At 36.8% G+C, this 230686-nt stretch carries 192 protein-coding genes, 1 tRNA gene, 1 other RNA gene, 1 riboswitch and 2 other annotated features (2 of these 197 only partly in view); of the genes, 32 read left to right on the top strand and 162 right to left on the bottom strand.

Features of this window, described 5'->3' with window-relative positions:
- From IGM04_RS08460 to IGM04_RS08495, 8 genes are all read right to left on the bottom strand, one after another.
- On the bottom strand, nucleotides 1-389 hold the 5' end (the start) of the coding sequence (locus IGM04_RS08460; RefSeq protein WP_002396609.1) for an APC family permease. Its footprint begins 940 nt before the window's first position; 389 of the gene's 1329 nt are visible here — the first part of the coding sequence; its start codon is at nucleotides 387-389; its stop codon lies off the left edge, out of view.
- A gap of 290 nt (nucleotides 390-679) precedes the next feature.
- On the bottom strand, nucleotides 680-1753 hold the full coding sequence (rlmN, locus tag IGM04_RS08465; RefSeq protein WP_002356987.1) for a 23S rRNA (adenine(2503)-C(2))-methyltransferase RlmN: 1074 nt from the start codon (nucleotides 1751-1753) through the stop codon (nucleotides 680-682).
- 124 nt (nucleotides 1754-1877) lie between these two features.
- On the bottom strand, nucleotides 1878-3707 hold the full coding sequence (locus IGM04_RS08470) for an ABC transporter permease (RefSeq protein WP_086318226.1): 1830 nt from the start codon (nucleotides 3705-3707) through the stop codon (nucleotides 1878-1880).
- On the bottom strand, nucleotides 3697-4446 hold the full coding sequence (locus tag IGM04_RS08475) for an ABC transporter ATP-binding protein (RefSeq protein ID WP_002381711.1): 750 nt from the start codon (nucleotides 4444-4446) through the stop codon (nucleotides 3697-3699). The genes IGM04_RS08470 and IGM04_RS08475 overlap by 11 nt, the downstream gene beginning before the upstream one ends.
- A gap of 117 nt (nucleotides 4447-4563) precedes the next feature.
- Nucleotides 4564-5265 (bottom strand): GntR family transcriptional regulator, encoded by a 702-nt coding sequence (locus IGM04_RS08480; protein ID WP_002356983.1) that lies wholly within the window; start codon nucleotides 5263-5265, stop codon nucleotides 4564-4566.
- A 130-nt stretch (nucleotides 5266-5395) separates the two neighbouring features.
- On the bottom strand, nucleotides 5396-7819 hold the full coding sequence (locus IGM04_RS08485) for a DNA translocase FtsK (RefSeq protein WP_033598448.1): 2424 nt from the start codon (nucleotides 7817-7819) through the stop codon (nucleotides 5396-5398).
- Between the two features lie 313 nt (nucleotides 7820-8132).
- Complete coding sequence (locus IGM04_RS08490; RefSeq protein WP_086318100.1) at nucleotides 8133-9344, bottom strand: NAD(P)/FAD-dependent oxidoreductase; 1212 nt, start codon at nucleotides 9342-9344, stop codon at nucleotides 8133-8135.
- Between the two features lie 28 nt (nucleotides 9345-9372).
- Nucleotides 9373-10278: a prenyltransferase gene (locus IGM04_RS08495; protein ID WP_002360016.1), complete on the bottom strand. Its 906-nt coding sequence runs from the start codon at nucleotides 10276-10278 to the stop codon at nucleotides 9373-9375.
- Between the two features lie 121 nt (nucleotides 10279-10399).
- Between IGM04_RS08495 and IGM04_RS08500 the strand changes: the two genes are divergently transcribed.
- Nucleotides 10400-11380 carry a polyprenyl synthetase family protein gene (locus tag IGM04_RS08500; protein WP_002360015.1) on the top strand — a complete coding sequence of 327 codons (981 nt, stop codon included), beginning with the start codon at nucleotides 10400-10402 and terminating at the stop codon, nucleotides 11378-11380.
- Between the two features lie 79 nt (nucleotides 11381-11459).
- Here IGM04_RS08500 and cydC read toward each other — a convergent pair whose 3' ends face one another.
- The 8 genes from cydC to IGM04_RS08540 form a co-directional block, all read right to left on the bottom strand.
- Nucleotides 11460-13226 (bottom strand): thiol reductant ABC exporter subunit CydC, encoded by a 1767-nt coding sequence (gene cydC, locus IGM04_RS08505; RefSeq protein WP_016626565.1) that lies wholly within the window; start codon nucleotides 13224-13226, stop codon nucleotides 11460-11462.
- The gene (gene cydD, locus IGM04_RS08510) at nucleotides 13223-14956 is read right to left on the bottom strand and encodes a thiol reductant ABC exporter subunit CydD (protein WP_002364369.1); all 1734 of its coding nucleotides are present in this window, start codon (nucleotides 14954-14956) and stop codon (nucleotides 13223-13225) included. The genes cydC and cydD overlap by 4 nt, the downstream gene beginning before the upstream one ends.
- Before the next feature lie 4 nt (nucleotides 14957-14960).
- The gene (gene cydB, locus IGM04_RS08515; protein WP_002356976.1) at nucleotides 14961-15974 is read right to left on the bottom strand and encodes a cytochrome d ubiquinol oxidase subunit II; all 1014 of its coding nucleotides are present in this window, start codon (nucleotides 15972-15974) and stop codon (nucleotides 14961-14963) included.
- Nucleotides 15971-17389, bottom strand: a complete 1419-nt coding sequence (locus IGM04_RS08520; RefSeq protein ID WP_002356974.1) for a cytochrome ubiquinol oxidase subunit I — start codon at nucleotides 17387-17389, stop codon at nucleotides 15971-15973. The genes cydB and IGM04_RS08520 overlap by 4 nt, the downstream gene beginning before the upstream one ends.
- A gap of 665 nt (nucleotides 17390-18054) precedes the next feature.
- Nucleotides 18055-18918, bottom strand: coding sequence for an AraC family transcriptional regulator (locus IGM04_RS08525; RefSeq protein WP_002369920.1), 864 nt, complete (start codon nucleotides 18916-18918; stop codon nucleotides 18055-18057).
- A gap of 84 nt (nucleotides 18919-19002) precedes the next feature.
- Nucleotides 19003-21084, bottom strand: a complete 2082-nt coding sequence (locus IGM04_RS08530) for a DNA topoisomerase III (protein ID WP_086318098.1) — start codon at nucleotides 21082-21084, stop codon at nucleotides 19003-19005.
- A 130-nt stretch (nucleotides 21085-21214) separates the two neighbouring features.
- Nucleotides 21215-21580, bottom strand: coding sequence for a DUF1033 family protein (locus IGM04_RS08535; RefSeq protein WP_002356966.1), 366 nt, complete (start codon nucleotides 21578-21580; stop codon nucleotides 21215-21217).
- Between the two features lie 97 nt (nucleotides 21581-21677).
- The gene (locus IGM04_RS08540; RefSeq protein ID WP_033594298.1) at nucleotides 21678-22247 is read right to left on the bottom strand and encodes a TetR/AcrR family transcriptional regulator; all 570 of its coding nucleotides are present in this window, start codon (nucleotides 22245-22247) and stop codon (nucleotides 21678-21680) included.
- Between the two features lie 132 nt (nucleotides 22248-22379).
- Here IGM04_RS08540 and IGM04_RS08545 point away from each other — a divergent pair, with 132 nt between their 5' ends.
- Complete coding sequence (locus tag IGM04_RS08545) at nucleotides 22380-22895, top strand: YbhB/YbcL family Raf kinase inhibitor-like protein (RefSeq protein WP_002356963.1); 516 nt, start codon at nucleotides 22380-22382, stop codon at nucleotides 22893-22895.
- A 16-nt stretch (nucleotides 22896-22911) separates the two neighbouring features.
- Nucleotides 22912-24150, top strand: a complete 1239-nt coding sequence (locus tag IGM04_RS08550; RefSeq protein WP_086318097.1) for a multidrug efflux MFS transporter — start codon at nucleotides 22912-22914, stop codon at nucleotides 24148-24150.
- A gap of 179 nt (nucleotides 24151-24329) precedes the next feature.
- Here the strand turns inward: IGM04_RS08550 and mnmA are convergent, their stop codons facing one another.
- The 4 genes from mnmA to IGM04_RS08570 all read right to left on the bottom strand — a co-directional run bounded on the left by mnmA (nucleotide 24330) and on the right by IGM04_RS08570 (nucleotide 28368).
- On the bottom strand, nucleotides 24330-25454 hold the full coding sequence (gene mnmA, locus IGM04_RS08555) for a tRNA 2-thiouridine(34) synthase MnmA (protein ID WP_002362075.1): 1125 nt from the start codon (nucleotides 25452-25454) through the stop codon (nucleotides 24330-24332).
- Between the two features lie 225 nt (nucleotides 25455-25679).
- Nucleotides 25680-26024 (bottom strand): DUF1831 domain-containing protein, encoded by a 345-nt coding sequence (locus IGM04_RS08560; RefSeq protein WP_002356959.1) that lies wholly within the window; start codon nucleotides 26022-26024, stop codon nucleotides 25680-25682.
- 67 nt (nucleotides 26025-26091) lie between these two features.
- The gene (locus IGM04_RS08565) at nucleotides 26092-27237 is read right to left on the bottom strand and encodes a cysteine desulfurase family protein (RefSeq protein ID WP_002360007.1); all 1146 of its coding nucleotides are present in this window, start codon (nucleotides 27235-27237) and stop codon (nucleotides 26092-26094) included.
- 156 nt (nucleotides 27238-27393) lie between these two features.
- Nucleotides 27394-28368, bottom strand: coding sequence for a ribose-phosphate diphosphokinase (locus IGM04_RS08570; RefSeq protein ID WP_002362076.1), 975 nt, complete (start codon nucleotides 28366-28368; stop codon nucleotides 27394-27396).
- A 212-nt stretch (nucleotides 28369-28580) separates the two neighbouring features.
- Between IGM04_RS08570 and IGM04_RS08575 the strand changes: the two genes are divergently transcribed.
- From IGM04_RS08575 to IGM04_RS08585, 3 genes are read left to right on the top strand one after another with little or no spacing between them, the layout of a single operon-like run.
- On the top strand, nucleotides 28581-29330 hold the full coding sequence (locus IGM04_RS08575) for a metal ABC transporter ATP-binding protein (RefSeq protein WP_086318095.1): 750 nt from the start codon (nucleotides 28581-28583) through the stop codon (nucleotides 29328-29330).
- Nucleotides 29327-30196 (top strand): metal ABC transporter permease, encoded by an 870-nt coding sequence (locus IGM04_RS08580; protein WP_002369145.1) that lies wholly within the window; start codon nucleotides 29327-29329, stop codon nucleotides 30194-30196. Before IGM04_RS08575 ends, IGM04_RS08580 begins: the two co-directional genes overlap by 4 nt.
- Nucleotides 30183-31109: a metal ABC transporter substrate-binding protein gene (locus IGM04_RS08585; protein ID WP_002360002.1), complete on the top strand. Its 927-nt coding sequence runs from the start codon at nucleotides 30183-30185 to the stop codon at nucleotides 31107-31109. Before IGM04_RS08580 ends, IGM04_RS08585 begins: the two co-directional genes overlap by 14 nt.
- Before the next feature lie 54 nt (nucleotides 31110-31163).
- Here the strand turns inward: IGM04_RS08585 and IGM04_RS08590 are convergent, their stop codons facing one another.
- The 5 genes from IGM04_RS08590 to IGM04_RS08610 form a co-directional block, all read right to left on the bottom strand.
- The gene (locus tag IGM04_RS08590) at nucleotides 31164-32702 is read right to left on the bottom strand and encodes an ABC-F family ATP-binding cassette domain-containing protein (RefSeq protein WP_086318094.1); all 1539 of its coding nucleotides are present in this window, start codon (nucleotides 32700-32702) and stop codon (nucleotides 31164-31166) included.
- 369 nt (nucleotides 32703-33071) lie between these two features.
- Nucleotides 33072-34265, bottom strand: coding sequence for an amidohydrolase (locus tag IGM04_RS08595; RefSeq protein WP_086318093.1), 1194 nt, complete (start codon nucleotides 34263-34265; stop codon nucleotides 33072-33074).
- Between the two features lie 14 nt (nucleotides 34266-34279).
- The gene (locus IGM04_RS08600) at nucleotides 34280-35113 is read right to left on the bottom strand and encodes a MetQ/NlpA family ABC transporter substrate-binding protein (RefSeq protein WP_002366917.1); all 834 of its coding nucleotides are present in this window, start codon (nucleotides 35111-35113) and stop codon (nucleotides 34280-34282) included.
- 19 nt (nucleotides 35114-35132) lie between these two features.
- Nucleotides 35133-35813: a methionine ABC transporter permease gene (locus tag IGM04_RS08605; RefSeq protein ID WP_086318092.1), complete on the bottom strand. Its 681-nt coding sequence runs from the start codon at nucleotides 35811-35813 to the stop codon at nucleotides 35133-35135.
- Between the two features lie 18 nt (nucleotides 35814-35831).
- Nucleotides 35832-36902, bottom strand: a complete 1071-nt coding sequence (locus tag IGM04_RS08610) for a methionine ABC transporter ATP-binding protein (RefSeq protein ID WP_010713268.1) — start codon at nucleotides 36900-36902, stop codon at nucleotides 35832-35834.
- Nucleotides 36903-36987: 85 nt separating this feature from the next.
- Nucleotides 36988-37238 (bottom strand) — a binding site (T-box leader).
- Between the two features lie 640 nt (nucleotides 37239-37878).
- Nucleotides 37879-38124 (bottom strand) — a binding site (T-box leader).
- 263 nt (nucleotides 38125-38387) lie between these two features.
- On the opposite strand from IGM04_RS08610, the gene IGM04_RS08615 reads away from it, so the two are divergent.
- The 3 genes from IGM04_RS08615 to IGM04_RS08625 all read left to right on the top strand — a co-directional run bounded on the left by IGM04_RS08615 (nucleotide 38388) and on the right by IGM04_RS08625 (nucleotide 40501).
- Nucleotides 38388-38460, top strand: a tRNA-Thr gene (locus IGM04_RS08615).
- 157 nt (nucleotides 38461-38617) lie between these two features.
- On the top strand, nucleotides 38618-40108 hold the full coding sequence (locus IGM04_RS08620) for a glucosyltransferase domain-containing protein (protein ID WP_002385810.1): 1491 nt from the start codon (nucleotides 38618-38620) through the stop codon (nucleotides 40106-40108).
- 213 nt (nucleotides 40109-40321) lie between these two features.
- Nucleotides 40322-40501: a hypothetical protein gene (locus IGM04_RS08625; protein WP_002383739.1), complete on the top strand. Its 180-nt coding sequence runs from the start codon at nucleotides 40322-40324 to the stop codon at nucleotides 40499-40501.
- Nucleotides 40502-40588: 87 nt separating this feature from the next.
- On the opposite strand, the gene IGM04_RS08630 is transcribed toward IGM04_RS08625, so the two are convergent.
- The 34 genes from IGM04_RS08630 to IGM04_RS08795 all read right to left on the bottom strand — a co-directional run bounded on the left by IGM04_RS08630 (nucleotide 40589) and on the right by IGM04_RS08795 (nucleotide 88983).
- Nucleotides 40589-41554 carry a hypothetical protein gene (locus tag IGM04_RS08630; protein WP_086318091.1) on the bottom strand — a complete coding sequence of 322 codons (966 nt, stop codon included), beginning with the start codon at nucleotides 41552-41554 and terminating at the stop codon, nucleotides 40589-40591.
- A 175-nt stretch (nucleotides 41555-41729) separates the two neighbouring features.
- Nucleotides 41730-42020: a hypothetical protein gene (locus IGM04_RS08635; RefSeq protein WP_002359936.1), complete on the bottom strand. Its 291-nt coding sequence runs from the start codon at nucleotides 42018-42020 to the stop codon at nucleotides 41730-41732.
- A 48-nt stretch (nucleotides 42021-42068) separates the two neighbouring features.
- Nucleotides 42069-43349, bottom strand: coding sequence for an aminoacyltransferase (locus IGM04_RS08640; protein ID WP_086318090.1), 1281 nt, complete (start codon nucleotides 43347-43349; stop codon nucleotides 42069-42071).
- Between the two features lie 274 nt (nucleotides 43350-43623).
- Nucleotides 43624-45432: a glutamine--fructose-6-phosphate transaminase (isomerizing) gene (gene glmS, locus IGM04_RS08645; protein ID WP_002356940.1), complete on the bottom strand. Its 1809-nt coding sequence runs from the start codon at nucleotides 45430-45432 to the stop codon at nucleotides 43624-43626.
- Nucleotides 45433-45874: 442 nt separating this feature from the next.
- On the bottom strand, nucleotides 45875-46708 hold the full coding sequence (locus tag IGM04_RS08650) for an energy-coupling factor transporter transmembrane component T family protein (RefSeq protein ID WP_086318089.1): 834 nt from the start codon (nucleotides 46706-46708) through the stop codon (nucleotides 45875-45877).
- Nucleotides 46705-48411 carry an ABC transporter ATP-binding protein gene (locus IGM04_RS08655; protein ID WP_086318088.1) on the bottom strand — a complete coding sequence of 569 codons (1707 nt, stop codon included), beginning with the start codon at nucleotides 48409-48411 and terminating at the stop codon, nucleotides 46705-46707. Before IGM04_RS08655 ends, IGM04_RS08650 begins: the two co-directional genes overlap by 4 nt.
- A gap of 100 nt (nucleotides 48412-48511) precedes the next feature.
- Complete coding sequence (locus tag IGM04_RS08660) at nucleotides 48512-49063, bottom strand: ECF-type riboflavin transporter substrate-binding protein (RefSeq protein WP_086318087.1); 552 nt, start codon at nucleotides 49061-49063, stop codon at nucleotides 48512-48514.
- Nucleotides 49064-49292: 229 nt separating this feature from the next.
- Nucleotides 49293-50648, bottom strand: coding sequence for a phosphoglucosamine mutase (gene glmM, locus IGM04_RS08665; RefSeq protein ID WP_002356936.1), 1356 nt, complete (start codon nucleotides 50646-50648; stop codon nucleotides 49293-49295).
- Complete coding sequence (locus IGM04_RS08670; protein ID WP_086318086.1) at nucleotides 50641-51804, bottom strand: CdaR family protein; 1164 nt, start codon at nucleotides 51802-51804, stop codon at nucleotides 50641-50643. The genes glmM and IGM04_RS08670 overlap by 8 nt, the downstream gene beginning before the upstream one ends.
- Entirely contained in the window at nucleotides 51801-52685 is an 885-nt protein-coding gene (gene cdaA / locus IGM04_RS08675; protein WP_002389035.1) for a diadenylate cyclase CdaA, read from the bottom strand. Before cdaA ends, IGM04_RS08670 begins: the two co-directional genes overlap by 4 nt.
- Nucleotides 52686-52881: 196 nt before the next feature.
- Entirely contained in the window at nucleotides 52882-56613 is a 3732-nt protein-coding gene (gene nifJ / locus IGM04_RS08680; protein ID WP_179189151.1) for a pyruvate:ferredoxin (flavodoxin) oxidoreductase, read from the bottom strand.
- Nucleotides 56614-56870: 257 nt separating this feature from the next.
- On the bottom strand, nucleotides 56871-58211 hold the full coding sequence (gene glnA, locus IGM04_RS08685; RefSeq protein ID WP_002356929.1) for a type I glutamate--ammonia ligase: 1341 nt from the start codon (nucleotides 58209-58211) through the stop codon (nucleotides 56871-56873).
- A gap of 42 nt (nucleotides 58212-58253) precedes the next feature.
- The gene (locus tag IGM04_RS08690) at nucleotides 58254-58637 is read right to left on the bottom strand and encodes a MerR family transcriptional regulator (protein ID WP_002388239.1); all 384 of its coding nucleotides are present in this window, start codon (nucleotides 58635-58637) and stop codon (nucleotides 58254-58256) included.
- Nucleotides 58638-58839: 202 nt separating this feature from the next.
- Nucleotides 58840-60081 (bottom strand): GTPase HflX, encoded by a 1242-nt coding sequence (gene hflX / locus IGM04_RS08695; RefSeq protein ID WP_086318084.1) that lies wholly within the window; start codon nucleotides 60079-60081, stop codon nucleotides 58840-58842.
- 3 nt (nucleotides 60082-60084) lie between these two features.
- Nucleotides 60085-61014, bottom strand: a complete 930-nt coding sequence (gene miaA, locus IGM04_RS08700) for a tRNA (adenosine(37)-N6)-dimethylallyltransferase MiaA (protein ID WP_086318083.1) — start codon at nucleotides 61012-61014, stop codon at nucleotides 60085-60087.
- A complete protein-coding gene (locus IGM04_RS08705; RefSeq protein WP_086318082.1) occupies nucleotides 61015-61761 on the bottom strand; it encodes a glycerophosphodiester phosphodiesterase in 747 nt (248 codons plus the stop codon).
- A 108-nt stretch (nucleotides 61762-61869) separates the two neighbouring features.
- Nucleotides 61870-63681 (bottom strand): DUF3329 domain-containing protein, encoded by a 1812-nt coding sequence (locus IGM04_RS08710; protein ID WP_086318081.1) that lies wholly within the window; start codon nucleotides 63679-63681, stop codon nucleotides 61870-61872.
- Entirely contained in the window at nucleotides 63678-64667 is a 990-nt protein-coding gene (locus tag IGM04_RS08715; protein WP_438792731.1) for a GDP-mannose 4,6-dehydratase, read from the bottom strand. Before IGM04_RS08715 ends, IGM04_RS08710 begins: the two co-directional genes overlap by 4 nt.
- 165 nt (nucleotides 64668-64832) lie before the next feature.
- Nucleotides 64833-66257: an O-antigen ligase family protein gene (locus tag IGM04_RS08720; protein ID WP_002362097.1), complete on the bottom strand. Its 1425-nt coding sequence runs from the start codon at nucleotides 66255-66257 to the stop codon at nucleotides 64833-64835.
- Nucleotides 66257-67387 carry a glycosyltransferase gene (locus tag IGM04_RS08725; protein WP_086318080.1) on the bottom strand — a complete coding sequence of 377 codons (1131 nt, stop codon included), beginning with the start codon at nucleotides 67385-67387 and terminating at the stop codon, nucleotides 66257-66259. Before IGM04_RS08725 ends, IGM04_RS08720 begins: the two co-directional genes overlap by 1 nt.
- Nucleotides 67387-68919 carry a lipopolysaccharide biosynthesis protein gene (locus IGM04_RS08730; RefSeq protein ID WP_002362100.1) on the bottom strand — a complete coding sequence of 511 codons (1533 nt, stop codon included), beginning with the start codon at nucleotides 68917-68919 and terminating at the stop codon, nucleotides 67387-67389. The genes IGM04_RS08725 and IGM04_RS08730 overlap by 1 nt, the downstream gene beginning before the upstream one ends.
- A 33-nt stretch (nucleotides 68920-68952) precedes the next feature.
- Complete coding sequence (locus IGM04_RS08735; RefSeq protein WP_086318079.1) at nucleotides 68953-69921, bottom strand: glycosyltransferase family 2 protein; 969 nt, start codon at nucleotides 69919-69921, stop codon at nucleotides 68953-68955.
- A gap of 1 nt (nucleotide 69922) precedes the next feature.
- A complete protein-coding gene (locus tag IGM04_RS08740) occupies nucleotides 69923-70978 on the bottom strand; it encodes an NAD-dependent epimerase/dehydratase family protein (protein ID WP_002362103.1) in 1056 nt (351 codons plus the stop codon).
- Nucleotides 70979-70989: 11 nt separating this feature from the next.
- Entirely contained in the window at nucleotides 70990-71691 is a 702-nt protein-coding gene (locus tag IGM04_RS08745; protein ID WP_002384310.1) for an IspD/TarI family cytidylyltransferase, read from the bottom strand.
- Between the two features lie 463 nt (nucleotides 71692-72154).
- On the bottom strand, nucleotides 72155-74836 hold the full coding sequence (locus IGM04_RS08750; RefSeq protein ID WP_086318078.1) for a DUF5776 domain-containing protein: 2682 nt from the start codon (nucleotides 74834-74836) through the stop codon (nucleotides 72155-72157).
- A gap of 242 nt (nucleotides 74837-75078) precedes the next feature.
- Nucleotides 75079-75927: a LicD family protein gene (locus IGM04_RS08755; protein ID WP_086318077.1), complete on the bottom strand. Its 849-nt coding sequence runs from the start codon at nucleotides 75925-75927 to the stop codon at nucleotides 75079-75081.
- A 15-nt stretch (nucleotides 75928-75942) separates the two neighbouring features.
- On the bottom strand, nucleotides 75943-76701 hold the full coding sequence (locus tag IGM04_RS08760) for a glycosyltransferase family 2 protein (RefSeq protein ID WP_002356910.1): 759 nt from the start codon (nucleotides 76699-76701) through the stop codon (nucleotides 75943-75945).
- 134 nt (nucleotides 76702-76835) lie between these two features.
- Nucleotides 76836-78233: a sugar transferase gene (locus IGM04_RS08765; RefSeq protein ID WP_010710593.1), complete on the bottom strand. Its 1398-nt coding sequence runs from the start codon at nucleotides 78231-78233 to the stop codon at nucleotides 76836-76838.
- A 105-nt stretch (nucleotides 78234-78338) separates the two neighbouring features.
- Nucleotides 78339-79640, bottom strand: coding sequence for an EpaQ family protein (locus IGM04_RS08770; RefSeq protein WP_086318076.1), 1302 nt, complete (start codon nucleotides 79638-79640; stop codon nucleotides 78339-78341).
- Nucleotides 79641-79668: 28 nt separating this feature from the next.
- Nucleotides 79669-81672, bottom strand: a complete 2004-nt coding sequence (locus IGM04_RS08775) for a DUF7657 domain-containing protein (protein ID WP_002396681.1) — start codon at nucleotides 81670-81672, stop codon at nucleotides 79669-79671.
- Nucleotides 81673-83814 carry a glycosyltransferase family 2 protein gene (locus tag IGM04_RS08780; RefSeq protein WP_086318075.1) on the bottom strand — a complete coding sequence of 714 codons (2142 nt, stop codon included), beginning with the start codon at nucleotides 83812-83814 and terminating at the stop codon, nucleotides 81673-81675.
- A gap of 11 nt (nucleotides 83815-83825) precedes the next feature.
- Nucleotides 83826-86969: a glycosyltransferase gene (locus IGM04_RS08785; protein WP_086318074.1), complete on the bottom strand. Its 3144-nt coding sequence runs from the start codon at nucleotides 86967-86969 to the stop codon at nucleotides 83826-83828.
- Nucleotides 86959-88176 carry an ABC transporter ATP-binding protein gene (locus IGM04_RS08790; RefSeq protein ID WP_002356901.1) on the bottom strand — a complete coding sequence of 406 codons (1218 nt, stop codon included), beginning with the start codon at nucleotides 88174-88176 and terminating at the stop codon, nucleotides 86959-86961. Before IGM04_RS08790 ends, IGM04_RS08785 begins: the two co-directional genes overlap by 11 nt.
- Nucleotides 88177-88188: 12 nt before the next feature.
- Entirely contained in the window at nucleotides 88189-88983 is a 795-nt protein-coding gene (locus IGM04_RS08795) for an ABC transporter permease (protein ID WP_002356900.1), read from the bottom strand.
- 169 nt (nucleotides 88984-89152) lie between these two features.
- Here IGM04_RS08795 and IGM04_RS08800 point away from each other — a divergent pair, with 169 nt between their 5' ends.
- Complete coding sequence (locus IGM04_RS08800) at nucleotides 89153-89572, top strand: EamA family transporter (RefSeq protein WP_434102445.1); 420 nt, start codon at nucleotides 89153-89155, stop codon at nucleotides 89570-89572.
- 73 nt (nucleotides 89573-89645) lie between these two features.
- Here the strand turns inward: IGM04_RS08800 and IGM04_RS08805 are convergent, their stop codons facing one another.
- The 12 genes from IGM04_RS08805 to map form a co-directional block, all read right to left on the bottom strand.
- Nucleotides 89646-89996, bottom strand: a complete 351-nt coding sequence (locus tag IGM04_RS08805; RefSeq protein WP_002356898.1) for a DUF2304 domain-containing protein — start codon at nucleotides 89994-89996, stop codon at nucleotides 89646-89648.
- Nucleotides 89996-90721: a glycosyltransferase family 2 protein gene (locus IGM04_RS08810; RefSeq protein WP_002359897.1), complete on the bottom strand. Its 726-nt coding sequence runs from the start codon at nucleotides 90719-90721 to the stop codon at nucleotides 89996-89998. The genes IGM04_RS08805 and IGM04_RS08810 overlap by 1 nt, the downstream gene beginning before the upstream one ends.
- 58 nt (nucleotides 90722-90779) lie before the next feature.
- A complete protein-coding gene (gene rfbD, locus IGM04_RS08815; protein WP_002356895.1) occupies nucleotides 90780-91622 on the bottom strand; it encodes a dTDP-4-dehydrorhamnose reductase in 843 nt (280 codons plus the stop codon).
- A 93-nt stretch (nucleotides 91623-91715) separates the two neighbouring features.
- Nucleotides 91716-92744 carry a dTDP-glucose 4,6-dehydratase gene (gene rfbB / locus IGM04_RS08820; protein ID WP_002359895.1) on the bottom strand — a complete coding sequence of 343 codons (1029 nt, stop codon included), beginning with the start codon at nucleotides 92742-92744 and terminating at the stop codon, nucleotides 91716-91718.
- A 24-nt stretch (nucleotides 92745-92768) separates the two neighbouring features.
- Nucleotides 92769-93341, bottom strand: a complete 573-nt coding sequence (rfbC, locus tag IGM04_RS08825; RefSeq protein WP_002356893.1) for a dTDP-4-dehydrorhamnose 3,5-epimerase — start codon at nucleotides 93339-93341, stop codon at nucleotides 92769-92771.
- Nucleotides 93342-93353: 12 nt separating this feature from the next.
- Entirely contained in the window at nucleotides 93354-94220 is an 867-nt protein-coding gene (rfbA, locus tag IGM04_RS08830) for a glucose-1-phosphate thymidylyltransferase RfbA (RefSeq protein WP_002364387.1), read from the bottom strand.
- Between the two features lie 121 nt (nucleotides 94221-94341).
- Nucleotides 94342-95055 (bottom strand): glycosyltransferase family 2 protein, encoded by a 714-nt coding sequence (locus tag IGM04_RS08835; protein WP_086318073.1) that lies wholly within the window; start codon nucleotides 95053-95055, stop codon nucleotides 94342-94344.
- Between the two features lie 3 nt (nucleotides 95056-95058).
- Nucleotides 95059-95886, bottom strand: coding sequence for a glycosyltransferase (locus tag IGM04_RS08840; protein ID WP_002376950.1), 828 nt, complete (start codon nucleotides 95884-95886; stop codon nucleotides 95059-95061).
- The gene (locus tag IGM04_RS08845) at nucleotides 95886-96674 is read right to left on the bottom strand and encodes a glycosyltransferase family 2 protein (RefSeq protein WP_002359892.1); all 789 of its coding nucleotides are present in this window, start codon (nucleotides 96672-96674) and stop codon (nucleotides 95886-95888) included. Before IGM04_RS08845 ends, IGM04_RS08840 begins: the two co-directional genes overlap by 1 nt.
- A 121-nt stretch (nucleotides 96675-96795) precedes the next feature.
- Nucleotides 96796-97932, bottom strand: coding sequence for an MraY family glycosyltransferase (locus IGM04_RS08850; RefSeq protein ID WP_002366956.1), 1137 nt, complete (start codon nucleotides 97930-97932; stop codon nucleotides 96796-96798).
- A gap of 106 nt (nucleotides 97933-98038) precedes the next feature.
- Complete coding sequence (locus tag IGM04_RS08855) at nucleotides 98039-98950, bottom strand: YihY/virulence factor BrkB family protein (RefSeq protein WP_002384297.1); 912 nt, start codon at nucleotides 98948-98950, stop codon at nucleotides 98039-98041.
- A gap of 15 nt (nucleotides 98951-98965) precedes the next feature.
- On the bottom strand, nucleotides 98966-99730 hold the full coding sequence (gene map / locus IGM04_RS08860) for a type I methionyl aminopeptidase (protein ID WP_002356886.1): 765 nt from the start codon (nucleotides 99728-99730) through the stop codon (nucleotides 98966-98968).
- 174 nt (nucleotides 99731-99904) lie between these two features.
- Here map and IGM04_RS08865 point away from each other — a divergent pair, with 174 nt between their 5' ends.
- Nucleotides 99905-100348, top strand: a complete 444-nt coding sequence (locus tag IGM04_RS08865) for a flavodoxin (RefSeq protein ID WP_002356885.1) — start codon at nucleotides 99905-99907, stop codon at nucleotides 100346-100348.
- Between the two features lie 74 nt (nucleotides 100349-100422).
- On the opposite strand, the gene IGM04_RS08870 is transcribed toward IGM04_RS08865, so the two are convergent.
- Nucleotides 100423-100896, bottom strand: a complete 474-nt coding sequence (locus IGM04_RS08870; RefSeq protein WP_002384294.1) for a TspO/MBR family protein — start codon at nucleotides 100894-100896, stop codon at nucleotides 100423-100425.
- Between the two features lie 158 nt (nucleotides 100897-101054).
- Nucleotides 101055-101627 carry a TetR/AcrR family transcriptional regulator gene (locus IGM04_RS08875; RefSeq protein ID WP_002356883.1) on the bottom strand — a complete coding sequence of 191 codons (573 nt, stop codon included), beginning with the start codon at nucleotides 101625-101627 and terminating at the stop codon, nucleotides 101055-101057.
- A 250-nt stretch (nucleotides 101628-101877) separates the two neighbouring features.
- Here IGM04_RS08875 and IGM04_RS08880 point away from each other — a divergent pair, with 250 nt between their 5' ends.
- Nucleotides 101878-103116 (top strand): aminopeptidase, encoded by a 1239-nt coding sequence (locus tag IGM04_RS08880; RefSeq protein ID WP_010777818.1) that lies wholly within the window; start codon nucleotides 101878-101880, stop codon nucleotides 103114-103116.
- Between the two features lie 86 nt (nucleotides 103117-103202).
- On the opposite strand, the gene ffs is transcribed toward IGM04_RS08880, so the two are convergent.
- An RNA gene (ffs, locus tag IGM04_RS08885) (signal recognition particle sRNA small type) lies at nucleotides 103203-103289 on the bottom strand.
- 39 nt (nucleotides 103290-103328) lie between these two features.
- Nucleotides 103329-103850 carry a tRNA adenosine(34) deaminase TadA gene (gene tadA / locus IGM04_RS08890; RefSeq protein ID WP_002362126.1) on the bottom strand — a complete coding sequence of 174 codons (522 nt, stop codon included), beginning with the start codon at nucleotides 103848-103850 and terminating at the stop codon, nucleotides 103329-103331.
- A 77-nt stretch (nucleotides 103851-103927) separates the two neighbouring features.
- Between tadA and IGM04_RS08895 the strand changes: the two genes are divergently transcribed.
- Entirely contained in the window at nucleotides 103928-104779 is an 852-nt protein-coding gene (locus IGM04_RS08895) for a PucR family transcriptional regulator (protein ID WP_002383772.1), read from the top strand.
- Nucleotides 104780-104835: 56 nt separating this feature from the next.
- Entirely contained in the window at nucleotides 104836-105681 is an 846-nt protein-coding gene (locus IGM04_RS08900) for a PhzF family phenazine biosynthesis protein (protein ID WP_086318072.1), read from the top strand.
- 26 nt (nucleotides 105682-105707) lie between these two features.
- Here IGM04_RS08900 and IGM04_RS08905 read toward each other — a convergent pair whose 3' ends face one another.
- Together IGM04_RS08905 and IGM04_RS08910 are read right to left on the bottom strand one after the other, a co-directional pair.
- On the bottom strand, nucleotides 105708-106046 hold the full coding sequence (locus tag IGM04_RS08905; RefSeq protein ID WP_002356871.1) for a hypothetical protein: 339 nt from the start codon (nucleotides 106044-106046) through the stop codon (nucleotides 105708-105710).
- A gap of 83 nt (nucleotides 106047-106129) precedes the next feature.
- The gene (locus IGM04_RS08910) at nucleotides 106130-106834 is read right to left on the bottom strand and encodes a zinc metallopeptidase (protein ID WP_002384290.1); all 705 of its coding nucleotides are present in this window, start codon (nucleotides 106832-106834) and stop codon (nucleotides 106130-106132) included.
- A 198-nt stretch (nucleotides 106835-107032) separates the two neighbouring features.
- Here IGM04_RS08910 and IGM04_RS08915 point away from each other — a divergent pair, with 198 nt between their 5' ends.
- On the top strand, nucleotides 107033-107386 hold the full coding sequence (locus tag IGM04_RS08915; RefSeq protein ID WP_010777820.1) for a YxeA family protein: 354 nt from the start codon (nucleotides 107033-107035) through the stop codon (nucleotides 107384-107386).
- Nucleotides 107387-107423: 37 nt separating this feature from the next.
- Here IGM04_RS08915 and IGM04_RS08920 read toward each other — a convergent pair whose 3' ends face one another.
- Both IGM04_RS08920 and treP read right to left on the bottom strand, forming a co-directional pair.
- Nucleotides 107424-108428 carry a nucleoid-associated protein gene (locus IGM04_RS08920; protein WP_002356866.1) on the bottom strand — a complete coding sequence of 335 codons (1005 nt, stop codon included), beginning with the start codon at nucleotides 108426-108428 and terminating at the stop codon, nucleotides 107424-107426.
- A gap of 127 nt (nucleotides 108429-108555) precedes the next feature.
- Nucleotides 108556-110022 carry a PTS system trehalose-specific EIIBC component gene (treP, locus tag IGM04_RS08925; protein ID WP_002388267.1) on the bottom strand — a complete coding sequence of 489 codons (1467 nt, stop codon included), beginning with the start codon at nucleotides 110020-110022 and terminating at the stop codon, nucleotides 108556-108558.
- Nucleotides 110023-110233: 211 nt separating this feature from the next.
- Here treP and gloA2 point away from each other — a divergent pair, with 211 nt between their 5' ends.
- On the top strand, nucleotides 110234-110614 hold the full coding sequence (gene gloA2 / locus IGM04_RS08930; RefSeq protein ID WP_002356864.1) for an SMU1112c/YaeR family gloxylase I-like metalloprotein: 381 nt from the start codon (nucleotides 110234-110236) through the stop codon (nucleotides 110612-110614).
- 21 nt (nucleotides 110615-110635) lie between these two features.
- Nucleotides 110636-111118: an SRPBCC family protein gene (locus IGM04_RS08935; RefSeq protein WP_010822999.1), complete on the top strand. Its 483-nt coding sequence runs from the start codon at nucleotides 110636-110638 to the stop codon at nucleotides 111116-111118.
- A gap of 43 nt (nucleotides 111119-111161) precedes the next feature.
- Here IGM04_RS08935 and IGM04_RS08940 read toward each other — a convergent pair whose 3' ends face one another.
- Entirely contained in the window at nucleotides 111162-112274 is a 1113-nt protein-coding gene (locus IGM04_RS08940) for an FUSC family protein (protein ID WP_010823000.1), read from the bottom strand.
- A gap of 172 nt (nucleotides 112275-112446) precedes the next feature.
- Between IGM04_RS08940 and IGM04_RS08945 the strand changes: the two genes are divergently transcribed.
- The gene (locus tag IGM04_RS08945) at nucleotides 112447-114588 is read left to right on the top strand and encodes a GH92 family glycosyl hydrolase (protein ID WP_002381613.1); all 2142 of its coding nucleotides are present in this window, start codon (nucleotides 112447-112449) and stop codon (nucleotides 114586-114588) included.
- 40 nt (nucleotides 114589-114628) lie between these two features.
- On the opposite strand, the gene IGM04_RS08950 is transcribed toward IGM04_RS08945, so the two are convergent.
- From IGM04_RS08950 to IGM04_RS08985, 8 genes are all read right to left on the bottom strand, one after another.
- Nucleotides 114629-116110, bottom strand: coding sequence for a response regulator transcription factor (locus tag IGM04_RS08950; RefSeq protein WP_002359882.1), 1482 nt, complete (start codon nucleotides 116108-116110; stop codon nucleotides 114629-114631).
- A gap of 11 nt (nucleotides 116111-116121) precedes the next feature.
- Complete coding sequence (locus IGM04_RS08955) at nucleotides 116122-117852, bottom strand: sensor histidine kinase (RefSeq protein ID WP_002356857.1); 1731 nt, start codon at nucleotides 117850-117852, stop codon at nucleotides 116122-116124.
- A complete protein-coding gene (locus tag IGM04_RS08960; protein ID WP_002362905.1) occupies nucleotides 117806-118441 on the bottom strand; it encodes a YesL family protein in 636 nt (211 codons plus the stop codon). Before IGM04_RS08960 ends, IGM04_RS08955 begins: the two co-directional genes overlap by 47 nt.
- A gap of 70 nt (nucleotides 118442-118511) precedes the next feature.
- A complete protein-coding gene (locus tag IGM04_RS08965) occupies nucleotides 118512-119978 on the bottom strand; it encodes an ABC transporter substrate-binding protein (RefSeq protein WP_002362134.1) in 1467 nt (488 codons plus the stop codon).
- Between the two features lie 23 nt (nucleotides 119979-120001).
- Nucleotides 120002-120925 carry a carbohydrate ABC transporter permease gene (locus IGM04_RS08970; protein ID WP_002359877.1) on the bottom strand — a complete coding sequence of 308 codons (924 nt, stop codon included), beginning with the start codon at nucleotides 120923-120925 and terminating at the stop codon, nucleotides 120002-120004.
- A gap of 11 nt (nucleotides 120926-120936) precedes the next feature.
- Entirely contained in the window at nucleotides 120937-121893 is a 957-nt protein-coding gene (locus tag IGM04_RS08975; protein ID WP_002356852.1) for an ABC transporter permease, read from the bottom strand.
- Between the two features lie 538 nt (nucleotides 121894-122431).
- A complete protein-coding gene (locus tag IGM04_RS08980) occupies nucleotides 122432-126163 on the bottom strand; it encodes an isopeptide-forming domain-containing fimbrial protein (protein ID WP_438756865.1) in 3732 nt (1243 codons plus the stop codon).
- Nucleotides 126164-126636: 473 nt separating this feature from the next.
- A complete protein-coding gene (locus IGM04_RS08985; RefSeq protein ID WP_025187256.1) occupies nucleotides 126637-127452 on the bottom strand; it encodes a MerR family transcriptional regulator in 816 nt (271 codons plus the stop codon).
- Between the two features lie 66 nt (nucleotides 127453-127518).
- Between IGM04_RS08985 and IGM04_RS08990 the strand changes: the two genes are divergently transcribed.
- Together IGM04_RS08990 and IGM04_RS08995 are read left to right on the top strand one after the other, a co-directional pair.
- Nucleotides 127519-129246 carry an ABC transporter ATP-binding protein gene (locus IGM04_RS08990; RefSeq protein WP_002362898.1) on the top strand — a complete coding sequence of 576 codons (1728 nt, stop codon included), beginning with the start codon at nucleotides 127519-127521 and terminating at the stop codon, nucleotides 129244-129246.
- 52 nt (nucleotides 129247-129298) lie between these two features.
- Nucleotides 129299-131077, top strand: coding sequence for an ABC transporter ATP-binding protein (locus IGM04_RS08995; RefSeq protein ID WP_002374418.1), 1779 nt, complete (start codon nucleotides 129299-129301; stop codon nucleotides 131075-131077).
- 53 nt (nucleotides 131078-131130) lie between these two features.
- Here the strand turns inward: IGM04_RS08995 and trpS are convergent, their stop codons facing one another.
- From trpS to IGM04_RS09045, 10 genes are all read right to left on the bottom strand, one after another.
- Nucleotides 131131-132135 carry a tryptophan--tRNA ligase gene (gene trpS / locus IGM04_RS09000; RefSeq protein ID WP_002356846.1) on the bottom strand — a complete coding sequence of 335 codons (1005 nt, stop codon included), beginning with the start codon at nucleotides 132133-132135 and terminating at the stop codon, nucleotides 131131-131133.
- 161 nt (nucleotides 132136-132296) lie between these two features.
- On the bottom strand, nucleotides 132297-136076 hold the full coding sequence (locus IGM04_RS09005) for an Ig-like domain-containing protein (protein ID WP_086318071.1): 3780 nt from the start codon (nucleotides 136074-136076) through the stop codon (nucleotides 132297-132299).
- Between the two features lie 10 nt (nucleotides 136077-136086).
- Complete coding sequence (locus IGM04_RS09010; protein ID WP_002369004.1) at nucleotides 136087-137055, bottom strand: hypothetical protein; 969 nt, start codon at nucleotides 137053-137055, stop codon at nucleotides 136087-136089.
- Nucleotides 137056-137155: 100 nt separating this feature from the next.
- Nucleotides 137156-137827, bottom strand: a complete 672-nt coding sequence (locus IGM04_RS09015; protein ID WP_010729998.1) for a hypothetical protein — start codon at nucleotides 137825-137827, stop codon at nucleotides 137156-137158.
- 12 nt (nucleotides 137828-137839) lie between these two features.
- Entirely contained in the window at nucleotides 137840-138757 is a 918-nt protein-coding gene (locus IGM04_RS09020) for a carbohydrate ABC transporter permease (RefSeq protein WP_179189150.1), read from the bottom strand.
- Complete coding sequence (locus tag IGM04_RS09025) at nucleotides 138730-139632, bottom strand: carbohydrate ABC transporter permease (protein WP_002356840.1); 903 nt, start codon at nucleotides 139630-139632, stop codon at nucleotides 138730-138732. The genes IGM04_RS09020 and IGM04_RS09025 overlap by 28 nt, the downstream gene beginning before the upstream one ends.
- A gap of 150 nt (nucleotides 139633-139782) precedes the next feature.
- A complete protein-coding gene (locus IGM04_RS09030) occupies nucleotides 139783-141060 on the bottom strand; it encodes an ABC transporter substrate-binding protein (RefSeq protein ID WP_002356838.1) in 1278 nt (425 codons plus the stop codon).
- Nucleotides 141061-141109: 49 nt separating this feature from the next.
- Nucleotides 141110-142252: a glycoside hydrolase family 88 protein gene (locus IGM04_RS09035; protein WP_010820968.1), complete on the bottom strand. Its 1143-nt coding sequence runs from the start codon at nucleotides 142250-142252 to the stop codon at nucleotides 141110-141112.
- A gap of 15 nt (nucleotides 142253-142267) precedes the next feature.
- Nucleotides 142268-144067, bottom strand: coding sequence for a DUF2264 domain-containing protein (locus IGM04_RS09040; RefSeq protein ID WP_086318069.1), 1800 nt, complete (start codon nucleotides 144065-144067; stop codon nucleotides 142268-142270).
- A complete protein-coding gene (locus tag IGM04_RS09045) occupies nucleotides 144048-144434 on the bottom strand; it encodes a hypothetical protein (RefSeq protein WP_002415769.1) in 387 nt (128 codons plus the stop codon). The genes IGM04_RS09040 and IGM04_RS09045 overlap by 20 nt, the downstream gene beginning before the upstream one ends.
- A 175-nt stretch (nucleotides 144435-144609) precedes the next feature.
- On the opposite strand from IGM04_RS09045, the gene IGM04_RS09050 reads away from it, so the two are divergent.
- Nucleotides 144610-145671 carry a LacI family DNA-binding transcriptional regulator gene (locus IGM04_RS09050; protein ID WP_002356832.1) on the top strand — a complete coding sequence of 354 codons (1062 nt, stop codon included), beginning with the start codon at nucleotides 144610-144612 and terminating at the stop codon, nucleotides 145669-145671.
- Between the two features lie 40 nt (nucleotides 145672-145711).
- Here the strand turns inward: IGM04_RS09050 and IGM04_RS09055 are convergent, their stop codons facing one another.
- The 4 genes from IGM04_RS09055 to lepA all read right to left on the bottom strand — a co-directional run bounded on the left by IGM04_RS09055 (nucleotide 145712) and on the right by lepA (nucleotide 152244).
- Complete coding sequence (locus IGM04_RS09055) at nucleotides 145712-146545, bottom strand: hypothetical protein (protein WP_086318068.1); 834 nt, start codon at nucleotides 146543-146545, stop codon at nucleotides 145712-145714.
- 370 nt (nucleotides 146546-146915) lie between these two features.
- Nucleotides 146916-148241, bottom strand: coding sequence for a 5-methylcytosine restriction system specificity protein McrC (locus IGM04_RS09060; protein WP_002407154.1), 1326 nt, complete (start codon nucleotides 148239-148241; stop codon nucleotides 146916-146918).
- Nucleotides 148222-150054 (bottom strand): AAA family ATPase, encoded by a 1833-nt coding sequence (locus IGM04_RS09065; RefSeq protein ID WP_086318067.1) that lies wholly within the window; start codon nucleotides 150052-150054, stop codon nucleotides 148222-148224. Before IGM04_RS09065 ends, IGM04_RS09060 begins: the two co-directional genes overlap by 20 nt.
- A 354-nt stretch (nucleotides 150055-150408) precedes the next feature.
- Entirely contained in the window at nucleotides 150409-152244 is a 1836-nt protein-coding gene (lepA, locus tag IGM04_RS09070; RefSeq protein ID WP_002362155.1) for a translation elongation factor 4, read from the bottom strand.
- A gap of 246 nt (nucleotides 152245-152490) precedes the next feature.
- On the opposite strand from lepA, the gene IGM04_RS09075 reads away from it, so the two are divergent.
- The gene (locus tag IGM04_RS09075; RefSeq protein ID WP_002356813.1) at nucleotides 152491-153711 is read left to right on the top strand and encodes a GNAT family N-acetyltransferase; all 1221 of its coding nucleotides are present in this window, start codon (nucleotides 152491-152493) and stop codon (nucleotides 153709-153711) included.
- Between the two features lie 23 nt (nucleotides 153712-153734).
- Complete coding sequence (locus IGM04_RS09080; protein WP_002362157.1) at nucleotides 153735-154214, top strand: nucleoside 2-deoxyribosyltransferase; 480 nt, start codon at nucleotides 153735-153737, stop codon at nucleotides 154212-154214.
- A gap of 34 nt (nucleotides 154215-154248) precedes the next feature.
- Here IGM04_RS09080 and clpB read toward each other — a convergent pair whose 3' ends face one another.
- The 10 genes from clpB to IGM04_RS09130 form a co-directional block, all read right to left on the bottom strand.
- Nucleotides 154249-156855: an ATP-dependent chaperone ClpB gene (gene clpB / locus IGM04_RS09085; protein WP_002362158.1), complete on the bottom strand. Its 2607-nt coding sequence runs from the start codon at nucleotides 156853-156855 to the stop codon at nucleotides 154249-154251.
- 271 nt (nucleotides 156856-157126) lie between these two features.
- Nucleotides 157127-157498 (bottom strand): DoxX family protein, encoded by a 372-nt coding sequence (locus tag IGM04_RS09090; protein ID WP_086318066.1) that lies wholly within the window; start codon nucleotides 157496-157498, stop codon nucleotides 157127-157129.
- A 183-nt stretch (nucleotides 157499-157681) separates the two neighbouring features.
- Nucleotides 157682-158977, bottom strand: coding sequence for an adenylosuccinate lyase (gene purB / locus IGM04_RS09095; RefSeq protein WP_033594502.1), 1296 nt, complete (start codon nucleotides 158975-158977; stop codon nucleotides 157682-157684).
- A gap of 42 nt (nucleotides 158978-159019) precedes the next feature.
- Complete coding sequence (gene purK / locus IGM04_RS09100) at nucleotides 159020-160135, bottom strand: 5-(carboxyamino)imidazole ribonucleotide synthase (protein ID WP_002394696.1); 1116 nt, start codon at nucleotides 160133-160135, stop codon at nucleotides 159020-159022.
- A 327-nt stretch (nucleotides 160136-160462) separates the two neighbouring features.
- Nucleotides 160463-161782 (bottom strand): nucleobase:cation symporter-2 family protein, encoded by a 1320-nt coding sequence (locus IGM04_RS09105; RefSeq protein WP_002382793.1) that lies wholly within the window; start codon nucleotides 161780-161782, stop codon nucleotides 160463-160465.
- A 2-nt stretch (nucleotides 161783-161784) separates the two neighbouring features.
- Nucleotides 161785-162366, bottom strand: coding sequence for a xanthine phosphoribosyltransferase (locus IGM04_RS09110; RefSeq protein WP_002356804.1), 582 nt, complete (start codon nucleotides 162364-162366; stop codon nucleotides 161785-161787).
- 154 nt (nucleotides 162367-162520) lie between these two features.
- Nucleotides 162521-162618, bottom strand: a riboswitch (purine riboswitch).
- A gap of 146 nt (nucleotides 162619-162764) precedes the next feature.
- Nucleotides 162765-163451 (bottom strand): hydrolase, encoded by a 687-nt coding sequence (locus tag IGM04_RS09115; protein ID WP_002356802.1) that lies wholly within the window; start codon nucleotides 163449-163451, stop codon nucleotides 162765-162767.
- 19 nt (nucleotides 163452-163470) lie between these two features.
- Nucleotides 163471-164112, bottom strand: coding sequence for a glycoside hydrolase family 73 protein (locus IGM04_RS09120; RefSeq protein ID WP_002366997.1), 642 nt, complete (start codon nucleotides 164110-164112; stop codon nucleotides 163471-163473).
- Nucleotides 164113-164211: 99 nt separating this feature from the next.
- Nucleotides 164212-164391 carry a hypothetical protein gene (locus tag IGM04_RS09125; protein WP_002384259.1) on the bottom strand — a complete coding sequence of 60 codons (180 nt, stop codon included), beginning with the start codon at nucleotides 164389-164391 and terminating at the stop codon, nucleotides 164212-164214.
- A gap of 59 nt (nucleotides 164392-164450) precedes the next feature.
- A complete protein-coding gene (locus IGM04_RS09130; RefSeq protein WP_002382789.1) occupies nucleotides 164451-164975 on the bottom strand; it encodes a hypothetical protein in 525 nt (174 codons plus the stop codon).
- Between the two features lie 166 nt (nucleotides 164976-165141).
- Here IGM04_RS09130 and IGM04_RS09135 point away from each other — a divergent pair, with 166 nt between their 5' ends.
- Nucleotides 165142-166101 carry a Gfo/Idh/MocA family protein gene (locus tag IGM04_RS09135; RefSeq protein WP_086318065.1) on the top strand — a complete coding sequence of 320 codons (960 nt, stop codon included), beginning with the start codon at nucleotides 165142-165144 and terminating at the stop codon, nucleotides 166099-166101.
- Between the two features lie 46 nt (nucleotides 166102-166147).
- Here IGM04_RS09135 and asnS read toward each other — a convergent pair whose 3' ends face one another.
- The 9 genes from asnS to rseP all read right to left on the bottom strand — a co-directional run bounded on the left by asnS (nucleotide 166148) and on the right by rseP (nucleotide 183245).
- Nucleotides 166148-167500: an asparagine--tRNA ligase gene (gene asnS / locus IGM04_RS09140; protein ID WP_002389963.1), complete on the bottom strand. Its 1353-nt coding sequence runs from the start codon at nucleotides 167498-167500 to the stop codon at nucleotides 166148-166150.
- Nucleotides 167501-167516: 16 nt separating this feature from the next.
- A complete protein-coding gene (locus IGM04_RS09145; RefSeq protein ID WP_002359774.1) occupies nucleotides 167517-168716 on the bottom strand; it encodes a pyridoxal phosphate-dependent aminotransferase in 1200 nt (399 codons plus the stop codon).
- A 38-nt stretch (nucleotides 168717-168754) separates the two neighbouring features.
- A complete protein-coding gene (locus tag IGM04_RS09150) occupies nucleotides 168755-169273 on the bottom strand; it encodes a cell wall elongation regulator TseB-like domain-containing protein (protein ID WP_002382785.1) in 519 nt (172 codons plus the stop codon).
- A 75-nt stretch (nucleotides 169274-169348) separates the two neighbouring features.
- A complete protein-coding gene (locus IGM04_RS09155; protein WP_021732988.1) occupies nucleotides 169349-172138 on the bottom strand; it encodes an ATP-dependent DNA helicase DinG in 2790 nt (929 codons plus the stop codon).
- 180 nt (nucleotides 172139-172318) lie between these two features.
- Entirely contained in the window at nucleotides 172319-173695 is a 1377-nt protein-coding gene (locus tag IGM04_RS09160) for a hypothetical protein (protein ID WP_010777836.1), read from the bottom strand.
- Nucleotides 173696-173913: 218 nt separating this feature from the next.
- The gene (locus IGM04_RS09165) at nucleotides 173914-175371 is read right to left on the bottom strand and encodes an amino acid permease (RefSeq protein WP_002356790.1); all 1458 of its coding nucleotides are present in this window, start codon (nucleotides 175369-175371) and stop codon (nucleotides 173914-173916) included.
- 209 nt (nucleotides 175372-175580) lie between these two features.
- Nucleotides 175581-179936, bottom strand: a complete 4356-nt coding sequence (locus tag IGM04_RS09170; protein ID WP_002381593.1) for a PolC-type DNA polymerase III — start codon at nucleotides 179934-179936, stop codon at nucleotides 175581-175583.
- Nucleotides 179937-180186: 250 nt separating this feature from the next.
- Nucleotides 180187-181905, bottom strand: coding sequence for a proline--tRNA ligase (locus tag IGM04_RS09175; protein ID WP_002359769.1), 1719 nt, complete (start codon nucleotides 181903-181905; stop codon nucleotides 180187-180189).
- A 71-nt stretch (nucleotides 181906-181976) separates the two neighbouring features.
- Entirely contained in the window at nucleotides 181977-183245 is a 1269-nt protein-coding gene (rseP, locus tag IGM04_RS09180) for an RIP metalloprotease RseP (RefSeq protein WP_002362168.1), read from the bottom strand.
- Between the two features lie 415 nt (nucleotides 183246-183660).
- Here rseP and IGM04_RS09185 point away from each other — a divergent pair, with 415 nt between their 5' ends.
- The gene (locus tag IGM04_RS09185; RefSeq protein WP_086318064.1) at nucleotides 183661-184440 is read left to right on the top strand and encodes an SDR family oxidoreductase; all 780 of its coding nucleotides are present in this window, start codon (nucleotides 183661-183663) and stop codon (nucleotides 184438-184440) included.
- Nucleotides 184441-184524: 84 nt separating this feature from the next.
- Complete coding sequence (locus IGM04_RS09190; protein WP_086318063.1) at nucleotides 184525-185127, top strand: YczE/YyaS/YitT family protein; 603 nt, start codon at nucleotides 184525-184527, stop codon at nucleotides 185125-185127.
- 160 nt (nucleotides 185128-185287) lie between these two features.
- On the opposite strand, the gene sufB is transcribed toward IGM04_RS09190, so the two are convergent.
- From sufB to IGM04_RS09245, 11 genes are all read right to left on the bottom strand, one after another.
- Complete coding sequence (gene sufB, locus IGM04_RS09195; RefSeq protein ID WP_002356769.1) at nucleotides 185288-186682, bottom strand: Fe-S cluster assembly protein SufB; 1395 nt, start codon at nucleotides 186680-186682, stop codon at nucleotides 185288-185290.
- Nucleotides 186683-186700: 18 nt separating this feature from the next.
- Nucleotides 186701-187168: a Fe-S cluster assembly sulfur transfer protein SufU gene (gene sufU, locus IGM04_RS09200; protein ID WP_002356768.1), complete on the bottom strand. Its 468-nt coding sequence runs from the start codon at nucleotides 187166-187168 to the stop codon at nucleotides 186701-186703.
- Nucleotides 187155-188390 (bottom strand): cysteine desulfurase, encoded by a 1236-nt coding sequence (locus tag IGM04_RS09205; RefSeq protein ID WP_002372178.1) that lies wholly within the window; start codon nucleotides 188388-188390, stop codon nucleotides 187155-187157. The genes sufU and IGM04_RS09205 overlap by 14 nt, the downstream gene beginning before the upstream one ends.
- Nucleotides 188387-189673, bottom strand: a complete 1287-nt coding sequence (gene sufD / locus IGM04_RS09210; RefSeq protein ID WP_002364433.1) for a Fe-S cluster assembly protein SufD — start codon at nucleotides 189671-189673, stop codon at nucleotides 188387-188389. The genes IGM04_RS09205 and sufD overlap by 4 nt, the downstream gene beginning before the upstream one ends.
- Nucleotides 189674-189687: 14 nt before the next feature.
- Nucleotides 189688-190458 (bottom strand): Fe-S cluster assembly ATPase SufC, encoded by a 771-nt coding sequence (sufC, locus tag IGM04_RS09215; protein WP_002356763.1) that lies wholly within the window; start codon nucleotides 190456-190458, stop codon nucleotides 189688-189690.
- Nucleotides 190459-190827: 369 nt separating this feature from the next.
- Nucleotides 190828-191385 (bottom strand): ribosome recycling factor, encoded by a 558-nt coding sequence (gene frr, locus IGM04_RS09220; protein ID WP_002356762.1) that lies wholly within the window; start codon nucleotides 191383-191385, stop codon nucleotides 190828-190830.
- 3 nt (nucleotides 191386-191388) lie between these two features.
- Complete coding sequence (gene pyrH, locus IGM04_RS09225; RefSeq protein WP_002356761.1) at nucleotides 191389-192111, bottom strand: UMP kinase; 723 nt, start codon at nucleotides 192109-192111, stop codon at nucleotides 191389-191391.
- Nucleotides 192112-192371: 260 nt separating this feature from the next.
- Complete coding sequence (gene tsf / locus IGM04_RS09230; protein WP_002356760.1) at nucleotides 192372-193253, bottom strand: translation elongation factor Ts; 882 nt, start codon at nucleotides 193251-193253, stop codon at nucleotides 192372-192374.
- Nucleotides 193254-193358: 105 nt separating this feature from the next.
- The gene (rpsB, locus tag IGM04_RS09235; protein ID WP_002356759.1) at nucleotides 193359-194144 is read right to left on the bottom strand and encodes a 30S ribosomal protein S2; all 786 of its coding nucleotides are present in this window, start codon (nucleotides 194142-194144) and stop codon (nucleotides 193359-193361) included.
- A gap of 183 nt (nucleotides 194145-194327) precedes the next feature.
- Entirely contained in the window at nucleotides 194328-194765 is a 438-nt protein-coding gene (locus tag IGM04_RS09240; protein ID WP_086318061.1) for a GNAT family N-acetyltransferase, read from the bottom strand.
- A gap of 19 nt (nucleotides 194766-194784) precedes the next feature.
- Nucleotides 194785-195561 (bottom strand): TrmH family RNA methyltransferase, encoded by a 777-nt coding sequence (locus tag IGM04_RS09245; protein ID WP_085443890.1) that lies wholly within the window; start codon nucleotides 195559-195561, stop codon nucleotides 194785-194787.
- Nucleotides 195562-195667: 106 nt separating this feature from the next.
- Here IGM04_RS09245 and IGM04_RS09250 point away from each other — a divergent pair, with 106 nt between their 5' ends.
- Both IGM04_RS09250 and yidC read left to right on the top strand, forming a co-directional pair.
- Nucleotides 195668-195943: an acylphosphatase gene (locus tag IGM04_RS09250; RefSeq protein ID WP_002356756.1), complete on the top strand. Its 276-nt coding sequence runs from the start codon at nucleotides 195668-195670 to the stop codon at nucleotides 195941-195943.
- Between the two features lie 166 nt (nucleotides 195944-196109).
- Nucleotides 196110-197042, top strand: coding sequence for a membrane protein insertase YidC (gene yidC / locus IGM04_RS09255; protein ID WP_002384232.1), 933 nt, complete (start codon nucleotides 196110-196112; stop codon nucleotides 197040-197042).
- 33 nt (nucleotides 197043-197075) lie between these two features.
- Here yidC and IGM04_RS09260 read toward each other — a convergent pair whose 3' ends face one another.
- The 12 genes from IGM04_RS09260 to IGM04_RS09315 all read right to left on the bottom strand — a co-directional run bounded on the left by IGM04_RS09260 (nucleotide 197076) and on the right by IGM04_RS09315 (nucleotide 208202).
- Nucleotides 197076-197267 carry a DNA-directed RNA polymerase subunit alpha C-terminal domain-containing protein gene (locus tag IGM04_RS09260; RefSeq protein WP_002384231.1) on the bottom strand — a complete coding sequence of 64 codons (192 nt, stop codon included), beginning with the start codon at nucleotides 197265-197267 and terminating at the stop codon, nucleotides 197076-197078.
- Between the two features lie 39 nt (nucleotides 197268-197306).
- A complete protein-coding gene (glyS, locus tag IGM04_RS09265; RefSeq protein ID WP_002400840.1) occupies nucleotides 197307-199391 on the bottom strand; it encodes a glycine--tRNA ligase subunit beta in 2085 nt (694 codons plus the stop codon).
- 1 nt (nucleotide 199392) lies between these two features.
- Nucleotides 199393-200301 carry a glycine--tRNA ligase subunit alpha gene (gene glyQ / locus IGM04_RS09270; protein ID WP_002379669.1) on the bottom strand — a complete coding sequence of 303 codons (909 nt, stop codon included), beginning with the start codon at nucleotides 200299-200301 and terminating at the stop codon, nucleotides 199393-199395.
- Between the two features lie 602 nt (nucleotides 200302-200903).
- A complete protein-coding gene (gene recO, locus IGM04_RS09275; protein ID WP_002374343.1) occupies nucleotides 200904-201698 on the bottom strand; it encodes a DNA repair protein RecO in 795 nt (264 codons plus the stop codon).
- Between the two features lie 82 nt (nucleotides 201699-201780).
- Nucleotides 201781-202683 (bottom strand): GTPase Era, encoded by a 903-nt coding sequence (gene era / locus IGM04_RS09280; protein ID WP_086318060.1) that lies wholly within the window; start codon nucleotides 202681-202683, stop codon nucleotides 201781-201783.
- 13 nt (nucleotides 202684-202696) lie between these two features.
- Entirely contained in the window at nucleotides 202697-203098 is a 402-nt protein-coding gene (locus IGM04_RS09285) for a diacylglycerol kinase family protein (protein WP_002382764.1), read from the bottom strand.
- Nucleotides 203082-203561: an rRNA maturation RNase YbeY gene (gene ybeY, locus IGM04_RS09290; protein ID WP_002387079.1), complete on the bottom strand. Its 480-nt coding sequence runs from the start codon at nucleotides 203559-203561 to the stop codon at nucleotides 203082-203084. The genes IGM04_RS09285 and ybeY overlap by 17 nt, the downstream gene beginning before the upstream one ends.
- Entirely contained in the window at nucleotides 203561-205759 is a 2199-nt protein-coding gene (locus tag IGM04_RS09295) for an HD family phosphohydrolase (RefSeq protein ID WP_002356744.1), read from the bottom strand. Before IGM04_RS09295 ends, ybeY begins: the two co-directional genes overlap by 1 nt.
- A 28-nt stretch (nucleotides 205760-205787) precedes the next feature.
- On the bottom strand, nucleotides 205788-206702 hold the full coding sequence (locus tag IGM04_RS09300) for a PhoH family protein (protein WP_369810298.1): 915 nt from the start codon (nucleotides 206700-206702) through the stop codon (nucleotides 205788-205790).
- Nucleotides 206703-206944: 242 nt separating this feature from the next.
- A complete protein-coding gene (locus tag IGM04_RS09305; RefSeq protein WP_002356741.1) occupies nucleotides 206945-207394 on the bottom strand; it encodes a GatB/YqeY domain-containing protein in 450 nt (149 codons plus the stop codon).
- A 25-nt stretch (nucleotides 207395-207419) separates the two neighbouring features.
- Complete coding sequence (gene rpsU / locus IGM04_RS09310; RefSeq protein WP_002356740.1) at nucleotides 207420-207596, bottom strand: 30S ribosomal protein S21; 177 nt, start codon at nucleotides 207594-207596, stop codon at nucleotides 207420-207422.
- A gap of 165 nt (nucleotides 207597-207761) precedes the next feature.
- Nucleotides 207762-208202, bottom strand: coding sequence for a Fur family transcriptional regulator (locus IGM04_RS09315; RefSeq protein WP_002387080.1), 441 nt, complete (start codon nucleotides 208200-208202; stop codon nucleotides 207762-207764).
- 98 nt (nucleotides 208203-208300) lie between these two features.
- On the opposite strand from IGM04_RS09315, the gene IGM04_RS09320 reads away from it, so the two are divergent.
- Nucleotides 208301-209158 (top strand): pyruvate, water dikinase regulatory protein, encoded by an 858-nt coding sequence (locus IGM04_RS09320; RefSeq protein ID WP_002389973.1) that lies wholly within the window; start codon nucleotides 208301-208303, stop codon nucleotides 209156-209158.
- 43 nt (nucleotides 209159-209201) lie between these two features.
- On the opposite strand, the gene thrB is transcribed toward IGM04_RS09320, so the two are convergent.
- The 12 genes from thrB to guaD all read right to left on the bottom strand — a co-directional run bounded on the left by thrB (nucleotide 209202) and on the right by guaD (nucleotide 222567).
- Nucleotides 209202-210065, bottom strand: coding sequence for a homoserine kinase (gene thrB, locus IGM04_RS09325; protein WP_086318059.1), 864 nt, complete (start codon nucleotides 210063-210065; stop codon nucleotides 209202-209204).
- The gene (thrC, locus tag IGM04_RS09330; RefSeq protein ID WP_033626427.1) at nucleotides 210062-211117 is read right to left on the bottom strand and encodes a threonine synthase; all 1056 of its coding nucleotides are present in this window, start codon (nucleotides 211115-211117) and stop codon (nucleotides 210062-210064) included. Before thrC ends, thrB begins: the two co-directional genes overlap by 4 nt.
- A 2-nt stretch (nucleotides 211118-211119) precedes the next feature.
- Nucleotides 211120-212412, bottom strand: coding sequence for a homoserine dehydrogenase (locus IGM04_RS09335; RefSeq protein ID WP_033597851.1), 1293 nt, complete (start codon nucleotides 212410-212412; stop codon nucleotides 211120-211122).
- A gap of 51 nt (nucleotides 212413-212463) precedes the next feature.
- Nucleotides 212464-212772, bottom strand: a complete 309-nt coding sequence (locus IGM04_RS09340; protein WP_002356730.1) for an ArsR/SmtB family transcription factor — start codon at nucleotides 212770-212772, stop codon at nucleotides 212464-212466.
- Between the two features lie 116 nt (nucleotides 212773-212888).
- Nucleotides 212889-213671 (bottom strand): pyrroline-5-carboxylate reductase, encoded by a 783-nt coding sequence (proC, locus tag IGM04_RS09345; RefSeq protein WP_086318058.1) that lies wholly within the window; start codon nucleotides 213669-213671, stop codon nucleotides 212889-212891.
- Nucleotides 213672-213777: 106 nt separating this feature from the next.
- On the bottom strand, nucleotides 213778-215502 hold the full coding sequence (locus IGM04_RS09350) for a phospho-sugar mutase (RefSeq protein WP_002356727.1): 1725 nt from the start codon (nucleotides 215500-215502) through the stop codon (nucleotides 213778-213780).
- Nucleotides 215503-215622: 120 nt separating this feature from the next.
- Complete coding sequence (locus IGM04_RS09355) at nucleotides 215623-217074, bottom strand: PLP-dependent aminotransferase family protein (RefSeq protein ID WP_086318057.1); 1452 nt, start codon at nucleotides 217072-217074, stop codon at nucleotides 215623-215625.
- A gap of 134 nt (nucleotides 217075-217208) precedes the next feature.
- Nucleotides 217209-218237, bottom strand: a complete 1029-nt coding sequence (locus IGM04_RS09360) for a permease prefix domain 1-containing protein (protein WP_002356724.1) — start codon at nucleotides 218235-218237, stop codon at nucleotides 217209-217211.
- Entirely contained in the window at nucleotides 218234-218566 is a 333-nt protein-coding gene (locus tag IGM04_RS09365) for a PadR family transcriptional regulator (RefSeq protein WP_002356722.1), read from the bottom strand. The genes IGM04_RS09360 and IGM04_RS09365 overlap by 4 nt, the downstream gene beginning before the upstream one ends.
- 161 nt (nucleotides 218567-218727) lie before the next feature.
- Entirely contained in the window at nucleotides 218728-219705 is a 978-nt protein-coding gene (gene guaC / locus IGM04_RS09370) for a GMP reductase (protein WP_010730035.1), read from the bottom strand.
- 141 nt (nucleotides 219706-219846) lie between these two features.
- Nucleotides 219847-221178 carry a nucleobase:cation symporter-2 family protein gene (locus IGM04_RS09375; RefSeq protein ID WP_002356719.1) on the bottom strand — a complete coding sequence of 444 codons (1332 nt, stop codon included), beginning with the start codon at nucleotides 221176-221178 and terminating at the stop codon, nucleotides 219847-219849.
- Nucleotides 221179-221181: 3 nt separating this feature from the next.
- Nucleotides 221182-222567, bottom strand: a complete 1386-nt coding sequence (gene guaD / locus IGM04_RS09380) for a guanine deaminase (RefSeq protein WP_002388316.1) — start codon at nucleotides 222565-222567, stop codon at nucleotides 221182-221184.
- Between the two features lie 219 nt (nucleotides 222568-222786).
- On the opposite strand from guaD, the gene IGM04_RS09385 reads away from it, so the two are divergent.
- Nucleotides 222787-223413, top strand: coding sequence for an MBL fold metallo-hydrolase (locus IGM04_RS09385; protein ID WP_002356716.1), 627 nt, complete (start codon nucleotides 222787-222789; stop codon nucleotides 223411-223413).
- 40 nt (nucleotides 223414-223453) lie between these two features.
- Nucleotides 223454-224164 (top strand): histidine phosphatase family protein, encoded by a 711-nt coding sequence (locus IGM04_RS09390; protein ID WP_002359733.1) that lies wholly within the window; start codon nucleotides 223454-223456, stop codon nucleotides 224162-224164.
- 49 nt (nucleotides 224165-224213) lie between these two features.
- On the opposite strand, the gene IGM04_RS09395 is transcribed toward IGM04_RS09390, so the two are convergent.
- From IGM04_RS09395 to IGM04_RS09415, 5 genes are all read right to left on the bottom strand, one after another.
- Nucleotides 224214-225062 (bottom strand): MurR/RpiR family transcriptional regulator, encoded by an 849-nt coding sequence (locus tag IGM04_RS09395; RefSeq protein WP_002382748.1) that lies wholly within the window; start codon nucleotides 225060-225062, stop codon nucleotides 224214-224216.
- An 87-nt stretch (nucleotides 225063-225149) separates the two neighbouring features.
- Entirely contained in the window at nucleotides 225150-226604 is a 1455-nt protein-coding gene (locus IGM04_RS09400; protein ID WP_086318056.1) for a PTS transporter subunit EIIC, read from the bottom strand.
- 22 nt (nucleotides 226605-226626) lie between these two features.
- Nucleotides 226627-227517: an N-acetylmuramic acid 6-phosphate etherase gene (gene murQ / locus IGM04_RS09405; protein ID WP_002367065.1), complete on the bottom strand. Its 891-nt coding sequence runs from the start codon at nucleotides 227515-227517 to the stop codon at nucleotides 226627-226629.
- Nucleotides 227492-228601 carry a DUF871 domain-containing protein gene (locus IGM04_RS09410; protein ID WP_086318055.1) on the bottom strand — a complete coding sequence of 370 codons (1110 nt, stop codon included), beginning with the start codon at nucleotides 228599-228601 and terminating at the stop codon, nucleotides 227492-227494. The genes murQ and IGM04_RS09410 overlap by 26 nt, the downstream gene beginning before the upstream one ends.
- Nucleotides 228602-228897: 296 nt before the next feature.
- On the bottom strand, nucleotides 228898-229458 hold the full coding sequence (locus tag IGM04_RS09415) for a PTS sugar transporter subunit IIA (RefSeq protein ID WP_002380597.1): 561 nt from the start codon (nucleotides 229456-229458) through the stop codon (nucleotides 228898-228900).
- 115 nt (nucleotides 229459-229573) lie between these two features.
- On the opposite strand from IGM04_RS09415, the gene IGM04_RS09420 reads away from it, so the two are divergent.
- Complete coding sequence (locus IGM04_RS09420) at nucleotides 229574-230404, top strand: undecaprenyl-diphosphate phosphatase (protein WP_002356708.1); 831 nt, start codon at nucleotides 229574-229576, stop codon at nucleotides 230402-230404.
- Between the two features lie 38 nt (nucleotides 230405-230442).
- Here IGM04_RS09420 and IGM04_RS09425 read toward each other — a convergent pair whose 3' ends face one another.
- Nucleotides 230443-230686, bottom strand: the 3' end of a protein-coding gene (locus tag IGM04_RS09425; protein ID WP_002378549.1) for a ChbG/HpnK family deacetylase. The gene runs 542 nt beyond the window's last position; the window shows 244 of its 786 coding nt (coding positions 543-786); its start codon lies beyond the right edge, outside the window; the stop codon is at nucleotides 230443-230445.

Below are 230686 nucleotides of genomic sequence, written 5' to 3' on the forward strand. Positions count from 1 at the left end.
ATCGGGATCAATAAATTTGCCGATAAATGAAACAAATTGATTAGTTGTGTACTAAAAATAATGGATAACGCCGAAATGTTGGCAGGATAATAAATGATACTTTGTGCCCACCCTAAAAGAAAACCAGCTAATTTACCATATGTATATTCAATATACTTCACTGCGCCACCTGTTTCAGGGATTGCTGTAGCAAGTTCGGCGCTGGTTAATCCTGCACAAATGGTTAAGGCACCACCTAACACCCAAGCAAAAATAGCTAAACTAGCTGACTGTGCGTGTCCAACGACACTCGCAGCTTTAAAGAAAACACCAGCGCCAATCACCGTACCCATTACCGTGGATAACGCACCAAACGTTGTTATCTCTCTTTTTAATTGCTTTTTCTCCATAGACTCCCTCATTTCATTTAAACTAAACAAGCGTAACAAAATTTCCACTTTTTTGAAAAGATAACGAAAATAATAGCTGTTTTCATGAAAAATTCTGTAACGATCTCTTTTCAGTATAGCTATTTCTTTTAGAATTTCAAGTTTGAAAACCACAAAAAGAAAATTTGTCATAAAAGTTTTAGAGCATTCATCTTTTGTTTATAAACAAGAATGGAAAAACCGACGATTTTTTATTAAATAAACGAAAAATCGGATCAAAAAGAAACCTTTCTGATCCGATTTTAACTACGTTATTGGTTTTTGACTTTTTCTTTTTTCATTTGTTTGCTACGTAATTGTCCGCAAGCCGCATCAATATCTGTTCCATGCTCTTTACGAATAACACAATTGATGCCATTCTTTTTGAGTACATCATAAAATTTTAAAACCGCTTCTTTAGAGCTTCGGCTATATTGATCGTGTTCACTCACCGGGTTATACGGAATCAGATTAACATAAGAAAGTTTTTTCTTATTCCGTAGTAAATCTGCTAATTGTTGAGCATGTTCTGGTCGGTCGTTCACTTGACTCAACATAATATATTCAAATGTAACACGTCGGTTGGTTTTTTCAATGTATTCATCAATTGCTGCCATTAATTTTTCAATTGGAAAACTACGATTAATCCGCATAATTGATGTACGAACTTCGTTGTTAGGAGCATGTAATGAGATTGCTAAGTTTACTTGTAGTCCACTGTCTGCAAATTCACGAATTTTTGGCACTAAACCACTTGTTGAAACTGTAATATGGCGGGCACCAATGGCCAAACCTTTATCATCATTAATCGTTCGTAAAAAGTTCATGACATTGGCATAATTATCAAATGGTTCACCAATTCCCATCACAACGACATGGCTAACACGTTCATCCAACCCACGTTCATCGAAATAATGTTGCACCCACATAATTTGGGCAACAATCTCGCCAGCAGTTAAATCTCTTTGTTTTTTTAATAGCCCACTAGCACAAAATGTACACCCAATATTGCAACCAACTTGAGTGGTCACACAAACAGATAATCCATATTCTTGACGCATCAAGACTGTTTCAATCATATTTTTATCTGGTAATTCAAATAAATATTTCACGGTACCATCTTGCGCTTCTTGCACAATGACTTGTTTTAATGGATTTAATGAAAAATTTTCTTCTAATAAAGTCATCAACGATTTAGAAATGTTCGACATTTCACTAAATGAAGCAACACGTTTTGTATACAACCATTCCCACACTTGTGTTGCGCGAAATTTCTTCTCGCCATGGGCTAAAAACCAGTCCACAAGCTGTTCTCTCGTCAGTCCATAAATGGATTCTTTCTGCATTTCTTTTCCTCATTTCTGCTATTACATTCGCTTCATAACTATAACGTATTCTCACTTTGAATGCAATATCACGAAGAGTCTCAAAAAAAATCGTTAAGCGTGCATGCTTAACGATTTTTTATAATTAATCTTTCACTAAGTGATAAACTTTTTTGAAGTAGAACGTTCTGGCAATTAAATAGTAAACGACCTGAATCAATAAGAAAACGCCTAAAACTTCCCAGCCAGCTAATTGCATTGGCTGATCTAAGACAGCATACATTGCTTTCAAAGCAACAGCTCCATGAATAAATGAAACAACAATTGGGGTAAAGAATAAAATACCTACTTGTTGGTAAATCATTTTCTTCAATTCTTTTTTCGTCAAACCAAGTTTGTAAATCATCTTGAATTTTTCAACGTCCGTATTCATATCACTGTATAAACGGAAGTATAAGAAACTACCCGCCGAAACAAAGAACACGATACCGATAAATAGTCCGACAAATAGAACTGGCGTATAATATTGCGTAATGGCTGCCGACATTGCAGCTGTTCCTACTAACATGGGATACTTGTCACCAATAATATTTTCTGCTTTTATCAATTCTTCACGATTGGTTCCTGCTTTGGGCTGCCAAATTGTTTCTGTTTCCGCTTTGATTCCATCTGTTGAGGTACTATCTGGGATAACAACCACACCGCCAAAAGTCGGTAATACATTGGTTTCTTCTGTTTTATCAATGTTTAAAACTTGATCATTTCCCAATTGAACAGATTTGACATCTACTGATGCAGCAGAAGGAGCATCTTTTTGTGATAAATTAACTACTTTCTCACCTGTTAAAGTTGGTTCATCTATAAATTTTGCGAGTTTATTATATTCAGATGTTTTGATTAATTGGATACCGGCACTTGTTTTGTACATTGTGTAATCAATCTGATCAAACTGAATATTTTTTTCTTGGAATGTTTTTGTCGCAAATTGTTTCATTTCTTGATTTTCTGGGTTGGTCGAATCAGACAATGTCAGTTCGTACGGTACAGAACTTATTCCTTTAAAAATCATCTCGTTCACGCCGTATAACGTTCCAATGGCAGCAAAAGCAACCGTTGATATCACCGAAACCAAGAAGAACGAACGTGCATTATCTTTCATGCGGAATGCTAAATCTGATAAAACGACCATATTGGTTTTTTTCCAAAAGATTTTTGGTTTCCGTTTTAAACGTTCAATGACAGAAACACTCAATTGGTCAAATAAGAATTTTGTCCCTAAAATAACTAAGAAAATTACTGGGAACATCACCATTAAAACTAACTGTCCCTTAGCAACTAAAGCAATTCCGTAACCGACAATTAAAAGTAACACGGCTAAGAAAGATTTAACTTTAGAGCTTTTGATTTCACCTTTACCCATTTCTCCTGCTTTTAATAGCTCTTGAAGTGTCGCTTTTGGCAAGCGGAATTGAATAAAGAAAGAAATTACTAAGAACAAGACCGCAAATGAAATGACAGTAATGATAAACGGCATCACTGGCAAATAAAAACCTAAACCTAGATGCATCAATAAATTGCTAATCCATAAAATAAACTGTGAAAATCCAACACCTAAAATGCTACCAAAAATTGTAGCAAAGAAACCAATCACTAAGTTTTCAATAAAAATCATTTTCTTTAACTGTTTTGGACTCATCCCTTGAATCATCAAGGTTCCAAACTCTTTTTTCCGAGATTGGATAAAGACATCCATCGAGTATAAAACGAATAAGAAAGAGAAACCATAGATTATAATTGCCGCAGCCGTCATTCCCATTTGTGCTTTAGAATTTAAACCATTAGCTAAGGCTGGGTGAAAGACAAAACCAGTGAACGTAAAAAAGATCATCACAGAAAACATTGTACTTAGGAAATAAGCCAAGTATAAATGCTTATTTCGAATCGTGTTTCTTATAACAAACTGATTAAAATTCATTATCGACACCTTCAATCTCAGCCAGTTTCACCATGATTAAATCGTAGAACTCTTTTTGATTGCCATTTTGGACAATTTCATCAATTAATTCACCATCTTTAATAAAGACGATGCGCTTGCAATAACTTGCGGCTAGCGGATCATGGGTTACCATTAAAATAGTCGCCGCTTCTTCTTCGTTTAATTGTTGTAACAAGCCCATCACATCCTTAGATGATTTCGTATCTAAGTTTCCTGTTGGTTCATCAGCCAATAATAATTGTGGATGATGAATCATTGCGCGAGCAACGGCGACCCGTTGTGCTTGTCCACCAGAAATTTCTGCAATTCGTTTTTTCAACAGATGATTGATACCTAAACGCTCACTTAATTCTGCTAATTGTCGTTTCATTACAGAGACTTTTTCTCCATCAAGCGTCAATGGCAAAATAATATTTTCTTCAACAGTTAATGTTGGCATTAAATTAAAGCTTTGAAAAACAAATCCTAATTCTGTACGACGGAATTTAGCAATTTGTTCTTGATTCAAATTGTTTGGATTTTTTCCATTTAAAAGTATTTCACCGTCTGTTGGACTATCGATTGTTGCCAATAAATTTAAAAGTGTACTTTTCCCACTTCCAGAAGGTCCCATAATACCAATAAATTCACCATCTTGGACAGTTAAATTAATCCCTTTTAAAGCTTCATATTTAATTTCGTTTCCGTAAACTTTTTTCAAATTTTGTACTTCTAACATATTTTCCACTCCTATTCTTCTCACTCATTTAGTGTATCGAAAACGAAAAAAAACGACAATAGAAAAGAATAACAATGAACTTACATTACTGTAAGTGCACTGTTATTCTTTTAAAAGTTATGCTTCATATTCAATCACATAAGGATGAATCTTCGTATTATAAATAGCTTCTGAATATTCTACGCAACGACCTGTTGGGCTTAACGAACGCCGAATTCTTTTTAAGCCCGTTGTTTCAGTTGTTTGCAACATCTTTTGCTCTGCTTCTGTCAAAGTTGCAACTTCAAAACGGTCTTCAAATTTATAAATTTCAATGGCATGGCGATCCATCAAACGATACAAGGATTCTTCTTTGTATTCAGTCAATGATACGTCTTTCATGGCAGCTGGCAAATAGTAATTAAAATAAATATAGGGTTGTTCATCGATTAGATATAACCGTGAAAGGTGAACCACTTCTTCTCCTAAAAATTGATAAGCCGGCATCTCTTTTGACAACGTCAAGTTTTCAACTTGTAAAACTTTTTTGGTTACTTTCTGACCTGATTCATTCAAAAATTCAGTGAATGTCCCTGCTTTTGATAGTTTATTATAGGGACGATTGCTTAATACAGTTGTGCCTCGGCCACTTTTTTTCTCAACAAATTCTTCCGTTGCTAACATTTCGATTGCCCGCCGAATCGTAATTTTACTAACGTTAAACATCTCTTCCAATTCTGTTTCTGTTGGTAAAAACGTTCCTACTGGATACTTGCCACTCAAAATATCTTCTTTAATCTGATCTGCTACTTCTAAATAAAGCACGCTCTTTCTTCTCATGATACGCTCCCTCCCAACCGCACTATTCCTTTCTATTTTACCAGAAAATGATGATTATAACATGATGCTTTGCTGAAATTATAAAAAAAGAACAAAAATAGATAAATTTATCTATTTTTGTTCTTTTTGTTTATTGTTCTGGCGTCTCAGTTGCTGCCTCTTCTGATTCCGCTTGTAGAAAGACTTTTCTTGGTTTACTACCTTCTGATGGTCCAATAACTCCGTGTGCTTCCAATTCATCCACTAAGCGAGCCGCACGATTATAGCCAATTCTAAAACGTCTTTGTAGCAATGAAATACTAGCTGTTTGCATTTCAACCACCAAGTTTTTCGCTTCTTCAAACAACTCATCTTGAGGAGCTTCGCCACCGCCTGAAGTGGTCGGTTCATCCGTTGGCATCATGCTTTCTTGATATTCAGCTTCTTGTTGGTCCGTTACAAACGCAACCACTCGTTCGACTTCTTGATCAGAGATAAAGGCCCCTTGGATACGAATTGGTTTATTTTCTCCCATTGGTAAGAAGAGCATATCACCTCGACCTAATAGTTTCTCCGCCCCGTTGGTATCAATAATGGTACGCGAGTCTGTCCCACTTGAGACCGCAAAAGCCATTCGAGAAGGGACATTTGCTTTGATGATTCCTGTAATGACATCCACACTTGGCCGTTGTGTCGCTAAAATCATATGAATGCCCGCTGCCCGTGCCATTTGGGCTAAGCGGATAATCGCATCTTCTACTTCGTTACTTGCCACCATCATTAAATCAGCTAACTCATCCACAATGACAACAATAAATGGCAGAATCGGACGATTTTCGCCATCTTCCGCATTTTTCTGTTGAATTAGTTGATTGTAACCAGTAATATTTCGGACGCCTGTTGCTGCAAATTTTTCATAACGAAATTCCATTTCTTGAACTACTTTTTGCAGGGCTTGTGCCGCTTTTCTCGGATTAGTAACCACTGGCGTTAATAAATGAGGAATCCCGTTATACACATTCAATTCTACCATTTTCGGGTCAATCATCATTAATTTTACTTCATGAGGTTTCGCTTGCATCAAAATACCTGTGATGATGCCATTGATAGCAACCGATTTCCCACTCCCTGTCGATCCCGCAATTAATAAATGCGGCATTTTTGATAGATCTGCAGTTTGAACCATCCCTGAAATATCTCGACCTAAAGGTACTTCTAATAGTTTATCTGGATGACTTGGTTGTGCCTCAACAATATCTCTAAAGGATACTGTACTAATTGCACTATTAGGAACTTCAATCCCGATTAGTGATTTCCCAGGAATCGGAGCCTCCATACGAACGTCTTTGGCCGCAAGCGCTAAAGCAATGTCATCCGTCAAGTTAACAATTTTGCTAACTTTTACCCCAACAGCGGGTTGAACTTCAAATTTTGTGACAGATGGTCCTAAACTAGCTTTGACTACTTTAGCATCAACACCAAAACTCTTGAAGGTTTGTTCTAAGACGCCAATATTTTTTTCGATTTTTTCATATTCACCACTTTGATCCGTTGCTTGAATTGTATCTAACAAATCAGTTGGTGGTAGTTGATAATCACGATCTTCCGCTTCTTCAGAAATTTCAAATTCGAGAACACCAGCTTCATCTGCCGCCTCTTCTTCCTGCTCTCGTTGCGGTTTTGTTGCTGCAATTGGTGGTACAGGCATCGCCTGATTTTGCTGTTGAAACGAATCAATTTGAACAGGCGTTGGTGCGGCCGGTTCTTCCACCATTGGTTGGTGGGTTTCAACTGGTGTTTTTGTTAAGCGCTCGGCTGCCGCTTGTTCCATACGTTCCCGCTCTTGTAATTTTTGTTGGGCAGCGGCTTCAATTTTTGCTTGGCGTTCTGCAGCTTTGGCTTCTTTCTTCGCTGCTCGCTTCGCCTCTTTTTCTTCTTGTCGCGCCTGTGATTTTGCCGAAACATGACTTAGGCGATCTTGAATACTTTGGAAATGATCAACAATTTGTTGAAAATCCCACATACTCATCAAGAAAATACCCGCTAACAGTAGCAATGTGGCAATTAAATAGCTGCCAAATTGTGCCACCAAAAAGTATGTTCCTTGATAAAGCAGCGCGCCAATCATACCGCCCCCTACGTTTTGCGTCACTTGGTTGGCTTTTAAATCGCTTTGCAAAAATTCCCAAGTGTTACCTAAAATATCTGGTTGACTGCCACTAACATTTCGAAACATAAAGGCATGGAAAAATAACAAAACACTAATATAAATCAGAACAGCCCCAAAAATAGGGCGCCCTCTTTTTAACGGAAAATCTTTCCCATAAATCATGACTAATAAGCCATACAGGATTAGTAAAATCGCTGCAAATGGAAAGGTATTACCTACAACTAAGCGTAAACAATTCGCTAATAACGCGCCTAAAAACCCTAAGCGAAAGAGTCCAAAGACACCGAATAAAATAAAAATCAGGCCAAGAAACATATAATTTAAACGTTCTTGTTGTTGCTGTTGTTTTTTGGTCTTTTTCTTTGTCGTACTTTTTTTCTTATTTGTTGCTCTTTTTTGTGCCATTTAACTTCCCTCTTTCCATCACTTCTCATTATACATAAAAATGGAATCGAACAAAAGCGCCCACCTCATTTTACTTGAAAAATCATGGAAATTTTTTAAAAACTTTCATTTAAGAAAAATGAGCGTGGGACAAAAATCACTTTGGATTTTTGCTCCACGCTCAAAAACTGATAAACGGCGGGAACAGAACCAACTCCTTCGGAAATAAGCCGAAATTCTCCAAAAATTAAAGAGCAATTTTCGGAAATTTCTTCTTATTTCTCGGAGCTAAACGGTTCTGTCCCGACCTCATTATTTCTTATTTTGCTGATTCTTAATGGTATAAGTCGAAACGACCTTTAGCCATCATTTCTTTGGTACCACCTGTTTCAAAGAGCGCTTTGTTCATGATAATTTTTTTCATGAATGAAGCTGGGTATCCTTTAATGTCTGTTTTACCAACAATTCCTAAAGCACGTGTATTTCCGACAGAACAAACAGAACCTTGTGATTTAAAGCTGAAAGGTTTAGTTGCTTCCCCTTTCAATTGTGCTTGAATATTTTTAGCAGCATGAGCGCCCATCTTCAAGGCGATTTGTGCTGTTGTTGGGTAAGGTCGATTGGTTTCTGTATCCATCACTGCTGAGCAGTCACCAATAATATAGACGTTGCTATGGTTCGCATCTGTTAAATCTGGTTGAACCATGACACGACCACGACGAGCTTCAAAGCCAGAATCGCCTACAACGTGGCTTCCACTAACACCCGTTGTCCAAATAATTGTTTTAGCAGAAAGTTCTGCCAAGTCGCCTGCTTCGTTATCTTGATAAACAACTGCGCCTGGTTTGATTTCTTTAATCGGTTTACCTAATAATAAATGAATAGCTGAATCTTTTAATAATTGCACACCATAGTTCGCAAGTTTTTCGTTAAACATCGGCAATAGGCGAGTAACTGCTTCGACACAATAAATTTGGATTTGATCTGCTGAGACACCTGCGATTTCAGCAAATTTTGGTTTGTTTTCAACAAGAGAACCTAATAATTCAATCCCTGTAAAGCCTGCTCCACAGACAACAATTTTTAAGAATTCTTCGTTTTGAGTTGCTTTGTATTGACGCATTTGTTCTTGGATATGTTCATACACGTTTAAAGCCGTTTTCACATCTACCATTTGTAGAGCATGTTCTTGCACACCAGGGATACCAAATGATTCTGATTCAAACCCAAGAGAAACAACTAAGTAATCATAATTGATTGTTTGGCCATCTTCTAAAGCAACTGTTTGTGTTGCACCATCAATTGTTTTAACTGTTCCTTGGATAAAGGTTGTCATTTTTTCATCGACAACATCCATAATATTGTATGTGATTTTTTCAGCTGGTTGTGTTCCAGCAGCAACTTCATGCAAATCCGTTGCTTCGTAGTGATAGTTGTTACGATCCACTAAAGTAATTTCGACGTCTTTGGCGCCTTTTTGTAATTCGCGTAATGTTTTTAAGCCTGCGTAACCAGCACCTAAAATAACAACATGTTTCTTATTCATTTTGATTCCCTTCCACTCTATAAAAAATTTACAGCCACCACAAACCTATGGCAAAAAATAGCACTTGTGCAGTTGCTCCCACAGCTAAGATCTTCACAGCACAAACAAATGTTTTACTCTTCACTTGTTCCTTCAATAAGGCTTGGGTTTGTTTCCGTACAAAAGGTAAAGTTAAAAGCATGAGTAACATTGTTGGCGGGGTTAATCCTAAACCGACAGCTAACAAAATGGCTAACATTGCTATTGTATTTAATCCGACGAATAATTTCAAAGAACTTGCTTTGCCAAGATAATGAACTAATGTATATCTCTTGTTATTTTCATCTTCCTCTAAGTCACAGATATTATTTGCTAACATTAAGTTAGCAATGTAACAAGTGTTAGGTAAAGCGACTAAGAAAATCCCCCATAAATTAGCTGCTGACCAATTGAAAACTTCAAACGTATTAATGTAGACACAAATAAGGGTAATCATGAACCCCATTGTAAATCCTGAGAAAACTTCCCCTAATGGTAGACTGGATAAAGGTTTCGGTCCTGATGAATAAAAAATACCAATTAAGTAACAATAAAGACCCATAATTAATAACGGCCAGCCGACAATGAATGACAACCCAATCCCCATCAAAGCAGAAACGAGAATCATCCAAAAAATCATTTTGCGTATTAATGGCAAAGATAAATTTTCTCGACCGATAATATTCGTTTTTTCCTTATAATCATGAACTTCTGTGGCATGATGGTAATCATTATAATTATCTAAAATATCGACCGCCATATTGAAAATAAACATCGCAATGAAAAAAATTAAAACATAGCCGACATGGAGCCGCCCATATTGGTACCAACTAAAACAAATTCCTAACAAAAATGGCAAAACACTCGCCGTTTTTGCTTTTAATTCTACTAATTCAAAAAATATTTCTCGATTCAAACTATCCCTCCGCTACTTTTTTACAAACTTTGTTACTTTTAAAACTTAATTACTGTATTTCTGTCGCCAATTCGTATACAATCAAATAGTATTGAACCACTGAAAGGATCGTAGTATATTTATGAACACATTTTGGAAGTCGTTTCCTGACGTTGAACGTTCTTTAACGGAAACATGTGAATTAATTGAACAAACGTTGCATACACGCAACGAAGACATTGAAGAAGCCTTAGTAACTTTGGCTCGTTCTGGCGGCAAATTATTACGCCCCGCTTTTTTCTTTCTTTTTGCTCAACTGGGTGATGAAGAAAAACAAGAGAAACAACAATTATTAAAAATAGCTGCATCTTTGGAAATCCTACATATGGCTACGTTGATTCACGATGACATTATTGACGATTCTCCATTGCGCCGAGGCGCTGTGACTATTCAATCACAATATGGTAAAGACGTGGCTGTTTACACAGGTGATTTACTATTCACTGAATTCTTTACTTTGATTGCAGATGCCATGAATGGCTCTGAATTTATGAAAATCAATGCACAAGGAATGAAACGGTTATTACTTGGTGAACTCGATCAAATGAGTCATCGATTTGACCGCCGCATGTCGATTCCTGCTTATTTAAGAAGTGTCAACGGCAAAACAGCCGAACTTTTTTCACTAAGCTGTCTTGAAGGGGCCTATTTCGGTCATAGTTCAAAAGAAGTCCAACGTTTAGCTAAACGAATTGGCCGTCATATTGGCATTGCTTTTCAAGTCTATGACGATATTTTAGATTATACTGCCGACACGGAAACCTTGAAAAAGCCCGCTTTAGAAGACTTGTCACAAGGTGTTTATACGTTACCTCTTCTCTTCGCTTATCAAGCAGCACCTGACGTATTCAGCCCTTATTTGGATAAAGGACGCGCCATTACCTTAGAAGAGGCAGCTGAAGTTGCGGCGCTAGTCAATGACTATCATGGCGTTACAGAAGCACAAGCTTTTGCTAAAAAAGTAACCAACAAAGCAATCACTGATATTCAACAATTGCCTGATGGCACAGCAAAAGAAACCTTACTTTCCTTAACTGAGCTCTTATTACATCGTTCATTTTAAACGTTTTATAGAAGAATTGCCATTAATTGAAATAGAAAAACGACTGATTGTTTGCTTTAATCAACAACCAGTCGTTTTTTTATTCCTCGAAAGAACTAATGCCACGATCAATTCGGTAAAGTTTCTGATAATGCGCATTGGTTGCAAGTAATTCCTCTGGCGTACCACTCATCTCTAATTGGCCATCTTCAATAAAGATCACTTGATCCATCAAAGTTACGCCTTGCAAATGGTGGGTAATCCAGATGACGGTTTTATCTTTTAATGCCTCAAAAAAGGTTTCCAGCAATTGCTGTTCTGTAATTGGATCTAAACCAGTAGTCGGTTCGTCTAATAACACAATCGGTGTATCTTGCAAAAGAATCCGTGCTAGTGCCAAGCGATGTCGTTCGCCACCAGAAAAACGCAAACCTGCTTCATCCACCATTGTGTGTAAACCTTCTGGTAATTGGGCAACCATTTCTTTTAAGCCCACTTTTTCTAAAACCGCCCAAACTTCTGCTTCGCTTGCTTCTTCTCTACCAATCCGAATATTATTTAAAATGGTTGTTCGAAATAGGTACGGTGCTTGGTGCATAACCCCAATATATTCAGTCATCGTCTCACCAAATGCCTCAGTTGGGATGTTTCCTAAAAGGATTTCTCCCGAAGTAGGCCGTAAATCACCACGAATGAGCGAAGCCAACGTACTCTTTCCGGAACCACTGCGCCCTAAAATCGCTAATTTTTGTTTTTCAGGAATTGTTAACGATAAGTCATTTAATACCTTTTTCGCTTGATTTTCATATGCAAAAGACAAATGTTCTATCGATAAACTGGTGCCATTTGGCTGAACAGGCGCTTCTGTTGAGTCATCTTCCCCTTCAGGAAGCTCATTAAAACGACGAATGGAATCCTTATAAATCGTTGTTTCCTGTGCTGCAGCAGGTAGCGGAGCAAAGGCATCAATTAACGGAAAAACGGTTAAAACAAAGGCACCAATCCAATTGGCTGCACCCCCATGATTACCTGGAAACCGCACACTAGTCCAAGCTAAGACAGCAATCGCAATCACACCAAACAGAAGTTGTAAAACAAAGTCTCGGCCACGGTTAAATTGCTTCATTTTTTCATCTAATGCACGAACGTTTGCTTCATCTGTTTCATAACGAGCAACGAATTCAGAGCCTCGTTGACTAAATACCCAATCAGACACACCTAGAATATTGTCGGTTAGTGTTTGATATAACTCATTTTTGGCATATTTATGTTTTTCTTGACGCGCACCATTCACCAGAACTGAAACAAGTGGCAATAGAAAAACAACCACTCCTAACATCAGTAACATGCATAAAGCAAACCACCAAGAAAAGAAACCTAATGCAATCACTAAAAAGATATACAAAATCCAAGCAATAACGGTTGGGAAAATCGTTCGTAAATACAAGTTTTGGATATGATTAATATCCTCCGAAAGCAAACCTAAGATATCCCCAGTGCGATATTTTGTCTTAAAGAAAATCGCATCTTTTTCTAGTACATTATAAAGTTTCAAGCGCAGATCAGAGGTCATTTTTAACACCCAGTTATGACTCGTTAGACGTTCCACATAACGAAAAACAGGACGGCCAATCCCAAATGCTCTTGTTAAAACAATGGGAATATAAATTAATAAAATATTCTCTGGTAAGGAAGCCGCACGACTGATTAAGTAACCAGACGTAAACATTAATGCCCCTGCACTAAAGAACGTCAAGAAGCCTAAAAGTAAGGCAAAATACAAGGTTTTTTTATAGCGTTTTAAGAAAGGACGAACCCATTGATCGTTTTTCCAAACGTCTTTCGTTGTCGGCTGTTTTTCCATCATTGGCGTCCTCCTCTCATTTGCTTCATTAATTGAACATAGTAGCCATCTTTTTCAATCAACTCTGCTAGCGTTCCTTGTTCCACTAATTGACCTTTTTCCATCACTAAAATGTAATCCATTTCTTCCATCCAATGCAGACGATGTGTCGCAAAGAAGACAAGATGATTGTTCATTAATGGCAACATGCGCTCTTTCATTTCAACTTCTGTTTCAATATCCAAATGCGCTGTCGGCTCATCAAACAGCAAGACGTGGCGTTTTTGATCGACAAAGGCGCGGGCCAACGCTACTCGTTGCGCTTGTCCCCCACTTAACATTCGACCACTTTCCCCAATCAAGGTATGAATTCCTTCGGGAAGGTCTTTAACCAGCTCGTCTAAGCCAACTAACTGAATCGCTTGCTGAATCGCCTCATCTGTTGCTTCAGGTGTATAAAAGCGAATATTGTTTGCCAAAGTATCTTGGAAAATATATGGCGCTTGCGGAATATAAAGGATTTGTTTTTGCCAGTCTTTTTGTAAAAAATGTGGAATCGTTTGGCCATTTATCGCCAATTGACTCGTTTCTTCTGTTGGTAATAAAAAGCCGCTTAATAAATTAATTAACGTTGACTTACCAGAACCACTCGCCCCGATAATTCCAATCTTTTTGCGACCATCAACAGAGAATTGCAACGATTGAATCGCTTCTTGCGTTGCATCTTCATAGGAAAAATTTAACGCTGTGACTGACAACTGACTTTCTTGATGCCAATCATCTAACGTGAGCACATCGGTCTGTTCTGCTTCTGGCAATGCTAATACCGCTTGGATCGCTTGAAAAGAGTTTTTTCCATCTAAGGTTGCGTGATAATCACTTGAAAAATCACGAATCGGTAAAAAGAACTCAGGTGCTAAAATTAAAGTAACCAAGGCAGGAAATAATAAAATCGTGCCGTTTAATAAACTTAATCCAAGGAAAACTGCCACAACAGCTACCGATAATGTCGTAAAAAAGTCTAACGCAAAGGTTGATAAAATAGCAATTTTCAATGTACTCATGGTCGCTTTTCTGAATCGTTCACTTGTATGGTAAATACTCCCAGCATATTTTTTGCTCAACCCAAACAGTTTCAGCGTGTCAATTCCTCGCAAGGAATCAATAAAATGATTGGAAAGCATTTGAAACGCCGCATATTGCTTGTCCGCTTTACTTTGTGCTGCATAACCTAACACAATCATAAAAATAATAATAATCGGAAAAACAATCAGCAATGTTACGCCTGAACGAATATCTTGTGTAAAAACAAAGGCCAAAATAATCCAAGGAATAATCATCATATTCATCATTTTTGTCAAAATCAATTGTAAATAATTTTCGGTTTGACTGATGCCTTCTAAAGCCATGGTAACCATATTTCCAGTCCCATTTTTTTGAACAACATTTGGCCCCAAACGGAAAATTTTAGTTAATAATTGTTCGCGTAATTCTTTCGAGCGTTCATAACTAAATGTATCGAGCATTCTCTCACGAAAATACGTAATAACATGTCGACCAAGATAAAAAATAAAAAAGAGTAAAATACTCTGTAGTTGTTGGTTAAGATGCCCGCCACTCCAAAGGCCGACAATGGCTTTTGAAAGAAAAAAAGCTTGCCCAATTATAAAGACTGCTTGCAGGAAAGAAAAACCTGCAAGCAAGACAAGAATTTTTTTGATTTTAGGCATCTGTAAGATGTCTTTATCAATCATAGATTTAATACCCCTCTGGTACGGCTGTCTGTGAAATACGTTTTCTGAAAATATAATAGGACCAAGCAGTATAAGCTAACACGAATGGTAAAATGCTTAAAGAAATCCACGTCATAATTTTTAGTGTATATGGTGTGCTTGTTGCATCTTTAATCAACAAATCAAAACCTTCACTACCAATCATAACACGTGGGAACAAGCCACTGAACAAGAGAGCAACTAGTACAACTAATGTTAAACCACTCGCTAGAAAAGCTAACATCTCTTTGCGTTTAAACACCCCAACATTAGCAATGACCGTTAAGACCACAATTGCTAACGTTAAAATTAAAGTGACCGCAAAGTTCTTTTCATAAAAGTCCGTTTTGAAGTACATCAACACTGCAAAAACAACTAAACCGACATATAAAACGCCGTATAAGATTTCTGCATAATTTCGAGCACGTTCGCGAATTGGGCCTTCTGTTTTTAAAGCAATATAGTTCATGCCGTGTAAGTAGCAAAGTAATGTTAAGGCTACTCCACCAACAATTGAAAACAGATTAAAATAATCCGTAAATTGCGCATGCATATTGCCGTTTGCATCTAAAGGCATTCCTTGGACTAAGCTGATAAACAAAATACCAAAGAAGAACGGTACAAGGAAACTACCAATTGATAGCGTCCAGTTCCACATCCGACGACGTTTACCTTCCGGCATGTTATGGCGGAATTCAAAGGAAACTCCGCGAATAATTAAGCCAAATAAAATCGTAAATAGAATTAAATAGTAGCCACTAAATAATGAAGCATACCAATATGGGAAAGAGGCAAACATTGCGCCGCCCGCTGTTAATAGCCAAACTTCGTTTCCGTCCCAGACAGGTCCAATTGTTGCAACGACTTGATCTTTTTCGTCGTCATTGTGTGCCAACGTTTGAACGGCCATTCCAACACCAAAGTCAAATCCTTCTAAGAAGAAGAAACCTGAGAACAAGACGCCGATAAGGACAAACCATAATAATTGTAGTGTACTCATTCGCCAAATACCCCCTTATCAAAAGGATCCAACGCTGGTTCATTTTCTTTCGCTAATTTTTTCGCTTCATAGTCTGGTCCTTTACGTAATTCTAAAATGACCAAGTAAACCATGACACTACCTAAACCAGCAAATAATAAGAAATAAATGACATTTGACGTAATTAATGAAGCAACCGATACATTTGGTGAAACACTTTGTTCAATCGTAAATAATCCATAGACAGTCCACGGATAACGACCTAATTCAGTGACTAACCAACCTGTTGTATTGGCAAGGAATGGTGCGAATGTACATAAAGCAACAATCCACAGCATCCATTTCTTCTCGTACAGCGATGGTTTTTTCTTCCTTGTAAAGAATAGTCCTAAGGCAGCAACCAATAACATTAAGGCACCAAAACCAGCCATGATACGGAAGCTCCAGAATAAAGTGTTAACTGGTGGATAATAATTTTTATCATCCCCATATTTTTCTACCAAGCGCTTGTTGACTGTATCCATCCCATCAACCGAACCTGATAATTTATTATACGATAAAATACTTAGCATATACGGAATATCGATACCAAAAACTTGTTTATGTTCCCGTTCATCTGCCCAAGCAATCAATGTCCAAGCAGCAGGATCATCAGAGTCTTCATAGGCCCCTTCCATCGCCGCAAATTTCATTGGTTGTCCTTCAATTAGAGCTTTCATTTGCAAGTCGCCAGCTAATAAAACGCCGATTGAACCGAACAAAGTAACCCATAAGCCAATGCGCATAGATGCTTTGTGGAATGAAATATCCCGTTTTTTCAACAATTGGAAAGCAGCCATACCAGCTACTGCCATGCCGCCCAATGTAAAGGCGCCCATGATAACGTGTGAAAATTCATACCAAACTTTTGGATTGCTGATGACAGCTACAAAGTCCACCATTTCAGCACGGCCATTATTGATGACATAACCTACTGGATGTTGCATAAAACTATTGGCAACTAGAATCCAGAAAGCAGACATCATTGAACCGAATACGACTAACCAGATAAAGGTTACGTGAACTTTCGGATTCATTTTATCCCAAGTAAAGATCCATAAACCTAAGAATGTTGACTCTAAGAAGAAAGCTAAGAGCGCTTCTACCGCCAACGGTGCCCCAAAAATATCTCCGACGAATCGAGAATAATCAGACCAGTTCATCCCAAACTGAAATTCTTGAATAATCCCGGTTACAACCCCAACAGCGAAGCTTAATAGGAATATATTTCCCCAAAACTTGGCCATTTTACGATAACGTTCCTCTTTTTTCACAACGTACATTGTTTCCATAATTGCTACAACAAGTGCTAATCCTATTGAAAACGGTACGAAGAAAAAGTGGAAAACTGTTGTCATCGCAAATTGGATTCTCGCCAATGTTACAATATCAAACATATTATTTCCTCCCTGATTTGCCTCCACACAAAGAAACAAGCTTACCTGAATTGTTCATTTCCATTAGCGATGACTCCTTTTATCTACGAAACTAAAAGAAAATTCAAGTGAACTTTTCCAAAAAGTGTGAAAATGCATGTAATATAGAATAATTCCAATCTAAGTATACAACTTTCTGAGGCAGAAACCAAACAATACAGAAGCATTTCTCACAATTTTTTTAGGTGCTACCAAGATTTCTTCCCTTTCTTCTATCAATAAAAAAAGCCCTTCCTAAAAAAAGGAAGAACTAATCTCAATCTATCAACATTTTGACTTATCACTTGATTAGTTTTCGAAAATCGAAGCAGCTCGTCTTTGATGATAAAAATTCTAATCTTGTGATGAAAATTACGGATTGCTTGTGGTGATAGTTTGTTTTTTAACAACATGGCTCTAAAACAAATTTTTATCACTTAATGCAATTTCTTGAGTTTTGGTACCATTCTAAACAACATGACTCTAAAACCTCGGAGAATTATTTTTTCTCCATGATTCCGTATTCGCATCACTTATCCATAGCTAGATTTCAGTTTAGAAGGTCTGAATTTTTTCTTCACGTTTATTATACCAAACTTTCTCCTTCTTGGCGGAAAAACCCACCATTATTCAATGGTGGGTTTTCTTTATTTAGTAGCTGTAACAGCGAGCCAGATTTCACTATACTTAGCTTCTGCTGGTCCTTGATATTGCGTAAACGAAATTTCTGGTGCTGCAACGACTTGGTAACCAGATGAAGGCAACCATTCAGAGAATATCCTTGCCCAGGTTTCTTGTAAAGTTTGAGGGAAAGGACCTTCATTTGGAAAAACCGCCCATGTATGAGCAGGTACGCTTAGTTGCTCCAAATCTTCATAGGTATTTTCTTGCGAAGTGGCAAAGCCAATCATGTGTGTCATTTCTCCACCTTCTGTTGTTCGTCCCTCTTGAAAGTCAAAAGAAGCATTTACTACTTGATGAGGATATATGTCATCAAATGTATGCATTTCCGCTCGTTGTTGTGGTGTAATGCGCTGTGCTAATTCCATGATTGCTTGATTTTCCCCTTGATACTGCAAGGGAACCTTCTGACTAACTCCGACTATTTGAAACGCTGGTTTTTCAATTAATTTAACATCCATTGATTGTCCTCCTTTAATATCAATATAGAAAGAGAATTTAGGGAACGTTTTTTGGATTTGTGTTTTCATTACTTCAGAAGGGGCTTGTCCTGACCAATCGCGAAAGGCTCTTGAGAATCCTTCAATACTTTGATAACCATATTTAAAAGCTACATCTGTCACTTTTTCACCAGCAAGTAATGCTAAATTTGCTTCCGCCAAACGTCTCTTTTTAATATACTCAGCCAGACTCATCCCCGCAATAAACGAAAAAGTTCGTTTAAAATGGTAAACAGAAATCCCTGTCTTTTTTGCCAATTCATCGAAGGATACTTCTTCCGTTAAATGTTCTTCAATATAATCCATTGCTTGATTTAAATTTGCGAGCATCCGTGTCCCTCTCTTTCTATTTGAAAGTTTACTAAAGACCAACAAGGATGACTTGATTATTTAGAGCCAACATTCGTCAAGTCGCTACTCTTGATTCATAGCGGCTTTTAAGGCCTGCGCTAAAGCACTTTCTTCTGGTTCGTCTGGTTGTGAATATTTTTTCATCAAACGACGTTCTTCATGTTTAGTCATTTTTTGTTTTCGTTCTTTTTTATCGGGAATTTTTTCAGTAATCGAACAGAATTTACATTTGAAAGAACGACCATTTTTTCCTTCTATGATGACCATTTTTTTATGGCATTGTGGGCAACGGTGATTGGATACTTTAGGATCTTTTCGCCGACGATAAGAACATTCTTGGTTTGTACAAACGTAAATCTTCCCATCTTTCGTATTTTTTTCCCGTAAGTTTGAGCCACAATCTGGACATTTTTTTTGCGTAATGGAAAAATCTTGATATTTTTTCTCGCTTTGTTTAATTTCACGGACTAATTTTTTCGTATCCTCTTCAATATCCTTTAAGAAAAGTTGACTCTTTTGTTGACCCGAAGCGATTGCTTCGAGCGACTTTTCCCATTTTTCCGTTAGTTCAGGTGTCACAAGTGATGGATTCACCAAGTCTAATAGTTGCTTTCCTTTGGCAGACACACTTAAACCGCTATTGGTTCGTTCCATCAATTCTGATTTAATCAGTTTTTCAATGATTTCAGCTCGCGTTGCCGGTGTGCCTAAACTGTGTTTCTCCATTTTTCCTAACAACGTTCCTTCGGTTAATGGTTTTGGTGGCGACGTTAATTCTTTGTTAATGGTAAAGTTTGGCGCAACGGTCATGCCTTTTTGCCATTGGACAGTGGACAGCGGCTGTTCAGCTGTTGTTTTCCAGCCAGCAACAACTACTTTATTTTGATGAAAGACAAATGTTTCTTTTCCAAAAGCGACTGTAACTTTTGTTTGTTTGGTTTGGTTTGGCTCAGCAAACAAACCTAAGAATCGTTGAACAATCATTTGATAGATTTTTTGTTCATCATTGCTTAGTTTTTCATAACGAGGACGTTGTTCAGTTGGAATCAACCCATGGTGATCCGTGACTTTTGCATTTTGGAAAACTTTTTGTTGTTTAACAACAGCCCCATTTTTAAGGTAGCCTTTCACTTCAGGTGAAAAATCAGCAATGGCTTGGAGGCGCTCTTTCATCGTTCCTTTCATATCCGTCGTTAGATATTTGCTGTCAGTTCGAGGATAGGAAACAATTTTATGGGTTTCGTATAAACTTTGTACAAGAGACAACGTTTTCTTTGCAGAAAATTGGAATCGCTGGTTGGCTTCACGCTGGATTTCGGTTAAATCATATGGTAACGGCGCATTTTCTGTTTTAACTTTTTCTTGAATATCGGTAACTAAGCCCTTTTGTTTTGAGAGTTCTTTGACTAATTGTTCTGCTTCCTGCCGTTCTTTTAAAGCGTATGGATTTTTTTGGGTCATCTTTGCTTTTTCTAATTCAACAGTTAACGAGATAGTAAAATAAGTTTGAGGCTTAAATTGTTCAATCGTTTTTTCTTGTTGGCGCACCATTGCTAAAGTTGGTGTTTGAACACGACCTGCGGATAAGTTATCTTGATATTTCACTGTCAAGGCCCTTGTGACGTTTAGCCCCACTAACCAGTCAGCTTTTGCGCGCGCCAAGGCAGAGTAATACAAATTATCGTAGTCTTTCGCTGGGCGAATTTTCTTAAACCCGTCTTTAATGGCTTTGTCTGTTTGAGATGAAATCCATAAGCGTTTGACTGGTTTGTTAAAACGGACATATTCTAAAATCCAGCGGGCTACTAATTCACCTTCACGACCAGCATCGGTGGCAATCACGGCTTCAGAAACATCTTTACGATTGGCTAATTGTTTAATCGCTTTTAATTGATGTCCCGTTTTCGGTAACGGTTTAATCCCTAAATTCTTAGGAATCATCGGTAAAGTTTCCATTTGCCACGTTTGCCATTCTTTGTTTAAATCTTCTGGCATTTTTAGTCCTAAGAGATGGCCTAAAGCCCAGGTAACAATCACGTTGGGTCCTTCATAATAATTCTTATTTTTTTGATTTGCTCCTAAAACGCGGCTTAAATCTTTTGCTACGCTAGGTTTTTCAGCAATAATTAATTGTTTTGCAACCACTAGTTTCGCTCCTTTTTGAGTGCTATCTTTTCGTATTATACCAAATATTAGCTCGATTTTCTCTAAATTCCGAGAATAGAAAAAGAGTTTAAAGAAAATTCCCTGAGGTTTTTCTTTAAACTCATGCGTTTCAAATAACTTTCCGTTTGCAGAATTTTGTTTTGCCAAAATGATTGGATATTGTGGTAAACTCAGCTTTATTTTCAAAAGTAACCGCATGATGATTTTCTAGTAATGCTAAACCGAAGTATTGTTGTAAATCTTCATCGCATTCTTCACACCAGCGTTCTTCCCCATCATTCCAGAAAGCCGTTAAATAGTTAGGCTTTGTGTTGACGTATGTATAATTCTGAGAAAGTTTTTGCCAAACTTCCACATAATATGTCTCTGCATCGGTCAAGTTATCGAAGGTTTTTTCTTGAACAATGTCCTCTTGCCAATCATCAAAAAACCACCAAGGTTCATTGTCGCCATACATTGTAATTACTTGATACATTGAACCGCTCCTTTTTTTGCTACTGTAGGTATCATAGTCACTTTCTGAAAAAGTTGCAAGGATTTGGTTTCGGACTGAGAAATTTTTGAAATTTATTTTATCCTGCCACTTCTAAAGAAACAATAAAATCTTCAATCATGCGACGATAACTTTCTTCCGGCGTGGCTTCTTCGCGTTGAAAATAACCTAAAAAACGTAAGGTAATATAACCATGGATTAAGCTACGTAATTCTCGACTTTTATGCAGTCGTTCTTCATTATTAAATGGATAAAAAGCTAAAAGTTGTAAAATAATTTGATTGGTTTCATGGATGCCTTCAATTAATTGTTGGTTTTGCGTTTTCGGCACACTGATAAGTAATTCATAGACTGCAGAATTTTCAAAAGCAAATTGTTGGTACGTTTCAGCATATATCCGAATTGCTTCTGCGCCACTCTTACCCACTAAGGCTCTTCGCAATGTATCATTTAATTCTTGAATTAACAAGTCCACTAGAGCATTTTTTACTTCAGCAATATTTTTAAAGTGATTATAGAGTGAAGGATACTTGATGCCTAAATCAACGGCTAAATTTTGAAAGGTTAATTGTTGAACGCCCAATTCTTCCGCTAGGTTGCGGGCACTTTCAAGGATTTTGGCTTTCGTTAAATTCCGTTTTTTTGCCATCTTTCTGACGCCTCCAATTCTTAAATTTTGGACAATTATTAGTTTATCATATCTATTGACTCTTTTTAAACTATAAATTATAGTTTATAATAATAATTTGTAAACATCATTTTTGAAAGAAGGCTGTTTGGCATGCATATTACCAACCGTTCTCATTTGGCCGATCGTTATGGCAAACGAACCAGTGCAGAATTTTTATTACACGAACGTCCTATTTTATCTTTTCCTATTTCTTTAGCGGCCATTCCTAAAGAAGCCCGTTATTTATCCTGGGAATTAATTGATTATGACACGATTCCTCTAATCGGTTTCCCTTTTATTCATTGGTTAGCTGCCAATGTTCCTGTAACCAATGAGATTCCTGAAGACTTTAGTCGAACAGCACTCAAGCCTACCATTCAAGGAAAAAATAGTCTTGCTTCTCCTTTGGGGAAACAGATGATTCCTGCGCTTGCCACTGAAACGTTACCTGAGTTAACCGAACGTTATCTGGGGTTAAGCCCTCGCTCTGGTGTGCACACCTATACGTTATATGTGTACGCTACAAAAAATCCACTAAATTTAAAAGAAGGCTTTTTTGCGAATGAATTGCATCAAGCATTGAATGATCAACTACTCGCCAAAGCCAAATTTGAATTTCTTTACTAGAAAGTGAGGAAATAGAATGTATGAATTAATTAAAAGTAAAATTTTCCGTCCAAGACAACCTTGGGAAAAAAATCTGCTTGTTTTATGGTTTGGCACATTTATGGCTGGTATTGGCTTTAGCTTAGTGATGCCATTTATGCCTCTTTATATCAACACATTAGGTACTTTTACCCACCAACAATTGAATTTTTGGAGCGGAATCACGTTCTCTTCCACTTTTTTAGTCACAACCATTGTTTCACCTTGGTGGGGCCGTTTAGCCGACCGAAAAGGACGCAAGTTAATGTTATTACGCGCTTCATTAGGGATGGCTATCGTCATTAGTTTAATGGGCGCAGTCACAAGTGTTTATCAATTGATTGGCTTACGCTTATTACAAGGTGTTTTTTCTGGTTATATCAGTAATGCGACTGCGTTAGTTGCTACAGGCACACCTAAGGAAAAAAGCGGTCAAGTGCTTGGTACTTTAGCCACTGGTTCTGTTACCGGCACGTTGCTTGGTCCTCTTTTGGGCGGTGTCACTGCGTCTATTTTCGGTTATCGGCCAACCTTTTTCATTACTGGTACGATTTTATTACTCGTTTTTGTTTTGAGTCTCGTCTTTGTCCATGAAGAGTTTGTGCCAATTGAAAAAAATCAAGCCTCATCTGGGAAACAAATTTTAAAAAAACTAGAACATCCCCACGTGATTCTTGGAATGTTTATTACGACATTAATCATTCAAGCTTCCAATAATTCAATTAGTCCCATCATCAGTTTATATATTCAACAATTGTTGGGTGGTCACGGAAATGTCACCTTAATCAGCGGAGTCATTGCTTCTATTCCAGGGATTGCAACGTTAATAGCCGCCCCTCGTTTCGGCCGGTTAGGCGATCGTATTGGCAGTGAACGCATCTTGACAATTGGCTTAATTTTAGCCATTTTCGTTTACCTACCAATGGCCTTTGTTCAAAATGTCTGGCAGCTTGCCATGCTTCGTTTCTTAGTTGGGATTTCCGATGCCTGTTTACTACCAGCTGTTCAAACGTTGATCACTCGTTATTCCCCAAGTGACGCTGCAGGTCGTATTTTCAGTTACAATCAATCTTTCCAAGCGACAGGAAATGTGATTGGTCCTATGATTGGTTCAAGCGTATCTGCCGCTTTCGGTTATCGTGGGGTCTTTATTTCCACTTCTTGTCTGGTTCTCATTAACCTTCTATGGGTTCGTCGAAGCACCGCCGAATTAAAAAAAGAGAAAAATGATGACTAAGTTATACACAGAAAAGTTATCCACAATTTGAATTTTTAATTTTTCTCTTTCTCTTATTTTAAAAAAAATAGGCATATAAAATAAAAAAGAAAAGCGGATATTTACTGGTTTTATGACCAGCATATCCGCTTTTCTTTTGGTTAACTATACGCTTTTTGTTTCACAACTCGTGAAACTTTTTAGACGTATTGTAGTTCTTTTTCATCTTGGTAGGCGCGATCAATTAAGCCGCCCCCTAAGCATTCCATCCCATCATAAAAAACAACAGCTTGACCTGGAGTGACTGCGCGCGCTGGTTCCTTAAACGTAACGGTTGCTTTTGTGCCATCTTCAGATAAGGAAACATGCACTGGGATATCTGCTTGACGATAACGGAATTTAGCCGTACAGTCAAACTCTTTTGGCATTGGTGTATCAACAGTAAAATGAACCTCACTAGCTTCTAAATGTGTTGCATATAGTTTTTCATGGTGAAATCCTTGTCCCACATATAATGTATTGGTAGTTAAATCTTTCCCAATCACAAACCATGGTTCTTGTGTTTTACCGCCGCCACCAATTCCTAAGCCTTGGCGTTGACCGATAGTATAATACATCAGACCATCATGTTGTCCTTTGATTTCGCCATCTTCTGTCACCATGTTGCCTTTTTTAGCTGGTAAATAATTACTCAAAAATTCTTTGAAATTCTTTTCACCAATAAAACAAACGCCCGTTGAGTCTTTTTTCTTGGCTGTGGCTAATCCAGCACGTTCAGCAATTGCACGAACTTCTGATTTTTCCATGCCACCCAATGGAAACATTGTTTTTGCCAATTGGGCTTGTGATAATTGGCTTAAAAAATAGGTTTGGTCTTTATTATTGTCAATTCCACGTAACATATGCACTACGCCATTTTCATCCGTTTCTACTTGCGCATAGTGGCCAGTTGCAACATAGTCAGCGCCTAGTTGCATAGCATAATCTAGGAATGCTTTAAATTTAATTTCTTTATTACACATGACATCTGGATTTGGTGTCCGTCCTAACCGATATTCTGCTAAAAAATATTCAAACACACGGTCCCAATATTCTTTTTCAAAATTGACCGAATAATACGGAATCCCAATTTGATCCGCTACTTTTGCGACATCTTTATAATCCTCAGTTGCGGTACAGACACCATTTTCGTCTGTATCGTCCCAATTTTTCATAAAGATCCCAATTACATCATAGCCTTGCTCTTTTAAAAGCAACGCTGTGACAGATGAATCGACACCGCCACTCATGCCTACCACGACACGCGTTTTGCTGTTATCTGCCATTTTATCACCATCATTTCAATTAGATTCTGAAATCATCCACGATTTGAAGGTCGTAACTTTTCAGTGCTTTTCATTATACTATTTTTTTGAAATAAGTAAAGCAAGCCGGGCGTATAATGAGAAAACACTTGGAACAAAGACACAGCCAACAAGCTATTGCTTTCAAATAAACAGAAAACCTGAAGGAACAAGCTACTTTCACTTGTTTCTTCAGGTTTCTCTAAATTATTCTACTTTCTCTAATACACCACGGCTAATTAAGCCATCCATTAAGAAAAAGTATTTTTCTTTACTCATTTCATGTTGTTCATTCTTGAAAATATTCATTGGTTTTAAACCATTTGCCGTTGTAATGGACATTTTCAACTCTTTTAGATCAGCAGTGATCGTAATTTTTAATTTGAAGCCTTCATTTCTCTGAGGCGTTGGATCTAAGGAACGAATCAATTGAAAGTTCCCTGATTTTGTTTCAGTAAAGCCGTTATCTTTTAATGTATAGCGTTTTGCACTAGGATGTACTTTGTAAAAAACTGTTGAGCCTTCAACAGCAGCCGTTGTTGTAAATGCCATGGGTTCCACCTCGTTATTTTCATTGTTATCTTCATTATAGCGAAAACCTGTAGCTGCCGCAATCAGATTATTTTTTCAATTGTTGAATCACTGCAACTAGTACTTCAGAAAAAGTCGCAATTTCTTCTGGTGTGTTCCCGTAGCCAAAACTAATCCGGATTGATTCTTTAATAGCTGAGGAATTTTCTCCATACATCGCTGTCAACACGTGCGAAGGATCCACAGTTCCCGCTGTACAAGCCGAGCCTGTTGAAATCGCAATACCTCTTAAGTCCAAATGCATTAAGAGCAAATCACTGGGAATTCCTTTTAAATGAAGATTTAAGACATGCGCTAAACGATTCGTTGGTTCACCATTAATTGAAAAATCAATATTGGCTTCTTCTAACGCTTTTAAAATAATCGTTTGAAAACTTTGATAGGCTGTTTTTCTTGCTTGCTTTTCTGCAGAAGTTAGTAATGAAACGGCAGTACCCATGCCAATAATTCCAGCTAAGTTTTCCGTGCCCGCACGTCGTTTTTCTTCTTGTTCCCCACCATGTAAAAGAGGTGGTAATTGGATTGCATCGCTTTTAAATAAAAAACCTACGCCTTTTGGACCATTGATTTTATGAGCGGAAATACTTAATAAGTCGATCCCTAATTCATGAGGTAAAATGACTTCACTTCCATAAGCTTGGACGGCATCTGTATGAAAAATCGCCGAATGATTTTTAAGAATTGCACCAACTTCAGCAATCGGTAATCGATTTCCAATTTCATTATTGCCATACATCATTGAAACCAAGATCGTTTCTTCGCGTAAAGACTTTTTGAATTGATCCATTGAAATCTGACCATTTTCATTCACAGGTAAGTAAGTCACTTCAAAGCCTAACGTTTCTAAGTATTCCATCGTTCGTAACACAGCGGGATGTTCAATTGCCGTAGTAATAATATGTTTTCCTTCCTTTTGACGAGAAAAAGCAACTGCTAAGATGGCTGTGTTATCCCCTTCTGTGCCACCACTATTAAAAATAATTTCGTGGGGTTTGGCTTGTAAGCTCTCGGCAATCGTTTGACGCACTTCTTCCAGAAGACCGTGTGCCTTTCGTCCAAACTGATGAATACTTGATGGATTGCCAAAAGTCGTTTGCATATTTTCAGTCATCGCTTGAATGACCGTTGGATGAAGCGGTGTTGTTGCCGCATGATCTAAATAAATGGGTTCCAAATGACTCGTCCCTTTCCTTATGTTCTGGCGTTATTCTAGCATAAAAAGCTTAAAACACAAAATCAGAATACTTTCTCTTCTATTTATAAAAGAGATAAGAAAAATAGGCCCAACACTATTAAAGTTGTTAGACCTATTTCTAGTTTAAGGAATCACTTATTCTCCTTTTGGTTCTAAACGGAATAATGGACTCATTGGTTTATTTTCATGAATACGAAGTAACGCTTCCCCCATTAACTCAGCGCAAGAAATAATATTCAAGGTTGCTGGTTGGCGGTCTGCTGTCGTATAAACAGAGTCAGTAATACTAATTTCCTTAATTGGCGCATTTTCTAAGGTTGCTTTTGCGCCTTCTGATAACAAACCATGCGAGGCGCAAGCATACACTTCTTGCGCACCATTTTTCATTAAAACTTCCGCCGCTGTGGCTAACGTTTGACCAGTATTCAAAATGTCATCAACAAGAATACATTTTTTCCCAGCGACATTCCCAATAACGTAACCTTCTTGACGCACCCCATCAATCTCTTCATGGTCGACAATTGCTAAGGTCGCATCTAAGTACTCCGATAAACTACGTGCGCGTTGAACGCCACTGTTTTTAGGCGAAACAATCACAATTTCTTCCCCTACTAATGCTTGTTGACGATAATAATGAGCAAACAAAGGCATTGTAAATAAATTATCTACTGGGATATCAAAAAATCCTTGGACTTGAACAGTATGCAAGTCTAATGTTAACAAACGTGTTGCGCCTGCCTCTACTAACATATTAGCAACTAATTTCGCAGTAATGGGCTCTCTTGGTTTCGCTGTGCGGTCTTGGCGAGCATAACCATAGTAAGGCAAAATAACATTAATTGTTTTTGCGCTAGCACGTTTTAATGCATCAATTAAAATAAGCAATTCCATCAAATGATCATTTACAGGAGCATTCGTTGCTTGGATGATGTAGACATGATCGCCACGAATACTTTCTTCAATATTAATTTGAATTTCGCCATCACTAAATTGGCGCACGGTGCTTTTTCCTAATTCTGTTCCTACTGATGCTGCGATTTTTTCAGCAAGTGGTCGATTTGCATTTAAACTGAAGATGCGTAAGGTGTCATCTTGATAGTTTTCGGTCATGATATCCTCCGTCAATATAAAATAATAGTCGTTTTCATTCATATTCTACCATTTTTTGTCATAAAAATCATGGGATCCTCCTTAATTTATTGAAAGAAACGGTTTTCTTTGTGAAAAAAGCGCTTGTATTTAGGTGCACCTAAAAATTATTTGCATTTTCTTAAACTATCCCTTATACTGATTTTAAGGCAAACCTAAAAAGGAGGAATTTCATGAGAAAAAGCTTTAACTTAGCTGTTCAAGCGTTAACCGTTCAATATCAAGGACGGACCGCTTTAAATAATATCCACGTTACTATTCCCTCCGGTAAAATTACTGGAATTATCGGACCAAATGGTGCTGGAAAGTCAACATTTATTAAAGGGTTATTAGGCTTGATTAAAACAAAGGAACGTGATGTTTTGTTAAATAATCAAGCGATTGACCAACAAAAAACAACCATTGCCTATGTAGAACAACGTAGCGCCTTGGATCTTAGTTTCCCAATTAGCGTTTTTGAAACGGTCTTGCTAGGAACCTATCCAAACTTGGGACTATTAAAACGCCCAGGAAAGAAAGAAAAGCAAGCAGTCATGGCTGCATTAAAAATGGTGCAATTAGAAGACTATGCGCAACGCCAGATTGGCGAACTTTCTGGTGGCCAATTACAACGTGTGTTTATTGCCCGTGTTTTGGCCCAAGGTGCTGAGGTGATTTTTTTAGATGAACCTTTCGTCGGCATTGATATGTCTAGTGAAAAAGTGATTATGGATATTCTCAAATCATTAAAAAATCAAGGTAAAATGATTATCATTGTTCACCATGATTTGCACAAAGTGTCCCACTATTTTGATGAATTAATCGTTTTGAAAAACCGGCTAATTGCTGCGGGTCCTGTTGAACAAACGTTTACTGCAGAAACGCTCCAAGAAGCATACGGTGATTTGTTAGGTGATTTATTAATACAGGGGGTTGCAAAATGATTGCTGCATTTATTGATGGTTTATTCCGTTATCAATTTTTACAAAATGCCCTTTTGACGTCTGTAATTGTCGGACTCATTTCAGGGGTAATTGGTTCATTCATTATTTTACGTGGGATGTCTTTGATGGGTGATGCGATTTCACATGCTGTTTTACCAGGGGTCGCTGTTTCTTATATGTTTGGTTTCAATTATATTTTTGGCGCTTCTATTTTTGGCTTACTAGCTGCATTATCGATCGGCTTTATTACCCAAAAAAGTCCACTAAAAAATGATACTGCCATTGGTGTTGTCTTTAGTTCTTTTTTTGCTTTAGGGATTATTTTTATCTCTTTTGCAAAAAGTTCCACCGATTTATATCATATTCTGTTTGGAAATGTATTAGCGGTCGCAGATACCGATATTTTAATTACTTGTGTCGTCGGCGTGATTGTTTTGATTTTTGTGGCATTGTTTTATAAAGAGTTGCAACTCACTTCTTTTGATCCCACAATGGCTCAGGCCTATGGTTTAAATATTCAATTTTTCCACTATGCATTGATGTTTTTACTAACATTAGTCGCTGTTTCTTCTTTGCAAACCGTCGGAACTATTTTAGTCATTGCCATGCTGATTACGCCAGCGGCAACAGCTTATCTATTAACAAATCACTTACCGACAATGATTGGCTTAGCCTCTACTTTTGGGATTTTAAGTTCAGTGATTGGCCTATTCTTTAGTTATTCTTATAACTTAGCTTCTGGTGCGACGATTGTTTTAACCGCCGCCTTATTCTTTTTATTGGCTTTCTTTTTCTCACCAAAGAAAGGCCTAGTATTTGTAAACCGTGAGAAAGAAATGGAGGAATCAACGAATGAAAAAATTTAGTTTATTTTTTTTAACACTTTTAGCAGGGTTAACGTTAGCTGCTTGCGGGAATCAAGCCGCTGAAAAGAAAGAAAAATTAGCAATTGTGACAACGAACTCGATCTTATCCGATTTAGTGAAAAATGTTGGGGAAGACAAAATTGAGCTGCATAGTATTGTGCCAATTGGGACAGACCCTCACGAATATGAACCGTTACCAGAAGACATTGCGAAAGCTTCTGAAGCGGACATTTTATTCTTTAACGGCTTGAACTTAGAAACAGGCGGAAATGGCTGGTTTAACAAATTAATGAAAACGGCCAAAAAAGTTGAGAATAAAGATTACTTTTCTACAAGCAAAAATGTTACGCCACAATATTTAACAAGTGCCGGTCAAGAACAAACAGAAGATCCGCATGCTTGGTTAGACATTGAAAATGGCATTAAATATGTAGAAAACATTCGTGACGTGTTAGTAGAAAAAGATCCAAAAAATAAAGATTTCTATACAGAAAACGCGAAAAATTATACCGAAAAACTTAGCAAACTACATGAGGAAGCCAAAGCTAAATTTGCTGATATTCCTGATGATAAAAAATTATTAGTTACAAGTGAAGGTGCCTTTAAATATTTCTCCAAAGCTTATGATTTAAATGCCGCTTATATTTGGGAAATTAACACAGAAAGTCAAGGAACACCTGAACAAATGACCACGATTATTGATACCATTAAGAAATCAAAAGCACCTGTGTTATTTGTTGAAACCAGTGTCGATAAACGTAGTATGGAACGGGTCTCAAAAGAAGTGAAACGACCAATTTACGATACACTTTTCACAGACTCCCTTGCCAAAGAAGGAACAGAAGGCGATACGTACTACAGCATGATGAACTGGAATTTAACAAAAATCCATGATGGCTTAATGAGTAAATAAATAATAAAGAAGAAAGAACCAAGTTGACTCCCCCTCAACTTGGTTCTTTCTTCTTTATTTAACTAATTCCTCAATATCAATTACTCGATCCACAATTTCTTCATAAAAATCTGCTTCATGGGAAACCAGAAAAACCGTTCCTGGGTAAACGTGAATTGCTTCTTGTAAACTTTTTTTGGCCGCTTCATCAATATGATTGGTTGGCTCATCTAAAAATAACAAATTACTAGTTCGCATCATTAGTTCCGCTAGTTTTACTTTTGTTTGCTCACCACCACTTAACAGGGCTAACGACTGCATTGCTAACTTATCTGGTAAACCTGCCCTAGCCAAATGACTTCTTCGCTCTTTAATCGTTGTATCTGGAAAACGATCTGATAAATAATCTAGCGGCGTTAACTGCTCATTAGGCCACGCTAAGTCTTGGGTAAAATAAGCAATTTTGGTATTCAGCGGATAATGAAATTCTCCATCTAATGAAGGAATCACTTTCATCAACGTTTTAATTAATGTTGATTTGCCAATCCCATTGAAACCTTTCAATGCGACTTTTTCACCGACATGAACCATTAAATCTAACGGTTCTAACAAAGGTTCCCGATAGCCGACAACTAACTTCTGGGTCGTTAGTGCTTGCGTTGCAACTAACCCTTGATAAGGAAATTCAATCGCTGGCTTAGTCAAGGAACCTGGCGGAGTCAATCGTTCCAACCGGTCCAATTGTTTTTGTCGACTTTTAGCCATCGTTGCTCGATTTCCAGCTTTGTATTTACGAATATAGGCTTCCATTTTTTCAATTTTTTCTTGTTGGGCCTGATACTGTTTCAAATAGGTTTGTTTATTCTGCTCTTTTTGTGCAAAAGATTTTTCTACATTTCCAGTATATTTGGTTAATTTGCCAAACTCAATATCTGCGATGCAATTCGTCACTTCATTTAAAAATTGATAATCATGGGAGACTAATAGAAAGCTTCCTTCAAAATTATTCAGATAGCGAACAAGCCATTGAATATGTGTATCATCTAAATAGTTGGTGGGTTCATCTAAAAGTAACACATCAGGGGCCTCTAACAATAATTTTGCTAAAATCACTTTTGAACGTTGACCACCGCTTAGCTCCCCTAACTTTTTATCCAAACCAATTGCTTGTAGTCCTAACCCATTGGCTAAATCCTGAATAATCGTGTCGATTTGGTAAAAATTACTTTCATCTAAATCTGTTTGTAATTTGCCTGCTTGTTCTAAAAGTTTTTCCGAAGCCGTTTGACTGTATTCTTCATAAAGTTTTGTCAGTTTCGCTTCTTTATCAAAAAGTTCTTGAAAGGCTTGTTTCAAAAAATCAACCATCGTTAGTGATTGTTCTACAGAAACATGCTGATCCAAGTACCCAATCTTGCAATTTTTTTGCCACTGAATCGTTCCTTCGTCTGGCAATACTTCCCCCGTTAAAATTTTAATTAAGGTGGATTTGCCGACACCATTTTGGCCAGTTAAGCCTAAATGATCCCCTTTATTCACTTGCAATGAGGCCTCTTCATACAAGACCTTTTCGCCAAATCGATGCGTTAAATGTTCAATAGTTAAAATACTCATTTTCGTCACTTCTTTCTTGTTAACTGATTATTTTGGGACAACAAAAAAAGAACCACGTCTGCACGTCGTTCATCCTGACAGAAATCCCAACAACCGCTTGTACGTACACTCAAATAAGACTAGCTTTTCTAGTCAAAAAATGTGCTATCAAGCGATGAAGAAATTAATTGCTCGGCTCCACAACAGTGCTTCATCTGTTCTTAAACTATCGGGAGCTACTTTTCTTGTTAATTTATCAGTTAAAACAAAAAACATGTGAATCACCTTTCTTATGCTTGTATTCTACCATAGTATGACAAGAAAGCAAGCCACGTTGGTTTATAACGAAAGGAGCCCACAAACAATCATTTTGTCGGCTCCCTATCCCTATTATTCTGATAAATAGTTTAATGCATAGCGTACGTGGTACTCTGCTGCTAAAAGTAAGGCACGTTCATCAATATCAAATTGTTCATGATGGTGTCCAAAATGAGTAGCAGGATTTTCAGGGTTTCGTGAACCGACCCGTCCATAGATACCAGGAATTACCGCTAAGTAATCAGCAAAATCATCCGCCCCTAAACTTTTAGGATGATCGGTCACAACATTTTCAAAACCAACAATTTCACTGGCTACCTGCTGTGCACGGTTGGTTGCTTGTTCTTCATTAATTAATGGATTCGCTGCCGCATAAACAGAAAAATCAGCAATTTCTGTGCGATGAGACTGGGCAATTTCATGGGCAATTTCTTCGACTCGTTGTAAAACAAATTGGCGCGTTTCCTGACTAAATGTTCGAACAGTACCTTCAATGGTTGCCTGGTTTGCTACAATATTATAGCGTGTTCCTGCTTGTAAAACGCCAATTCCTACTACGACAGAATCTAAAGGATCAATCTCGCGAGCTACAATTTTTTGTAATTCCACAACGATACTGGCCGCTGCTAAAACAGCATCTCGGCCATTCTGTGGTTGGGCGACGTGACTACTTTGACCACTGACTTCAATTTTAAAAATATCACAAGAGGCGTTGGTGGCGCCTTTGGTAGCGACTAATTTCCCGACCGGCACACTAGAATCTAAATGAATCCCAAACACTTGGTCGATTGCTTCTAAATAATTTCCTTCCACAAAATGTCGAGCGCCTGCACCAATTTCTTCAGCTGGCTGGAAGGCCAGTTTAATCGTTCCTGAAAAGGTATCCTGATGTTTTTTGAGCACTTTAGCTGCACCTAGCAATGCTGCCGCATGACCATCGTGTCCACAAGCATGATTGAGTCCTGGATTTTTAGAAGCATAGGCAGCACCTGTTGCATCTGGCAATTCCAACGCATCAATATCTGCACGTAACAAAATCGTTTTGCCAGCGCCAAGACTTCCTTCAATGGTTGCTAAAACACCCGTTTCCCCTACTTCTACAAAAGGAATAGCTAAGGCTAGTAGTTCTTCTTTAATTCGCTTAATCGTTTCATATTCTTTTAAACTTGCTTCAGGGTATTGATGAAAATGGCGTCTTAAATGGATTATCCATTCCTTTTCTGTAGCAATAGCTTCTTGGATTGTTTGAATCGTTGTTGTACTCATTATAAATGCCTCCTTTATTTTTTACCAAATGTTTCCCAGGCTGGAACATTGGCGCCTTTTGATGTTTCTGCAATGACCTTTTTCGTTTCTTCTTGTTGATATTCTTCTACAACTTTTTGATAAAGTTTATTCTCTTGATCTTCTTCTCGGGCCACGACAATGTTCACATAAGGTTTCGCTTTTTCGTTTACAGGTTCTAAGAAAATAGCATCTTTATCTGGTGTATACCCAGCATCGACAGCCATGCCGCTATTAATCACTGAAGCATCGACATCTTGTAAAGCGCGCGCTGTTTGCGTAGCATCTAATTCAGTTATTTTCAATTGGCGTTTATTTTCAGTAATATCACTGACAGTCGGTAGTTGCTGTTTCGCAGGATCAACTTTTATCAGTCCTGCAGTTTGTAATAAAATTAACGCCCGCCCACCATTCGTTGGGTCATTAGGAATAGCAATTTCTCCGCCGTCTTTAATTTTCGTGATATCTTTCAATTTATTGGCGTAAATTCCCAATGGTGCATTGACTGTATTGCCAATTGATACTAATTTCGTCCCATGTTCTTTATTGTAATTGTCTAAAAAGATTTGATGCTGAAAGGCATTTAAATCAATTTCTTTTTCTGCTAATGCTGCATTGGGTTGCGTATAGTCTGTAAATTCTACCAATTGTAGATCAATATTTTTCTTTTTCAAACGGTCTTTGACCGATTCCCATTCATCATTTTTTGTTCCTACAACCCCTAGTTTAACGGTTTCTGTCTTAGTATCCTTCGCAGACCCCGATGCACAACCTGCAATCGTAAAAGCTAATACCCCAATAAGTCCAATTAATTTACTAAATTTTTTCATTTGTCATTTCTCCTTTTTTCTAATGTGATGTTTTTTTGATTAATTGATTACTAATGGCTTGACTGATAAATACCATAATTAAAATAATTAACGTGGCCATAAATGTCACATCGGTTTGAAACCGATTGTATCCTCGAGTAATCGCTAAGTTGCCCAGACCACCGGCTCCAATCGCTCCTGCCATGGCTGTTAATCCAATCAAATTAATAATTGTCACCGCTGAAACACGAATAATACTTGGTAACCCTTCAATTAGATAAACCCGAAAAATAATCCCTAAGGGACTCGTCCCCATAGCTTCTGCCGCTTCGATAACGCCAGAATCCACTTCTAATAACGCATTTTCAATTTGGCGCGCGAAGAACGGAATTACGCCAATAACTAATGGGACTAACGCTGCGGTTGTACCAATTGTCGTTCCTGCCAAAATTCGTGTTAATGGTTGAATCAGTGCGAGCATAATAATGAAAGGAATAGAACGGCAAACATTAATAATTTTTTCTAAGACACTGTACAGGGGTGGATTTTTCAAAACACCACTGGGGCCAGTACTAACAAGCACGACACCCAACAAGACTCCTAACACACCAGCTATCAATGCTGTCCAAAAAACCATGTATAATGTTTCCCATGTACTTTGAAGAAACTCTTGTTTTAATTGGACAACATTCGGAAAATATTTCTCAAATAATTGATACATTCTCAGTTCACTCCTTTTTTAAATCACCTGTAAGTTCTGCTTTTTCTTCGTTTGCTGATAGGTTTTCAAAACATTGGTCCGCACGCCTTGTTTCGCTAAATAAGTAAGGGCTTGTTGACGCTGGGCCTCATCACCAGAAAGCACCACAATTAAATGGCCAATAGGAACGTTTTGAACAATTTCGACATTGCCATAAAGGATATTTGTATATACCTGATATTGGCTATACAATTGTGCAATTAATGGCTCGTTCGTTTGATCTCCCACATAAGAAAATTCAATTAATTCTTGATTTTTATCTAAATCAGCTAATTTAGGATGTTCAAGAATCGTGGTTAATGCTTGGTCAATATGAGTTGCTGTCCGGATAAAATCTTTTGTTAAAGGTTGTTGGGGTTGACTAAAAATCGAAACAATATCGTTTGATTCGACAACGCAGCCATTTTCCATCACCGCGACTTTATTACAAATTTCTTTAACCACTTGCATTTCATGGGTGATTAAGACAATCGTCAAGTTCAGTTCTTGATTTAACTTTTTTAACAAGGCTAAAATCTGTCCCGTTGTTTTTGGATCTAACGCACTCGTCGCTTCATCACAAAGTAAAATTTCAGGATCATTTGCTAAAGCGCGGGCAATCGCAACTCGCTGTTTTTGCCCTCCTGATAGTTGACTGGGGTAAGCGTCCCGTTTTTCACTTAGTCCAACTAGCTCTAATAAATGGCTGATTTTTTGACGCCGTTCACTTTTACTTAGCCCAGAATATTTTAATGAAAAATCGATATTACTAAATATGGTCCGCTCTTTCATCAAATTAAAATGTTGAAAAATCATTCCAATCTTTTTTCGTTGTTGTCGTAATTCCTTTTTAGAAAAAGTTAAAATATTTTCTTTGTTAATAATAACGGTGCCCGCTGTTGGTCGTTGCAATAAATTAATTACCCGTACTAGCGTACTTTTTCCAGCACCGGAATAACCAACAATTCCGTAGATATCCCCTTTATCAATTGTCAAAGACACATCTTGGACAGCCTGAATTTCTTGTTTTTTTTGTTGAAATGTCACACTGATATTTTTTAGTTCAATCATTCTTTATCCCCCTTCATTCTTACCAACCTGCATTTTTTCATAAAAAAGAAAAAAGCATCCTCAACGACACAACTCAAGTTGTATCGTTGAGGACGCTTTTTTGCGTGTTACCACCTCATGTTCAGAATTTGCTCACACAAATTCCCTTTTCAAGTACGGAACAATATGTTCGATACCCTAGCTCGATAACGGGAGCCCCCGTCGCCGCCTTGTGTTTAACACTCGGAGCGCTTGCTCAATAGCCATTTTCCAAAACGTCTTTGTCACCTATTCTCAGCTACCTAGGCTCTCTGTTAGACAAATCAAGTCTTGTACTTACTATATCACTGCTTTTTTATTTCTATTCATTTTAAACCGATTTTCGTTTATTTTCAAAATCAAACAGACTAGAGTTACTACCCCCTCAAGCATCGAGTAATCGCAGATAATAGCTGCTCTCTCTCTTTGCATCAGTCGTAGTGCTCAACAGGATTTGACTGTGGCGAGAATCGTAAGAACACTTTCGTACAAATGACACAACTTGCCCTTCGGTCACCCTGTACTGTTCATCACTTACAAAGGCCATACTGCGTCGAGTAATCGCAGACAGCATCTACTCTGTCGCTTCGCGCCAGTCGTAGTGCTCAACAGGATTTAACTGTGACGAGAATCACAGCCTTGGCGAGAATCGTAGGAACACTTTCGTGCAAATGACACAACTTGCCCTTCGGTCACCTTGTACTGTTCATCACTTACAAAGGCCATACTGCGTCGAGTAATCGCAGACAGCATCTACTCTGTCGCTTCGCGCCAGTCGTAGTGCTCAACAGGATTTAACTGTGACGAGAATCACAGCCTTGGCGAGAATCGTAGGAACACTTTCGTGCAAATGACACAACTTGCCCTTCGGTCATCTTGTACTGTTCATCATCTACTCTGTCGCTTCGCGCCAGTCGTAGTGATTCACAGCAAAAAGCCCTTCACTAGCGTTTTGCTAGTAAAGGGCGAATGATTCGCGGTACCACCTTTTTTTGAAATATAACTGATTCTTTATATCTCATCTCTTATCCAAGTCTTTATTAACTTGGTGCACATGGTAACGGGTGCTTAGCCGAAATTGCTTACTTATCAGCAATTTATTCTCAGAGGCCATCTTCAACTTTTCTGAACCTTGTCCCTTTTCACCAATCAGGACTCTCTTTTGAAGGTCATCAAAATTTACTCTTCTCTTCAACGAATGAATAGTTATCTGTGATGTTGATTTACACTTTACTAGAGAAAAAAGAGATTGTCAACAGTTTTTCTTAGAAAAAAATCATTTTTCTTTTTTTACGAAAGAGCAATTGACAAACTTTCGTCAATACGTTATTCTATTTCTTGTGCACGAGATTTGTACGATTTTTCAAAAGGAACTTTGACGATTACTCGTCGCAGTGTAGCCTTTGAAAGTGAACTCTATGGGTTTCACTTCGTTGCAATCCTCGAGTTAGTTTAGCCTTTGAAAGTGCCGCCTTAGCTCAGTTGGTAGAGCACCACCATGGTAAGGTGGGGGTCGCCGGTTCAAGCCCGGCAGGTGGCTTTTTGGTAAAATCCCAACTCCTTAATAAAGAGTTGGGATTTTTTTGTTTTGCCTACCCTTAGTGTTCTGTCAAGATGAGAAAATAACAAAAGCAATTTCTTCATTCCACTCGTTATGGTATATTTTAATTGTTAAATAATTATTGGAGTGGAGTACAATGATGAAACAATTACCTACAGAATCAAAAAAATTTGATTTAAAGAATTGGTGTATTGAAAATAAAGCCTATCTTCTATTGATCATTTTAATTTATCAAGTGGCAGTTTTATCCATCGGCATTATCAATTTCCCTTACTTAGATGATAATGCTCGCCAAGTCGCTGGAATGACAGATTTTGGTACGACTTACGCACGTTGGGGCAGTGAATTTCTCTCATGGTTTGTTCAAGGAAGTCGTCATTTGACAGATCTGGGCTTGACCACACCGATTCTAACAGGTCTTATCTTATCTCTCACAAGCATACTGGCAATTTATATCATCAATGACCAAAAAATTAGCTGGGGTTCCTCTTTAGTAGCTACTTTAATTGGCCTCAATCCTTGGTTCCTCCAATGTCTTAGTTTCAGGTTTGATAGTCCCTATATGGCATTGAGTATTTTTTGTTCGTTTCTTCCTTTTTATTGGTGGCAGCGTAATTCTTTTACGTTTTTCTTGGTTTCTGTCTTTTCACTGTTTGTTATGTTTAATACTTACCAAGCATCGTCAGGAATTTATATAGTTATCGTCTTATTCCTTACTTTCAAGCAGTTACTTGCTGGAGAAAATTTCATTGCTCTTTGTAAAAAAGTCGCACTTGCTGCTATCGCTTATCTACTTTCTATAGTCAGCTACCTTATCGAGTTAAAATTTGTACCTTCCGCAACAAACAACATTGGGGGCAGTCAGGCCTTACCAAGTTTGCACGATATTCCCAGTGTGGCTTATCAAAATAGTTACCATTATTTTTCAGAGCTATTGAACCAGAGTAATCGTTTATGGCTCTTATTACTGCTCCTACTGCTTGTTTTATTTTTTATTAGTCATCTATCAAATAGTAAAATCAACTTGGGGTTAAGTTTCCTTTATTGTATCTTGTATTTAGGACTTGCTTCTCTCTTAAGTTTTGGTATTTTTATTGTCTATTCAAGAAATATCGCTGGTGATGCGCCTCGCTATATTTACGGATTTGCTGTTTTTGTTACAATCAGCATGTTAAGTTTATTTAACAATCGACAAGTGAAAGCAATTTATCTAACTTCGTTACTTGTGGCCAGCTTGTTATCTTATTATATTTTATCGTTTGTTTTGGTGTATTCTTCCACATTAAACTATCAAAAAGAAGCATTCAATCGCCAAGCAGCTGTTTTAACAGATGATTTAAAAAATGTTGTAACAAACGAACGAAAAAAAGTTTATTTAAATACGTTTTTCAAAAATTCAACTGTTTATGCTAATACAAGTCGAAACTACCCAATTCTTTCAAAAATCGTGCCACCAAATGACGGTCTATATTTCCCTAATTACGTTTGGTTCAATACTTCATCGAATTTAGGAGTAGAGATGGCACCACTGACCGATACTGATATGTCTAAAAATCAAAAAGTAGTAAGTAATCACTTTTATGACATTTATACAAACAACAAAGAAATATTTGTGTTTATGAAATAATTTGTTCCATCCAAAAACACTTCTTTTGCAATAAACGTGACTGTATGGTTTGATTAAGATGGATTAAGTATTCTTTTCGGATAAAGCTAGTACTTCCTGAAACTTGTTTATTTCCCATTTTTCTTATAAAGTAACAAAATTTTTGAGAAAAAACAGCTCGTTTTCTATGTTATGATAGAGAAGTGAAAATCACCAGAAAGGTTGTTGCGGACTATGAGAACTCGTCAGAAAAAATTATTTTTATTTTCAATGATTTTGTGGTTAGTTGAATTTTTAATTACACGGATTTCTGATTCTTTTCCAGGAGCAACGCCATTGTTCGTTGTGATTTGCTTGATTCAAGGAATCCTTTTTACTTATTTCTGTCTTGCTTTTTTCTATTATCCGCAATAATCAGTCAAGAAAAGCAATTAGAGCAGATTCAGCAAATTTCTGAAACCGAAAAAATGGCACGTCCTCGCTTTTAGGACGTGCCATTTTTTAAAGCATTATTTGTGTAAAAGCCGTTCGTATCGCCTGTTGAACTTTTTGAACAGCAGCGATTTGATGGCCTTTTGCTTCAGTCAATTCTTTTTCAATATATTCAGGATAGTAGGTTGCCAAATAACCCAAGACCCAGATAGTTGGATCTGAAATAACCGTCTCTGCTAATGGATACAAATAGGCAAGATGCAACCGAATTTCTTCTTCCAAATGCTGCAGCATAATTGGATCATCATTTTCTAAACGATTCCTAAGTTCAGTACAAATTTCGGAATAGATCGGCGTATTTAACGGTCCAGTTTTTCCTTCTAGTAAGACTGTCTGAGGCTGATTGTCATACCAAAGAAAAGTCAGTGGTTCTGAAAATTGCAACAGTGCTAATTCTTCAATAAACCATTCCCGAGCAAAATAACTGAGTGCTTGGTTCATAACTAAATCTTTTGCGACTTCCACAAATACTGGCTTAGGCAAATATAAACTGACTTTAATATTCGCTAATTGTTGATAAACGGGCAATTGATCGCTTACTAACAAGTTCCTTTTAATTGCTTGAATTTGCTGCGTTTCTAATTGTTGATACGCCTCTTCTACTTGCATTAATTGCTGTTCTAACGTTTTTTGTTGTGCTAGCGTTATTTTTTTAGTTTGAAGTAGTTGCTTCAATAAAATATATCCTTCAATAAAGCTACGGCTTTGACTATAAATTTGCATATAAATTGTCGCTGTTTCAAGGTTCTCAAAATAAGACTCTTGGAACGCTTCTGCCAATGCTAGTGCTTCGTCAGCTTCACCCATTTCCAACAATAATTGGACAATTTTTTGATTTACTGGCGGCGTTTGTTGTAGCTGATAGGCTTGTTGAAAATTTTCTAAAGCGGCGATCTGATTATGTTCTACAAGTGCTTCTTCTCCTTGTGCAATAAAACGTTCATAGTTTTTTGGAAATTCATGAATGGTACTCATATCTAACCTCCTTTATTTCTTATTTAAAGCAGATGAGCCTGGGACAAAAATCACTTTGGATTTTTGCTCCAGGCTCAAAACCTGATAACCGGCGGGAACAGAACCAACACTACGCGTTGCTCGGAGCTAAACGGTTCTGTCCCGACCTCGATTTTAACTATTCAAACGGACTTTTTTAGTAAAGATTACGAATAATAATTGCCGTTTCTAGGTCGCCCTCAGCGTTCATCTTCTCCGCCTTTTCTTCTAAACTATACCCAGCAAAACTTTCGTTTGTTAAAACATCTGCTACTGTAAATTTAGCAACTTTTTCAATACTGACCGCATCTGGGGCTACTTCTTGCACGCTATCCCAGCCTGTATCAATAAAGACTTTTGTATCTTCTGTAATCGCTTCGTTTGCTTCTAACGCCTGCATAATTTCTTTTAACTGTGCATACGTCATAACCTCGACTTGATTTTCCATTTAAACGCCTCACTTTGTCCATTCCTTTTTAAGGATTAGGTTTTAATTTTAGACTTTTTCTTTAATCGTTTTTAATGCGTGGTATAAGGCATATTTCATCGGTTTGGCTTTCCAGTGGAAATTGCCCATTAATTCTTCGACATGACCGCCAAAGGATTGTTTGAATTTAAGAACCCCATCACTTCCATCAAAGACACCGTCAACGCCATAAAAATTATATTTGGGAATGTTATTTTCTACTGTGTAAGTTAACATTTTATGTTGAATTAAATACGGTGCATAGTATTGTTTATATTTTTCATACGTACCACTAAACAAGTAAACCACTTCTTGTGGATGAACAATGAATAAGGCGCCTGCTAAAATTTCAGGTTCATCTGATGTTTTCATTTCTTTAGCCTCGTCAATCCGTTTGCGCACGGTACGAACTTCATCTTCAAATTCACGTTTCTGGTTATTTTTTTTACGGCTTTTAGGATTGGCAATTAACGCTTCATTGACTTCGTTGAGCGTCTCTTGTAATTTGCGTAATTTCTCATGAAGATTTTCTAAATAAGTAGCAAAGTTTAGTTCCGCCACCATAAATTTTGCTCGTTCGCCAAACTCTTCATAAACAGCTTGGTAATAAGCTAAATCCTTATCTTCAAAATTACGTCGTGCACTTGTTTCTTCCGTTAATTTCTTAAAGAGAGGTAGCTCTTCGTAACGAAGTTCTCGGGTTGTTACTCCATATTCCCATGTTTTCTTGATGTCATATTTAGCATCTTTTCCATAAGATTTCCAGAGCTCTTCTTCTGTTAATCCAGCCATATCTTTGACAAACAGCCAACGTGGCGCGCCATCAAAATTGTGCACATCAAACCCTTGGTGTTCAAAACCAATTGATGTGAAATAGTCAAATGTTTCTTGATTGACCTTTTCAACTTCATCGCCATTAAAATCACGTAAACAAATTTGTTTATTTGGAGTAAAGGTTAAATAAAGGCCATCATTTTTTTTCACATATTTTTTTAAGCCTGTGAAAAAGGCTTCTACACATTTTTTATCTGTATAATCCATCAAAATTCCGCCGTCAATGTCGAAAGCATAACCAATTTTGACTTTTTTCTTGCTTAGGATACACGCAGCAATTAGTTGGCCTTCTCGTTTGACGCCAACGTATTCACAATGCCAGCCACGTCGTTCCAATAAATGTTTCATTTCGGGTGTTTCTAAAAAGTTACCTGCAGGATGTGTCATTGCAAAGGTAGTAAATTCTTGTTCAGTTAATGTACTAAACTGATCCATATCAAACAACTCACAATCTTTTTTTGTTAAATAAATTAGCACTTTTCAGCTTAACCTACTTTTTGCTTTCTTTCAAACAAAGTTACCTCACTGGCTAATTCTTATTTTTCGGTTCTTATTAATTATATCTAATTTTGCTAAAATGCAAACAGTTTTCAACGGAAAAAAAGAATTTCTTTGGAATCTTTCATTTTTGACTGAATATCTTTCTTTTATAAAAAATATTTGAGCGTGGGACAAAAATCACTTTGGATTTTTGCTCCACGCTCAAAAACTTATAAGAACCCGTTAAACATCTTTCTCTCAGGTTCTTGATTTACTCAACAGTTACACTTTTAGCTAAGTTCCTTGGTTTATCAACATCGTAGCCTCTTTGTAAGGTTGCATAGTACGCTAATAATTGGCCTGGAACAATGCTAACTAAGGCAGAAAGTAACGGATGAACATCTGGAATAATTAGTTGGTCCTGTGGTTTTGCCAAGGATTCCAAGGCAATCACAATATTTCTTGCTCCACGACTTTCGACTTCCTTTAAATTGCCTCTTGTATGGGCTGCGACTTTGGCATCTGTCACAATCCCAATCACAGGTGTTCCTTCTTCAATTAAGGCAATCGTTCCATGCTTCAATTCACCTGCCGCAAAGCCTTCTGCTTGAATGTAGGAAATTTCTTTCAACTTCAAGGCCGCTTCCATCGACACATAATAGTCGACTCCTCGCCCAATATAGAAGGCATTTCGAGTATACGTCAGATAATCTTCCACCAAGGCTTTCATTTGTTGTTTTTCATCAATCAAGGTTTCCATGACAGCTGCTACCACGCTCAATTCGTGAGCCACATCAAATGAGACGGCTGCTAATGTTTGGCGTTCTTCGCCAATTGCTTTTGCTAAAATAGCTAAGACAGCGATTTGAGCAGTATAAGCTTTGGTGGAAGCGACAGCAATTTCTGGTCCTGCGTGTAATAACAAGGTATCGTCCGCTTCACGTGATAATGTTGAGCCAGCAACATTTGTTAATGTAAGTGATGGATGCCCTAATTCATTAACCTGTACCAGTACTTGGCGACTATCTGCCGTTTCACCACTTTGACTTAAGAAAATGAAGAACGGTTTTTCAGATAAAATAGGCATGTTGTAGCCAAATTCGCTTGATAAATGAACTTCCACAGGAATACTGGCAATCGTTTCAATTAAAGATTTTCCGACCCAACCTGCATTATAACTTGTCCCACAAGCAATAATGTAAATTCGGTCACATTGATTAATTTTTTCAAGTAACGCCTCATCTAAAGTCACTTTTTCACCTTGAGTATACGCTTGAACAATTTTGCGCATCACTGCAGGTTGTTCATCAATTTCTTTGAGCATATAAAACGGATATGTTCCTTTTTCAATGTCATTTAAATCTAATTGCGCTTCAAAAGGTTCTCGGTTGATTACTTGTCCTTCTGGCGTTTCGATTACTACTTTATCCGCTGTAACAGTTACAATTTCACCATCAACAATCTCAACAAATTGATTGGTTTCTTTAATCATCGCCATCGCGTCACTACAAATAACATTAAAGCCTTCACCTAGACCGATAAGTAACGGGCTTTTATTTTTCGCTACGTAGATAGTATTGGGGTCCATTTTATCCATTAATGCAAAAGCGTATGAACCTTTAATTTCGGCTAAAGCCGCTTTAAAAGCATCTTTTGTTGAAAAACCATTTTCAGCAAAATGAGCAATTAATTGAACGACGATTTCAGTATCTGTATCACCAATTAAGTGAGCACCACTTAAAAATTGTTCTTTTAATTCTTCAAAGTTTTCAATGACACCATTATGCACTAATGCAAAGCGTTGATCGCTTGAAACATGGGGATGTGCATTGGCGACAGTTGGTTCGCCATGAGTGGCCCAACGAGTATGACCAATACCAACCGTTCCATCGATTTCTGGCGTTAATTTTGCTGCTAAATCGGCAATGCCCCCAACTGCCTTAACTACATGGGGCTGTTGGCTTTGATCATTCACACAAATCCCAGCAGAATCATAACCTCTATATTCCAATTTTGTTAATCCTTGGATCAAACTTTCCGTAACATTTTCTTTCCCAATCATTCCGACAATTCCACACATAATGCTAATTCCTACTTTCCAATTGAAATTCTGTATTTACTAGGTCCTGTTTAACTAGCAAATCCCATTATATGTTTCTACCTGCGTGATAACCGCTTTGTTCTAACTTCACAATTAGTTTTTCTTTGTTATCTGTAGAGTGCAGTCCCTAGAGCCACCCGCCGAATCTTCGATAAGCTCTCTCCTCGTCACCTGAACGTTCAGGTCTGGCGCTATCCGATATTGGTCTATATACCTCCTTTGTAAATATATTCCGTAGAAACATAAACAATCATACAATTAAAAGTAGGTGCTTGTCAACAAAAATCTAAAAACATAAAATTGGTCTAGTTCTTTAAAGTTGTAAAAAAAGAATCTAGTACACTCATAGTAAGAGAAAGTACTAGATTCTTAATAATAAAAAAATATCCGTTCTATTTATAGAACCTTATCAATTTGTTATTTATTGGAATGGATTATAAAACCGGCCACCATTCACATGGAACAACCAGAAACTGATTCCTAATAAGCATAAGGCAAGTAACATTACCGAAAAATCACGCAGATGAAAAGGTTGTTGCGCATACCACGTTCGATTTTTCTTTTGACCAAAACGCCTTAATTCCATAGCGGTACTCACAGTTTCAATTCGATCTAAACTAGATAGGATTAAGGGTAAAACGATTTGTGCTACGCCTTTGATTCGTTGGCCTAACCGTCCCTTTTTAGACATCTCATAGCCTCGCGCTTGTTGTGCTAAAGAAATATTAAAAAAATCTTCTTGGATATCGGGAATATAACGAATAGCCAGCGCTACTGCATAACTAATCCGATAACTCACACCAATTCGATTCAGGCTGGAGGCAAATTCACTAGGATTTGTTGTTAATAAAAAGATTAATGCCAACGGAATCGTACAGAAATATTTTAAAACTAAATTAAATTCATAAAATAATTCTTCTTGTGTCAAAGTAAACCGTCCGATTCCTTCCCAAATCACGGTACGTGATTGATATAAATCAACCCCATATTCAGGTGCAAAAAGGTAAACCGTTAAGATATTTAACAAAGAAAAAATAGCAACAAATTTAATAACAAAAGATATTTGATGCCATTTAATATTTGATAATTTTAACAAAACAAACGAAACCACAGACATTCCTAACAGATAACGAGTATCATACGTGGTCATACAAGCCACAGAGACAACGATTAAAAAGACTAATTTGCTTGTGCCATTTAAGCGATGAATCCAGGTTGAATCAGGATGATAGCCTAACATTTGTCGTTCACTCATCCAAAACGCACCTCACGATCGTAAGCAACAAATTTTTCCGTAAATAGCAAGGGATTTTCCAAGCCTAACGCTTTAGCAAAGGTAAACAAGCTCGTTTCTTTTAAAGAAGCTGCTTGAATTAATTTTTCATCTGTTAAAACAGCAACTGGAGTCGCATCTGCTAGTAAATGTCCATCACAAACTACTAACGCACGTGTTGTATATTCCAACATTAAGTGCATATCGTGAGTGATCATTAAAATAGTCACACCTAAGCGGTTCAATTCTTCTAAAAATGTCATCATTTCTGTATAATGTTTAAAATCTTGCCCAGCTGTTGGTTCATCTAAAATTAATAATTCAGGTTCTAAAACTAAGATTGATGCAATAGTTACCCGTTTTTTCTGCCCAAAACTCAACGCAGAAATCGGCCAGTTCCGGAAGGGATACAGCCCACAAATATGTAAAATATTCGTCACACGTTCCTCAATTTCTGCTTGTGGCACATCTCGTAAAACTAATCCTAAAGCTACTTCTTCAAAAATCATTTTTTTAGAAATCATTTGATTCGGGTTTTGCATCACATAACCAATTTTATCTGCACGTTCTTTGATTGAATAATTGGAAAAATCTTGTCCTTCCCATAAAATCTTACCCGATTGAGGCGTGATGAACCCGCAAATTATTTTAGAAAGTGTAGACTTCCCGGCACCATTTTTTCCTACAATGCTGATCATTTCTCCATGATGAATAGTTACTGAGAAGTCATCTAACACTTTTTCACCGTGACGATCATATTGATAGGACACTTGTTCCAAACGTAATAGTTCAGCTCCTTTGACTGCACTAACTGAACTAGGTTGGACAGACCACTGTGTCATTTTAGGCAAAACCGTTTCGCCTGATACTTCGGCTAATTTGTCTAAATGACTAACTTGTGTTAAATCAATCCCAGCATATTTCATGGCTGTAACGTACAAAGGTTCACGAATCCCTTGTTGGGTCAACGTATCTTGACGTAACAATTCATCTGGTGTTGTGTCAGAAATAATTGCGCCCTCATTCATGACAATAATTCGATCAACTGATTCGCAAAGAACGTCCTCTAAGCGATGTTCTATTATTAAAACAGTCGCTTTTGTTTCTTGTTGAATGGTGTCAATCAAAGTCATTGTTTCTTGTCCCGCTCGAGGGTCAAGATTAGCCAAAGGTTCATCAAAAAGTAAAATTTTTGATTGGTTAATTAGAACGCCCGCCATAGATACACGTTGTTTTTGACCACCTGACAAATCTTGTGGACGGTGTTGCAATAACTGATTCAGCTCAACAATCTCGGACCATTTGTGGACCGCTTTTTTCATTTCTGCTTGTTCAACTGCATCGTTTTCTAAAGCAAAAGCAATATCCTCAGCAACCGTTAAGCCGATAAACTGCCCATCGGTATCTTGCAAAACAGTTCCTACATCAAAAGACAAATCAAATAGACTTGTTTCTTGGATATTTTTACCAGCAACCGTAGCTGTTCCTTGAATTTCACCTTCATAAATATTGGGAATTAACCCATTGATACATTGCGCCAATGTTGATTTACCACTACCACTAGGCCCAACGATTAAAACCTTTTCTCCTTCATAGATGGTTAATTGAATCCCCTTTAATGTTGGTTCAGATTGGCTATGATATTGAAAGGAAAAATTATTAAAAGTAATGATTGGTTTTTTCATTCGGCCTCACCTCAGTTTCTCCATAAAAGAAAGGGTCTGAGCATTAGCAAAGTAATTACTAGGGCAGACCCTTAACCATTTAAATTATTTCGACAGTTTCTTAATCTTTTGATAAACTGCCTTTCTTTGTTCTTGTTGATGCATAAGCTTTCATCAACAATGTTCCAATAATCCCCACAGCGACAATATTTGAAACAGTCGCGAATACGCCTTGTGTAAATACTTTACTTGCGGGTTCACTATAAATCAAAATATCCAAACTAGGCGCGATTAAGCCCCAAACGACGATATTGCCAAAGGCTTGGAAAATATTGAAACGCACCATGTCATTTGTTGTAAATTCACCATGTTGAAGATCCATTTTACGACCAGCGAAGCCAAAAATAATACCAATAATTCCTGAACAAATAATCCAGCTCCACCAAGCGCTACCATACGTGGTAAAATCTTTTAATGTGTGACCAATCAAACCAATTAGCCCTCCAGCTACTGGTCCAAAAACAACTGACATTAAAGCAAGAAATGAATACGACGTTTCTAAGTTCGTATTAGGAATCCCAGTTGGAATTACAACGAATCGACCTAAAATAACAAAAACTGCAGAGCCAATTCCAATTGCTACAATTGTCTTGACAGACATTTTTTCTTTCATTTCGCTCCTCCATTCTATAACTCCATTGATTTACAGCCGCTCCCTTCTTGATTTTATCGAATAAAAAAAGAAGATACGCGGTGCATCTTACTTCTAAAATAGTACCCTTTTAACCGCTCTATGTCAATGATAGACGGAGCTTATTAGCTATTTTCTTTTTTTGATTTCCAACAAAGAAACCAGACACTTAACGCAAGCTAGCATTAAGTGTCTGGTTTCTAATTGGTTCTTATTCAACGCCGATTTCTGCACGTACTACTTCGGCAATTTTATCAACGTAATAATCAACTTTTTCTTGTGTTGGCGCTTCGGCCATCACACGTAACAATGGTTCTGTTCCAGAAGGACGAACTAAAATACGACCTTCGCCATTCATTTCTGCTTCTGCTTGTTCGACAACTGCTTTGATTGCCGGAACTTCCATTGCACCATTTTTATCTGTGACACGAATATTGACTAATTTTTGTGGATAAATCGTCACTTCATCCGCTAATTCAGATAATTTTTTGCCCGTTTGCTTCATAACATTCAACAATTGAATCCCTGAAAGCATACCATCACCTGTTGTGTTGTAATCTAAAAAGATCATGTGACCAGATTGTTCGCCACCAAAATTGTAATCATTTTTACGCATTTCTTCTACAACATAGCGATCACCCACTTGCGTTACCACATCTTTTAAGCCAATTTCTTCTACAGCTTTATGGAAACCTAGATTACTCATCACTGTTGTAACGATTGTATCTTTTTTCAAACGTTTTTTCTCAGCTAAATATTTGGCACAAATATACATGATTTTATCACCATCGATAATTCGTCCTAATTCATCGACTGCAATAATTCTATCGCCGTCTCCATCGAAAGCCAAACCAGCATCGGCGCCTTTTTCAACAACCATTTCTGCTAAAGCTTCAGGATGAGTGGAACCCACACCATCATTGATATTCAAGCCATTAGGACTTGTTCCCATTGTATAGAAATCTGTCTCTAAATCTGCGAAGACACGATTGACTGCTGTTGCGGTTGCTCCGTTGGCAGCATCTAAACAAACAGTCATATCCGCTAAATCGCCAGGAATACTTTGAACTAAAAATTGCGAATATTTTAGTAAGCCTTCTGGAAATTCATCTAACGAGCCTAAGCCTTCTGCAGAAGGTCTTGGTAAGGTGTCTTCTTCTGCGTCTAACAATGCTTCAATTTCTGCTTCTTGATCGTCTACTAATTTGAAGCCGTCTGCCCCAAAAAACTTAATCCCATTGTCTTCCGCAGGATTATGTGAAGCTGAAATCATTACGCCAGCAGATGCTTTTTGTAAACGAGTAAGATATGCTACACCAGGTGTTGAAATCACCCCTAATTGGAAAACTTCAATTCCGACTGATAATAATCCAGCAATCAATGCTTGTTCCAACATCTCACCTGAAATACGTGTATCGCGCCCTACGAGAACACGAGGTTTTCTTGAACTATCTTCATGTTGACTCAACACATAACCACCGTAACGCCCTAATTTAAAAGCTAATTCAGGTGTTAACTCCTTATTTGCAATTCCTCTTACACCATCTGTTCCAAAATATTTACCCATTTTGATTCTCCTTAGTCACTTGATTCTCTGTATTTTCAGTTGAACCAGCAGTTGTACTTTCTACTGTTGATCCCTCACTTGTTGTTTCAGAAGTATTTGATTCTACTTGACTGGATGTACTTGGTTGTACTGCTTGGCTACCTGAGCCAGCCGTTGTTGAACTTGCAGGTTCCCCTGAAGTTTCATTTGTATTTGATGACTGTTGTTGATTGTACACGGGGCTTAAAGAAACGTCAACCTCATCTGGTGTAACTACGTATTCTCCATCAACGGGAATAGTCACTGATTGTTTTGTTTCTTTGCGAATATCAGAAATGTCTACCGGTACCTCAATTGATTCTAGCGTATCTAAAATTGATTGCGGACCACTGACCCTAACTTGGTACGTTGATAAACTATAATTGTAATGAGCGATCCCAGCTGGTGGCGTACCTGTCATACTAACATTCAGTGGTACATCTTTTGTTGGCGCAGTTAAGCCTACTGTTACTTTGACTTGTGGTGCTGGATTTTCGATACTTAGGACTTGACCTTTGGCATCTAGCGCTTGGACATTTACCGTTTGTTTAATCGTATCAATTGTTTGTTTGGCACTTGAGACTGGCGCAATCACTTTGTCAATTGCTTTCGCTGTTTCTTCTCCAGTTGTTACTTCTACGGTTTTTGGATCCACAGAAATATTTTTTACTTTGTAGCCTTCTTTTTCAATGTTATCAGAAAGTTGTGCTTCTACATCGAATTTTTTTGTTACTCTCTTTTCAATCGTTACAGTCACTGTTTTCGGTTCAATTTCAGCTGTAACAGCTGAACTTAGTCCCCGAACTGTCAAGGGCACTTCCGAAGTCCCTAATGGCAATTTGGTTAAGTCTGCGACCACTTGGAAATTTCGTGTGTCAGCATTTGATTCCATGTTTAATTGAATGCGGTTCGCACTACGTAAATGAACATTTACACTCTCTTCAAATCCAGAGACATAATATTTGTCTTTATCGTATTGGACTTGGACAGGAATATTATTCAATGTCTCACTATACGTTTGGCTTGAACCTGAATTGGAGGGATTATTGCCTGTTGCATTGGCATTAAAAAATAACAACAATGCAAACAGCAATGAAAGCAAACCATTAAACCAGCTTTTTTGGGAGGCTTTTCTCATTTGCGTTTAACCCCCTTTGTTACATCATCGATAAAATGCTGCAAAGCACTTTTTTTATCTTCCGATGATTCCGAAATTAACTCCTTACGCAAAATTGTTAAATACTCTTCTTGCGTTAGACCAGGAATTAATTCATTGTTCAATGTCAAACTAACGTCACCAGTTTCTTCAGAAACAACAATCGTAATGGCGTCACTGACTTCACTGATACCGACTGCGGCTCTATGGCGCGTTCCAAATTCTTTTGGAATTAAATTGCTTTCTGATAGCGGTAAATACGCACTAGCAACAGCAATTTTTTCATTTTTGATAATCACTGCACCATCATGTAGTGGTGTATTTGGAATGAAAATATTAATCAGTAATTCACCAGTAATATCGGCATCCAAATCAATACCTGTCTCAATGTATTCATCTAAACCGGTATTGCGTTCAATGGTTATCAAAGCACCAATTTTCCGTTTTGACATGTACTGAATGGCTTTGTCAAAGGCCTGAATAATACGCTCATCTTCTTGTTGCGCACCTTTATTCGGGCGGAAAAACGAACTTCTCCCTAGATGTTCCAGCCCTCTTCGCACTTCTGGTTGAAAAATAACAACCGCGGCGATTACACCATACATGATGACTTGATTCATTAACCAAGATAATGTATGTAGACCAATTATCTCACTTAGAATGCGGATAATGATAAAAACAGCGACACCTTTTAATAGTTGGACTGCTTTTGTTCCACGAACAAGCATGATTAATTTGTAAACGAGGTACCATACGACTAGGATATCTATGATATTGATAACAAAATCCTTAGATAAGAAATCCGTTGAGATGACTTGCTGCCAATAATTCAAATCTAATAATTGATTCAATTGAAACGACATCATACCCCTCACTTCTCTCTCAAGATTTCCTAACAAGTATACCACATTATTTTCTTTCATCACAGAACGCAAGCGGAAACATCAAAAAAATTTAGGAACTTTTTCAAATAACTTGAAATTTTTCATCAAAAAATCGCATTTCTAACTAAAAAACGTGTCCAAGCAAAAAGCTCAGACACGTTTTTTTGATTTCTATTTAATCTTGCTCACGCTGTTTTCTCTTGGCTGCTCGTTCAGCGCGACGGGCAGCCCTTCTTGCTTCCGCTTCCGGATCAACTACGCGTTCTTTTTTCACTCGTGGCTTCTCGTTCTCTGACGCAGTTATTTCTGGTTCACTTTGTTTTTCAAGTTTTGCTCGAATTTTTTCTTCTTGACCAGCTAAACGAGCATAATTATAGAACCGTCTCTTAGCATCATTAATTGTTTTATTAAATAACAATTCCGCTGTATCTGGTTGACTAGATTCTAAGGACGCAAAGCGAACTTGTTGGCGCATAAACTCTTTCATTAATGAAAAATCTGGTTTTTTGAAATCCAATGTCATTGGTTCTTTGCCTTTTTCTCGCAATAATGGATTATAGCGATATAAAGACCAGTAACCTGAATGAACCGCGTCTTTCGCTTCTTTCAACGTTTGACTCATCCCACCTGCTAAACCATGTGTAATACATGGTGTATAAGCAATAATAATCGATGGTCCAGGGAATTTTTCTGCTTCTTCAAAAGCTTTAATCGTCTGCATTTGGTTTGCACCTGAGGCAATTTGAGCGACATAGACATTTTCATAAGTCATTGCCATCATCCCTAAATCTTTTTTAGAGGCATATTTCCCACTGGCAGCAAATTTCGCAATCGCTGATGCAGGAGTTGCTTTGGAAGTTTGGCCACCTGTGTTGGAATAGACTTCATTATCTAGAACTAACATATTTACATCCGCGCCACTGGCTAACACGTGGTCAATCCCGCCGTAGCCAATATCGTAGGCCCAGCCGTCCCCACCAATCATCCACTGACTTGGTTTGACAAAAAGATCTTGATCGTCATAAATTGCTTCCAATAAAGGTTGATTCGTTTTTTCTTCAAGCAAAGCTGCACGTAATTTAGCTGCACGTTGTTGCGTACCTTCACTTTCGGACAGATGTGCTATCCAATCTTCCATCAATAGACGCAACGAGTCACTGGCTACAGAAAAAGCTTTGGTCATTTTACTAGCTAAACGTTCGCGACGCGCTTGCGTTGCTAACAACATGCCATAACCAAACTCGGCATTATCCTCTAAAAGAGAATTTGACCAAGCTGGACCTTGCCCTTGTTCATTCGTAGTGTAAGGTGTCACACCCGCTGCAGCACCCCAAATCGATGAGCAACCTGTTGCATTAGCAATCAGCATTCGGTCACCAAACATTTGCGTCAATAATTTAACATAAGGCGTTTCGCCGCAACCAGAACAAGCACCAGAAAACTCTAATAAAGGTTTATTAAATTGCGAACCTAAAACAGTATTCGGTTTTGCTGGGTTTTCCTTTTGACGTAATGTCATAGCAAACGCCCAGTTCATAGCCTGCTCTTTTTCTTCTTCATAAGGTCTCATTACTAAAGCTTTCCCTTTAGCTGGACAGGCTTCAACACAAAGACCACAGCCAGTACAATCTTTGACTGAGACTTGGATACGATACTTCAAGCCGTCGGCACCACGTAGATCACGCACAATGAATCCTTCTGGCGCTTCAGTTATTTCTTCTTCATCTGCTAAGAATGGTCGTATCGCCGCATGAGGACATACAAAGGCACACTCATTACACATAGTACATCGATCGCTAATCCACTCAGGTACTTCTAATGCAACTCCACGTTTTTCAACTGCCGCAGTTCCCAAAGGCATCCGCCCATCTGTCATCCCATTTTTCGCTAGTGTCGCAACAGATAACACATTCCCTTCTTGACGATTAATCGGTTCAACAATTTCATGAACAAAATCACTAACATTTTCTGAACGTTTTCGCGGTTGAACTTCAAGCGTTCTCCACTCTGCTGGAACAGGTACCTGATGCAACAATTCAACGGTCTTATCGATTGCTTGAATATTTTTTTCGACAACTTTCATGGACTTATGACCATAACTTTTCAGTGCTTCTTCTTTTAAAATTGGCAACACTTGCTCAAAAGGCATAATTTCCGCTAATTTGAAGAAAGCTGTTTCCATCGCGGTATTAATTCGCCCGCCTAGTCCGACTTCACTAGCTAATTTCACTGCATTGATTGTATAAAACTGAATCTCATTTTCAGCTAGATACCGTTTTAATTGATTTGGTAAAAAACGCGCTAGTTGTTCATCATTCCAAATGGTATTTAAGAGGAAAGTCCCGCCTTTTTTTAACCCTTGTACTAAATCATAGGTATGCAAATAAGCGGCCGTATGACAGGCCACAAAATCAGAATGTTCAATGAGGTACGTTGAACGAATAGGCGTCTCGCCAAAACGTAAATGAGAAACGGTCAACCCACCTGATTTTTTTGAATCATAATAGAAAAAGCCTTGCGCATACTTGTCTGTATGATCACCGATAATCTTAATTGCTGACTTGTTCGCCCCTACTGTGCCATCAGAACCAAAGCCCCAAAATTTAGCTTGATAGGTTTTCGGATTCGTCAAATCAAGTGGTTTGCCAACTTCTAATGAAGTATAAGTTAAATCATCATCAATCCCAATTGTAAAACGCTTCTTCATGGCAGAACGTTCTTTCATTAATTCATCAAAAACCGCAACAATCTGATTTGGCAGCACATCTTTAGAACCTAAACCATAGCGCCCACCAATAATTGTTGGGCGAATGTCCGCTTCATACATCGCACTTTGGACATCCAATAATAACGGTTCGCCACCAGCACCGGGCTCTTTCGTCCGATCCAAGACAGCAATTGCTTTAACTGATTGTGGTATTTTTTCGAGAAATGTTTCAACTGGAAATGGCCGATAAAGATGGACATTAAGAAAGCCAACTTTTCTTCCTTGTTCTTGTAAATAATCAACCGTCTGTTCAATTGTTTGCGCAACTGAACCCATTGTAACGATCACTTCTTCTGCATCTTCTGCGCCATAATACGTCACCAAATCATAATTGGTTCCCCGTAACCAGTTAATTTCTGTCATATATTTTTGAACAATACCAGGTAATTTTTCATAATAAGGATTTATTGTTTCTCGTTGTTGAAAGTGAATATCTGGATTTTGGTTCATTCCACTAACGGAAGGGTGATTCGGATTCATGCTCCGACGACGGAATTCGGCTAATTTCTCTTGATTTACTAAGGGTGCTAATTCTTCATAGTCAAGAACTGCCACTTTTTGAATTTCATGACTTGTTCTAAAGCCATCAAAAAAGTTCATAAATGGAACACTCGCTTCAATCGAAGCCAAGTGAGCCACTGGTGCCAAATCCATCACTTCTTGCACACTGCTTTCTGACAACATAGCAAAGCCTGTTTGGCGTGCGGCCATTACGTCTCCTTGATCACCAAAAATATTTAAAGCATTCGTGGTTAAAGCTCGGCTCGCCACATGAAAAACAGATGGTAATAGTTCTCCAGCTATTTTGTACATATTAGGAATCATTAAAAGTAACCCTTGTGAAGCCGTATAGGTCGTGGTAAGCGCGCCTGTTTTTAAAGAGCCATGGACCACGCCAGCAGCACCAGCTTCCGATTGCATTTCAACTACTTTCACAGGTTGACCAAAGATATTTTTCTTACCTTCGGCCGACCACTGATCAACAAGCTCAGCCATCGTTGAACTTGGTGTTATTGGATAAATGGCTGCTAATTCCGTAAAGGCGTAGGAAATATAAGCTGCTGCTGCATTCCCATCCATTGTTTTCATTTTCCGCATGTTTTTCTCATCCTTTATATCTAAAAAATAGAATAGTTGCACGCATATTCTTGTTTATTATAGCGGAATTTCACAAATTATGAAAGATTTTGTCAATTTTTTTGCTTAAAAATAAAAGAGAAATTGAGAAAAACCCTCTTTTTCCCCTATAAACAAACTATTTCACTGAATTAAAATTACTTTATTTTGTGAAATAGAAATTATCTATTCATTCACAAACTAAAGAACGAAAGAGGAAAATAAGCGTTTCGACTTATCTTCCTCTTTCTAAACATTAAGATTATTAAAAGTAACGGCTTTTAGTACAACTCCAAATATTGTTCTCTTTCCCATTCAGAAACGGTTTGACGGAAGGCTGCCCATTCCATTCGTTTTGCTTCTACAAAATTGGCAAAAATGTGGCGACCTAATGCATCAATCATTACTTGATCTTTACGTAATTCTTTGATGGCATTGTGTAAGGTTGATGGCAAATCTTCAATTTGTGCATGTTGACGTTCTTCCTCATTCATCACATAAATGTTACGATCAACCGCTGGCGGTGGCGTAAGTTCATTACGGATACCATCCAAACCTGCTTGTAATAAGACTGCCATTGTTAAATACGGATTCGCTGAAGGATCGACAGAACGTAATTCTAAACGAGTCGATAAACCACGAGATTCAGGAACTCGAATGAGTGGTGAACGATTTCTGCCGCTCCAAGCTACATAAACAGGTGCTTCATAACCTGGTACCAAGCGTTTATAAGAGTTCACTGTTGGGTTACATACCGCAGTATAGGCACGGGCATGTTTTAATAAACCACCTAAGAAATGATACGCAGTTTGGCTTAAGCCCATCTCTCCTGACTCGTCATAAAAAACATTACCTTCTTCATTAAATAATGACATATTGCAGTGCATGCCAGAACCATTAATTCCAAACAAAGGTTTTGGCATAAATGTTGCATGCAAGCCATGTTTGCGCGCAATAGTTTTCACAACTAATTTGAACGTTTGAATATTGTCACAAGCATCAACTACATCCGCATATTTAAAGTCAATTTCATGTTGACCAGGTGCTACTTCATGATGCGAAGCTTCCACTTCAAAGCCTAAACTTTCTAACTCTAAAACAATATCACGGCGACAATTTTCACCTAAATCGGTTGGCGCAAAATCAAAATAGCCACCTTTATCATTCAAATCAGTGGTAATTTCACCATTCTCATCTAATTTAAATAGGAAAAATTCTGGTTCTGGTCCTAAGTTAAAAGAAGTAAAGCCTAATTCTTTCATATCTGCTAAGGCGCGTTTTAAATTACCGCGGGGATCTCCGGCAAAAGGGGTACCATCAGGATTATAAATATCACAAATTAAGCGCGCAACTTTTCCATGGTCGCTTTCCCACGGAAAAATCATCCATGTAGATAGATCAGGGTATAAATACATGTCACTTTCTTCGATACGAACGAATCCTTCGATGGATGACCCATCAAACATCATTTTATTATCTAATACTTTATCTAGCTGACTCACAGGAACTTCAACATTTTTAATTGTTCCCATAATGTCGGTAAACATTAGTCGTAAAAAACGTACGTTTTCTTCTTCTGCAATATGTTTAATCTCTTCTGCCGTTTTGGCTTTTCTTGTCATCGGTCTGATCCCCATCCTTCATTTTTATTGGCTGCTGAAACGTTAAAGCCTTGGTACATTCGATTGGAACGGATTTTGCTGAGTAAGTCCTCCTTGCGAAAGGATTTCGTCGTATAAAATCTGACGAACATCTGCATCGGTTAACGGACGAGTCGCCTCGGCGGTGTTTTTTTGTTCCTCTAATTTCATTTCATACACACGCTTAATCCCTGCCATGTTCAATCCATCAGATAAATAATCTTTAATTTCTAACAAAACATCAATATCATTTAAAGAATACATGCGTCGGTTGCCCTCACTACGTTCTGGATGAATCAATCCCTGTTCTTCATAGTAGCGAATTTGTCGAGCGGTCAAATCCGTTAGTTTCATAACTGTACCAATTGGAAAAACTGACATGGAACGGCGTAACTCTTTTTCTCTCATCTCCATCCTCCTCTCTTAGTTATTTCTTAGAATAACAATAGAATGACAAATTGTCAAGAACTTATGTTAGATTTTCTGACATAAAACAAAAAACCTGATAAATATGGACTTTCCCATCTTTTCATGGCTGATTTTCTCCTGCTAACCAAAAAAATAGAAATGATTTGTTTTTACAAATCATTTCTAATCAACTTACCATTTTTTATTCTTTTTCGGATTCAGCCAACCATTTAGACTCTTTTTTCGCAAAACCTTTCACGATATACCGATTTTCATTTTCAGCATATTCTTCTGAAATCATTAGTGTCATCCGGCGAAGTTCACTTAATAGTTGTCCGTCAGTTGGGCTAATTTCTAATTGATAAGGCTCGAGTAATTCCATCATTTGGGCACGGATAGCTTGAACCAGTCGTTCTTTATCTTCAGAAATTTTAGTTGAGATCAATACATTGGGAAATAAGGTTGGGACAAATTCTTTACTGTCCACTTGATCTCTTTTATTATAAACCGTCAAGCACGGAATATTTTCCAACGCTAATTCTTTCATCAATGTTTGAACCGTGCGTTCATGTTGTAAACGATCTGGCGCACTTGCATCCACCACATGGAGCAGTAAATCCATCGCCCGACTTTCTTCCAATGTCGACTGAAAGGCTTCAATCAGTTGTGTTGGTAAATCTTGAATGAAGCCGACCGTATCTGTCAGAGTAACTTCCATGCCTTGAGGCAATTGCCATTTTTTGGTTAAAGGATCTAACGTTGCAAACAATTGATCCTCTGAATAAGTTCCTGCTGTTGTCAACATGTTGAGAATGGTTGATTTGCCAGCATTGGTATAACCAATCAAGCCAATTTGAAATAGTTCTGAATTTTGTCTTTTTTGGCGGCTTCGTTCACGATGAGCAGTGACTTCTTTTAACTCACGACGGATGCCTAAGATTTTATTCCGAATGTGTCGGCGGTCCGACTCTAATTTCGTTTCACCAGGCCCACGTGTCCCAATACCTCCTCCAAGTCGGGACAACTGTTTTCCTTGACCAGCCAAGCGAGGCAATAAATAATCCAATTGTGCTAATTCAACTTGTAACTTTCCTTCTTTGGAGCGCGCACGCAAAGCAAATATATCCAAAATTAATTGTACACGATCAATTACTCGCACAGCTAACGCTTCAGATAACAGTTGATTTTGACGCGGTGTGAGCTCATGATTAAAAATCACAAGATCCGCTTCATAGGCATCTGTTAATTGAATTAATTCTTCCAATTTCCCCTTACCGATTACGGTTTGTCGATCGACTTGTGGTCGTTTTTGCGTTAAAACAAACACCACTTCTCCATTAGCGGTTTCCGTTAAATTCGCCAGTTCTTCCATTGATGCAGAAAATGTCTGATAATTTTTTTCCGTTTCAACTCCTACTAGAATCACTTTTTCATGAGTGGTCATCGCCTACTCACTCTCCTTCTGTTGTAGCCATTCCGCTACTTCTTTTTCCAACTTGGGCAAATCTGTTGGCTGCTGAACCAAATTCCACCAATGCGCAGCCATTCGATTTCTAAACCAAGTCAATTGACGTTTGGCATATCGCCGCGATTGCTGTTTGACTGTTTCAACCGCCATCTCTAATGATTGTTCCCCGGAAAAATACGGAAAAAATTCTTTATAGCCAATACCTTGAGCTGCTTGTGCATGTGGTTGCTGAAACATCTGTTTTGCTTCTTCCAACAGTCCTTCTGTCATCATTTGATCCACCCGCTGATTAATACGCTCATATAATAAAGTACGATCTGTTTCCAAACCTAACAAATAATAATCATAGAGACGAGCTGGTTTTTCCTTCGGGGTCAAAATACTATAACCTGTTTTATCAAAGACCTCTAACGCACGAATCACTTTTTTGCGATTATTAAAATGAATGCTGTTAGCCGCTAGAGGATCCTTTTGTTGTAATAACTGCCATAAAGCTTGATTCCCTTTTTCTTCCGCAAATAAATTGTACGTTTCTCTAATTTCAGGCGAGTCATCTATCTCACGACTTCCTAGTTGAAAATCATAAAGAAGTGATTGAATATACAAACCTGTTCCTCCAACGATAATTGGTAGTTTCCCTTTTTCAGTAATTTCTTTGATTTTTTGGCGACCCTCTCTCTGAAAATCAGCAGCAGAATATGTTTCGCTGACTTCACGGCAATCAATTAAATAGTGAGGAATCCCTTCTTTTTCTGTTTCTGTGACTTTAGCGGTGCCAATGTCTAACGAGCGATAAACTTGCATGGAGTCACCGCTAATAATTTCACCATTAAATTTTTTTGCTAAAGCAATACTTAATGCTGTTTTCCCCACCGCAGTGGGTCCTACAATAACTAATACTTTCTCCAATTATGTTTCTCCTTCTTCTTGCCAATTTTGACGAGCAAATTTTGCTTCTTCAGGAAAATCCGTATGAACACCCGCCAATTTTAGCTGAAAACAATTTTCCATTTCTTCCATCCGATTAACAGTCCACGGCCGCAGCGGTTTCCCAATTGTGATAAGTTCTTTTTCATGAGCCAACACCCAAGACATTTTTGGATGTAAACTATCGACAAGCGCGAATGCCGGTCCCGCTTGACTTAAATCCTCTGCAGATTCATAAATAAAGGCAATTTCTGTCTTAGGATCAGCTTTTTTTAATTTAACTAAACTTGGAAAATAAAAACTGGAATATAAATAACGAAACGGCCATTTTTTTTGCTTCATTTGTTGGACGACTTTTTTCTCAATTCCTTCATAATGGATAATATCCGTTTTAAGTTCAATATTCAAAAAACCATTGAATTGTTCTTCTACAAGACAATTTAAAACATCTTCCAATGTTGGAACACATTGAACAGAAGGATTTTTCTGAAACCAGCTTCCAGCATCTAGTTGTTTTAATTCGTTTAATGTTAACTGTTGGATTTCACCATGACCATCTGTTGTACGATCCACCGTTTCATCGTGCATAACGATTAAATAACCATCTTTAGAAAGATGAACATCTAATTCAATTCCTTCAGCACCAACACGAACAGCCTCTCTGAAAGCAATACACGTATTTTCAGGATGGGTGCCTTTACTTCCTCGATGTGCAATAATATCTGTCATGCTCTCACTCCAATCTTGTTTATTGTACCATTGGAGTGAGGTGGGTTCAAATAATGTAGAAAAAAGAAGCCTTTCACAAATGAGTGGCTTCTTTTTAAGATATAACAACTAACGCATTCCTGGAGCATTTTTTTCTGTAATATCAAAATTTACCGAATCAATAACTTTGTTAGTATTATTATCAATAATCACAAAGTTCAAACCTTTTTTATTTCTAGACATTTCTGTATCATTTATTTTTACAGAAGCAAATGTTTGATTTTCATAATTAGTATAACTTGAGAATACATCATAATTTAAAGCTTCAATTTTACCAGTTAGTCTCGATAATTCTGCATTTGTTTCAACTGTTTTATTATCTTTTGAAATCACTGCACTTAAAGTCCACGCATTGTTACCTTCGAATTTTACGTCTACCCCTAAGTCTTTTAAAAGCGACTCTTCCGCTTGTGAAAGATAGACTTGATTACCATAACCACTTAATAAAATAGTATATTGCGTATCAATTAATTTTTGTAAATAATCATTAAGATTAAAAATATTCATCAACTCTGGGTTACCATTTCTATATATATTGTCCCAATCTTTTTCTGAAACACTTCGCACAGACTCCAAGCCGTAATATTTTGCAACAGAACGATTAACTTGTGCATCTGAATTAGTTTTTACATGCGATAAATGATTAGAATAAGCTGAATATTTTGTTGTATTACTATATGATATATCTGGAAACACAGGATTGATATTTCCTTTTTTCTCTTGCTCAACTAAATAACTATATTGTTTTGTCAAATCTAATTTTGACAAGAATACATCACTTACACCAACCATTACGTTCATGAAGAATGTACATACCAAAATCACATACAAAACACTGTAAATTGGAGAAAACCTGATATTTACTTTATAATTTGGCAGTGACATAGAAAAAGCGATAATCAAGAATAATACGGCTCCATAATATGAACGTCCGTAATCTAATGCTGCTGGAGAGATGGCTAAAACTAGCATAGTAGCCATTCCAGAAATAAAATATACAACACTTAGGTATACTCTTTTTTTATCTTGACTAATATAAGCATATAAAACAAGCAACAAAATCAGTATAACTAAAAATAATGATAAATTTTCTTTCATTTGTTCAAATATTGTAATGATTCCTGTCATGGCCTTTCTTGGTAAAGACCAAGTACTTCTAGCAAAATAAGTAGCGCGAATCTTATTTCCTGGTGCTAAAGCCATTAACGCCAAACCTATAGCGTTACCAGCAACACCCGTGAACATCCATAAAGAAAGCTTTCGTTTTGTATAAAACTGCCAGCCAAGATACCCTAAAACGATAAGCAAAGCTCCTCCAGAGGTATTTTCATTACACCAACCAGCCAAAATTCCTAAAGCAAACATCAAAAAAATCATTAATTTTGTTTTCGTAAAGACGTGTTCTTCAATGATTTCTCTATGATACACATAAAGGAACGAAAGAATAATTAAACTTCCCCAAAGATAATTAGCTGAGCCTGTCTCCCACAAAAACACTTCTCCAAAGGCTGGGGTAAACAACCAAAATAGCACTTGAATAATAATAAATCTAAATGAATTATACTTTTCATCTTGCTTTTGTAAAGTAAGTCTATAAACTAAATATGTTACTATTGTGTATGCCAAAGCATTAAAAACATTAAAAATCCCTTTTGGTAACAATAAAAATATTCTTGCAATTACATGGACCACTGAACGTCCTGTCCATGTCATGTATTGATTGTATTCATCTATAAGTATCGTCATCCAACTTTTCGTTTTATAAAGGTATTCATAGTCATCTGCAAGTAATGGTGTTAAATTATTTAAAGTAAGCATCACCAAAAATGTAATAATAATTGAGCATATAAATATCTTCTTTTTATTTAATTTAACTTTCATCTCTGCTTACCTTCCGCTTTTAATTCATAATTAACATATTTATCCAAACCAGATTGAATACTATATTTCGGTTCATAACCAATGGCACGTAATTTAGATATATCCGCTAAGGAATCTTTGATGTCCCCAGCTCGTGCTTCTTTGTATTCAACTGGCAAAGTGACTTTCATAATATCATTTAAAGAAGAAATTAACTCATTTAAATCGGTTGCTTTCCCTGTTCCGACATTATACACTTCCCCAAGTGATTGGTCAGAATGAGCGACAAGATTCAATGCTTGAACCACGTCCTCAACAAAGACAAAATCACGAGATTGTTTTCCATCGCCAAAGATATTGAATGTCACTTCTTGATTGGCTAATAAGCGTTTGTAAGAGTCCATCACAATCGAAATAACGCCAGAATAAGGCGAATTAGGATTTTGGTTTGGCCCATAAACGTTAAAGAAGCGAACAGCGCTTGTTGGAACATCATATAAATGACAATAGTTTAACACATATTTTTCAGAAGCAAATTTATCCACTGCATAAGGCGTTAATGGACGAATTACTGATTCTTCCTGTTTTGGTAAAGTTGGCTCATCACCATAAACCGCTGCAGAAGAAGCAAACACCAAACGTTTTAAATCTTTCTGGTACTTCCGAATTAATTCCAGTAATTGTAACACACTCTCAAAATTCACTTGGTGTGTTTCTACTGGACGTGCTACTGAATCTGCTACACTAGCAATCGCTGCTAAGTGAAAAATGTAATCGAACTGATACTCTTGTAGTACTTTTTCCATTAATTGTTGATCAATCACGCTACCTTCAATGAACGTGATATTTTCAGATGTGTTTAAATTTTCAGTTTGGCCCATTGATAAATCATCAATGACCACAACTTGATTGTCTTTACTATAATAATTTGCTAAGGTTGAGCCGATAAAGCCGGCACCGCCTGTGATTAAAAAGTTCCTCAAGTTTCCCACTCCAATTAAATTCATTTTGGTCTGCTTTCATAATGAACGGATATATTAAAGCTTTTTTATACCACTTACCCTTTTAAACTCTATTTAGCAGTATAAGTTTACTATAAGTATAAGAATTAATATAGATTGTATATTTAAAATCTAAACATAACACACATTATTGTACAACTTTTGGCAAATTTATTTTTGACTTCTTTTTATTGAAATTTCCTTTAGATATCCATTTAATGCACCTAAATAACTCCAAAACAAGAAAGAGCCTACTGTATTTACTAAAATAATTTCATTATTAAACAGACCTGAAAAAACTAAAATGATTTGAATAGTAAGTAAAGTTAAAAATTGTAAATTTAACTCCCTTTGATAAAAGTAATAACAAAATATAATTTTTATCCCATTAAATATCAAAAATATCATAAAAGGAATAAACCCAAGTAGACCAACGCTTGTTAAGATATTCAAAAAAGTATTATGCACTACTATTGACTTTTGGGAAATAAAAGTATTTGGCAATTTATCATGAGCATACGATAATAGATTTCTTGGAGAAGTTCCATAGATAGGAGAAGTTTTGAATATTTCAACCGAACTTTTCCAAATAGAGAAACGCATGTTTGATATATCCGAATTATCCACAACATCTTTACGATCTAAACTTATAGGTTCTTTTCTCTTTCCCGTAATTTCTCCGTTGACCTCTTCTTTTTTATACACTGCTGAGTAAATCTTATTAGGTACAGTAACTAACACATCTTTTGTTCCATTCTGAACTATTAAATAACCGAACAAGACTAATAAAGTAAACATACAAGAATATAAAATTTTTTTTAATACAGGTGTCTTTTTAACCCCTTGTTTGTAAAAAATTATTGAAAAAGCAAGAAACCCTACTGCTAAATAGCTTAAAAGTAAAGCGCTTCTCGATCCTGTTAATAACAAAGTAAAGAATTGGACTACAATATTGACTACTAAAAAAATTTTGATAAATATTTTTTTTGTATTTAAATACTTAAACAAATAATATAAACATAATATAATAGTAACTAAAGCAGTAGTTGCACCATAATTAGGATCTCCAAAAACTCCAAATAATCTAGATTCTAGAAAACCTATTCTTATGTGGTCTCTAGGTCCTGGTCCATAGACATAAACGTAACTGTATTGAAAAAGATACATAACTAGAGATATAATTGATAATAGAAACATCCCTACCATGACAATATAATTTATATAATCTATTATTAGAAAACTATTCTTTTGTCTTTTGACAAATTGGTATATTCCAATCACATAAATACTATTCCATACTAGCAATTTTAAATTACTACTCATTCCGTAGTTCCTATTTAATATTATAGATATCAGGAACGCAAGCAAAAATATCAAAATTAACCAATCAGTCCAATCTTTATTTTTTTCTATTAAAAAATTATATAATTCATAAAGAACTACAAAAAAACCTAAAAAAGCTAAAAAGGAAAACAGGATGCTGTCTAATGTTGATGGCAACAAGCTGTATATATTCATAGATCTAATAATCAATGAAAAAATCAAAATAAGTAAATATGATTTTTCCAAATAAAAAATTTTTTTTAAATTATCCATTATTTCACTCCTAAATTGTCTAAAAGTTGTATCCAATGTACTTTTATTTCGTCCATATTAAAATCGTTAACTCTTTTTAAAGAGATATTCTGCCATTTTAAACGCTCTTCATAACTATTACATAGTTTATTTATTTCACTAGACATTTTATTAATTTTGTAGTTTTCAATTAAAACACCATATCTACCATTATCTAAAATTTCTTTAGCTCCACTATGTTTAAAACTTATTACTGGTAACCCGCACTCCATTGCTTCGATTAAGACAAGCTGAAATGATTCAATTCTTGAAGTAGATATAAAAATTGAACTATTAACATAATGATCTATTAATGCCTCCCCATTCAAAGCTCCAACATATTCAATTACATTTTCTACGCCATTTTCTTTTATAAGACTTAAGAATTTTTTTACTTGATTCTTACTACCATTTGCCGCCACTCGTATTTTCCAAGTACTAGGTATAGTTTTTGCTACTTCAATAAGATAGTCAAGCCCTTTAATTTCCACATCTAATCTAGAAGTAAAAGAAATTACTCTTTCCGTTAATTTAGACTTCACACTAGTATTAAAAGTAACAGGATTATGAATTATTACTGAATTATGATTGAATTTACTGTAGGCTTTTAAATCTGTTTGTGTTAAACAAACTATTCTATCAACACTTGCTAAAGATTCTTCATATGACTTTACATAGTTTTTAACTAAGGAGCCAAAAGTCTGTTCTGCAGATTCATGCATCCATGCTATTTGTTTAACTTTGGGATATTTTTTTTTCAAAGGAATTGCAAAAATAGATACCGCAGTAAAAGAATTTAGAATAATACAATCTATATTAAATGTTTCTATTAATTCGGAAAGCTGTTTTATTTCTCCTTTATAGTATTTATATGGCGTAAACTTTCCTCCACTAAAGATATACTCTGTACCTTTTTTTAACTTATCTAACAATTTGCTATGTCTTCCTTTAAAAAAATATATTTTTTCTTCAGGAAGATTAGAATAATTGTCTGTATACTTGTATGAATAATATACTAGATTGTGATTCTTGTTCAGTTCTTTCCCAAGTGTTGCAGCAATGATATTAGATCCACCATAACCAAGAGAAGGACTGACTATGCAGATATTCATCAAGATTTCCTCCCTAAGACTTTTTTTGCAATATTCAGTAGATATTTAAACTCACTTGAGCGTGAGTAAAAAACTAAATACAGAACTCCACCAATAAAAATTGATATAATTGCTTTGTATATTATACTAACTAAACCACTATAATCAATTAAAGATTGTGTGTAAACAGTGATTAGAGTTGCTAGACCTAACAAAAAGCAATATTTTGAAAATAACTTTATATATACAGACATACTTACCTTAAGCCCATACTTAAAAATGTAAAATACTTCTACCCATAACACATAGCCTAGTGAAGATATTAATGTACCTAAAAGCACACCGTTTATACCCATATTAAAAAATATTAATAAGATCAATGAGCAAGTCAAATTAATTGTGGCTTCAATAATAGATTTCCATCTTTGAATCCAATATAGACCATATGAATCTATAAAGACAAAGCTTGTATTTCTAAACATTTGAACCACTAAATTAATAATAATTAAAAAAACTGTAAAAGAAGGCAAAACATATTTATCACCAATCCACCAAATTATAAATGGATTAAGCACTGAAGCAAGAATTAAAGTAGAAAAATATAACATTGAATAATTTACAAATAAGTGTTTTTTAAACAAATCCAATGCATCTTTTGTGCTTGCGCTAACAATATAATTACCGATACTAGCAGTTATTGAGTTAGTTACTTGTTTACATAGATTTTGTACATTATTAACTATCATTGTATAGTTCGAGTAAAAACCGACTGCTGATAGACCAACAAAACTAGAAATTAGGATACTGTCAGTTCCCATAACAATAACTCCGCCAATTTTAGAACTCATATTTCCAATTACATTTTTTTTAATACTATTCATTTTTTCTTTAGATAGTTGTTTTTTTGAGTATCTTTTCAATTCATTGTAATCTTTATCTACTTTTAAAGAAATACTTACATTTCCCAATAGTGTAAAAACTAGTTGGACAATTAGATATAGTGAAAAACTTTTATAATGTATAAGTAAATATATTTGAAAAACATTACTTAACAGTAAAAAAACAAAGTCATTCAAATTTACAATATACGTTCGTTGATGTGCTATCAACAGTGATCGCTTATACGTAAAAAAATAACTTAAAACAGAATTTGATAAGTACAATAAATAATACAAAATAAATTGATTACTAATTGAATAGTCACCAGAAATATAAGGGAAAAGCGGGATAATGCTGACTCCTATAACCGCAACTCCAACCCCTATAAAGTGATAAGCTTTCTTATATAAATCCATTAACGCATTTATCTCTTCTTTATCACCTACTGCTATAGGCTTATACATAGAATATACAATAGAGGTACCTATTCCAAGTTCAGCTAAAGATAAAATGCTAAGTACATTCGTAAAAAGACCATTCAGTCCTAAATAAGTTACCCCTAAATATCTTATAAAGAATGTCCGTACCACAAATTGCATAATTAATTTTAGAAAAAATACTAAAGTAGAAATAGATGAGTTCATTATTGAATAGTAAAGACGTGATTGTTTCATATAACCCCTCCGCTTTAATTTTTACAAACTCAACTAATCAAGTTTTTTCAATCGATACTCTACTAGTTTTTTATACCATACACTTCCAAAACTTAAAGCAACAATTGCAATTTTTCTTGATTTAGTGAATCCTTTATAAGATAATATAAAATTTCTATTTTTTTTTAAAAATTCAATAATTTCTTTTGTCTCGGGAATTTGCTTATAGTTACTTGATAAAATTAGCTTATCTAAAACATAAAAATACGCCCAACATAATCTACGATTATACGAATCTTTTAAATCAGGAAAATGATTCAATATTTTTTTCTGATTATACTGCCAAGCCTTTATGACATCCAAAGTTTTCTTAGAAAATTTTTGGCCCATTATACTATCATTTCTTTGTAAATAAAAGTATTTTTCTTCATTTGATACAATGATTTTATCAGTTTCAAGTAATATATCTATAATTATATAGGCATCTTCAAAAGTTTCACCCTCTAAATATCGGTTGTTATAAAAAAGTTCTTTACGATAAAGTTTATTCCAAGCATATGCATAAAAATCTGTTCCTTCTAAAACCGACTTTATCGCTTCTTTTTTATTTAATAGAATTTCTTTTTTTTCTTTGCTAGTATTCTCGTACTTATCATCACGAAAAGGAATTATTTCCACAGAACTAATATCGGCATCATAAAATTTCAAATTCTCATATAACACCTCATACATATCTTCAGCAATATAATCATCACTGTCAACAAACCCCAAATATTTTCCTCGAGCAATATCAATTCCAGCATTTCTAGCGCTACTTAAGCCACCATTTTCTTTGTGAATAACACGAACACGACTATCTTTTATTGCGTATTCATCACATATTTTACCACTATTGTCAGGAGAACCATCATCGACCAATATAACTTCAAAATTAGTAAATGTTTGTGCTAAGATTGAATCCACACATTTTCTTAAATATGGTTCTACTTTATAAACGGGAACAATAATACTAATCTCACACATTTCACTTCTCACCTTTAACTAATTCTACTGTATTTTTCAAAGACTCTCTTAATTCAAATATTGGGTACCACCCATTTTCTTTAATTTTCTTATTGTCAAGTATTGCTGTACTAGCTGTTGAAAAACCTTTTTGTTCTATGCCATCTGGCAAATCAAAAATTACTTTTTTATCACTGATTTCAGCTAATTGTTGCGCTAGTTCTTTTAATCGCAAATCAAAATTTTCTGAAGAAACGTTGTATGCCTCTCCCTTTTTACCTTCAAGTAACAAATGAAGAATAGCAGAAACAGCATCCCCCACATAGATATATGAAAAATACTGATTTCCTTCACTTTTTAAAATAATATCTTTTTGTTCAACAGCATTCAAAATAAATTGTGAAGAGGCTTTCGTATCAGATAAAAGCATTGTGGGGCCAAATGTACGACAAAGTCTTGGAATCACAATATCAAGATCATATTTTTCAATATAAGCTTGACATAATGACTCACTAACTCTTTTCCCTTCAGGATAACCTGCTCTCAAAGTGTTGCAATCGATATATCCACAGTAATCCTCTGTGAACTTTTCTACATCACCACGATTTTCCCCATAAATTTCTACCGTTGATAAGAATAACACTCTAACAGGACGGGTTGCTACAGCATGCTTCAATACTTGCTCTGTACCAACAAGATTAGTCATAATTGTACCAATTGGATCGGTTACGTAAGCTCTGGGGTGCGTATTGCTCGCACCATGTATCAAATAATCAGCTTGAACCTCTTTTGGTATAGAATTCGTGACATCACCTTCAATAATTTCAAAAGTGTCTAACTCAAGATACTTTTCAAACCGCTTTTCAAGTTTTAAACGGTTCCTTCCCATTGCATATATCTTGATTTGTATTCCTAATTGTTCATTTGCAGCCATCAACGTGTCTATCAAAAAAGATCCTATCATTCCAGAAGCACCAATCATCAAAATTGATTTTTTATCTAAATTAACCAGATTAACTGCGTGATTCATCACTTTTTTCAATTCAGATTGATAAATTGGATTATCTATTAACTCCATGCCTATATCTCCTAATCCTTCATCTTTAAATAAGCTTTAAATAGTTCTAAGTCATCCGATGTAGTCAATTTAATATTTTTATCCGAACCCGCAGCAAAATACAATGTTTCGCCTAAATCCACCATCATAGTATTTGTGTATGACGATTCAGAAATACCAATATTCTCACGGAATGCTTTTTCGTAAGCCCAAGTTAATTTTTCAAATTTATAGGCTTGTGGTGTTGACACGCGACGTAATGTTTCACGATTAATATATTGTCGAGTTGTTTCCTCAGTTTCTTTTACAAAAATTTGTTCATTATATGGCAACGAAGTCACTGCATTTCCGTATTCTTGACACTTAACAATTACATCAGATAAAACTAATTCATCAACTAATGGGCGAATTCCGTCATGGATAACAATAGTATCTTCTGGGTTTGAATGTTCTTTTAAGAAATTAACCCCATTGTTAATTGATTCTTGACCAGAATTTCCTCCTGGAATAATCCATTGTAATTTGTCAATATGGTACTCTTTTGCATAGGCATCTAGTGTTTGTTCCCAACCTTTTTTACATACAACTAAGATTCGATCAATGAGTGGATGCTTTTGAAAAGATTCCAATGTGTAGATAATTATCGGTTTTTCCTCTACCATAATAAATTGTTTAGGAATCTCCTGCCCCATTCGTTTACCGACCCCACCGGCAATAATTAAAGCTGTAATCATTTGATACAAAATCCTTTCTCTAACTAGTCAACCACTAGTTTTATTTCAATTTTGTTTAACTTATATATTCATCAACACAGCCAAAACTGCATTCAATCTTTTACATTTTCTCATAACTATCAGTAAGTTTCAATAATTTATCGTAGACCTTAATCGAACTGTAAATATTGGCGGTGTTTTATTTTATATATTTTAATAGTCTTAGGCTTTATCGTATTTCTTTTTTTATTTAGATATTGATTGAATAAAAAGATGATTGTTATGCTTTTCATCAATTTTAACAACACTTTTAGCCCCTTTATAAATAGCGAAAATTTTTGACCAATAAAATCTTTTTCTCTATAAAAAAACACCTTTGTCGAACTCGTATAAAAATAAGTCCAACAAAGATGTCAATATATATATTTAACCTTTCAAATATTCTCTTTACTTTAATTAATTAGGCTGTTTATTGACGGAGAGCTTAACCTACTTTTGCTACATACCACTTATTAGCAGTTAAATACCCTTGGTTCGTCTTTAACCTTGGTATACCATTATTCGTATATTCGATTGCTTCAACTTCAACAATCGTATTCTTCTTAACGGCCTGTCCTTTTTTAGTAAACTCAACATTATTGTAGAAGCTATCATCAATTAAGAGCTTAACTTTTTTTGGATTAGTAACAAAGTAATTGTTATTGGTATTTCCAGCAGCTGTCACATAGTTTTTATTTGCAGTAAGATAGCCTTCTTCTGTCTTCAAGCGAGGAACACCATTAGAGGAATACTCAATGCCCTTAACTGGAACGACAGTCCCAGAGGATAAGGTTCTGCTAGCATTACTAAACTCTACATCAGTATATAGTTTATCTGACACTCGCATAATAATTTGGTGCGGGTTTTCAGTAAAGTAATTATCTGAATTTGATACCAATTTTGTAACATATGTTTTGTTAGCAGTTATATAGCCTTTTGCAGTCTTTAATCTAGGCAATCCGTTTTCAGTATAATCAACACTTAAAACTTTGATTAATGTATCTTTGGAAACAGACTCACCTTTTTTACTGAAATTTACATCTTGATAATAATAATCATTTGTTTTCATAACTACATACTCTGGATAATCATATAGATAATCTTTGATATTTGGTACAACTTTTTGGGCATAACTTTTATTCGCTGTTAAATAACCATTTTGGGTAATCAAACGAGGAACTTGATTTTCACGGTATTCGATTCCCACAACAGGAACTAAACTTCCCTTGGAAACAGCCGATCCTTTATATAAGAAGTCTGGATCCCCATAAAAATTATCACTATTTTTCATAATAATTTGCCCTGGATTAACCGTATGATAGTTGGCAATCCAAGATCCAGTAGCTACTACATAGTTCTTGTTAGCCGTGAAATAATACCCATTTGCCGTCTTCAATCTAGGAATTCCTGATTTTGTTTTCTCAATAGCAGTTACTTTTAAAACACTGCCTGCAGTTACTTTATTTGCTTTTGTCTTGAATTCTACATCTTTGTAATAGGTATCTTCATTTCTGGTAATTACTTGTCCAGGATTAGATGTGTAGTAAATATCTTCTAACCCTTTATATTGTTCAACTATATTTTTATTTGCAGTCAAATATCCTTTCGCCGTTTTCAATCGAAATATACCACTTTGAGTATAAGCTAAATCTTCAACTTCTACTATTGTTCCCTTCGAAACCTTAGACAATGTTTGCTTAAATTCTGGGTCAGCATAGAAATAATCATCGCTTTTCAAACGAACTTTTTTAGGATTTGTCGTAAAATACAAATCAATATTGCTTTGTGCCGCTAATACATAATCTTTATTTGCTGTTAAATAACCTTGGTCTGTGACCAATCGAGGAATTCCTGCTGAACTATATTCAATCCCCTTAATGGTAACTAGTGTATTTTTTTTAACTCGCCAACCAGGAGTTCTAAACGCTACATCTTGGTAAAAAGTATCGTCATTTTTCATGATCACTCGACCTGGATTAGTTGTGTAATACTTACTTAAGTCAGGCCCACTACTATTACCCATATTTAAAAAATTACTATAGGTCATGGAAATATCAAATGGACGCCCTTCATAATTAGCTAAACCAGGGAAATACATTTGCGAAGACCATTGCCAAGCACCATGGTCATTATTCCACTGCATGGAACTATCTGGAGTATATGGATATTGCGCTACCCATACTCTGTCTCTTCCGAAGGCGGAGGTGTCGATATAGCCATTTGTTAACCACCATTTGCCAACATACAACGCATCATTTTTATACCCTAGTGCCTTTAATTGCTGGTTAAACGCAACAGAATTAGCATGGGCGTTTCGCCCATTGTTTGTAAGCGTTGGATCTTCCGCATCATTAAACATTATGGTATTTTTATCTAAGCCAGAGTTAGCCGCCGCCTGAGCAAAATATCTTGCTTCATCTTGTGCTGTTGCAGCAGAGACATACATACTATAGTGATATGCTGAAACTTTTAAGCCCGCAGCTTTGGCATTTCTAATTTGGCCCGCAGCATATGGATTAACATACCAAGTTCCTTCTGTCAATTTAACCGAGACACCTGTTACACCATAGCTTTTAATTTTTTGATATTCAGCTACTGAAATGTCTCCATTCCAACTAGAAACGTCAATAAAATTCTTGCCAGGCAAATTAGGATCATTCGCATAGACGTTCGCAACTGTTGCTCGCGCTACCCTAGAAGAAATGCCGTTTTTCATAGCATATGTTCCTTTTTTATGGTTCGTTCCTTCACGTGCTGCTTCTTGATAATCCGCTTCATCTTGGTCAATGGTCTTTTTTTCTACTTCAGAGCTTTGTGAGGCTTCTGTTTTACTATCTGTTGTGTTTGTTTCTGAAACAGAAGAATGTTCTTCCGTTGTACTATTTGTTGAAGAATCAAGAGACTCTTCTTTTGTGCTTGAAGCAGAACTATCTCTTTCAGAGGTATTTTCTTCTGTAACAGAAGATGTATCCTCCGTTGAATTAGTCGTTGTTTCTGACGTAGCTTGAGTGACCAAGCCAGTCTCCCCCGTTGTTTCTGTTTTTACAAGCTCTTCTCCTGATGCAATCACACTAAAACTATTTAATAATACGGTACAAATTAACATACCTAAAATGATTTTTTTCATGAAACTCTCCTTATATATTTAATAATATGTATCTTTCTTAAACACTTGCCATTCGCTCTCGAAAATGTGTATCCTATAACCTTCAACTAATTGTTTTCACATTTTAAAACTAACACCAATTATTATCTCATACCTTTATTTCAAATTCAATTACGCTTTTTTAACATTCCTATATCAATTTTTTACTTTTAAATGGTAAAAAGATGAAAACAGATCTTTAATCGATTGTTTTCATCTTTTATTTATTTTTTAAGATATTCTGTGTACGATTTTTTAGTATCAACAATTAGCGCTTCATGATGGGGTTGGCGATCTTCCTCTGGTGGCAATTGCATATAATCCCCAAAAACCTCTGTTAAGTAGCGATTGTAGCCCACTGGTATTGGCATTTTTGTATCTTCAAACGGAACAAAAATAGCAGATTTAAAATCTTCCAAATGATAAATATTACCCATGTAACGTGGTCCGACACATAATTCTGTAACATAAGGAGTGGAGCCGAAGGAATACTTAGTCATTCTTTTTTCAGCAAAGCGCCAAATATGATAGCGAACCTTTTTCGATGGAAAGATATTCAATAATACCCGACTCCCCGTTGCTAAAATGCCACCATGTTTTTCTGGTACCACTTGTGAACAGAATAAAGCATAAATTAATGCCCAAATTTTTTGTTTCTTCCTTTGAAAATTTCCTTTTGGCGCACCATCTAAAGGAAAAATATCGATAGGAATACCATGAGGAATCGCTAATCCATCTTGATAGGTTTTAATAAACGTTGTCTGTGCATCCCTAATTGTCATAAATGAATTATGATCATTATAAGTTTTTGAAGCAACTAACAATGGATAACGTTCTGTATCTGCATATTTAGGCCAAAGCACTTTTAATTTTTCATAATCTGGTCTTGGCATAAAGAAATCTAAGTCATCATCCCATGGAATAAAACCTTGACTGCGGATTGCTCCAATACAACCGCCTCCACAAAAATAACAGGTTAGATTATGTTCTTCACAAAAAGCCACAAAATATTTTGACATGCGTAAAACGACTTGTTGAATTTCTACTAATTGCGTCTGTGTTGTTTGTTTCACTTTTCCTTTTCCTCCCTATTCATTCTTTGCATATTTAAATGTTGTATAGAATAAAAAACGCATTAAGTAGAATGAACTTTTAATAACTGAAAACTGTTCATTTTGACGCAAAATTTTCCAAACCCAACTGATTGTATTCCATTTGTTAGAAGATGTAGAGGTAGTTAGCTTACGATAAATGGCTAATTTTTCGTTAATAAAATAGACCGTATTTATTTCTTTCAAAATGTTTAACCAAGTAGCATAGTCTTCATGTTTTAAATCCGGCATTAAATGGCGTTTAAGCAGATTAGATTCGACTACGACCGTTAAGCAGCCGATAGTATTTGTTTTTAAAAGATCTTGATAGGTTTGTGGTCCCTCACTAAAATTACGCTCATGCGTAATGTTGCCATTTTCATTACATACAAAATAAGAACTACATGTAAATAAAAGTTTTTTTTCTTCCATCCACTTGATTTGAACTTCTAATTTATTAGGAAGCCATAAATCATCACTATCTAAAAAGGCAATATATTGTCCCTTTGAAGCTTCAATTCCTTTATTTCTAGTCTTTGCAATACCCATGTTCTGTTCATTTTTCAGTAAAAAGATTCTTGAATCCTTTTCCATAAAGGCAAGTGCAATATCAATAGAATCATCTTTACTTCCATCATCAATGAGTAATAATTCCCAGTTCTGGTAAGTTTGTTCCAGAACGCTTTCAATAGATTTTGATAAAAATTTGCCGGCGTTGTACATGGGCATAATAATTGAAACAAGTGCTGTTTCCATTTGTTCACTCCTCGTTGCATTTTATGTAAGAATGTAACAGTTTATATTATCGCATAGCTCTTTTATTATTTCAACGTTCCATGTTTCCAAAAAAAGTTTGAGACATAAGCTTAAATAACTTATGTCTCAAACTTTTAACGGTAAATTCTAATAGCATTCTCTTTACAATAATCCATCGTCAATTCTTCACGTTCTTCAGACTCATCCAATCCTCTTGATGATACTTTATCAAAGAGAATTTTGATGGTTTGAAGCAGAATTTTCATATCCAATAGTAATGAATAATTCTTGATGTACAGTAAATCAAAGTTCAATTTACTATTGTAGTCAGAAGCATACTTCCCATAAACTTGGGCATAGCCGGTAATCCCCGCACGTACATTGTGACGTAAATAGTAATTCGGGTTTTCCTGATTAAATTGATCAACAAAGAATGGTCGTTCAGGACGTGGTCCGACAATGGACATATCCCCGCGAATAACATTGATTAGTTGTGGCAACTCATCAATACGTAAAGCGCGCAAGTATTTACCAACTGTAGTGACGCGACTGTCGTTACTTGTAGATAAGACTGGACCTGATTTTGCTTCCGCTGTTGCCGACATCGTTCTAAATTTTAAAATCGAGAACTCACGTTGATTTAATGTAATCCGAGTTTGTTTGTAAATCACTGGTCCCGGTGAGGTTGCTTTGACTAAAATTGCTGCAATAAGCATTAAGGGGGAGGTAATCACAAATAGGCAAACAGAGACTAAAATATCGAATAAACGTTTAATAAAATTCTCTTCTGGTTGAATTTCAAAATTTGAGACTTCGATAATACTTTCATCTTCAAAGTTCATCATGTTTGGTTTTAACATAATTAGATTTTCAAAACTTGTATCTAAAAAGATTTTTTTCTTGTGTTTGACAATTAATTGATACAATTTTACTTTTTCGTTCTCATCAACATTACTTGAAATATAAACAATATCGATTTCATCGATAATTTTTTTTAAGTTTTCATAGTAATTGCTGACAACAACGCTCGTTACTTTATGCTTGTTATTTTTATCAGACATAAAGTTTTGAATTGAACGCATGACTTGATTTTCTTTACCTAGTAAAACAACTTTTCGCTCATTGCTGACCTTTAAGTATAAATAATAAACAAGAATTCGCCAAAGACTTAGAACAATAATTCCGATTATAAAGGAATATCCTAAAACAGAACGCGGGAACGTAAACCAACGTCCGGCAAATGTCACAATCATAATCGTTAAAGTCATTAAAATTTGACCAATCACCGTGACAAAAATGATGTCACTAATTTTGCGATTATAAAAAATATACGCACCTAACAACAAATTCAAAAAGATAAAAAAGATTGAAATGTAAATTGCAGATTTTTCATAAGCCACAAAGTTAAATGAAGGAATTTCTCGGCCAAATTTCACCATAAACCCTAAGATGATTGATAAATTATAGAGCAAAACGTCTGCTAAAATAATTACAATTCGTCTTGCATTACTCCATTCACTTTTTGATGTCATTAAAAACTTCCTCTCTTCACTTCCAGTAATTACATTATTTGTAATAACATGCAAACCCTATATTACCATAATGTCAGCGGACAAGAAAGTTCTATAGGATGAAAATTATCTGCGATGTCTTTGGACACGACTTAATTCTTCAGGTTGGTCCCAGCCCTCTTCGTCAACAGGTGCTATCGGGCGCTCTTCATTGCTAACAGGACTTGTTTGTTGCACTCGTTTTCTTCTTTTAGGTGTCGTTGGTCTTTCATGTCTTCCTCGTTTTTTCTCTGGCCGGAAGTAGAAGGATAGTCCAAGGAAACTATAAACAATCGGCATCCAATGAGGCGCTAATAAAATATCTTCCATAAATGAATGAATCCAGATTAAAAGGAAGCCTAAAAGCAAACTAACTTGCAAACGATCCAATGTTTTTTTGCGGGAACCAATCAATAAAATCATACTGACTAAAAAACCAAATAAAATCAGATAGCCGATGACACCAAAATTACTTAACGTAAATAGAAAAGCATTATGTGTCCCCAGCGGTTTCCATGAGGCCACAAAAGGTTCCATACCGACTTTAATATGTTGAGGATCAGATAACCATTTAGCAAAAAACTCATGCCAAATTCGTTCTCTTCCTGTAAATAAATCAACAGTATCCGATTCCGCACATAAGTAAAATAACAGTGGTCCCAATGCAGCTACTCCGACAAAACCAAACAGCCAAACTTTCGAACGTTGCAAGAAACGTTTTGGTAAAAGATTATCCACCAGAATAAAACCAACTAAAATGGCAAAAGAGGTTTTTGATTGACTGACCCATGTACCTAAAACACCACCAATGTATACAGGTAAAAGCAGTAGGTTAAAAACCTTATTTCTATATGCTTTGATCAAACTACTGGCCATCATTGTTGAAAACATCAATGTTGCACCAATCGTATTGGTATTAATCCAAATACTTTCCAGTTTATTTGATTCTTTAAAAATTTCGTCTGCTGGAATCAACTGTGGCAACTCCACGGACATCCGATACAAAGTCGCGCTCAAAGCAACTAAAGAGACAATTAATAAAAGCGTTTGATCCATACGGTCAAAGACACAAACTTTAAAACAAAGGACCAACAAAATAATTAAAGGAATCATTGTATCTGTTTGCATTGTGCTATGACGGATTGATTCCGTAAAGTGAAACAAGAGCCAGGTGGCTAGCGCCAACGCTACGGTCAGCCAGTCAATAAATTTTAATTTCGTACAATTTAATAGCAGTACAAGTATTACTGCTATTAATAATAAAATTGAACTATTGGCATACATATATTTTGTGACTGGCGCATCAATTCCTACGACCCACATTGTATACGAGCCGATCATTGTAACTAATAAAATAAGTCGACCGATTCTATTCAATACTTTTCCCATATTCAAACCTCATTCCATGAATGAATCACTAGTCGTTTATTCGATAAATATATGCCCCGTTCTGATCAGGTCCATATAATTTTTCAAAATGAATCGTTGGTGTGTCTAACGGTTCTAATGGTTTATAAACGACCGCATATTTAATCCCATATTCTTTTAATTTTTCTGGAGATAAACGAGCAATAATCGCATCTTTTTGCATCAACTGTAAAACAGGGGTCTGATTTCCTACTTCAACATTGATGTGCGCATAGCGATTATAAATAAATGTGTCTTTTCCTTTTGGATCTAATGGTTTCCAAGCCTCTAAGTCAGGTGTAAAAGCGACACCGTTAAATGTATGCACACCTAACATCGGCAAATAACCATACATCAAGCGTTCGCCCACCCACAATTGGTTGGGGTCTTTTTTGTTAATTTCTTCCACTTCTACTGCTAATTTTTTTCCATAGACAGCAGAAACGCCTCGAGAAATTGGATTAACAAAGGCACCAGAAACCATAATGATTCCTAATAAGACAAGGACAAATAACGTGCGCCAACGTTTAAATAAAGCAACAATTAAAACGGTAGCGACAACTAAGACACCAATGATGTCCATTCGTGTAACGTATAACCGTAAATTGCCCGTATATAAAACAAAGAAATACAGAACAACATTTAATCCTAGCGCCCCTAACCAGGCCATCATTGGAATTTTTGCTTGGCGATTCCATAAATAATCGATGAACCATAAACTCAACAAAACAGCTGCAAACCCGAAGGATAACATCGCCCGTTGTTCTGGCACATAAGACCACAATGTCAACTTAGCAAAAATTGTTGGAAATTGAACGCTCATCCAAACTAAGTTAAATAAACAATACACGAATAAGACAAAACCGTAAATGTTTTCTTTGATTTTTTTATAAAAAATAAATGGTGAGAGCGGCAAAATAACAAAAAATAATTGATAAAAACTACTTATTTCCGAATTATTTGAATATGGAACATCTTGAAACGGCATTTTCCAATTTGTTAAAAATAACAAAATATCGCGTTTAGGCATATCGCCACCTAAACTTACCCGTTTTCCTGGATAAGCGGTATCCATTACTGCTTTTAAGGAATCCAATGAGCCATATAGCGATCCGCCAACAATAATCGCCGTCATCAAGAGTGCCCCACCTATCAGGACCCCATCCCACTTATCCAACTTAATTTTTTTACGAAATTCTAAAAAGAATAAAATTAAAAATAATAAAATCAAATAACCAAGTGGTACTTGTAACGCAGGATAAATAACTAAAACAAATCCTGAGGCCATAATAACAGCCGTTATCGCACAAATGACACGACGTCGAACACTACTATGATAATAGAAATAATTATAAATTCCCACTAAAAAACCTAAGCCAAAAAATACTAAATCTCCAACTGGCGAGACAAACCACCATTGAAGGGCCGAAGAAAACGGAATCCAAACACTTGCTAACAAAGCTAAATATTTATTCCGCCGTGTGACGATCAAACCAATTTCAAAAGAGAATAAAATCAAACCAATTAATTTAAGATTCCAATACCAAGATAAGCCATATTCTTTACCTAGTAGCACGTAGCCCCACGTAAAAGGTTTCGCTAACGTGGCCAAATTCCACGCTGGCGAATTATAGCCTACCACCATGTCTTGACCATTTAACGTAATCACATCATTATGTGTTTTCAAACCCGTTTGTGTTTGCGACAGACTAAATGGGGTTTGAACGAGCCATTCATCCGAACGAACACCTCTTGGTTCACCAGCAATTAATGAACTTTTTTGGCCATCCGCATATTCAGAAACATACGCATCCCACATGTTTAATGAACTACCATGGACTTTAAAGGCTACCAGTAAAATAAAAATGACTGCCGCTAGCAGATAGCGCCAGCGTAACAAATGATCAACCAAGCGAGCGCTCTGCTCAGCTTGGTTGCGTAATGGTTGTTTTTCTTTTCTTGTAGTTAGTTGTTGTTCCATCTTTTCGCTCCATTTCGTCATCCGCAATTGCATCTAGTCAATTCGTAATGAAAAGTTGGGAATATCCCTTGTCAGATTAGGATTATAAAATGGATCATTTTCAATTAAAGGTCCCCATTTTTCTTCCATCATCACTTTTTCTTGTTCAAAACGTTTTTTCTTTTTGCCTTTATCATCATATCCACGAGTTTGAGATTCAAAATGATAAAGCTCTGCTTCATGAAGCCAAACATTGTCACGTCCTAAAGCTTGGACTTTCAGGCATAAATCAACATCATTGAAAGCTACGGTAAACGCTTCTTCAAAACCACCAACTGCATCAAAATCTGCTTTTTTCATAAGTAAGCATGCGGCAGTTACTGCTGAATAATTAACATTAATAGCTAACCGACCAAAATAGCCTAAGTCACCATGGGGATAACCATAATGACCATGTCCAGCAACACCACCTAATCCTAAAATAACGCCTGCGTGTTGGACCGTATTATTTGGATACAATAATTTCGCACCTACACAGCCAATCCGTTCTTGCTGAGCAAATGAAACCATCAAAGTTAACCAATTCTCTGTAATCACTTCGGTATCATTATTTAAAAATAATAAATACTCTCCGTGCGCTTTTTTCGCTGCACGATTGTTAATAGTTGAGAAATTGAATGGAATATCGATTGATTCAACGAAAAAGCGGCCAGGTAATTGTTGTTCAAATTCTGCATACAATTCGTGCATTTTTGGATCTGTACTTCCATTATCAGCCATAATAATCTCGTAATTTTGGTAGGTTGTTTTTTCAATAATCGATGAAACACAACGTTGTACGTCTTTATAGCCATTTTTAGTTGGAATAATAATTGAGACTAACTTGTCGGATTTAATGTCATAATAAACATCGTATAAGCCATTCGCCGCCCCATGCGTTGCACGACCATTAATACCTCGACGAACGAGCGCATCTTGCACGGCTCTTAGCCCCGCTTCAAAAGCATAACCTTTTGAGCCCTGATCCACCGCTGTTGAGGTTGGTAGCATCCGCCAATAGTAAAGAACTTTTGGAATATGTTTGATGCGTTCTTTTGTCGTTTTTTCAGTAAATCTTAAGACTAAATCGTAGTCTTGAGAACCTTCGTAACCTTTTCGAAAGCCGCCAATTTCTTCTAGAATACTCCGACGATACACGCCTAAATGCGAAATGTAATTCGTTCCTAAAAGTAAATCAGGTGACCAATCTGGTTTAAAGGCTGGATCAGAACGATTTCCATCCATGTCAATCTTATCTTCATCACTATAAATTAAATCCAGTTCTGGGTTTTCATTCAGCACTTTAACCACTTCATAAAAAGCATTGATCGCTAATTCATCGTCGTTGTCTAGTAAGGCGACAAATTCTCCGGTAGCAATCGCTAAAGCAGAGTTGGTTGCTTCGGAAATATGACCATTTTGTTCACGAAAGACGACCCGAATTCGCTCATCCAATTGCTGGTACTCTGTTAAAATCTTTTTGACATTGGGATCTGTTGAGGCGTCATCGGCCATACATAATTCCCAATTAGTATAGACTTGATTCAAAATAGAATCAATGCACAACCGAAGCCATTTTTCTTCAACATTATACACTGGCATCGCAATGGAAATTTTAGGTTGATAATGAAACGTTGTGATTTCTTGTGTCATCGCTTCTATGTCTAGTACTTCATTTCTAGCTAACCAGTTAGGATACGAAGCTTGATTTCTCAGTTTCTCAATTTTCGCTCGTTGAATGGTATGAGAAATACCATTTTTAGCCATATACTTAAATCCTTTTTTGGCTTTTATCCAAAGACGAGTCACTTTATCTTCTGTCCCTGGAATCACTGGATATTTTTTATTCAAGGGAAAATCCACCGTTACAACATGTGCTGATGATTGAAAATGAAAAGGGAGTACTTTTTTTTGTTTAATTCCTTCAAGTGTAACAACAAAGCCAGCTTCAATCGCAGGCTCTGTTTGATAAATTTGATTAACATCTTCACGTAAAACGCGCTGAATGTTATAAGCGGACACTTGGTTTTCATTATTAATTGTGAAAGTTGGGCTTTCTTTAGTGATTGTATCCAACGCCCAACCTGTAATGGTTAAATTATTTGTTGTTTTGTCGCGATAGATACTATCAAAGATCACCTTAATGTCTTCATTCATGTGCATTCTCCTTATAGATGTTTCGGATTTCGGTAAGGATCAACTAAAGCTTCCGCAGTCCATTTTTCCGCAAGTTCTTTATAAGATCCTTTTTTATCATGGTTTTGCATTTTTTCGTCTGCTTTCAAAATTGCATAGGACACATATACATTTCGTTTACCAGCGCTAGCAAATTGTAACGATAAATCGACACCCATCCACTCTTTTCCTAAGCTTTCGTTAATTCCTTCTAAATTTAGGTAAAGTTGTTTGTTGAATAGTAAGCAGTCTTCAGTTGCTGCTTGAATATTTCTTGGTAAAGCAATTCTGTAATAGTAACCTAAGCTTTTACCAGGGGTGCCTTTTTCAGGATAAAGTAATCGACCTTTGTCTGTATCAACTGATACTCCCACTGTTTCCACGCGATAGCGTGCGTCAACTACGCGGCCAGTCACTAAACCAGAGGTCTCTTGTTGACCAATGTTCATTAACTCTTTTAACCAATCATTTTTCGTTGGTACCAATCCAGCATTTAATAAAGCCACATATTCTCCCTTAGCAGCTTGAATCATGCCATGACGAGTTTCTGTTGAAACATAACGAAGACGGTCATTTTGGATATTTATTTGATTCTCGAAGCGTGCAGGCAATAGAATTTCATAATTTGTATAGGCAGTTTTTTCTAATAATTGACGTAAGTAACTACTCATATTCTCTGTATCATTCGTAATAATCAATGATACCATCGGCACATGATCATAAAGATAGTTAATTTTATAGGAACCATAAAATTCGGCAATCTCTACTTGTGCTTTTAAGCCACGGCGTTCCGTTGCCGCTTGGACCGCTTTTTGACCAGCTACATAGGCGTAACCTTTGCTTTCAGGGTTTAGAGCAGTCGATGATTCAATGGCACGCCAATGATACATCATACCAGGAATATGCTTGATTTTCGTTGCTTGTTCCGTTGCTCGTAATACGAAATCATAGTCTTGAGCGCCGTTATATGCTGAATTCAGTCCGCCTACTTTTTCTAATAAATCACGTTTCACAACAACAAAGTGTGTAATGTAATTATGGTTTAAAATCAGTTCTGGATTCCAGTCCGATTTGTAAAACGCGTTGAAGCGACGACCATTTTCTGTAATTTTATCTTCATCAGTATAAAGAAAATCAATCGTTGGGTCTGTATTTAAAGCTTTGACCACTTCATATAATGCTTGTGGCGCTAATTCATCATCGTTATCCATGAAACCAACAAAATCGCCAGTAGCAATCGACAAAGCTGAGTTAGTTGCTTCTGAAATATGTCCGTTTTCTTCGCGATAAATAACTTTGATTCGTTGATCTAGTTCTTTATATTTTTCTAGCATGGGCTTAATATGTTCGCTTGGCGATGCATCATCTGCTAAACATAACTCCCAATTTTCATAGTACTGATTTTGTAAAGAAGAGACACATGCTGCAAGCCATTTTTCTTCGACATTATAAACAGGCACAGCGACAGAAATTTTAGGCTGAAATTGGAACGTTTTAATTTCCGCTAAAACTGCCTCCACGTCAACAGGGGCTTCTGCTTTTTCTTGTCGTTTAAAGTACCACTTCACTGAGCCCATGAAACCACGTGTCTGAATCGAACGCCATGCTCGATCAAATTTCGTACCTGGTTGAACCATGTTTGGACGCTCCACCACATATTGAACCTTCTGGCCTGATTTGGTGTCAATGTTTAGCGTGTAGGCTGGTAAATCTTCTGGGTCTTTAATCGTAATGACAAAACCATAATCTTGATCGCCTTCTAATTCAAACATATCGATAACATCCCGACGATATTCTGTTTCCACCGTATAAGTGACTGATTCACTAGCTTCTGCAATGCTGAATCTTAGCGGATAATTTGTTTGTTTGTCATACGCCCACCCTCTGATAACAGAAACGTTATTTTCTACATCGCGAGCAATATCGTCGATGGTTAAATTAATCATTTTATCAAATTTAGTTAACGTGATTCGTTTATATTTTCCAGTAGGCATAGGGGCAGTCTCCGTCTGTTTATTCATTTCTTCTAAAAATTGATTTCTTTCATCTAACAGTGCATGAATAAAGGTATTTTCACGTTCTGAATAGTTGCCTTCAAAGAAATAATCAATGTCTACTGTCAGGTCTTTGCCTGCCATTTGTGCATCGGTTACTTCGATTACAGGTACTTGCGTATCTAAGAAATAATAGATATTCTCTTGTACCAGAAAAGCATTCGTGGCTGCGACTGGGACTGTCTCGCCGTCTATCGTCATGGATAATTTAATAATTGCCCCCGTTAAACTTGGGAATAATTTTATCAGTTGGACGTCTTCTGGTATCTTCAGTTGGAACTGTTTTGTTTCAGTTTTTTGTAAATCAACTGGTTGATCCAACTCAGTCTCTTTTTCTTCGCCGCAATTAATTAAAATATGAACGTTTTTTTCATTGTATGAATTTACTGGTGTCACTCGCTCTGGCTGTTCTACTGGTTCAGCAGTCAAGGCAAAAAAGTACTGATACACTTCGCCAAAGGGACGCGCTTTAAAAGCTGCTTGTACTTCTACAGGTAACGCTTCATACGTCGTAGGAATTTCGTTGTAGCCAACTTGATTAAATGTAAAATCTTCTTTGGCAATGTATAAACCAACTTCTGCAAAAACTTTTTCAAATCCTTCTTGTAAATAGAATGATTTATGCGTAGCATCCAACAGCCCAGTTTCATTCCACGTTAAACGATTATTAAATAAATCAATTAAGACAGAATTATGCGCCAAATTAGGGAAAGTGATTAAGATTTGACCGCCTGGTTTTAAAAACGGTTTGACTTTTGCTAAGGCGCTTTGAGGATTCATTAAATGTTCCAACACATCTGCAAAAACGATATAATCAAACGTCTTACCAGCAAAGTATTCGACCCAATCATTTTCATCAATATTGCCATAAAAGGCATCTGTTGAAAATTGACTGACATGATCATAAAGTTCTTTGTCTAATTCAACAATTGAGACCTGGCACTTTTTTTCTTCCATCAAATAGCTAGTCATTCGCCCATTACCTGGACCAAATTCCAAGACATCACTATTTTCTTTGATTTGTGCTACGATTTTCCCAACACTGGTACTCTCGTCTGTTTCCATTTCAAAATCATACTTCATCTTTTGTCGTATCCTTCCATTTATGATCTAAGATGACAATTCCTTCTCCGGCATAACGACCGGTAATAAACATCGTCACGTATTTTGTTTTGTAGACTAATGGGACTGTTGCATGTTCCTCAAAGAAAGCAATATCAAAATAATATTCACCTGTTAATAATGACATTTTTTCATATTCTAAATAAAAAACATTCCGTCCTTTTTTCCAAGGAATTTGCACGCCATCTAACAACGTATTTAAGCCACAGACATAATGATTGTCCACTGTTCGAATAGCGACCCCACAAACAGGCTTCTTAATTTGGTCATTTTTGACAGTATATTCAATTTTTACAATCACTTTTTCATCTTGCGTTACCATTTCTAATGGTTCATAATCCGCATTTAAAAGTTCCGCATGATCCACTTCAATAATATCTGGTGTTGGGGTTTCATCTTTCATGGTCGCTTCGCGGTCAACCGTTTTAATTGATTTCTTTTTCAAAAAGTTTTCGTAGTTGGTCGTCACGTCCATCGTATCTCCATATTCAACGACTTTCCCGTGTTGCAACCAAAAAGTTCTGTCACAAAAACGACGAATGGAGTTTACATCGTGAGAAACAAATAAAATTGTTTTACCAGAATTTTTAATTTCCGTAAATTTTTCCATACATTTTAATTGAAACTCTAAATCCCCGACTGCCAACGCTTCATCGACAATTAAAATATCGGGATCCACGTTAATGGCTACCGCAAAAGCCAAGCGAACAAACATACCACTAGAGTACGTTTTAACTGGTTGATACAAATGATCGCCGATGTCAGCAAAATCAATGACATCTTGGACACGCTCTTCCATCTCTTCTCGGGAAAAACCCAAGACCATTCCATTTAAGAAAATATTTTCATATCCTGAATATTCAGGGTTGAAACCTGAACCTAATTCAAGCAACGCTGAAATTTTCCCATTAATCACCATGGACCCGGAGGTTGGCGTTAATACTCCTGTAATAATTTTTAACATGGTTGATTTCCCAGAGCCATTTTCGCCGACAAAACCAATCATCTCGCCTTTTTTAATTTGCATCGTGACATCGTCTAACGCATAAAACAAATCGTGGTAGGATTTTTTGGTTGGACTAAGCGCTTCTTTAAACCGATCGGACGGCTTTTTATACATGTTGTATGTTTTGGTAATATGTTGGATATCGATTGCATATTCTGACATGTCGTTCTCTCCTTATAGTACATCTGAAAAATGTGGTTTTAAGCGTCTAAACACGGTTGAGCCAATTAATAGTAAAACAATAGTAACTCCCCAGAAATATAAGCTATATTGCCAATGTTCCCAGAACCATGCACCGCCTAAATAAGATTCGCGGTATCCTTGAACAATATAATATAATGGATTGATTTTTAAGATTGTCGCAATCATTCCAGTTGGTTGCCATAAAATTGGTAATGTCCACATAACTGTTTGCATAATGATATTGATAAATTGCATAATATCAGGTAAAAATGGTTGTGTTGAAGCAGTAATCCACGTAATTGCTGTTAAAAAGACTAATAAACAAGCTAAGTAGTAAATTAATTGCAAACTGTACAGACTTGGGTAATAACCGTTAGCTGTAGTAATTACAAAACCAATTAGAATGAAAAACAAGTGGGTGTACAAGTTCGATAAAATTTTAGATGTTGGTAAAATTTGTACATTAAACACGACTTTTTTAACTAAATAACTATATTCACGAAACACATTCGTGGCTGATAATAACGAATCTGAAAAGAAGAACCAAGGTACCATCCCTGTTACTAAATAGACAATGAATGGCATATTGTCGCCAGCTCTAGAACGAAGGCCTACAGAAAAGACAAACCAATACGTCAAAACAGTTACTAATGGCGTTAAAAACGCCCAGACAATTCCTAGTGCTGAACCAGCATACTTGGCCTTAAAATCATTAAATGAAAATTGTAATAACAATTTTTTGTTCTGAAAAATATTCTTGAAAATTGAAAATGTTTCTTTAAACATATACTTATTCCTTCCGTAATAAACTATTTTTATCTAAAATTTTTGGATACAAAAATGCCATTTTAAACAACATTTCTATTTTATCGATAAACGCCTAGCTTTTCAATAGTAGACCCCTTTTTATAAAGAAAAATTTAACTGATTTCGCTATATTAAAAAATCTTGTCCAATTTTTAGGAGATTATGCTACAATAATGGAGGTCTTGCATTTTTTTGCACGGAAATTATTTTTGAGAGAAGGGAAATTATGGTTCTTTTTATTATTTACGTATTTCTGTCTTCTGCTGGTCTGGTCTTATTTAAACTAGGTTCTAGCAGTTTGAACATCCAACTCCAACAAACAATCTTTTCAATGAATATCTCACTTATATCTTTATTAGGTTTATTTTGTTATTTAATTAGTTTTATTTTATGGATGTTAATTATTAGTCGTTCCGATGTTTCTTACATTGTTCCTTTAGGCGTTGCCTGTACAAACATCGCTATTTTAATTGCTTCAAATCTTATTCTAAAAGAGACAATCACAACGAATGCCCTTATTGGTGCTGTGGTTATTATTGTCGGCATTGTGATTATGAATCTTAAATAAAAAAGATCGCTATTCATTGAGCTGACCCTTAAATATTAGACTTTCAGGTCCAACTTTTAAGGGTCACTACACATTAGCGATCTTTTTTATTTTCTTCAGATTTCATGATAGATAATTCTTGCAATAATGTTTTAATGCGATTTTCGTGTTTTGAAATCAACACAGAATTTTTAATTTCCATGATTAAAAGGACAATCACCGCAGCTGATAATAAGAAGTTTGATGTTGTTTCAAACCCAAAGGCCATTGCTAACCATTCTGCCACATGCGGGAAAATAGCAAAAATAATTAAGACAATTGAGATTAATAACCAAATCAAAGCATTTTTTAGGAGAAAAATATTTTTATTAATCCCTCGAATAATGTATAAGAAAAAGCCAATTGCAAATAAAAATAAAGCTAACCATAACACGGTTGGTAGCATTAATCTCCCTCCTTCATAAAGGCAGCAATCAGAATTGCTGAGCCGACTTCCAGCATATACTTCACAGAAGCCAAGGCACGAATCGAAGAAACACCACCAAGCCGTTCCATCATATTGACAGGTCTTTCAACAATCACAAAACGTTTTTTAATTAAGTGAACAATCGATTCTGGCTCAGGATAATTTGTCGGATAACGCTTTGCAAAAAAAGCAATCACTTTCCGATTTCCCGCTCGATAACCAGAAGTCACATCATAAATTGTTTTACCAGAAGCCATTCGAATACAAAAGGATAACAAACGAATACCAAAACGGCGCATTTTCGTACTTTGAAAAGCCGCTTCGTTTCCAGGAATGAAACGAGAGCCAATCGAAAAATCACATTTACCCTCTGCTAATGGTTCCAGTAAAATAGGTAAACTATTGATATCATGTTGACCATCACCATCAAACTGAACCGCCACATCATACTCATTTTCTAAGGCATATTTATAGCCGGTCTGTACCGCCCCGCCAATACCTAAATTCAACACTAAATGAATGGCATTAATTTGGTTGACTTCTAAAATTTGTTTGGTTCCATCTGTCGAGCCATCATTAATTACCACATAATCCAATTCATGTTGAAAATGCGTAACTTCCTGTTTAAATGTTTCAATGGAAGCAATCGTCCGCAAAATGTTTTCTTCCTCATTGTAAGCAGGAATGATCAAAAGTACCTTCATAAAGAGAAACACCTTTCCACTTTTTCTCTAACAAAACCCCTCACTTACACAAAACAATTTATTGTTGAACATTTTCTAACATTTGTGCTAAGGCTTCTTGCCAAGTAGGAATTTTAAAGCCTAACGCTTCTGTTTTACTTAAATCCATGACAGAATATTGTGGTCTTTGCGCCTTTTGTGGAAATTGAGTTGAATCCACTGGCAGTACTTCCACTTCAGTATCTTTTAAAATTTCTTTAGCAAACTGATACCAGCTACAGCTGTTTTCATTAGACAAATGATAAACACCAAATGGCGCTTTTTCTGCAATAACAAATGCCATAAATTCGGCTAACGTTCTTGTCCAAGTTGGGCGGCCAAACTGATCGTCCACTACCGTTAGTTGGTCTCTTGTTTCCGCTAATTTTTGCATGGTAAAGACAAAGTTATGACCGTATTGACCAAATACCCATGATGTTCGAATAATATAATAGTCGTCCAGGATTTCTTGGACCGCTTGTTCACCTAATAACTTCGTCCGACCATACTCATTTAAAGGATTCGGTTGATCATCAATCGCATAGACGCCTTCTTTTTTAGTTCCATCAAAAATATAATCTGTACTTACGTAAACAAGTGTCGCCCCCACTGCTTTAGCAGCTTCTGCAACATGACGTGTGCCATCTACATTCACTTTTTCATCTAATTCCTTGCCTTCGTCTTCTGCTTTATCAACAGCTGTATAAGCAGCACAATGATAAATGACGCTTGGTTGAATTTCTTTCACTTTTGCCAACGTACTATCCGCATCAGTAATATCTAATTCTGTGGAATCCGTTGAAACATACTCAATTCCTTGTTCGTCTAATAGGTGACGTAATTCTGTGCCCAATTGGCCATTTCCACCAGTAATTAAAATCATTTTTTTTCGCTCCTTCTTGAAAAAAAGGCAGGGCAAAGTAGCTTTTGTACTTTGCCATCGCCTTTCGACTGTTATCTCACATGTCAGAAAAAATTACTGACCATTTTGTGCATATTTTGCTTCAACAGCTTCTTTATCTGCACGCCACCAGTCTTCATTTTCTGTATACCACTTGATTGTTTCTGCCAAGCCTTCACGGAAATTCGTGAATTCTGGTTCCCAACCTAATTCTTCGCGTAATCTGGTTGAATCAATCGCATAACGTAAGTCATGTCCTGCACGATCGTTGACATGCTCATAGGCATCAACAGGTTGTCCCATTAATTCTAAAATTAATTCCATCACTGTTTTATTGTCTTCTTCACCATCGGCTCCGATTAAATATGTTTCGCCAATTTGCCCTTTTGTTAAAATTGCCCAAACAGCCGAAGAATGGTCGTTTGTATGAATCCAGTCACGAACATTTTTACCAGCACCATAAAGTTTTGGTGTAATACCGCTTAAGACATTGGTAATTTGACGAGGAATAAATTTTTCAATATGTTGATATGGCCCATAGTTATTTGAACAATTTGAAATTGTTGCTTGTAAGTTGAAAGAACGAACCCACGCTTTGACTAACAAGTCAGATCCTGCTTTTGTTGAAGAATAAGGACTTGAAGGATTGTAAGGCGTTTCGGCAGTGAATTTTTCCCCTTCGCCTTCTCCATGTCCTGGTAAATCTTCTCTTAAAGGTAAATCGCCATAAACTTCATCAGTCGATACATGGTGGTAACGAACATTGTTTTTACGGCAAGCTTCGATCAATGTGTACGTCCCAATCAGATTGGTTTGTACAAATGGGAATGGGTCGTTTAATGAGTTGTCGTTATGCGATTCAGCAGCATAGTGAACAACCGCATCTGTTTCAGCGACTAAACGATTAACTAATTCAGCATCAGCGATATCTCCTACGACTAATTCCACGCGATCACTTGGTAGACCTTCAAGATTTTTTTCATTTCCTGCATACGTTAATTTATCTAATACAGTTACATGAACTTCTGGATGATTCTTTACAACATAATGAACAAAATTTGAGCCGATAAAACCAGCTCCACCTGTTACGATGATTTTTTTCATAATTGAAACTCTCCTACTTTTTTCTTAAATTTCGCCATAGATAAACGGATTTTCCGCTTCAAATTCTTTTAAGGTTGGATGTTTTTGATCCTTTTCTGACGTAATCGCTTTTTCTGGCGCAATTGGCCAATCAATAGCTAACGCTGGATCGTTAAAAGCAATACCGCCGTCTGCTGCCGCATTGTAGTAATTGTCACACTTGTACATAAAGTTCACGTTCGGTGTCAAAGTGACAAAACCATGAGCAAAACCTTTTGGTACTAAAAGCTGACGGTGATTATGTTCTGATAAAATGTAGCCTTCCCATTGACCATAGGTTGGACTCCCTTTACGAATATCAACAATCACATCTAATACCGCACCTGTTACAACGCGAATTAGTTTTGTTTGCGCAGCTTCGCCTTTTTGAAAATGCAATCCACGCAAGACACCTGCTTCTGTTGATAATGAATGATTATCTTGGACAAAATCAAAGTCTAATCCATGTTCTGCAAATTTAGCTTTGGAATAACTTTCTGTAAAAAAGCCACGATGATCACCGAAAACATCCATTTCGATAATTTTGACATCTTGTAATTTTGTATCAATAACTTTCACGTTTCTTCGCTCCTATTCTGCTGCTAAACGTAGCAAGTATTGGCCGTAGCCATTTTTCTTCAATGGTTGTGCCAATTCTACCAATTGTTCTTTTGTAATATAGCCCATTCGATAAGCAATTTCTTCCAAACAAGCGACTTTTAAATTTTGACGTTTTTCAATTGTTTCAATAAATGTTGACGCTTCTAATAAGGATTCGTGTGTGCCTGTATCTAACCAAGCAAAGCCACGGCCCATTACCTCAACAGAAAGTTTATTTTTTTCAAGGTAGACTTTATTAACGTCTGTTATTTCTAATTCCCCACGTTCTGACGGTTTGATCCCTTTTGCAATTTCAACCACTTCATTGTCGTAAAAATACAAACCTGTCACTGCATAATTTGACTTTGGTTGTGCTGGTTTTTCTTCAATAGAAAGCGCCCGCATCTCTTCATCAAATTCTACCACGCCGAAACGCTCTGGATCATTTACATGGTAACCAAAGACTGTTGCCCCTGACTCTTTAGAAGCCGCTCGTTGCAACATTTTTGATAAGCCGCCACCATAATAAATATTGTCCCCTAAAACTAAGCAGACACTGTCATCACCAATAAATTCTTCACCAATAATAAATGCTTGCGCCAAACCATCTGGGCTTTCTTGTACCGCGTATTCGATATGAATGCCTAAATCATGGCCATCGCCGAATAAGCTTTCAAAACGTGGTGTATCTTCTGGTGTAGAGATAATCAAAATTTCATTAATTCCCGCCAACATTAACGTTGACATTGGGTAATAAATCATTGGTTTGTCGTAAATTGGCATTAATTGTTTTGATGTTGCTTTTGTTAGCGGATATAAGCGTGTCCCGCTTCCGCCTGCTAAAATAATTCCTTTCATGAACAATCTCCTTAAATACTTCTATTTTTAGTTTCTATAAAACCAAATATCCTTCCCTATTATCGCATTAAGCATAGGGTTTGTCATGTTTTTTACGTAAATTTTACAAATCTGTAAAAGTTTAGCGTTGTTCCTTTAAACGCTGATGTAAAGCTTTTAATAAATTCACACGCCAATTTAATTTTTGTTGGAAACTTGTTTTGGTAATAATAGGGCTGACATTCGCTCCATGTCTTCGGTAAAGCACTAATGGTTCTTTAATGAGGCCCGTTTGCTTTTTCCGTGCAGCTAATAAGCCAATCCACATATCGTGCATAGGAACTTCTGGCGGAATGGGTAAAATGACGTTTTTCATCTCTTGACGAAAGGCCATACCTGCCCCAATATAGCCACTTTTTATCGCATTTCGCCAAAACCCTGGTTTGACTTTTCGAAACTTAAAATAAGAGGGATTGGTAACTTGTAAATCCGCATCAACAATTTTCAAGTCACTAATAACCACTTGGATGTCAGGGTGCGTTTCAAAATATTCTGTCACCGTCGTTACTTTATTTGGCAACCAAACATCATCTTGATCTGCTAAAAATATCACTTCGCCTTTCGTATGCGTAAGCGCAAATGCAAAATTAGCAATCACTCCTTGCCCTGGACCTTGTAACAATTGAATTTGGGGATAATTCGCTGCATACGTCCTCAAAATTTCCGACGTATGATCAGTAGAACCATCATCTGAAATAATTAGTTCATCTTCTTCACTGACTTGTAAAAGAATACTATCTAATTGTTCCGCGAGATATTTTTCTCCATTATATGTCGCAATACAAACTGAGATCATAGATTATCCTTTCATTAACTTGAGAAATTCTGCCAATGTTTGCCGCCAAATTTGGCGATTTTTGACAGTTAAAAATTGCTTACTACTGCGTAAAAATAAATGGCGTCGATGATGGGAAAACTTTTCTTGATCATATCGACGATAAAATAACGTTTCTGCTTCAATAATAGAGCGATAACGTTGAGGACTCATTGTACGATAATCTAAAACAGACAATTCTTGTTTTAGGTGGATTGGTAAGACTTCAATCTTTTTATTGGCTTGATTCAATTGATAAAAGAACCAATGATCTAAATAGTCCAAAGGAAATTCTTCCGAAAATCCTTCCAACCAGCGCAGTGTTTCTGCCGTAATGACTGTACCAGAATTGATAGCCATCAACGGTTGGTTGGCTATCCCTGCTGTTGGCTTTGCTCCTTTAAGTCCAACATATTGATCACTATATACTGGCGAAATTTGTTGTCCATTTGCTTCTACAATTGGAACATAGACTGCCACAGTCGGATCTAACGGCATGATGATCAACGTATCAAAATAAGAAGCTGGTACTTCTGTGTCTTGGTCAAGGAGCAACAATAATTCACATTGATTCGTTTGACTAAAAGCAATCGCTTCATTATAAGCGGTCGCTAGGCCTGGATTATCAGGATTATGTCGATAAGTAACATTTTGTTGTAAAAATAATGCATCTTCTTGAGGAAGTGGGCTGTTGTCATAAATAAATAAGTGCAATTCGGGGTGATTTACCACTTCTTTTAATAACAAATAATTCGGCGTATCAGCCATTTTCATTTGATATAAGACGATGACTACCGCTAATCTTTGACTCATTAAAAGAACCTCCAGCCCCATTTGTTAAAAAATTTTCCCATTGATTGCATAAAGATTTTAAACAATTTTCGACTTTTATGGGCACCCTTTTCATACATGTGAACAACCGTTTCAAAAGGCGTATAGAGAATCCGATAGCCTGCTTTGCCAAAACGTAAACATAAATCGTTGTCTTCAAAGTACATGAAGAAACGTTCATCGAACCCACCAATTTCAACGAATTTTTCACGATCAATCAACATAAAACAGCCTGAGCCCATTTTAATATCCGTTGTTTCTGTATCCGACAAATCGCGACATTCATAAATACTCAAACGTTTATCAAAAATTTTCTTTACAAATTGAAAGGGAATAAAACGTAACATATAATCGAAGACATCTAATTTTTGACGAACTAAATATTGCGTCGTGCCATCTTCATTTAACACTTTAGGGCTAACGACTGCAATGTTCTTATCTATTTTGATACGGTCTAATAGACGATCAAGCACGTCTTTAGTAACCAAAACATCGGGATTAAAAATAATTGCATACTTTGTCGAAGCATTGAATAACACTTGATTATGACCATGACCAAACCCTTGATTTTCTTCAGCTCGATGGATAGTAATAAATGGTTCATATGTTGTTAATTTTTCAAGATACGCTGTTTCAGAATGATTGTCATAGATATGAATATCATAAATACTATCAGTACCTAGTTCGGCTTTTAATTGGTCTAGTACATTAAAAATGTAACGACTATTATAAGTGACAATCGAGATTGTTACCATTTCTTGCATGCTCATTTCTCCTTACTACTGAAACATCGTCTTAAAAAAAAAGCATATGTTTCACACATATACTTTTTTAAGTTTAATGGAATTATATCATAGGTTTACGCTCTCGCAAAGCAACCTAAAGATTTCTTTACTTTCTCTTAGAATGCTTGCCAAGTCGCTTTTTCATTTGCTCCTGACGATATTCACGATTCCCTAAAATCCGTAACAAATACATCAACGGTTGATGTCCTTCGCCAACTAGACCGATTAGTTCAATGAATAGTTCTAAGCCAATTAAACAAAAGACAATTAATAAAATTGATGCTACTGTACTTGAATAGCTGAACAATAAAGAGACAAAGGAAAAAACTAACGCTAATGCATAAATAGTCATGACCGCCCCTTTATGGGTAAAACCTAAAGATAACAAGCGGTGATGTAAATGCATTTTATCTGCTGAGGAAATGGGCTTCTTGTTCAATAGCCGTCGAATAATTGCATAAACCGTATCCGTGATTGGTACACCTAAAATCACCATTGGCGTAATTACCGTAATAAACGTGGCATTTTTTAAGCCCTGTAACGACATTACTGCAATCATAAACCCGAGGAATAACGCCCCGGTATCTCCTAGAAATATTTTAGCCGGATAAAAATTGTATGGGAAAAATCCCGCAATGCTCGCAACTAAAATAAAAATAACAATTGGAATATAGACCGTTTTAGCATGTAGGAAAAAATACCCTGTAATACCAATCGTGGTTAATCCAATAATGGATACGCCTGATGCTAAACCATCCAAACCATCAATTAAATTTACTGCATTCGTAATCGCTAAAATCCACAATAAAGTTAGTGGTAAACTAAACCAGCGCAAATCAATCATTCCAACAACTGGCAACGTCACAAAATCTATCCGAATTCCAGCAACAAAATAAATAACTAATGCTGCTAACAAAATACCGATTGTTTTTTTCATTGGAGTAATCTCTTTAATATCATCAATGAGGCCTGTCAAAACAACCATTCCACCAGCCAAAATAATCGGCCAAATATAATCTTGTGGGATAATCGAACGAAAAATCAATAAACATGAACTAGCAAAAGCAATGTAGATTGCAAGTCCTCCTGCTGTAGGCATATTTTTGGTATTGATTCGTCGCTCTCCTGGTGCATCGTAGGCGCCAATCCGAAACGCTAGAAGCTTAACAAGTGGTGTTAATAGCAAAGATAAGATAAATGTCATAAATAAACGTATCAAAACTTCATAAATAAATAGTGACATAGTCGAACCCACTTTCTTCTCGTTCAGGGTATATTATACCGTAAACTGAAGCATTTACAAGCTGAAACATGTGTTCTGGCAACGGTTTAGACTTTTTTAAAGAAATCTATTTATTTTTCTTTTTAAACCATCTAAACAAGCGTTGTTCAAAACTTGGTTGTTTCTTTTCTTTATCTCCAGATAAGTATTCATCGACGACAGCGTTGACAATTGCTCCTAAAATAATAATCGTGGCAGCAAAATTCAACCATAACATCAAGATGATAAAACTCCCAATGATTTGATAACTTGCGATTCTAGAACTAAAATATTTTACGTACAAACCAAAAATTTGTGATAATAGCATCCAACCGACTGTCGAAAAAATAGCCCCTGGCAAAATAGAACGTAACGATAATTTCCGATTAGGAACGACCGCATAAATCAAACACATAATCACTAATAAAACAACGGTCGTTAACGGCCATTTTAACGCTTGGAAAGTATCGATCACAGACGTTGAGTAATGGAAAATTGGTTGCAGTAATTCAATAATGTACTGACCCAGACCTAAAATTACTACTACACCAACAATCGCTACCATAAATAACAAAATAACTAAAAATGAGACCACTCTTACGAGAATAAAATTTTTCCTTTGTTCGACACCAAAAGCTTTATTCATCGCGTTTTGTAGTGCATTAATACTTTGACTGGCACTCCAAAATGCTGCTAAAGCGGAAACAGAAAGCAACCCGCCTGAACGTTGAGTCAGTAGTGAACGAATCGCTGGTTCTAAGTTCTTATAAACATCTTTCGGAATCGCCTCTGCAATATAAGGCAACACAGAATTAGGGTCGATTCTTAAATAAGGTAAGACATTACCTACCGCAATCAGTAATGGAAACAGCGAGAGTAATAAATAATAGGCAACAACCACTGAGCTGTTGCCTATTTCGGCTGTGACCATGTGACTTTGCGTTGTCTCAATAAAACGCATCAAAGATTGATTCTTTTTGATGTTGTCGAGAAACTTCATCACACACTCTCCTTATTAATAAGTCAATTCTTCGCCTTGTGACGTTAAGATTCTTGGACCTTCTTTCGTAATCGCTAATGAATGTTCATATTGACAGCTTAGACCGCCATCTTCAGTATAAGCAGTCCAACCATTTGGGTCCATTTTCATGCGCCAAGTTCCTGTGTTAACCATTGGCTCAATGGTAATAACCATTCCCTCTTTTAAACGTAGTCCTTTACCTGCTTCACCATAGTGAGGAATCATTGGACTTTCATGAATAGTTGGGCCAATGCCATGACCTACAAAGTCGCGAACAACCCCGTAGCCTTCCCCTTCTACATACGTTTGAATTGCATGACCAATGTCGCCAATTCTATTTCCTACTTGTGCTTGTTCAATCCCAAGATATAGCGCTTTTTTGGTTACTTCCATCAAGCGATCAATTTCAGGTGTTGATTCACCCACGACATAAGACCAGCATGAATCAGAGATTGCGCCCTTTAAGTCGACACACATATCTACTTTGATCAGGTCGCCATCTTTTAATACTTTTTTACGAGGAAATCCGTGGCAGATTTCGTCGTTGATACTACAACAAGTAGCATATTTGTAGCCTTCATAGCCAATTTGAGCCGCCACGCCACCATGACTTTCAATAAAGTCTCTCACAAATACTTCAATATCCCAGCTTGTAATGCCAGGTTTAATAAACGTCCGTAAATGACGGTGAACATCCGCTAATAATTCCCCTGATTCATCCATCATTTCAATTTCTCGTGGTGATTTTAATGTAATCATACTATCTCTCCTAAACTTGTTTCATTCAAATTATTTTATCACATTTTTTGCAAAAAAGATTGTTCAAACACCAATTTTCAAAAAGTCCCTTAATAAAAGCACTCGCTAGTCTTTTATAAGAAATGCGCATCTGCTATAATAAGTGACAGAATTGTATGAGGGGGAAGAAAGTTTATGACGTTAGCTAAAATTGTGTATGCAAGCATGACTGGGAATACAGAAGAAATTGCCGACATTGTTGCAGAAGCATTTGAAGATTTAGAATTAGAGGTCGAAATTGATGAGTGTACGCAAGTCGATGCCGCTGATTTTGAAGAGGCCGATATCTGTGTAGTAGCTACATATACGTATGGCGATGGCGATTTACCTGATGAAATTGTCGACTTTTATGAAGACTTACAAGAAATTGATTTATCAGGAAAAATCTTCGGCGTTTGTGGTTCAGGAGACACGTTTTATGATGATTTTTGTAAATCGGTGGACGACTTCGAAGCAGTCTTTACTCAAATTGGGGCAAAAAAAGGCGCCGACAGCGTTAAAGTTGATTTAGCCGCTGAAGAAGACGACATCCAACGTTTAGAAGAATTTGCGAAAAAATTAGCAACTGCCGCAGAATAACTACGTTGAAATAAATAAAATAAACACCAGAAAAAAATGGCTAGTTCCCATTTTTCTCTGGTGTTTTGATATTCCTAATTTAAAAATAAAATACTGTAATTTAAAGCAGCCGCAAAAGTAACCCAAAGAATATAAGGAATCATCAACCAGCCACGCGTTATTAATTTATAACGCAAGTAGTCCCACTGTTGAACTATTAATAATAGCCATAACAATGAGATATCAATCACAGATAATAAATTATTTTGTAAAGAAAAAAAGAAAAATGTCCAGAAAAAGTTTGCAATAAATTGTAAAATAAATAGCGTAATCATCCGTTTTTTCTGTTGTTTATTTGGATGAACTAAGATGAAATAAAAAGTAATGCCCATAAAAATATACAACACCAACCACACTGGTCCAAATAACCAGCCTGGCGGAGCAAAACTTGGTAATCTCAACGCTTGATAATATTCTCTCGCATTTACTGAAAATAAGCCCGACAAGAGCCCTAGTCCGGTAATTCCTACAATACTTATCCATAAACGCTTATCTTTCACTCGGTTCATGTTTTTTGCCCCTTTCTATTTCTCTTCTTTACTGTAGCATGGTTGCGAATAATCTACCATTAATACACTTAACAAAAAAAGACCGTTCTTTTAAGAAACAGTCTTTTGCTGTAACCTCACAGAAGCTATCAGCATGAGGTTACACTTTTTTTTAATTTTTATAGGTCAATATCAATTGGTTCATCTCGTTCAAGAATTGCTTCAATACTATCTTTCATTAAATGAATGATTTGTTCTTCTGAAGGATGGATAATTCCAGAAGTCATCAATGCAGCCACACCAGTAGCGACCACCCATGTTCCCATGTGTAAAGAGTCAATTTGAACATCGTTTAAATTAGCATACTCAGGATCAGCTTTTACCGCTTCAGTAAAATAGTGATAAGAGAATTCTTGCATTTTTTTGCCGCCACCATATTCTTCTAAATAAAGCGCACGGTATAACTTACTTTCACTTGTCGCAAAATGAATATAGTTTAAAGCCAAATCAACAATTGTATTCCCGGTATGTTTTACTGGAAATACTTCTTTCGCTAAGTATTTATGAATTTTTTGGAATAAAGCATCGCGTAAATCATCCATGTTTTTAAATTCCAAATAAATCGGTTGGGTGGAACATTTCATTTTATTAGCAATATTACGTGCAGTGAACTTCGAAAATCCTTCAGTGGCGACTACTTCATAGGCAGCTGTTAAAATCTGCTCTTTCGTAATGGTTTTTTTTCTTGCCATAATTCCCTATCCCCTTTATTCATTCATATACAACGCTTCCAAATAAATGCTTATGGTTATTGTAACACGATTTTTCTATTATGCAAAATTAGAACAACTCTTTGTACAAAAGTTCACTGAGCGGGAGCACGACAACTTTTACCCCGACTTAAAATAACAGTTGATAAAGGCTTTATTTCGTTGAGTTCCCTGCTCTTCCGTGTTATGATATGAGCAGTCATTACCCATCAAAATGAAGGAGGAATCACGAATGACCTTAGAGAATTTTAATGAAAATCTAAAGAAATATGCACGTTTAATTGCTGAAACGGGTGTCAATGTTCAGGACCATCATACGGTTGTTTTACAAATCAGTGTCGATCAAGCGCCCCTTGCCCGCTTAATTACGGAAGAAGCTTATCGCTTAGGCGCGGCCGAAGTAATTGTTCAATGGAGCGACGAAACCATTCAACGTGAATTTTTAGCTCATGCTGCAACTGATCGTATTGAAAATGTTCCTCAATATAAAATTGATCAAACCGATGATTGGATTGCCAAAGGCGCAAGCCGAATTAGCGTGGTTTCTTCTAATCCTGATGCATTAGCTGGCGTGGATACACAACGTGTAGCAGCTTTCCAAGCGGCTAATGGGAAAGCATTGGTCAACCTACGAAAAGCAACGCAAGCCAACAAAGTAAGTTGGACTGTTGTAGCTGCTGCTAGTGAAGGTTGGGCAGCTAAAGTCTTTCCAGAATTAGCAACAAGTGAAGAACAAGTTGATGCACTTTGGAATGAAATTTTCAAAACAACACGAATTTATGAAGAAAACCCAGTCATTGCTTGGGATATCCATGATAAAAAATTACAAGAAAAAGCGGCTGAATTAAACGAACAACAATTTACTGCTTTACACTACACAGCTCCTGGGACAGATTTAACGATTGGTTTGCCTAAAAACCATTTATGGGAAGGCGCTGGTAGTTATAACGCGCGTGGGGAAGAATTTATGGCTAATATGCCAACAGAAGAAGTTTTCACCGCCCCAGATAGTCGCCGCGTTGATGGTTATGTTTCTAGTACAAAACCACTAAGTTATGCTGGCACTATCATTTCGGGAATGAAATTTACATTTAAAGATGGAAAAGTTGTTGACTTCTCAGCTGAGCAAGGTGAAGAAGCATTGAAAAATCTCTTAGCTATTGATGAAGGTGCCAAACACCTAGGGGAAGTTGCTTTAGTACCAGACCCTTCACCAATTTCACAATCCGGTTTGATTTTTTATAATACATTGTTCGATGAAAACGCCTCTAATCATTTAGCCTTTGGTTCGGCCTATGCCTTCAACTTACAAGGCGGCACGGAGATGAGCGAAGAAGAATTAGCTGAAGCTGGTTTAAATCGTAGCCAAACACATGTGGACTTTATGGTAGGATCTGACAAAATGAATATTGATGGCATTAAAGAAGACGGGACGATTGTTCCAGTTTTTAGAAATGGCGATTGGGCATAAATTTAAAAAGAAGCAAGCCGTAAAAATAACGGCTTGCTTCTTTTTATTTCAAATAAAAAAAGGCTTCTCAGCCTTGATACGTTCCTTATTCAATCAGACACATGGCGGCACTTGCTTAGTGCTGCTTCCTTCCGGATCTGACACAATTCACTAGCCCGCCATTGTCCTAGCCTTTCGGCAAAACCTAGTATAACGTATTTTTATTCTTTTGACTAGTCTTTCTTTTGATTTTTTAAAAGTTTCTCTTCTTTTTTCTTTGCCCGTAACTTTTTAAAGAACTGAACTAACAATAAGCGACACTCTTCTTCTAAAACGCCTGCTTCGACATAGGCCACATGATTGAAGCGTTCATCTTCTAATAAATTCATCAAAGTCCCAGCAGTGCCTGCTTTAGGATCGGTTGCGCCATAATAAACTTCTGGAATTCGTGCCAAAAGCATCGCCCCACTACACATTGGACAAGGTTCTAAAGTTACAAATAATTGGGTTTCTTCTAGACGCCAATTTTCTATCCCACGACACGCTTCCTGGATTGCATACATTTCTGCATGCGCCGTTGCTTCTTGCCGTGCTTCTCTCAGATTATGCCCGCGGCCAATAATTTCCCCTTGACGAACTATCACAGCTCCAATAGGCACCTCAGCCAAACCTTCTGCTTTTTTCGCTTCTGCAATGGCTTCTCGCATAAAAAATTCTTTTTCTTCTTGTGTTAACGTTGTTTCTTTTTTTCCCAATTAATTTCCACCTTTCGGCTTTTTCCCACTAAACTTCTGTCTTGCTTCATGGTACAATAAATCAGTGAGGTGTGTCTATGATTATTGAAAATTTATCTCAGCTTTATCCCAAAGGCTATTTATCAAAAACAATTGGTTCCGAAGCCACCTATTCAATTCCTGTTGACGACCAATTTTTCATTGTGAATAAAGCTTTCTTAAGTATTAAAGAACAGCATTTGTTGGAAGCGCTTTTCCCGATTTCTGAAAACCCAACCATTACTGGTAACCATCCTTGGTTCAGTTACTTATTTCAACAGGCAAAATTACCTGCCGAAGGGACCTTTCGTATGTTGCAAATTCAGACGAATGTCACAAAAGAATTACAAGCTGAATGGCAATTTAATTTAACAAAGATGTTTCCAGATACAGTTGATTGTTTCAGTCCAAGTAATAATATGTATATTTTAGTTGAAGAACAGTCAAAAAATACCTTTCAACAAGAAGAAATTCAAGGGATCTTTTTAACATTAGATACAGACTTTGATTGCACTAGTGCTGTATTTGTTGGCAATTTTTATTCCTCTGAAGACATTCTCCGGCGTTGTTTCCATGAAGAACAACGTATTTTTTCAGAAGAACTTAATTCCTCTAGTCGGACGACTGTTTTTAGTTTAACTGATGTTGCCCTCCACTATTTTACCAAGGAAGCCATGAGCCAAAATGTACTTGTTGAGTACTATCGTCGTTTATTAAATAAAGACACCGACATTCAGCCAATCATCAGCGCTTTGTGGAAAAATCAAGGCAATATCAGCTCCACTGCAAAAGATTTATTTATGCATCGAAATACTTTACACTATCGGTTGGAAAAGTTTTTTGAACAAACTGGCTTATCTTTAAAAAAAATGGATGATTTAATCTTTTGTTATTTGTTATTAAGAAAGTAGTACGTCCATTTTTTACTCGTATGTTTTTTATTCCCAATTAGAAAGTAGGCGTTCCAATGAAAATTACCGCATATGTCGCTAGTGCATTTAGTAAAAACCACGAAGGTGGCAACAAAGCAGGCGTTGTTTTTATGACACAGCCCTTAACGAGAACCCAAAAAATGGCCATCGCCAAAGAACTAGGATTTGCAGAAACTGCTTTTATTTCAGACTCAAAGATTGCTGATTTCCGCCTTGAATATTTTACACCAAAAGAAGAAGTCGACTTATGTGGCCACGCGACAATTGGCGCTTTCACCATCATGAAGCACTTAAATAAATTATTGCAAACAGAATATACAATCGAAACGAACAGCGGTTTGCTCGCAATCACGGCGAACGATGAACAACTATTTATGGAACAAACTGTCCCAACTTTTTATGATACGCTCACTTTAGAAGAATTGAGCGGCTGCTTTGATTTAAACGCAGTGGCAACTGCTTTTCCTATCCAGATTGTGTCAACGGGCCTAAAAGATATTTTGGTTCCCATTAAAAATGCGCAATTATTACAGGATTTACAACCAAACTTTGAAAAAATTAAGTTACTTAGTCAAAAGTATGGAGTTATTGGGATGCATCTTTTTGCTTTGTCTGAAGAAAATATCATTTGTAGGAATTTTGCGCCCCTTTATGACATCGATGAAGAAGCCGCTACTGGTACATCAAATGGTGCGTTAGCTTGTTATCTGTACCATCACCAAATTTTACAAAAAACCAATTACATCTTTGCCCAAGGTTATACCTTAAACGCTCCTTCAGAAGTCTTAGTGCGTTTGAACACTACATCCCAAAAGACAATTGATCAAGTTCTAGTTGGTGGCAGAGGCTATTATGTTGAAACAAAAGAATTATTTTTATAAAAAAAAGATGGCCTAGGCCATCTTTTTTACTTCATTGCATCTTCAATAAATGTGAAAAAGCGTTCTTTTAAAGAATCTGTATTGTCTTTAACTTTTTCGCCATATTCAGCTAATTTTGAACCGCCATCTTTCACACGATCCACAACATTTAAAACAGAATCTAATTCATCATCGGATAAATCATCGACAATCGATAATAATTTTTGGTTTCCATCAAATTTATCGTCTACAAACTTTTTAACTTTATAACGATTGGAAACATGAGATACCTTCTTAATAATTTTTTCAGAAGCGATGACTGCAACAGAGACACTTGCAACTGCAGCAATGCTTAAACCGATACCAATTTTTGTTGATGCTTTCATTTCCTTCAGCTCCTCTGTTATTTTCTATTTTAATCATAACATATTATTACTTTTATGCGTAATAGAAAGACCTTTGCTGGCACTTAGTCTCGGCGGTTGTTGCCACCAAATAAAATAACCAAACGTAAAAGTTGTAAAAAGGTCGAAAGCGCAGCTGCTACGTAGGTAAGTGCAGCTGCAAAAAGAACTTTTCTGGCCATTGGGACTTCTTCTTCTGTTAATAACCCTCCTTCAGAAAGAATACTTAATGCACGTCTAGACGCATTAAACTCCACCGGTAAAGTCACCAATTGAAAAATCAAGGCTAATGAAAAAGCCAAAATTCCAATGTTGATTAATGTTTGATTCCAACTAAATAAAACACCAATCAAAATTAGTGGAAAGGAGATGGTTGAACCGATGTTGGCAACTGGAACAATAGCTGCACGAAGACGTAAAGGCACATAGTTCGTATGATCTTGTACCGCATGTCCGCATTCATGAGCCGCCACGCCAATAGCCGCGACCGATGTCGATTGAGCAGTGGCTTCGGATAAGCTCAACATTTTGTTTCCAGAATTATAATTGTCAGTTAAATCACCAGCAATTTGCTGAACTCCAACATCATTAATTTGTTCTTTTTGTAAAATATATTGTGCTGCCTGCGTGCCTGTAACATGTTTACTGCTTCGTACTTGATCATATTTACGAAAGGTACTGTTAACATATGCGGAGGCCGCACCAGAAATCGCAATTCCGATAATTACCAATATATAGGTTGGATCGATTCCAAAATAAAAGGGCATCATTGTCCTCTACCTCCATCTTTTTTTCTTTATTGTAGCATGATAGTGAAAAAAAGGGAGCGACAAACGTTGTCTTTTGTTTAAAAAAATGATGAATTTTTCAAGAAAGTGCCGAAACTAACAAAATTGTCACTCAATTAACGGAAAAAAATATGGCAAATTTCCTAAAAAAAAGGCATACTATTCCTTGAGGTGAGGAAAATGAAAACATTACTAAAAATATTAATTCCCATAGTCATTTTAGCAGGCGGTAGCTGGGGCGTTTATAATTATTATTACGGTGGAGAAACCTATTATACACAAATCACAACATCTGGTGAAAAGAAAGATGAAAAAACAAATTCTGGTGAAGCAATGACCATTTATTACTATCAACAACCTGCGTTTAATAAAAACGGTGAAGAAAAAACCGTGGAATTAAACGAATCCCGTGATCAACCTTTGCGTATGAAAGCCTATCTAAAATTGAAAGTTAATCCCCGTAAAGGCGTGATCAGCTGGAATGAAGTGACAGAAAAAGAAGTCCCTGAAAAAGCTTTAGAAAAATTAAAATAAAGAAAAAACCGTTGGCAAGCGACCAACGGTTTTTTCTTTATAATTGATTACTAATTTTTTCGATATTTTTTAGCATGATGGACACTGTACCATCTGGATTATTAACAAATTCAATTAAATCGCCATTGCGGTAAACATCTAACGGAACAATTAATTCAATACCGTTATCCATTTTTAACTTTTGTTTGCCAAATTTCTTTTCAGAAATTTCGCGAGATTCTCTGACTGGCGGTGTTTTGTCGACAAATTTCGACTCATTCACTTCTTCTTGGTAAGCTAATTTAGCTGATACATTTTCTTTAAACACTTGTTCAGCAATTTGCTCATTGTCAATCGTTCCCGTTTCCTCAATGCTATCATATACCGCTTCTTTTACCGAAGCCATTAGTTCAAACTCATCTTCGTTAAATTTCTTTCCAATGCGTTTGACTGCCTTTTTAATTTCTTTGATATTTTCTTCCATGGAAGGTGCCGCTTGCGTCTCAATCACTTTTTCAGAGAAATACCAGATTTTTTCTCCTGAAAATTCATATCTTTTCTCTAGTAATTCAAACGCTAATGTATCTAAGTCAACTGTAATTCCTTCATCTGGTTTTTGTGATTTTGAAGACAAAATTGCTCGATTGATAATCAGTTTGTTATAAACGGATTCTTCTTCATAGTCGACGTAATGCGTGTAACTTTCTTTATAGTTTAATTTAATCATTGCGACATGTAACACCGTATCTAATTCATATAAAATGAACAAAATATCAGCACTAGGCGCATCTTCGCTTCCTGAATAAACATCATACCAATGTTGGGTAACTTCTTGGCTTTTCTTCACAAAATCACTAGGAATCCCACGTAACGTGTCAACAAAGGAACTATTTTCCGCCAATGTTCCAGTCTTTGTTTGTGCAGTCGAAAGTTTTGAAATTTTTGCAGTTAAATACGTTCGAATATACTCAGTGGTTAAATCTAGTTCCTTTTCAGAGAAAACCGGCGTCCCAGTTTCTCGATCAATAATGTGTAAAATTGCTTTTTTTAAATAAATATCCATTTTTACGCTCTCCTTTTCTCAACCTTTTTAGTCTAACTGAAAGAGAGAAAAAAGCCAATAGTTTCTATAAAAAGAAGAAGAATTCGTAGACAAATGTCTACGAATTCTTCTTAACTTCAAAAAGCGATTACCCTTCTTCGCTGTATAACATCCCTGTTGCTTCATCAACTGGATCGACTTTATTAAAGATGCCTTTCTTTCTGAAAATATAAGTTAAGCCCATTGGTACGATAATCGCAATCACCATTGCGACTAAAAACGGCAAGTAATATTGTGGCACAATAGATAAAATTCCTGGCAAGCCACCGACGCCGATACTTGTCGCACGAACGCCCATTAAAGTGGCAAACATTCCGGCCATTGCCGAACCAATCATGCCCGCAACAAATGGATAAACATATTTTAAGTTGATCCCAAACATCGCTGGTTCAGTCACACCTAGGTAACAAGAAATCATTGCTGGAATCGAAACTTGTTCTTCTTTTTTGTTTCCACGATGCATAAAGATAACCGCTAAAACTGCTGAACCTTGTGCAATATTTGATAAAGCAATCATTGGCCATAAGTTGGTTGACTGAAAGTCAGCAATCAACTGTAAATCAATCGCATTACTCATATGATGCAACCCAGTGATGACTAATGGTGCGTACATAAAGCCAAAGACGGCGCCAAATAACCAATTAAATGTTGACGTTAATCCTGCATTTACGATATCAGAAACCCAACTACCAATCGTCCAACCGATTGGTCCTAAAATGACATGTGCAGCCAATACTGTTGGTACTAAAGCAAACAATGGGACAAAAATCATTGAAATTGCTTGAGGAATCACTTTTCTAAAGAAAATTTCAAGATAGGCAAGCAAGAATCCGGCTAACATAGCTGGGATAACTTGCGCTTGATAACCAATCATGTTAACTTGAGCAAACCCAAAATCCCAGAAAGGAATTTCTGCTGCTTTAGTCGTCGCAACTGAATAAGCATTCAGAAGTTGTGGTGAGACTAATGTAATCCCTAGGACAATCCCCAAAATTTGTGTGGTTCCCATTTTCTTCGTAATACTCCACGTAATCCCAACTGGCAAGAAGTGGAAAATTGCTTCGCCGATTAACCATAAGAATGAATTGACTCCATTCCAAAATTGAGAAACTTCCACGATTGTTTGACCATCAAGAAAGCCAAATGGAACCCCTTCCAAAATATTGCGGAACCCTAAAATCAATCCCCCGATAACAAGTGCAGGAATCAATGGTGTAAAAATCTCAGCTAAAACAGAAACAACTCGTTGAACAGGACTCAAATTACTTTTGGCAGCTGCTTTCCCTTCTTCTTTTGAAACCCCTTCTAAACCGGAAATTGCAGAAAAATCATTATAAAATTGTGGGACTTCATTCCCAATAATTACTTGAAACTGTCCAGCATTTGTAAAGGTTCCTTTTACAGAAGGAATATCTTCAATCACAGGTACATCCGCTTTTTTTGGATCTTTTAATACAAAACGCATTCGAGTTGCACAATGAGAAACAGCTGAAATATTTTCTTTGCCTCCTACTGCTTTCAACAACTGCTGTGCATCGCTTTGAAACTTACCCATTTTACATTCTCCTCTCAAACTTGTATATACAATTAAGTTGTATATACATCATACTTGATTATTCTTTTTTTGGCAAGCGCTTTCTTTCAAAAAAATAATTTTATTTTTTTGCAAATCCCTTGTCTTTTCTTAAAGAGTCAAACAGAACGCTTTTTTAGCTGCTTCTTTATTGCTATACTACAGAGGGAAAAAACGAAAAGGAGTATGAAAAATGTTTTTTAAAGAAATTCATCATGTGGCAATCAATGCCTCAAATTATCAAGCAACTAAAAATTTTTATGTCGAAAAGCTGGGCTTTGAAGTTCTTCGCGAAAATCATCGTCCCGAAAAAAACGATATTAAATTAGATTTAAAATTAGGCAGCCAAGAATTAGAAATTTTCATTTCTGATCAATTTCCCGCTCGCCCCTCTTATCCTGAAGCTTTAGGATTACGTCATTTAGCTTTTAAAGTTGAACATATTGAAGAAGTGATTGCTTTTTTAAATGAGCAAGGAATTGAAACAGAACCGCTACGAGTAGATGATTTTACGGGTGAAAAAATGACCTTCTTTTTTGATCCAGATGGACTACCTTTAGAACTTCATGAATAATAAATAAAGGAGAGAAACAAAATGAAAGATACCTTTCGCTTAGAAAACCAGACGATTTATTTTGGTACAGAACGGGCAATTTCAGCCAGCCCTCAAACGATTTGGCGCTACCTGACTGAGACAGACAAGCTAAAACAATGGTTTCCAGAATTAGAGATTGGTGAATTAGGTGTTAACGGGTTTTGGCGGTTTATTCTGCCCGATTTTGAAGAAACGATGCCTTTTACTGACTATGCAGAGGAAAAATATCTGGGCGTGACTTGGGATACTGGTGTCATCTATTTTGACTTAAAAGAACAAGCACCTCATCAGACCCTGTTAGTCTTTTCAGAATCTCTCCCAGAAAATTTTACAACACCTCGCCATAAAGATATCGCTGGTTGGTCAATTGTTCTCAACCGCTTGAAGCAAGTAGTTGAAACCCCTGATGCAGCACCAGAAAAAATAGATTTTCCGCAAATAGAAAATCATTACTTGGAAAAATTAACGAATTTAGAAAATTAAAAAGTGTGGCACAACGGGTAAATCACCCTCTGTGCCACACTTTTTAAAAACGTAAGATACGCTGATAAACAAATAAACCTAAATCAATTAAGCAAACAACAAAAATTGCCAATAATACAAAAGAGACCCGCAACTCTGCGGCGTACATCCCTCGTAAACTAATTGTTGCCAAACATAACCCAAAAATCGTTGCCATTGTCACTTGTAACACGGTTCCTGGTTTTAGGGAATAAACAAAAATGCCAATCAAACTAGAAACAACGAGGTGTGTCAGTGGCAATTGAAGCCAATTGACAACAAACAGACTAAGGAAACATCCTAAAAGAGTCCCCCAAAAACGTGTCTTAATACGCGTGTTCATTTCTGCTTTCACTGGATGCAAGAGTAGAAAAACATTCATCGGAATCCAAATTATTTTAATGCCTCCTACACTCCACATTAAAATAAAACTCAGCGTAATGGTGAAACTCATACGAATAGCTAAACGAAATCGTTGCACCTTTTCGTCAGGACTTTCTAAAAATTGTTTAAAACTTGTGATCCCAAAAAAAGTCTGTTGTAAGTCGTGCCAGAAATTAATAACCGCCAATTTTTGTTGCTTCATATTTAATTGAATGCTTTTAAAAAAGCGAACATGGCCTCTACTCTTTAAGCTGGTTAGCTGACTTAATCCTGTTTGCCACCAAGCGTTTAGTGTTAAAGCCAATAAAAAAAGACCGATTAAAAAGGCCACAACTTGAGATTGCATCAAAAATGTATTTCCTTTAACCTGGATTAACTGACAAAACGTAAACATCATCAAATAACTATGATACCGCATCGGTGTCGCAGATGAATAAAATAAATAAACAATTAAAAATGTCACACTACTATTTAAAATAATAGACCAGCTAAAGGAACTACTAGCTATAAATGCTAAAAAACTGATCACAAATTGCCTGATACTCATTTTGAGCAGCGCTACAAACGAATAATCTTTTTTATAGTTAATTTTAAACATAATAGTAAATACAGGCACCATAATTAAATAGCTTGGGGAAAATAAAAAATCCAATGTATAAAAACTAACCAAAAAAAAGGCGATGACTGGGAAAATGGCCCAAACATACGCAAAAAATTGCTGACTTTTTGTACTAAAAAAATAAATAACAATCACTCCAATATCGATTCCTTATCCATTGTAACATGCTTGTCAATTCCCTCCTCAAATTGAATATACCAATTCGTTAAAAATAAATAAAAAAGCAAATAAATACGCTTTCATTTCTTGTTTTTTGTGCTATAATCAGCCTATATGATATATCATTTAAAACAAAGGAGCTACTTTCATGAATATTCAAGCGATTGATACGCGACACGGAACTGCCAACCAACATAGTTTTTCAAACGGAAATTGTCTACCCTATACTGGCGTGCCATTTGGGATGAATTTTTACGCCCCGCAAACAACTGACCAAAAAGGCAGCTGGTGGTTTCATCCAGAAGATCGAACATTTCAAGGCTATCGAGTAACGCATCAACCAAGTCCTTGGATGGGTGATTTTAGCCATTTATTAATGACCCCTGTCAGTGGTTCATTGTCGGAACTTTCTTTATTCCATGCCCAAAGTTCTTATCGTCCAGAAGAAAGCCTTTTTTCTCCTGTCGAAATTAATTTAACTCAATTACGCTATCAAATAACTTCTCAATTAATCCCAAGCATGTATGGTGGTATCTTAACCATTGATTATCAACAAAAAGATAATCACTTACTACTAACTCTGCCTGGACGTTATCAAGTAAAACAATTAGATGACCATCAAGTGGCTGTAAAAGTCATCAACTATTCTGGTTGTGAAGATCCAGATTTTAGTTTTTATTTTGTGCTTCATTTTGAACAGCCTTTAACCAAATGGTTTGCCCCTTCTTCAGGTGAAGATGGCAAAATCCTTCTTTCTTTTGGAAATATTGCTCAACAAGTTGTTCATTTTAGTAGTTCATTTATTTCTGAAAAACAAGCGCAGTTAAATTTAGCGCGAGAAATCTCTTTGCGTTCTACTGAGATGCTGCAACAAGGAATCGCAGATTGGCATAATTATTTCGATCGCCTTAAAGTAACGCATGAAAACCCTGAACATACTAAAACGTTTTATCATACACTGTATCGAACATTCCTATTTCCGCAAACCTTTTATGAATTGGACGAAAATCAGCAGCCGATTCATTATGATACGTTCTCGCAAACGGTTCGTCCTGGTGTACTATATACCAATAATGGCTTTTGGGATACTTATAAAACGGTCTACCCATTGTTCTCACTAATTGCTCAAGAAAAATACGAAGAGATGCTAGAAGGCTTTTTAAATAGTTACAACGAAACAGGTTTCTTGCCAAAATGGTTATCTCCAGATGAGCGTGGTTTAATGCCCGGCACCTTGATTGACGCTGTCATTGCTGATGCCGCCGTGAAAAAGATTCGTCCTGACTTGATGCCTCAGTTCCTAGAAGCGATGAAAAAAGGTGCCACACAACAAAGCGAACGAGAAAATTATGGACGTCAAGGAACTCTGGATTATCTAAAATATGGCTATGTTCCTTCAACCTATCATGAATCTGTCAATCATACCTTAGACTATGCGTACAGCGATTTCTGTATTTCGCAAGTTGCAAAAACACTGAATGATTCAGAGACCGCAACATTTTATCGTCAACAAGCCTTGAATTATCAACAACTTTTTAATCCTGAAACTGGCTTTATGCAAGCAAAGGATACTGAAGGCCATTTCCGTCCTGACTTTTTAGATATTCGTTGGGGCAAAGATTACGCCGAAGGAAGTGCTTGGCAATCAAGTTTTGCGGTTTATCAAGATTTTGCAGGTTTGATTAAGCTATATGGTAGCGAGTTAGCTTTCGAAAAAAAATTAATTCAGCTATGCAATCAAGCGCCTAACTTTAACGTTGAAGGCTATGGTTTTGAAATTCATGAAATGAGTGAAATGGCCGCAATTGATTTTGGTCAATTAGCCATCTCAAATCAACCAAGTTTCCATTATCCGTTTCTATTCAGCTACATCGGCAAACCAGAGATGGCTCAACCACTTTTAAAACAACTAATGCAAACATTTGATGCTTCACCAACTGGCTATCCAGGTGATGAAGACAATGGCAGCATGTCTGCTTGGTATATTTTTAATAGCTTAGGCTTTTATCCCGTCACACCAGGAACTGGTGAATATGTAATCGGGATGCCTTTAGTCCAGACGGCGGAAGTAAAACTGTCAAATGGTAAACAATTAACCATTCAGACATCACCAAACAAAGTCCAACAACAATTTATTCATGAAATTCAGTTAAACCAAGAAAAACATACTGCGCCTTACTTTACTCATCAAGAACTATTAAACGGTGGGACTTTAGATTATCAATTAGGGATCGTCCCGAATCCACAAAACACAGCAGAACGACCGTTTTCATTAAGTACGGAAAAATAATAAAAAGAAAGATGTTCATAAAAATTGAACATCTTTCTTTTTATTCTTCGACGCCTGCGTAATTTGATTGGTATTGCTCTCGAAATTCTTTTGGGGTAATTCCATTTAATTTTTTAAACATTTTTGAAAAATAGTTGGTATTGTTAAATCCTACTTTTTCTGAAATTTCGTTGATTGTATCATCCGTGTACAATAATAATTTCTGGGCATGTTTGGTACGCACTTGATTCAAATATTGAGAAAAACTCCGCTTGGTTTCTTTTTTGAAAATTTGGCCTAAATAACTAGGATTCAAATGAAGCTCATCCGCCACCGTTTTTAAGTTTAATTCTTCTAAATAGCCTTGTTCAATTCTTTCTACAGCTTGGCTAACACTTTCTGAATATTTTTTTATTTTAGGTTTATTTTTCACTTCTGCCAAGACTTGCTGCATTAACGCATACAGTGTATTAAGATTGTTGCTAGCTCGAATTTCTTCCACGATTTTTTCATAGTTTTCTTCTAACACAGTTGGATACTGACGGGAAATATCTGAAAAAAGTAAGAAGACTACATAGCGTACATATTCTGGCGTAGCGTGTTGTTGACTTAACTGATTGAAAATAGCATCTAATTCCCGTTGAATGGTCTGCATATCCCCAATCATCAAGGCTTGGTTAAACGCTAGGAAAGTAAAATCTTCTGCCGAACGATTCATTTGTTCTTTTTGATTATTTGGCAGAAATTCTTGATAGAACGTTTCAATTGCTTGCAACTGTTTTACTTTCTCATAACTTTCATAAACCGTTTCCCATTCATTGACAGATTCCCCTACAAAAATCTGACCTTGACCAGCTAGAATCGCTTCAATTTCACGAATAAATAAGAACGCTTCTTGTCTGGCTCCTTTATAGATAAGTAACAATTGGTGGTACGTACTCATCCAACTTTCAATGAATAACAGTTGACCTTTTTTCATAAATAGTTCCTTGATTGTTTCTAAAAATGGCATCTCAGCTTCAACCAATAAAACGGTAAAATCACCTGGTTTTATAGTCGCAAATTGCTGCATTAACTCTTCGTATTCCCCTTCGCTGATTTCATCATTAAGCCAACGCATCAAGCCATTTTCTAGATATAGACGCACGCGGGCATGGGATTTTTTTTGTTGGTCTAATTCTGTTTTGATTCTCTGGATATTGGCTAATAGTTCTTGCTTATTGACTGGTTTCAAAAGATAATCTTGGACCTGCAAAGCCATGCCTTTTTTGACGTAATCAAACTCTTGATAACCTGATAAAATTAAACTAATAAATTGATGTCCTTTTTTCTTTGCTTGCTCAATTAATTCGATCCCACTCATTTCCGGCATCGTAATATCTGTTAATAAAACATCAATGGATTCTGTTTCTAAAAAAGCCAATGCTTCTTGCGCACTACGCGCTGTTTTAACAATTTCAAAGCCTAACTCTTGCCAAGGAATAATCCATTTTAAGCCTTCTAAAATCATATATTCATCATCAACAAACATCACTCGATACATCTTTTCACCCCTTATGCTACAAACGAAAGACGAATTGTCGTCCCTTCTCCTTCTTTCCCTTCAATGGTTAAACCATAACTCTCCCCAAAAAAGCGTTGTAAACGTTCATGAACATTTCTTAACCCAATGGATTGTTCCGTTTCTATTTCTGTTTGATTTAAACGTTCGCGAATTTCCTCTAACCGATTGGCGGTAATTCCTTTTCCATTATCTACAACAGCCACAATAATTTTTTCGCCTTCTCGGTAGGCGTGGACCTTAATAGCATTGTCTTGTCGTTGATAGTCAATTCCATGCACAAAATAATTTTCGACAAGCGGCTGAATGATAAACTTAGGAATTTCAACATCAGCAATTGTTTCTTCTATTTCGAACTTATAGGCAAATTGGTCGGGATAACGCATTTGATACAAATACACATACTTTTCGCAAAATGAGATTTCCTCTGCCAAGGTCGTGGTTTTTTCTTGGTTAATATTATTCCTAAGTAGCGTTGAAAAAGCATAGACAACATCAGCTAGTTCTTCTTGTTGCCGACTCAAAGCATACATGCGAATATATTCCAACGTATTATAAAGAAAATGAGGATTAATTTGCGACTGTAACGCTCTCATGTGGGCATCACGTTGCTTAATTTCTAAAGTATAAATATCGTGAATGTATTGATCTAAACTGTCTACCATAAAATTAATCGCGGAAGCAATATCATTCAACTCTTCCTGAACTTGATTCGTGTCAATTCGTTCTTTTAAATTGCCATCGCCAATGGCTCGTGTCGCTTCTAAAATTAATTGGACTTGTTGAGAATAGCGTTTAAATAGGCGATTTAAGCCCACTAATAAAATAACAATCAAAAGTAACCCAATCCCTAAAATGGCTGCATAATTCATAAACAATTGTTGAAATAAGACTCGGCGGCTTGTTAATAAGAGAATGGTACTCCGGCCACTGCTTTCTATTTCCGTAATATCGTAGCGATTATGAAAAACCTGTTGAATGTCACTATCGGTGTGCATTCTTTTATCTAGTTGCCGCTCTTCTTCTTTGGTAAATTGTGCTTTTTCAGAAAAAATTTGATTTCCAGCACTATCATAGATAAACGCATTAATACCTGATTTTTTCAATAAGTCTGCTTGGTTGCCTAGCAACTCTTGACTTGAAAACACAGTGTACAACTCTCCCAGCGGTTGTCCTGTATAAGGATCGGAGATAATTCGCATTAGTTGAAAGCCATGTTTTTTAATTGATGACATATCCATTTTTTTCCCATTTGTAGCTGTGCGATTGGCGAACAAAACCTGATCAAATTCATCTAAGCGAATAATCACTTCTTCTAAGTCAGGAAAGGTGCTAAATAATGTACTTAAATTATTTCCAAAGTGGGTACTGACCCGATCTTCCGACCATTGGCTGTAAGTATAGTCAAAATACTCAGGAGGAGAAAGTTCCATATATTTTCGCATGTTTTCAATTTTACTTGCAGAGCCAGCTAATTCATTAATCATATTCGTCGCCGCATTATTTTTATTCGTTACATAGCTGTCAATTTGGGAAACGGCGTTATTTTTTTGTGAATCAATTGATAAGTTAATTGTATAAGTAACATAAACGCACAAAGCAGCCACCGTTAACAAAATAATACTTGTTAACAGTAGACTGTATTTTTGTACTAATCGATTTAATAAATATTTTTTTTTAAACAGTTTTTTGAAGATTCGCTTCATTTTGTTCCAACTTTCCATCAATAAACTGGCGATTTTTGCGCGTGACATAGGCACACCACATCATAATTAAGGCAAACGAAGCAAATAGTAGCAGTCCTTTCATTTTCCAAGTTAAAGCAACGATACTAATTACACCGAATAAGACTTTAAAAAATACACCGAGGTTTAAAAAGATACTGATAAATGAAAGCTTCATTAAATCAATAGTTGAGATAAAATAGCTTCCTTCATATAGTAGCATATAAATGTAAAAAATAACGAGTATTAGGGAAACAAAAAATAAAATAAATGTAATAATTAACCACATTATTCCGGTAAATTGAACGGCTAAATAAATATTATAAAAAACAAATCCTAAAGTGAAGAGAAAAAGTAAAAAATAACAGTTACTTCTTTTAAAATGTGCTTTCCATGATTCAAATGCTCGTTTAACGGTGATTGCTTGATAATTCATGCCCTCTTCCAAAATGAAATCAGTCATCATTTGGAGTGCTGGACCAACACCAAAAATAATCCCTCCAGCTAAACTAAATAAAACAAACAGTAAATTTAGTTTGATTACTGTCCAGGAAAGGTAAAACAACCGTTGAATCCCTGTACTTTCCATCTTCCTCTTCCTTTCTATTATGTAAAAGGCTGAGCCAAAAGCGCTCAGCTAATGCCTCAGCCTCCTGTGATTATTTTTGAGATTGGATATATTCGTCTAATTGTGTTTGCATTTCTTTTTGAACTTTATCCCAGCCAGCTGTTTTTAGGTCATCCATTAATTTTGGAAGTGTTTCTTCTGGATCAACAGTTCCTGTATTTAAGCTTGCTGCGTAACGATTCATAACTGTAGCAACGTTAGTGATTTCAGTTTTCACTTTATCATTTACAAAAGTAAAACCAAGAATTGGTGAATCTTTTGCTTCTTCGATGCTCTTATCACGTTCTTTAACCATTTCTTCAGTGACAGATTCTTCTGGCCAAATGATTAAGTTGTTTCCTGTGTTCCAAGCACTCAAGTGAGTTGTTGGTGTGTAATCTTTCAATAATTTCACACGATCATCGCCAACTTTTTCATATTGTTTGCCTTCTTCACCATAAACAAGTCCGTTTAACAATTCTGGATTGCTGTTTAATAAGCCTAGCAATTCAACAGCTTTTTCTTTGTTTTTAGACGTGTTTGCAACAACATAGTTAGCCATTTGCGCTTGTGATGTTGTTTTTAATGGTTCTGTTAGTGGACGAGAAACAAGTGGTTTGCCAGCAGCTTGTGTTAAGATTGTATCACCATAATCCATAGGTCCTTGTGTTTCTTGACGCATAAACCAAGTATTGGTATTTAAGTCATATGGTGTTGTACTTGTAGCAGCATCTGTTGGGATCAAGCCATCTTGATACCATTGATGTAAGACTTTTAAGTTATTAATCATATCTTTATCAGCATATTGGTTAATAATTTTTGGTGAGCCAGTATCAGTTGTTTTTACTGCAAATGGATATTGGTTACCAATAGGGAAGTCATAATTACCTGTTGCAAAGAATGTTTGGCCGATAGCAAAAGCAGCAATATTTGGTTCTTTTTTATGGAATTCTTTTAGAACTTCGGTTGCACTTTCATAACTACCATCGACTTTACTAATATCTAAATTGTATTTATCGACATATTCTTTATTAAAAGTTAAAACTTGTTGACCGTAAGAGTTACCTAAAATTGGGAACGCATACAGTTTTCCATTGATCGTATTTCCTTTAATATAGTTATCTGGCAATTGATCATAGGCTTCTTTGGCATATTTAGGTGCTAAATCAGTTAAATCAGCATAGGCGCCTTTTTGTGCATTCGTTGCATAATTTTGTGCTAATGAAATATCATAGCTTTCACCAGAAGCAACGATTGTTGACATTTTTTGGTCCCAATCGCCCCAACCAACAAATTCCATTTTTAATTTTGCTCCAATTTTTTTCTCGATAATTTTATTCGCATTATCGATTAATTGGTCATAATTATCTGGTTTGTCCCCAACACGATACATTAATAACGTTGGTGTACTATCATCACCTTTTGACGCTGCATCTTTTGAAGATTTACCGCACGCGCTTAGTCCTACAGCTAAAGCTGCTGCGCCAGCTACGGCTAATCCTTTTTGCCATTTTTTCATTCCTTATTTCCTCCTGTACAATTTTATTCTTTCACGCCGCCGATTGTTAAACCACCCACGAAATATTTTTGGAAGAATGGGTAAGTTAACGCAATTGGTAACGTAGATAAGACAACAATCGCCATTCGAGCCGATTCACTTGGTAGAACGCCTAAGCCTTCTTGTGCTGCTGCACCCATATCCGTACTTCTTGATAAGAACTCTAAGTTGTTTTGAATTTTCATCAATAAATACTGTAATGGTACCAAGGTATCTTTTTGAATGTAAAGTAACGCATTGAACCAATCGTTCCAATAACCCAAAGCCGCAAACAAACTAATTGTGGCAATCCCTGGAACGGCTAGCGGTAACACAATGCTGACAAAAATGCGCATTTCACTTGCGCCATCAATACGTGCCGATTCAATAATACTGTCAGGCACGGTTTTCTTGAAAAACGTTCGCATCACTAAAATATTAAATGGTCCTAAAGCTAAAGGTAAAATTAACGCCCAAATTGTATCTTTCAATTGCAATAAGTTTGTCATTACTAAATAGTTCGCAACCATCCCTGGTGAAAATAACATTGTAATTAACGCAAACAATGTAAAGAATTTTTTAAATGGAAAGTTGGAACGAGAAATGACATAGGCATATAATGACGTCATTGTTGCATTGACAATCGTCCCTGTCACCGTAATGAAGACCGTTACCCCTAAGGCATGAATAATGCGTTGACTCATTGCCCCTTGGAAAATGTAACGATAGGCCTCCAATGAAAATTCTTTTGGCCAAAACCGGTAGCCGTTTGCTGCTAATGATCCTTCACTTGTCAATGAAATCATAATAACAAAGAAAAACGGAACCACACAGGAAATAGCAAAAATCGCAATGACAATATTGAAAATCAAATTCGCTGTCGGGTTGAAGGATCGAACGTTAACGCTAGTGACTTTTTTCTTTTTCATAATCCTTCCTCCTAAAATAGTGCTGAATCTGGTTCAATTCGACGAACAACTAAATTCGCAATTAATAACAAACATGCCCCAACGACAGATTGATATAACGCTGCAGCTGCCGTCATGCCTACATCACCAGTAGCCGTTAAGCCATTGTAAATATAGGTATCTAACACACTTGTCACATTGTAAAGCGCACCTGAGTTTCTTGGTACGATGTAGAACAAACCAAAGTCTGCTCTGAAGATACCGCCGATGTTTAAAATTAATAAAACAGACATCATTGGTAAAATTTGTGGAATCGTAACATTTTTTATTTGTTGCCATTTGTTGGCACCATCTACCATCGCTGCTTCATAGTATGTCGGATCAATCCCCATCACAGAAGCATAGTAGATAATACTGTTGTAGCCTAGGCTCTTCCAAACATTTAGGAAGACAAAAATTACTGGCCACCAACGTGGATCTGCATACCAGTTAATCATTGTGCCGCCATTACCAGTAATCCATTGATTCAAAATCCCTTTATCTGGACTTAAAAAGGCATAAACAAAATAGTTAATAACCATCCAAGATAAGAAATATGGTAGCAATGACATCGTGTGATAAACTTTAACCAAGCGACGATTTCTTAATTCACTCATAATAATAGCAAAAGCAATCGCGAAGAATAAGTTAAAGGCTAAAAAGACGACATTGTACAAAATGGTGTTTCTAGTAATTAACCAAGCATCTTTTGACGCAAATAAAAATTTAAAGTTTTCAAAACCAACCCAAGGACTTTCTCTTAGACTAGCTAAGAAACCATCTGGTGAAATATGAAAATCTTTAAATGCGACCACATTGGCTAAGACTGGTATATAGAAGAAAAATATAAACCAGATAAATCCTGGTAACGCCATAAGGATTAAGGCCTTATAACGCCATACATTTTGAAAAAACCCGTTTTTCTTCTTCATTCGTTTCGCTCCTTTCATAAATATAATAGCGTTTTCATAATATCTTTTTAAGGAACAAATTATAGGATTTGAGAAACAAATTATAGATTTTGTGTCATTTTAAGGTAAAAATTTACCGAAATGACTGTTCTTTGTGAAAACGTTTATCTGATATTTTTTTTACAACTGTTTAAGAACCTTAAAAACAATTGGCTAAACCTCACTCATAAAGCGATTTTGCTAGCGTGTATTTGTTTTATAAAATCTGAGAACTTGATAGTTTCACAAAGGATATCCTCTAATTATTTTTGAGGAGGACTATTTTTGAATTTTATCCGTAAAAAACACTAGAGCAATTCGTTTAATTGTAGTTTATTTTTTTGCAGTTTTAATGCAAGCTGGTTCTTTATTATTACTAGCTATTTCACTACTATTTTTCTATTTGCCTTTATGCACACACAATATGTTGGATTTCTTGTTATAAATCAAAAAGAGTTGACGACATAGGTCATTTTGACTTATGTCGTCAACTCTTAAATTTTCAGCTAATTAGTCGTTCTAAAACAATCGATTTTGTTTACTCCTCTTTTTCTTTGTTTCTCTTTATAACATAGAGAATTAATACAATTAAGATCAGTCCTACACCCAGATACGCAAATATTTTTTGGACTTTTTCTCCTGTTTTTGGTAAATAGGATGATTTAGACGTTTCTTTCTTGTTTATGGCAATTTCATTTTTACTATTTTTTGTAGGTTTGTTCTGGTCTGTAACAACTTTTTTTGTTTCCTTTTTATTTTTCGCTGGTTCTTCAGGCGTAATGGGCACTTCTGGTTCTTCTGGTGGATTGATGCCATCACCTACTTTGGCTTTGTTGAGAATGATTTCGCCTGCCTTGGCTTCTTCATTAACGATCACTTTAAAACGAATACTCCGTTCTTTCATATCGGTGATACTTGGGTATTCCGCTGTGATTGTGCCGTTAGTTTCTTTCAAGCTGGTTGGCTGGGGTTCATCACCGACACTTGTTAGGCTATCTTTGACATACGTCAGTCCTTTTGGTAGTTGGTCTGTGATAACTACTTTGTTTAGGACACCATTTTCGATGGTGTTGCGGAAACTGATTGTGTATTCGATCGCTTCCCCTAGTTTTGGTTTAGCGTTATTAACAGTTTTTGTTGCGGTTAATTTGCCTTCTTTTACTTGAGGTGTGATTGGTTCTTCGGGCGTAATGGGCACCTCTGGTTCTTCGGGTGGATTAACTGTGTCATCTACTTTGGCTTTGTTGAGAATTGTTTCGCCTGCCTTAGCTTCTTCGTTAACGATCACTTTGAAACGAATACTCCGCTCTTTTGTATCAGTGATACTTGGGTATTCCGCTGTGATTGTGCCGTTGGCTTCTTTCAAGCTGATTGGTTTTGGTTCATCACCGACACTTGTTAGGCTATCTTTGACATACGTCAGCCCTTTTGGTAGTTGGTCTGTGATAACTACTTTGTTTAGGACGCTGTTTTCGATGGTGTTGCGGAAGCTGATGGTGTATTCGATAGTTTCGCCTAGTTTTGGTTTAGCGTTATTAACAGTTTTTGTTGCTGTTAATTTGCCTTCTTTCGCTTCTGGTACCACCGGCACCTCTGGTTCTTCGGGCGGATTAACTGTGTCATCTACTTTGGCTTTGTTGAGAATTGTTTCGCCCGCTTTCGCTTCTTCGTTAACGATCACTTTGAAACGAATACTCCGTTCTTTCATATCGGTGATACTTGGGTATTCCGCTGTGATTGTGCCGTTGGCTTCTTTCAAGCTGGTTGGTTTTGGTTCATCACCGACACTTGTTAGGCTATCTTTGACATACGTCAGTCCTTTTGGTAGTTGGTCTGTGATAACCACTTTGTTTAGGACGCCGTTTTCGATGGTATTGCGGAAGCTAATTGTGTACTCGATAGTTTCGCCTAGTTTTGGTTTAGCGTTATTAACGGTTTTTGTTGCGGTTAATTTGCCAGTTACTTGTTCGTCCGCAATTTTTGCTTCTACTACATTAGAAGTTTCGTTGACTTTTGCAGATGTTAAAATATCTACTGCCTCAACGGTTGCGCTATTAGGCACTAATTCATTTGCTTTTGCTCGTTCATTTATCTGCGCTTTAAATTCGTAAATTGTTTCAGCTGTATCAGCTTTGTAGCTACCTCCTTGTGTAGCAGTTGCGCCATTGCCGACACGGACTATAATTTGTTTATTGGTTTCATCATATTCAGCTTGATCATCGCCTGAAGCATCCGTTTTTTCACCAGAATTTGGTCCACTAATAATTTTTAAAGAGCCTGGCAAATAATTTAAGCGACCATCTAGTGCATCCTTCGAGACTGAATTTATCGCTTCTGAATCAGCTTTTGTATTTTTTAGTGAGACACGATACGTGATTGTTTCACCAACTTTGTAAGTTTCTTTTGGTTCCACAATTTCTTTCTTAATTTCAAATTCAGGTGTTTCTGCGTTTACAGCAAAACCAATCGCATTCGTAGAATAATCGTCACCACTACTTGTTGTTCTAAAATTAATTTGGTTTTGTCCAGCATTTAAAACACCTTCGGGAATTGCCATACGATCGATATCAATATCTAAAAAATTAGGATGATCCGGCGCAAATTTCCCTGGATACTTGTCTACCATATGTTCATCGTTATCTGTCACAGTTGCGTTCATAGCATTGTTAACTGGATTGAGCGTGTTCGAAATATTTACCCAAGTTCCTGCACTATTTTTAATTTGTGCGTTGTCTCCAGTCCAGTATTTATCTCCTTGAACAGTAAACCAGGTCACAATTGGATCAAGATTTCCTTGTTTTGCTGTTAAAAAGTTGCTCATAGTAAATTCATTATTGGTTCCAGCAGCATTACCACGTGCTCCATAGTAAATACTAAAAGCTCTTGACTTACTTGCCTGATCCTTTGTAACAACAAACAAACTCCAACCACTAAAGTTATAATATTGATATTGACCATTTAAACTACTTGTCATAGGAATATCTGCCAACGTATAACTCCCTGTCGCACTTTTATCCCCTTGTAAAATTGAAGTTACATCTGCATAATTAGAAAATCCAGTGTTATTGTACCCGAAACGTTGTCCTGGGTTTGTTGCATCTTGATCGATACGATGGTACCTTTGGGGCGAAACACGCTGTACGGTTCCATTTGGTGTTGTAAATTGAACTGGTGCACTAATTTCTTCATCAGAAAGATTTGTTCCGTAAGCAGGGCCTTTATATCTAGATGCACTCCAAAATAAGCCCGCCCAAGCAATCTCTTTTGCACCATTTAAATCAATATAAGCCCGACTAGAGTTATACGTATTTGGATCATTGTCAACATCTGCAAATTCTAAAGGAAAATTGTTAATTGCATAACCACTACTTGCTCCTCGTGTGTTTAAAAATGTTTGCGCAGCCGCCGTATTTTCATTCGCAATTTTTAAGTTGGTATTTCCCGTTGAAAAAAGTTCTCCTTTATGAACGCTTTGATAAATCGGCGTATTAAACCCCCGACCAGGTGTTGGTGGCACTAACGGACCAGTAGGTTGCGCCTTTAATGGAGGTTGCTCAGGACTTTCGGTAGCCTGCGTTAGTGCTGTCTCTTGAATACTTTCTGTCGCCTTTCCTGCTTCAGGCTTTGTTTCGTTACTAGTAGTTGCGGTCATTTCATTTGTAGAAGAGACTGTTTCGTTTGCCTGATTTTCTACTTTTGTTTCTGAAGTTTCCTGTTTTTCCTTCGAAACCGACTCTTTATCTGCTAGTATATCTTTACTAGGTAAATCAATTACTAGTGTTCCTTTTTCATTATCTTCTATTAGTACGCTGACCAATAACTTGCTCGACGATTTTGTAGTTATTTGCCCATTTATGGTAATCTTTCTTGTCGAATTTGGTTGAAGGTTAAGCAGTTTAATATCGGTTGTTTGATCTTTCTCATTTGTTTCAACCTTTGCTTGTTCTTCTAAAGACGTAGGTCCTCGCTCTTCGCTTAAAGTATCTAATACAAATTTGATTGGACTATCATTGTTATTTTTTTGTTTTAAAATGAGATCTTTGATTGGTACATCTCGCGTATTTGTTACTTCGTAAGTGACCGTTTTAATATCTTCTTGAGACGATGTATCTTCTATTTTCCCTATTACTTTGAGCCCGTCTTTTTCAACAGTCTTCTCAGCATCACTTGTTACTTCTTGAGCAAATGCGTTCATCATTGGTAACAAATTTAAAATAAACAGCATGGTAATCATAAGGTAACTCACAAAATTTTTAACTGCTTTATTCATTTACATTCTCCTTCGTTCTTTTCATTTACTTAAACAAATCATCTTCAAACAACTTTTACAATTACTAATTGTTTCTCAACATCCACCTCCATAAAATACTTTTCAACCTTCAATTCTTTCTTTATTTAGCTACAACAACTTTTTTTAACGTACGATTTTCCGTTTCTCCTTATAATCAAAAAGTAACACATTATATTAGCTAAAAAAAGAAAAAAACCCGATATTTCAACAAAAAATCGTGAATTAAATAACACGTTTTATATGAAGCAAATATATTGACTTTCCCTAAAAAAATACAAATATAGGTAAGTTCTAGCTTTAAGAGTAATTTTTTTATTGTTTTCCCTTTAATAACATTCGTTCTAAATTGTTTTAAAAACTAAAACTTTTTTCATGTAATTTTCATTACATTTACCAAAAAAAGAAACTAGCTTAGCTACATTTGCTATTGCTAGTTCCTTTTTTTAATTATTTTACTTTTCCCCTAAAATTTCAATCCAACCATAATAATATTCAATATATTGATTTTCCTCTTCTAGTTGTGTCAAGATATGCTCTCCGACAACGATGCCTGTTTCAAATCCTTGTTTTGCTAAACGCTTTTTTACTTCTTCGATATTATTCAAACGGGTATCTTGTGTATTGACTTTTAAAATAAAGCCTTTGTATTGGCTACTTGATTCTTTGAGCCAAATCACTTTATCTAAACTTTTTTTATTCACATGATTTGCCAAACAAATCCCATACGTCAGTTCATTGGATTCACTTAAATCCCCGTAAATACCTAAAGTTGAAATGTGTTCCATGTAAACTTTCATCTCTTCTGGATCCTCAATATCAACAACAACAATTTTATCAAAAGGAATTGGTTCATCTGAAAAAACCAATGTTTCTAAATCAATTAACGCATGTAAATGTAATTTTCTTTTCTTGATTTCTTTGTATTTATGTTGAAGCCTTTTTATTTCTTGCCCCAGTTGTTCTTCTGTTGCTTCCATGGTGGCATAGAGATCGGTAGGTGTCTTTTTATATAAATTCAACATATCTTTGATAGGAATCCCCATTTTTCGATAAAAATCAATATCATATATTTTGAACAAATCTTCTAAATCAAAGGTTCGATATCCGTTTTCTTCATTGCGTGTTGTACTAATCAACCCTTGCTCGTCCCAATAACGAATCGTGGACTTAGGGATATTTAACAACTCAGAAACATCTTTTATTGTGTAATTTTTTTCCATCCTGTTCCCTCCATCAAAAAGTTTAGCATTTCTACTGTTGACATTCAAGTTACTTGAACGTGTACAATGACTCTTTGTAACAGCTAAAACGGTATTGTTTAAGGAGGAAATTTCATGAAATTAATGAAAGAGTTTATTAAAGAAAATAAATGGATTGTTCTTGCGACAACTTTAACCATCTGTTTGCAAATCGCAGGAACCCTTGGCGTCCCTAAATTAGTTGGCAAGTTGATTGATGTGGGCATCGTTAGCGGTGACCAACAAGTAATTAAAACGATTGGCATACAAATGTTTCTTGTGGCATTCATTGGAACAATTGCCGCAATTATTTCTAGCTATTTGTCTGCTTTAGTAGCTGCTAAATTTGGTTTTCAAGTTAGAGGATTGTTCTTTAAAAAATTTCAACAATTCTCGATGAAAAATGTTGATAAGTTTGGTTCAAATTCTTTGCTAACTAGAATGACCAACGATGTAGATAATGTTCAAACAATGATTGTGCTATTTTGCCAATTAATCTTTCCAGCGCCTATTATTAGTTTATTTGCCTTAGTGATGACATTTTCTTATTCAGTTTCACTCGCTTGGGTAACATTGGCTTCCATCGTATTTTACTTAGTCGTTGTTTATTTTTTAATGAAAAAAGGTACCCCTTTATCTTTAAAAATTCAACCAAAAATGGATCGAATTACTACGACTTTACGAGAGTTCTTTACTGGAATTAATATGATTCGTGCGTTCAATAATCAAGACTTTGAAGAGCAGCGAACCAATCAAACATTTAAAAATTATGCTGAACGCATGAGTAAAGTGAATCAAATCTTTGCTTGGATTACTCCCGTTGCCTTTTTATTAATGGGCGTTGTGTACGCCTCTATTTTGTGGTTTGGCGGTAATTTAGTTGCAGTAGGCACCCTACAAATTGGCACCGTTACAGCTGTGATTGAATATACCCTTCTAACTTTGGCCTACTTAATGATCGCGGCTATGGTATTAGTTGTCATTCCACGGTCCGTTGCTTCCTTGAATCGCTTGCAAGAAGTTTTGTCAGAAGAAATTGAAATTAGCGATCCTCACACTGAAGCAACCATTGCTTATCATCCTGAGAAAGCCTTGATTTGCTTCGATCACGTCACGTTTCAATACACAGAAACAGCTGATCCTGTTTTAGAAAATGTTAGTTTTGTTATTCCTAAAGGAAAAACAACGGCGATTGTTGGTGCAACTGGCGCTGGTAAAAGTACTTTAGTTAAGTTACTTTTACGAATAAATGATGTCACAGCCGGCACGATTAGCTATTCTGGCACAGATATCCGCTCATTATCTCAGCAAACGATTCGCCAAGTCATCAGTTATGTGCCACAAAAAGCCTTTCTTTTCAGTGGGACAATCTTATCAAACTTATTAATGGGAAATGCCAAAGCAACTACAGAAGAAATAAGAACGGCACTAGAAATTTCACAATCTTCTGAATTTATCGATTCCTTACCACAAGGGATTGAAAGTTTCGTAGCACAAGGCGGGTCCAACTATTCTGGTGGTCAAAAACAAAGAATGTGTATTGCACGAGCCTTAATCAAACCGGCAGACGTTTATATTTTCGATGATAGCTTTTCCGCATTAGATTACAAAACTGACGCCGCTCTACGTGCCGCTTTACATGCACAAATGTCGGACAAAACTTTACTCATTGTTGCTCAACGGTTAAGTACAATCATGAACGCTGACAACATTATCGTCCTAGATGAAGGAAGGATTGTTGGTCAAGGCACCCACGCTGATTTACTTACCACTAATAGCTATTACCAAGACTTTGCTAAATCGCAAGGTATCTTACCCAAGTAATTAAAGAAAGGATGTGACTGCTTGAAAGAAAGTTTTCTTTTCAAGCCATACAATGAAAAAAACAATGAATCTTCAAAGCTTTAAACGTTTCTGGAAAATGATTAAACCTGAGCATCCAATCTTTTATGGTCTAATGATCTGCAGTTTAATTGGAAACTTATTAATTGTTGCCATGACCTATATTATGGCAATCGGGATTGATAACCTCTTAGAAGCTATCAAGCGTGTCGGGCTCAAAGGTATGACACTTCCTTTAGTTGAAGAAGCGCTCTTAGGTCCCGTCTTACTTTTAATTCTCTTTTCAATCATTAGTAGTATCACTTCTTTTATTCAGGAACGAGCAATGGCTTCTTTAAGCGAACGGGTTACTTTAAGAATTAGAAAAGAAGTGACAAAAAAGTTTAAAACTTTACCAATGGCCTTCTTTGACAATCACCAAGTGGGCGATATCATTAGTCGTTCAACAACTGGCTTAAACCAATTGTCACAAGTTCTTTTAACAGGCATCAACCAATTTTTCACTTCCGTCGTGACTATCCTTTTTGCAGGAATCATGTTGTTCTATATTGATGCAAAATTAACCATTTTAGTGTTGCTGCTAATTGGCGGCAGTACTTTCATGACGACAAAAATTGCGAATAAAAACAAGGTGTTTGCTGATCAAAGTCAAGCTGAATTAGGTCAATTAAATAATAAGATGGAAGAATATTTAGCAGGAAATTTGGTCACAAAAACCTTTAATCAACAGCAAAATGCTGAAAAAACAATTGATGCTGTTAATCAACAACATTATCGTGCCTTTAAAAAAGCACAGTTTCTAAATTTTGCGATTTATCCAGCTATTCGTTTTATTAATCAGTTGGCTTTTATTATCAGTGCTATCTTAGGCGCAATGCTCGTTTTATCTGGTGGTATTACGATTGGTTTCTTGCAAGCGTATTTGCAATATATCAACCAAATTTCTGAGCCGATTTCTACCGCTTCTTATGTCATTAACTCAATTCAAGCAGCGATGGCTTCCATTGATCGGATTTTTGTTATCTTAGATGAAGCTGATGAACAGCCAGAAGCAACTCATTTAGAAACTATTTCTTCTCCTAAAGGAGCCATTGAATTTAAAAATGTTCAATTTGGCTACACACCAGAAAAAATTTTAATGAAGAATGTTGATTTTTCTGTTCAACCGAAAAAAACAGTGGCCATTGTAGGACCCACCGGCGCTGGTAAAACAACATTAGTCAACTTATTAATGCGTTTCTATGAAATAAATCAAGGTGCCATTACTTTTGATGGAATTGATATTACGAAACTTTCTCGACAAAATCTAAGAAATTTATTTGGCATGGTTTTACAAAACACTTGGCTATTTGAAGGAACCGTAGCAGATAATATTGCCTATGGAAAAAAAGATGCTTCTCGTGAAGAAATAATTGAAGCAGCTAAAATTGCTCAATGTGATCATTTTATTCGGACCCTTCCTCAAGGATATGACACAATTATTTCTAGCGAAAATGGTGCATTATCACAAGGGCAACAACAGTTATTAACCATCGCCCGAATCATTTTAGCAAATCCGCCCGTTGTTATTCTCGATGAAGCAACTTCGAGTGTGGACACACGAACAGAAGCCCATATTCAAAAAGCGATGGAAACTGTCACAGAAAATCGAACAAGCTTCGTTATCGCTCATCGATTATCCACAATTGAAAATGCTGATTTAATTTTAGTGATGAAAAATGGCGATATTATTGAAAAAGGAACGCATCAGGAACTATTACAAGCTCCGACTCTTTACGCCAGCTTATATAATAGTCAATTTCAAACCACTTAAAAAGAACTGGAACAAGTCATTCTTCTTTTGACTTGTTCCAGTTCTTTTATTGCTTAGAAATATTGAATTCCCATCGCTTTTTTGACTTCTGTTAAGGTTTGTGCTGCCACTTTTTCAGCAGCAAGACTTCCTTTATGCAACATTTCCATAATCGCTTCTGGATTTTTAGCCAGCTCTTCACGACGTCGACGAATCGGTGCGAGTTCTTCTTCTAGGACATCAATTAAGTAACGTTTAATTTTCACATCTCCTAAACCGCCATGACGATAGTGCTCTTTTAATTCTTCAATATATTCTTTCTCTTTCCCAAAGACATCCAAGTAAGTAAAGACCATATTTCCTTCAACTTGTCCTGGGTCCTCTATACGAATATGATTTGGATCGGTATACATACTCATTACTTTTTTCTGTACCACTTCAGCTGGATCTGAAAGATAAATACCATTGCCTAAAGACTTACTCATTTTTCCGTTGCCATCAATTCCTGGCAAGCGTCCCATGCCTTTTGGTGGTAACACAGCTTCCGGTCTAACTAAAACTTCACCGTACGTCTGATTAAAACTATGCACAATTTCTTGCGCTTGTTCCAACATTGGTTTTTGGTCTTCCCCAACTGGGACTAAGTTCGCTTGAAAGGCAGTAATATCAGCAGCTTGTGAAACGGGATAAATAAAGAATCCTGTCGGAACACCTTCCCCAAATTTTTTTTGCTCAATTTCTGCTTTGACCGTTGGATTCCGACGAACACGTGACGTGGTCACTAAATTTAGATAGTACATTGTTAATTCAGCTAACTGTGGAATTTGCGATTGGATAAAAATTGTTGTTTTCGTAGGGTCTAAACCAACTGCTAAATAGTCCAAAGCAACTTCTAAAACATTGGCTGAAACTTTTTCGGGATTTTTTGCATTATCTGTCAATGCTTGTAAATCTGCAATCATGACAAATAATTGATTTGTAGGGTCTGCTTGCATTTCTACTCGTTTTTTTAAGGAACCTACGTAATGTCCTAGGTGCAATTTACCAGTTGGACGATCACCTGTTAAGATAGTATTCATTGTCTACACACCTTTATCGTTTACTTTCATTTATTATTTTACCTTGTTTTAAAAAGAATGAATAGTAGGCAATAGAATATTTATTGATTCTAGATAATCGAAGAGACTAGAAAGATTGCAAGGTACAGCAATTCTTGTTCCAATCTCTTCAAACAGTTCGTTTATTTTGTGACTTTAATTGAAAATTGTGCAGTCACTACCAGTAAAACTTTGCTTGTTACTTTGATTTGATAATTTCCTGCAGCAGTCGTTGCTTCTGTCCTAATCAGACCGTTTTCATCTACACTTACTGTATTGCCAGCATCTGGTGTAACCAACTCATACGTTACTTGCGAGCTCCAAGCATCCGTTTCTGTGTGCGGCGCTTGACCAATCACTTTAGATTGAATTTGATAATTTTCGCCTGATTTTATAGTGGCTGTTTCTGTAGCAAATTGAATTCTTTCAGGAATCGCATGAGTTTGCACGACTTGGAAGATTTTTCGTTCATCAGGATTCGCAATTCCTATTTTTTCTTCTACTGCAGCAGGGAACTGGTAAGTACCTGGCGGGCTACTTGGCGAATAATTACTAACATCGTCATCCCAAGAAATAACCTTCAATTTCGTTTCGCTACCATCATCTAATTTTGCAATTACTTCAGTTGGCAAATTCAGTTCGCCTCGCGAAGTGCCTGTTAGTCGATCCAGCGTAGGCAATTCCTTGAATCCAACAATATGTTTAGCGGTGACTTTTACATTGGCAATAATTGGCATTGAGACACCTGCTGCTCGTCCTACAACAGTGAATGTTCCTTCTTTTTGATAAGAAGATGCTGGAACTTCTGACCAATTGACAGTCACTTCTCGTTGTGAACCATCCGAATAAAAAATAGTTGTTTTTTCTGGTAGATTAGGGGCTTGACCCGCTTCTGTCGCAACCTCAATCGACTCATGTTTAACTTCGAAAACATTCGATAAAACAATTTTAGGAGCTAAACTATACTCTGTTAGCTGTTGACCAGTTGGCAAGGTCAATTTACCTGCTAAAAAGTCTTGATAGGCCTTTTGTGCGCCTTCTTTTGAAAAAGCATCAAACCCAGCATTATCAGAATCATAACCAGGCAAACGACTGTCTGTAATCGCTAATAAGAAACTTAACTTGGCTGGAATTTTCTCACCACTTTGAATTAGCTTCCGTAGATAGTTACTAATATCAATAGAGATTGTATTTTGATTATTCATAATTGAGCTATTTGTAAAAGATTGTCGAGCAATAAATTCTTCATTTGGTACATTTAAATTATTTGGACCATTGTTCCAAGTAATGGTGTTACTCATCCAATTAGTATCTGTTCCATAAACATCTACTTGGAACTGCGTATTTTTCAAACGTTCATCATTTGTATTTCCAGCACCATTCCACGCATCATAACGCATCACATTTAGTTCTAAATTGGCACTTTTTAGTGATTGATAGTTCTTCAATTCTTGTGTATCAATTTCAACGTAAATCCGGCGATTATACCCCGCAGAACTAGCATTTTTTAATTTTAATGCGTAATTGCCCGTATAGTTTACTCCATAAGGATATTTATAGGCGTCTCCTGAACTAATGGCAGCAGTACCGCCTGCTATAGCAGAGTATGCTCGGTTACCATCACTCTTTTGAACATAGGCAGTTTGAGCTGTTTTTAGTTTAACGGTGTCTTTTCCTTCACCAAGTTCACCCTCAAAAGAGACCTTGGCTGTTACTTTGACAGCATCTATCGGTAAGCCGATAACTGTTGCTGCAACTTCAACTGTGCCTGCTGTATTAATTTTTTCTTGAGGGATTGCTTCCCATTGTAACTTAAATTCTTTTTTGCCTGTCGCAACCACTTCTTCATTAACGACTTCTTCGTACGTTAATTCAACTTGCTCTGGCAAATTAGGATACACACCTGTTGCCGAACTAATTTCTAACACTTGATTTTGATAACGAATACTTTTTTCAATTGTGGATGCTTGTTGCGCACCAATATCTAAAACTTTATTTTTCAAGCTATTTCCAAAGAAGTCTTCGGCCGCACTGTTCACTTCCGACAAGCCTTTACCAATCGCTGGAGAGGTTTCTTTTAATTGGAACATTTGTGCTCGCTGACGTAAGCGTTCTTTGGAAGTAAATTCAACCACATTATCTTTTGTTGGTTTCAATGTCGTAAATTCTTGCTCTGCCAACTCTTTCACTTTTTCAGGGTTATCTGTGATTTCTAATTGTGGTTTTTCAAAAATGTTTCCACTTGATACTAATTTTTCAACAGTTGCACCACTTTTTTCTGTAGCAATTTCTTTTGGCCAAATAACATTATTTTTGAAATATTTTTCTGGATTATCGACCATTTTACGTTCAATTGGTTGTGTCCCATTTGTTGGATAATTAGATAAGAATTTTAATTGTCCGGTACCTTCTTTGTATAAAATATTATTGTAAAAATTGGCTACTGTACCACTGTTGTCAGAACTATTTCCTTCACCAAATAATGACGTTGAAATACCGTCGCCAACATAAATCGTATTATTGTGGATAGTTGGCATTGCCGCTCCATCATTTTTCACCCAATAATGGAAAATGCTTTGTTCTTTATAATTGTAGCCACCAGCTCCGCCTGGATTGTCTTTACCTGTTCCTCGGTTACCACCGCCGTCATTAGCTGAGATATTGTAACGAATAACCGAATTTTTTTGATCAGACATAAGCAATAAAAAGCCGCCAGTATTATGATGTGAATAGTTATATTGATAAATAACATTTTTTGACTGCATGTCCACATCATAAGCTTCGGCATCGTTAAATCCATATTTGATTCCGTATACTTCGTTATATTGGAACAGTCCGTCATCTACAGACATTGCCCAAACGCCCGCGTAATTTTGTGTACCATAATCGGCATTGCACATTCGGACAGCAACATTTCCTTCGACGACACCGCCACTTTTGGCTTCTGACAAGACAATCCCGTCGCCAGCAATATCTTCTAAATAGTTATTACGAATCGTAATATTAGAAAACGTTTTGTAGAAAGTGTTGCCTCTTGAGGTATCTGAATCAGCTTTTGTTCGAATTCCTTCAAGTCCCACTCGTTGAATCACATTATTTTCAATCAAAATATTATTAAATCCAGTCGTTGTTCGATGATCATTGGCTGCTGTTACTACATTGCCATTCTCATCAAACCAACTTCCTAAAACAATAATTCCACCTACCGCTTTTAATCGTTTGGTTGCAGTATTCCCACTTAGATTCAAATAATATTCTGTTTGAACGTCATGAACATAGTTATTCCGTATCGTGACACTATTGAACGTTCGATTTTGTTCATATCCTAGGACTAATATCCCCGCTCTTTGAGCATCTCCTGGTTTCTTATAGCCTTCGAGATTATCTAGCTCTGGTGTATTTGTCACTTCTAAGTTTGAAATATCCCAATATTCTTGGTTCACTAACTGTACGGCCCCTGAGATTGCACGTTTGAAAGTCCCTGTGCTGTAGGTGCCACCACCGTTAATAATCGGACGCCGTGTGGTTTCAAAAATGGTTTCTCCTTTGTCATTCGTATCATAAAAATCAATGACAATCTTTTGTGCCGCTGTCCCATTCCCTTTTGGATGCAACAATTGGTTATTCCAGGTACTTTGCGCATTCAGCAAAAGATGGTCGCCTGGCTGAAACTCCGTCTGATTCACTTTTTCAAAATCACGCCAAGCACTGGCTGGAGACTGCCCATCATTGGCATTATTTCCTCCTTCCCCATCCACATAGTAGGTCGTTCCATTTTGAGCGACACCTACTGAACGAAAAAGTAACGGTTGATCACTCACTGTTTCCCCATAAGCAGGAAGACTAAATAATTGAAGCTGGGAAAAAACAAACAAAATAGAAAGGAAAATGGTTACACTTTTAAAATACGCTTTTTTTCTCATTTTCTGCTCCTTAACTGTTTTTATTTTGATAATTTTGAAAAAACTTTTCTCTGTCTTTCTCCAACAAGTCCACTTTAGTTGCTTGTTGATACGTAGCTAATTTCTCTTTGTAACATGTGTTGATATAGGCATTTTTGCCAAATTGTGGTGCTTCTTCAAACTGTAAAAGTTGCCCTCCTTCCTTATTAAAAATATAAAAGTATTGGTTTTCGTGGTATCCTTTCACCACGGTACCAACAGCTTTTTCACTAAGAATCTCCCCAACAGACAACGAATAAATATCCTCTTTTTGGATTTCTGCACTCTTCAATTGATACGATTCAATAACAAGATTAGGTAATTTATTTTGCCACTCCAATAACGTCTCCTCATAAGATAGATTCGGAGAGATTGCTTCGGCTATTTTTTCTAATTCTGCTTGCTTACCTGAAAAATTTGGAATTTCAATTGCTTCAACAAAGTAATCGGTCTTTTTATATTTATCATCCAATTGCTCAAAGGCCTGCCGCAATTCTTTTTGCGTTGGCTTTTCTTTCTCCATTAATTTCTCTTTTATTTGGTCCTGTAATTGTTGATCTTTTGCATCTAAAAATTGCCAGAGCGTTAAACTGCTCTTTTGGTCTTGCCATTCTTTTTTTTCTTGCCCAAATGTTTGTGAGTGGGCTATTTCTAACTCCGTTGCCAGCTGTTTAATCATTTTATGTTGTACTAAATCCTCCGTTGCAACCTTCAGTAGTTCCTGAGTGGGTGATTTTCCGTTATACGTTTTGCGCCAGAAATTTTTCCCAAACGAAGTTAAATTATTCTGATCAGAGAATTGCTTCGCTACACGATTCATATTTTTATCGCCATAAACAATTAATTCTTCGACTTGGATTGCTTCGTTATTAATCATACTTTGCTGGCTGGTAGTAAAAATAACGAGCACAAAAATAGCACCTATCAAAAAGCTACTTAAAATAATTATTTTTTTCTTCATTCGTTCGCTCCCTCCACTTTAATAAACAAGGCAAGAACAAAATAAGCAACCCCACCTTCATTCATTTTCCTGAAAATCGAGATTACTTATTAGGTAAAAATTATTTATTCTTTTTTTGCTTTTCATGCAATTTCCCAGTATTTAAATAAATAATCCCTAGGAAAAGGACAGGGGTTACAACAAACCCAAACTGTGGCTTCAAAAACATCATTGCAAACATTGAGAATAGTAAAAAAACATTTAGACAGCTGACATACCATTTCCGCAGCCCATAGTAAACAGAAATCCGAAACACATCTTTAAAAGAAGCTTGCGGATTTCGTACTTGAAAATACCAACCATTCAGCATAATAGCTAACCCAAAAATTAGCAGAAGGACCATCAATGGAATAAACCATTTACCAATCGTTGTTTTGGCAAAAAAGAATATATCTGTCACACTGATGATGCTACTTCCTAAGCCTAGCAAGCTGATAAGAAAGCCTCTTAACCCAAACTGACGAAACTTTTGGAAAAAAGTTTTAAATGGATCCAGCTCCTTTTCTTCTTTAAAAGTATCGATTAAGCCTAAAAGTGCAATCATCCCTGCCCCCATCGGCAACAACGTTACTACAAAAAGTGGGAGGTTTCGTGGATCAATGTCTAAGCTAATCACCGCTATGAAAAAAGGAATGTTCACTAAGAGAAGCCCTAGATTACCGATAAATAAAATGTAAAGCCAGCGAAAAATTTTCATATAGATATTATTATCAAAGGTTTGCTTAGTAAACATTCAAACTTCCTCCTAATTCTTCATTCCAGATGTAGCAATACCTTCAACAAAGTATTTTTGCATTGCTAAAAAGACAATCCCTACTGGTAAAATAGAAACCACTGATGCGGCCATGATTAAGGCATATTCAGCATCAAATAAACCGACGAACATTTTCAAACCTAACTGAATCGTTTTATTCTCAGTAGAAGATAAATAAATGAAAGGTCCCATATAGTCATTCCATGTATTCACAAAAGTAATAATCGTGAGACTGGCTAAAGCTGGTTTGGTTAATGGTAAAATAATTTTCCAATAAATTCCCCACTCACTTAACCCATCAATCCGCGCACTTTCACATAGTGAATCTGGAATACTACTGTAATATTGTTTCAGTAAAAAGACTCCAAATGCATTAAATGCTTGTAATAAAACAAGTGACCATAACGTGTCAGTCAAACCTAATTGACGCATCATAATAAATTGTGGAATCATATACGATTGCCAAGGAATAGCAATTGTTGCGATGTACGTAATAAAAAGTGTATCTCTTCCTCTAAAATTCATTTTTGAAAAGCCATATGCTGCAAAACTTGAAGTAAATAGTTGAATAATCGTAATCACAATACTTAAAAATAACGTATTTTTAAAGAAAGTTAACAATGGAATGCGTTCCCAAATAACGGAATAGTTTTCTGGATGCCAACTTTTAGGAATCCATTGAATTGGAATGGTGAAAACTTCATTGTTTGTTTTAAATGATGCTGAAACCATCCAAATGAAAGGCACCAAAGTAATTAACGAAAGTAAAGTTAAGAGAATGATTACAAGGATCCCACCAGGTGTGACTTTTTCTGCTTTTTTCGTTTTTGCTTTTCGAGTATTTTCTTTTTTTGAAAAAGTTGCTTCCATCTTTTCTCCTCCTAAACTTTCTCTTGATGTTGATTCCATTTAAATTGAGCCACAGTAATCGCTAGAACGATGATGAATAAGACCATCGCAATGGCTGATGCATAACCAAAATTAAATTTGACAAAGGCTTCATTGTAAATTTCATAAACTAACACATTCGTTGCACGTCCTGGTCCACCACCAGTCATAACTTGAACTAAGTCAAAAACTTTGAAACAGTTAATTACAAGCATGATAGTCACGAAAAAGGTCGTTGGTCGTAATGAAGGTAAGGTAACATTTAAAAATTGATTCCATTTACCCGCGCCATCCATTGACGCTGCTTCATATAATTCTCTTGGCACACTTTGTAAACCAGCTAAATACAAAATCATATAATACCCCATAAAGCGCCACACACTAACGATGATAATTGCTGGTAAAGCCCAAGTAGAACTAGATGTCCAGCCAGGAGGATTTTCAATAAATAATTTCAAAAATTGATTAATTGGTCCCATCGTTGGATGAAATAGCATATTCCAAACGACCGCAATCGCAACTAATGACGTTACATAAGGAAAGAAAAAAGCCGTTCTAAAAAATTTCATCCCTCTAATTTTACGATTCAACAAAATCGCTAGTCCTAATGAGCAAATCAATGTTAACGGAACAACACCAATCGTATAGATAAATGTTTGTTTTAACGAAATCCAAAACGTATCATCATGAATCATTTTGGTGAAATTTTTCATTCCGACAAATTCAGGAGTTGAAAAAGAATCCCAACTCATAAAAGCTAAAATCAGTGAACAGATAACCGGGATTAAAGTGAAGAGGAAAAAGCCAATAAAGTTTGGTGCGATAAAAGATAACGCAGTCCACGTATTTTTTCGTCTCAATTTATTTGCTGTTTTTGTTTTTGAAGTAATTTCCATAATTGTATTCTGTTAAGTGAACTTAACAGGCCCTCCTTCCAAACTCAAGCTACATTCTTTATTTAAAAAAATAAGCTGAAATTCATTGTAGGTTACTCATTTCAGCTTATTTTTTTCATCAATCTTTTGTGTTTTTGCAGGAAATAATAGTTAGTCTATCTCTGCTTTGACACGTTTTTCCATGTTAGCAATACCATCTTTTGGTTTTTCGTCGCCGACCATAATTAAATCATGTTCTTCTTGTAATACTTTATCAATTGCGGCACCGTTTTTATCAGATGGGAATTCTAAATTAATTGTATCTGGGTTAAAGGCTTTTTGTGAGACTTCATCTGAAGGCATTCCTTTTCTTGCAAAGTAGATTTTATCAATTTCATCTGTTTTATAAGAAGGAACCACTCCTACTTCTGCTAAAAGTTTTGCACCTTCTTTACCTGAAGCAAAGTCTAAGAATTTTTGAGCAGCTTTTTGTTTTTTACTGTTTTTATTAATTGCAAAACTTGTCGGTGAGCCAAAGGTAGTTGCTTTGCCTTTTTCTTGTTGTGGTATTTCGGCAATCCCCCATTCGACATTTGTTTTGCCATCATCAATGTTGGTTAATAAAGTCCCCATGTACCAGCTACCCATGTACATCATCGCCGCTTTTGAATTTTCAAATTGTGATTGATACGTTACTTTTGTTGATTTTGCTGTTCCAAAATCCATTTGTGATTGATCTTTTTGCATTCTCAATGCGCGATCATAGTAAGTTTCCATATAATTGTATTTCGGTTCAATTAAATTGGCATTGTTTTGAGCAGCGGCAATTGCTTGAACCGTTGAGCGCCAAGTATGTTGATAGGCACCATATACTTGTTCTTCTGGTTTAGATAATTTTTTCGCTAACGCTTCATATTCATCCCAAGTTAAGTTATCGGGATAGGCAATTCCGGCTTCATCAAACATTTTTTTATTGTAATACAATACCCAGAAATCTGTACGGTAAGGCTGAGCATAGGTTTTACCATCGATTTCATACATCTCGTAACTTGCTTTGGCAGGTGCGATATCTAAATCTTTAACGTGATCGGTTAAATCCACCAATTGATTGCGTAGCGCGTAATTAGAATATGAAAGTAAGTTTTTCATGGTTAAAATATCTGTCGTATCTCCTGATGAAAGCATCGTTGTTACTTTTGTGTCATAATCATCTGAAGCAATGTCCACCGGTTCAATGGTGATATCAGGATTTTCCGCTTCAAAAGCTCTGAATAATTTCTCAAATTCTGGGGTCGTGTCATAATTCCAAGTAGTTACTGTTAATTTTGTTTTGCCATCTTCACTCTTTTCAGTTGCTTTCTTTTCACTTGAACCACCACATGCTGTTAAAGTTACTGCCGCTACCGCTAACAACGCTGCCGCTGTTAAGCCTTTTTTCCAAAATTTCATTTGTACTACCTCCGCTATTTATTATTTTTTAGGAGTTTTCCTCCATGAATTACCAAAAAGAATACCAGCTTTTCGCTAAACGAGTTAGCGCTTCCAAATAAAAGTAGTCGCCCCAAATCATGCATTCATCGACTCCTGTATTTGTTTTTTTATCATAGACACCATGAAGCAATAGGCCGTTCGACTCTGGTCGTAAAACTGTTGTATACTTTTCCGCTAATGCTTGTAATAGTTCTAGCGCAACCTTTTCATAATAGCCATGTTTTTCATCATTTAATGGAAGCTGACGAGATAATTCTAGTAAGCCACATGCAGCAATTGCAGCAGATGAGCTATCACGTTCTTCTTCACTCCCTTCATTGAAAATTAAATCCCAGTAACAGATTTTGTCTTCTGGTAATTCTTGAATAAAGTAATCAGCAACATTTTTTGCTGTTTCCAGAAAACTACTATCTCCTGTATATAAATAACTTAACGTAAAGCCGTAAATTCCCCAGGCTTGGCCGCGAGCCCAACAAGAATCATCTGAGTATCCTTGCTGCGTCTTACCGTATAAAGCTTCGCCTGTTTCCGTATCAAAATAATACGTATGGAACGTGGTGTGATTTTCTCGCACAATATATTTTTGTGTTTGTTTCGCATGATTGTAGGCAGCTTCATAATACTCTTGCTTGCCAGTCATTTTTGCTGCAAAGTATAATAATGGTAAGTTCATTAAACAATCAATAATCATTCTGCCTCGTTGCTCTGGATCGTCTAAATTCCCCCAAGCTTGAATAATCTTGGCTTTTGGTGAATAACGTTTCATTAATAAGTCCGCAGCTTGCAAGGCCATTTCTTTTGAGGCCTCATGACCATTGACTTGATAATCGGCAATGGCTGTTAAAATATACAAAAAGCCTATATCATGTGTTTCCAGCTCAATTTGTTCATCCAAGCGATGTTGAAAAGAAGCCATCTGTGTGGTAATCACTTCATCGAACTCTGTTGAATTTGTTAATTCCTTTGCTAAAAGTAACATTCCTGGCCAAAAGCTGGCCGTCCAGTCAATATTTTCTTCAGGATAATAAATTTGATTTAAACTTGCCGCGGGTGGAACTAATTCTTTAAATGTCTCTAAATTTCCTCGAACTTTGTTTAAAGCAAAACTGATTTGCTTCGGCAACCACTCAATCTGTCCATTTTCTGTCATTGTGTATTTCTCCCCCTAATTCCCCAAAATTACAACTTTTTCTTCAACTAAAAGCTGATTTTCTTTTAACCTAACTTTAACTGGCTCAATTTGTTCATTCGGTAGTACGCCTGTCACCAATGAAATTAAAAGATGTTTCCCTTTCGACAAGTTTGCTTTCAAATATGGCAACTCCGTTAATGGATAAAGTAAATTTGTATTCGGTTCTGTTCGAATAATCGCAGCTTCAGAAAAACCGTTGATATTTTCTACTTTTGACACACCTTTTGCATTTTTTACCTCAGCCATTTGATCAGAAACACAAGTGACCTTTTCATCGAAGAGCGGGATTGAGAAGCCACCTTCATAAGCCACTAATGCACGTTGTGCCTCAATTTCGTGGATCCGTAAATGCTGGCCTTCTAATGGTACAATTGTCGTTTTGATTGCTACATCGGACCAAGGATGCCATTGATGAATGATACGATCATCAAGAATTTCGCACTGATCATCTAATCCTTTCGTGCGGAAATAGTGGTCGTCTTCAGCTAAAGCCAAGCAATTATCATAAGCACCTTCGTAATACCAATAATCACTCTTTATAGTACTGAAACCAAAATGGGAAGAATAAACAAATTTACTATATTTATCATGCGCATGAGCTTGATAATTAATAAATTGTCCCGCTGGAAACATTAAACCATGTGTCCCTGCATCATTTACTTGATAGTAGTTCCGACTTTCTGGTGAAGGTAAGTGTTTTTCTGGAAAGCTAATAGGCTGTGTTTCTGCTTGCCAATAAGGATGATCTTTTGGAACCGCTAACAAAATGAATGTTTTAAAGGCCCAATAAGGTGAACCAGGACCATTATAGCCTTCGGCAAAGACCATATTTTGATAATCATAACCTACCGACAATAATCCATCTGTTGTAAAAATATCTTTGTTCATCCATTGATGAAGATGTCGGCTGATTAGACCTTTAATCTCACCCCACGGCAATGCTTCAACATCTGCAAAAACTAAAGCACTAAAAAATGACACTTGAGCAAAACGATACGTTAAGCTACGTCCGAAGGGAATCGCTTCTCCTGGCTGAGTAAACCAATATTTAAACTCTTGCGCGAACAAAGTTGCTCGTTCCTTCATAATAGCCACTCTTGCGGTATCTTCCGGGGCAAAACGACAATACAATAAACTATAATAATGAATAGCGAAAGAAACATAATAATCAACTTGTGTCTCGACTCCGTCATAATACCAACCATTACCGACATAAAAACGATCAATTACAGCCAAATCAACAGCAATCTGTTCTTTTGAATATGGCATTTCACAATGTTTCATCGCTAAATTCAACAACACTCTAAAGAAATGCCAATTATTTGGCGGAATAATGTTTTCATTGGCTTGTATCAGCCAACTGTGTAAATTGTTTTGCTGTTCTTTTGTTAACTGGTCCCACGTTTTTTCTTTGTTTAACAAAAGAAATGTACTTAATGCTGCCATCTCAACAATCAATTGATCATAATCTTTTGTTTTCCCCCAATAAGATGAACTCTCAGGATCGGTTCCTTCGATAATTCCCGTTAGAAAGTCATTCAAATACTCACTTTCATTTTGCGTTACATAAGGACCTAGTCCCCATAATGGTCGTAAAAATGCCTCCGCATCACGTGTCCCTTTAGAATAAACCGTTCCGTGTGTCCCTAAATCCAGATGACCTTGATACTCTCGATCAAAAAACAATTCCAGTGGCGCTAATAAATCTTCAAATCCTTCTGCAACTTCTTCGTATGTTTCAAAAGGATTCTGTCTAATTCGTGGCTGAATCATGATTCTCCTCACTTTCAATTAATGTCCCTTTCAAAAAGCCGTAATATTCTCCGTAAACTGTCACTTCGTCACCAATCTTCAATTTTTTCTTTTGCTCATTAAAAACTTGATATTTACTAGAACCACTTTTCAAAATAAAACGATCACCTTTTTTTATTAAACTGGAACGACTGTCACTCTCAACAATCTCCCCTTTCAAAGAAATATATTCATTTAAACGAACGTCACCATTTTGTAATTCTGTTTCTGAATAAGACTGTGCCGTTTCCTTTAGATTTTGAAGAGATTCTTCATCAAATTTTTTTTCACCAGATTTACAACCTGTTAAAGCAAGTAAAATTAGTAAAAAAAGTGAAAATCTTTTCACTAAACCACCTTCTCCATCGAATTAAAGCGCTTTCTTTGACTTTATAGTATATTTTTTTAGTCAAAAAATCAATAGTTTTTGCTAAAAAAAAGTAAAAAAAGCTTTTTCTTGCTTTTTTTTACTAAAAAGAAATATACTATATGCTATAATAGTACTTGAGAAGGAGGCATTTAGAATGGCAACTATCACAGATATCGCAAAAGTCGCGAATGTTTCAATTTCAACTGTATCGCGAGTTCTGAACTATGATCCAAACTTATCCGTTACAGAGGAAACCAAGCGAAAAATTTTTGAAGCAGCAGAAACCCTGAATTATACGAAATATAAAACTAAAAATAAAAACAAACAGCAGGAGCAACTGACACCTAACCTTTCCGTACAAACAGCTCCGCAAGAGCCTTCGATTGCCGTCGTTCAGTGGCGTTCAGATGACGAAGAACTAACGGATATTTACTATATGTCGATTCGCTTAGGCGCTGAAAAACGGGCCGAAGAATTAGGTTACAATATTCTCAAAGTTTCTCAATTGGAACAACATAACCTTCAAGGGATTGATGGCATTTTGGCAATTGGCAAATTCACTCAAAAGACGTTACAAGAGTTGCAGCAACTACATCCAAATCTTTGTGTAATTGGCAGTAATTTCCCACTGGAAGAATTTGATTCTGTAAATACTGATTTTTATCAAGCAACCGAGATTGCCTTAACCCATCTTTTGGAATTGGGCCACGAAAAAATTGCCTTTATTGGTGCCGAAGAAAGCGAAAATATGTATGGTTTCCGTCGCTATAAAACACCGACAACCAACGCTTATCTTGACATTATGCAGCATTATCACTTGTTTAACGAAGATTATTTTATCTTAAAAGAAAATGGCATGTTGGATGTCAAAACGGGGGAACAATTGACAGAAGAAGCGTTAGAAAAATGGGGAAATGATTTACCTACTGCGATTCTTGCTTATAATGACGCCTTTGCAATCGGTGTGATACATACGTTAGCCGCACACGGTATAAAGGTTCCTGAAGAAATTAGTGTTATGGGGATCAATGATATCTCTATTTCTCAATATGTCTCACCGCCTCTATCCTCTGTCCATGCCTTTACTGAAGAAATGGGCGAGACAGGCATTAATTTATTGCACAAACGAATTCAAATGCCTAGCATTCCTCGTAGAGTCCTGTTAAACACAGAATTGGTTGTCCGCCAATCGACAACTAGCCCACGCCAGAAATAAAAAATAAGGACCGCTCCTATAAAGGAACCGTCCTTATTTTTTATTTGTTTTGACCAAATAATTCAATTTGTGTTAATGCTGGAAATGGTGATGGTTCATCTGCTTGAATTAACTCTGTTAGTATCACCCACTCCACTGCCCGTTTCGCAAAGGTAAAGCTCTGGTGTTGCTCAGTCTTAACAGTTTTAAAAACTTCATGTGTACCGTCGGAAAATTTTAAAGTCACTTGTTGCCAATAATTATCATGAGGAAAGTCCGCTCGTAATGTTAAGATCACTTTATCCAACAAGACTTCACGCCCAAATTCAATTTTTAATGCGGCATCTAATTGCTGATTAATCCCCCATGATTGATAAGGATACGGCCCATGATAAAGATTAGCAAAGGTACCGTCAATCGCATTGCAAGCAAAAAAAGTGGCATCATTTCGCGTTTCCACGTTGGCAGATGCATGAGGATACGCACCAGTAAAATGTTGTAAATCATGTGGATTTAACGCCCAATTACGATAACTCTTAATTTCTTCTTTAGTGGCAATACGCACACTTATATAAGGTTTCTTGGTTTCAAAACGATACGCTGCTCGCGCTTCGATAGCGTTTTCATTTTTTGTGATTGGAAACGTCCATTTTTGTTCTGGAACATAAATCAAACTGCTGTCAAGCGTAGCATCTAACTTCACCATTAAATAAGTATTGGGCGTATCTAAACAAACTTGAATCACATCGCCGTCTTGTAATTGACAATCCCGAGCAGCTAAACAAACAAAATCTTTTCCTGTAATAGTTAACTCTTTCAAAGAATCTGAATCATCTATCTTAGCTTTTCTAACTTCTTGTTCTTGATTTAAAATCGATAATGAAATACACGTCATATGCTTCCCTCCTAGTTTTACCTTTATTATATATTATTTTAGTAAATTAATCTATTTTTTACTAAAATAATGACTAATTAAAGCATAAATGTTTAGATCAAAAAAATAAAAAGGATTTTCTTAAAAGTCTTCTTTTGTTCAAACTGATTATCTTAAGAGTTAAAAAGTGGGACATAAGTTGAGCCGACCCCCAAAAGTTAGATTTCTAGGTCTAACTTTTGGAGTCGGCTCAAGTCGAAATGACTAATGTCCCACTTTCAATAAAAAAGAATAAATTTATGGTTGTTTCTGATTATCTTCATGACTTATATTACAACAAACATTTTCACTTAACCAAGCTTATTTTAGATAAGTAAAGAATTATTATATATTATTTTGTTAACTTTTCAATAAATATCTTTTCATTTTTATTGATTTTAATAACAAACTCCTTATAAGACTCCACATCATTTGGAATAGTTAGTCCACATTTGATAATTTTGATATCTTCTCGCGGAAAAACATTTTTCTCATATGTTATTCCCTGATTCATTTTTAGCTGAACATTATTTTCTTTGCTTTCATCTGGATATAAGTAAAAGCCTTTTCTTGCCTCAAATCTAAACATATACGCAAGAACTTGTAAATAATCCTTATTTCCAATATTCCCTCTTGGTTTATATTTGGCATCAGCAATTACTCTATTAGCAGAATTTTTGCTAATAAAATCTGGATAAATCAAACCAATCTTCCTGGAGTTAGACGAAAATAGTCGTTGAGCTCCCTGACCACCTTTATTCATAGGATGATAAAAATCAGTATGAATCAAGGAATTTACATACTCTTCCCATAGCCAAGCACCGTCGAAAAGGACTCCATGAACTTGGCTCATTCCAGACCCAAGTTCATGTCTCTCTTCTTGTAAAATCAAGATACACAGTCTTTGTAAAGCTCGATACTCATGATAATATGCATGAATTATTGGTTTTTTCTTGTTCTGTTGGATAATCTTTCTCTTGTCTTGTATAGTATACTTTCCAGTTGCTGCAACAACAGAACTCACCTCGTCTTTTACCTTTCTAAGTAGCATATTTCCATAAGGCTTACGTTTAATAAACTCAATTGTATGTCGGAGTAGTTCCATCACGTAGTTATCATAAGAAAATTCACGCTGTTTATATGAAATATTCCCAATAAATGGTGTATTTTTCTTAATATGTCGTGAAATATTAATTGTTCCTTTAATATGGTCATCATTGTATTCGTTACAAGTATATTTTTTGAAAGTACCTTTCCTCATTGCTTTTTTTAAATAATATGGAAATAAGTATAATAATAAATTCAGCAAACGTTTCTCTTTATTTACATTTGTGCTAAGTTTTAATACATTAGGAAAATCCAGTACTTTTTCAAGCATATATTGTATGAAGTAATCTTGCTGATTAGAATTAAAACGAGACTCAATAACTAATCTCTCATTTCCATATCCTAAAAAACCCATTACATTAGTCATAGCGTAGTAATCATTGATACTCCGTAGTACCATCTGATCCTCTGTGATGTCTGTTGCTTCTTTCAATAATTCAGGAAATATAAATACTCCTTCTTTTTCAAGTTGTTCCAATGTTTTATCAGCAATTAGATTCACAATATTTTTTACAGGTGCAAAGTCTTCTTTCAGATTCATTGTATTATCTTTAACTGTCAATATGTTCATTTTTATCACCTATCGTTGACAAGTATCCATACGCTTGCGCAAATTTTTTCAAGATACGTTCTTCATCATATATCCCACGAATATAGTCTTGAAGTAATGGTGATAAATAGTCTGTCCATAATTGATCAAAGCTTATTTTTTTGATTTTCAAGAAATATGATGCTCCAATGTAATAATTTTCATTTAGTTCAGCTACTTCAGAAATTGCAGTATTCAGTGATTCCATCCGCTTAATGGATTCTTTCTTAAGTTCTTCACCTAAACTTTCCAACATTTCTAATCTATCTTCTGCTCTAATTTCAATAAAACGAAAGCGACGACGCATAGCAAAATCAAAGGTATCAACCGAGCGATCGATATCATTCATAGTTCCTATAATATATACATTATCAGGAATTGAAAATTTTTCATCCGGATTCTCATGTAGATTTGCATATTGGGTCGCAACTTCTCCCACACTTCCTCTATAACCAGGATCGATCGCAAAGAAAAGCTCACCAAAGATTTTAGAGACCTCTCCTCGATTAATTTCATCAATGATAAAGATAAAAGGTTTTAGTTCCTCGTGTTCGACAACTACTTTTTTTGCTTTAAAATTTCTTGCCTTTAAATCCCTAAATATTGCCAAATCGTAAGAGTACCCCTGCGTTCCATTCTGTTTATTGAAAAAAGCAGTAACATCTCTAACCTTATTAAAATTTTCCCCTGATTCAAGCATTTCAAGTAATTCATTTTTATTGAGTTTTAGGGACTTAACTGTTGGATTATCTGGAATAGAAATCTGAATATGCGTTTCATTAACATTCATGATATAAAATTTAGTCCCACGAGTGGTATTTAATTCCTCTATACCAAATTCAATATCTGACAGATAATCATTCAGAAGTTCCAAAGCTGATGCTTGTTTTGCAATTAACTCTATATTTTTCTTTGAGTTATTAAAGTTTTTTTGCGCTTTTTTTATAAACTTAGTAAAAATTCCATCTTCCAACTGAAAATTCATTGAACCATCTTCGTTTGGTTTAGGACGTAATCCTTCAACAAAATCAGAATAATCATAACTTGGATGGAATTGAACAAATTCAATTTGTTTTTTTTGCTCATCGTTCAATAACGTATAATCACAAAAATAACCATTACTTATAATATCTGTAGCAATTTCTTTAGCAAGATATGATTTACCTGTCCCTGGTGCACCACGAAAAATCACATTTTTTGATTCAATTAGAGCATTTGAATATGAGCTATGATAATCTTTAGATTTTTGCTTTACTTCAATAGATTCTATCTGTTGTTCATTTTCTATTTGTTCTTTTTCTTGATATATGAGCACAAATTTATCATCCTTCTTACCAAAACGTTTTAAACATTCCTGAACGAATAAAATAGTAGAAAAAATATTCCAAGAATAAAAAACAAACTTTTTTTCTTCAGAAACATTATAAATCAAATATTCAATGGAATTTCGATGTTGCTTAAATACATCAACACTCGGAAAAATACCACGAATTATTTCAGAATCCCATTTATACTGGCAAATCGGAAAACTTTCTTTTTCATCTGTAGATAGCCTTGTTAACTGACTTTCAAACACCTGACAAGCAATTCGAGGTAACGTTTGATTGGAGCTATTTCGCTCCTTTTTCTCACGTTTACGGATAATTTTTTTGCCATTCGCTTTTTGAAAATATACATCCAATGGTTTATAATTATCACCTATATATAAATTATTCATTGTAAATCTTTCATCAGTAGATATTACATTTTCTGAACTAATAACTAATTCAAACTTTTTTTGTTTCTGATTAATCATGAAATTTAATCTCCTCAAATAATTTTTTCACACAATAACAGACAAACGTAATGACTCTCTTTTACTTTCTTCTCTTACTTTACAAAATACATTATATCATGAAATATACGTTTAAATATGAACTATAATGTAAGTCAAATATTCCTATAAAACCTCACACAAAATCTTTTTTTAATACTAAACTAAATAGGAGGATAAACTTTATAAGTTTATCCTCCTATTTTAGTATTTTTTTAATAGGTCTATAATCCTTCCAAGATAATAATTTTTTTGCTCAATCCACAAATAATCACACTATGCTAAAAAATATCATCTTAGACAATAGTTACATTTCAATCAATACACATATTATTCTTATTTTTTCTGATCATCTTCATCCATTTTCAGAACCGCCATAAAGGCTTCTTGAGGAACTTCCACGGATCCAATTTGTTTCATCCGTTTCTTCCCTTCTTTTTGTTTCTCTAACAATTTACGTTTACGAGAAACATCGCCACCATAGCATTTAGCCAGTACGTTTTTGCGTAAGGCTTTAATATCTGAACGAGCCACAATTTTTTGACCAATCGCCGCTTGAACTGGGACTTCAAACTGTTGACGTGGAATTAGTTTTTTCAGTTTCTCAACAATCGCTTTACCACGCTCAAATGCGAAATCTCGGTGAACAATAAAGCTTAAAGCATCCACTTTTTCAGCATTTAATAGAATATCCATTTTCACTAGGCGGCTGGTACGATAGCCAGCCATTTCGTAATCTAAGGATGCATAGCCTTTTGTACTTGATTTCAATTTATCGAAAAAGTCAAACACGATTTCAGATAACGGAATTTCATAAACTACGTTTACACGATAATCGTCTAAGTAATCCATTGTAATGAATTCGCCACGTTTACGTTGTGATAATTCCATTACTGCTCCTACATAATCGTTTGGCACCATGATTTGCGCTTTAACATAAGGTTCTTCCACAGATTCAATCGTTACTGGTTCTGGAAATTCAGCCGGGTTGTCAACAACAACGGTTGTTCCGTCAGTTTTATTAACGTGATAGATTACAGACGGTGCTGTTGTAATTAACTCTAAATTAAATTCTCGTTCCAAACGTTCCTGAACAACATCCATGTGCAGCAAACCTAAGAAACCACAACGGAAACCAAACCCTAAAGCTTGCGATGTTTCTGGTTCAAATTGTAACGCCGCATCATTTAATTGTAATTTTTCTAATGCTTCCCGTAAATCATTGTAGCGCGACGTATCAATTGGATATAAGCCACAATAAACCATTGGATTCATTTTGCGATAGCCTGGTAGTGCTTCTGCTGCTGGATTGTCGGCCAAAGTCACTGTATCCCCGACCCGTGTATCTTGAACCGTTTTAATGCTAGCGGTGATATAACCCACATCACCAACCATTAAATAATCACGAGCAATTGGTTTCGGTGAAAAAACGCCGACTTCTGTTACATCAAACGTTTTACCGTTACTCATCATTTGGATTTTATCCCCAGGACGAACGACACCGTCAATTACACGGATGTTTAAAACGACCCCCCGATAACTATCGTAAATAGAGTCAAAAATCAAAGCCTTTAAAGGAGCCTCAATATCGCCTGATGGAGCTGGTACATACTCCACCACTTGTTCTAAAATATCTTCAATCCCAATCCCTGCTTTTGCACTTGCTAAAACAGCTTCCGATGCATCAATTCCAATTACGTCTTCAATCTCTGTCCGAACACGCTCTGGATCAGCGGCGGGTAAATCAATTTTATTAATAACAGGTAAAATTTCTAAGTCATTATCCAATGCCAAATAGACATTTGCTAGCGTTTGCGCTTCAATTCCTTGCGCTGCATCAACAACTAGAACAGCCCCTTCACAAGCTGCCAAGCTACGAGAGACTTCATAGGTGAAATCGACGTGTCCTGGTGTGTCAATCAAATGGAAAGTATAGGTTTCACCATCTTTGGCTGTATAGTTTAATTCAATTGCGTTTAATTTGATGGTAATGCCGCGTTCTCTCTCTAAATCCATTGAATCAAGTAATTGATCTTGCATTTCTCGACTGCTAACTGTATTTGTTTTTTCCAAAATCCGGTCGGCTAAAGTTGACTTCCCATGGTCAATGTGGGCAATAATCGAGAAATTACGAATTTTCTCTTGTCTTGCTTTCATTTCTTTATTGTTCATTTTTTGCCTCATTTCTTTTAAGAAAAGCTAGCTCCCTGCTAGCTTCATCAATCAATTGTTATATTTTAGTTGCCTTTTTTATCAAATTATCATGTTTAAAGGTCTAGGATAATCAGCACTTTTCATTATACCAATTTTTGAAGAAGATTTAAAGCACTTCCCTTTTATTCTTTTGGTTTCGAAAGGCTAACAGAGTTTCGAAAAATTTGGTATACTAAAAATAGTAAATTTATTGGAGATGGAAAAATGGATGAACAAGAATTTCGAAAGCAACTGACCTTAAAGCCTGTTGAGGAAGAACACATTGATCAATTTAATGAACTTCTTTCCTATGTTTTTCAAGTGACTGAAGCAGATATTGAAGAAAGTGGTTTTGAAAACAAACGCGCATTTATCAAATCAAAACAACCGATTTTAGAACTTTCAAAAGTATTTGGCTGGTTTCACGAAAATCAATTAATTTCACAAATTGCTATCTATCCATGCGAAGTCAATATCCATGGTGCTTTGTATAAAATGGGCGGCGTTACTGGTGTCGGTACCTATCCTGAATATGCCAACCACGGTTTAATGAAAGACTTGATTCAAACGGCATTAGAAGAAATGCGCCAAGATAAACAGTGGATTTCTTATCTTTTCCCTTACAACATTCCTTATTACCGACGTAAAGGTTGGGAAATCATGTCCGACAAGTTATCTTTTAAAATTCGGGATACGCAATTACCAAAAACCGTTCCTGTTCCAGGAATGATTGAACGGTTAGCTGTCGATCACCCAGATGTCTTTGATGTCTATGCGCGATTCGCTCGTCAAAATCACGGCGCGCTCATTCGTAGTGCCTTCAACTGGGAAGAATATTGGCGTTTCGAAAACGAGGAAGAACGGACTGCTGCTGTCTATTATGGTGCCAATCAAGAACCTTTAGGAGTACTTTTCTATTGGGTGGCTGATGAAGTATTTCATATTAAGGAAATGTTTTACTTGAACCAAGAAGCCCGAAATGGCTTGTGGAATTTTATTACTGCGCATTTTTCGATGGTTTATTGGGTCAAGGGCGATATCTATAAAAACGAACCACTAGCCTTTCTTTTAGAAGACAGCCAAATTAAAGAAAGCATTGAACCCTATTATATGGCTCGAATTGTTGATGTCAAAGCCTTTTTAGAAAACTTTCCTTTTGAAAGTACAGCTAAGCCATTCCATTTTGTCGTTAAAGATCCTGTCGCTGAGTGGAATAATGGTATTTTTGGCTTAATTTGGGATGAAAATGATCAAGTGACCATTACGGATGAACCTCTAGGCACCGCCGTTCACTTAGATATTCAAACACTAACTTGTTTAGTCATGAATTACCGACGCCCTTCGTACTTACATCGAATTGAACGTATTGATACAGATAAAGAAACTTTAAATTCTTTGGAACGGATTTTTCCTGACCAAGAAGCTTATTTCAGTGATTATTTCTAAACCCTTGGATTGGAGACAGACAAATGACAAAAATTTATTTTGCAGGACCTTTATTTTCGCAAGCTGACTTACGTTATAATGCCTATTTAGTCGAACAAATTCGACAATTGGATAAAACAATCGATCTTTATTTACCACAAGAAAATGCGGCGATTAACGACAAATCTGCTTATGCCGATAGTAAAATGATTGCCTTAGCAGATACAGAAAACGTCCTTGCTAGCGATTTATTGGTTGCTTTATTAGACGGTCCAACCATTGATGCGGGCGTAGCTTCCGAAATTGGTGTTGCTTATGCCAAAGGAATCCCGGTGGTTGCCCTTTACACAGACAGCCGCCAACAAGGTGCTGATAATCACCAAAAGCTTGATGCTTTGAACGAAGTCGCTGAAAATCAATTCCATTATTTAAACCTTTATACAGTTGGTTTGATTAAATTGAATGGTCGGGTTGTTTCTTCAGAAGAGGATTTGTTGGAAGAAATTAAGCAACGATTGTCATAATAAAAAAGAACGAGCGAATTCGCTCGTTCTTTTTTTATACTTCTTCTATTGGTTCATTTTCAAAAACTAATTGATTGTCTAATAGACTAATCGTGACTTTTGTTTTTGGCATTACTCGACCAGAAACAATTTCTTTTGCTAATGGTGTTTCGACTTCACGAGTAATGAAACGTTTTAACGGACGAGCTCCATAAGCTGGCTCATACCCATTTTCAGCAATCCATGTTTTAGCTTCATCAGTGATTTCCAACACAATTTCTTGTTGCTCTAAACGATGAGCAAGTTGTGCGGTCATTTTACCAATGATTCCTTTCACATTATCCAAGCTCAATGGTGTAAATAAAATAGTATCATCAATTCTGTTTAAGAACTCTGGTTTAAAGTGTCCTTTTAGAATATTCATGACTTGATTTTCAACTTCTTCTGGAATTGTTCCTTCAGGTGTCACACCTTCCAATAAAAGCTGAGAGCCGATGTTACTTGTCATAATTAAAACTGTATTTTTAAAATCAACGACCCGACCTTTAGAATCTGTCAAACGACCATCATCTAAAACTTGTAATAAGATATTAAAGACATCTGGGTGCGCTTTTTCAATTTCGTCTAATAAGACAATTGTATAAGGGTTTCGACGAACAGCTTCTGTTAACTGGCCACCTTCTTCATAACCAATATAGCCTGGAGGGGCACCAACCAAACGAGACACGGCATGTTTTTCCATGTATTCACTCATGTCAATCCGTACCATATGATCTTCAGAATCAAACAAATCTTCAGCTAAAGCTTTAGCAAGTTCTGTTTTACCAACACCAGTTGGTCCTAGGAAAAGGAACGAACCAAGTGGGCGATTTGGATCTTGTAAGCCTGCTCTTGAACGAATTACCGCATCACTAACAGCATCGACGGCTTCATCTTGACCAATCACACGTTTGTGTAATGTTTCATTCAGTTTCATTAATTTTTCTCGTTCGCCTTCAACTAATTTTGTCACAGGAATGCCAGTTAAACGACCGACCACTTGCGCAATTTCGTTTTCAGTAACCGATTCTTGTACCATTTTGACGTTATCTTTAGCGTTCTTTTCTTCCAATTCTTTCAATTCATGTTCTAATTGCGGAATTGTTCCATGACGCAAAACAGCAGCTCGTTCTAAATCATAATTATTTTCAGCATCTTCTAATTCGTGTTTTGCTTTATCAATCTCTGCACGTTTGTTGGAAACCGCATTAACTTCTTCTTTTTCCGTTTCCCATTGCATTTTCATTGAGTTGGCTTCTTCACGCAAATCTGCTAATTCTTCTTGCAAGTTGGCTAACCGTTTTTTACTTGCATCATCTGATTCTTTTTTCAAGGCCGCTTCTTCAATTTCTAGTTGCATTAACCGACGTGTTACTTGATCGAGCTCTGTTGGCATCGAATTCATTTCCACTCGAATCGTTGCGCTTGCTTCATCGACTAAGTCAATCGCTTTATCTGGTAAGAAACGATCAGTAATATAGCGATCGGATAAAGTAGCGGCAGCAACTAAAGCATTGTCATGAATATTCACGCCGTGGTGAATTTCAAATCGTTCTTTTAAGCCACGCAAAATAGAAATTGTATCTTCTACTGTTGGTTCTTTGACTAATACTTTTTGGAAACGACGTTCTAAGGCTTTATCTTTTTCCATATATTGGCGATATTCATCAAGCGTTGTGGCACCGATTAAATGCAATTCACCACGTGCTAGCATCGGTTTTAATAAATTCCCAGCGTCCATACTGCCTTCAGTTTTACCAGCTCCGACGATATTATGAATTTCATCAATGAATAAAATGATTTTGCCATCACTTTTTTTCACTTCTTTTAAAACAGCTTTTAACCGTTCTTCAAATTCGCCACGGAATTTTGCTCCCGCAATTAAGGCACCCATATCTAAAGAAAAAATGGTTTTATCTTTTAAGTTTTCGGGAACATCTTTACGAACGATTCGTTGTGCTAATCCTTCAACAATCGCTGTTTTACCAACACCTGGTTCACCAATTAAGACTGGATTATTTTTAGTTTTTCTTGATAAAATCCGAATAACGTCACGAATTTCTTCGTCACGACCAATGATTGGATCTTGTTTTCCTGCTTTTACTTGTTGTACTAAGTCAACACCGTATTTTTCTAGTGCTTTATATTGTTCTTCCTGGTTTTGAGAAGTCACACGATCTCCTCCTCTCATCTCTTCAATATTTTTTCTTAACTCTTTTTCCGTAATGCCTTGTTGCATTAAATATTTTGTTAAACGATAATTTTTCAATTTCATTAAAGCTAAAAGTACAATTTCGGTTGATAAAAATTCATCTTGGAATTCTTCTCGAAGTGAATCAGCTTCTTGCAATAAATGGAACAAATTTTGACTTAAATTTTGACCATATTGCACATTACCGCCCGCCACACTTGGATATTCATCTAACGCGTTATCTACTTCTCGTTCAAATGCGTCAACATCTAAACCAGCATCTGTGTAAAAATTACGTCCAAAATGGTTTGGTTGAAGAAAAATTTTCCATAAATGGGCGATATCAATTTCTTGATGTTGCCGTGTCACCGCAACTTTTTGAGCTTCAGCAATCGCCTCTTGAAGCGTGGTTGTCATTTTTTCAATATTCATAAACGATCCCTCCCGTTTATTATTTTGTCTTTTTTATTTTAACATTCTTTACAATTATTATTATCCGACTTTTGATGGATTTCTTCAAAAGTTAAGGTATTCGTAAACCTTATAAATTTATTATACCCCATTGGTCAGTAAAGGTCAATAAATAAATTGACCTTTTTTGACCTTTTTTGATAAAAAAAACCTAAAACAACTAAATATCACTGTTTTAGGGCTTTTTTCGCAATCACAACTAGTTTGACCAACTCTTTATTGCTTTGATTTATTAAAAATAAAGTTTTAACGTAAGATACTTTTTATCGGCATAGCTAACCAAAATAGCCAAACTGGTTATCGCTAAAAATAATTCGTACTCATAACCACTAAAACCACTTGCCAAACCAAAAGAAAAAATAGCTCCGACTAAAACTGCTATGAATCCTACTGATACCAAAGGAATTAAAAAGCCAATAATCATAAATACTCCACCAATTAATTCAATTGCTGCTACACCATAAACAAAAAGACTTGGCAAACCAATACTAGCAAAAAACGCTAAAGTATCTTCCAATGACGTTACTTTCATCACTCCATGAATTAGCATCGTCACCCCTAGCCAAATTCTAATCACTTGAATGCCTCGCTGTTGTTTATCCATACTTCTCCTCCTTTGTTTGCATTAAATAGTTAATGTAACCATTTAAGTTACATTATAAAGGATAAATCGAAAAAAGTATAGAAAAAAACAAACGTATTTAACAATACGTTTGTTTTTTAATCCTTCAGTTTATAACATTATAAGAGAAAAGCGAGAAGAATCATCCTTCTTCTCGCTTTCTTGTTATCCTAAACCAACACGTTCAAAAATCGTGTCAACATTTTTTAAATGATAATGGTAATCAAAGGCATCATCTAGCTCTTCTTTTGATAAGACAGATGTAATTTTTTCATCCGCATCTAGCAACGGACGGAACGCCGTTTGATGATCCCATGCGTAAGCTGTTTTTGGTTGGACCAGATCATACGCTTCTTCACGTGTCATGCCATGGTCAATCAATTTTAACAAGACACGTTGGCTATAAATTAGTCCATAGGTCGCATCCATGTTATGCTTCATATTTTCTGGGAAGACCGTTAAGTTTTTGACAATATTACCAAAACGATTCAACATGTAATTTAGCAAAATCGTCGTATCGGGAATAATAATCCGTTCAGCAGACGAGTGAGAAATATCTCGTTCATGCCATAAACTCACATTTTCAAAGGCAGTAATGACATGACCACGAATCACACGTGCCAAACCAGTCATATTTTCAGAACCAATTGGATTCCGTTTATGCGGCATTGCCGAAGATCCTTTTTGTCCTTTTGCAAAAAATTCTTCTACTTCACGTGTTTCTGATTTTTGTAGACCACGAATTTCTGTTGCAAATTTTTCAATACTTGTCGCAATTAATGCCATGGCAGAAACATATTCTGCATGTAAATCACGTGGTAAAACTTGTGTCGAAATCTCTTGAGCACGGATCCCCAAATGTTCGCAAACATATTCTTCAACAAATGGTGAAATATTGGCAAAGGTACCTACGGCTCCACTGATTTTACCCGCTTCGACACCTTTGGCTGCATGTTCAAAACGTTCAATGTTGCGTTTCATTTCAGAATACCACAACGCTAATTTCAAACCAAATGTAGTAGGTTCTGCATGAACACCATGCGTTCTTCCCATCATGACCGTATGTTTATACTCTTTGGCTTTGGCTCCGACAATCTCCGTAAATGTTTGTAAATCTTTCCGTAAAATATCATTCGCCTGTTTCAATAGATAACCATAGGCAGTATCCACAACATCTGTGCTGGTTAACCCATAGTGCACCCATTTTCGCTCTTCACCAAGCGTTTCTGAAACAGCACGAGTAAAAGCGACAACATCATGACGTGTTTCTGCTTCAATTTCTAAAATACGTGCAACATCAAATGATGCATTTTCTCGGATTTTTTGTACATCTTCTTTAGGAATTTCGCCAAGTTCTGCCCAAGCTTCATCCGCCAAAATTTCAACTTCTAGCCATGCCTTGTAGCGGTTCTCATCTGTCCAAATTGCGCCCATTTCGGGTCTTGTATAACGATCAATCATTGTACCTTATCCCCTCTTTACTCCTCAATTTTTGAAAAATAATTACGACCAAATCTTTGTTTCTTTAATTTCTTCCAGTGTTTCATCGATTTCTTTGGTTAATATAGTAATATGCCCCATCGCTCGTTGCGCTTTTGCTTCACTGTGGCCATAATAGTGGAAATGCCAATCTGGATGTTCATTAATAATGTCCATCGTTTCATAGGCCTCATTTCCAAGCACATTGACCGTGACTGCTTCAGACAACAGTTGAATCGTTGGCATTGGCCAATTACATAAACCACGAATATGCGTATCATATTGGCTAAAAGAACAAGCATCTATTGAAAAATTCCCAGCATCTTCTGGACGAGGTAAAATTTTATTTACATAAATCCCGCCTGTTTCTGTATAAAACATTTCAATTGAAAGGGTGCCGACTAAACCAACTGCTTTAGCAATCACCTTAGCAATTCGTTGCAACTCACCACTGACTTCTTCATCAATTCGGGCTGGCGCAATCGTTTCATGTAGCTTACGCTCTTTTTTAATTGTTTCCACAACTGGAAATGTCGCAAATTCGCCACGACCATTACCAGAAATCAGAACAGATAATTCTTTTTCGTAAGGAATCCAAGCTTCCAAGACACAGGTTCCTTCTCTCAGAAGATTCATGGATGGCGCTAAGTCTGAAGTACTATGTAGTACATAACGACCTTCCCCTCGCGTATTCTTCAAGATACACGGATAACCAATGCCATCAATTGCTTCTTGAATATCAGTCGGACTAACAATCGTTGCATAAGGTGCAATCACAATATTATTATCTTCCAGGAAACTTTTTTCCATTAAGCGATCTTGCGTAATCGCTAAAATGTCTGTTCCTTGTGGTATATTCGCTAAATGTTGAATCGCTGTTAACGCATCAACATCTGCATGTTCAAATTCATACGTAATCACTTGGGCACGTTTTGCCAATTTCTCTAACGCTTCAGGATCATTATATGCTCCTAATAATTGCCAATCGGCAACTTGTGCAGCAGGACAATCAATTTGTGGATCTAGCACACCCACTCGAAACCCCATTTCTCTTGCACTAAGGGCCATCATTTTTGCTAAATGTCCGCCACCAATGATACCAATCACTTGACCAGGTAATAGTGGTTTATCCAAGTTCATCACAACTTTCCATCACAGTTTTATCCTTAAAATCCTTCTGCGGTTTCTCGTCGCAGTCTAGCCTTTAAGAGTGCTCTTTTTACATGATACAAGGAAAAAGGCTCAACTTCAAGTGCCAGCAGTGTTTCCCTTAGGTTTTCTCATCAGAATTTATTAACATACTTTAGGATAAAACAGCGGTAACTTACTACTCGTCTCTTTGTAACCAAGCTTTTTTCTCTTTTTCTCTTCAAATGGATGAAAACATTAAATTTTTCTAAACGATGATGAGGTCAAAAAAGTATGAAAGAAAAGCCACCTGACCTTATCTATCATACTTTTTTGAAACTATTCGTTACTTTCTGAGGTTTCTTTTAAACCATTGAATAAAAGATTTAAAATAATTGCGGTAATGCTGCTCATGACAATTCCATTACCAGTAAACATGCTAACAGTTTCTGGTACTTTATTAAAGAGCGTCGGCATAATATTAAAGCCTAAACCAAAGCCAATCGAGATGGCAATAATTAATAAATTTTTGTCATTTGAGTAGTCAACTTTTGACAACATGCGCATTCCTTGGACAGCCACCATTCCAAACATAACCAGCATTCCGCCGCCTAAAACTGGCTCTGGGATAATTTGGGCCATCGCACCAATTTTTGGTAATAAGCCTAAAATAATTAAGAAAAAAGCAGAAAAATAAATTGGTCGACGTGTTTTGATCCCAGATAATTGAACTAACCCGACATTTTGAGAGAAACCTGTATAAGGAAACGTATTAAAAATCCCCCCTAAAATGACGGCTAAACCTTCTGCATGATACCCACGACGTAAATCATCTTCGCCAATTTTCTTCCCTGTAATATCTCCTAAGGCAAAATAAACACCTGTTGATTCAACCATACTAACAATTGAAATAATAATCATCAACACAATAGAAGAAAGATCAAACGTTGGTTTGCCAAAATAAAATGGCTGTGGAAAATGAAACCACGTAGCTTGACCAACAGGAGATAAATCCACTAATCCCAGAAACGCAGCTAAAATTGTGCCGCCGACTAGGCCGATTAACACGGCAATTGACTTGATAAAGCCACGTCCCCAAACTTGCACAACAATGATTAAGGCAATTGTTACAAATGCGAGGAGCAAGTTTTTAGGATCACCAAAACTTTTGTCCGTTGCTAAGCCGCCACCCATTTTTTCAACAGCAACAGGAATTAAGGTCAAACCAATAACTGTAATGACTGTGCCGGTGACTAAAGGCGGAAATAGACGTTTAATTTTTGAGAAAAATCCTGCAATAAGAACGACAAAAATGCCCGAAGCAATAATTGAACCGTAAATGGCACCAACCCCTTTGTTCGTACCAATCATGATTAAAGGTGCAACTGCTTGAATGGCACAACCTAAAACGACTGGCAAGCCAATCCCAAAAAACTTATTCACCGTTAATTGTAAAAGTGTCGCAACGCCGCACATAAAAATATCGATTGAAATCAAATACGTCATTTGTTGCGAATCAAAATTCAAGCCGGTTCCGATTAATAAAGGTACGGCAACTGCTCCAGCATACATCGCTAATAAATGTTGCAATCCTAAAACGGCGGCTTTCCCATTTGGTGTTTCCGTCTGTTGTGGTGTATTCAATTGTTTTGTTTCCAAGATTATGCATCCTCCTCTAAAAACGTCACCGTTCCTTCACTTAATGAAGCAATACGTGCTAAAGAGACTACATTTAAGCCCATGTCTTCTAATAACTGACGACCATCTTGGAATGATTTTTCAATTACGATACCAATTCCTTCAACCTTTGCACCAGCCTGTTGGCATAATTCTACCAATCCTTTGGCAGCTTGTCCGTTAGCTAAAAAGTCATCAATAATCAACACTTTATCAGCATCAGATAAAAATTTTCTTGAAATGGAAATTTGACTTGTCACTTGTTTTGTAAATGAATAAACTGAAGCTGTTAAGAGCTCTTCATCCATGGTTAAACTTTTTGCCTTACGAGCGAAGATCATTGGCACACCTAATTTTTGCGCTGCGTATAAGGCAGGAGCGATTCCTGATGCTTCAATTGTAATTACTTTGGTAATGCCTGCTTCTGCGAAAACCTCAGCAAAACGATTACCCATAGCCTCCATTAATTCTGGATCCACTTGGTGCGTAATAAAACTATCTACTTTTAAAACACCTTCACCTAATACACGACCATCATTTTTAATACGTTCGACTAATTCCTTCACAATATGAACTCCTTTACTTATTTTTCGATAGATGCTTTGTTCTCATCCTGAGGAAAGGACGGTTCGTTAAAAACGAACGAAATAAAACAAAGTGCTATTTATATTCGTGTTCTAACAAAAGAAAAAAGCCCATTTTGCCAAAGCAAAAAAGGGCTATCCGCTCTTCTTCACTTATAGACCAGCATTTACGGTGCTGGGTAGAGACGGTCAACCGTATTTTGACCTTATACAAGCTTCTATGTTTCTCTAGGATAGTACAAAAATCTCTAACTTTCAATGGTTTAACAACTTTTTTTCATTAGAATTTTCAAATAATTGGTTCATTCTTCCATTGTTCCGTAAAAGCGAACATTAAATAGCCAAAAACGCTTTGGCAGGATAGACTGCCAAAGCGTTTTTTATTCTTCATCGGTTGCTTTTTCTTGTTCACGATATTTTTTCATTTTTTTGCTGAATAATTCACCGTTACTAGGGGGCGTATATGTAATAGCATTCGCTCCGGCGATAATGGTTTCATGAATACTCGATTCAGTTGGTCCTCCTGTTGCAATAATCGGTAATTCTGGATACTTGCCACGGAAATAGCGTACGGTGGCTGCAGTGTCTTTTCCTGCACTGATATTAATCATATCCACGCCAGCCGCAAGTTTTTCATCAATTGGCGTATGAATAGAAGTTACTGTACTGATAATAGGAATATCGATTGCTTCATCCACCATTTTAATTGTTTCAATTGGTGTAGGACCATTCAAAACGACACCCATTGAGCCTTGTGCTTCTGCAAATAAACTCATATAAGCAGAACGCATGCCTTGCGTTAAACCGCCGCCGACTCCTGAAAAGACAGGAATATCCGCTGCTTCAATAATGCCTTTTGTAATCGCTGGATGCGGTGTAAAAGGGTATACAGCAATCACTGCCTGTGCATCCGTATTGCGGATAATCGCAATATCTGTCGTAAAAATAATTGATTTTATTTTACGGCCAAAAATTTTAATGCCACTGGCTTGCCGAATAATCTCTGGCATTTTTACAATATCTTGTTTCAGCGGCGTCATAATTTCTGGAATCCACTTTTCGCTCATTGTCATCGTTCCTCCATGCTTAACGGTCGTATTTATTTAAATTGTATTCTTCAATTACATGAATGATCTTATCAGCGTATGTAGGATCCGTTGCGTATCCAGCATCTTGAAGCGCTTGTGCAGCCTCTTTATAATTTTTGGCTAACAAGACTTTTTCATATAAATTTGGATCCCAATCGACCCCATCAACAAATAACTTGGTATGATCTCGCATGGATTCTTCCCAATTGTCATAAACTCGAAAATCACCCTGAATCGTAATCCAGACCTCATTGACATACTCTTTTGTTTCTAAATTGACTTTTGGTTGATTGCCATATGCTTTAATCCCAAAAAGATTGTTATATTTCGATGCTAATTGACTTTGTCCAAAATTAGATTCTAAAACTGCTTGCCCCATAATAATACTTGGTAATACCCCGTAAGATTCTTGTAATTCACGTGCATACGGTGTGATTTCAGCAACAAATTCTTCTTTTGAGATGTTTTCATTTTGGCGATTGACTGACTCGCTTTGTCCCTTATCTGAATCAGAAAGGACAGATAACGAAAAGACAAAGGCCAAACCGACGACAACTACGCCTAAGAATAACTTTGGCAAATTCAGCTGCTTTTTTCTTTTTTTCTGATAGTTGCTCACTTCATTAATTCCCCACTTCATCTTTTATTTTCCGATAAAATGTTTCACTATCTTTCACTTTCGTGATTGATTTCATTTGTTACTATAACCGAATAATTGTATCATTTTCACAGAAAATTATCAACTTTCATCACTGCTTACGCTCGTGATTTCAGTACTTGATTCAGTGGTAGCAGTTGAAGAAACTGTACTACTTTCAGAAATTTTAGTGGATGATTTCACTGTTGTTTCAGTTGATGTGTGAACAGATTCTTCAACTGGCTTTTTGCCAAAAAAGACAAAAATTACCGCACCAAACATAATAATCACAGATAAAATCCCAGCAATTGTGTATTTCAAAAGACCATCCTTCCTATTCGTTATTCACCTACGTAAGTATCCATCAGATTTTCATTGACCCAATCTAATAATTCAACTTTTGAACCTTCCAATTGTCGTTGAATCGTAGCTGGTAACCGGAATGTAATAATATCATCAAAACCCCATTCGCCATAGGCCAGCGTCACTTTCAAATCAATATAACCAGCAGCAATTTCTTGTTCCTGTTTATTATTAGGAATCAATTCTACAACGCCCAAATCAGATTGTAACCATTTTTTGGCAATTGTTGTTTTTAACCGTTTATATTCCGAAACAGCTAGGTTACGTTTTTCCGGAAATAAGATGGTTTGGCGGAGTATTTTTTGAGTCAGCATCCACTCATAATCCGTAAATAAATTCTTAATTTTTTGCATGACTTCATTGTCCAAACCAAATTGGCCTTCTTTCCAAGCTTGCCAATCGGCTGCTTGAATTTGATAAGCGGAGTAAAAATTTTCTTCTGTTTGGTACTGTTCAATAATTGCGTCAACAATAATATCTACATAAACTTGATGCATAATCATTCGCCTCCATTTTCTATTTTACTGAAATTCTCTAAAAAAAGCATCTTTTTATCTCTGGATTTTATCATATTTACAAAATTGTCCTTGTTTTCTAATTTCTCTTGTTTACAGTATAATAAATAATGAAGAAGATTTGAAGAAATTGCATAGATTAGGAGGACTTCTTTTGACAAAAAAATTATATCAATGGGGCATCGTAGGATTAGGTGGGATTGCCCACGAATTTGCTTCAACGTTTAAACAAGAAACTAGCCAACTTGCAGCTGTTGCTTCACGGACATTGTCTAAAGCAGAACAATTTGCCGCTGATTATTCAATCCCTAAAGCCTATGGTTCTTATGAAGAATTGCTAGCAGATGAAACAATCGATGTTGTCTATATAGCAGTGCCAAATAAACAACATGCTGAACACATTTTAAAAGCGCTCCAGGCCGGAAAACATGTGTTGTGTGAAAAAGCTATTACGATGAACGCGGCAGAATTAAAACAAGCCTTGGCAGTTGCAGAAAAAAATGACCTTATTTTAGCAGAAGCCATGACTATTTTTAACATGCCACTATACGACGAATTACGTCGCTTGATGGATGCTGGCAAATTTGGTCAGTTAAAAATGATTCAAGCACCATTTGGAAGTTACAAAGAACCCGATCCTAAAAATCGCTTTTTTAATCCTGACTTAGCAGGCGGCGCATTGTTAGATATTGGTACTTATGCGGTTTCGTTTGCTCGTTGGTTTCTCAGCTCACAGCCAGACGTTTTAGCTTCTAGCATGGTTCCCTTCTCTACTGGCGTTGATGAACAATCGGTGACATTGCTTCGGAATAAAGAAAATGAGTTGGCGACTATTTCATTAACATTCCAAGCAAAAATGCCAAAGCAAGGAATTGTTGCTTTTGAAGATGCCTATATTACCATTACAGATTATCCACGCGCAGATGAAGCGATTATTCACTACAATGACGGTACGGTTGAGACCATCGTTTCTGGGTACTCAGCTGAAGCCATGAATTACGAAATCTACAATATGGTTGAAGCAATCAAAGGTACACAACCCAACCGCTCCTTATTTTTCACGACAGAAGTCATTGATATTTTGGACCAGATGCAAAAATTATGGCAGAATTAAAAAAAGAACTTCGGCTTTTGCTGAAGTTCTCTTTTTTATTTGTTCTCTATGGATAAATACGGTTTAACATACGTGGGAACGGAATCGCTTCACGAATATGTTCATTACCAGTAATGAACGTAACAGCACGTTCTAAACCTAATCCGAAGCCAGAATGTGGCACAGAACCGTATTTACGTAAATCTAAATACCAGCTGTATTCTTCTTCAGATAAGCCAAACTCAGCTACTTTTTCTTTCAAATAATCATAATCAGTTGCACGCTCTGAACCACCGATAATTTCACCATAACCTTCTGGCGCAATTAAATCGGCACAAATTACAACATCTTCACGTGTTGGATGTGGTTTCATATAGAAGGCTTTAATTGCTTTTGGATAATTTAAAATGAATGTTGGAACGCCATAGTAATTTGAAATAAAGGTTTCATGTGGGCTACCAAAGTCTTCGCCCCATTCAATGTGATCATAATCATTGTTTGCTTCTTCTTTTTGTAATAACTCAATCGCATCATCGTAAGTAATACGTTTGAATGGTTCCGAAACATATTTTTCCAGTAACGCTGTATCACGTTCTAAAACATCCAATGGATATTGTTGATTTTTCAATACTGATTTAATTAAATGTTTTACGTAGGCTTCTTGAATATCTAGTGATTCTTCATGAGTTGTGTATGCCATTTCTGGTTCAATCATCCAGAATTCCGTTAAGTGACGACGAGTTTTGGATTTTTCCGCACGGAAGGTTGGTCCAAAAGTAAAGACTTTTCCAAATGCCATCGCACCAGCTTCTGCATATAATTGACCTGTTTGTGATAAGAATGCTGGTTGTCCGAAGTAATCTGTTTCAAATAATTCTGTTGTGCCTTCTGGTGCTGAGCCTGTTAAAATTGGGCTATCAATTTTAATGAATCCTTGTTCGTTAAAGAACTCGTAAGTAGCACGAATAATTTCGTTACGAACTAACATGATTGCATGTTGTTTGCTTGAACGTAACCATAAATGACGATGATCCATTAAGAAATCTGTGCCGTGTTCTTTCGGCGTGATTGGGTAATCTTCTGAAGCGCCAACGACTTCTAAATCAGTGATATCCATTTCATAGCCGAATTTAGAACGGCTATCTTCTTTGATAACACCAGTAACCATGACTGCTGTTTCTTGTGATAAATGTTTAATTTCTTGGAATTTTTCTGTACCAGCTTCTTCACCAAAGACTTCAATGAAGTTTGGTTTGAACACGACACCTTGGAAAAAGGCTGTCCCGTCACGTAATTGTAAAAAGGCAATTTTTCCGCTTGAGCGTTTGTTAGCAATCCAAGCGCCAATTTTTACTGTTTCTCCAACATGTTTGTTTGAATCAATAATTTGAATTTGTTCCACGTTTGTCTCTCCGTTCATTTCTTAGTTTATTCTTTTAGGCGTTGTGCTGAATTCGTTTCTTTTCTATAAAGTCATTCATTCGCTCAATCGCTTTTTCTAACGTCATTAAATCTGTCGCATAGCTCATCCGCACATGTTCTGGTGCACCAAAGCCCTCTCCCGTTACCAGAGCAACATGCGCTTCTTGTAATAAATCTTCCACCCAATTAGTCACGTTATCATACCCACAAATTTCTAACGTTTTTTTGACATTCGGGAATAGATAAAAGGCGCCTTCAGGTTTTATTAGCGAAACACCTGGCAAAGCTGCTACTTTTGGATAGATATGATTCAGGCGTTTTTCAAAGGCCTGACGCATGTCTTCAACTGTCGACTGTTCACCTGTTAAAGCCTCAATTGCCGCATATTGGCTAACTGCGACTGGATTACTGGTGGATTGTGAAGCGAGTTGTGTCATTGCTTGAATAATTTTTTCATCCCCGACTGCAAAACCAATGCGCCAGCCTGTCATTGCATATGTTTTGGAAACACCATTAATAATGATTGTCTGTTGACGAATTGCTTCTGAGATGGTTGCAATTGGTGTGAACCGATGTCCATTGTACACCAAACGACCATAAATATCATCTGCAATAATGAGGATATTATGAGCAACTGCCCATTCACCAATTTGGCGTAATTCTTCTTCCGTATAAATAACACCAGTTGGGTTAGATGGTGAATTTAAAATGATTGCTTTTGTTTTGTCCGTTCGTACAGCTTCTAATTGTGCGACTGACACTTTAAATGATTGCTCTTGCGTGCTTGATACAAATACTGGCTTGCCTTCTGCTAACTTGACTTGTTCACCATAACTTACCCAATAAGGGACAGGGATAATCACTTCGTCCCCAACGTTCAAAATGGCTTGAAATAATAGATACAGCGCATATTTGGCACCATCTGTCACAATAACTTGCTTGGGTTGATAACGAAGTTGATATTCTCGTTCCACATAAGAGACAATTGCTTGCTTTAATTCAGGAATGCCGCCAGAAGGTGTGTAATAACTTGCTCTTCCATCCTCAATTGAAGCAATTGCTGCTTTTTGAATATTTTTCGGGGTTACAAAATCTGGTTCCCCAACCGTTAAGCTTAAAACATCTACACCTTTTGCTTTTAATGCTTTTGCTTTGGCGGCAGCTGCTAATGTAACAGAAGGAGTCAATTGCTGTGCTCGATTTGATACGTTCATACACCTTTCACTCCCACTTTCATCAAAACCTATCTAAATTAAATATCTTTGACAACGTTGATCTCTTCACCTTTATCAAAGCTCATCAGATAATACGTCAGTACTCCTTGATCATTTTCGGTGACCACTTCCCATGCAGGGCGCTTATCATAAAGCCCTAACGTAGCTTTCATCACCGATTCATCGGGATGGGCTTTAGCAACAATGTCTGTTATTTGTTGTTCAGTTTGACCATCTTTTTGATTTAAGACCGTGACTTTTTCTCCCGATTTAGGGACAATCACGACAATCTCTGTGCCTTTATCATTTTTGCCGGTTAAAGTAAAATACGTATTTTTGCGTGTAAACCAGTAAAATTTATCAACTGTTTCTAAATTAGCAGAAGTTTTGGCAATTGCGGTTGCTTCTTTTTTGGCTTGAGCCATTGGTTGATTGGTTCGTACAAAAAAGATAATTATTGTTACAAGAATTGCTAAAAGGATTGCCAATAGGGTTAAAAGGACAGTAATCCGTTTCTTCTCTTTCTTTTCTTCTAATTCCTCCAAAAATCCTTCCATCCTCTCTAAACTTACTGGGTCTTATTATAGCAGAAAAATAGCGGCCTTTCACAAATATGACCTAAAAATAATCAATTATTTGTTTAAAAATTCCTTTAATTCTTCTAAAATTTCAGGCATGGGCGCTTCTTTTACTGAGAGTCCCTTGGGAAACGCTTTGATTAATCGTTTGCCATATTTTGCAGTGACTAAACGACGATCCAGAATCAGCAATGCCCCTCTGTCTTCTTCAGAACGGATTAAACGGCCCAGTGCTTGTCGTAAACGTAAGGCTGCTTTTGGTACCGCTTCTTGAGCAAATGGTTGTATCCCTTCTGCTTCTAAATACGCATATTTTGCTTGCACAAGTGGTCGTTTCGGGTTTTCAAAAGGCAAACGCGTGACTATCAATAACTGTAAAGCTGTTCCTGGTAAGTCCACACCTTCCCAAAAGCTATCGGCTCCTAGCAAGACATTCGGTTTTCCATTAGAGAACCGTTTAAGAATTTTTTCACGACTGCCGCTAATCCCTTGGGCGAGGACCTCTTGTCCTTTTTCCAATAATCTTGGCTGGACTTGATGATACACGGTGGACAATAATTCATGCGAAGTAAAAAGAACCAACATCGAACGTTCCTCTTGCGCCATCAATTTTTCAATGGTATCTGAAATGTATTGACCCATTTCATAGGAAGAGGCATTTTGAATGGCTACTGCTTCTTCCGGTACATAGACTCGCGCATTTTCTGCATAGTTATATGGCGTTGGCAGGGTTTTGAACGTCACCTCTGTTAAACCTAACCGTTGCGGTAAATACTTTTTATTGTTGCCAAACTTCAATGTGCCGCTTGTATAAATAATTCGTTCATACCGCGGATACCACTTTGTTTCAGGAAGCAAACTAGCTTCTAAGTCATGAATTTCAATCAAGCCATGGTCATCATTTTGTGGTAAATATTCTTTTACCCAACGTGGACGCCAATCATCAAGATAAATGGTAAAACAGTGATGAATACGTTCAATTTCATCAAAAAATTGAAACAAGCGAACAAAAACGATGCGATCAGCCAAACTAAAGGTTTCCAACTGACTCATAATTGTTTGCTGTAACTTACTTTGAATAGTCAACAGCTCCTGCAGTAAAAGCTGGAGCGTTTGACTATGTTTTTCTCCCGCAGCAGATAAATAATCAATACGTTCTTTGGTTAAAAGCAACTCCTGATGGTCTATTCGCTTCTGCGTTTTACTAAATAAACGATGCAATTCAAAAAGAAAATCTTGCCATTCATCCACAAAATCCAGTAAACCTTGCTGATAAATTTTTACAAGCCGCTGCTCTTCAGAAAACTGTTGAAAAATTTGCTGTAAAGCAACAAAAAGTTGCTCTTTTTCAATAAAATGCGTGACTTGTTTTTTTAGTATCACACTGTTTACTCGTTCGCTCGCCATCCGACTAGCGATGTCTGGTAAATGATGTGCTTCATCAATAATTAGCCACGGACTTTCAGGTAATAACGGTTGTTTTCTTAGCGACTCTTGCGCCAAAAATGCATGATTAACAATCAACACGTTACTTTGAGCGACTTTTTTATACAGATGTCTTAAAAAGTCAACTTCATAAAGTTCATCTTTTTTTGAAAGAAAATCCAATCCGCGATGTGTAACTTCTTTCCAGAATAAATGATTTAAATTCGTCAATTGTAGTTCATCTAAATCGCCCGTTTCTGTTTCTAGCAACCAGACGAGAACGCCCATTTGATAAAGAGCGTATTGTTTTTGCGGAGTTGGCTGATTCAACGTTGCCTTAAAGCGTTGTAAATCAAGATAGTGTCGATGGCTTTTAATAACAATGCCTCGTAATTTCCCTTGGCAGATTTGATTGGCTAATGGTAAATCTTTTTCCACTAATTGATTTTGTAAAACAATCGAAACTGTTGAAATGATGACTGGTTTTTCTGGCGTTGCTAAATAGCTCATCGGCAACAGATAGCCTAATGTTTTTCCCGTTCCAGTCGCCGCTTCAATAAATAAATCTTTTGTCGTTCCTTCTGTAAAATGATGATAGACTAAATTCATCATCCGACTCTGTTCCGCACGATAAGCGAAACGTTCGCCAAACAGTTTTTCTTTGGCTTTTTTAGTTTTGGGATACGTGCTAGTCTGATAGAACGTTTCTTCAAAAAGAGGAACTTCTTTTTTGCGTAAAGCAATGCCACTGACCACTTGATAAGCTGGATTTAATGGTGTGACTTGTTTTTTCATTTGTTCATACGTTTGTTGAATAAAAGTACTGGTTTCCCGCGCTGTCTGTTGACTTAATTCCGCAATTTTTTCCATAGTGACTAATGGTAAAGATTTCATTTTTTCTTGAATTAATAACAAAAGTTCGGCTGTAACCTGCGCATCACTATCTGCTTGATGGGGATTCTCATGAGACAAACCTAAGCTTTCCGACAAATCACTTAAACGGAAACTTTTTTCTGTCGGTAAAAAAATCTGTGCCAATTCCACTGTATCAATGGCTGGAATGGTAAGTGGCGGCGTGCCACACCGTACCAGTTCACGAGCTAAAAAATTATAATCAAAGTGGACGTTATGCGCCACAAAAATAGTATCTTCCAGATAATGATAAATTGTATGTGCTACATCTTCAAAATAAGGCGCTTTTTGAACTTGCGTATTACTAATCCCCGTTAAACTTTGAATTTGTTTTGGTACTACTTGATTGGGATTCACATCTGTCGCAAAGTTCGCAATAATCTTTCCATCTTGAACGAGAACGCATCCAAACTGAATGATCCGATCACTTGTAGGATCTGTTCCAGTCGTTTCAAGGTCAACTACTGCATACACTTGTTTGTCTTTCAATGACTTCACGCCTTTCATTCATCTTTGAAAATTATACTACAATTTATAGGATTTTCACTAGTATTTCAAAAATTCTCTTGAAATCTTTTCCAGAAATAATAAGAAAGAGCCTGAAACAAAAATCCAAAGTGATTTTTGTTTCAGGCTTAAAAGCTGATAAATTGAACGGTTTTGTCTTACCTTCTCCTAAATAAACGATTAATAACAGTCAAGGATTTTCTGCATATACTGGTTTAATTGCCCATAGCCTTCCAATTCTCTAATTACTGGTAGCGGACAACGAACCTTTTTATTAAATAGTGTCCGCTTTTCAACATATTCTGTAACTTCGTCTAAAAATTTATCTAATCCTTTTTCTAGTTTCATACAACTTAACTGATTGCAAATTCGCACATCTCCTGCCTTTTTCTTTTGAACTTGTTTAAATGATTGTGAGAATGCTTTTGCTTCAAACATTTGTGCTTCTAACTGTCTTTTTTCAATCGTTATTTTCGGTACTGCTTGATTTCCATCAGTATCCTCTAACTGGCGACTCATAAAGCGACGATAAATTTCCTCTTCTAATTCGTCCAATTGTCGTTGAAAGTCCGCAGGAATTGTCCGACTTGATGAATTTTCTTTCTCACTTTCCATAGAGACAGCTTCTTTTTCTGACTTCTGCTCCTCCTCTTTTTCGGCAGACTTATTCACTGAATTTAACGAGCTTTTTTCTGTTTCTTGTGGAAAAGTAAATAAAGGTTTTGCCGCAGTACTCTGCTGGTTTTCTTGTTTTTTTTCTGGCAACGCTTCTTTAAATGGCGCTGGTTCAGATAGCACTGGTTCTTTCGCTGGTTCTTCAAGTGCTAGTTTGTTAACAGGAAGCACAGCTTCACTTGTTGCTACAGTTGTTTCACCTTCTTGATTTTCCCGATTATCAGGCGAGAGATTGACGTCTGGTTGTTCCAGATTAGCATCCTCTGATACTTTCAGCGATGCCTGTTCTGCGGCTATCACAGGAGAAGCTCTTTTCAAATGGATCGTTTTTATTTGTCTAGAAATGACGGGATTTCTCGTTTGATTAACGGATTCATTTAAGGAGGCTAAATTTTCTTTTAAAAGTGTCAACATTTCACGTAAGACAGCAATTTCACCAGCTAATTCCGTTAATTGATTTTCTTGCGGCACTACTTGCACATTGGTTTCATTCATACGGACTGTTTTTTTATTTTTAGTTGTCGGTATTTCATACATCCATTGTTTCAGTGCGAATCGTAAGTCACGAGTGGTCGGCTCAAAGCTTCCAAAATAAACAGTGTAGTACATTAACTCCGTTTCAACATAGACATAAATCTTTTTAACAATTAACTCTTCAAACTGTTCTGATTCATCCCAACTTTCACATAAAGCCTCAAAAAATTGTTCCCCTTCTGCTAAATTTTGGTACTCTTTAGCTAAATAAAGCTTGCGAATTAAGTAAAAATTATACGGTGTTTCAACATTATCCGCATAAATTTCTCGTCCTAAAAAATCTGGATTCGTTTCTTTACAAAGAAAGACCGTTTTCTCTTCTGGTTGTGTTTCAAGTGTTTTAGTCATGAGGTTCACTTCCTTTTTCTCCGTTAATAACCATTTTTTAATGATAGATACCTTTAGTATACAGGAGAAGTTCTTCTGATTTTCTCATATTTTTAAGAGACAATAGAAATTTTAGAGAAAAATCGACAGAAAAAAACGTGAGACAAACAGTCCTGCTGACCATTTATCTCACGCAAAATACTTATACTGACTATTTTATTCTTGAAACATGTAACCAATTATTCTGCTGAATCAATTGGCAAAATCGTGTCTTTTTTCTCGCGACGTGCAATTGCTGGTAAAATCATTCCTAATAGAATTAAGACGATTGGTGTCACAATGTTAGAAGCTAATTGGAACAACCAGCCTTGGGGATCTGAGGCATACTCAAATTTAGGCACCATTCCTAAGATACAAGCAAAGGCTGTAAATAGGAAACACCAGAGACCAAACACAAAACCAATTTTAGGATTTTTAACAAATTTATATTCTGAATTAAATTGTTTGTACGCTTTGTTTAGAAGCATATAGGCAAAGAAGACCCACAAGTAACGCATTGGCATAACTACAGAATTTAAGTTAGTTAGCCATTTAACCACTTCGTTCATGTCCTTCAACCCAAACATCGGTAAAGCAATAATAATACTTACTAAAATACCTGTTAATAAGTAACCATTAATTAACGTACCTTTTTTCGTACGTTTACGTAACCAACTTGGAACAAATTCTGGATCTGCTTCAGCTAAAAGAATTTTCAGTGGAGCATCAATTGAAAAGGCTAACGCAGCCACTTGACCCACTGTATTCGTCAAAGCATAAACAATCATTAAGAGATTACCGACACCATAATATGCGCCTAATTTTTGGAAGGCACTGTAGGCACCATTTGCCATTAAATCTTTAGGAATATTGTCACTTGAGAATAACATTCCCATTGCAAATGAACCTAAAACAGCCGATAAACCAACCATTGCCGCTAGGAAAATCATTCCTTTAGGGAACTCTTTGGCTGGATTTTTAGTTGCATTTACGTAAGGAGAAATTTTTTCAGCGCCACCTACCGCAAAAACTAACATTGATACGGTTGTAAAATAACTAAAATCAAATTTAGGAATGTAGGTGCTGACTTGTGACATGTTTGGCGTCGCAAATTCAACCGTTGAATTAATAAATGGTGCGCCTACCGCTAATAAAATGAATAAAATAGACATCACAAACATGGCGGTTCCAGCTAAACCACCAATAACTTTTAAGGTGGTTAACCCTTTTGTTGATAATAACAAGAAAACCAAGAAAATTATTAATGAAATAAATGATACCGTTACGATTGGCATCGTATTGACTAGGTTTCCATTCCCTTGAACTGCCCAACCTAAGGCAATTAAAATTGCTTGTGGTTTTTGTGCCAAGTAAGGAATGTGCACTACCCAATAAGTCCATGCTGCATAATAGGCTAGACGTTTAGTACTGGTGTTTTGCACCCACGAACTAACCCCACCATTACTGTCTTTAAATGTTGAACCTAACTGTCCTACGATTAACGCATAGGGAATAAAATATAAAACTAAAATCAAAAGCCATGAAGTGACCACTGAAATCCCTTGTTGTGCATAATTATTCACAACATTTCCAAGACCCCAGACCATGTTAAAGGCAATTAACCCGACGGTGAACCATCGTAATTGCTTTTTGTCCATATAACCAATTCCTTTCTTATTAAAAAATAAAGCTCTTCATTTATCATAAGCATTTTACTTTTTATGCACAAGCTCAACATAATTAAATAAAGATGGCTTTTTAATAAGTAATTAAAACGCTTCTAGCAATGATTTTCTAATTTATTTGATGACTAAAAAAGGCCGGTGAATAAGTTGCTTCACCGGCCTTTTTCTAAGAGATTTTTCTTTTATAACATATCAAATAATGATAATTGGTTTTCATCTGGCAAGTCTTTTAAGACACCATTTTCATTCATGTATTCAATTAACGTTTTAGAAACTTTGCCGCGTGTTGCCAAATCTTCTTTCGACAAGAACGGTTGCTCTTCTCGCGCAGCGACAATGGCTTTCGCTACGTTGAGTCCTAAACTTGGCACTGCTCGGAAAGGTGCAATCAAGGTATCCCCTTCAATCACAAAATTTTCAGCATCCGATTTGTACAAATCAATCATGCCAAATTTATAGCCCCGTTCCAGCATTTCATTACATAATTCTAAAACCGTTAATAAGTTTTTCTCTTTAGTGGAGGCATCCATCCCTTTGTCCGTAATTTCTTTCATTCGTGCTTTCACAGCTTCTTTCCCTTGTGACATTGCCACTAAGTCAAAGTCATCCGCCCGAACGGAGAAAAACGCACAGTAATATAAGATTGGGAAATAAACTTTAAAGTAAGCGACCCGCAACGCCATTAATACGTATGCTGCCGCATGGGCTTTCGGGAACATATATTTAATTTTAGAACAAGAATCAATATACCAGTCAGGGACGTTGTTTTCTTTCATCGCATTTAAATACGTATCCCGTAGTTCATCAGGAATCTTATTCCATTGTCCTTTACGTACCGTTTCCATAATCTTAAAGGCCATCCCACTGTCCAAACCAGCATGAATTAAATATACCATGATATCATCCCGACAACCAATTACTTCAGCAAGATTGGCTTCGCCACGGCGAATCAACTCTTCTGCATTCCCTAGCCACACATCGGTTCCGTGAGACAGTCCAGAAATTTGAAGTAATTCTGCAAAAGTTGATGGATGGGTCTGTTCTAACATACCTCGAACGAAACGTGTCCCAAATTCAGGAATTCCTAAAGTTCCTGTTTTAGAATAAATTTGCTCTGCATCCACACCTAGAACATCAGGTCCTTCAAAAATACGCATCACTTCTGGATCGTCTGTTGGGATGGTTTTTGGCTCAATCCCAGATAAATCTTGTAACATCCGAATCACGGTTGGATCATCATGTCCCAGAATATCAAGTTTTAAAATATTATCGTGAATAGAATGGAAATCAAAGTGCGTCGTTTTCCATTCTGCCTCTTGATCATCTGCAGGGTATTGGATTGGCGTAAAATCATAAACATCCATGTAATCAGGAATAACAATAATACCGCCGGGATGCTGCCCAGTCGTCCGTTTAACCCCTGTTGAACCTTTGGCTAAGCGATCAATTTCAGCGCCACGCAAATGTAAATTATGATCTCTTTCATATCCTTTAACAAAGCCATACGCTGTTTTGTCGGCTACTGTACCAATGGTTCCTGCCCGGTAGACATATTCTTCACCAAAAAGAACTTTAGTGTAGTTATGGGCTTCGGCTTGATAATCGCCAGAAAAGTTCAAATCGATATCGGGAACTTTGTCGCCATGGAATCCTAAGAACGTTTCAAAAGGAATATCGTGACCATCTTTAAACAATCGAGCGCCACATTTTGGACAGGCTTTTTCAGGCATATCAAACCCTGAACCATAGGAACCATCTTCATAGAACTCAGAATATTGACACTCAGGACAATAATAATGTGGCGCTAAAGGATTTACTTCAGTAATCCCTGTCATTGTCGCAACAAAACTCGAACCGACAGAGCCCCGTGAACCAACTAAATAGCCGTCTTCATTACTTTTATGCACCAGTTTTTGAGAAATTAAATAAATGACCGAGAAACCATTCCCGTTAATCGAATTCAGTTCCTTTTCTAACCGTTTTTCGACAATTTCTGGTAAAGGATCGCCATACAATTCGCGCGCACGATTGTAGCTTAAATCAGTGATTTCTTGTTCAGACCCAGGAATTTTTGGCGTATATAAATCGTCTTTTACTGGAATAACTTCTTCACATAAATCAGCGACTTTGTTGGGATTTTCTACTACAATTCGCTTAGCGACGTCTTGTCCTAAAAATTGGAATTCCGTTAACATTTCATCGGTGGTTCGGAAATGAACCTTTGGTAAACTATGGCGATTTAACGGATTAGCGCCACCCATAGACCCGACTAAAATTTTCCGATAGATGGCATCTTCTTCATTTAAATAATGAACATTTCCAGTGGCGACAACCAGCTTGCCAAGTTCGTCACCGATTTTCACTAGATTACTAATAATTTCTTCCAAATCTGCTTCATTTTTCACCAATTCTTGTTCAATTAATGGCGCGTAAACTGGTTTGGGCATAACTTCAATATAATCGTAGAATTTGGCACGATTTTTTGCTTCTTCGACACCTTTTTGCATCATTGCTTCAAAAATTTCGCCGTTTGAACATGCGGAACCGATTAAAAGCCCTTCTCTTAACTTCGATAATTGCGAACGAGGAATCCGTGGTACTCGGAAAAAATAATCTACATTGGACATCGAAATCAATTTAAAAAGATTTTTTAATCCTGCTTGAGTTGTTGCTAAAATCGTTGCATGGAAAGGTCGAGCTCGTTTGTATGAATCTCCTTCGCCAATATGACGATTCAAATCATCATGGAAATGCATATCATGATTCTCTTTCGCTTCTTTTAAGAAAATCCAGCACAAATGACCTGTTGATTCCGAGTCATAGATGGCGCGGTGATGTTGTTCTAAGTTGACGCCAAATTTTTTCGATAAGGTATTTAGACGATGGCTTTTGAAATGTGGATACAAGAATCTGGATAATTCTAATGTATCGATGACGGGATTAGCCGCTTCAGGTATTCCATGTTTGCCATAACTTGTATTTAAGAACCCCATATCAAAAGAAGCGTTGTGGGCCACTAAAATAGTTCCTTCTGAAAACTCTTTAAACATGCGTAAAACTTCTTCTTCGGATTTTGAACCGCGCACCATTTCATCTGTAATCCCAGTTAAATTGATCGTTGTTTGAGATAATGGATGGCCAGGATCAATAAACTGCTCAAAAGTCTCAATGACATTTCCTTTGTGCATTTTGACAGCGGCCAATTCAATAATTGTATCATAAACAGCGGAAAGCCCCGTTGTTTCCACGTCAAAGACCACATAGGTAGCATCTGTTAATTCAATATGTTCTTCGTTGTAAGCAATGGGTACACCATCATCAACAATATTGGCTTCCACGCCGTATAAAATTTTAACGCCTGCTTTTTTACCTGCAGCATGGGCATCAGGAAACGCTTGGGCGCCGCCATGATCCGTAATTGCGATGGCCTTGTGACCCCATTTCCCCGCTTGCGCCACCAAGTCACCTACTTTATTGGTCGCATCCATTGTACTCATGTTACTATGCATGTGTAATTCTACACGTTTTTCACCTTCTGGCGCGTAGTCTTTTCTTGGCGCATGGGCGACTTCCATCAAATCTTGGGCATTCATGACTAAATCACGCATGAAGGTATCTTCTTGTACACTACCACGAACACGAATCCAACTTTGCGGTTGAATCGCATCAAAAACTTGTTCATCTTTTTCCCCATTCGAAAATTTCTTCACCACGAAAGAGGAAGTATAATCAGTTATTTTCAAAATTAAAATTTTTCGTTTAGAACGCAATTCACGCACTTCTTTATCAAAAATAAAGCCTTCAATCGTTATCCGACGTTCTTCTTCCAGTATATTTCCCATTGGCATAATGGGTTCATCATTGGGAATATTCCGACCTAAACGAATTGGACCATCAAACGCAGGCGCTTGTTGTTGTTTTTCTTTTTTCATTTGTTCATGTTTAACAAGCGATTCAGCAGCTTGTTGTTGAAAGGCTGCGGCTTGTTCTAATTTTTGCTCTTCAAACTTTTTCAGCACTTCTGCAGCTTGCTGTTGATCCATTTTTGGTTCAATATGAAATTTAGGAAACCCGTAAGAGAAATAAAGTTCCTCAATAATTGGTAAATATTGTTGCTTCAAATAAGGAATAACTGCTTCATTATCAACAGGTAAGATAATTTTCCGATCTTCAAATTGTGGTGTCTGTGTTTTTAAGACTTTCTGAACTAACGGTGTATTGCATTGACTATTTAACAAGGCTAACTGCCAATAATCCGTTAATTGTTCCTCTGTAAATGTTGTCTGATTTGTGGTTATTTGAACGGAAACCTGCGCAATTTGTTGAAAAGCTAGTTCCAATTGTTGCATAAATGTTTGATATAGCATCACTGGCATCAATTCATCAAAACTTAAATGAAATTCCCATAAGCGACTTTGTTGGTGAACAATGACCTTGTCAATCCGGCCATTTTGAATTAAGGGATGTTCTTTCGCTGTGTCATCTAACTGAATTTGCGTCATCAGTTTATCAAATAAATCGCGTGCTTTTTCTGTCACAAAATGAACCTCCTTCTATCATTGAAAAAAGGCCCTCAGACAAATCTGTCAAGTGCCTTTTTTCGGTTTCTCTGCATTCGCTTCTCTATTAAGTATACTCGTTTTTTGTAAAAAAACAATCTTGTTTCTTTTCTAAAAAGAGCTAAGAAGAGCTTGAAGCAAAAATCACTTTAGATTTTTGCTTCAAGCTTAAACGCTGATAAGTGGCGGAAACAGTTTATCCTAATCATTCTGTCCGCCCTTTTCATTATTATTCCACTTCTGATGTTGTGTTCATCAAAATAGAAAGTGTACTTTCTAATTCTTCTTTGCGTACTTCCAACATTTCACCAGTACGTTTGATTTTGACTTCTACCACACCATCGACTGCTTTTTTACCGACTGTGATACGGATTGGACAACCAATTAAATCAGCATCAGCAAATTTTACGCCTGCGCGCTCATTGCGGTCATCAACTAATACTTCGTAGCCCGCTTCGGTCATCATTGCTTCAACTTCTTGTGATAGTTTTGTTTGATACTCATCTTTCACATTCATTTGGACCACGTGTAAATCAAATGGCGCAATTCCTGTTGGCCAATTAATACCGCGCTCGTCTGCATTTTGTTCAACGATTGCTGAAAGTAAACGACTAACGCCGATGCCATAGCAACCCATGATCACTGATTTTTCACGACCGTTTTCATCTAAAACTGTTGCGCCCATAGCATCACTATAACGCGTTCCTAATTTAAAGATATGACCAATTTCGATTCCTTTAGTAAAGGCTAAGACACCATTGCCATCAGGAGAAGGATCGCCTTCTTGAACAAAGCGTAAATCTTCGTAACTAATTGGTTGGAAATCACGATCTGGATTTACATTTGTCAAATGATAGCCATCTTCGTTAGCCCCAACAATGGCGTTGGCTAAATCTTGAACAGCTAAATCTGCATAAATTTTAACATCTTCGGAAACATTGACTGGACCAATTGAACCAAAGCCCGCTCCTAAGACACGGCGAGCATCTTCTTCTGTTGCTTCATCTAAGAAATCAGCGCCTAAGAAGTTTTTCAATTTGACGTCATTGACATCATGATCGCCACGAACCAAGACCATTACTGGCTCTTCATCGGCAATAAATAGTACTGATTTAATAATACGTTGTGGCTCAACTTCAAAGAAGTTTGCCACTTCGGCAATTGTACCCACTTCTGGTGTTGCAATTTTTTCTAAATCTAATTGTGTTTCATGTGATTTTTTCGGCGTATAAAGACTTGTTGCCATTTCTAAATTGGCAGCATAATCACTTTCTGTTGAATAACAAATAGTATCTTCCCCAATTTCAGAAATCGCCATAAATTCTTTAGAATCTTTACCACCCATGGCACCACCGTCCCCAATAATGGCACGGAATTCTAGTCCACAGCGTTCAAAAATGCGTGAGTAAGCTTTTTCGTAATCACGGTATGATTGATCTAAACTAGCTTCATCGGCATGGAAAGAATAGCCATCTTTCATGATAAATTCACGGCCTCTTAATAAGCCAGAACGTGGGCGTTTTTCATCACGATATTTTGTTTGAATTTGGTATAAATTCAAAGGTAATCGTTTGTAAGAATTAATTTCATCACGAATTAATTCTGTGAAGGTTTCTTCATGCGTTGGGCCTAAGATATAGTCACGGTCATTGCGATCTTTTAAGCGATACAAGTTAGGTCCATAAGTTTCATAACGGCCTGATTCTTTCCAAAGTTCTGCTGGTAATAACGCAGGCATTAACATTTCAACTGCATCAATTTTCTCAAATTCTTCTCGCATAATCGTTTTTAATTTTTCTAAAACACGATTGGCTAAAGGTAAATAAGAATAGATCCCTGCAGCGACTTGACGAATATAGCCTGCGCGCAACAGAATTTGATGACTTAAGACTTCTGCATCATTTGGTACTTCTCTTAACGTTGGAATTAACATTTTTGACTGTTTCATTAAAACTCTCCTCTATTTTAAAATCAACTATTTTTGATTTCTTTACACACTTTTTTACTTAAGCTTTCTCCTTAAAAGAAAAAGCGTTGAATATCGTTCCAAGTAACTAACACCATTAACACCATGACAAACCCAAAGCCAATTAACGTAATGATGCCTTCTTTTTCAGGACTAATTGGTTTTCCACGTACGCCTTCAATAATGTTTAAGACAATTTTCCCGCCATCTAAAGCTGGGATTGGCAACAAATTAATAATCCCTAAGTTCATTGACAACATGGCCATTAAGAATACAACTGTACTTACTCCAGCATTGGATGCTTCTTCCGATAACTTAAACATCATGACTGGCCCACCTAGTTTGTTTAAACTAAAGCCTGTGAATAGTGAGCCGAGTGCTTTAAAAATCTGTGTCGTACTATTTAAAGTATCCTGAATACCGCCCATCAATTTTGACGGTAAATCGGTTTTCATATAAGGATAAACGCCGACTTTACCAATCGTTTGTTTTTCCACTTTTTGTTTTTCTGGTGTCACTGTTAGTTGCTCTTCTTTGCCGTTACGCTCAACTACGAACGTTAACGGCTTTTCGGGGTTCTTCTGCACAATGGTTGTAAAATCTTCGTATTTTTTGATTTTTTGATTATTAATCGATAAGACTTTATCATTTTCTTTCAACCCAGCTTCTGCGGCTGGGCCATTAGGAATCACTTGTCCAATTTGATTCGTGTTTAAATCAGTGACGCCTCCTTGTAGAAAGACCGCTAACGTAAACAGAATAAACCCTAAGATAAAGTTATTCATGGGTCCCGCAAAGTTCGTCAAAATGCGTTGCGATAATTTCGCTGATTGAAATTGAACGTCAAGTGGCGCAATCCGCACCTCGGTTCCATCACTTTCAATAATCGTTGCATCATGGTCAACTTTATAAACGGTTTCTTCTTCCTCGTTTCCATTGACATAGCCCTTGATGAATAATTCTTTTTCAAGATCAAAATCAACGACTTCCATCGGAATACTATGAGGTAATTGTACTTTTTTACTTGTATTAATTTTAACCACATTACCCACGGCATTTAACTCAACAGATAGAGGCATACCTGGTGTGATTTCTGTCATGTCTTCGCCCATCCCAGCCATTCGCACATAGCCACCAATTGGCAATAAGCGAATCGTATAAGTGGTGCCATCTTTTCCACGATGCGCAAAAATCTTTGGTCCCATTCCGATTGCAAACTCACGAACTAAAATACCCGCTCGTTTTGCAAAATAAAAGTGGCCAAATTCATGTACGAGGACAAGAATACCGAAGACAATAATGAATGTGATAATTGTTTTCATAGATGTCCTTCTTCCTTCATTCACTGACGTTCAGTGCTTTTTATTATTACATGGGAAAGTCTCGTAAAACTTGCTCTGTTCCCTTCCCGATAAACCAGTGCAACTGTTTACTGAGAACAGTCGCCACTGTTAGTGAACAAATCTTTCCTTATGTAAGACAAGTTTTATTTTAGCATATTCACTCATAAATAACCATTGGACTTGACCACTTCGCCTAGATATTTTGTGTTTTTTTAGAAAACTCTATAAATGAGAGGAATTGATTACTACGACCAGTATTTTTTTAAAGACCTTCAACAATAGTAGCTAACTTTAGACCATAAACTTTTCCGACAGTTTGTCGTATTTTATCAACACGCTGATTGACATGTGCTACCATGAAAGTATTAATAGTAATTTTAGGGGGAATGAATCAATGTATGGAGAATTACATGGTAAAGTGGCCGTTGTCACTGGTGCAGCTACGGGTTTAGGATTATTTATTACTCTGCGTTATATCTTAGAGGGCATGAATGTTGTTGCTGACTATGTCGGTGAGCTGCCTAAAGAATTTGAAGATGTCCAAGCCAAGCACGCAGACCGCGTAAAATTCGTGAAGGCTGATGTCTCTAATGAAGAAGATATTAAAGCGTTATCTGAAACCGCTTTAAAAGAGTTTGGTCATGTTGACATTTGGGTAAATAACGCCGGTGTGGAGGCTTCTTTTCCGACAATTGATATGCCATTAAAAGAATGGCAACGTGTCATTGATGTCAATTTAAACGGTGTCTTTTTGGGTTCTAGAGAGGCACTCCGAATATTTAGAGATCAAAAAATCAAAGGGTCAATCATTAATATGTCCTCCGTTCACCAAAGAATTCCTTGGCCAACGTTCGCCCACTATGCGGCAAGTAAAGGCGCAACCGAAATGTTCACGAAAACAATCGCTTTGGAATATGCGGAATATGGTATTCGTGCCAACTGTATTGCACCTGGAGCGATTAACACACCTATTAATGCTGAAAAATTTTCCGATCCCGAACAGTTAAAACAAACAACAAGCATGGTTCCTATGGGCATTATTGGTAAACCCAATCAAGTAGCTGCTGCGGCCGCTTGGTTAGCTTCTGATGAATCCTCATACGTAACTGGAACAACACTCTTTGTAGATGGCGGGATGTCTCTATACCCTTCGTTCCAACACGGAGCTGGTTAAAAAGTAGTCTGCAACAAAATTCTCTATGAATTTTTGTTGCAGACTTTGTACTATCACACACAAAATCTATTCAGGAGGCTTATCATGAAACTAGTCAAAAATGTTCTTTTAATTTTAATTGGTTTAGTTATTATCGGGATTGGCGCATCCACTTTAAGAGTGGCAGGTTTAGGAGTTGATCCTTTCACTGCTATGAATATCGGACTTTCTTCGATGTTTGGTATGCAATTAGGCATTTTTCAAATTATTGTCAATGCGTTTATTCTATTCTATGTCTATTTAAAAAACAAAAAAGCCATTGGTCTAGGAACTATTTTAAATATGCTTTTAGTAGGAATTTTGATTCAACAGATTTCTACTTGGCTTCAACCTTACGCCAATAGTTTAGGAGGCTCAACAATTGGCAAACTACTTTCTTTATTCTTCGGAGTCCTGATTTTTACATTTGGCTGCGCCTTATACATGGCTACAGATCAAGGCGAATCCCCTTATGATGCGATTGCGCCAACCATCTGTCAACAAATCAACAAACCTTACGCTTCTGTTCGAAAAGCACAAGATTTGTTGGTCCTATTAATTGGCTTTATTTCTGGTGGTCCAATTGGGATTGGTACAATTATTTGTGCATTTGGTGCTGGCCCACTTATTAGTTTCTGGAACAAGTTACTTCAACCTTTGGTGAAATGATTTTTTAACTAAAATATAAGAAAAAGCGATGACTCCATAGAGATTTTCTTCTCGAGTCATCGCTTTTTTATTTGTGCTTCTTTGAAGAAGCATGATTAGTGTGTTTCTTGTTTGGCTTTCCGTTGTTGTTTTGGTTGATTATTTGTTGGTAGAGTAAAAACTAGCCGACAGAGCCTTCCATCTCATAACTAATCAACCGATTCAACTCAACCGCATATTCCATCGGTAATTCTTTCGTAAATGGTTCAACAAAGCCCATAACAATCATTTCTGTCGCTTCGGCTTCAGACAAGCCGCGACTCATTAGATAATATAATTGTTCTTCAGAAATTTTTGAAACTTTGGCTTCGTGTTCTAAGGACACTTGGCTGTTATGGATTTCATTAAACGGAATCGTATCTGATTTTGATTTTTCGTCCATGATAATCGTATCGCATTCGATGTGGGAAATCGAGCCTGCGCTGTCTTTTCCAAAAGTCACTTGGCCACGGTAGTTAACTTCGCCGCCGTCTTTAGCAATTGATTTTGAAACAATTGAGCTAGAGGTATTCGGCGCATTGTGAATCATTTTGGCCCCAGTATCTTGGATTTGGTTAGCGCCAGCAAAGGCAATCGATAACATCGTGCCACGGGCACCTTTGCCATCTAAGTAAACGCTTGGGTATTTCATGGTTGTTTTAGCTCCTAAGTTCCCATCAATCCATTCGACAGTGGCACCTTCGTAAGCTTTAGCACGTTTGGTTACTAAGTTGTAGACGTTATCTGACCAGTTTTGAATAGTGGTATAACGACAATAAGCATCTTTTCTAGTGAAAATTTCTACGATGGCCGCATGCAAGCTGTTACTTGAATACGTGGGTGCCGTACAACCTTCAACATAGTGAACGCTGGCCCCTTCATCGACAATAATCAAGGTCCGTTCAAATTGGCCGGTATTTTCAGCGTTGATTCGGAAATATGTTTGTAATGGTACATCAACTCGAACGCCTTTTGGTACATAAATAAAGGTTCCACCTGACCAAACAGCTGAGTTTAAAGCGGCCAGTTTATTATCTGTTGGCGGCACAAGTTTTGAAAAATACTCTTTGAATAAGTCAGGATATTCTTTTAAAGCAGAGTCAGTATCTGTAAAAATGATGCCTAATTTTTCAAATTCTTCTTTCATGTTGTGGTAAACAACTTCTGATTCATATTGAGCAGAAGCCCCAGCTAGATAAGCACGCTCAGCTTCGGGAATCCCAATTTTTTCAAAGGTTTCTTTGATTTTATCAGGTACATCATCCCAATCGCGTGCAGGTTTGTCACTCGGTTTTTGGTAATATTTAATTTTACTAAAGTCAATATCTGACAGGTCTGGACCCCATTCTTGCATGGGCATTTTATTGAATTGTTCTAACGATTTTAAACGGAAGTCAAGCATCCATTCTGGTTCGCCTTTCACGCGAGAAATTTCGCGAACGACGTCTTCTGTTAGGCCGTCTCCAGTACTAAAGACTGGTTCCACATCGTCGTGAAAGCCAAATTTATATTCTTCTAATTCAGGTACTGTACTCAATTCGTCGTCACCCTTTCTTTATTTTTCACAATGTAAATGACCAGCTTCGCCTTGGCCGTTATTAGCAACAGCCTGCTCTAAGGCTTTCCAAGCCAGGGTTGCACATTTGATCCGAGCTGGAAATTTAGCTACGCCGCTTAACATTGCTGCATCGCCTAATTTTTCATCTTCGGCCACTTCATTTCCTTGAACAAGTTGAGAGAAATCCTCTGCTAAGGCCGTTGCTTCGGCGATTGTTTTTCCTAAGACCGCATCAGTCATCATACTAGCACTTGCGGTACTGATGGAACAGCCACTTCCTTGAAAGGCGATATCTTTAATCACACCGTCTTCAATGGCCACATCCAGTTCAATCACATCTCCACAAGTAGGATTATTCAGTTCAATTGTTTGGCTAGACGCATCTAGCGTTCCGTGGTGATGTGGGTGGCTAGAATGGTCCAAAATGACTTGGCGATATAAGTTATCTAATTTAGAAAGTGCCATGCTGGAAAAACTCCTTTGTCGCTTTAATCGCTTCAACTAAGCGATCTGCGTCTTCTTTGGTATTGTATAAATAAAAACTTGCCCGTGCGGTTGCTGGCACGCTCAAATAGTTTAATAACGGTTGCGCGCAATGGTGACCCGCTCTGACAGCGACCCCTTCCATATCTAACGCCGTAGCCACATCATGTGGATGTAAACCTTCAATATTAAAAGCAATCACACCTGTGTGGTCTTTTGGATTCTGTGGACCATAAATCGTCAAGCCCTCGATAGCTTGCAACTTCGGCAAAACATAGTGAACAAGGGCTGCTTCATGTTGATGAATGGCCTCCAAACCAATTTCTGTTAAATAATCAATGGCGGCACCTAAGGCAATTGCCCCAGCAATATTAGGTGTGCCAGCTTCAAATTTCCATGGAAGCTCTTTCCAAGTACTTTCTTGAAGATGAACAAAGTCAATCATTTCGCCACCAAATTCCACAGGTTCCATTTGTTCCAATAAATGACGTTTGCCATAAAGGACACCAATTCCAGTTGGTCCACACATTTTGTGACCACTAAATGCATAAAAATCAGCATCGATGGCTTGAACGTCCACAGGCATATGAGGAACTGCTTGCGCGCCGTCTACCACCATCACAGCGCCATTTTGATGAGCTAATTGTGTTAATTCTTCGATTGGATTAATGACCCCTAACACATTTGAAACATGAGCAATCGAAACAATTTTCGTTTTTTCTGTAATTTGTTGACGTGCACTTGCCATGTCTAAAAAGCCGTCTTCAGTGACGTCTATATACTTCAAAATGGCTCCTGTACGTTGGGCTAATTGTTGCCAGGGAATAATGTTTGAATGATGTTCCATGTAAGATATGACGATTTCATCCCCGGCTGTAACTGCCAAGTCACCATAACTTTTGGCAATCCAATTCAAACTGGTTGTTGTTCCTCGTGTAAATAAAACTTCCGCTGTTTCTTTGGCATGGATAAATTGGCGAACCTTTTCGCGGGAGGCTTCATAGTCCTTCGTTGCTCGTTCGGCTAACGTGTGCACCCCACGGTGAACATTGGCATTATCGGTTTCATAATAATGTCGTAAAACATCTAACACCGCCGTTGGTTTTTGGGTTGTCGCAGCATTGTCTAAATAAACTAGCGGTTCATCATTAACTTCTTGAAATAAAATAGGAAACGATTGACGAATGGTTGCTGCATCCATCATGCGTTTAACTTCCCTTCGATTACTTCTACAAATTCATTTTGTACTTCTTTAACTGGAATTGCTGTAATGACAGAACCTAGGAAGCCACGAATCACCAAACGTTCCGCTTCTTCTTTACGCAAGCCGCGGCTCATTAAATAATACATTTCTTCTGGATCTACTCGACCAACGCTGGCTGCGTGTCCGGCAGTCACTTCATTTTCATCAATTAAAAGAATTGGATTGGCATCACCACGAGCTTTATCAGACAACATTAAAACACGACTTTCTTGCTGTGCGTCGGCTCCTTTTGCTCCTTTTAAAATGTGGCCAATTCCATTAAACGTTAAAGTACCACGTTCACGAATGACTCCATGTTGTAAAATATGACCAATTGAATGTGGCGCTTTGTTTGTCACTCGTGTGTCGATGCCTTGTGTTTGTTTACCTGCACTAATTGCAACGACTTTAACTTCTGAATGAGCGCCTTCGCCAACTAAATCAGAATCAAAATCAGCCACAACATCGCCATCATTCATGACGCCTAGAGCCCAATCAACAGAGGCATCCCGCATAATATAGCCACGACGATTCATATAAGTCGTTACAGTTTGCCCTAATTGATCCACGGCTGAGTATTTAACTTTTGCGCCATCTTTCGCAATCACTTCCACAACGATATTTCCAGAAGCTTTCTCTGCGTGATGACCAGTTGATTGAAAACGTTCTAAATAACTGAATTCACTATGATTATCTGCAACGATTAAAACATGTTTAAAGAAAGGTTGGTTGCTATCTGAATCCTGAATAAACAAAGATTCAATGGGCTCTTCAATCACTACGTTTTTAGGAACGTATAAGAAAACGCCACTATTCATGAAAGCTGCATGAGCTGCTGTCAGCTTATCTTCTTCTGGTAATACGGCTTTAGTCATATAGTATTCTTTAACTAATTCTGGGTGCTCTTGTAAAGCAGTAAAAATGTCTGTAAAAATTACCCCTTGTTCCGCTAATGAGGCTGGCAATTGCTCAAAAGCATGAAAAGATCCTTGTTGAACAATTAAAGGATTGTCTTTCATTTGATCAAAACTTGCGACATTTCCTTCAGAAGGCACATAACTTTCCATGTGAACATTTAATAAAGGCCAACGATGAAATTTCACACGATCAATATGTGGTAACTCACTTTCGTCAGCGTTTCTTAAAGCCGTTGTTCGCAATTCAGTCATCCAAGCTGGTTCTTCATGTTCTAGTGAAAAAGCGGTGACTTCGTCAAGATAATCCATTAGATTTACTTTTTTCATTTATCTTGTCCTCCTTACGCTTCTTCTTTGTAATCAATACCTAATTCTTGGCTGATACCAGCATAGCCTTCTGTTTCTAAACGTTTTGCCAAATCAGCCCCACCGGTTTTCACAACGCGGCCTTCCATCATGATATGAACAACATCTGGCGTGATATAGTTCAATAAGCGTTGATAATGGGTAATAATTAACGCACCAAAGTTCTCGCCGCGCATTTCATTAACCCCTTTAGAAACTACTTTTAACGCATCGATATCTAAGCCTGAATCAATTTCATCTAAAATGGCAAACGTAGGCTCTAACATCAATAATTGTAAAATTTCATTTCGTTTTTTCTCGCCGCCAGAAAAACCTTCGTTTAAGTAACGCTCAGCCATTTCTTCAGGCATATTTAATAATTCCATTTTGCTATCTAATTTTTTTAAGAACTGCATGACTGACATTTTGTTGTCTTCGTCACGTTTTGCATTGATTGCTGCACGCATGAATTCAGCATTGGTAATCCCTGGAATTTCACTTGGGTATTGCATTGCTAAGAATAAGCCTAAGCGAGCGCGTTCGTCTACCTCTAAATCTAAAACGTTGACGCCGTCAAATAGAATTTCTCCTTCTGTGACTTCGTAGTTAGGATTTCCCATAATTGCTGCTGATAAAGTAGATTTACCAGTCCCATTAGGTCCCATAATTGCATGGATTTCTCCAGTATTAATTGTTAAATCGACCCCTTTTAGAATCTTTTTATCTTCAATTGATACGTGTAAATTTTTGATTTCTAACACAGACATGTACAATTCCCTCCAACTTGTTTTAATCGTTTTTCCGTTCTCACTCATTTTAGCCTAATTGAGAATGAATCGCAAATTACAATTGCTAAAAATAACAACTCTTATCATCAAATTTTAGGATTCAATTTGTGAAGGAAAATTTTAAAAGGCTGATATTTCAAAGTTTCTCTATATTTTTAAGTGATCCTCTCTACACAAAGAAAAAAATTCTGGTAGAATAAAAAAATTTATTAAAGAAAGCGTTTTCTTAAATAATTACTTTAGAATGACTTTCGCAAAGAGAGCGTTGAGATACGCCTTCATCATCTATACAAAAAAATCCAGAGCATTTGCTTCTCTGGATTCAATAATTTTTATTAGTGATTGGTTTTATACTTCTAAAAGTTCTTGTTCTTTTTCAGCAGTAATCGCATCGATATTTTTGATGCTATCATCTGTTAATTTTTGAACATCTTTTTCAAATGAACGTAATTCATCTTCGGTGATGTCGCCATTTTTTTGAGCTTTTTTCAACTCATCCATTGCATCACGACGAACGTTACGGACAGCAACTTTTGAGTTTTCCGCTTCTTTTTTCACGTCTTTGGCTAATTCTTTCCGACGTTCTTCCGTTAATTGTGGAATCACTAAACGGATGACATTTCCATCATTGGTTGGGCTAATGCCGATATCACTCATTTGAATAGCTTTTTCAATGTCAGCGATAGAATTTTTGTCAAACGGTGTAATCATTAATACACGTGCTTCTGGGATATTGATACTTGCTAATTGGTTAACTGGTGTTGGTGCACCATAATATTCTACTTGAATACGGTCTAATAGACTTGCGTTCGCACGACCAGCACGAATCTGACCTAATTCACGGCGTAAGCTTTCTTCCGCTTTTGTCATTTTTTCTTTGGCTGTTGCTAAAACTTCTTTAGACATTCTTTATTTCCCCCTTACAGTTGTTCCGATATTTTCACCAAGGATGGCACGACGGATATTTCCTGCTTCATTTAGGTTAAAGACAACTAAAGGAATATCGTTATCCATACTTAATGAGCTTGCTGTTGAATCCATTACTTGTAGCCCTTTAGAAATAACATCTAAATGTGTTAGTTCTTCAAATTTTGTCGCTGTTTCATCCACACGTGGATCCGCAGAATAAACACCATCAACATTGTTCTTCGCCATTAAGATGACGTCCGCATCTACTTCTGCAGCTCGTAACGCAGCCGTTGTATCTGTCGAGAAGTAAGGATTTCCTGTTCCTCCGGCAAAAATAACAACGCGGCCTTTTTCTAAATGACGTTCTGCACGACGACGAATGTATGGTTCTGCAATTTGACGCATTTCAATTGATGTTTGAACACGTGTAGGCACACCAAGATTTTCTAATGTATCTTGCAATGCTAAGGCATTCATCACAGTAGCTAACATGCCCATATAATCAGCTTGTGCACGTTCCATGCCCATTTGAGCACCAATTTGTCCACGCCAAATGTTTCCGCCGCCAACCACGATGGCCATTTCGATACCTAATTCATGGACCTCTTTAATTTCTTGGACGATTTCTTTAATGACTGGTGGTTTAATGCCAAAACCGTCTTCTCCGGCTAGCGCTTCTCCACTTAACTTTAATACGACACGTTGATACTTAGGTTTAACCATCATAATTCCCTCCAAGATTCTCTAAAAATCATTCAATTCCTCATTTAGATGACTTTTCACCAAAATGATTTTTTAGACCAAGCAGTGCGATCCACTGGTTTTGCCTAAAAAAAGGGAGCGCATATCAAAGTTATGCGTTCCCAAATGGCTGAAAGACTGCCTTGAATCAAGCAGTAATCAATTTATGCAGCTTCCTTTGGGGATCGCTGTCTGTTTAGATACTTATGATTCACGGCTTTTCAACCGAGCGTTTGATGCTCTTAGTTTTTCATTTGGCTCATTACTTCATCCGCAAAGTTATCTTCACGTTTTTCGATACCTTCGCCAACTTCAAAACGTACGAATGATTTTACTTCGCCGCCTTTAGAAGCAACAAATTTTTCGACAGTCATATCTGGATCTTTAACAAATGGTTGGTCAACCAAAGCGATTTCTGCTTTGAATTTTTGTAGACGACCAACAACCATTTTTTCAACGATATTTGCTGGTTTACCTTCGTTTAATGCTTGTTCAGTTAACACAGCTTTTTCGTGTTCTAATTCTTCTTGAGGAATTTGAGATTCGTTGACATAGCGAGGGTTGATTGCCGCGATGTGCATAGCAACATCTTTCGCTACTTCTTCGTCAGTTGTGCCATCGATAACTGTTAATACAGCAATACGGCCACCCATGTGTAAGTAAGCGCCAAATGCAGCATTGTCAGCTTTTTCGACAACTTCAAAACGACGGAAGCTGATTTTTTCACCGATAACAGTTGTTGCTTCGATTAAATCAGATTCGATTGTGCCTTTTTCAGTTTTAATAGCCATTGCTTCTTCCATCGTAGCTGGTTTGTTTTCAGCAACTTTAGTCGCAATATCTTTAACTAAATCTTGGAACATTTCGTTTTTAGAAACGAAGTCAGTTTCTGAGTTTACTTCAACGATTGCTGCAACGTTACCTACAGTTGCTACGTTTGCTAAACCTTCAGCCGCAATGCGGTCATTTTTCTTCGCTGCTTTAGCCATACCATTTTCACGTAAAAAGTCTACGGCTTTTTCCATGTCGCCTTCTACTTTTACTAATGCTTTTTTAGCGTCCATCATTCCAACGCCAGTCATATCGCGTAATTCTTTTACCATTTTAGCTGTAACGTCTGCCATTATTTGTGTCCTCCTCGGATATTATCAATTCTTTTTAAAAAAGCTATCTCAAAGGAGAATCAGGCTTTTTGTCGCCTAGCCTTTGAGACAGCTCCGTAATCATTATTATTCAGCTGATTCGTTATTTCCTTCAACAACATCAACGATTTCTTCGATTGAAGTTGCTTCTGGTGTTTCTTCAACGAATAACTCTTCAGTTGCTTGGTCTTCCCCTTGGTTACCTTCGATGAAAGCGTCAGCCATTTTAGCAGTGATTAATTTCACAGCGCGGATTGCATCATCATTTGAAGGGATTACAACATCGATCTCATCAGGATCACAGTTTGTATCAACCATTGCAACGATTGGAATGTTTAATTTGTGTGCTTCTTGAACAGCAATGCGTTCTTTACGTGGGTCAACGATGTACATTACATCTGGAATTCTTGGCATATCAGCGATACCACCTAAGAATTTTTCTAAACGTTCACGTTCTTTGTTTAAGCCAGCAACTTCTTTCTTAGGTAAAACTTCGAAAGTGCCGTCTTCTTCCATTGCATTGATTTTTTTCAAGCGAGCAATACGTTTTTGGATTGTATCCCAGTTAGTTAACGTACCACCTAACCAACGATGGTTTACATAGTATTGACCAGCGCGGATTGCTTCATCTTTGATTGCTTCTTGTGCTTGTTTTTTAGTTCCTACGAATAAAGCAACGCCGCCTTCTTCTGCAACGTTTTTCATGTAATCGTAAGCTGCATCTACTAATTTCACTGTTTTTTGTAAGTCAATGATGTAGATACCGTTTCTTTCTGTGAAGATATATTTCTTCATTTTTGGGTTCCAGCGACGAGTTTGGTGACCAAAGTGTACGCCAGCTTCTAGTAATTGTTTCATAGAAATTACTGCCATGTTGTGTTTCCTCCAGTTTGGTTTTTATTTTCCTCTTCTTTTCGTCAACTCCTTGAAGAACTACCGTAGTAGCACCACTTCGCAGATGGAAAAGAATGTGGATTTCGTGTGTGAAAATCACACCTTTAACAGTATAAGATATTTTCAGAAAAATAGCAAGCCTTAAAACTAGAAATGTCGCTCCTACTGCACTTGCCAAACAAGATGACATTCTTCGTTTCCCGTTTCATCGATGGTTCGCTTTTGTTGGACAAAGCCTTGTTTTTGATAAAAGGCATAAGCTGATTGATTTTCCCTGTAAACAGCCAAAGATAAGATGTCCTGTTCTTCTTTTGCTGCTTGCAGTAATTTCTGACCGATGCCCTTCCCTTGAAACGCTTTTTTTATAAAAATTCCTGCGATATAGTTATCCATTAAGCCTAAAAACCCAATTATCTGACCCTCTTCTTCCGCTAAGATCAGTGTTGCTTTTGGTAACGCAGCACGGACAAATGCCTTATTTTCTTGCCAATAAGTTGGTGCGACAAATGGATGAGCTTCTAGATTCGTTTGCAGCCAAATAGCCATAATGGTTTCTAATTCTTTTTCTGTTAACTGGGTTGTCTTTTTGATAGTCAGCATTTTTTGACACTCGTTTCTGTTATTGATCATTTTCAAAATAAAACATTAACACGCCCGCTGCGATAGCGACATTCAATGATTCTGCTTGACCTTTCATTGGAATATAAAGATTTTTCGTGGTTTCTGCTAACAATTCTGGCGAAACCCCGCTACCTTCATTGCCTAAAATCAACGCATAATTTTCCACTGCCTCTTGTTCATAATAAGCAATCGCAGCTTCATTTAGTTCTGTACCGAAAACTGGTAGACCTTGCTTCTTGAATGCCTGAACCACTTCGGTCAATTCTCGTTGGAGAACCGGCAAATGATAGTGACTTCCCTGCATTGAGCGCAACACTTTTGTATTGTAAATATCTGCTGTGCCCTTACCTAAAATCACACCTGCTAAACCTGCTGCATCAGCTGTGCGAATCATCGTACCAACATTACCAGGGTCTTGGATATTATCTAAAAGTAACCAACCACCTTTAAAAGAAAGCGACTGCTCTTGTTGCGTTTCCAAGGTGACAATTGCCAAAATCCCTTGTGAAGTTGGCAGCTCCGACAAGCTATTTAAAACCTCATCACTTACAAAAATTAATTTTTCTGTTTCTTGTTCAGCTAACCAAGTTCCCCATTCTTGTTGACCTCTTTGGTTAAACAAAATCCACTGAACATCAGCGTTGGCCTTCACGGCTTCTTCAACTAAATGAAATCCTTCTATTATATATTGGTTCAGTTCTTCTCGGTACTTCTTTTTGTGTAATTTTTTCCATTCTTTTAATTGGTTATTTTTCGTTGATGTAATTTCTTTCATAAGTCACCTCGCCTTTGTATTATAGCATGCTTCTAGCTTGCTTGGATACTTGCTAGAACCAAGAAAAATCGCTATCATAAAGAAAAAAGCAAAGGAAGTGTCTCTCATGGAAAAACTAAGAATGAATGTACAAGGACGTGTCCAAGGTGTTGGCTTCCGCTACATGACAAAAATGGTGGCAGATCAATTAGGTGTCACTGGTTCGGTGAAGAACGAAGACGACGGGTCCGTTTCAATCACAGCAATTGCACCTGAAGACATAATGGAAACATTTATCAAAAAAATCAAAGATTCCCCCAGTCCAGCGGGACGTGTAACGTATGTTGATATTCAAGAAGACCCTTTGTTAGAAGAAACGGAACAATTTAAAGTGATTCAATAAACTTACTTTCTAACGATTGATTTCTTTGGGAAGAAGCCTTGAACAGCAAGTAGTTCCTGCTTTTTATTGATTTTTGTAAGAGCTTCTTTTCGATTTTGATTGAAAAAGAGCGCTGTTTCAAGTATAGTTAACCATGTAAAAATTTTTTAGAAAAGGACCGAATTACATGCGTAAATTAAACCGATGGCTTTACGGCTCTGGCTTACTATTTTTAGTAATGTTTTTATCAGGCTGTGTGAAAACAGGAGCAGATGGACAACCAACTGGTGAAGGTTTTGTCTATAACTTCCTTGTTTTACCGATGAGTAATGCAATTACTTATCTTGTCGATAACTTTAATTGGAACTATGGTTGGGCGATTATTTTTATCACCATTATTGTACGGATCATTATTTTACCGTTAGGCTTACATCAATCGAAAAAAAGCTTTATCCAAACGGAAAAAATGCAAGCAATCAAACCCCAAGTGGATGTTGCACAAGCAAAAATGAAACAAGCAAGTACGCGTGAAGAGCAAATGGCCGCACAAGCAGAACTACAAAAGATTTATAAAGAAAACAATGTGAGTATGGTTGGCGGAATTGGTTGTTTGCCTTTATTAATTCAAATGCCTATTTTCTCTTCTCTGTTCTTTGCTGCTCGTTATACAAAAGGTATTGCCACGGCAAGCTTCTTAGGAATGAATTTAGGGCAACCAAATATGATTTTAGTGGCATTAGCTGGTTTAGCCTATTTAGCTCAAGGCTATATTTCAATGATTGGTATTCCTGAAGAACAAAAGAAAACAATGAAATCAATGCTGATTGTTTCACCATTAATGATTGTTTTCATGTCCTTTAGCTCACCTGCAGGCGTAGCGCTTTACTGGGTAGTTGGTGGTATTTTCACATGTATTCAATCTGCCATCACAAATATCCTCTTACGTCCAAGAATTAAAAAACAAGTACAAGAAGAATTGAAAAATAACCCACCAAAACAAGTGGTTACTCCTATTAAGGATGTGACACCAAAAGAAACAAACAAAGCAACGCAAAAAACGAACCAACCAAAAGCAAACGGCAATAAAGGTCGCAATGCTGGAAAACAAAAACGTAAATAAAAAAAGGATCGCCTCTAAACGGCGAGCCTTTTTTTACTTCAATTCTTTCCCAGTTATCTCTTCAATAGTTCGAATAGACTTTGGACCAAAGCCATGCAACGAAAGTAACGCTTTTCGGCCTCGTGCATAGAGTTCATCCACACTGTCGATTTTTTCATTCGTTAGCGCACGAACAGCTGGCTTTGATAATTGTGTTAAAATTTGTTCAAATGTTGTTTCTAGCATGCTGTCGGTTCCTCCTTAGCGGTCGAAAAGCAGCGCTTTTTATTTTACAATTAATAAATCTAAGCTAGCAATTGATAACGCCATTTTAGCAATTTGCATTAATTGTTTTAATCGGTTTTGTTTGACTTTTTCATCCTCAACCATAACCATCGTTTCATTGAAGTACGCATCAATTAACGGACGTAGATTTACTAATGCTTCATAGTTTTCTGCAATCGTGCGTGTCGCAAATGCTTCAGATAAATCGTTAACTGCTTGATACAGTTCTTTTTCTGCCTTATTTTCAAACAGACTTGGATCAATCCCTTCTTCAGTATCACCTAAAAGTTCTTGACCTTTTTTCGCTAAATTAATAACACGCGTTAAGGCTTCCATGGATGGTTTAAAATCTTGATCTTCAAAACGGCTTTTTAAAATATTCGCTGAAGCAAATAATTTCGATAAATCGGCTTGCTCAGCAGACACCACTGCATCGATAATGTCATGGCGAACATTTTTCGTCATTAGTAATTGACGTAAGCGAGCTTTCACAAATTCAACGACTTCTGCTTGTCCTTCGTTTAGTAAAACACCATATTTTTCAACATCTTGATTCACTGCTTCATCAACTTCTGTTTGTAATTGGACTAATGGGAAGGTCCAGCCTTTATCTTCAATAATTCGGATAACGCCATAGGTTTGACGACGAAGTGCATAAGGATCGTTAGAACCTGTTGGAATCATACCAACTGAGAAGAATGAAAAGACGCTGTCAAGCTTATCGGCTAAGGCTAAAACAGCCCCGATTGCTGTTTCTGGCAATTCACCTTCACTGGAAGTTGGTAGATAATGTTCTCGAATCGCCGTTGCTACGGCTGGTTTTTCGCCTTGTAATAAGGCATATTTTTCTCCCATAATTCCTTGTAATTCTGGGAATTCACCAACCATATTTGTTACTAAGTCAAATTTATAAATTTCAGAGGCACGTTTTAAATCTTCCAATTCATCCTCAGATAAGCCAACTTTTCGACCAATGATTTGTGCAATTAAAGCAACCCGTTGCATTTTTTCATAAATTGAGCCAATCTTTTCATGGAAAGTCACATTTTTTAGTTTTTCAACACATGCTTCAATCGTTAATTTTTTATCTTCATTGTAAAAGAATTCTGCATCTTCTAAACGAGCAATTAACACTTTTTCATTTCCTTTAATCACGTTTTCAAGGTGAACATTATCCCCATTGCGAACAGCGATAAAATGCGGCATTAATAAGCCTTGGTCGTTACGAACTTCAAAGTAACGTTGGTGTTCTTTCATAGAAGTCACTAATACTTCATCTGGAACAGATAAATATTTTTCATCAAAACTGCCTACAAATGCAGTTGGATATTCCACTAAATTCGTAACTTCTTCCAATAATTCTTCATCTAAAGCTAACTGCCAATTTTTTTCAGCAGCGAGTGCGTTCGCTTGATCAACAATCATTTGTTTCCGTTCATTCGGTTGAACCACTACAAATTGTTCTTTTAATTTTGTTTCATATTCATTAGCGTGTTGGAACGTCACATCGTCTCCCAAGAAACGGTGGCCACGAGAAGTTTGCCCTGTCGTCACGTCTAACACTTTAAAAGGAATTACTTCATCATCAAGTAGTGCCACAATCCAGTGAATTGGACGAATATATTCGAAATCATAGTTTGCCCAGTGCATTGTTACCGGGAAAGTTAGACTTGTAATCACGTCATTTAATTTTGTTAATACCTCTTTGGCACTTTGGCCTTTGGTAAACTTCGTCACATAGACATATTCGACACCATTTAATTCTTTGAAAACAATGTCCTCAGTTGTAACTCCTTGGCCGCGTACAAAACCTTGTGCAGCTTTTGACCAATTTCCTTCAGCATCTAAAGCAATTTTTTTCGCTGGACCTTTTACTTCTTCTTCAACATCCGCTTGTTTTTCAGGAATCGCAGTTACTTTCACGGCTAAACGACGAGGTGTGGCAAAGGATTGCACTGTTTCATAGTCTAAATGATGTTCATCTAAAAATTTGATTACTTTTTCTTCAAGTTGGATACGGCTTGGTGTGACAACATGTGCGGGCATTTCTTCTAAGCCAATTTCTAATAATAAATCTTTTGCCATGTTATTCTGCCTCCTTGGATACACTTTGGTCTTTATTTAATAATGGGAACCCTAATTTTTCACGTTCAGCCACAAAAATTTTCGCTACGGAACGAGCCATATTCCGAATGCGGGCTAAATATCCTGCACGTTCCGTTACAGAGACAGCGCCGCGAGCATCTAATAAATTGAATGTATGGCTACATTTTAAAATATAATCATAGGCTGGGTGAACTAAGCTTTCTTCAATACAGCGTTTAGCTTCTTTTTCAAATTTGTCAAAGTTTTCTAAAAGCATTTCTTGGTTACTAATTTCAAAGGAATATTTTGAATGTTCATATTCAGGTTGCACAAAAATTTCACCATATTTAACGCCTTGTGTCCATTCTAGATCATAGACACTTTCGACTTCTTGGATATATGATGCTAAGCGTTCTAACCCGTAAGTAATTTCAGAAGTGACAGGATGACATTGTAAGCCGCCAACTTGTTGGAAATACGTAAATTGGGTAATTTCCATGCCATCTAACCAAACTTCCCAACCTAAACCAGCACAGCCCATTGAAGGATTTTCCCAGTTATCTTCTACAAAACGAATGTCATGTTCTAATGGATCAATTCCTAATAATTTCAAACTTTCTAGATAAAGTTCTTGGATATTTTCAGGAGAAGGCTTCATTACAACTTGGAATTGATGATGTTGGTACAGACGGTTCGGATTTTCGCCATAGCGTCCATCAGCTGGACGACGAGAAGGTTCTACGTAGGCAGCATTCCATGGTTCAGGTCCAATGGCACGTAAAAACGTGTAAGGACTCATGGTGCCGGCTCCCTTTTCTGTATCATAGGCTTGCATTAACATACAGCCATTAGATGACCAAAATTTTTGTAAGGTTAAAATCATTTCTTGTACGGTTAACTTGTTTTTCATTGTTTTCCTCCTTGGAATATTTTTTATAGACATAGGGATTGGCTTTGCTTCGGGAATGTAAATTTAAAAAGGGCTACAGAGAAACAATTTTGTAGAATGGGATAATTTTTATGCTGTTATAACGTTCCACATCTACTCCATGTTTTTGGCTAAACAGTTTGTTTTAGCACAGAGGAGACAACGTTCCCTTTGGTCACCTTGTACTGTTCATCATCTACTCCATGTTTTTGGCTAAGCAGTTTGTTTTAACATAGAGGAGACAACGTTCCCTTTGGTCACCTTGTACTGTTCCACATCTGCTCTGACACTTTGTGTCAGTCGCAGTGAGGAACATGCAAAAAGTCCCCATGCCTATTAATAGACATAGGGACGAATAATTATCGCGGTTCCACCCTACTTCCGATGTGTTCATCGGCAGCTTCGTTTGTCGTACTCCAAAGTGCCTTTCAAAAGTTCCGTGTTTCTGGCTCCCACTCTCCCAGATTCGCTTAACAGAGGGTTCTTTTTACTTCTCTTTTTCTTCGTACGTATTTAACTTCTCTATCATAATACGGTGTCTGAGGGAAGTTGTCAAATTTTTTTTTAGAAAAACGTCTGCTTGTTTATGTTTCTTTTTCTTCCTTCTTTCGTGGTGGAATTTTTAACGTATTTTCCCACGTTTTCATTTGATCAATAAATTTTTTGCTTTTTAAGTGCAACCCGACATATTCATCGTATAACATATCAATCGTTTCTCGAATACTTTTCTTAGTTTCTTCTTTTACTTGAATGTTTTGGACTTTTTCATAGGAGACTTGCGAAAATAAGCGAATAAAATGAATCGCTCTAGGATCTGCATGGTAGCGCTGTTCATCTAAATGCCAATGTTTTTCACAAAGCACACCGCTATACTTTGAAGAGTAGTCAAATTTCCCTTGTGTTTCGCCACAAGCCACACAATGATGCCATTCTGGTCGTACACCAAACCGTTCTAACAATTGAATTTCAAAAATATTTGTAATGATTTCCGGATCTTTTTGCTCATTTAAAGCGGATAATGCCATGTGGGTAAATTGAAATAAATTTGGGTCATAGTGCTGATCTTCAATTGCTGCATCGACTAAGTTTAAAATATATGTTCCGTATGCGTTAATAAATATGTCTTGTTGAATGTTTCGAAAAGGTTGAACTTCTTTGCTGCTATTGAGAAAAGATAAGCCTTCTTCTCTAAAATTTCCGATGTAGACGGCTTCTGTAAATGGCAGAATCGCTGGCAAAAGAGGATTATTTTTTCGATGCGCGCCTTTCACAAAAAACATCAATTTTCCATAGGATTCTGTAAAAATTTTGACGAGTTTATCCTTCTCTTTAAAATCCTTCGTAAATAAAATAATGCCTTTGGTCTCCCCTAATGCCATTCAATTCACTTCCATTTCTTATGTAAATTAGTGTAGTGTTTGGAAAGTTCGTTTATACACTCACTTCCCAAACACTACTTTCTTAATATTCTTCTTTGCGATAACCAAAATCTTGTAAATAGATTTTTTTGTCACGCCAGTCTTTTTGAACTTTTACCCACAGCTCCAAATACACTTTGTCATCTAATAAATATTCAATATCTTGACGCGCCTTGGTACCAATTTGTTTCAGCATTTTTCCGCCTTTGCCAATAATAATACCTTTTTGACTGTCCCGTTCCACAATAATGGTTGCTTGGACATGGACTTTATCGTTTTCATCCCGTTTCATTGAGTCCACAACGACAGCGACAGAATGAGGAATCTCATCTCTTGTTAAAAGTAACACCTTTTCACGAATTAATTCGGAAACGATAAAATATTCTGGATGATCCGTAATTTGGTCATCAGGGAAATATTGTGGTCCTTCTGGCATTTGCTCAACGAGAACATCCATTAAATGCTCAAAATTATTTCCTTCCGTGGCAGAAATGGGAATAATTTCTTTAAAGTCCATTTGTTTCGAATAGTCTTCAATAATACTCAATAAATCATCTGGATGGACTTTGTCAATTTTATTAATAATCAAGTAGACTGGACTATTATTATATTTCAATCGTTCAATAATAAAGTCGTCACCTTTCCCGCGTTTTTGATCAGCACTTACCATAAATAAAGTAGCATCTACTTCACGCATCGCATTGTAGGCACTTTCCACCATGAAATCGCCTAAGCGGTGTTTAGGTTTGTGAATCCCTGGAGTATCGATAAAAACAATTTGTGCTTCAGGAATTGTATAAATTCCTTGAATCTTATTACGAGTTGTTTGTGCTTTGTCACTCATAATTGCAATTTTTTGGCCGACAATTCGATTTAACAATGTTGATTTTCCAACATTTGGTCTGCCGACAATGGCTACGAAACCAGATTTATGTTCAGTTGTCATTGTATTTCTCCTCTTATTTCCACATTTGAATGATTTGTAAAATTTTTGGTACAAATAGAATTAGTCCTACTAGCACTGCGAAACCGGCTGTTAATAAAACAGCTCCTGCGGCCATGTCTTTAACCTTTTTTCCGATTGGATGAAAGTGAAAATCCGTAAACATATCTACGACATTTTCAAAAATTGTGTTGATAATTTCTGCCAACCAGACGAGAAAAACGGCCAATAACAACCACAGCCATTCAGCAAGTGTTAAGGAAAACAAGAAACCAAACACAATGGCGGTGACACCAAACGCCACATGTTTGCGCATATTACGTTCTTCTCGAAAAACTGTTTTGATTCCTTGCCAAGCAAATTCTAATGAATTAATAAAATGTTTATTTTTTCCTGTTTGCTCATCTTTTAAGGCCATACGCATCTAAAATCTCTTTCTGTAAACCAAACATTTCTTTTTCATCTTCAGGTTCCATATGATCGTACCCATTCAAATGTAAAAAGCCATGTACTGCCAAAAAGCCCATTTCTCGCTCCAATGTGTGCCCATATTCAACTGCTTGTTCTGCTGCTCGCTCTGTTGAAATAATTAAATCACCTAGATTCCGTGGTAGCTCTGCCAACTCTTCATCATCAAAAATAATTGGCAATTCGTCTTCCCCTTCATCCTCTAAAGCAAAACTGATGACATCTGTAGGCATATCTTTGCCCCGATAGTCACGATTAATCATTTGGATACCTGCGTTATCTGTAAAAGTCACCGACATCTCCGTATCTTCGGCAATTTCTAGAAAACCCGCTGCAAATTGCAGCAAGTTTTCGATTTCTTTGATTTCTTCTGTTGGTACTTTCTCGGTTTCATCAATGAAAGTAATATCCATTAGTCATCTCTCTTTTCTTGTTCATCTTTCATTTCTTCTGCTTCAGCTTTCATTTTTGGATACTTAATCCGTGAATGGAAGGTACTGCATAATCCATTAATTAATGATTTTTCAATGATGCGAATCTCTTTCATCGTTAACCCACATTCATCTAATTGGCCATCTGAAATTCTGTCTTGAATCACATTATGCACAAAGGCTTGAATTTTTTCGTTGGTGGGATGATCCATCGCCCGCACAGCAGCCTCACAAGTATCAGCAATACTCACAATCCCTGCTTCTCGTGTTTGTGGACGTGGTCCAGGATAACGGAAGTCGGATTCTTTAATTTCAGGATTGCGTTCTTTTGCTTTCACATAGAAAAATTTCATCAATGTTGTGCCATGATGTTGACGACAAATGTCAATCACCATTTGCGGCATATTGTACTCTTCTAAAATTTTGGCGCCATCAATTACGTGGCCAAAAATAATTTGTTTACTATCTTCTGGTAATAAAAAGTTATGTGGATTTTCTGCACCAGCAGGTAAGTTTTCCACAAAGAAATTGGCGTGTTTAATTTTGCCAATGTCATGGTAATAACAAGCAACTCGTGTTAATAGCGACCGCCCGCCAATCTCAGCAACAGCGTTAGCGCTCAAACTAGCCACCATCATGCTATGATGATAGGTACCTGGCGCTTCTTCTAACAGTTGTTTTAACAACGGATGGTTCGGATTACTTAATTCATTCAAGACAATCATACTATCATCGGTCACTAATAATTCGATATATGGATGCAAGCCCATTGTTGCTAAAAATGAAAGTACCGTTCCTGCACTTGCACAAATTAAAGCTGTCCACGTTTTACCATCTGTTAAACTCATCCCTTGATAAATCATTAAGACAACCGCCATGAAAACAGGAAAGACCACTACCCACATTAAAGCTGGGAAAACTTGCTCACTCATCCGTTTCCGTTTAACAACTGTTGCTAGAAATCCTGAGAATAAGTACATAATCAGAATAACCGTCAACGAGTTTGTGCCAATAGAATTATAAAAGATAAATAACGCAAAAACGACTTGGAAAATGGCAGCGATTATCCCTGAACGACGATTCACAAAATGATTTAGAATCAGCGGCGCAAAGGCTGCTGGATAGAACAAGGGAATATACATCAACTGCTCTGTTTGGAAAATCTGGAAGAATTTCATTAAAATAACACTGATTAGCATAGCACCCGTGTAAAAGATAATAAACGAGCGTTGTCGCGAAGGCTCAGTCACTTGTTTTGTAAAGAAAATCAACACTTCAACTTGAAGTAAAATAGCCAATGCTAATGCCACCATCGGAAAAATAGAGGTATTTTGACTAGTCATTCCTAGTAACTCAAGTTTTTCGACCGCTTTTGCATCAATTTGAGTACCTTCACGAACAATAATTTCGCCTTGATAAATCATTGCGGGTTGAACAGCATTCATCGCTTTTTGGCGTAGCTCTTCTGTTCGTTTTTCATTGGCAATATCGTTTACCACAATCCCTTGGTTAACAATGTAACGAATAACTTGTTGCATGGTACTCGTAATATCTAAGTATTGAATTTTACCGTTAGCTTCTTGGCGAATTTTATCTAAATCAGATTCTCGAACGTGATTTTGCATTGCGTCGTCCACCAACATCAAACTTTCTGAACGAACCTTATCCAATTGCTCAGAGGTTAATGTAAAGATTGTTTGATAAAAAACATTAGGAAAACTTTGATAAAACGTAACTTCATCTTGCGGTAAAGATTCAAACAATGATTTTAAGCTAGCTACTCGTTCTTCCACGGTCGGCGCAGGAATCGTTTCTTCCTTTTTGGCCTTCGCTTGCTTGTTGCTGTACTCTTTGTCTACTTTTTCATTCGCAGAATCAATCAATTTAAATAATTTATCAATACGATTATGTTGGACAGATGCCGTATCTTCTTGATAAATATATTCGGGTGTGACAGCTTCTGCTGCCAATTTTTTTCTTTGTTCTGTTTCGTAGGTATTCTCGATATTTTTATTTGCACGAATGGTTTTCTCGGCCAGTTGACCTTCTTTAATTTCTACTCTTTTCTGATGGACGCTGCCAAACATAATCATAAATAAAAGAAGAGAAAAAACGGCTAATAAAATAGGTAAATAGGCTTTACCTAAACGATCCCCTAACTTTGTAAGTACTTTTTTCAAAAGGTACTTTCACTCCTTCCCTAACTGCTTAGGAATGCTTTTGTTGTTCTTTTTCATAGGCTTGAATAATTTGTGCTACAACCGGATGACGCACAACGTCACTGGCTTCAAAATTTACAAAGGCAATTTTTTCAATGTCTTTTAACGTACGCTCGGCGTTAACTAAACCACTTGTTACACCACGTGGCAAGTCAATCTGACTAGTATCTCCATTAACAATCATTTTTGAACTAAACCCTAAACGAGTTAAAAACATTTTCATTTGGGCAACCGTGGTATTTTGTGCTTCATCTAGAATGACAAAAGCATCATCCAATGTACGACCACGCATATAAGCAAGCGGGGCAATTTCAATAACGCCGCGTTCCATTAAACGATTTGTATGATCCATACCAAAAATTTGATACAAGGCATCGTAAACTGGACGTAAATAAGGATCGACTTTTTCTTTTAAGTCACCTGGTAAAAAGCCCAAGCTTTCGCCAGCTTCCACCGCTGGACGAGTTAAAATAATTTTTTGTACTTCGCCTTTTTTTAAAGCTGCTACTGCCATCACCACGGCTAAAAAGGTTTTTCCTGTCCCCGCAGGTCCCACCCCGAAAATGACGTCATGAGTTTTAACTGCATCGATATATTTTTTTTGACCAACATTCTTAATTCGGATGGCCCGACCATGATGGTCCTTCATAATTTCTTCTTCATACATGGCAATAAACGCCTCTAAATTTCCAGCTTTGGCCATTTTTAAAGCAGAAACGACATCTGGCGTATGCACTTTGATGCCTCGTTGAATTAATGTTTGTAGCGCTCTTAACACGGAAGCGACTAACTCTACCTCTGATGATTCGCCAATTAACTGAATAACTTCGCCACGACTATTAATCGTTACGTGGGTATTCTCTTCTAAAAATTTGATATGTTTATCATGTGTTCCTAAAAGCATGTGTGCATCATCAGAATCAGTAAGTATTAATTCCAAAGATTTTGACTGATTATCTGTCAAAAAACGTCCATCTCCTTTATTATATAGTCCTTTACAATGATACCACATTCTTATCTGTTTAAAAAGAAGTCGTACCTGATTTGACTTTGAAAGTCAAAAAAGAGAAAACCGTAAAAAGCTACCGGTTTTCTCTTTGTATAAAAAAACTAGGACAGTATCCTGTCCTAGTTTCGATAACGCTCTTAGTTTTCTTGTAATAATTCTTTCACAATTGCGTTAACTTGGTTGCCATCGGCTTTGCCTTTGACTTTCGGCATCATAGCGCCCATCACTTTACCAAAATCTTTTGGTGAAGTGGCGCCAGTTTGCGTCATTACCTCTTGAACTAGTTGACGAATTTCTTCCTCCGTTAGTTGTTGAGGCATATATTTTTCAACAATTGCTATTTCAACTTTTACTTTTTCAACAAGATCGTCGCGTCCCGCCTTTTCAAACTCTGATAAAGAATCTTTTCTCTGTTTCATCTCACGAGACAATACAGTGAGTTCTTCTTCTCCGTTCAATTCACGGCCCGCTTTAATCTGATCATTTTGAATGGCAGTCTTTAACATACGAAGTACGGCTAAAGTTTCTTTGTCTTTAGCTTTCATCGCTGTTTTAATGTCGTCATTCAATGTGGTTAGCAATGACATACCACCAACTCCAATTCATTCAAAACTAGAATTTTTTACGTTTTCTAGCTGCTTCAGATTTTTTCTTACGCTTTACACTTGGTTTTTCGTAGAATTCACGTTTACGTGATTCTTGTAAAGTACCCGCTTTTGAAACGGAACGTTTGAAGCGACGAAGAGCATCATCAAGAGATTCGTTTTTACGAACGACTGTTTTTGACATGTTATTCCCTCCCTCCGAGCTTAAAAAGTAACCGTTTTTCTTATTTGTGGGAAAAACCCACAAATTAAAATACTGTCCTTGTTATATTATAGCTAAAGCATAAATAACCGTCAACCACTCTACTGATAAAATACGAAATTTTTGTTTGATTTTTCGTCTTATTCGCTATTTTTCGCAACAATCGGCACAACGACCAAGTATTTCAAAGCGATGTCCTTCAATTGAACAACCTTTTAACTGTTCTTCAAAAAAATTCATCGGACACATGTGAATTTCTTCCGTTTTGCCACAAACCGTACAAATAAAGTGATGATGATGTTCCACCTCTTGGCAACAACGGAAGCGAAACTTTTGCTCTCCATTTAATTCTGTTTTTTCTAGCAATTCTAAGCGCTCAAAGTCATGCAAGTTACGATAAACCGTATCATAACTGACTCCTTTAAAGGTTTCATTCATAAATTCATACACTTCACGTGCAGAAACATACCGATTTCGCTTAATCAAATAGCTCATCAGTAATTCTCGTTTTTTAGTATATTTTAATCCACTGGCTTTCATGGTTTCTAAGGCTTGTTCAATATTGGTTTTTACTGGTGCCATCGCCATTTCCTCCCTCACCAACCTAAATCAGAATCATTACGAAATAGATTCTGGACTTATGGTATAATAAAATTATTAAAAATGCAAGAAAGGACTTACCCTCTATGACTATTTCTGAAGAAAAAAAATGTGTGACGATTTTTGTCATCTCAGATTCTGCTGGCGAGACCGCTTCAAAATTGGCGGCTGCTTCAATGGCCCAGTACCCCACTGTTGATTTTACTTTGATTAGACGAACATTCGTTAAAGACGAAGATAAACTGGTGCAAGCGTTAGAAGATGCCAAAAAAGCAGAGGCCATGGTACTGCATACTATCATTAATGATCATCTCGTGGCGATTGCTAATCAATTTTTCAATGAGCATCAATTGTTCCATTTTGACATTTTGACACCACCAGTTGCGGAAATCGAACGATTAACAGGTGTCGCACCCATGCGGGAACCAGGTGCCTTACATCATCTGAATGAAAATTATTTTAAACGAATTGAAGCAATGGAATTTGCTGTCAAATATGACGATGGCAAGGACCCACGAGGCTTTTTAGAAGCGGATGTGTTACTTCTTGGCGTTTCCCGAACTTCTAAAACACCGCTAAGTCTCTTTTTAGCCAACAAGAACTTAAAAGTTGCTAATTTGCCACTAATTCCTGAAGCACATTTACCGAAACAATTATTCGAAATGGACCCTAAAAAAATTGTTGGCTTAACCAATGATCCCAATGTTTTAAACGGGATTCGTAAAGAACGAATGCGCGCATATGGATTACCTGAAAATACTTCTTATTCAGATATTGAAAAAATTCGGCGAGAACTGGCTTTTGCAAATGATCTTTATCAAAAATTAGGTTGTATCGTTATTGATGTCGCTTCTCTTTCAATTGAAGAAACTGCCTCAATGATTCTTAATGCTTTGAACTTAGAAGATCATAGCTATTATTCCACGGAAACAGCCGAGGATTAAAAAAAACGAGAAAAAATCACTAGTGATTTTTTCTCGTTTTTTTTTAAAAGACTTGAACGCCTTCTTGATCAATATTGAAAATTTGGATGCTCGCTTTGGTAGATAATTTCTCCAAACTTTGAACAATTTCGTTGGTTCGTTCTTCTGGCGACAAGATTAGCACAGTTGGACCAGCACCGCTTAAGAAAGAGCCATAAGCACCTCTTTGCTGAGTTAAACGACGAATTTCTTTTAAGTGAGGAACCAATGAACGACGATACGTTTCATGCCATTTATCTTGTTCCATCATTTTGCCTGCTAAAGGTAAATCCCCGTTTAAAATTGCGGCAATCATAACATTGGCAATTGAGCTGGCCACGACCGCTTCTTTATAAGTCAATTTTTCGGGCAAAACAGCGCGACTTTTTTCGGTAAATAACGGTTCCTCTGGAATAAATGCAATGACATCACACATTGGAAAATGATGTTTGACATGGTAGACTTGGTTTTCTACATGGCTAGCCACCACGAAATCTCCTAAAATAGCAGGGGCAACATTATCCGGATGTGCTTCCATCTCTGTGGCCAAACGAACTTTTTCTTTAGGGGACAAATTTAAATGTGCTAGTCGGTTAGCTAATTCAATGCCTGCTACAATCACACTTGAGCTACTGCCTAGTCCTCTTGCAAGGGGAATGTCAGAAACCATCCGAATAACTTTTGGTGTTAATTCTGGTGCAATTTTCAATGCCGTTTGAATTAATAAATTCTCTTCATTAGTAGGAATCTCTTCTCCCAAAGTATGTTGAATTTCCCAAAATTCACTTTCACCTAAAACGTTGATTGTTAAATAAGCGGATAATGCAATGCCACATGAATCAAAACCAGGTCCTAAGTTGGCACTAGTGGCAGGTACTCTTATTTTCATAGTGTTGCGACTCCTTTTCGTAAGTGCAGACGCATTTCTTCCACGTCACTCATTTTTGAAATAGCTACTTCTGTCTCCATTGCTGTATCAGGATCTTTCAGTCCGTTACCAGTAAAGACTGCCACGACGGTTTCACCTGCTTTGATTTTACCGCTTTTAACATGTTGAATAACTCCAGCTAATGAAGCAGCCGAACCAGGTTCAATGAAAACCCCATCTTGAGCAGCAATTTTTCGGTAAGCCGTTAAAATTTCTTGATCTGTCACGGCATCAATGAAACCACCGGATTCATCCCGTGCCTGTTCTGCTAGTTGCCAACTAGCAGGATTTCCAATCCGGATCGCTGTTGCCACGGTTTCAGGTTGCTCAATCACTTGTCCTTTCACGATCGCTGCGGCACCTTCTGCTTCAAAACCATGCATTCTTGGTAAAGTTGTTCCTTTTTTTTCATGCCATTCTTTAAAACCTTTCCAGTAAGCGGAAATATTGCCGGCATTTCCAACTGGAATCGCTAAGACATCGGGCGCTTGACCTAATTGTTCACAAACTTCAAAAGCTGCTGTCTTTTGCCCTTCTAAGCGATAAGGATTCACTGAATTAACTAGCGCAACTGCCTCAGTTTTCGCAATCTCTCGCACCGCTTTTAATGCTTCATCAAAGTTACCTGGAATCGAAATAATGTCCGCCCCATACATAATAGCTTGCGCCAATTTTCCCAGTGCGATTTTTCCTTCTGGAATCACTACATACGCTTTAATGCCTGCTCTTGTGGCATACGCAGCAGCGGCGGCACTAGTATTTCCTGTAGAAGCACAAACAATCGCTTTGGCACCTTCTTCTACCGCTTTTGCTACAGCCATCACCATCCCGCGATCTTTGAATGAGCCAGTGGGATTTAAGCCTTCGTATTTTCCATATAATTGAATACCTAATTCTTTGGATAAATTAGGTAAAGGAATCAGTGGCGTATTTCCTTCGGCTAAAGAAATCATTGGTGTTTTTTCTGTTACGGGCAAATACGCTTGATACTGTTTTAACAAACCTTCATACATGTTTACTCATCTCCTATAACCTTCATTACATTCAATAACTGAAAGGCTTCCGTATTTTGAATAGCTATCACAACTTGTTGCATTTGTGCTTTTGATATCTGGTGTGTAATGGCAACAATTCTTGCTCGCTGTCCATCTGATTTCTGTTGAACTAATTGATCAAAGCTGACTTCTGCTTTAGTCATTAATTGCGTCAACTGCAAAAATTGTCCTGGCGTATCTGGAACATCTAATGAAAAATAGTACTGCCCAAATACATTTTCGGAACTCGTCAATTGGGTTTTATGTTGATACGAATTGAACATATGGCCAGTCGTTGCCAAGCGAATGTTTTTAGCAATCGTAATTAAATCACTGACCACACTGGTTGCTGTCGGTTTAGCTCCAGCTCCTGGACCGTAATACATTGATTCGCCCACGCCTGCACTTTTAATAAATACTGCATTGTACTCATTCCGAACAGATGCAATAGGGTGCTTTTGATTGACTAGCATAGGCGCCACTTCCACCGAGATACTATTCTCATTTTGTTCAGCAGAGCCAATCAATTTGATTTCATACCCCAGTTGTTTAGCCATAGCGACATCATCTAAAGACAATCCGCGAATTCCACGAATATCAACTTGTGGTAATGAAACATTCATCCCAAAAGCAAATTGACTTAAAATAACCATTTTATAGGCTGCATCGATTCCATCGACATCATTTGTCGGATCCGCTTCAGCAAATCCCAACGCTTGCGCTTCTGCTAAAGCTTCTTCATAACTTTTATCAGCAGAAACCATTTGCGTAAGCATATAATTCGTCGTACCGTTCACAATTCCTAAAACTTTTTGAATATTGTCTGCCGCTAAGCTATTAGCAATTGTTCTTAAAATAGGAATCCCGCCAGCAACACTTGCTTCATAATATAAATCACAATGATGTTTTTGGGCTAACGCTACTAATTCACTCCCATGTTGCGCCAGTAAATCTTTATTAGCAGTCACAATATGTTTGCCCTTTTCTAAAGCTTTCATGATATACGTTTTGGCTGGTTCAATGGTTCCCATTAATTCCACAACGATTTGAATCTCTTTATCTTCTAAAATATCATCAATTGAAGTTGTTAAAGAAAGACCGTATTCTTCCGCTTGCGCTTGTTTCGTTTCAAGATTTCGGACAAATGCTTTTTCAATGACTACATTCATTCCTGTCACTTGTGAAATTTTCTCTTGATGTTCTTTCAAGAGAGTTAAAACGCCAGTGCCTACAGTCCCTAATCCTAGTAACCCGATCTTTAAGGTATCCTTCATTTTTACCTCCATCAACAGCGCTATTCTAGTTACGCTATTTTTTCCTACTTTTTATCGATGTTCAATATGCTCAAAGGTCTGATTTAAAATATCTATTACATGATGATCATCCAATGTATAAAAAATCGTTTTTCCTTCGCGACGTGCCTTGACAACCCGGCTATCTCTTAATAATTTTAGTTGATGAGAAACGGCGGACTGTTCCATTCCCAATTGTTCACTAATCGCCGTTACGTTATGCTCGCCTTCTTTTAAAAGTAGCAAAATTCTTAAACGTGTTGGATCACTTAATACTTTATATAATTGACTTACTTGTTTGATTTCTTCCATTTGTTTCATTATAGTCGCCTCACTTTGCACTCATTATAACACAGAGTTTTTTAAAATAAGAACTGCGATTGTTCTTTCCTACGAAAAATATGGCACAAAGAAAGTTGGAAAAATGACAAACTTGTCGATTTTCCAACTTTCTTCATCTATTCGTGGTTGGCTTGCTGAACTGCATCCATCACGGCATAACGGAAGCCATTTTTTTCTAGAGCTACGACACCGCGAATCGTACTTCCTCCTGGAGAAGTCACTTCATCTTTCAATGCTCCTGGGTGTTTTTTCGTGTCTAAGGCTAAGGTCGCCGTTCCTTTTATCATTTGAGCGACAATTTCATAAGATAAGTCTCTTGGTAACCCTTCTAAGACTGCTGCATCTCCCAATGCTTCCATAAAGATATCAACAAAAGCTGGACTGCAACCAGCCACAGTACCAAAAGTTTCCAGTTGCGCTTCACGAATTTCTTTGACTAACCCTAAAGTAGCAAGAAGTTCCATTACCAGTTCCTTCGTTTGGCCTTCAATTGTTGGTGCCAAGGCTACGCCAATCACGCCTTGATTCACGCTAACTGGTGTATTAGGAATGGCATGAACAACTTTGGCTTCTTTATTACCAAGGGCCATTTGTGCTTCTTCTATGGTATGACCTGTTGCAACAGAAATCAATAGACTTTCGTTGGAAAAATGAGGGGCTAATTCCTGAAGGACAGGTAACACAACCTTTGCTCCTGTCGCAATAAAAATAACCTTACATTCTTGGAAAAGTGCATAATCTGTGACAAGTTGAAAGCCCCACTCTTTTTGAAGTGCTTCTGCGGTTCCACTTGAGCCGCCTTTCACATATAAATGTTCCTTCTTGACTGCCTCAGCTTTCAGTAACCCTTTAATCATGGCACCGCCCATACTGCCAGCACCGATAAAGCCAATTTCCATAGCATTCCCTCCTTAGTTAAATAAAGTGTTTGTGTCAAAAGTCAATTAGCTTTTGACACAAACACTAACATTCGTACTTTTTTCCGTACAGCCTGTTTCGTTTATTTTATTTTGTTAATTCATTAACGACTGCTTCAAACGCAGCAATTTTTTCAGAAGCTTCTGAACTACTTGTTGCTTTTGTCGCTAGATAGAATTTAATTTTTGGTTCTGTTCCTGATGGTCGGATAGCAATCCAACTGCCATCTTCTAAATGATATTTCAACACATCAGAAGGAGGCGTTTGTAATTGTTCTGTTTGACCATCTGCAAAAGTGCGTGTTAATTCTTTAAAATCTTCCGTTTGAGCAACTTGAATCCCGGCAAACTCAGTTGGCGCTTGTTCACGACATTTTGCCATTAAAGCTTTGATTTTACCGCTTCCTTCAATTCCGCTCATTGTTACGGAAATAGTTTTTTCTTCAAAGTAACCAAATTCTTCAAAGATATCTTGTAAGCCATCGTATAATGTTTTTCCTTGTTTTTTATAGAAAGCCGCTACTTCTGCTAATAGAACTAACGCTTGAATTGCATCTTTATCACGAACAAAAGGTTTCACTAAGTAACCATAACTTTCTTCAAAACCAAACATAAACGTTTGACTGTGGTCTTCTTCGTATTGTTGAATTTTTTCAGCAATAAATTTGAAACCTGTTAAAACATTAAACATCTTCGTATTATATTTCTCAGCAATCGCTGTAGCAAGTTCACTAGAAACGATTGATTTTAGAACCGCAGCATTTTGAGGCAACGTGCCTGCTTGTTGATGGGCTTCTAAAATATAATGAATCATAATTGAACCTAATTGATTTCCTGTTAATACTTGGTAGTCTCCGTTTGGCATCCGCACAGCAGCACCTAAACGATCAGCATCTGGATCTGTTGCAATCAATAAATCAGCGCCTTCTTTTTCCCCTAAACGAATCGCGTATTCAAAAGCTGAATGTTCTTCAGGGTTTGGTGACTTAACTGTAGTAAAGTCAGGATCAGCAACGGCTTGCTCAGGTACTAAAACAAATTTTTCAAAACCGGCTTGTTTTAATGCCTTTTCTCCTAACATTTTCCCAGTTCCATGTAAGGGAGTGTAAACTAATTTTAATTCTTTACCCATTTCGTTAATTAATTCTTGATTAATCGTAACTGTTTTAATTTCTTTCAAATACGCGTTATCGACTTCTTCACCAACAATGTTAATTAAACCGCTGTGGGCAACTTCTTCATCTGATAAGACATCAATTTTCAAAGGATTTTCGATACTACGAACATATTTAGTTAATGCATCTGCATCAGCTGGCGGCATTTGACCACCGTCTTCACCATAGACTTTGTAGCCATTATAGGCAGCTGGATTGTGAGAAGCCGTAATCATGATTCCCGCAAAAGCTTTAAAGTAACGGACCGCAAAAGATAATTCTGGTGTTGGTCGTAAGCTTTCAAACACAAAAGAAGGAATATCATGTTTAGCTAATGTTTTAGCTGCTTCCATTGCAAATTCTGGAGACATATGACGTGAATCATAGGCAATAGCTACACCGCGACGTTTCGTTTCAGGATCTTGCGTATCCATAAAACGTGCAAGTCCTTCTGTTGCTTGACGAACTGTAAAGATATTCATCCGATTAATACCGGCGCCTAAAATCCCGCGCATCCCAGCAGTCCCAAATTCTAATGGTGCGTAAAATGCATCTTCACATTTTTCAGGGTCTGTATTTAAGTCCTTTAATTCATTTTTTAAATTTTCTGGAATATTTTCTTCATTTAACCATTGTTGGTAAACTTGTTCCCAAGACATGGAAAACACCTCATTTGTTTTTTTGTTTTTACTTTTTAAGTATAGCATTGGATATTCGTTTAGAAAAGGGAAGTTGTAGCGTTTTCTCTCAGCAAATGATTTTTATAAGAAAAATCTTACTTACTGTTCTATTTTTGTTTGTCTATTTTCAGAAAGTTGTCGTGTAATCCGTACCATTCGCTCACAAAAAAGAGGCATTTCTTCTGTTGAAATTCGGGAACAGTTCAAACGAATACTTCCACGTTTTTCACTAAAAGCTACACTTGGTGCTACCAAAACACCTTCTCGTAAAAACACCTGCCACTCTTCTGGCTTAAGTGCCCCTTGACGCCAATGTGCCCATAAATAAAAGCCGCCTTTTACTGGCGAAACTTCCCATTCTGGCAACGATTTAAATACTTGATATACAGCTGTTGCTCGTTGTTCCACTTGTTTATTTAATAACGTAATTTTTTCAGAAAAAGAAGGATCTTCAATCGCCATTTTAGCGAGCATCTGCGGAAAAATACTCAACGAAACATCCATCATTTTTCTGGCTTCTGCAATTTGTTTCGTCACGGAGGCAGGCGCACTTAACCAACCAATTTTCGTGGTCGAACCTAAAATTTTTGACAACGAACCGATATACAAGACATTATCTGGATCTAATTTTTTTAAAGGAGGAATTTCTGTTTTCGGGATAAAACTTAGCTGCCCAAAAACATCATCTTCTAAAATAGGAACTTGATACGTTTGACAAACTTTCACGAGCTGTTCTCTTTTTCTTAAAGGCATCACTGTCCCAGTCGGATTTTGAAAGGAAGGATTAACCATAACCATTTTGATGCGATGTTGTCGGATTGTTTGTTCTAGCGCTTCAAGATCAATCCCTTCCTCTGTCATGGGCACACCAAATAAGCGCACACCAGCAGCTTGGAAAATTGGTAAGGCATAGAAGAAAGATGGATCTTCTACGGCAACACTATCTCCTTGTCTCAATAAAACTTGCAAAACTAAAAAAAGTGCTTGTTGCGCACCTGAAGTAAGCAATAAACTTTCACTTGGTAAATGAAGCTGATATTCCGTTGCTGTAATGGCTTGGATTTCTTTTCTTAACGGCAAATAACCTAATTCATCTTGTGCTTCCTCTTTTAAAAATTGTTTCCAATTTAATGCTGGAAAATCGAAACTGGGAATTAAGTCTAACGGCAACTCGCCTGTATACATATCTAAGTCAGTCGGCAAATTTTGTTTAGCTCGTAACTCAATCTCTGCCACCAAGGGATGAACTTGTTTGAACACATTTTGTTCTAAATAACGATGCCAATCCGTTCGTGGCGTCATCATTACCCCCCATTTTCCTTCGTTGACAATCGTTCCACTCCCTCTTTTTCGCACAATCCAGCCTAAGTCCACCAGTTCGTCTAATGCATGAACAACGGTTGAACGATTGACAGACAAGTACTCTGCCAGTTTACGTTCCGAAGGGATTTTTTCGCCTGGTAATAATTCGCCTGTTTGAATCTTTTGAACAATCATTTCCATAATACTGCGATAAATGGGAACATTTTGTTCTTTTTTAAGTTGCCACATAGCAATCACCTCAACAATTGGATGAGTTAAAAGTAATCCAGTTTAATGCTTTTGTCAATCGAAAATACAAGAAAAGTGAGACAGCCGTTTTGACGAATGTCCCACTTTTCTGTTTTACTATTAACAGGTTTGTCTCAATGTTTGTGTAAAAATGCTTGGATGGTGTTATAAAAGATTCCTGCGAACATAAAGATTAACCAACTAAACCGCCAATCCCCTAAAACAAAACTAATAAATAGATAGAGTGCCACAACTAAGGGCCAATAAACGGATGCAATAATTGCACCGACAGGATTTCCCACAGGTCCTTCCTCTGTTTTTGTTTGTTGAGGGGCAAAATCAGGATGACCAACATGTTCTGAATAAAAATAAGTTTCATTTAACAATTTATTAAAACTTCCTTTAATTACTCCACCAAATATAAACAAGAAGACGCCAACCGATACTAAAAAGAAGAGCCAACTAATCCCCATTGTTCCATTATAATATTGTCCGCCCATCATTTGATGCATGGAACGGCGCATCATCAGATGAAGGCCACTACTAAAGACAACAACTGGGATTAAACCCAAAATACAAAAAACTACGCCCGCTGCCATACAAAAAATAAATGATCGTTGAAAACTTTGTTCTCTTTGTGCAACTTCTTTTTTTAACTTAATCGGAATCAATCGTTGCCCCAGCTGTTTGTCCATTGCAACAAACCGATTACCAGCAACAATAAATAATGGAACGCCGATTGCCACACCTATGAAAAGACAAACTAAACCAAGACCGTTAGAAAGAACACCACGCATACCAACCAGCAAGCCAACACCCACCATGATTGCAACAACACCAAGACCAATTTGAATAGCACCTTTACGTTGGACAGCTAAATAGTCAAGTCCTTCCTCCACTGAAATTTCTGGCAAACCGTTCATTGAATCGTTTGTTTCATCCACTTGTTTATTTTCTAAATTCAATTCTTCCATTAATTCATCAATAGTACCAAATTCAGAAATAATTGTACCAATTGCTTCATTTTCCGATTTTCCTTGGCTGAGCAAGTCTTCATAACGATCCTCAGCATTTGCTAATAAGTCCGCCTTTAATTGTTTTGTTTCAGATGTTTCAACAACGCCTGAAAATAAGCTATCAATAAATTCTTCTATAATTTTCATTTTCCCATCTCCTTTACAAATGCTTCGACGACGTCTTTTGTTACTTCCCATTCTAGTAACTTTTCCTCTAAATAACGCTCTCCTGCATGGGTTATTTGATAATAGGTCCGCTTTTTGCCATGCGTTACTTCTCCTGGAAATGATTCAATGTAGCCATTTTTCTCTAAACGTGTAAAAGCAGAATAAAGTGTCGTTTCTTTAATCGAATATTGTTCTTTAGAAATTTCACGAATGCGTTTAGAAATCGCATAACCATATGAAGCGCCGGATTGTAAGATTGAGAGAATAAAGGTATCGTTGTATCCTCGAATTGCATCACTACCAATCACATAAATTCCTCCCTCAAGTACTTCAACTATCGTACTACGTCTGTCGTTGTAATTATCTTAACACGATTACTACGATAGGTAAAGTAAAAAAAGCACGTAATGCAGAAATCATTTTAATTTCTGCACTACGTGCTGTCTTCTTTTCAGTCTATAGTTGAATGTTAAATGGTATCACCATTAAAAATAGAATTTTTTACAATCACATAATCAACTTTACGAATCGCTTCTAAATCACGACCTCCCGCGTATGAAATGGAAGATTGTAAATCTTGTTGCATTTCGACTAAAGTATCTGCCAACTTCCCTTTATGGCGTAACCAGATTTTTTTGCCTTCAACGTTTTTCTTTTCGCCTTTTTGGAATTCAGAGGCGCTACCAAAGTATTCTTTGTAAACAACGCCATCTTCTACTTTTGTTTCACCTGGTGATTCTTCATGTCCAGCAAATAATGAACCAATCATGACCATAGTTGCCCCAAAACGCACAGATTTTGCAATGTCTCCATGGGTCCGAATTCCACCATCTGCAATAATTGGTTTCCGAGCAGCTTTGGCACACCAACGTAAAGCCGCTAACTGCCAGCCACCTGTCCCAAAGCCAGTCTTAATTTTAGTAATACATACTTTTCCTGGTCCAATCCCCACTTTGGTGGCATCAGCTCCAGCGTTTTCTAATTCGCGAACGGCTTCTGGCGTTCCAACATTGCCCGCAATAACGAACGTTTCTGGTAAAAATTTTTTCAAGTGTTGAATCATATTAATCACCGCATTTGAATGACCATGGGCGATATCAATTGTCACGTAGTCAGGAACTAAACCTTCTCGGGCTAACGTTTCAACAAAAGCGTATTCCCCTTCTTTCACACCCACACTAATTGACGTGATTAAGCCCTTTTGTTGCATTTTTTTAATAAATGGCACTCGCGCCTCTTCATCAAACCGATGCATGATATAAAAATAACCATTTTCAGCAAGGGTTTCCGCAATCTTTTCATCAATAATTGTTTGCATGTTCGCTGGAACGACAGGCATTTTAAACGAATGTTTTCCTAAAGTTACTGTAGTATCACATTCAGAACGACTATTCACGATACATTTATTGGGAATTAATTGGACATCTTCATAATCAAAAACTTTCATACTTACTGCCTCCTAGTTATTTACAAAAATAACGTAAAAACCGAACATTCGGTCATTTAACGTTCGTGTTTACAAACACCATTGTTAATTTACACTATTTACCGCCACTTGTCAAAGGCGTTTTAACGAAAATTAATCTTTTTACCCTTCTTGAACGTTTGGTAAAATGGCCTGCAATAAAATAGCAACAATCGAGGCAGTTGCCACGGGTGAACTAAATAAATATTGTAAAAATTGTGGTAGAGTTTCCAAAAACTCTTTTGGTAACAATGTCAACGCTAATGTCATAATAATCGGAACGGCAATTACATACATCTCTTTTTCATGAATTGTTACATCACTCATGACTTTCATTCCACTTACAGAAATGATGCCACAAACAACCACAAAAACACCGCCGATAACTGGTGCCGGAATGGCCGAAATCAAGGTGGAAAGTTTTCCAGATAAGCCAAATAAGACAAACCACGCACCTGCAGCCACAAAAACCTTGCGACTAGCAACTCCAGTGATTGAAATAATCCCAGCATTTGTAGAGTAACTAGTTACTGGCGTGCCGCCAATGAATGAAGAAACTAAGCAACCTAAGCCTTCACCAATTACGCCGCGATTAATTTTTTCTTCGGTCAAAGGTTCAGCGACAACATGACTCACAGCAAACCAAGTGCCTGTTGTTTCCGCCATTAAAACCAGATAAATAACTAACATCGTGGCAATAGCTGACCAATCAAATTGGAAAGAAAAGTTAACTAATGGTAACTGAGGCAAACTAAACCAAGCCGCTTTACTAACGGCTGATAAATCAAGTACCCCTAATAATTGTGCCGCGATGCTCCCAAATAATAATGCCAAAATGACAGAAGAAACGCGGAAAATCCGCCCTTTTTTCAAAGCAGAACCTAAGAGCGCAAAGAAGATCAACGTACCCGCTGCTATAAATGCTAATAAAATATTTTGTCCTAATTCCCCTTTTGCGTGGTAAATATTATCCGATAAAGCGACTGGCATTAACGAAAGACCCACCACAAAAATAATTGTTCCTCCCACAATTGGTGGAACAAATTTAGTGATTAAACGATTAAAGATACCAGTAAATCCTAATATAATAACAACAATTGCCCCCACTAAACTAGCACCTAAAACTGCGCCCCAGCCATTTCCTTGTTGGTTATTGGCAAAATAAATTCCCGCAATTGCCCCGATTGGAATAAATGAAGGGCCTTGCGCAACTGGTAATCTCATACAAAAATGAGATTGAATAATCGTGGCAAGTCCTGCTGCTATGAATGTTGCTTGAATTAAAGAAGACGTTTGTGCTGTGCTAATACCAATAATCGAAGCAATGATTACAGGTACGACGTACACGTCCATTGCTAAGACATGCTGAATCCCTAACATAGTGGCCTGCCCAAAAGATACTGAATCTTCTGGCCCCACTGTTAAATGAAGATTATTTTGTTTCTTTTCACTCATTTTTTATACTCCTTTAGTTGCTGACATTAAATTTTTATCATGTACTTTTTCACCTTGTACCCAGACTTCTCGAATATTTTCTGGTCGTGCTAAATATAAGATTTTTTGGAAAATATCAAGCAATGATTCCCCTGGATTTTTAGGAATTCGTGCTTGTGACAAGCTTGTATTAATAATTTGAACATCCCAAGCATACCCTTTTTCTAATTTCCCAATTGGCAAACTTAGCGCTTGACCACCACCAGCAGTAGCTAAATAAAACGCTTCATTTACTGTAATCCGTGCTGTTTTAACACCTCGTACTTCTGGTTTTTTTGTAGCATCGACACCATCTTCTAACATTCTAGAAGAAATAACTGCTTGCTTTAAATTATCAAAAAGACTTGGTGAAAAACCACCTGAAAGATCACTACCTAAACCAACTTCTACTTGATGTTGATGTACTAATTTTGCAATCGGTGTTACTGCATTGCCAAAATAAGCATTAGAGATTGGGCAGTGTGCCACAGCCGTCCCTGTTTCATGGAATAAATTCATATCTGCTTCTTCTAAAAAGCCTGCATGTGCCATCACTGCTTTTTCTGTTAATAAACCAAAATCATTCAATGCTTGGGCATCATTTTTTCCAAAACGTTCTTGAACAAATTGATGTTCCCAATCACTCTCACTACAATGACTTTGAACATGGACTTGATATTTCGCTGCTAATTCTCCTAATCCTTTAAGTGCTTCCTCTGTACAACTAGGAATGAAACGCGGAGTTACAACGGGATATACGCCTTGTTTTGTTTGCTGCGCTAATGTTTGAATTTCTTGAATAAACCGTTCCGTTTCTTCTAATGCTTGTTGCGTTGTTTGATCACGATAGTACTCAGGATTCTCATTAAGATCATCCATTACAACTTTACCAATTAAGCCACGCTGCCCTTTTTCCGCACAAATCTCTGCCAAACGACGGCTAGCTTCATAATGAATGGTTGCAAAATAAAGGGCTGTTGTTGTCCCATTAGCTAACAATTGGGTTACCAATTCATCATAGACTTGTTGGGCAAATGCTAAATCTGCAAACTTGGACTCCAAAGGAAACGTGTACGTATTCAGCCATTCATACAATGGAATATCCAAGGCGGTCCCAGATTGTGCCCACTGAGGTGCATGGACATGTAAATCAACAAAGCCAGGTAAAAGATAAGAATCTTGGGGCAATTCTTGAAAACGTTGTGCCTCTTTTTGTTCTGCTAGCACAGTTTCATACGCTTCAGCATCTGGTTCAATTATTTCCTGAATTACTCCGGCCTCATCTATACAAAAAAGTGTCTCTTCATAAACTTTAATCTCTTGCAAATTTTTACTAGAAAAACCTGTTCCTTTTATTACAAAATGAAACATTTAATACTCCTCCTTACTATCACATGAAGATTATACATAAACTTTCGCTTAATAACTATAAAAATGTGATTTTTTTTAAAAAAATACGTGTTCAAACAAGCAAAAACCGAACATTCTAAGAATGATTTATTTTTTCTTTGGATAAACAAGAAAACTTTCTATTCTTAAGATTCTTCGGTATACTTGAAGAGAATCGTTAGAACTTTAGGAGGTCCTGAGATGATACAGATCGAACAAATTAGAACAGGTGTTATTCAAGAAAACTGTTATCTTGTTTATAATGAAGAAGCATTATTAATTATTGATCCAGGTGCAGAAGGAGCAAAACTAATTCAAGAAATTACCCGTTTAGGGAAGAAACCAGCCGCTATTTTATTAACACATACTCACTATGATCATATTGGTGCGGTAGAAGAATTGCGCCATCATTATCAAATCCCTGTTTATGTTAGTCCATTAGAACAAGCGTGGCTTTCCAATCCTATTTTGAATCTTTCAGGATTAGGCAGACATGATGATATAGCAAATATTATTGTTCAACCCGCCGAACATGAATTTAAACTAACCGATTATGAAATTGGCGGCATGAAATTTTCCGTAGTCCCAACACCTGGTCATTCAATTGGTAGCGTCAGCTTTGTCTTTGATGATTTTGTCGTTGTTGGGGATGCATTGTTTAAAGGTAGTATTGGTCGTACCGATTTACACACTGGTGATATGCAACAATTATTACACAGCATTACGACCTATCTATTCACTTTACCAGAAGAATTTCCTGTTTATCCAGGCCATGGTGATGCCACAACCATTCAACATGAAAAAGCCACAAACCCATTTTTTAATTAGAGATTTATTCACTATTTAAAGAAACTTAGGAGGAGTAGCAATGACTGAAGCAACGACACTTTATATTATTCGTCACGGAAAAACGATGTTTAATACGATTGGCCGAACCCAAGGCTGGTCAGATACCCCCTTAACCAAACAAGGAGAAGAAGGCATTTATCATTTAGGCTTAGGCCTTAGAGACATAGACTTTAAGGAAGCTTATAGTAGTGATAGTGGTCGTGCCATGCAAACCGCTCAGATTATTTTACAAGAACATCAAAACCACCAAAAGATTCCTTACCTAACCGATAAACGGATTCGTGAGTGGTGTTTTGGTTCTTTAGATGGTGGCTATGATGGTGAACTTTGGGGTGTGGTGCCACGCATTTTAGCTTTTAAAAGTTATGAGGACATGATGACCACGAAAATTACCTATCGTGAGCTAGCAAATGCTATTATTGAAGCCGATACGGCTGACTGGGCGGAGCCTTATGAAGTTATTCGTGATCGTGTTTGGTCTGGTTTCGAAGATATCGCTCATCATCGAGAAAAAAATGGTGGCGGCAAAGTCATGGTGGTTTCCCATGGACTAACAATTTCCTTTTTACTTTCCTTAATTGATGCAAGTTTGCCTATGCAGATGGCGCTGGAGAATGGTAGCGTGACGACCTTAACTTACGAAAAAGGAACATTTACCATTCAAGGAATTAATGATATTTCTTATATTGAAAAGGGAAAAAAGATCGCTGAAAAGCGCCGTTTGTTGTAAAAAAAGAGAAGGTTATCTGTCAAAATGACAGATAACCTTCTCTTTTTATTTATTCTTTTAAACGTTCTACATTTTTTCTTGAGATTTGAATTTTTTCTAAGGTTTCCTTATAGTTTTTTGCTGCATAAGCAAAAAATAAAACATCGACTACATACAATTGTGCCACCAAGGAAACAGTAGCCGCACTTCTCAATGGCACGTCTTCCCCACTAGAGGTTTGAAGGACGATATCACTTTTTTCACCAATCACTGATTTTTCATCTTGTGTGATACTAATAATAGGAATCCCTTGCTGCTTCGCTAAATCAGCTAAAGTACTTGCTTCTTTATTCGTTCCAGAATTAGAAATAACAATAAAAACACTAGGCTTTTCTGTAGAGCCTAACATAGAAGCAAATAAATGATGATCCAATGTTGTAAATACCGTTCGGCCTAGTCGCGTAAATTTTTGATAAATATCTTGAGCAACCAACGAAGAGGCACCCAACCCATAGACAAAAATTACTTCTGTTTTTTCCAACAAATCAACGGCTTCATTCACTGCGACATCCTCTAATGTCTGACCGCTTCGCTCAACCACATGAACAAAGCGTGCCTGTAACTTTTGTTTAATATCAGCTGTTGATTCCCCTTTAGTAACTTCAGTGTACATTTGCTGCTTCATTTGACCAAGATTTGCAGATAATAAAAGTTTCAACTCTGTAAAGCCATTCACATCCATAGAATGACAAAAGCGAATAATTGCCGCTGGACTTGATCCTGCTTGTTTCGCTAGCTCTTGCGCATTCATTGAAATAACTGTTTCTGTATTTTTTAAAATATATTCTGCGATTTTTCGTTCTGATTTTGGTAATTGTTGTAGACGATCTTGGATAGATAAGACAATATTTTGTTGCATAAACACCCCTCCTGATACACCATTTCCTACGCAATTAAATTTTAACAAAGAAAAAGGGAGAAGCCAAGTTCTCCTTTTTTCTATTTATTATTTACTTGTTTGCATATCTTTAGGAATCCCAAAGAATAGCGTTGCTACAAAACCACCTGCGTAAGCAGCCAATAAACCTAATACATATGCAAGCCATTGGTTGTTGGCAATTAATGGAATTAAAGCCACCCCACTTGGTCCAATAGCAATCGCACCAACATTACCGAAGGCCCCAATCACCGCACCACCAATACCACCGCCGATACAAGCAGTAATGAATGGACGTCCTAATGGTAAAGTAACTCCGTAGATTAATGGTTCACCAATACCTAAAATCCCAACTGGCAAGGCACCTTTAATCATTTCAACTAATTTTTTATCTGATTTACAACGAATCCATAATGCTAAAGCTGCACCGACTTGTCCCGCACCAGCCATGGCCAAGATTGGTAATAACAAAGTCATCCCTGTTTGATTAATCATTTCAATGTGGATTGGCGTCAAAATTTGATGTAAACCAAACATTACCATTGGCAAGAAGGTTAAACCAAGAGTAAAGCCAGCAACCATGCCACCTTTTTCTAAGACAACATTGATAATACCAACTAAGCCATTAGAAATAGCTCCGGCTACAGGCATGATTAAGAAAATAGTTGCTAAGCCAATCACTAAAAGTGAAATGGTTGGCGTTACGATAATATCAATTGATTCTGGGACAATTTTATGCAATTGTTTTTCTAACAATGATAATAACCATACGGCAAAAATAACACCGATAATTCCGCCTTGTCCTGCAGATAATGTTCCCCCAGTGAAAATATTACTGATTGGAGCATCTGGATTCATTCCTGTCAACATTGTGACTGCCCCAATAACACCACCCAACGCTGGCGTTGCACCAAAAACGCTGGCACTGTTAATCCCAGTGTAAAGAGCTAAATAAGCAAAAATCCCATTTTTAATGATATTTAAGACATCAATATATTGTTGCCATGAAGCTGAAATATCACCAGCAACAACTAAGTTAGACATAACAGCTGCAATCCCGCCAATAATACCAGCCCCAACAAAGGCAGGAATCATCGGAACAAAGATACTAGAAATGGCTTTTAACACTTTTTTAAATGGTGAAGTGTTATTTTGCTTCGCTTTTTGTTGTGCTTTCATTTGAGCGGCTTTTTCTTCTACTAAATCTTTTCCAGATTTTCCTGCTGAAGCATCAGTTGCGGTGTCATGATTAAATGGTTCTCCCAATTTGACACCTGCTTGATCTACCATTTCTTGTGCAACCTTGTTAACAGTCCCTGGACCAACAACTACTTGCAACGTATCATCTTCTACGACGCCCATAACGCCATCAATTTTTTTCAATCCTTCAATATCCACTTTGTCATAATCGCGGATATCCATACGAACACGAGTCATACAATGAATGACTTTGTCCACGTTTTCTTGACCACCAACTTCTTTATAAATCCCATCAGCAATGCGTTTAATTCTTTCTTCTGCCATGTTAAAACACCCTCCTAATTCCTTAATTTAATGTATTCTTGATAAATTGATTCCCGTCAATTAATTTTTGTGTTGCTTCTTCTTTAGTACTATCAGTTAAAATCATTACAATTGCTAACTTCACATTTTCTTCTGCTTCTACAAATTTTAGTTCGGCAACTTCATAACTACAACCCGTTGCTTCCATAATAATCCGTTTGGAACGCTCCACTAATTTTTCATTGGTTGGTTTTACATCAACCATTAAGTTATTGTAGACTTTCCCAATACCAATCATGGAAATAGTTGATAACATATTTAAAATTAATTTTTGAGCTGTCCCAGATTTCAAGCGAGTCGAACCTGTTAAAAATTCAGGTCCTGCATCTACTTCAATCGGCATTTGTGCATACTTACTAATTTCGGCATCTTTATTACATGCCACAGTTGCGGTAGCTGCTCCCACCGTTGTAGCATATTCTAAACCGCCAATTACATAAGGCGTCCGACCACTGGCTGCAATCCCAACAACAATGTCATTTGCTGATAATTTTAGATCAACTAAATCTTGACGACCTAGTTCTTTTGAATCTTCAGCACCTTCTACTGCGACAGTCATTGCTTTTTGACCACCAGCGATGAGGCCTTGAACCATCTCTGGCTCGACGCCAAAAGTTGGTACGCATTCGGCTGCATCTAAGACACCTAACCGACCACTCGTACCAGCGCCCATGTAGATCAAGCGGCCGCCTTGATTGAAGCTTTTGATGATGGCTTCTACCACTGGTTCAATGGCTGCTAATTCTTGACCCACTGCAATTGCAACTTTTTGGTCTTCTTGATTCATTTTTTGTAAAGCTTCTTTGACACTCATCTCATCTAAGCCCATTGTATTTTCATTTCTACGTTCAGTTGTTAAGTTTTCTAAATTCATTCTCTATCGTTCCTTCCGTGACTAGCGTAAATTGATTGCCTGCCTTGATTAACGGCAATATCGTTTGATCTTTTTCAATAATTCGTGTAATCGTATTGACTTTTTCATCTTTCGGCAAGTCCACAAGTGTGACTTGAATTTCTCCCATATAGCGACCATATTTTTCATTATCAATCGTTACGGTTCCCACTGGACGTGCTTCAGTCTGCTCTGACTCAATCGTTGCAATTTCATCTTTTCTGAACATTTCACTCGTTCTTGATAATTCACTTCGCAAAACATCTCTTGCAGCATCTAAACGATTGGTATGAGTCCCAAGTATTCGCTTCAAATAGCGGCTCTCGCTAGGTGCTACTTCTAACAGAAATTGATTGATTTGGTGATAATAACCAAATTGAGCCATGGTTCGCTCACTAATTGTAGGATCACCAATATAAACAGCATCGACATAAGGATCAGCCATCAAACCAACGGCAGCGGCGAAAGGATTTTGCCCACGATGTTTTTCTAATGTTGGTAAACCAGCAAAAATTGGGCCTCTTGTTTGCCCATCTCCTGACACAAAAGTAAAAACTTGTAAGCCTAATTCTTTAAGCCAGCGGTTCTTTTCATTAAAAAATGTTGTTCCAATGCCTGTTTCAGGTCTTGGATAATAATTATGCCAAGCTTCTAAGCGAGAAAAGTCCGCTTGGTGAGCCTTTAACTCAGCCACTTCTTCCAGTGTAATGGTACTAGCATTCAATCCTATATCAATCTTATGTGAAGCATGAGCCATTTGTTCTATCGTAATGCCGTAGTCCATCCGAAGGCCAGTTACGCCCAACTCGATTAAAGGCTCTAATTCATCGAAAGAAAAACCCGCTCTTTTTAACGCTTCACCTGAAATATCTACCATAATTTTCATTTTTTCTGCCTTAGCAATTGCCCCTAAATCAGTCAAGCGTTGGCGATAAAGAGAAGTATCATCTTCTGGAATGTGTAAAGAAGTGAAAATACCATCAAATCCAAGCGCTTTCATCTTTTTGATATAAATAATTGTATCGTTTGTAATCTCTTCACCAAGAAAAACTGAAATACCATACATCTTTTTAGCTCCTCTCTAATACGCTTTCATTATAACTTGTTTGAAATAAAATTTCAACTATTTTTCTAAATATTTTTTAATCCCAAAATAAAATTTTATTTCTGTTCAAAAAAAACGAGCGTGGAACAAAAATCACTTTGGATTTTTGCTCCACGCTCAAAAACTGATAAACGGCGGGAACAGAACCAACTCCTTCGGAAATAAGCCGAAATTCTCCAAAAATCAAAGATCAATTTTCGGAAATTTCTTCTTATTTCTCGGAGCTAAACGGTTCTGTCCCGACCTCGTCTAATGCATTAATTGGCTGTGGCAGAGCCAACTGGTGTACCAGCTGTAACCACGCCAGTTTTCTCTAACGAAAATTGTGCTACTTTATCCATGTTGGTAATAATGACAACCATTTCAGTTCCTTTACCAGCTGCTTTAATTGCTTCTAAATCAGCAATTGCGACCACCGTATCTGCAGTCACTTGGTCGCCTTCTTTCACTTTAATAGTGAACGGTGCCCCGTTTAACTCTACCGTATCGATACCCATGTGTAATAAAATTTCAAGACCGTTTGTCATTTTTAAACCAATAGCATGTTTTGTTTGGAAAACGCTTAAAACTTCTCCTTCAATAGGTGCATAAATTTCACCATTTTCTGGAACTACTGCATAGCCATCTCCCATCATTTTTTGTGAAAAAACAGGATCATTCACTTCACTAATTGGGATAACGGTTCCATTGGCAACGGCATACATTGTATTATTTTCGACAACTTCATTCTTTTTCTTCAAAAATCCAAACATTTCTCTTCCCCCATTTTTTAAAGTATCACTAGTATAGAAAAAAGTTTCATGAATTACAAGTGGCACCTTTGTATAATTCTAAAATTTATTTTAAAATAAGAATTTGCATTGGCATTTACTTTGTCAGCGGGTATACTTATACTTGATGTATTTTGCATTTATTTCAGAAAGGAATGGTGACATGCTTTTTGCTAACCTATGGAAAGCAATTATTCTTGGTATTATCGAAGGAATTACCGAGTGGCTTCCAATTAGTAGTACCGGACATTTAATTTTAGTGGATGAGTTTATTAAACTCGATCTAAGTAAAGATTTTATGGAAATGTTCAACGTCGTTATCCAATTGGGAGCGATTATGGCGGTTGTTATTTTATACTTCCACAAATTGAATCCTTTCTCACCAAAGAAAAATGGCGAAGAGAAAAAAGATACTTGGATTCTTTGGTCTAAAGTCTTAGTCGCTTGTTTACCAGCGGCAGTTATTGGTCTAAAATTTGATGATTATTTAGATGCACATTTTTATAACTTTTTAACAGTATCGATTATGTTAATTGTTTATGGGATTGCTTTTATTATCATTGAAAAACGAAATAAAAATGTTGCACCGAAGTGTACTAATCTAAAAGACTTCACTTATAAAGCCGCTTTAATCGTTGGTGCTTTCCAAGTACTGGCATTAATTCCAGGAACTTCACGTTCAGGAGCGACCATTTTAGGGGCAATCTTAATTGGGGCCTCACGTTTTGTTGCAACAGAGTTTTCATTTTTCTTAGGAATTCCAGTAATGTTTGGAGCAAGTTTTTTAAAAATCTTTAAATTCTTGGCCAAAGGAAATACGTTTGGGTCAGAAGAAATCATTATTTTATTAACTGGCTCTATTGTTGCCTTCGTTGTTTCCATCATTGCGATTAAATTCTTATTGAATTACTTGAAGAAAAACGATTTTACAGTTTTCGGTTGGTATCGTGTAATTTTAGGTGCGATTTTAATTGGCTACTGGTTATTCTCATAAAAATAAAACCGTTGCTTTCAACAGTGAAAGCAACGGTTTTATTTTTTTAAATCGCCAAACGTTATTCGCTCAATCCCCTGTTCTTCAAACCACTGACGAACACGAGGATCACAAATCGTTGCTAATTCTTTGCAGCGTAAAGTGGTATAAGAAGAATTGTCTAACACAAATTGATCCAAATACCCAACATCAAAATGCATCTCAGCAATTGCCGATTCCGGCATCCGTAATAAACCAAAGTCATCTTTTAAAAAATTCTCCACTGATACGCCTTCGTGAATA

Origin of the sequence: Enterococcus sp. DIV2385 (assembly GCF_051711925.1) — a bacterium.
In the GTDB taxonomy this organism is placed as follows: domain Bacteria; phylum Bacillota; class Bacilli; order Lactobacillales; family Enterococcaceae; genus Enterococcus; species Enterococcus faecalis.

Coding starts and splice junctions, on each gene's coding strand:
- rlmN (WP_002356987.1), bottom strand. CDS start 1,753: ATGCAGAAAGAATCCATTTATGGACTGACGAGAGAACAGCTTGTGGAC.
- IGM04_RS08470 (WP_086318226.1), bottom strand. CDS start 3,707: ATGAATTTTAATCAGTTTGTTATAAGAAACACGATTCGAAATAAGCAT.
- IGM04_RS08475 (WP_002381711.1), bottom strand. CDS start 4,446: ATGTTAGAAGTACAAAATTTGAAAAAAGTTTACGGAAACGAAATTAAA.
- IGM04_RS08480 (WP_002356983.1), bottom strand. CDS start 5,265: ATGAGAAGAAAGAGCGTGCTTTATTTAGAAGTAGCAGATCAGATTAAA.
- IGM04_RS08485 (WP_033598448.1), bottom strand. CDS start 7,819: ATGGCACAAAAAAGAGCAACAAATAAGAAAAAAAGTACGACAAAGAAA.
- IGM04_RS08490 (WP_086318100.1), bottom strand. CDS start 9,344: ATGAATAAGAAACATGTTGTTATTTTAGGTGCTGGTTACGCAGGCTTA.
- IGM04_RS08500 (WP_002360015.1), top strand. CDS start 10,400: ATGAACACATTTTGGAAGTCGTTTCCTGACGTTGAACGTTCTTTAACG.
- cydC (WP_016626565.1), bottom strand. CDS start 13,226: ATGATGGAAAAACAGCCGACAACGAAAGACGTTTGGAAAAACGATCAA.
- cydD (WP_002364369.1), bottom strand. CDS start 14,956: ATGATTGATAAAGACATCTTACAGATGCCTAAAATCAAAAAAATTCTT.
- cydB (WP_002356976.1), bottom strand. CDS start 15,974: ATGAGTACACTACAATTATTATGGTTTGTCCTTATCGGCGTCTTGTTC.
- IGM04_RS08520 (WP_002356974.1), bottom strand. CDS start 17,389: ATGTTTGATATTGTAACATTGGCGAGAATCCAATTTGCGATGACAACA.
- IGM04_RS08525 (WP_002369920.1), bottom strand. CDS start 18,918: ATGCTCGCAAATTTAAATCAAGCAATGGATTATATTGAAGAACATTTA.
- IGM04_RS08535 (WP_002356966.1), bottom strand. CDS start 21,580: ATGTATCAAGTAATTACAATGTATGGCGACAATGAACCTTGGTGGTTT.
- IGM04_RS08540 (WP_033594298.1), bottom strand. CDS start 22,247: ATGGCAAAAAAACGGAATTTAACGAAAGCCAAAATCCTTGAAAGTGCC.
- IGM04_RS08545 (WP_002356963.1), top strand. CDS start 22,380: ATGCATATTACCAACCGTTCTCATTTGGCCGATCGTTATGGCAAACGA.
- IGM04_RS08550 (WP_086318097.1), top strand. CDS start 22,912: ATGTATGAATTAATTAAAAGTAAAATTTTCCGTCCAAGACAACCTTGG.
- mnmA (WP_002362075.1), bottom strand. CDS start 25,454: ATGGCAGATAACAGCAAAACGCGTGTCGTGGTAGGCATGAGTGGCGGT.
- IGM04_RS08560 (WP_002356959.1), bottom strand. CDS start 26,024: ATGGCATTTACAACAACGGCTGCTGTTGAAGGCTCAACAGTTTTTTAC.
- IGM04_RS08570 (WP_002362076.1), bottom strand. CDS start 28,368: ATGACCGAAAACTATCAAGATGACACCTTACGCATCTTCAGTTTAAAT.
- IGM04_RS08575 (WP_086318095.1), top strand. CDS start 28,581: ATGAGAAAAAGCTTTAACTTAGCTGTTCAAGCGTTAACCGTTCAATAT.
- IGM04_RS08580 (WP_002369145.1), top strand. CDS start 29,327: ATGATTGCTGCATTTATTGATGGTTTATTCCGTTATCAATTTTTACAA.
- IGM04_RS08585 (WP_002360002.1), top strand. CDS start 30,183: ATGAAAAAATTTAGTTTATTTTTTTTAACACTTTTAGCAGGGTTAACG.
- IGM04_RS08590 (WP_086318094.1), bottom strand. CDS start 32,702: ATGAGTATTTTAACTATTGAACATTTAACGCATCGATTTGGCGAAAAG.
- IGM04_RS08595 (WP_086318093.1), bottom strand. CDS start 34,265: ATGAGTACAACAACGATTCAAACAATCCAAGAAGCTATTGCTACAGAA.
- IGM04_RS08600 (WP_002366917.1), bottom strand. CDS start 35,113: ATGAAAAAATTTAGTAAATTAATTGGACTTATTGGGGTATTAGCTTTT.
- IGM04_RS08605 (WP_086318092.1), bottom strand. CDS start 35,813: ATGTATCAATTATTTGAGAAATATTTTCCGAATGTTGTCCAATTAAAA.
- IGM04_RS08610 (WP_010713268.1), bottom strand. CDS start 36,902: ATGATTGAACTAAAAAATATCAGTGTGACATTTCAACAAAAAAAACAA.
- IGM04_RS08620 (WP_002385810.1), top strand. CDS start 38,618: ATGATGAAACAATTACCTACAGAATCAAAAAAATTTGATTTAAAGAAT.
- IGM04_RS08625 (WP_002383739.1), top strand. CDS start 40,322: ATGAGAACTCGTCAGAAAAAATTATTTTTATTTTCAATGATTTTGTGG.
- IGM04_RS08630 (WP_086318091.1), bottom strand. CDS start 41,554: ATGAGTACCATTCATGAATTTCCAAAAAACTATGAACGTTTTATTGCA.
- IGM04_RS08635 (WP_002359936.1), bottom strand. CDS start 42,020: ATGGAAAATCAAGTCGAGGTTATGACGTATGCACAGTTAAAAGAAATT.
- glmS (WP_002356940.1), bottom strand. CDS start 45,432: ATGTGTGGAATTGTCGGAATGATTGGGAAAGAAAATGTTACGGAAAGT.
- IGM04_RS08650 (WP_086318089.1), bottom strand. CDS start 46,708: ATGAGTGAACGACAAATGTTAGGCTATCATCCTGATTCAACCTGGATT.
- IGM04_RS08655 (WP_086318088.1), bottom strand. CDS start 48,411: ATGAAAAAACCAATCATTACTTTTAATAATTTTTCCTTTCAATATCAT.
- IGM04_RS08660 (WP_086318087.1), bottom strand. CDS start 49,063: ATGAAAGAAAAAATGTCTGTCAAGACAATTGTAGCAATTGGAATTGGC.
- glmM (WP_002356936.1), bottom strand. CDS start 50,648: ATGGGTAAATATTTTGGAACAGATGGTGTAAGAGGAATTGCAAATAAG.
- IGM04_RS08670 (WP_086318086.1), bottom strand. CDS start 51,804: ATGAGAAAAGCCTCCCAAAAAAGCTGGTTTAATGGTTTGCTTTCATTG.
- cdaA (WP_002389035.1), bottom strand. CDS start 52,685: ATGTCGTTTCAATTGAATCAATTATTAGATTTGAATTATTGGCAGCAA.
- glnA (WP_002356929.1), bottom strand. CDS start 58,211: ATGACAAGAAAAGCCAAAACGGCAGAAGAGATTAAACATATTGCAGAA.
- IGM04_RS08690 (WP_002388239.1), bottom strand. CDS start 58,637: ATGAGAGAAAAAGAGTTACGCCGTTCCATGTCAGTTTTTCCAATTGGT.
- hflX (WP_086318084.1), bottom strand. CDS start 60,081: ATGACCACTCATGAAAAAGTGATTCTAGTAGGAGTTGAAACGGAAAAA.
- IGM04_RS08705 (WP_086318082.1), bottom strand. CDS start 61,761: ATGACAGATATTATTGCACATCGAGGAAGTAAAGGCACCCATCCTGAA.
- IGM04_RS08710 (WP_086318081.1), bottom strand. CDS start 63,681: ATGAAAGTTAAATTAAATAAAAAGAAGATATTTATATGCTCAATTATT.
- IGM04_RS08715 (WP_438792731.1), bottom strand. CDS start 64,667: ATGAATTTAATTGGAGTGGGAAACTTGAGGAACTTTTTAATCACAGGC.
- IGM04_RS08720 (WP_002362097.1), bottom strand. CDS start 66,257: ATGGATAATTTAAAAAAAATTTTTTATTTGGAAAAATCATATTTACTT.
- IGM04_RS08725 (WP_086318080.1), bottom strand. CDS start 67,387: ATGAATATCTGCATAGTCAGTCCTTCTCTTGGTTATGGTGGATCTAAT.
- IGM04_RS08730 (WP_002362100.1), bottom strand. CDS start 68,919: ATGAAACAATCACGTCTTTACTATTCAATAATGAACTCATCTATTTCT.
- IGM04_RS08735 (WP_086318079.1), bottom strand. CDS start 69,921: ATGTGTGAGATTAGTATTATTGTTCCCGTTTATAAAGTAGAACCATAT.
- IGM04_RS08740 (WP_002362103.1), bottom strand. CDS start 70,978: ATGGAGTTAATAGATAATCCAATTTATCAATCTGAATTGAAAAAAGTG.
- IGM04_RS08745 (WP_002384310.1), bottom strand. CDS start 71,691: ATGATTACAGCTTTAATTATTGCCGGTGGGGTCGGTAAACGAATGGGG.
- IGM04_RS08750 (WP_086318078.1), bottom strand. CDS start 74,836: ATGAAAAAAATCATTTTAGGTATGTTAATTTGTACCGTATTATTAAAT.
- IGM04_RS08760 (WP_002356910.1), bottom strand. CDS start 76,701: ATGGAAACAGCACTTGTTTCAATTATTATGCCCATGTACAACGCCGGC.
- IGM04_RS08765 (WP_010710593.1), bottom strand. CDS start 78,233: ATGACATCAAAAAGTGAATGGAGTAATGCAAGACGAATTGTAATTATT.
- IGM04_RS08770 (WP_086318076.1), bottom strand. CDS start 79,640: ATGGGAAAAGTATTGAATAGAATCGGTCGACTTATTTTATTAGTTACA.
- IGM04_RS08775 (WP_002396681.1), bottom strand. CDS start 81,672: ATGCAATTGCGGATGACGAAATGGAGCGAAAAGATGGAACAACAACTA.
- IGM04_RS08780 (WP_086318075.1), bottom strand. CDS start 83,814: ATGAATGAAGACATTAAGGTGATCTTTGATAGTATCTATCGCGACAAA.
- IGM04_RS08785 (WP_086318074.1), bottom strand. CDS start 86,969: ATGAAGTATGATTTTGAAATGGAAACAGACGAGAGTACCAGTGTTGGG.
- IGM04_RS08790 (WP_002356901.1), bottom strand. CDS start 88,176: ATGTCAGAATATGCAATCGATATCCAACATATTACCAAAACATACAAC.
- IGM04_RS08795 (WP_002356900.1), bottom strand. CDS start 88,983: ATGTTTAAAGAAACATTTTCAATTTTCAAGAATATTTTTCAGAACAAA.
- IGM04_RS08805 (WP_002356898.1), bottom strand. CDS start 89,996: ATGCTACCAACCGTGTTATGGTTAGCTTTATTTTTATTTGCAATTGGC.
- IGM04_RS08810 (WP_002359897.1), bottom strand. CDS start 90,721: ATGAAGGTACTTTTGATCATTCCTGCTTACAATGAGGAAGAAAACATT.
- rfbD (WP_002356895.1), bottom strand. CDS start 91,622: ATGATTTTAATTACTGGTGGAAATGGCCAATTGGGCACAGAATTACGT.
- rfbB (WP_002359895.1), bottom strand. CDS start 92,744: ATGAAAAAAATCATCGTAACAGGTGGAGCTGGTTTTATCGGCTCAAAT.
- rfbA (WP_002364387.1), bottom strand. CDS start 94,220: ATGAAAGGAATTATTTTAGCAGGCGGAAGCGGGACACGCTTATATCCG.
- IGM04_RS08835 (WP_086318073.1), bottom strand. CDS start 95,055: ATGATCTCAGTTTGTATTGCGACATATAATGGAGAAAAATATCTCGCG.
- IGM04_RS08840 (WP_002376950.1), bottom strand. CDS start 95,886: ATGAGTCAAAGATTAGCGGTAGTCATCGTCTTATATCAAATGAAAATG.
- IGM04_RS08845 (WP_002359892.1), bottom strand. CDS start 96,674: ATGAGCATGCAAGAAATGGTAACAATCTCGATTGTCACTTATAATAGT.
- IGM04_RS08850 (WP_002366956.1), bottom strand. CDS start 97,932: ATGTCACTATTTATTTATGAAGTTTTGATACGTTTATTTATGACATTT.
- IGM04_RS08855 (WP_002384297.1), bottom strand. CDS start 98,950: ATGAAGTTTCTCGACAACATCAAAAAGAATCAATCTTTGATGCGTTTT.
- map (WP_002356886.1), bottom strand. CDS start 99,730: ATGATTACATTAAAATCACCACGAGAAATTGAAATGATGGATGAATCA.
- IGM04_RS08865 (WP_002356885.1), top strand. CDS start 99,905: ATGACGTTAGCTAAAATTGTGTATGCAAGCATGACTGGGAATACAGAA.
- IGM04_RS08870 (WP_002384294.1), bottom strand. CDS start 100,896: ATGAACCGAGTGAAAGATAAGCGTTTATGGATAAGTATTGTAGGAATT.
- IGM04_RS08875 (WP_002356883.1), bottom strand. CDS start 101,627: ATGGCAAGAAAAAAAACCATTACGAAAGAGCAGATTTTAACAGCTGCC.
- IGM04_RS08880 (WP_010777818.1), top strand. CDS start 101,878: ATGACCTTAGAGAATTTTAATGAAAATCTAAAGAAATATGCACGTTTA.
- IGM04_RS08895 (WP_002383772.1), top strand. CDS start 103,928: ATGATTATTGAAAATTTATCTCAGCTTTATCCCAAAGGCTATTTATCA.
- IGM04_RS08900 (WP_086318072.1), top strand. CDS start 104,836: ATGAAAATTACCGCATATGTCGCTAGTGCATTTAGTAAAAACCACGAA.
- IGM04_RS08905 (WP_002356871.1), bottom strand. CDS start 106,046: ATGAAAGCATCAACAAAAATTGGTATCGGTTTAAGCATTGCTGCAGTT.
- IGM04_RS08910 (WP_002384290.1), bottom strand. CDS start 106,834: ATGATGCCCTTTTATTTTGGAATCGATCCAACCTATATATTGGTAATT.
- IGM04_RS08915 (WP_010777820.1), top strand. CDS start 107,033: ATGAAAACATTACTAAAAATATTAATTCCCATAGTCATTTTAGCAGGC.
- IGM04_RS08920 (WP_002356866.1), bottom strand. CDS start 108,428: ATGGATATTTATTTAAAAAAAGCAATTTTACACATTATTGATCGAGAA.
- treP (WP_002388267.1), bottom strand. CDS start 110,022: ATGGGTAAGTTTCAAAGCGATGCACAGCAGTTGTTGAAAGCAGTAGGA.
- gloA2 (WP_002356864.1), top strand. CDS start 110,234: ATGTTTTTTAAAGAAATTCATCATGTGGCAATCAATGCCTCAAATTAT.
- IGM04_RS08935 (WP_010822999.1), top strand. CDS start 110,636: ATGAAAGATACCTTTCGCTTAGAAAACCAGACGATTTATTTTGGTACA.
- IGM04_RS08945 (WP_002381613.1), top strand. CDS start 112,447: ATGAATATTCAAGCGATTGATACGCGACACGGAACTGCCAACCAACAT.
- IGM04_RS08950 (WP_002359882.1), bottom strand. CDS start 116,110: ATGTATCGAGTGATGTTTGTTGATGATGAATATATGATTTTAGAAGGC.
- IGM04_RS08955 (WP_002356857.1), bottom strand. CDS start 117,852: ATGGAAAGTTGGAACAAAATGAAGCGAATCTTCAAAAAACTGTTTAAA.
- IGM04_RS08960 (WP_002362905.1), bottom strand. CDS start 118,441: ATGGAAAGTACAGGGATTCAACGGTTGTTTTACCTTTCCTGGACAGTA.
- IGM04_RS08965 (WP_002362134.1), bottom strand. CDS start 119,978: ATGAAAAAATGGCAAAAAGGATTAGCCGTAGCTGGCGCAGCAGCTTTA.
- IGM04_RS08970 (WP_002359877.1), bottom strand. CDS start 120,925: ATGAAAAAGAAAAAAGTCACTAGCGTTAACGTTCGATCCTTCAACCCG.
- IGM04_RS08975 (WP_002356852.1), bottom strand. CDS start 121,893: ATGAAAGGAGCGAAACGAATGAAGAAGAAAAACGGGTTTTTTCAAAAT.
- IGM04_RS08980 (WP_438756865.1), bottom strand. CDS start 126,163: ATGAATAAAGCAGTTAAAAATTTTGTGAGTTACCTTATGATTACCATG.
- IGM04_RS08990 (WP_002362898.1), top strand. CDS start 127,519: ATGAAATTAATGAAAGAGTTTATTAAAGAAAATAAATGGATTGTTCTT.
- IGM04_RS08995 (WP_002374418.1), top strand. CDS start 129,299: ATGAAAAAAACAATGAATCTTCAAAGCTTTAAACGTTTCTGGAAAATG.
- trpS (WP_002356846.1), bottom strand. CDS start 132,135: ATGAATACTATCTTAACAGGTGATCGTCCAACTGGTAAATTGCACCTA.
- IGM04_RS09005 (WP_086318071.1), bottom strand. CDS start 136,076: ATGAGAAAAAAAGCGTATTTTAAAAGTGTAACCATTTTCCTTTCTATT.
- IGM04_RS09010 (WP_002369004.1), bottom strand. CDS start 137,055: ATGAAGAAAAAAATAATTATTTTAAGTAGCTTTTTGATAGGTGCTATT.
- IGM04_RS09015 (WP_010729998.1), bottom strand. CDS start 137,827: ATGTTTACTAAGCAAACCTTTGATAATAATATCTATATGAAAATTTTT.
- IGM04_RS09020 (WP_179189150.1), bottom strand. CDS start 138,757: ATGGAATCAACATCAAGAGAAAGTTTAGGAGGAGAAAAGATGGAAGCA.
- IGM04_RS09025 (WP_002356840.1), bottom strand. CDS start 139,632: ATGGAAATTACTTCAAAAACAAAAACAGCAAATAAATTGAGACGAAAA.
- IGM04_RS09030 (WP_002356838.1), bottom strand. CDS start 141,060: ATGAAATTTTGGAAAAAAGGCTTAACAGCGGCAGCGTTGTTAGCGGTA.
- IGM04_RS09035 (WP_010820968.1), bottom strand. CDS start 142,252: ATGACAGAAAATGGACAGATTGAGTGGTTGCCGAAGCAAATCAGTTTT.
- IGM04_RS09040 (WP_086318069.1), bottom strand. CDS start 144,067: ATGATTCAGCCACGAATTAGACAGAATCCTTTTGAAACATACGAAGAA.
- IGM04_RS09050 (WP_002356832.1), top strand. CDS start 144,610: ATGGCAACTATCACAGATATCGCAAAAGTCGCGAATGTTTCAATTTCA.
- IGM04_RS09055 (WP_086318068.1), bottom strand. CDS start 146,545: ATGACGTGTATTTCATTATCGATTTTAAATCAAGAACAAGAAGTTAGA.
- IGM04_RS09060 (WP_002407154.1), bottom strand. CDS start 148,241: ATGAACATATTGACAGTTAAAGATAATACAATGAATCTGAAAGAAGAC.
- IGM04_RS09065 (WP_086318067.1), bottom strand. CDS start 150,054: ATGATTAATCAGAAACAAAAAAAGTTTGAATTAGTTATTAGTTCAGAA.
- lepA (WP_002362155.1), bottom strand. CDS start 152,244: ATGAACAATAAAGAAATGAAAGCAAGACAAGAGAAAATTCGTAATTTC.
- IGM04_RS09075 (WP_002356813.1), top strand. CDS start 152,491: ATGGATGAACAAGAATTTCGAAAGCAACTGACCTTAAAGCCTGTTGAG.
- IGM04_RS09080 (WP_002362157.1), top strand. CDS start 153,735: ATGACAAAAATTTATTTTGCAGGACCTTTATTTTCGCAAGCTGACTTA.
- clpB (WP_002362158.1), bottom strand. CDS start 156,855: ATGAATATTGAAAAAATGACAACCACGCTTCAAGAGGCGATTGCTGAA.
- IGM04_RS09090 (WP_086318066.1), bottom strand. CDS start 157,498: ATGGATAAACAACAGCGAGGCATTCAAGTGATTAGAATTTGGCTAGGG.
- purB (WP_033594502.1), bottom strand. CDS start 158,977: ATGATTGATCGTTATACAAGACCCGAAATGGGCGCAATTTGGACAGAT.
- purK (WP_002394696.1), bottom strand. CDS start 160,135: ATGAACTTGGATAAACCACTATTACCTGGTCAAGTGATTGGTATCATT.
- IGM04_RS09115 (WP_002356802.1), bottom strand. CDS start 163,451: ATGAGCGAAAAGTGGATTCCAGAAATTATGACGCCGCTGAAACAAGAT.
- IGM04_RS09120 (WP_002366997.1), bottom strand. CDS start 164,112: ATGAAGTGGGGAATTAATGAAGTGAGCAACTATCAGAAAAAAAGAAAA.
- IGM04_RS09125 (WP_002384259.1), bottom strand. CDS start 164,391: ATGTTTGGTGCGGTAATTTTTGTCTTTTTTGGCAAAAAGCCAGTTGAA.
- IGM04_RS09130 (WP_002382789.1), bottom strand. CDS start 164,975: ATGATTATGCATCAAGTTTATGTAGATATTATTGTTGACGCAATTATT.
- asnS (WP_002389963.1), bottom strand. CDS start 167,500: ATGAACGGAGAGACAAACGTGGAACAAATTCAAATTATTGATTCAAAC.
- IGM04_RS09145 (WP_002359774.1), bottom strand. CDS start 168,716: ATGAACGTATCAAATCGAGCACAGCAATTGACTCCTTCTGTTACATTA.
- IGM04_RS09150 (WP_002382785.1), bottom strand. CDS start 169,273: ATGGAAGGATTTTTGGAGGAATTAGAAGAAAAGAAAGAGAAGAAACGG.
- IGM04_RS09155 (WP_021732988.1), bottom strand. CDS start 172,138: ATGAAAGGCGTGAAGTCATTGAAAGACAAACAAGTGTATGCAGTAGTT.
- IGM04_RS09160 (WP_010777836.1), bottom strand. CDS start 173,695: ATGACTAAAACACTTGAAACACAACCAGAAGAGAAAACGGTCTTTCTT.
- IGM04_RS09165 (WP_002356790.1), bottom strand. CDS start 175,371: ATGGACAAAAAGCAATTACGATGGTTCACCGTCGGGTTAATTGCCTTT.
- IGM04_RS09175 (WP_002359769.1), bottom strand. CDS start 181,905: ATGAAACAGTCAAAAATGTTAATTCCAACGTTAAGAGAAGTACCAAAT.
- rseP (WP_002362168.1), bottom strand. CDS start 183,245: ATGAAAACAATTATCACATTCATTATTGTCTTCGGTATTCTTGTCCTC.
- IGM04_RS09185 (WP_086318064.1), top strand. CDS start 183,661: ATGTATGGAGAATTACATGGTAAAGTGGCCGTTGTCACTGGTGCAGCT.
- IGM04_RS09190 (WP_086318063.1), top strand. CDS start 184,525: ATGAAACTAGTCAAAAATGTTCTTTTAATTTTAATTGGTTTAGTTATT.
- sufU (WP_002356768.1), bottom strand. CDS start 187,168: ATGGCACTTTCTAAATTAGATAACTTATATCGCCAAGTCATTTTGGAC.
- IGM04_RS09205 (WP_002372178.1), bottom strand. CDS start 188,390: ATGATGGATGCAGCAACCATTCGTCAATCGTTTCCTATTTTATTTCAA.
- sufD (WP_002364433.1), bottom strand. CDS start 189,673: ATGAAAAAAGTAAATCTAATGGATTATCTTGACGAAGTCACCGCTTTT.
- sufC (WP_002356763.1), bottom strand. CDS start 190,458: ATGTCTGTGTTAGAAATCAAAAATTTACACGTATCAATTGAAGATAAA.
- frr (WP_002356762.1), bottom strand. CDS start 191,385: ATGTCTAAAGAAGTTTTAGCAACAGCCAAAGAAAAAATGACAAAAGCG.
- pyrH (WP_002356761.1), bottom strand. CDS start 192,111: ATGGTTAAACCTAAGTATCAACGTGTCGTATTAAAGTTAAGTGGAGAA.
- tsf (WP_002356760.1), bottom strand. CDS start 193,253: ATGGCAGACGTTACAGCTAAAATGGTAAAAGAATTACGCGATATGACT.
- rpsB (WP_002356759.1), bottom strand. CDS start 194,144: ATGGCAGTAATTTCTATGAAACAATTACTAGAAGCTGGCGTACACTTT.
- IGM04_RS09240 (WP_086318061.1), bottom strand. CDS start 194,765: ATGCTGACTATCAAAAAGACAACCCAGTTAACAGAAAAAGAATTAGAA.
- IGM04_RS09245 (WP_085443890.1), bottom strand. CDS start 195,561: ATGAAAGAAATTACATCAACGAAAAATAACCAATTAAAAGAATGGAAA.
- IGM04_RS09250 (WP_002356756.1), top strand. CDS start 195,668: ATGGAAAAACTAAGAATGAATGTACAAGGACGTGTCCAAGGTGTTGGC.
- yidC (WP_002384232.1), top strand. CDS start 196,110: ATGCGTAAATTAAACCGATGGCTTTACGGCTCTGGCTTACTATTTTTA.
- IGM04_RS09260 (WP_002384231.1), bottom strand. CDS start 197,267: ATGCTAGAAACAACATTTGAACAAATTTTAACACAATTATCAAAGCCA.
- glyS (WP_002400840.1), bottom strand. CDS start 199,391: ATGGCAAAAGATTTATTATTAGAAATTGGCTTAGAAGAAATGCCCGCA.
- glyQ (WP_002379669.1), bottom strand. CDS start 200,301: ATGAAAAACAAGTTAACCGTACAAGAAATGATTTTAACCTTACAAAAA.
- recO (WP_002374343.1), bottom strand. CDS start 201,698: ATGGCATTAGGGGAGACCAAAGGCATTATTTTATTTACGAAGGATTTT.
- era (WP_086318060.1), bottom strand. CDS start 202,683: ATGACAACTGAACATAAATCTGGTTTCGTAGCCATTGTCGGCAGACCA.
- IGM04_RS09285 (WP_002382764.1), bottom strand. CDS start 203,098: ATGGCCTTAAAAGATGAGCAAACAGGAAAAAATAAACATTTTATTAAT.
- ybeY (WP_002387079.1), bottom strand. CDS start 203,561: ATGGATATTACTTTCATTGATGAAACCGAGAAAGTACCAACAGAAGAA.
- IGM04_RS09300 (WP_369810298.1), bottom strand. CDS start 206,702: ATGCTTTTAGGAACACATGATAAACATATCAAATTTTTAGAAGAGAAT.
- IGM04_RS09305 (WP_002356741.1), bottom strand. CDS start 207,394: ATGTCATTGCTAACCACATTGAATGACGACATTAAAACAGCGATGAAA.
- rpsU (WP_002356740.1), bottom strand. CDS start 207,596: ATGTCAAAAACAGTCGTTCGTAAAAACGAATCTCTTGATGATGCTCTT.
- IGM04_RS09315 (WP_002387080.1), bottom strand. CDS start 208,202: ATGGCGATGGCACCAGTAAAAACCAATATTGAACAAGCCTTAGAAACC.
- IGM04_RS09320 (WP_002389973.1), top strand. CDS start 208,301: ATGACTATTTCTGAAGAAAAAAAATGTGTGACGATTTTTGTCATCTCA.
- thrB (WP_086318059.1), bottom strand. CDS start 210,065: ATGAAAATAAGAGTACCTGCCACTAGTGCCAACTTAGGACCTGGTTTT.
- thrC (WP_033626427.1), bottom strand. CDS start 211,117: ATGTATGAAGGTTTGTTAAAACAGTATCAAGCGTATTTGCCCGTAACA.
- IGM04_RS09335 (WP_033597851.1), bottom strand. CDS start 212,412: ATGAAGGATACCTTAAAGATCGGGTTACTAGGATTAGGGACTGTAGGC.
- proC (WP_086318058.1), bottom strand. CDS start 213,671: ATGGAAATTGGCTTTATCGGTGCTGGCAGTATGGGCGGTGCCATGATT.
- IGM04_RS09350 (WP_002356727.1), bottom strand. CDS start 215,502: ATGTCTTGGGAACAAGTTTACCAACAATGGTTAAATGAAGAAAATATT.
- IGM04_RS09355 (WP_086318057.1), bottom strand. CDS start 217,074: ATGTGGCAACTTAAAAAAGAACAAAATGTTCCCATTTATCGCAGTATT.
- IGM04_RS09360 (WP_002356724.1), bottom strand. CDS start 218,237: ATGAAAATTATAGAAGAATTTATTGATAGCTTATTTTCAGGCGTTGTT.
- guaC (WP_010730035.1), bottom strand. CDS start 219,705: ATGAAAGTTTTTGATTATGAAGATGTCCAATTAATTCCCAATAAATGT.
- IGM04_RS09375 (WP_002356719.1), bottom strand. CDS start 221,178: ATGAGTGAAAAGAAACAAAATAATCTTCATTTAACAGTGGGGCCAGAA.
- guaD (WP_002388316.1), bottom strand. CDS start 222,567: ATGTTTCATTTTGTAATAAAAGGAACAGGTTTTTCTAGTAAAAATTTG.
- IGM04_RS09385 (WP_002356716.1), top strand. CDS start 222,787: ATGATACAGATCGAACAAATTAGAACAGGTGTTATTCAAGAAAACTGT.
- IGM04_RS09390 (WP_002359733.1), top strand. CDS start 223,454: ATGACTGAAGCAACGACACTTTATATTATTCGTCACGGAAAAACGATG.
- IGM04_RS09395 (WP_002382748.1), bottom strand. CDS start 225,062: ATGCAACAAAATATTGTCTTATCTATCCAAGATCGTCTACAACAATTA.
- IGM04_RS09400 (WP_086318056.1), bottom strand. CDS start 226,604: ATGGCAGAAGAAAGAATTAAACGCATTGCTGATGGGATTTATAAAGAA.
- murQ (WP_002367065.1), bottom strand. CDS start 227,517: ATGAATTTAGAAAACTTAACAACTGAACGTAGAAATGAAAATACAATG.
- IGM04_RS09410 (WP_086318055.1), bottom strand. CDS start 228,601: ATGTATGGTATTTCAGTTTTTCTTGGTGAAGAGATTACAAACGATACA.
- IGM04_RS09420 (WP_002356708.1), top strand. CDS start 229,574: ATGCTTTTTGCTAACCTATGGAAAGCAATTATTCTTGGTATTATCGAA.